The organism is Isoptericola cucumis (assembly GCF_014635665.1).
GTDB classification, from domain to species: domain Bacteria; phylum Actinomycetota; class Actinomycetes; order Actinomycetales; family Cellulomonadaceae; genus Isoptericola; species Isoptericola cucumis.
Genome location: NZ_BMDG01000011.1, coordinates 1 through 178,573, shown reverse-complemented (window position 1 = coordinate 178,573; position 178,573 = coordinate 1). Strand labels below are relative to the sequence as shown.

General features: G+C 72.4%; 147 protein-coding genes, 3 tRNA genes, 2 pseudogenes and 2 riboswitches. Of the genes and pseudogenes, 78 read left to right on the top strand and 74 right to left on the bottom strand.

What is annotated here, in order from left to right:
* The 4 genes from IEW03_RS16050 to IEW03_RS16035 form a co-directional block, all read left to right on the top strand.
* Window positions 1–1,419: polymorphic toxin-type HINT domain-containing protein (locus IEW03_RS16050; RefSeq protein WP_229738271.1), on the top strand; the 1,419-nt coding region annotated here is incomplete at its 5' end.
* The gene (locus tag IEW03_RS16045; RefSeq protein WP_188524697.1) at window positions 1,419–1,712 is read left to right on the top strand and encodes a barstar family protein; all 294 of its coding nucleotides are present in this window, start codon (window positions 1,419–1,421) and stop codon (window positions 1,710–1,712) included. The genes IEW03_RS16050 and IEW03_RS16045, both read left to right, overlap by 1 nt.
* Window positions 1,713–1,763: 51 nt before the next feature.
* Window positions 1,764–2,156, top strand: a complete 393-nt coding sequence (locus IEW03_RS16040) for a hypothetical protein (protein ID WP_188524696.1) — start codon at window positions 1,764–1,766, stop codon at window positions 2,154–2,156.
* 304 nt (window positions 2,157–2,460) lie between these two features.
* Window positions 2,461–3,354, top strand: coding sequence for an NADP-dependent oxidoreductase (locus IEW03_RS16035; RefSeq protein ID WP_188524717.1), 894 nt, complete (start codon window positions 2,461–2,463; stop codon window positions 3,352–3,354).
* 24 nt (window positions 3,355–3,378) lie between these two features.
* On the opposite strand, the gene IEW03_RS16030 is transcribed toward IEW03_RS16035, so the two are convergent.
* Together IEW03_RS16030 and IEW03_RS16025 are read right to left on the bottom strand one after the other, a co-directional pair.
* The gene (locus IEW03_RS16030) at window positions 3,379–4,497 is read right to left on the bottom strand and encodes a right-handed parallel beta-helix repeat-containing protein (protein WP_188524695.1); all 1,119 of its coding nucleotides are present in this window, start codon (window positions 4,495–4,497) and stop codon (window positions 3,379–3,381) included.
* A complete protein-coding gene (locus IEW03_RS16025; RefSeq protein ID WP_229738269.1) occupies window positions 4,494–9,080 on the bottom strand; it encodes a glycoside hydrolase domain-containing protein in 4,587 nt (1,528 codons plus the stop codon). The genes IEW03_RS16030 and IEW03_RS16025 overlap by 4 nt, the downstream gene beginning before the upstream one ends.
* 254 nt (window positions 9,081–9,334) lie before the next feature.
* Window positions 9,335–9,442, top strand: a riboswitch (SAM riboswitch).
* A 5-nt stretch (window positions 9,443–9,447) separates the two neighbouring features.
* On the opposite strand from IEW03_RS16025, the gene IEW03_RS16020 reads away from it, so the two are divergent.
* The 3 genes from IEW03_RS16020 to IEW03_RS16010 all read left to right on the top strand — a co-directional run bounded on the left by IEW03_RS16020 (window position 9,448) and on the right by IEW03_RS16010 (window position 13,900).
* On the top strand, window positions 9,448–10,491 hold the full coding sequence (locus tag IEW03_RS16020; RefSeq protein ID WP_188524694.1) for a methylenetetrahydrofolate reductase: 1,044 nt from the start codon (window positions 9,448–9,450) through the stop codon (window positions 10,489–10,491).
* A gap of 47 nt (window positions 10,492–10,538) precedes the next feature.
* Window positions 10,539–13,010: a 5-methyltetrahydropteroyltriglutamate--homocysteine S-methyltransferase gene (gene metE / locus IEW03_RS16015; RefSeq protein ID WP_188524693.1), complete on the top strand. Its 2,472-nt coding sequence runs from the start codon at window positions 10,539–10,541 to the stop codon at window positions 13,008–13,010.
* Between the two features lie 386 nt (window positions 13,011–13,396).
* Window positions 13,397–13,900 (top strand): FBP domain-containing protein, encoded by a 504-nt coding sequence (locus IEW03_RS16010; protein WP_188524692.1) that lies wholly within the window; start codon window positions 13,397–13,399, stop codon window positions 13,898–13,900.
* An 18-nt stretch (window positions 13,901–13,918) separates the two neighbouring features.
* Here IEW03_RS16010 and IEW03_RS16005 read toward each other — a convergent pair whose 3' ends face one another.
* Window positions 13,919–14,395, bottom strand: coding sequence for an SRPBCC domain-containing protein (locus tag IEW03_RS16005; protein ID WP_188524691.1), 477 nt, complete (start codon window positions 14,393–14,395; stop codon window positions 13,919–13,921).
* A 16-nt stretch (window positions 14,396–14,411) separates the two neighbouring features.
* Between IEW03_RS16005 and IEW03_RS16000 the strand changes: the two genes are divergently transcribed.
* Window positions 14,412–14,753, top strand: a complete 342-nt coding sequence (locus IEW03_RS16000) for an ArsR/SmtB family transcription factor (RefSeq protein ID WP_188524690.1) — start codon at window positions 14,412–14,414, stop codon at window positions 14,751–14,753.
* Window positions 14,754–14,768: 15 nt separating this feature from the next.
* Here IEW03_RS16000 and IEW03_RS15995 read toward each other — a convergent pair whose 3' ends face one another.
* On the bottom strand, window positions 14,769–14,993 hold the full coding sequence (locus tag IEW03_RS15995; protein ID WP_188524689.1) for a hypothetical protein: 225 nt from the start codon (window positions 14,991–14,993) through the stop codon (window positions 14,769–14,771).
* A gap of 123 nt (window positions 14,994–15,116) precedes the next feature.
* Between IEW03_RS15995 and IEW03_RS15990 the strand changes: the two genes are divergently transcribed.
* Both IEW03_RS15990 and IEW03_RS15985 read left to right on the top strand, forming a co-directional pair.
* Window positions 15,117–15,728, top strand: a complete 612-nt coding sequence (locus tag IEW03_RS15990) for a carboxymuconolactone decarboxylase family protein (RefSeq protein ID WP_188524688.1) — start codon at window positions 15,117–15,119, stop codon at window positions 15,726–15,728.
* Window positions 15,729–15,732: 4 nt separating this feature from the next.
* Window positions 15,733–16,605, top strand: a complete 873-nt coding sequence (locus IEW03_RS15985) for an RNA polymerase sigma-70 factor (RefSeq protein ID WP_188524687.1) — start codon at window positions 15,733–15,735, stop codon at window positions 16,603–16,605.
* A 24-nt stretch (window positions 16,606–16,629) separates the two neighbouring features.
* On the opposite strand, the gene IEW03_RS15980 is transcribed toward IEW03_RS15985, so the two are convergent.
* Window positions 16,630–17,067 carry a hypothetical protein gene (locus IEW03_RS15980; protein WP_188524686.1) on the bottom strand — a complete coding sequence of 146 codons (438 nt, stop codon included), beginning with the start codon at window positions 17,065–17,067 and terminating at the stop codon, window positions 16,630–16,632.
* A gap of 39 nt (window positions 17,068–17,106) precedes the next feature.
* Entirely contained in the window at window positions 17,107–21,273 is a 4,167-nt protein-coding gene (locus tag IEW03_RS15975; RefSeq protein ID WP_188524685.1) for a phosphodiester glycosidase family protein, read from the bottom strand.
* A 174-nt stretch (window positions 21,274–21,447) separates the two neighbouring features.
* Here IEW03_RS15975 and IEW03_RS15970 point away from each other — a divergent pair, with 174 nt between their 5' ends.
* From IEW03_RS15970 to IEW03_RS15960, 3 genes are read left to right on the top strand one after another with little or no spacing between them, the layout of a single operon-like run.
* On the top strand, window positions 21,448–21,975 hold the full coding sequence (locus tag IEW03_RS15970; RefSeq protein WP_188524684.1) for a TetR/AcrR family transcriptional regulator: 528 nt from the start codon (window positions 21,448–21,450) through the stop codon (window positions 21,973–21,975).
* Window positions 21,972–22,391 (top strand): DMT family transporter, encoded by a 420-nt coding sequence (locus IEW03_RS15965; RefSeq protein WP_268236101.1) that lies wholly within the window; start codon window positions 21,972–21,974, stop codon window positions 22,389–22,391. The genes IEW03_RS15970 and IEW03_RS15965 overlap by 4 nt, the downstream gene beginning before the upstream one ends.
* The gene (locus tag IEW03_RS15960; protein ID WP_188524683.1) at window positions 22,391–22,711 is read left to right on the top strand and encodes a DMT family transporter; all 321 of its coding nucleotides are present in this window, start codon (window positions 22,391–22,393) and stop codon (window positions 22,709–22,711) included. The genes IEW03_RS15965 and IEW03_RS15960 overlap by 1 nt, the downstream gene beginning before the upstream one ends.
* Window positions 22,712–22,772: 61 nt before the next feature.
* Here the strand turns inward: IEW03_RS15960 and IEW03_RS15955 are convergent, their stop codons facing one another.
* A complete protein-coding gene (locus IEW03_RS15955) occupies window positions 22,773–24,077 on the bottom strand; it encodes a hemolysin family protein (RefSeq protein WP_188524682.1) in 1,305 nt (434 codons plus the stop codon).
* Window positions 24,078–24,301: 224 nt separating this feature from the next.
* Here IEW03_RS15955 and ggt point away from each other — a divergent pair, with 224 nt between their 5' ends.
* Entirely contained in the window at window positions 24,302–26,149 is a 1,848-nt protein-coding gene (ggt, locus tag IEW03_RS15950) for a gamma-glutamyltransferase (protein ID WP_188524681.1), read from the top strand.
* A gap of 7 nt (window positions 26,150–26,156) precedes the next feature.
* Here the strand turns inward: ggt and IEW03_RS15945 are convergent, their stop codons facing one another.
* Together IEW03_RS15945 and IEW03_RS15940 are read right to left on the bottom strand one after the other, a co-directional pair.
* Entirely contained in the window at window positions 26,157–27,011 is an 855-nt protein-coding gene (locus IEW03_RS15945; protein WP_229738267.1) for a trimeric intracellular cation channel family protein, read from the bottom strand.
* Between the two features lie 8 nt (window positions 27,012–27,019).
* The gene (locus IEW03_RS15940; RefSeq protein ID WP_188524680.1) at window positions 27,020–29,983 is read right to left on the bottom strand and encodes an FAD-binding and (Fe-S)-binding domain-containing protein; all 2,964 of its coding nucleotides are present in this window, start codon (window positions 29,981–29,983) and stop codon (window positions 27,020–27,022) included.
* A gap of 76 nt (window positions 29,984–30,059) precedes the next feature.
* On the opposite strand from IEW03_RS15940, the gene IEW03_RS15935 reads away from it, so the two are divergent.
* The gene (locus tag IEW03_RS15935) at window positions 30,060–30,716 is read left to right on the top strand and encodes a P-loop NTPase family protein (protein WP_229738251.1); all 657 of its coding nucleotides are present in this window, start codon (window positions 30,060–30,062) and stop codon (window positions 30,714–30,716) included.
* Here IEW03_RS15935 and IEW03_RS15930 read toward each other — a convergent pair.
* The 7 genes from IEW03_RS15930 to IEW03_RS15900 form a co-directional block, all read right to left on the bottom strand.
* Window positions 30,713–31,150 carry a (deoxy)nucleoside triphosphate pyrophosphohydrolase gene (locus tag IEW03_RS15930; protein ID WP_188524679.1) on the bottom strand — a complete coding sequence of 146 codons (438 nt, stop codon included), beginning with the start codon at window positions 31,148–31,150 and terminating at the stop codon, window positions 30,713–30,715. The genes IEW03_RS15935 and IEW03_RS15930 overlap by 4 nt on opposite strands.
* Before the next feature lie 116 nt (window positions 31,151–31,266).
* Window positions 31,267–31,509, bottom strand: a complete 243-nt coding sequence (locus IEW03_RS15925) for a helix-turn-helix domain-containing protein (RefSeq protein WP_188524678.1) — start codon at window positions 31,507–31,509, stop codon at window positions 31,267–31,269.
* A 251-nt stretch (window positions 31,510–31,760) separates the two neighbouring features.
* The gene (gene gcvH / locus IEW03_RS15920) at window positions 31,761–32,129 is read right to left on the bottom strand and encodes a glycine cleavage system protein GcvH (protein ID WP_188524677.1); all 369 of its coding nucleotides are present in this window, start codon (window positions 32,127–32,129) and stop codon (window positions 31,761–31,763) included.
* Between the two features lie 69 nt (window positions 32,130–32,198).
* Window positions 32,199–33,359, bottom strand: a complete 1,161-nt coding sequence (gene gcvT / locus IEW03_RS15915; RefSeq protein ID WP_188524676.1) for a glycine cleavage system aminomethyltransferase GcvT — start codon at window positions 33,357–33,359, stop codon at window positions 32,199–32,201.
* Window positions 33,360–33,440: 81 nt separating this feature from the next.
* Window positions 33,441–36,338, bottom strand: a complete 2,898-nt coding sequence (gcvP, locus tag IEW03_RS15910) for an aminomethyl-transferring glycine dehydrogenase (protein WP_188524675.1) — start codon at window positions 36,336–36,338, stop codon at window positions 33,441–33,443.
* A 263-nt stretch (window positions 36,339–36,601) separates the two neighbouring features.
* Window positions 36,602–36,723: riboswitch (glycine riboswitch) on the bottom strand.
* 28 nt (window positions 36,724–36,751) lie between these two features.
* Window positions 36,752–37,402: an HdeD family acid-resistance protein gene (locus IEW03_RS15905; protein WP_188524674.1), complete on the bottom strand. Its 651-nt coding sequence runs from the start codon at window positions 37,400–37,402 to the stop codon at window positions 36,752–36,754.
* Between the two features lie 128 nt (window positions 37,403–37,530).
* Entirely contained in the window at window positions 37,531–38,436 is a 906-nt protein-coding gene (locus IEW03_RS15900; protein WP_188524673.1) for a LysR family transcriptional regulator, read from the bottom strand.
* A 217-nt stretch (window positions 38,437–38,653) separates the two neighbouring features.
* On the opposite strand from IEW03_RS15900, the gene IEW03_RS15895 reads away from it, so the two are divergent.
* Window positions 38,654–39,070, top strand: coding sequence for a CBU_0592 family membrane protein (locus IEW03_RS15895; RefSeq protein WP_188524672.1), 417 nt, complete (start codon window positions 38,654–38,656; stop codon window positions 39,068–39,070).
* Window positions 39,071–39,077: 7 nt separating this feature from the next.
* Here IEW03_RS15895 and IEW03_RS15890 read toward each other — a convergent pair whose 3' ends face one another.
* From IEW03_RS15890 to IEW03_RS15880, 3 genes are all read right to left on the bottom strand, one after another.
* Window positions 39,078–39,575 (bottom strand): DUF6328 family protein, encoded by a 498-nt coding sequence (locus IEW03_RS15890; RefSeq protein WP_188524671.1) that lies wholly within the window; start codon window positions 39,573–39,575, stop codon window positions 39,078–39,080.
* Window positions 39,572–40,360: an endonuclease/exonuclease/phosphatase family protein gene (locus IEW03_RS15885; protein ID WP_229738249.1), complete on the bottom strand. Its 789-nt coding sequence runs from the start codon at window positions 40,358–40,360 to the stop codon at window positions 39,572–39,574. The genes IEW03_RS15890 and IEW03_RS15885 overlap by 4 nt, the downstream gene beginning before the upstream one ends.
* Before the next feature lie 100 nt (window positions 40,361–40,460).
* Complete coding sequence (locus IEW03_RS15880) at window positions 40,461–41,642, bottom strand: aminotransferase class I/II-fold pyridoxal phosphate-dependent enzyme (RefSeq protein WP_188524670.1); 1,182 nt, start codon at window positions 41,640–41,642, stop codon at window positions 40,461–40,463.
* Window positions 41,643–41,756: 114 nt separating this feature from the next.
* Between IEW03_RS15880 and IEW03_RS15875 the strand changes: the two genes are divergently transcribed.
* Both IEW03_RS15875 and IEW03_RS15870 read left to right on the top strand, forming a co-directional pair.
* Complete coding sequence (locus IEW03_RS15875) at window positions 41,757–42,362, top strand: hypothetical protein (protein WP_188524669.1); 606 nt, start codon at window positions 41,757–41,759, stop codon at window positions 42,360–42,362.
* A 66-nt stretch (window positions 42,363–42,428) separates the two neighbouring features.
* Entirely contained in the window at window positions 42,429–42,992 is a 564-nt protein-coding gene (locus IEW03_RS15870) for a DnaJ family domain-containing protein (RefSeq protein ID WP_188524668.1), read from the top strand.
* Between the two features lie 31 nt (window positions 42,993–43,023).
* On the opposite strand, the gene IEW03_RS15865 is transcribed toward IEW03_RS15870, so the two are convergent.
* Together IEW03_RS15865 and IEW03_RS15860 are read right to left on the bottom strand one after the other, a co-directional pair.
* Window positions 43,024–43,428 carry a RidA family protein gene (locus IEW03_RS15865; protein WP_188524667.1) on the bottom strand — a complete coding sequence of 135 codons (405 nt, stop codon included), beginning with the start codon at window positions 43,426–43,428 and terminating at the stop codon, window positions 43,024–43,026.
* The gene (locus tag IEW03_RS15860) at window positions 43,425–44,246 is read right to left on the bottom strand and encodes an IclR family transcriptional regulator (protein ID WP_188524666.1); all 822 of its coding nucleotides are present in this window, start codon (window positions 44,244–44,246) and stop codon (window positions 43,425–43,427) included. Before IEW03_RS15860 ends, IEW03_RS15865 begins: the two co-directional genes overlap by 4 nt.
* A gap of 229 nt (window positions 44,247–44,475) precedes the next feature.
* Here IEW03_RS15860 and IEW03_RS15855 point away from each other — a divergent pair, with 229 nt between their 5' ends.
* From IEW03_RS15855 to IEW03_RS15845, 3 genes are all read left to right on the top strand, one after another.
* Window positions 44,476–45,846, top strand: a complete 1,371-nt coding sequence (locus tag IEW03_RS15855) for a type III PLP-dependent enzyme domain-containing protein (RefSeq protein ID WP_188524665.1) — start codon at window positions 44,476–44,478, stop codon at window positions 45,844–45,846.
* 4 nt (window positions 45,847–45,850) lie between these two features.
* A complete protein-coding gene (locus IEW03_RS15850) occupies window positions 45,851–47,467 on the top strand; it encodes an N-acyl-D-amino-acid deacylase family protein (RefSeq protein ID WP_188524664.1) in 1,617 nt (538 codons plus the stop codon).
* 74 nt (window positions 47,468–47,541) lie between these two features.
* On the top strand, window positions 47,542–48,972 hold the full coding sequence (locus IEW03_RS15845) for a GntT/GntP/DsdX family permease (RefSeq protein ID WP_188524663.1): 1,431 nt from the start codon (window positions 47,542–47,544) through the stop codon (window positions 48,970–48,972).
* A 53-nt stretch (window positions 48,973–49,025) separates the two neighbouring features.
* Here IEW03_RS15845 and IEW03_RS15840 read toward each other — a convergent pair whose 3' ends face one another.
* Window positions 49,026–50,504: an RNA-guided endonuclease InsQ/TnpB family protein gene (locus IEW03_RS15840; RefSeq protein ID WP_188524662.1), complete on the bottom strand. Its 1,479-nt coding sequence runs from the start codon at window positions 50,502–50,504 to the stop codon at window positions 49,026–49,028.
* Between IEW03_RS15840 and IEW03_RS20480 the strand changes: the two genes are divergently transcribed.
* Window positions 50,434–51,321, top strand: coding sequence for an IS5 family transposase (locus tag IEW03_RS20480; protein WP_229738312.1), 888 nt, complete (start codon window positions 50,434–50,436; stop codon window positions 51,319–51,321). The two genes, IEW03_RS15840 and IEW03_RS20480, sit on opposite strands and share 71 nt — an antisense overlap.
* A 110-nt stretch (window positions 51,322–51,431) precedes the next feature.
* The gene (locus tag IEW03_RS15830; protein ID WP_188524661.1) at window positions 51,432–52,613 is read left to right on the top strand and encodes an alpha/beta hydrolase; all 1,182 of its coding nucleotides are present in this window, start codon (window positions 51,432–51,434) and stop codon (window positions 52,611–52,613) included.
* Here IEW03_RS15830 and IEW03_RS15825 read toward each other — a convergent pair.
* Both IEW03_RS15825 and IEW03_RS15820 read right to left on the bottom strand, forming a co-directional pair.
* The gene (locus tag IEW03_RS15825) at window positions 52,567–53,109 is read right to left on the bottom strand and encodes a GNAT family N-acetyltransferase (RefSeq protein ID WP_188524660.1); all 543 of its coding nucleotides are present in this window, start codon (window positions 53,107–53,109) and stop codon (window positions 52,567–52,569) included. The genes IEW03_RS15830 and IEW03_RS15825 overlap by 47 nt on opposite strands.
* A 76-nt stretch (window positions 53,110–53,185) precedes the next feature.
* The gene (locus IEW03_RS15820; RefSeq protein WP_188524711.1) at window positions 53,186–53,707 is read right to left on the bottom strand and encodes a low molecular weight protein-tyrosine-phosphatase; all 522 of its coding nucleotides are present in this window, start codon (window positions 53,705–53,707) and stop codon (window positions 53,186–53,188) included.
* Between the two features lie 104 nt (window positions 53,708–53,811).
* Here IEW03_RS15820 and IEW03_RS15815 point away from each other — a divergent pair, with 104 nt between their 5' ends.
* Window positions 53,812–54,732, top strand: coding sequence for an SDR family oxidoreductase (locus IEW03_RS15815; RefSeq protein WP_188524659.1), 921 nt, complete (start codon window positions 53,812–53,814; stop codon window positions 54,730–54,732).
* A 350-nt stretch (window positions 54,733–55,082) separates the two neighbouring features.
* Here the strand turns inward: IEW03_RS15815 and idi are convergent, their stop codons facing one another.
* Both idi and IEW03_RS15805 read right to left on the bottom strand, forming a co-directional pair.
* A complete protein-coding gene (gene idi / locus IEW03_RS15810; RefSeq protein ID WP_188524658.1) occupies window positions 55,083–55,652 on the bottom strand; it encodes an isopentenyl-diphosphate Delta-isomerase in 570 nt (189 codons plus the stop codon).
* Between the two features lie 49 nt (window positions 55,653–55,701).
* Window positions 55,702–58,017: a family 20 glycosylhydrolase gene (locus IEW03_RS15805; RefSeq protein ID WP_188524657.1), complete on the bottom strand. Its 2,316-nt coding sequence runs from the start codon at window positions 58,015–58,017 to the stop codon at window positions 55,702–55,704.
* Between the two features lie 122 nt (window positions 58,018–58,139).
* On the opposite strand from IEW03_RS15805, the gene IEW03_RS15800 reads away from it, so the two are divergent.
* Window positions 58,140–59,249, top strand: a complete 1,110-nt coding sequence (locus IEW03_RS15800) for a GntR family transcriptional regulator (RefSeq protein ID WP_188524656.1) — start codon at window positions 58,140–58,142, stop codon at window positions 59,247–59,249.
* Between the two features lie 18 nt (window positions 59,250–59,267).
* Here the strand turns inward: IEW03_RS15800 and IEW03_RS15795 are convergent, their stop codons facing one another.
* The 14 genes from IEW03_RS15795 to IEW03_RS15730 form a co-directional block, all read right to left on the bottom strand.
* A complete protein-coding gene (locus IEW03_RS15795; RefSeq protein ID WP_188524655.1) occupies window positions 59,268–60,419 on the bottom strand; it encodes a glycoside hydrolase family 76 protein in 1,152 nt (383 codons plus the stop codon).
* Window positions 60,416–61,681, bottom strand: coding sequence for an ABC transporter substrate-binding protein (locus tag IEW03_RS15790; protein WP_188524654.1), 1,266 nt, complete (start codon window positions 61,679–61,681; stop codon window positions 60,416–60,418). The genes IEW03_RS15795 and IEW03_RS15790 overlap by 4 nt, the downstream gene beginning before the upstream one ends.
* A complete protein-coding gene (locus IEW03_RS15785) occupies window positions 61,665–62,615 on the bottom strand; it encodes a carbohydrate ABC transporter permease (RefSeq protein WP_188524653.1) in 951 nt (316 codons plus the stop codon). The genes IEW03_RS15790 and IEW03_RS15785 overlap by 17 nt, the downstream gene beginning before the upstream one ends.
* Window positions 62,612–63,439 (bottom strand): carbohydrate ABC transporter permease, encoded by an 828-nt coding sequence (locus IEW03_RS15780; RefSeq protein ID WP_229738246.1) that lies wholly within the window; start codon window positions 63,437–63,439, stop codon window positions 62,612–62,614. Before IEW03_RS15780 ends, IEW03_RS15785 begins: the two co-directional genes overlap by 4 nt.
* A gap of 160 nt (window positions 63,440–63,599) precedes the next feature.
* On the bottom strand, window positions 63,600–64,910 hold the full coding sequence (locus tag IEW03_RS15775) for a glycoside hydrolase family 125 protein (protein ID WP_229738244.1): 1,311 nt from the start codon (window positions 64,908–64,910) through the stop codon (window positions 63,600–63,602).
* Window positions 64,911–65,113: 203 nt separating this feature from the next.
* On the bottom strand, window positions 65,114–66,076 hold the full coding sequence (locus IEW03_RS15770) for a diguanylate cyclase domain-containing protein (RefSeq protein WP_188524650.1): 963 nt from the start codon (window positions 66,074–66,076) through the stop codon (window positions 65,114–65,116).
* 85 nt (window positions 66,077–66,161) lie between these two features.
* Complete coding sequence (locus IEW03_RS15765; RefSeq protein ID WP_188524649.1) at window positions 66,162–66,962, bottom strand: alpha/beta fold hydrolase; 801 nt, start codon at window positions 66,960–66,962, stop codon at window positions 66,162–66,164.
* A 104-nt stretch (window positions 66,963–67,066) separates the two neighbouring features.
* A complete protein-coding gene (locus IEW03_RS15760) occupies window positions 67,067–67,990 on the bottom strand; it encodes an ornithine cyclodeaminase family protein (protein ID WP_188524648.1) in 924 nt (307 codons plus the stop codon).
* On the bottom strand, window positions 67,987–69,315 hold the full coding sequence (locus tag IEW03_RS15755) for an MFS transporter (RefSeq protein ID WP_188524647.1): 1,329 nt from the start codon (window positions 69,313–69,315) through the stop codon (window positions 67,987–67,989). Before IEW03_RS15755 ends, IEW03_RS15760 begins: the two co-directional genes overlap by 4 nt.
* A 105-nt stretch (window positions 69,316–69,420) precedes the next feature.
* Window positions 69,421–70,119: a GntR family transcriptional regulator gene (locus IEW03_RS15750; RefSeq protein ID WP_188524646.1), complete on the bottom strand. Its 699-nt coding sequence runs from the start codon at window positions 70,117–70,119 to the stop codon at window positions 69,421–69,423.
* Window positions 70,120–70,194: 75 nt separating this feature from the next.
* Complete coding sequence (locus IEW03_RS15745; protein ID WP_188524645.1) at window positions 70,195–71,772, bottom strand: AMP-binding protein; 1,578 nt, start codon at window positions 71,770–71,772, stop codon at window positions 70,195–70,197.
* Window positions 71,769–72,548, bottom strand: coding sequence for an enoyl-CoA hydratase/isomerase family protein (locus tag IEW03_RS15740; RefSeq protein WP_188524644.1), 780 nt, complete (start codon window positions 72,546–72,548; stop codon window positions 71,769–71,771). Before IEW03_RS15740 ends, IEW03_RS15745 begins: the two co-directional genes overlap by 4 nt.
* A 50-nt stretch (window positions 72,549–72,598) precedes the next feature.
* Window positions 72,599–74,137, bottom strand: a complete 1,539-nt coding sequence (locus IEW03_RS15735; protein WP_188524643.1) for a sodium/proline symporter — start codon at window positions 74,135–74,137, stop codon at window positions 72,599–72,601.
* Between the two features lie 149 nt (window positions 74,138–74,286).
* Window positions 74,287–75,204: a LysR family transcriptional regulator gene (locus IEW03_RS15730; RefSeq protein WP_188524642.1), complete on the bottom strand. Its 918-nt coding sequence runs from the start codon at window positions 75,202–75,204 to the stop codon at window positions 74,287–74,289.
* A gap of 68 nt (window positions 75,205–75,272) precedes the next feature.
* On the opposite strand from IEW03_RS15730, the gene IEW03_RS20680 reads away from it, so the two are divergent.
* The gene (locus IEW03_RS20680; protein ID WP_371870635.1) at window positions 75,273–75,809 is read left to right on the top strand and encodes an SET domain-containing protein; all 537 of its coding nucleotides are present in this window, start codon (window positions 75,273–75,275) and stop codon (window positions 75,807–75,809) included.
* 996 nt (window positions 75,810–76,805) lie between these two features.
* On the opposite strand, the gene IEW03_RS15720 is transcribed toward IEW03_RS20680, so the two are convergent.
* From IEW03_RS15720 to IEW03_RS15710, 3 genes are all read right to left on the bottom strand, one after another.
* Window positions 76,806–78,314 carry a hypothetical protein gene (locus tag IEW03_RS15720; protein ID WP_188524640.1) on the bottom strand — a complete coding sequence of 503 codons (1,509 nt, stop codon included), beginning with the start codon at window positions 78,312–78,314 and terminating at the stop codon, window positions 76,806–76,808.
* 17 nt (window positions 78,315–78,331) lie between these two features.
* Window positions 78,332–78,928: a SigE family RNA polymerase sigma factor gene (locus tag IEW03_RS15715; RefSeq protein ID WP_188524639.1), complete on the bottom strand. Its 597-nt coding sequence runs from the start codon at window positions 78,926–78,928 to the stop codon at window positions 78,332–78,334.
* A 307-nt stretch (window positions 78,929–79,235) separates the two neighbouring features.
* Complete coding sequence (locus IEW03_RS15710) at window positions 79,236–79,394, bottom strand: hypothetical protein (RefSeq protein ID WP_188524638.1); 159 nt, start codon at window positions 79,392–79,394, stop codon at window positions 79,236–79,238.
* On the opposite strand from IEW03_RS15710, the gene IEW03_RS15705 reads away from it, so the two are divergent.
* A complete protein-coding gene (locus IEW03_RS15705; protein WP_188524637.1) occupies window positions 79,393–80,400 on the top strand; it encodes a hypothetical protein in 1,008 nt (335 codons plus the stop codon). The two genes, IEW03_RS15710 and IEW03_RS15705, sit on opposite strands and share 2 nt — an antisense overlap.
* 44 nt (window positions 80,401–80,444) lie before the next feature.
* On the opposite strand, the gene IEW03_RS15700 is transcribed toward IEW03_RS15705, so the two are convergent.
* Both IEW03_RS15700 and IEW03_RS15695 read right to left on the bottom strand, forming a co-directional pair.
* Window positions 80,445–81,296 carry an RCC1 domain-containing protein gene (locus tag IEW03_RS15700; protein WP_229738242.1) on the bottom strand — a complete coding sequence of 284 codons (852 nt, stop codon included), beginning with the start codon at window positions 81,294–81,296 and terminating at the stop codon, window positions 80,445–80,447.
* A 78-nt stretch (window positions 81,297–81,374) separates the two neighbouring features.
* Window positions 81,375–81,458 (bottom strand) — tRNA-Leu (locus tag IEW03_RS15695).
* 275 nt (window positions 81,459–81,733) lie between these two features.
* Between IEW03_RS15695 and IEW03_RS15690 the strand changes: the two genes are divergently transcribed.
* The 7 genes from IEW03_RS15690 to pknB are packed head-to-tail and all read left to right on the top strand — an operon-like array spanning window position 81,734 to window position 91,095.
* Window positions 81,734–82,453, top strand: coding sequence for an FHA domain-containing protein (locus IEW03_RS15690; protein ID WP_188524636.1), 720 nt, complete (start codon window positions 81,734–81,736; stop codon window positions 82,451–82,453).
* A gap of 10 nt (window positions 82,454–82,463) precedes the next feature.
* Complete coding sequence (locus IEW03_RS15685) at window positions 82,464–82,955, top strand: FHA domain-containing protein FhaB/FipA (RefSeq protein ID WP_188524635.1); 492 nt, start codon at window positions 82,464–82,466, stop codon at window positions 82,953–82,955.
* A 7-nt stretch (window positions 82,956–82,962) separates the two neighbouring features.
* Window positions 82,963–84,396, top strand: coding sequence for a PP2C family protein-serine/threonine phosphatase (locus tag IEW03_RS15680; RefSeq protein WP_188524634.1), 1,434 nt, complete (start codon window positions 82,963–82,965; stop codon window positions 84,394–84,396).
* Window positions 84,393–85,964, top strand: a complete 1,572-nt coding sequence (locus IEW03_RS15675; protein ID WP_229738241.1) for an FtsW/RodA/SpoVE family cell cycle protein — start codon at window positions 84,393–84,395, stop codon at window positions 85,962–85,964. The genes IEW03_RS15680 and IEW03_RS15675 overlap by 4 nt, the downstream gene beginning before the upstream one ends.
* The gene (locus IEW03_RS15670) at window positions 85,961–87,427 is read left to right on the top strand and encodes a peptidoglycan D,D-transpeptidase FtsI family protein (protein ID WP_188524633.1); all 1,467 of its coding nucleotides are present in this window, start codon (window positions 85,961–85,963) and stop codon (window positions 87,425–87,427) included. Before IEW03_RS15675 ends, IEW03_RS15670 begins: the two co-directional genes overlap by 4 nt.
* Window positions 87,424–89,064, top strand: coding sequence for a serine/threonine-protein kinase (locus IEW03_RS15665; RefSeq protein ID WP_188524632.1), 1,641 nt, complete (start codon window positions 87,424–87,426; stop codon window positions 89,062–89,064). The genes IEW03_RS15670 and IEW03_RS15665 overlap by 4 nt, the downstream gene beginning before the upstream one ends.
* The gene (pknB, locus tag IEW03_RS15660; RefSeq protein WP_229738233.1) at window positions 89,065–91,095 is read left to right on the top strand and encodes a Stk1 family PASTA domain-containing Ser/Thr kinase; all 2,031 of its coding nucleotides are present in this window, start codon (window positions 89,065–89,067) and stop codon (window positions 91,093–91,095) included.
* Window positions 91,096–91,160: 65 nt separating this feature from the next.
* Here pknB and IEW03_RS15655 read toward each other — a convergent pair whose 3' ends face one another.
* From IEW03_RS15655 to IEW03_RS15640, 4 genes are read right to left on the bottom strand one after another with little or no spacing between them, the layout of a single operon-like run.
* On the bottom strand, window positions 91,161–91,874 hold the full coding sequence (locus IEW03_RS15655; protein WP_229738231.1) for an aminodeoxychorismate/anthranilate synthase component II: 714 nt from the start codon (window positions 91,872–91,874) through the stop codon (window positions 91,161–91,163).
* Complete coding sequence (locus IEW03_RS15650; RefSeq protein WP_188524631.1) at window positions 91,874–92,041, bottom strand: hypothetical protein; 168 nt, start codon at window positions 92,039–92,041, stop codon at window positions 91,874–91,876. Before IEW03_RS15650 ends, IEW03_RS15655 begins: the two co-directional genes overlap by 1 nt.
* On the bottom strand, window positions 92,041–92,853 hold the full coding sequence (locus tag IEW03_RS15645; RefSeq protein ID WP_188524630.1) for a class E sortase: 813 nt from the start codon (window positions 92,851–92,853) through the stop codon (window positions 92,041–92,043). The genes IEW03_RS15650 and IEW03_RS15645 overlap by 1 nt, the downstream gene beginning before the upstream one ends.
* Entirely contained in the window at window positions 92,850–93,581 is a 732-nt protein-coding gene (locus IEW03_RS15640; RefSeq protein ID WP_188524629.1) for a DUF881 domain-containing protein, read from the bottom strand. The genes IEW03_RS15645 and IEW03_RS15640 overlap by 4 nt, the downstream gene beginning before the upstream one ends.
* 166 nt (window positions 93,582–93,747) lie before the next feature.
* Here IEW03_RS15640 and IEW03_RS15635 point away from each other — a divergent pair, with 166 nt between their 5' ends.
* A complete protein-coding gene (locus tag IEW03_RS15635; RefSeq protein ID WP_188524628.1) occupies window positions 93,748–94,011 on the top strand; it encodes a cell division protein CrgA in 264 nt (87 codons plus the stop codon).
* A gap of 127 nt (window positions 94,012–94,138) precedes the next feature.
* Here the strand turns inward: IEW03_RS15635 and IEW03_RS15630 are convergent, their stop codons facing one another.
* Window positions 94,139–94,936, bottom strand: coding sequence for a rhomboid family intramembrane serine protease (locus IEW03_RS15630; RefSeq protein WP_229738229.1), 798 nt, complete (start codon window positions 94,934–94,936; stop codon window positions 94,139–94,141).
* A 240-nt stretch (window positions 94,937–95,176) separates the two neighbouring features.
* Window positions 95,177–95,716: a peptidylprolyl isomerase gene (locus tag IEW03_RS15625; RefSeq protein WP_188524627.1), complete on the bottom strand. Its 540-nt coding sequence runs from the start codon at window positions 95,714–95,716 to the stop codon at window positions 95,177–95,179.
* Window positions 95,717–95,810: 94 nt separating this feature from the next.
* On the opposite strand from IEW03_RS15625, the gene IEW03_RS15620 reads away from it, so the two are divergent.
* Entirely contained in the window at window positions 95,811–96,803 is a 993-nt protein-coding gene (locus IEW03_RS15620) for a hypothetical protein (RefSeq protein WP_188524626.1), read from the top strand.
* A 94-nt stretch (window positions 96,804–96,897) separates the two neighbouring features.
* Here IEW03_RS15620 and IEW03_RS15615 read toward each other — a convergent pair.
* The 6 genes from IEW03_RS15615 to gyrB all read right to left on the bottom strand — a co-directional run bounded on the left by IEW03_RS15615 (window position 96,898) and on the right by gyrB (window position 103,081).
* Window positions 96,898–96,973 (bottom strand) — tRNA-Ala (locus IEW03_RS15615).
* Window positions 96,974–97,019: 46 nt separating this feature from the next.
* Entirely contained in the window at window positions 97,020–97,139 is a 120-nt protein-coding gene (locus IEW03_RS20475; protein WP_225565891.1) for a DLW-39 family protein, read from the bottom strand.
* Between the two features lie 64 nt (window positions 97,140–97,203).
* Window positions 97,204–97,277: transfer RNA gene (locus IEW03_RS15610), tRNA-Ile, on the bottom strand.
* A gap of 129 nt (window positions 97,278–97,406) precedes the next feature.
* The gene (locus IEW03_RS15605) at window positions 97,407–98,228 is read right to left on the bottom strand and encodes a DUF3566 domain-containing protein (protein WP_188524625.1); all 822 of its coding nucleotides are present in this window, start codon (window positions 98,226–98,228) and stop codon (window positions 97,407–97,409) included.
* Window positions 98,228–100,861, bottom strand: a complete 2,634-nt coding sequence (gene gyrA, locus IEW03_RS15600; RefSeq protein ID WP_371870634.1) for a DNA gyrase subunit A — start codon at window positions 100,859–100,861, stop codon at window positions 98,228–98,230. Before gyrA ends, IEW03_RS15605 begins: the two co-directional genes overlap by 1 nt.
* 99 nt (window positions 100,862–100,960) lie before the next feature.
* On the bottom strand, window positions 100,961–103,081 hold the full coding sequence (gyrB, locus tag IEW03_RS15595; protein WP_188524624.1) for a DNA topoisomerase (ATP-hydrolyzing) subunit B: 2,121 nt from the start codon (window positions 103,079–103,081) through the stop codon (window positions 100,961–100,963).
* Between the two features lie 489 nt (window positions 103,082–103,570).
* On the opposite strand from gyrB, the gene IEW03_RS15590 reads away from it, so the two are divergent.
* Entirely contained in the window at window positions 103,571–105,154 is a 1,584-nt protein-coding gene (locus tag IEW03_RS15590) for a hypothetical protein (protein ID WP_188524623.1), read from the top strand.
* A gap of 98 nt (window positions 105,155–105,252) precedes the next feature.
* On the opposite strand, the gene IEW03_RS15585 is transcribed toward IEW03_RS15590, so the two are convergent.
* The 5 genes from IEW03_RS15585 to dnaA all read right to left on the bottom strand — a co-directional run bounded on the left by IEW03_RS15585 (window position 105,253) and on the right by dnaA (window position 111,384).
* Window positions 105,253–105,966: a DciA family protein gene (locus IEW03_RS15585; RefSeq protein ID WP_229738228.1), complete on the bottom strand. Its 714-nt coding sequence runs from the start codon at window positions 105,964–105,966 to the stop codon at window positions 105,253–105,255.
* Window positions 105,956–107,158, bottom strand: a complete 1,203-nt coding sequence (recF, locus tag IEW03_RS15580; RefSeq protein WP_188524622.1) for a DNA replication/repair protein RecF — start codon at window positions 107,156–107,158, stop codon at window positions 105,956–105,958. The genes IEW03_RS15585 and recF overlap by 11 nt, the downstream gene beginning before the upstream one ends.
* A 15-nt stretch (window positions 107,159–107,173) precedes the next feature.
* Window positions 107,174–108,106, bottom strand: coding sequence for a phosphogluconate dehydrogenase (NAD(+)-dependent, decarboxylating) (gnd, locus tag IEW03_RS15575; protein ID WP_188524621.1), 933 nt, complete (start codon window positions 108,104–108,106; stop codon window positions 107,174–107,176).
* A 50-nt stretch (window positions 108,107–108,156) separates the two neighbouring features.
* On the bottom strand, window positions 108,157–109,290 hold the full coding sequence (gene dnaN, locus IEW03_RS15570; RefSeq protein ID WP_188524620.1) for a DNA polymerase III subunit beta: 1,134 nt from the start codon (window positions 109,288–109,290) through the stop codon (window positions 108,157–108,159).
* A 675-nt stretch (window positions 109,291–109,965) separates the two neighbouring features.
* Entirely contained in the window at window positions 109,966–111,384 is a 1,419-nt protein-coding gene (dnaA, locus tag IEW03_RS15565; RefSeq protein WP_188524619.1) for a chromosomal replication initiator protein DnaA, read from the bottom strand.
* 412 nt (window positions 111,385–111,796) lie between these two features.
* Here dnaA and rpmH point away from each other — a divergent pair, with 412 nt between their 5' ends.
* The 9 genes from rpmH to IEW03_RS20585 all read left to right on the top strand — a co-directional run bounded on the left by rpmH (window position 111,797) and on the right by IEW03_RS20585 (window position 119,625).
* Window positions 111,797–111,934, top strand: a complete 138-nt coding sequence (gene rpmH, locus IEW03_RS15560) for a 50S ribosomal protein L34 (protein ID WP_068205264.1) — start codon at window positions 111,797–111,799, stop codon at window positions 111,932–111,934.
* A 3-nt stretch (window positions 111,935–111,937) separates the two neighbouring features.
* Complete coding sequence (gene rnpA, locus IEW03_RS15555; protein WP_188524618.1) at window positions 111,938–112,306, top strand: ribonuclease P protein component; 369 nt, start codon at window positions 111,938–111,940, stop codon at window positions 112,304–112,306.
* Window positions 112,303–112,620 carry a membrane protein insertion efficiency factor YidD gene (yidD, locus tag IEW03_RS15550; RefSeq protein WP_188524617.1) on the top strand — a complete coding sequence of 106 codons (318 nt, stop codon included), beginning with the start codon at window positions 112,303–112,305 and terminating at the stop codon, window positions 112,618–112,620. The genes rnpA and yidD overlap by 4 nt, the downstream gene beginning before the upstream one ends.
* A 57-nt stretch (window positions 112,621–112,677) precedes the next feature.
* Entirely contained in the window at window positions 112,678–113,613 is a 936-nt protein-coding gene (yidC, locus tag IEW03_RS15545; protein ID WP_188524616.1) for a membrane protein insertase YidC, read from the top strand.
* Window positions 113,614–113,639: 26 nt separating this feature from the next.
* On the top strand, window positions 113,640–114,155 hold the full coding sequence (locus tag IEW03_RS15540) for a Jag family protein (RefSeq protein ID WP_188524615.1): 516 nt from the start codon (window positions 113,640–113,642) through the stop codon (window positions 114,153–114,155).
* Between the two features lie 144 nt (window positions 114,156–114,299).
* Window positions 114,300–114,962 (top strand): 16S rRNA (guanine(527)-N(7))-methyltransferase RsmG, encoded by a 663-nt coding sequence (gene rsmG / locus IEW03_RS15535; RefSeq protein ID WP_188524614.1) that lies wholly within the window; start codon window positions 114,300–114,302, stop codon window positions 114,960–114,962.
* 405 nt (window positions 114,963–115,367) lie between these two features.
* A complete protein-coding gene (locus tag IEW03_RS15530; protein WP_188524703.1) occupies window positions 115,368–116,321 on the top strand; it encodes a ParA family protein in 954 nt (317 codons plus the stop codon).
* Window positions 116,322–116,421: 100 nt separating this feature from the next.
* Complete coding sequence (locus IEW03_RS15525; protein ID WP_188524613.1) at window positions 116,422–117,855, top strand: ParB/RepB/Spo0J family partition protein; 1,434 nt, start codon at window positions 116,422–116,424, stop codon at window positions 117,853–117,855.
* 1,647 nt (window positions 117,856–119,502) lie between these two features.
* Window positions 119,503–119,625, top strand: a complete 123-nt coding sequence (locus IEW03_RS20585; protein WP_268236100.1) for a hypothetical protein — start codon at window positions 119,503–119,505, stop codon at window positions 119,623–119,625.
* Between the two features lie 795 nt (window positions 119,626–120,420).
* Here IEW03_RS20585 and trxA read toward each other — a convergent pair.
* The 6 genes from trxA to IEW03_RS15495 all read right to left on the bottom strand — a co-directional run bounded on the left by trxA (window position 120,421) and on the right by IEW03_RS15495 (window position 128,914).
* Window positions 120,421–120,753, bottom strand: a complete 333-nt coding sequence (trxA, locus tag IEW03_RS15520; RefSeq protein WP_188524612.1) for a thioredoxin — start codon at window positions 120,751–120,753, stop codon at window positions 120,421–120,423.
* A gap of 30 nt (window positions 120,754–120,783) precedes the next feature.
* The gene (gene trxB, locus IEW03_RS15515) at window positions 120,784–121,845 is read right to left on the bottom strand and encodes a thioredoxin-disulfide reductase (protein ID WP_229738223.1); all 1,062 of its coding nucleotides are present in this window, start codon (window positions 121,843–121,845) and stop codon (window positions 120,784–120,786) included.
* A 114-nt stretch (window positions 121,846–121,959) separates the two neighbouring features.
* Window positions 121,960–123,894 (bottom strand): protein kinase family protein, encoded by a 1,935-nt coding sequence (locus tag IEW03_RS15510; RefSeq protein ID WP_188524611.1) that lies wholly within the window; start codon window positions 123,892–123,894, stop codon window positions 121,960–121,962.
* 142 nt (window positions 123,895–124,036) lie between these two features.
* Window positions 124,037–125,929, bottom strand: coding sequence for a murein biosynthesis integral membrane protein MurJ (murJ, locus tag IEW03_RS15505; protein WP_229738221.1), 1,893 nt, complete (start codon window positions 125,927–125,929; stop codon window positions 124,037–124,039).
* Window positions 125,926–128,217: a DUF6049 family protein gene (locus IEW03_RS15500; RefSeq protein WP_188524610.1), complete on the bottom strand. Its 2,292-nt coding sequence runs from the start codon at window positions 128,215–128,217 to the stop codon at window positions 125,926–125,928. The genes murJ and IEW03_RS15500 overlap by 4 nt, the downstream gene beginning before the upstream one ends.
* Window positions 128,218–128,227: 10 nt before the next feature.
* Entirely contained in the window at window positions 128,228–128,914 is a 687-nt protein-coding gene (locus tag IEW03_RS15495; RefSeq protein WP_188524609.1) for an NUDIX hydrolase, read from the bottom strand.
* A gap of 128 nt (window positions 128,915–129,042) precedes the next feature.
* Here IEW03_RS15495 and IEW03_RS15490 point away from each other — a divergent pair, with 128 nt between their 5' ends.
* Together IEW03_RS15490 and IEW03_RS15485 are read left to right on the top strand one after the other, a co-directional pair.
* Window positions 129,043–130,536 carry a CCA tRNA nucleotidyltransferase gene (locus IEW03_RS15490; protein ID WP_268236098.1) on the top strand — a complete coding sequence of 498 codons (1,494 nt, stop codon included), beginning with the start codon at window positions 129,043–129,045 and terminating at the stop codon, window positions 130,534–130,536.
* 135 nt (window positions 130,537–130,671) lie between these two features.
* Entirely contained in the window at window positions 130,672–131,904 is a 1,233-nt protein-coding gene (locus tag IEW03_RS15485) for an MFS transporter (RefSeq protein WP_229738219.1), read from the top strand.
* A gap of 24 nt (window positions 131,905–131,928) precedes the next feature.
* On the opposite strand, the gene IEW03_RS15480 is transcribed toward IEW03_RS15485, so the two are convergent.
* On the bottom strand, window positions 131,929–133,434 hold the full coding sequence (locus tag IEW03_RS15480) for an MDR family MFS transporter (RefSeq protein WP_188524608.1): 1,506 nt from the start codon (window positions 133,432–133,434) through the stop codon (window positions 131,929–131,931).
* A gap of 107 nt (window positions 133,435–133,541) precedes the next feature.
* Entirely contained in the window at window positions 133,542–134,975 is a 1,434-nt protein-coding gene (locus IEW03_RS15475) for an MFS transporter (RefSeq protein ID WP_229738217.1), read from the bottom strand.
* Window positions 134,976–135,220: 245 nt separating this feature from the next.
* Between IEW03_RS15475 and IEW03_RS15470 the strand changes: the two genes are divergently transcribed.
* The 8 genes from IEW03_RS15470 to IEW03_RS15435 all read left to right on the top strand — a co-directional run bounded on the left by IEW03_RS15470 (window position 135,221) and on the right by IEW03_RS15435 (window position 145,684).
* The gene (locus IEW03_RS15470; RefSeq protein ID WP_188524607.1) at window positions 135,221–136,765 is read left to right on the top strand and encodes an alkaline phosphatase D family protein; all 1,545 of its coding nucleotides are present in this window, start codon (window positions 135,221–135,223) and stop codon (window positions 136,763–136,765) included.
* A gap of 10 nt (window positions 136,766–136,775) precedes the next feature.
* Window positions 136,776–137,630, top strand: a complete 855-nt coding sequence (locus tag IEW03_RS15465) for a polysaccharide lyase family protein (protein ID WP_188524606.1) — start codon at window positions 136,776–136,778, stop codon at window positions 137,628–137,630.
* Window positions 137,631–137,777: 147 nt separating this feature from the next.
* Entirely contained in the window at window positions 137,778–140,306 is a 2,529-nt protein-coding gene (locus IEW03_RS20620) for an ROK family protein (RefSeq protein WP_188524605.1), read from the top strand.
* Between the two features lie 31 nt (window positions 140,307–140,337).
* Entirely contained in the window at window positions 140,338–141,639 is a 1,302-nt protein-coding gene (locus tag IEW03_RS15455) for an ABC transporter substrate-binding protein (RefSeq protein ID WP_188524604.1), read from the top strand.
* Window positions 141,636–142,538 (top strand): carbohydrate ABC transporter permease, encoded by a 903-nt coding sequence (locus IEW03_RS15450; protein WP_188524603.1) that lies wholly within the window; start codon window positions 141,636–141,638, stop codon window positions 142,536–142,538. The genes IEW03_RS15455 and IEW03_RS15450 overlap by 4 nt, the downstream gene beginning before the upstream one ends.
* The gene (locus tag IEW03_RS15445) at window positions 142,531–143,457 is read left to right on the top strand and encodes a carbohydrate ABC transporter permease (protein ID WP_188524602.1); all 927 of its coding nucleotides are present in this window, start codon (window positions 142,531–142,533) and stop codon (window positions 143,455–143,457) included. The genes IEW03_RS15450 and IEW03_RS15445 overlap by 8 nt, the downstream gene beginning before the upstream one ends.
* Window positions 143,458–143,465: 8 nt before the next feature.
* Window positions 143,466–144,593: a Gfo/Idh/MocA family protein gene (locus IEW03_RS15440; RefSeq protein WP_188524601.1), complete on the top strand. Its 1,128-nt coding sequence runs from the start codon at window positions 143,466–143,468 to the stop codon at window positions 144,591–144,593.
* The gene (locus IEW03_RS15435; RefSeq protein ID WP_188524600.1) at window positions 144,590–145,684 is read left to right on the top strand and encodes a Gfo/Idh/MocA family protein; all 1,095 of its coding nucleotides are present in this window, start codon (window positions 144,590–144,592) and stop codon (window positions 145,682–145,684) included. Before IEW03_RS15440 ends, IEW03_RS15435 begins: the two co-directional genes overlap by 4 nt.
* Before the next feature lie 204 nt (window positions 145,685–145,888).
* Here the strand turns inward: IEW03_RS15435 and IEW03_RS15430 are convergent, their stop codons facing one another.
* Together IEW03_RS15430 and IEW03_RS15425 are read right to left on the bottom strand one after the other, a co-directional pair.
* Window positions 145,889–146,980 carry an inositol-3-phosphate synthase gene (locus IEW03_RS15430; protein WP_188524599.1) on the bottom strand — a complete coding sequence of 364 codons (1,092 nt, stop codon included), beginning with the start codon at window positions 146,978–146,980 and terminating at the stop codon, window positions 145,889–145,891.
* The gene (locus tag IEW03_RS15425; protein ID WP_188524598.1) at window positions 146,977–147,645 is read right to left on the bottom strand and encodes a PadR family transcriptional regulator; all 669 of its coding nucleotides are present in this window, start codon (window positions 147,643–147,645) and stop codon (window positions 146,977–146,979) included. Before IEW03_RS15425 ends, IEW03_RS15430 begins: the two co-directional genes overlap by 4 nt.
* A 311-nt stretch (window positions 147,646–147,956) precedes the next feature.
* Here IEW03_RS15425 and IEW03_RS15420 point away from each other — a divergent pair, with 311 nt between their 5' ends.
* The 5 genes from IEW03_RS15420 (at window position 147,957) to rplI (ending at window position 152,387) form a co-directional block, all read left to right on the top strand.
* Window positions 147,957–150,473 (top strand): transglycosylase domain-containing protein, encoded by a 2,517-nt coding sequence (locus tag IEW03_RS15420; RefSeq protein ID WP_188524597.1) that lies wholly within the window; start codon window positions 147,957–147,959, stop codon window positions 150,471–150,473.
* Window positions 150,474–150,632: 159 nt separating this feature from the next.
* Window positions 150,633–150,923 (top strand): 30S ribosomal protein S6, encoded by a 291-nt coding sequence (rpsF, locus tag IEW03_RS15415; protein ID WP_188524596.1) that lies wholly within the window; start codon window positions 150,633–150,635, stop codon window positions 150,921–150,923.
* 110 nt (window positions 150,924–151,033) lie between these two features.
* A complete protein-coding gene (locus IEW03_RS15410) occupies window positions 151,034–151,579 on the top strand; it encodes a single-stranded DNA-binding protein (protein WP_188524595.1) in 546 nt (181 codons plus the stop codon).
* A 103-nt stretch (window positions 151,580–151,682) separates the two neighbouring features.
* Window positions 151,683–151,919, top strand: coding sequence for a 30S ribosomal protein S18 (gene rpsR / locus IEW03_RS15405; RefSeq protein WP_188524594.1), 237 nt, complete (start codon window positions 151,683–151,685; stop codon window positions 151,917–151,919).
* 18 nt (window positions 151,920–151,937) lie between these two features.
* A complete protein-coding gene (gene rplI, locus IEW03_RS15400; protein WP_188524593.1) occupies window positions 151,938–152,387 on the top strand; it encodes a 50S ribosomal protein L9 in 450 nt (149 codons plus the stop codon).
* 124 nt (window positions 152,388–152,511) lie between these two features.
* On the opposite strand, the gene IEW03_RS15395 is transcribed toward rplI, so the two are convergent.
* A complete protein-coding gene (locus IEW03_RS15395; protein ID WP_188524592.1) occupies window positions 152,512–156,693 on the bottom strand; it encodes a carboxypeptidase regulatory-like domain-containing protein in 4,182 nt (1,393 codons plus the stop codon).
* A 236-nt stretch (window positions 156,694–156,929) separates the two neighbouring features.
* Between IEW03_RS15395 and IEW03_RS15390 the strand changes: the two genes are divergently transcribed.
* Window positions 156,930–157,505 carry a winged helix-turn-helix domain-containing protein gene (locus IEW03_RS15390; protein WP_188524591.1) on the top strand — a complete coding sequence of 192 codons (576 nt, stop codon included), beginning with the start codon at window positions 156,930–156,932 and terminating at the stop codon, window positions 157,503–157,505.
* A 9-nt stretch (window positions 157,506–157,514) separates the two neighbouring features.
* Here IEW03_RS15390 and IEW03_RS15385 read toward each other — a convergent pair whose 3' ends face one another.
* The gene (locus tag IEW03_RS15385; RefSeq protein WP_188524698.1) at window positions 157,515–158,870 is read right to left on the bottom strand and encodes an MATE family efflux transporter; all 1,356 of its coding nucleotides are present in this window, start codon (window positions 158,868–158,870) and stop codon (window positions 157,515–157,517) included.
* Between the two features lie 419 nt (window positions 158,871–159,289).
* Here IEW03_RS15385 and IEW03_RS15380 point away from each other — a divergent pair, with 419 nt between their 5' ends.
* The 16 genes and pseudogenes from IEW03_RS15380 (at window position 159,290) to IEW03_RS15315 (ending at window position 178,334) form a co-directional block, all read left to right on the top strand.
* On the top strand, window positions 159,290–161,941 hold the full coding sequence (locus tag IEW03_RS15380; RefSeq protein ID WP_188524590.1) for a replicative DNA helicase: 2,652 nt from the start codon (window positions 159,290–159,292) through the stop codon (window positions 161,939–161,941).
* 301 nt (window positions 161,942–162,242) lie between these two features.
* On the top strand, window positions 162,243–162,479 hold the full coding sequence (locus tag IEW03_RS15375; protein WP_188524589.1) for a mechanosensitive ion channel protein MscS: 237 nt from the start codon (window positions 162,243–162,245) through the stop codon (window positions 162,477–162,479).
* 134 nt (window positions 162,480–162,613) lie between these two features.
* A complete protein-coding gene (locus tag IEW03_RS15370) occupies window positions 162,614–163,384 on the top strand; it encodes a TnsA-like heteromeric transposase endonuclease subunit (RefSeq protein ID WP_268236097.1) in 771 nt (256 codons plus the stop codon).
* The gene (locus tag IEW03_RS15365; protein ID WP_188524587.1) at window positions 163,381–165,591 is read left to right on the top strand and encodes a Mu transposase C-terminal domain-containing protein; all 2,211 of its coding nucleotides are present in this window, start codon (window positions 163,381–163,383) and stop codon (window positions 165,589–165,591) included. The genes IEW03_RS15370 and IEW03_RS15365 overlap by 4 nt, the downstream gene beginning before the upstream one ends.
* Entirely contained in the window at window positions 165,591–166,667 is a 1,077-nt protein-coding gene (locus IEW03_RS15360) for a TniB family NTP-binding protein (RefSeq protein WP_188524586.1), read from the top strand. Before IEW03_RS15365 ends, IEW03_RS15360 begins: the two co-directional genes overlap by 1 nt.
* Window positions 166,664–167,005: pseudogene (locus IEW03_RS20675) on the top strand (TniQ family protein); the annotation flags it as partial. The gene IEW03_RS15360 and the pseudogene IEW03_RS20675, both read left to right, overlap by 4 nt.
* 57 nt (window positions 167,006–167,062) lie before the next feature.
* Window positions 167,063–168,148, top strand: coding sequence for a hypothetical protein (locus IEW03_RS15355; protein ID WP_229738208.1), 1,086 nt, complete (start codon window positions 167,063–167,065; stop codon window positions 168,146–168,148).
* A complete protein-coding gene (locus IEW03_RS15350) occupies window positions 168,148–169,806 on the top strand; it encodes a TniQ family protein (protein WP_188524584.1) in 1,659 nt (552 codons plus the stop codon). The genes IEW03_RS15355 and IEW03_RS15350 overlap by 1 nt, the downstream gene beginning before the upstream one ends.
* 12 nt (window positions 169,807–169,818) lie before the next feature.
* A complete protein-coding gene (locus IEW03_RS15345; RefSeq protein ID WP_308808226.1) occupies window positions 169,819–170,655 on the top strand; it encodes a replication protein RepA in 837 nt (278 codons plus the stop codon).
* A 91-nt stretch (window positions 170,656–170,746) separates the two neighbouring features.
* A complete protein-coding gene (locus IEW03_RS15340) occupies window positions 170,747–171,049 on the top strand; it encodes a hypothetical protein (RefSeq protein ID WP_188524582.1) in 303 nt (100 codons plus the stop codon).
* 112 nt (window positions 171,050–171,161) lie between these two features.
* The gene (locus tag IEW03_RS15335) at window positions 171,162–172,469 is read left to right on the top strand and encodes an ApeA N-terminal domain 1-containing protein (protein ID WP_188524581.1); all 1,308 of its coding nucleotides are present in this window, start codon (window positions 171,162–171,164) and stop codon (window positions 172,467–172,469) included.
* Window positions 172,470–172,565: 96 nt separating this feature from the next.
* A complete protein-coding gene (locus IEW03_RS15330; protein WP_188524580.1) occupies window positions 172,566–172,910 on the top strand; it encodes a WhiB family transcriptional regulator in 345 nt (114 codons plus the stop codon).
* A gap of 296 nt (window positions 172,911–173,206) precedes the next feature.
* Window positions 173,207–174,631, top strand: a complete 1,425-nt coding sequence (locus tag IEW03_RS15325; protein WP_188524579.1) for a PDDEXK family nuclease — start codon at window positions 173,207–173,209, stop codon at window positions 174,629–174,631.
* A gap of 284 nt (window positions 174,632–174,915) precedes the next feature.
* Window positions 174,916–175,083 (top strand): annotated as a pseudogene (locus IEW03_RS20670) (AAA family ATPase); the annotation flags it as partial.
* 372 nt (window positions 175,084–175,455) lie between these two features.
* On the top strand, window positions 175,456–176,823 hold the full coding sequence (locus tag IEW03_RS15320) for an ATP-dependent nuclease (RefSeq protein WP_229738206.1): 1,368 nt from the start codon (window positions 175,456–175,458) through the stop codon (window positions 176,821–176,823).
* Between the two features lie 2 nt (window positions 176,824–176,825).
* Complete coding sequence (locus tag IEW03_RS15315) at window positions 176,826–178,334, top strand: UvrD-helicase domain-containing protein (protein WP_188524577.1); 1,509 nt, start codon at window positions 176,826–176,828, stop codon at window positions 178,332–178,334.
* Window positions 178,335–178,573: the final 239 nt, after the last annotated feature.

The window sequence follows — 178,573 nt, the reverse complement described above, 5'->3', positions numbered from 1 at the left end:
GCCGACGGTGCGAGCGACCCCGAGGAGAAGCGCGAGTACGCCCAGCAGGCGCAGGCCGCGGGCGGCGACGCGGACGACGCGAACGGGCAGCTCGCGGCCGCCCGGTCGACCATCGAGACCGCGACCTCCGATCGGGACCGGGCCGCCAGCGACGCGATCTCCCGCATCGAGGACATCACCTCCGGCGACGACCTGAACGACGGCTGGTGGGACGACTGGGGCTCCAAGGTCGTCGCCGCGATCGCCGACATCGCGGACATGGTCTCGATGGTCGCGGGCCTGCTGGCCGTGGTGGTCGCGTTCATCCCCGTGGTCGGCACCGCTTTGGCCGGGGTACTGATCGTGGTCGCCGCGGTCGCGGCGATCGTGTCCGCGTTGGCGAACGTCACGCTCGCCGCGACCGGGGAACGGTCCTGGGCCGAGGCCGGGATCGCGATCGCCGGCGCCGCCCTGAGTGTGATCGGCCTCGGTGGGGCGGCGAAGGCCGCCACGGGCTTGTCGAAGGCCGCGGTCAAGCAGGGCATGAAGTCCGGGGCGAAGAAGGCCTGGTGCAAGGTCGGGTTCGGGACCTGCTTCACCGCCGGCACCCTCATCCGCACCCCCGACGGCCCCGACGGCGCCACACCGATCGAGGACATCCGCGCCGGCGACAAGGTCTGGGCCCACAACCTCGCCACCGGGGCCGACGAGCTGCAGACCGTGGCCGAGACGTTCGTGCGCACCACCACCACGCTCCACCACCTGACCATCGGTGGCCACGTCGTCACCACCACCGACGAGCACCCGTTCATGGTTCAGAACATGGGCTGGATCCTCGCCCGCGACCTGCAGCCCGGCGACCTCCTCCTCACCCCCGACACCGGCGACGGCACGGGCACCGTCACGCTCGACAGCATCCACATCGAGCAGCGCGACCCCGACGCCACCGACGGCCCGGTCACCGTCTACAACTTCCACGTCGAGACCCACCACAACTACTACGTCCTCGCCGGCACCCTCCCCGTCCTCGTCCACAACTCGGGGGCGCACAGCGCTGCGGGCGCCGCGAAGCTCGCCAAGAACCTCAAGACTGCGGAGATGGCCAATCCGGTGGTCGACAGCTTGCGGACCACCGGCAAGCTCCCTCCGGAGTACCTGACCAAGGCAGACGCAATAGCGGCCGGCTGGAAGCCGGGAAAGGCCCTAGGCAACCACAAGCCGGGCGGACAACTCGGCGGCGACAAGTTCGACGATCCTGCTTCGATCGGCCTCCCGGTCAAGGATGGGCGCTCTTGGCACGAGGCTGATATCGGCCTGCGGAACGACATGACGCGAGCCAAGCAACCAGGAACCCGCCTGCTCTACTCAGACGACGGCCTCGCATACGTGACACCTGACCACTATGAATCTGTTTATGAACTGCCGAGGTGGAAGCAATAATGGTCGACGTCATTCTTGACGGAACTGGCATCCGTTCCGAGCTCGACCTCCACCAAGCCCTGGAGCGCCAGCTCGACTTCGGCCCCTACTACGGTCGCAATCTTGCAGCGCTCCGCGACCGGCTCTCCAACGACATCGAGCGCCCCATTCACATCTTCTGGAGGAACGCAGAGGAGAGCCGGTCGAGCCTCGGCGATGAGCTGTACGCCAAGATCATCAGACTTTTCGCCCGGATCGCAGAAGAAGATGCCAGCTACGGATGGGACGAGCGATTCGAGTTCAGCCTCGAATGAACGTGCCCCATCTCGTCCCTCTTGGCAAGCGACTGTAGGTCGCGGCCAATAATGGACCTCAATCAGATTCACCGGGATTCAGGCGATACGCTCACCAACCAGTTGCGAGCAGCGCTTGACGCATCGCATGCCGGATCCCTCGTCTGGTACTTGCGCGAGCTGGAACTCGTCGGCAAGGGGATTCGCGGCCTGACCATCCTTGAGCTGGAAGACGAGGTGGCTCGCTCGCCCCACGGGCTCCAGGTTTCATGGGACGAGCTGATCGAACTCATGGGCACTGCTGACGACATCCACGACCTCGTCGCCACGGGACACCTCGCGCCCACCGAGGCGACGATCGACCCGGCGACCGGCGACTACTCCGGCTGCCCGGCCGTCGTCGAGATCTTCGACAGCGGCACCTTCCGCGTCGGGTGGGATGCCGAAGCTGCCGCTGGTAGCTGACGGAATCTCACCTGGGGCCCGGTCGCCTCGCCGCATCGCTGGCCCCGCCGGGCGGGACGGGGCACGATCGTCGACAACCCACCCCAGGAGCACGCGTGCGAGGCGCATTCATCATCTCGACCGACGAGGGCCCGTACGCGCGGGTCGAGCGGGCGCTCGTCGCACGCGGGGCCGCGCGGTACCGGGCCGCGCCGGGCGGGTGTCGGACTGCGACGGCGTGCTGTGGACGCCCGACACCCTGGACCCGGCCGGGCTCCGGCTGTAGCCCACTGGACCACCACCCGAGGAGGACGACGTGCTGGCGATGGTTTTCGAGACGTTCGGCGGCCCGGAGGTGCTGCACCAGGCCCAGGTGCCCGCGCCGGAGCCGGGCCCAGGTCAGGTGCGCGTGCGCGTGGAGGCGGCCGCCGTCAACGGGTGGGACACGAAGCTGCGGGCCGCGCCGATCCCGGGCATGCGCCCGCCGGCGTTCCCGGTGGTGCCCGGGCTCGAGGTCGCGGGGGTGGTCGACACGCTCGGAGAGGGCGTGACCGGCGTCGTGCCCGGTGACCGGGTCGTCGGGTTCGCCGCCTCCGGCGGCTACGCGGAGCTGGCGCTCACGGCGGTCTTCGCGACGGTCCCGGACGGCCTGGCCGCGACCGACGCCGTCACGCTCCCGGTCGCGGCGGAGGCAGCCGAGCGCGTGCTGCGCCGGTTGGACGTGCGCCCCGGCGAGACGCTGCTCGTGCACGGGGCGTCGGGCTCCGTGGGCGAGCTCGCGACCCAGCTCGCGGTCCGCCGCGGCGCCCGCGTCGTCGGGACGGCGTCGGCCGACAACCAGGGCCGGGTCGCCGCGCTCGGCGCGACGCCCACCACCTACGGCGACGGTCTCGTCGCGCGCGTCCAGGCCCTCGCGCCCGCCGGCGTGGACGCCGTCCTCGACACCACCGGCGCCGGCGTGCTGCCCGACTCGATCATGTTGCGCGGCGGCACCGACCGGATCGTCACCATCGCGGACGACTCCGCGGCGGGGCTCGGCGTGGAGTTCAGCTCCCGGTCGGAGCAGGACGCCGACGAGCTGGCGGACGTCGTCGCGGCGCTCGCACGGGGCGACCTCACGACCACCGTCGCGGCGGTGCTGCCCCTGGCCGACGCGCCGCGCGCCCACGCGCTGGTGGAGTCCGGGCACCCCGGCGGCAAGGTCGTGCTCGTCCCCTGACCGGGTGCGGGCCACGCGGCATCGTCAGCCCAGGCCTGCCAGAAGGTCTTTCACCTCGCCGACCGTGCGCGGCAGGTTCTGCTCCCCGTTGGCCTGCGTGCCGACCAGGTGCACAGGGACGGTGCCCGACTGGTGGATCGTCAGGTTCGACATCGTGCAGCCGGAGAGCAGCCACCGTGTGCCTGCCAGGTGCGACGCCGTGATGTCCGTGTACCAGAGGGTGTTCCCCGCAAAGGTCGGCGGGAGCAGGCCCTCGACCACGACGCCGGAACCCGGGTCGCGCGGGCTGCCGCCGAGGGGGAACGCCAGGTTGCCTCCCCACCCGTCCCCTCCCGCGCTGGCATGGTTGAACGTGTTCCCGACGACGGATCCGTGGTTCCAGTTGTCGGACGCCAGTGCGCCGTAGGGGCTGGTGGCCGCGATCGCGTAGTAGGCGCCGTCGCAGGACACCACCACGTTGTCGGCGACGTTCCAGTTACCCGACGAGGCCCAGATCGCCAGGCGGCAGCCGGTGAAGGTGTTCCCGCGACAGCTCCCGTACTCGGCCCGGTCGGTGAGCGAGAGCCCGAAGTAGCAGCGGTGGAAGGTGTTGCCCGCGACCTGGGTGCGGTACTCCATGTAGTCGTCCGACGCCGAGCCGGTCACTACCACCCCGGCGCCCCGCCAGGAGACGAAGTCGCAACCGGTCACGCGGACGTCGCTGCTGCGGGTGATCCGCACGCCGACGTGGGCGAACGCCGGCGCGGAACCGGCGGGGTCCGCAGCGCGACCCACCAGCCGCACCCCGGTGAGGGTCACGTCGGTGCGCCGGGTGATCTCGAACGCTGTGAGTCCGTCGTCCGCGACGGTCACGGTCGCGCCGTTCCCGACGACCAGGCAGCCGGACGGCAGCGACACCGTCGCCCCGAGCGTGTACACGGCGCCGGGTTCGAGCTGCACCCGGGGCGTCCGCGCGAGGACCTCGGCCCAGTCGTCGCCCGGACGCACGACCGGCAGGCCGCCCTCGGTGGCCGCGCCCCGGGCCCTTTGCCGCGCGACGGCCGGCGGCGCCCCGGCGACCGACGCCGCGCCGCCCGCCAGAACCACGCCGAGGCCGGCCGTGATCACGCCGCGCCGCGAGCGCGCGCCGTCCTGGTCGGTCATCCCCGCACCTCCGGCGGGTGGGCGCCGGCGTCGCAGGCCAGCCAGGCAGCCGCCCAGTCGGCGTGGTCCTGCCCGTTGCCGTTGCCGCCGTCGTTCACGACGAGCCGCAGCCGCTCGACGCCTGTCACGTCGATCTCGGCGTGCTGGTTGCCGGACGCGCGGGTCACCAGGTCGCTGCTCCACAGCCGCTCCCCGTCGCCGCGCACCTCGAACCGGAGGCTCGCGGCGCCGCCGATCTCGTCGTCGATGCCGTAGTCCGTGCGCAGGCTCGTGCAGGTCCCGCCGAGGTCGACGCTGAGCCCGGAGACGGCGTGGGCACCGACGCCCTTGGTGTAGGTGCGGCCGGCGACGCTCAGGGTGCGGCCGTCGCCGGCCTCGTCCTCACCGTTGGACTGGTCCCGCTCCACCGGCCCCCAGCCGTTGGTCACGTCGGACCAGGCGAGGTCCGAGACGTGGACGCCGCCCGAGACGAGGTCGAACGAGGTCGGGCCCGCCAGCTGCTGCCCCTCGAAGGACAGCGCGGCGGTCACGACGCTCGCACCGACGGCGCCGTCGGGGTGCAGCGGCACCTCGAGCACCGTGGAGGTGCGAGGCGCGACCTCGACCTCGACGTCCGCCGCGTCCACCCGCCAGAAGTCCAGCCCGCTGACGTCCATGCGCACCGTCGCGGCGGCGGCCGACGCGTTGCGCACGGGCACGCCGAGGACCACGGGTGCGGTGGCGTCCGGCGAGCTCGCCCGGTCCACGGTGATCGGCCCGGCGGCCGCGACGGGGCTCTCGACGGTCGGGACCCAGGTGAAGGAGCCCACCTCCCGGTCCCCGGCGAGCACCTGCCCGGCGAGCACCATCAGGTTGCGGGCCCCGTCGGGGACGTCGGCCCGCACCCGCCAGGTGCCGCTCTGCCCGGGCGCGAGGTCGTCCCCGTCCAGTGCGGTGACCTGCACGTTCTCCCCGGCCAGGGCGGGCAGGTCGAGCTCGACGTCCTGCAGCCCGTCGCTCCCGGCCGTCACCACGACGTCGAGCTCGGCCGTCGAGCCGTACGCGACGGACTCCGCCGGCGCGTCGACCGTGACCGCGGCGCCGTCGGCCGACATCGCGTCCACGACGTCGGCGCGCTGCTGCAGCATCGTCGCCCAGGTGGCCGCCTCGTCCGCCGCGTCGGCGTCCACGGTCTCCAGCGCCTCCCGGAGCACGGGGGCGTCGTCGCCGAGCTCGGCGCGCGCCAGGTCGAGCACCTCGGCGTCGTCCTGCCCGTCGCGGAACACCTCCCAGCGGATCGACGACACGGGGCCGTCCGCGCCGGGGTACACGAGGTACTCGTCTCCCTGCCCGTAGCGGTACGACGGGTCCTGGTAGACGTCCTCGGGCCAGGAGTTGTACGTCCATCGCAGGTACCCGTCAAGGTTGCGCTGCTCCACGACCCACCCCAGGGCACGGGTGGAGACCGGCGGGGACGCGGTCACCGTGTTGGGCAGCTGCGGCTCGTAGTACGTGTAGAAGAGGGTCGGCTGGCCCTCGGCACGCCGCTGCGCGATGAGCTCGTCCGGGACCTGGTCCAGGAACGAGTAGTTGAAGCTGATGAACGGGGCCAGGTCCGCCTCGGCGAGGGAGTTCGCCGCGAGCGCCACCTTGCCGCTCCAGGCGGGTGCCTCGTCCGCGATGACGTCGTAGGCGACCTCCATGGTCGCCGACGGCCGCTCGTCGAAGGCGAGCCGGGTGCGCTCGAACCAGCCCTTGGCCTCCAGGTGGGCGCGGAAGTCGCGCAGGAACGCCCGCCATCCCTCGCGGTACCGCTCGCCGCCGAGCTCGACCTCCTCCCGGACCTGCTCTCCAGTCCGGCTGTCCGTGTAGGTGAGCAGCTCCGCGCCACGGAACTGGAGCATGGCGAAGACGTGGATCTCGCCGTCGATGCCCGCGTCGCCGGACTCCTCGACGTACCGGTCGAAGTTCGTGTAGTCGAAGGAGAACTTCTGCCCGTCCCACGTCCACTCGACGGTCGAGCGGTACGACGACGCCGTCTGCGGCACCGGCTGCCCGTCGTCGTACATGGTCCACGGGTCCTCGACGATGGCCGCGTTCACGACGTCCTGGCCGTGCGCGGCCAGGTCCTCGAGGTAGGGCCGCAGGCCGGTCCAGTGCTCGGAGCTCCAGTGCTCGACCCCGTGGTGGTCGGCGACGGCGTCCGGGTGCGCCCACAGGTCGAGGACGAACGGCCGCTGGTCCATGGCGCGCAGCGCGACGTCCGGGACGTCGACGACGAACGGCCAGCGACCGATCACGCCGTGGGCGTCGCGCACGGTGGCCTCGGCGGAGTAGGTGCCGGGCACGGTACCGGCGGGCACCTCGACGGTCAGCCAGGCGGCCTGGTTGCGGCCGCGCTCGATGTCGACGGCGCCGACGTCGCGCAGCGGGTCCGCGACGACGCCGCCGTTCACCTCGTCCGGGACGTACTGCGGGTAGCGCACGGCCACGGCGTCCGCGGGCAGCTTGCCGTCGGGCCCGCGTAGGCGGGTGACCTCGACCTCGACGTCGGAGGCGCCGTGCGGTGCGGTCACCGCCAGCTGGGCGGACGCGCGACCGGCGACCGGCACCTGCAGGCGCAGCGTGCGCCCCTCGTCGAGCGGCTGCCCGACTGAGCCCACCCGGGGGACGCGGACGAACGACGACGCCTCGAACGCACCCGAGGGCACCCACACCGACGTCGTGGACGCCGGGTCCGACGGGCCGACCAGGTCGACCGGTGCCAGGGGTGCCGAGGTCGTCACGACCCGCCCTCCCGTCGCCTCGGCCCGGAAGTCGAACGTGGCGCGCCATGCGCCGGCGGACACGTCCGCGGCGGTCACCGTGTGCCGCACGCTGCGGCAGACGTAGGAGTCGCCCGGGGCGAGCGCGCGAGGCCGGTCGCACGAGCGCGCGTTGTCCGGTCCGGTCGCCGAGATCGCGCTCAACGGCATGTTGCCGGTGTTCGCGACCCGGATCCACGGCGCGATCTGGTCGCCCTCGTAGCCGCCCGCTCCCCCGGTGTAGATCGCGTCGAGGACGGGGGTGACCGTGAGCTCCGCCCGCTCGTCGGGCGCGGGGTTGTCCACCGTCACGGCCGCCTGCACGGACGAGGTCGATCCCTGGGCGGTGTATCGCACCGACAGGTCGTGCTCGCCGTCGGCGACCGTCACGCCCGGCTCCACGTCGAGCCGGACCGACCGGGACTGTCCGGGCCGGAGGGCCGGTACGACGACGCGGCCGGCGGCGAAGCCGTCCTGCTCGTCCAGGGTGACGCGGCCGGCGGGGACGGTGCTCCCGGACTGGTTGGTGACCGTCACCGACAGCGGCGTCCGCTCCCCGGCGGCGAGCTCCCCGACCGCCTCGACCTGGAGCGGCGCGCACACGCCGTCGAGCCAGTCGAGGTCGAGCTCGGTGTACGAGATGTGCTGGTAGCCGGCGCGCTCGAACAGGAGGCCGTACCGGCCACCCAGGTCGTCGTCCGAGCTGCCGTCGCCGAGCGGGGTCAGGGTCGAGTACCCGACGGCGCCCTCCTCGACGACCTTCCGGACCGGCCAGGTCTCGCCGTCGTCGCAGGACATCTTGATCGTGAGGTTGCGGCGGATCCCGTCGTCCTCGGTGTTGCTGAACAGCAGCATCGACGACCGCGGGTCGTCCGGTGCGGCGTCGGGATAGGCGCGGACGATCGAGCCGTTGTTGGCGGGGTCGACGAGCTCGCGGTCGGCCTCGAACGGCGTGTAGGTCTCGCCGCCGTCCGTCGAGCGGGCGACCTGCCGGAACGGGGCGGCGCGGCTGTTCAGCAGCACGCTCCCGTCGGACAGCTCCACGGTCTTGTTCTCGTCCGCGCCCGGGCCGACCGTCTCGCTCGCGTGCCATGTCTCGCCGTGGTCGTCGCTGTACGCGCTGACCGCGTGGTTCCCACCCTCGGCGCGGACGACGTACTGCTGGATCAGGCGCCCGGCGTGCGGGCCCTGGCGCAGCTGGATGCCCTCGCCGGAGGCGGCGAACATCCCGCCCCAGGACGGGTCCTTGAGGGTGGCGGTGAGGCGCCGGTGCTTCCAGGTGCGGCCGTCGTCGTCGCTGTAGCTGTAGTCCGGGTGCAGGATGTCGGGGTCGTCGGGGTCGTTGCCGGTCCCGGAGCCCGCGTAGCCCTGGTTCACCGAGGAGGCGTGGAAGACGAAGATCCGGCCGGTCTCGCGGTCCACGAGGACGCTCGGGTCCCCGTACCCGTTGATCTCGTCGTCCCCGCGGATCAGCCGCTGCGGCCCCCAGGTGTGCCCGCCGTCGGTGCTGCGGCGCATCACGACCGCGATGTCGGACGCGAGGTCGGCCATCGTCGGGCGGCCGTCGTAGACGGCGAGCAGGTCACCGTTCGGCGCGGTCGTCAGGGCGGGGATGCGGGACCGTGCGAACCCGTCGCTGTAGCTCGACGCGACGTCCGTGAAGGGGAGGCCGCCTGAGGTGCGGCCGTCGGCCGTCGCGGGAGGGTCCGCTGCCGGTGCAGCGGCCGACGCGACCGCCGGCAGGGGGGCGAGCAGGAGGGCTGCCGCGATCGCCGTCGCGAGGAGCGGGCGCTTCATCATTGATGCGTGCCTTCCGGATCGGTCGCGGCGACGGCATCGTTGCCGGACACATCGTGATCGCAAGCGAGCGGTTCGGTGTCGAACCGGTCACGATTCAGCACACTAGTCAGACGTCTGATGTCCTGCAACCCCCGCAGCCCTCCGGCCCGAGGGTGCCGGCGGGTGCGGCGCGGGGCGCGCCGGTCGAGGCACGACATCTCATGGACCGGACCGGCGCTGGCTCGCATCACGGACGGCGCCTACGATCGAGACCCAAGCCATCCAGAGCGGCCGAGAGTCCTGGCTCGACGACGCCGCAGCAACCCGTTCTCCGACGGAAGCCTCCCGAGGACGAAGGTGCTCAACACCAGGTCCGATGGAGTGACGCATGGTCGCAGAGGCAACCCCTTCGCCCACCCCGGCAGCTCAGCCGGCATTGCCGGCACGCCCGACGGTCTCGTTCGAGATGATGCCGCCGCGCCGGCCGCACGCCGCGCCGAAGTTCTGGGAGACGGCCCGACGCCTGGTCGCGACGCACCCGGACTTCGTGTCGGTGACGTACGGCGCGGGCGGCGGCGACCGGGCGACGGCGCGCCAGGTCGTGGAGCGCCTGCTCGAGGGCACGCCCGTGCTGCCGGTGGCGCACCTGACCTGCGTGGGCGCGTCCCGCGAGGACGTGTCCGCCGTCATCGACGACTTCCTCGACGCCGGCACCCGCGCCTTCCTGGCCCTGCGCGGCGACCCGCCCCAGGACCAGCCCGACTGGCGTCCGCCGGCGGACGGCGTGCACTCGTCCGTCGAGCTCGTCCACCTCCTGCGCGAGGTGGAGTCCCGCCGCTGCGCCGCCGACCCCGGCAGCGCCCTGCGCGGGGCAGCCCGGCCGATGACGATCGCCGTCGCGACGTTCACGAACGGCAACGTCCAGGCCGGGACCACCCGTACCCAGGAGGTGCAGCGCCTGCTGGAGAAGCAGCAGGCCGGCGCCGGCTTCGCCATCACCCAGCTGTTCTACGAGGCCGACTCGTACACCGACTTCGTCACCGAGGCCCGCGCGGCCGGCGTGACGATCCCGATCCTCGCGGGGCTGTTGCCCACGACCGAGCCGCGCCGGCTCCGTCGCGTCGAGGAGCTCACCGGCGTCCGGGCGCCCCAGCACCTGCTGGACGCCCTCGACGCGCTGCCGGACCCGGAGGCCCAGCACGCCTACGGGACGGCGCGCGGCGTGGAGCTCGCCCAGCGCGTGCTCGACGCCGGCGCCCCCGGCATCCACGTGTACACGTTCAACAAGTACCGACCCGCTCTGGACCTGCTCGAGGGTGTCCACCTCGGCGGTCACACGTCGTCCGGCCACGTTCCCGACGTGCCCGGCGACGACGACCTGGCCAGAAGGCCGCTGGTACCGGGCATCCGACCCGAGGCTCCCGCCGTCTGACGCGGTCCACCACCGTCAGACCGGGACCAGGACAGCGAGGACTGCTCATGACCACCGACCCCACCACGACCCGCCGCCCGGCGTTCCCCGGCGGCACGATCCTCGGCTACCCGCGCATCGGGCGCCGCCGCGAGCTGAAGAAGGCCGTCGAGTCCTTCTGGTCCGGGCGCTCCGACGCCGTCGACCTCGAGATCGCGGCCGGCACCCTGCGCCGTGACACCGTGCGGCGGCTCGCCGCGCTCGGGCTCGACCCCGACGACGGCTCCGTGCCCGGCTCGTTCTCGTACTACGACCAGGTGCTCGACGTCGTCGCGCTGCTCGGCGCCGTGCCGGCGCGGTTCGCCGACCTGATCGACCCCGACGACGGCTCTCTCGAGCCGGAGGGCTACTTCACCGTCGCCCGCGGCCGGGGCGAGGACGCGCCGCTCGAGATGACCAAGTGGTTCGACACCAACTACCACTACCTGGTGCCCGAGATCAGCGAGAGCACCCCGATCTCGTTCGCCGACCACCGCATCGTGCGCGAGTACGCCGAGGCCAAGGAAGCCGGCGTCACCACGCGTCCGGTGCTCGTGGGCCCCGTGACGTTCCTCGCGCTGTCCAAGGCGGCCGACGACGCGGGCGAGGGCTTCCACCCGCTCGACCGGCTCGACGACGTCGTCGCCGCGTACGCCGAGCTGCTGCGCGCGCTGGCGGCCGTCGGCGCGCCCTGGGTGCAGCTCGACGAGCCCGTCCTCGTGACGGACACCGGCGACCTCGACCCCGAGCGCCTGCGCGCGGCGGTCGCGACCGCGTACCGGGCGCTGGCGACCGACCTGGTCCCCGCGGACCCTGCGCAGGACGACGCCGACGGCGACACGGAGACCGAGGCCGAGCGGCCCGCGATCCTCGTGGCCACGCCGTTCGGCGGGCTCCAGGCCCCCGGCCGGCCCGCCGGCGGCCCGGACGACGCCCTCGCCCTGCTCGCCGCCACGGACGTCGAGGCGATCGCGATCGACCTCGTGCGCGGCGCGGTGCCCACGGGCGCGGGCCCCGGCGGCACCGTCCCCGGCCTGGCCACGAAGACGCTGGTCGCCGGCGTGGTCGACGGTCACAACGTGTGGCGCTCCGACCTGGCCGCGCGCCTGGAGGTCGCCGAGTCGCTGCGCCCGCTGGGCGCCGGCGCCGTCACGGTCGGCACCTCGACGTCGCTGCTGCACGTGCCGCACGACGTCGACGACGAGACGTTCGACGACGGGCCCGACGCGGGCCGGCTCGCCCTGGACCCGCGCCTGCGCGACTGGCTGGCGTTCGCCGACCAGAAGGTGGGCGAGGTGACCGTGCTGGCGCGCGCCGTCGCGGAGGGTCGCGAGGCCGTCGCCGAAGCCCTCGCCGCGTCGTCCGCCGCCGCGGCCTCGCGCCGGGCGGCCACCGGCGTCGTCGTGCCGGCGGTGCGCGACCGGCTCGCGCGCCTGTCCGACGGCGACTTCGCGCGCGGCGCGCACGACGAGCGCGTCGCGGCGCAGCGTGCCCGGCTCGGCCTGCCCGCGCTGCCGACGACCACGATCGGCTCGTTCCCGCAGACCACCGACATCCGCACCGCCCGCGCTGCGTGGGCGAAGGGGGAGCTCGACGACGCCGCCTACACGACGGCGATGCGGGCCGAGGTGGAGCGCGTCGTGCGGCTGCAGGAGGACCTCGGCCTCGACGTGCTCGTGCACGGCGAGCCCGAGCGCAACGACATGGTGCAGTACTTCGCCGAGCAGCTCGACGGGTTCGCGACGACGGCGCTCGGCTGGGTGCAGTCGTACGGCTCGCGCTGCGTGCGCCCGCCGATCCTGTGGGGAGACGTCTCCCGGCCCGAGGCCATGACGGTCGAGTGGTCGCAGTACGCCCAGTCGCTCACCGACAAGCCCGTCAAGGGCATGCTCACCGGCCCGGTGACGATCCTGGCCTGGTCGTTCGTGCGCGACGACCAGCCCCTCGGCGACACGGCGAACCAGGTGGCGCTCGCCCTGCGCGACGAGGTCGCCGACCTGGAGGCGGCCGGGATCGGCGTCGTGCAGGTCGACGAGCCCGCGCTGCGCGAGCTGCTGCCCCTGCGTCGTGCTGACCAGGACGACTACCTGCGCTGGTCGGTGGGGTCGTTCCGGCTCGCGACCGCCGGCGCCGCGGCGGCCACACAGGTGCACACGCACCTGTGCTACTCGGAGTTCGGCGAGGTCGTGGGCGCCATCGACGGCCTCGACGCCGACGTGACGTCGCTCGAGGCCGCGCGCTCGCGCATGGAGATCGTGCCGGAGCTCGCCGACGCCGGGTACTCGCGCGGCGTCGGGCCGGGCGTCTACGACATCCACTCCCCGCGCGTGCCGTCGACGGCGGAGGTCACCGAGCTGCTGCGGCTCGCGGTGAAGTCGATCGACCCGTCGCTGGTGTGGGTCAACCCCGACTGCGGGCTCAAGACGCGCGGGTACGCCGAGGTGGAGCCCGCGCTGCGTCACCTCGTCGCCGCCGCCCGCGAGGTGCGCGCCGCCATCTGACCGGCACCGTCTGACCGGACCTCTGACCGGCCCTCTGACCGGCGCCGTCGCCCGGGTGACGCATTTCTTGTCGACCCGGGCGACGGCCCGTGCCACCCTGGAGGGGCCGGTCGTGCCCGTCGGGCGCGAGCGGACCACACACTTTCCACGAGCGAGGAGCGAGCGATGCCGGGCGTCGCAGGGAGCGGGGTGGGCCACCAGGCCTGCTCGGGCAGTCCCGCCTGCCCCGACGTCGTCCGCCGCTGACCGTTCCACGCTGATCGGGTCGGCAGGCCGGACGACGCGGGGCCTCGTCATGCCCACCGTCGTCCGGCAGGACCTCGCCGCGCCGCGATCGCGCGCCGCCCCCGCCGGTGACACCCCCCGCTCACCGAAGGCCGACCCTGATGAACCCCCTCACCGAGAAGCAGCTCCGCGACAGCCTCGTGAACGCCACCCGCAGCGAGCGGCAGCGCATGATCGTCCCCGACCTCGACGAGGTCCCCTGGGACAGCCTCGAGTACCTCGGCTGGCGCGACCGCAAGCAGCCCCTGTCCGCGTACGTCGTCATGTGGATCGACGACGTCCCCGTCGGGATGCTGCTGCGCGCCACCGAGCGCACCGGACCGCGCCGCGCCGTGATGTGCGCGTGGTGCGAGGACGTCGTCGAGACGAGCGACGTCCAGCTCTACGTCGCCCGCCGGGCCGGCGCCGCCGGCCGCAAGGGCGACACCATCGGCACGCTGGTCTGCAGCGACTTCCGCTGCTCGCGCAACGTCCGCCGTCGTCCCACCCTGGCCGAGGCCGGGTCGGACGACGCCGCGGTCCGCGCCGCGATCGTCGAGCGCCGCGTCGAGGGTCTCCAGGAACGCGCCGGCCGCTTCGTCGCCGAGGTGCGCAGCACCGCCTGACGGCCGCCTGCGCGGGGGCTACCGGTAGAAGCCCTCGCGCAGGTTGATGCCGTGCTCGAGCCACGCCTTCAGGGCGGCGAGCATGCCGGTCCACCCCTCGCAGTTGCCGAACGCGTTCTTCGCGCCCGCCTCGGTGGGCTGCCACGACGACTCCGTGATCGTCACGAGCGTGCGGGTGTCGTCGTCGATCGGCTCGAGCTCGAAGGTCGTGGTGGTGCTCCCCGAGCCGCCCGCGACGGCCTCGCCCTCCCACCGGATGACGATGCGCCGCGGCGGCGTCGCCTCCACGACGGTGACCGGGAAACGGCCCGGGAAGTCGGCGAAGTCCCAGGACACGTCGGCCCCGGGCTCGAGCCGGCCCCGGGCGCCGCCGGTGGTGAAGTAGCGGGAGAGCTGGTCGGGGTCGGCGATCGCCTCGTACGTCTCTCGGCACGGGCGCGAGACGCGACCCGAGACCGTGAAGGTCAGTTCGGTGAGCTGCTGCGTCTCATTCATGTTGTAGTTTTATCACATGAATGCGCAGAGCTCCAGGGATCCGGCCGACGACGACGCGGACGACCTCGTCTTCAAGGCGCTGGCCGCGCCGGTGCGACGCCGGATGCTCGACGTCCTCAAGGCGGCGCCCTGCACCACGGGCGAGCTGTGCGCCCGCTTCCCCGAGCTCGACCGCACCACCGTGCTGCAGCACCTGCGCGTGCTGGAGCGCGCCGAGCTCGTCGTCGGGCGCAAGAACGGGCGCGAGCGCCACCTGGCGCTCGCGCCCGTTCCCATCAAGCGGATCTACGACCGGTGGATCGGCGAGTACGCCCGCGCCGCCGTCGACCTGCTGGAGCGGCTGGACGACCCGCGCTGACCGGCGGGCGGGTGGTCAGCCGCGCTCGTGCGCACCGATCATCGGCAGGCCGAAGGCCAGCGAGACGGCGAGGATGCCACCCACGACGAAGTACGGGTCCAGGGTCGGGTTCCCGCCCGAGGCGCCGGAACCGAACAGCACCAGACCGGCGACGAAGAGCACGGACGCGCCGAGGAAGCGGCCGAGGACGGCAGCCGTCGACTCGGCCTTGACGCGCGGGTTGACCTGGAATTCGCTCATGGCCAGAGCGTACGACGCCGCGCCCGACCGCGGCCAGCGGGTGCGTGCGGGACCGCCCTGGATGTCACGCGACGACGCCGGGCGGTGTCTCAATGTCGACCGCACGAGAGACCTGGAGGAGACATGACGAGCACCACCCGCGTCCCCGCCGCCGAGATCACCGGCGTCTACGGGGCACTGGTCAAGACGATGAGCCGCCGCATGCTCGGCGAGGTGCCGGAGTCGGCCGGAATCCTGTGGCACCACCCGGCAGTCTTCCGAGACCTCATGAGCATCGGCGCGAAGTCCAAGAAATGGCACCGGCTCGACGCCGACCTCACGACGTTCGCCAGCATGGCCGCCGCAGCCGAGGTCGGGTGCAGCTTCTGCCTGGACCTGCACTACTTCATGGCGCACAACGACCACCTCGACGAGGCCCGGGCGCGTGAGGTCCCGCGCTGGCGCGAGTCCGACGTGTTCACCGCCACCGAGCGCCGCGTCATGGAGTACGCCGCGGCGATGTGCCAGCAGCCGGCGGCCGTCACCGACGAGCTGTCCGCCGCGGTGCTGGACGACCTCGGGGCGCCCGCCCTCGTCGAGCTCACGGCCATGGTCGGGCTCATGAACGCCACCGCCCGCATGAACCTGGCGCTCGGCATCCGGTCGCAGGAGTTCGCCGCGTCGTGCGGGCTCCCGCCGCTGCCGGCGCACTCCGCCGGCTCCGACGTCGCCGCCGCCGGCCGGGTGGCAGGGTGAGGGCATGACCGACGACGCGTTCGTCGCCCACCGCAGCCTGCTGTTCACGGTCGCCTACGAGATGCTCGGCTCCGCCGCCGACGCCGAGGACGTCGTGCAGGAGACCTGGCTGCGGTGGGCCGCCGTCGACCGGTCGCAGGTTCGCGAGGCGCGGCCGTACCTGGTCCGCGCCGTCACGCGTCAGGCGCTCAACCGCCTGCGCACCGTGTCCCGGCGTCGGGAGGACTACGTCGGCGAGTGGCTGCCCGAACCCTTGCTGACCAGCCCCGACGTCGCCGACGACGTCGAGCTCGCGGAGAGCGTGTCGATCGCCATGCTCACGGTGCTCGAGACCCTCGGCCCGACCGAGCGGGCCGTCTTCGTGCTGCGGGAGGTCTTCGACACCCCGTACGACGAGATCGCGGACGCCGTCGGCAAGTCGCCTGCCACGGTGCGGCAGATCGCCCGTCGCGCGCGCGGCCACGTGGCCGCGCGCCGGCCGCGGGCGGAGGTGGACCGCGCCGAGCAGGAGCAGGTCGTGCGGAGATTCATGGACGCCGTCGTGACGGGCGACCTGCAGGGCCTGATGGACGTGCTCGCGCCCGACGTCGTGGCCGTGGCCGACGGTGGGGGCCTGGTGCGGGGCGCGTCCCGCAGGCCCGTCGTCGGCGCGGACCGGCTGGCGAACGCGCTCGTGCGGGGAGTCGGGTCGCGGGCCGGCGTCACAGCAGCCCCGGCGTGGATCAACGGCGGCCCGGGCGTGCTGGTCGAGGTGGACGGCACGCTGGTGGTCGCCGTCGGCCTCACCGTCTCCGGCGGCAGGATCACCCGCCTGTTCGGGATCGCCAACCCCGAGAAGCTGGCCCGGCTCGACGCCGAGTCCGCCCTCGCCCGCTGAGCGGACCGCCGCCCGAGCCTGCCGCTACGACACCCTGGTGAGGTCGGCGTCGACGTCCTGGCGCACGCTCAGCTCGTCGGCGGAGATCACCTCGACGGGAACGACGCGCATCGTCTCCCCCGTGCCCGGGTGCAGGACCTTCAGGAAGAGCGTCCGGCCGTGCCCGTGCAGCACCCACTCACCGACGACCTCGGTCCCGTCCTCCTCGAAGAGGTCGCCGACCAGCCCGTCCGGCGTTCCCGTCGCGGAGAAGTCGTGTCCCTCCTCGAGGGTCACGTGGAGCTCACCTTCAGCGTCCTCGAACGTGCCGACCAGGTCGTCCTCCCACTGGACCGGCGAGTCCGCCCCGGTATCGGTCGACGAGCACCCTGCGAGGGCGAGCAGCACGGACGCGAGCGCCACGGCCCAGAGACGCCGTGAGGTCGTCGTCGAACCGTCCTGCAGCGCACCGTCGATCGCCATGCGCCGACACTATCGATGCGGCCCTGATCGACGCACGGGTCACCTCCGCACGCGCACCGTCAGCTCCTTGCTGCGGGTCTCGCCCGCGTCGTTGGTCAGCACGGCCACGTACCGGTGGGTGCCGGGCTCGCGGCCGGTGACGGCCGTCGTGGCCGACTGAGCCTCTCCCCCGGCGCCGGGCACCAGCTCCTGCCGGTCGATCTCGACGCCGTCCTCGAGCAGCACGTAGCCGGTCGCCTGGGTGCCCCACCACTTGTTCGCCGTGACGGCGAAGTCGCCGTCGGCGTCGTAGTTGTCGTGGGACAGCACCGGCGTGCCGGGGTTCGCGTCCGTGACCTTCACCGTGTGCTCGTTCGCGCACGGCGTCGCCCCGGCCACGTTGACCAGCTCGCACGTGTACACGTACTCGCCGTTGCGCTTGCCGGTCACCGGGACGGCGACGCGCTGCGCGTCGGTGCCGCCGTGGGTGAGCTCCTCCGTGTGGACCAGCGCGCCGTTCTCGAACAGCCTCATGCTGGTCGCGTTCTCGCCGTGCCACAGGTCGACGAGCACCCGGTAGTCGCCGTCACGCAGGCCGGTGTCCCAGCCGTTGTCGTCGCTGATCCGCGCCTCGCCGGGCGCGCCCGCCGGGACGAGCACCTCGAGGGTGCCGACCTCGCCGTTCACCTCGACCTCCAGCGTCGCCCGGCCGGGGGCGACGGCGGTGGCCTCGTGCGTGGCCGGGTCGAGCGCCAGCACGGTGCCCGACGGCGCGTCCGCGGCGTCCCCGACGAACACCTTGTCGCCGCCCCAGCGGGACGACACGGGCCACTCGACGGGCACCTCGCGGGTGTCGTCCTGGGTGAGCAGAGCACTCACCTGCCCCGACGTCCCGACGGCCAGCTCGCCCGGGCCCGAGACCGCCACGGCCTCGGCGCGGGCGTTGACCTCGAAGGAGAACCAGTCGCGCGGGTCGCCGGACCCCGCGTCAGCCGCGGCCGACGGGTCCAGCCCGACCATCGACCAGCCCGTGAACCCGCCGTCCTCGGGCGTGCTGGCCGGGCTCTTGCCGGAGTTGCCGTTGACGACGTACGGGACGCCGTCGCCGACCTGCGCGTGGAACGCCCCGACGTGCGAGCCCACCGACGCGATCGGCTTGCCCGACGTGGTGCGGAAGTCCTCGAACCAGCCGCGGAGCGTCTCGGCCTCGACCCGGTCGGTGAGCTGCGATCCCTTGGTGGGCAGCGGGTCGTCGAGCGGGTGGTGGAAGAACGTCACGACGCCCGACACGGCGTCGTCCGACGCGGCGTCGTCGAGGGCCTCGCGCAGGGCGCGGACCTGCTCGAAGTCGGCGCCGAGGCGACCGGCCGACGAGTCGAGCATGACGAGCCGGGTCGCCCCGCCGCCCGCGGCGGGCACGTCGACCACGTGCGTGCGCTCGCCGAACTCGGCCTCGAAGTTCTCGATCTCGCCGCCCATGACCTCGTGGTTGCCCGGCAGGTAGTACCAGGGGAAGTCGGCCCCGGCGAGCCCCTCGTCGAGGACCTGGCGGGCCAGGTCGAAGTCGGCGGGCGACGCCTCGTCGACCAGGTCGCCGTTGATGACGAGCAGGTCGGGGTCGTCGGCGACGATCTCCGCGAGGGCCTTCTTCGCCCCCGCGACCGCGCCGGACCCCGGGTTGCGCGCCACGAACTGCGCGTCCGACATCACGGCGACGCGCAGCGGCGCGTCGTCGGTCGCGTCCTCGTCGACCACGACCGGGTCGCGGACCTCGGCCACGGCGGGCACCTCGACGTCCGGCGGCACCTGCGCCCGCAGGTCGGAGAGCACGAGCTCGCCGGCGTACTGGCTCGTCGCGCCGGTCTCCAGCGCGCGCACGCGCTGCAGGGTCAGCGGGTACGCGACCCCCTCGGGCACGGTGAACTCGACCTGGCGCCAGCCCTCCCAGGACACCTCCGGCCCGTCGAGGTTGGTGACCACGCCGTCGCCCTGGCGCACCTGCAGCCGCAGCCAGGCGCCCTGCTCGTCGCCGTGCACCCACATCGTGACCGCGCGCGGCTGGCCAGGGATCTCCCGCCCGCCTCCGGGGACCACGGCGTACTGGCCGCGGGTGGCGGTCGACTGCGTGAAGTCGTACGTCATGCGCAGGCCGGGGGTGCCGTCGTGGCCCTCGGCGGGCCCGACGGACCCGCCCGGGGCGCGGTCGTGGGCCGACGTCCACGCCTCGGCGTCGGCGAAGTCGGCGACCTGCACCTCCTCCAGCGACACCGCGACCGCGATGTCGAGGCTCAGGTCGCCGACGGTGAGCGTGAACGAGGCCGCGCCGTCGTCCTGCAGCGCCCGCACGGTGAACGACCCGTCGGCCGCCGGCTCCAGCGTCGCCACGCCCTGACCGCCGGTCACCTCGACGTCCCGCGCCTCGATCGGCGCGGACCAGCCGTCCGCGTCATGACCGACGACGGTGACCGACGCGGTCTGCTCGGCGTCCGGCAGTGTCACGACCGGCTCGGGCACCGACAGCCGCTCCGGCGCGCCCAGCACGGTGACGTCGGCGGTGCCGCTGGCGACGCCGTCGTCCGTGGGGGTCGCGGCGCGGACGGTCGCGGTGCCCGGCGCGGCGCCGGTCACGACCCCCGAGCCGTCCTCGGAGCGGGCGACGCCCGCCACGGCGGCGTCGGTCGTCGTCCACTCCGCCGGCACCCCGCCCGAGGCCGCGTCGACGGGCGCCATCGCCTCGTCGTACCCCTTCGCCGCGAGCGTGCGGTGCAGGCCCGGGAAGACGCGCAGGGCGTCGGACGCCGGGGCGTCGCCGGTGGGCACCTCGGCGCGCACGTCGTAGGCGTGCACCTGCCCGGAGCCGGCGGCCGTGAACAGGCCGAGGCCGTTCGCGTCGAGGCGCTCCGCGCCGTCCGACGGGCGGTTGAGGACGCTGGTGCCCGCGTCGCCCGGGACCCGCGCGACCATCGTCGACGAGCCGCCGCCGTCGAGGTTGAGCGCGTCGTCCGCGCCGAGCTGCCCCAGGAAACGGCCGAGCTCCGGGAGCGTCGCGCCGACGCTGTGCGCCTGGCGGCCGTCCACCACGACGAGGTACGCGGTGCGACCCGTGGGGTCGAAGCCGATCGCCGTGCGCGGGTGCCGCACCAGCGCGTGCCCACCCGTGTCGGACGTGACCTCGCCGTCCTCCAGCAGCCAGTCGCCCGTGTCCCCGCCGATCGCGGTGGCGACCTCGCCCGCGTCGTCGCGCAGCCCGTAGGTGAGGGTCACGGGGTCGCCGGGCGCGAGGGCGGCGAGCGCGTCCGCAGCCGCGCCGGGGCGGGCGACGACGGCGCGCACGTCGGCCGGCAGCCGACCCTCGCCGGGGGCACCGACCGACAGCACCTCGCCGGTGGTGGCCTCCGGGCCGTCCAGGCGGACCTGCACCTCGATGCCCTCCTCGCCGGCGCCGAGCGGGCGGGCGCGGGTGAAGTCGCCCCAGGCCGCGTCGTAGACGGCGACGCCGGCGGCGGGCACGGCCGAGACGTTGAGGCCGTCGACGGTGAGCTCCTGCTCGCCGTCCGCCGTGCCGCCGGGCCCGGGGACCGTGACGCTGCCGGCGAGGAAGAGCTCGGCGAGCCGGCCCATCCCCGAGGAGTCGATCGCGACGGACTTCTCCCGGCCCGGCGACGCGGACTTCAGCAGCGTGCCGTCCTGCACGCCGGTGCCGAGGGCGGCACCCGAGTTGTTGATGTCGAAGAAGTCGCCGTTGACGGCCGCGACGGCGCCGGAGCCGGCCGCCATCTCGCTCACCGTGGCGTTGCCGGCGACGGCGTCCGCGCCGAGGTAGCCGACGCGCGGGCCGCCCTCCTGTCCGAGGTGCGCGACCAGCACCTCGCCGCTGAGCCAGCCGTCGGCGGACATCCGCGCGAACTCGGTGAGCTCCAGCCCGGGCGCGATCAGGCGCTCCGTGCGCTCGGTGACGATCGCGGCGCCGTCGTCGTCCAGCGCCAGGTCGGCGACGTCGTCGGTGACCGTGGTGGTGGGCTCGACGCCGGGCTCGGCCGTCGCGACGGGGGCGTCCGGGTCGGGAACGGCGACCGCCGCCGTCCCCGGGACCACCAGCGCCAGCCCGAGCAGGCCGGCGACCCCCGAGACGGTCGCGCGCCGGGCGGGTGACGGTGCCAGACCTGGAGCCCGACGTGGAGCCCGACGGGCTGCTCGACGTGCTGCTCGGCTGATGGCTCGGCTCATCGAGGTTCCTCCGCAGGTGACCGGGGCGTGCGCCGTTGCAGCGTCCCGTGCCCAGGTTGCCATCAACTTTCACGTTGTCAACCAGTAGGGAAACTTCTTGACCGCGCAGAGGGCGCGGCGTGACCGGTGCGCGGCCGTCGACCCGGCCTACCGAACGTTTGGTAGGTTCGATCGGTGACGACGAAACCCGAGATCCTCGACGCCGCGCTGGCCGCGCTGGGGCACGGCCACCCGCTCACGATCGACGCCGTGGCGCGCCAGGCGGGGCTCACGAAGCCCGGCGTCGTGCACCACTTCCCGACGAAGGAGGTCCTCGCCGTCGCGGTGGTGGACCGGCTCGTGGACCGCTGGACGGCGGACCTCGAGTCGCGGGCCGGGGAGACGTCGGCACCGCAGGACCGGCTGCGCGCGTACGTCGACTTCGCGCTCACGGCGGACCTCGACCCCAGCGACCTCGCGCTCCTGTCCGACGTGCGGCTGCGCGACCGGCTCAACCGGCAGTGGACCGAACGCCTCCGCCCCTGGTTCGGGGAGGAGCTCACGTCGAGCCCCCACGGCCGCGCCGCGCTGCAGGCCGTGCGGCTGATCGCGGACGGCGCCTGGTTCGACCGGGCCCTCGGGATCATCGACCTGGACGAGGGTGAGCGGGCGCGGATCCTCGCCGTCGCGCTGCGGCTGATCGACGAGGCGGGTGCGTCGTGAGCGGGCGGGTGGCGGACCAGGACGACGCGAGCGCCGGCGGCGCGAGCGCGGGCGGCACGGGCCGTGACAGGCGCCGGGCGTGGGCGTTCCTCGCCGCGGCGATCCTGCTCGAGGTGAGCGCGACCCTGTCCCTCAAGGGCGCGCTCGAGCTGCCCGCCCTGTACGCCGTCGTGGGCGTCGGCTACGTCGGGTCGTTCACCTGTCTCGCGCTCGCGCTGCGCGCCGGGATGGCGCTCGGCGCGGCGTACGGCATCTGGGGAGCCACCGGCGTGGCGCTCACCGCGGTCCTGTCGACGCTCCTGTTCGACGAGCCGCTCACGCTGCTCATGAGCATCGGCATCGTCCTCGTCGTCGCGGGCGTGCTGTGCGTCGAGCTGGGCGCACAGGCCGCCCACCGGAAGAAGGAGGTGGCGTGATGGCGTGGCTGTTCCTCGCCGGAGCGATCCTCTCCGAGGTCGGCGGCACGCTCTCGCTGCGCATGGTCTCGACCGGGAGAAGGGCCTGGCTGGCCGGCGTCCTCGTCGGCTACCTGGTGGCGTTCTCGCTGCTGCTGCTCGCGCTGGCCGACGGCATGGCGCTGGGCGTCGCCTACGGCATCTGGGCCGCCTCCGGCGTCGCGCTGACCGCCGTCCTCAGCAGGTTCCTGTTCTCCGAGCCGCTCACCTGGGTCATGGGGCTCGGGATCGTCCTCATCGTCGGCGGGGTGCTGCTCATCGAGACGGGCGCCGCGCACTAGGGGCGGCACGCGGTCGCGCGCCCGGCCGACCACCGCGCGCGGTCCGCCGGGGACGACGTCGTCATCGCCGACTGATGTCGGTGCCCGGTTCGCGGTCACCGGTGAGCTGGCTGACCTCGATGGTGCGGATCCTCCTGTCGTCGACCGAGACGACGGTCAGCCGCTGGTCGCCGACATCGACGTGGTCGCCGGGCTCCGCGAGCCGGCCGAGCTCCGCGAGGACGTAGCCGGCGACGGTCTCGTAGGGGCCGTCGGCCAGCTCGATGCCGGTCCGGCGGGCGAACTCCTCGATGTTGAGCCCGGCGTCATAGGTCCCGGCGTCGTGCACGGGGGCGGCGGGGTCGTACTCGTCGCGGATGTCGCCGACGAGCTCCTCGACGAGGTCCTCCAGGGTGACGATCCCGTCCGTGCCGCCGTACTCGTCGACGACGAGGGCCAGGTGGGTGCCGCTGCGCTGCATCATCGACAGGGACGCGAGCACACGGTTGCTGGCGGGGACCTCGAGCACGGGGCGCGCGAGGGCTTCGACGGTCAGGTGGCCGCCGCCGGTGCGCAGGGGTTGCAGGACGTCGCGCACGTGGACGAAGCCGAGGACGTCGTCGAAGTCGTCACCCGTCACCGGGTACCGGGAGAACGGATGCTCGGCGACCTGCTCCGCCGCGGCGTCGAGCGTGAGGTCGCCGTGCAGGAACACCACCTCCCCGCGGGGGCGCATGACCTCGCCGACGCTCCGTTCGGACGCCGCGAAGACGTCCGTGAGGATGCGTCGCTCGTCGTCGGGCAGGCCTTCGTGGGCGATGACGATGTCGCGCAGCTCCTCCTCGGACATCTCCTCGCTGCGCGCGCCCGGATCACCGCCCAGCAGCCGCACGACGGCGTTCGTCGAGCGGGACAGCAGCCAGATGACCGGTCGCATGAGGGTGGCGAACCGGTCGAGCGGCGGGCCGACGACGAGCGCGAACTGGGCCGAGCGCTGCAACGCGATGCGCTTGGGCACGAGCTCGCCCAGCACGAGGGACAGGTACGCGATGACCAGCGTGAGGAGCACCAGGGCGAGCGTGTCGGCCAGCGCCGGCGGCACTCCCACGCCTTCGAGCAGCGGCCCGAAGTCCGGCGCGAGCGTGGACGCGCCGTAGGCGGCGGAGAAGAACCCCGCGACCGTGACCCCGATCTGCACCGCCGCCAGGAACCGGTTCGGGTCGCGCGCGACGGAGGCGACACGCCGGCCGCGAGCGCCACGTTCCTCGAGCTGGTCGATCTGGCTCTCGCGCAACGACACCAGCGCGAACTCCGTGCCGGCGAAGACCCCGCCGATCACGACGAACAGCAGCACGAGCCCGACGTTGGCCCAGGTGTCACCGTCCACCGCACACTCCCGCGGCCGGCTCGGCGGTGCTCGGTCTGCTGTCGCTGTCCATCGTCCTCTGGCTCGGTCGGCGACTGGGCGACGCGATCATCGTGCGATCCCGTGTACCGATGACAACGCGACGCGGAAACCCAGGGTTCCCACCAGCCTCTCGGCGCGCGTCGGGCGGCGATGTCGGCCACTCTGGTGGATCATCCCCGCCCGACGTGCCCGAGGAGAGAGCCATGGACCACCGTCGTTCCAGCAGGCGCCGCTCCGCCGCCCGCGCCACGGCAGCGCTCGGCGCGGCCACGCTGGCCGTGAGCGCCGCCGTCGTCGGGACGGCGCCGGCGAGCGCTGCTCCCCCGCAGGAGGACAAGGTGCCCACCGCCGTCGGCTACGGGGGCGCGATCAGCACCGTGGACCCGGAGGCGAGCCGTGTCGGGCTGGAGGTGCTGCGCAAGGGCGGCAACGCCGTCGACGCGGCAGTGGCGGCCGCGGCGGCGCTCGGCGTCACCGAGCCGTACAGCGCGGGCGTGGGTGGCGGCGGGTTCTTCGTGCACTACGACGCGCAGACCGGCACGGTCGAGACGATCGACGGCCGCGAGACAGCGCCGGCGGACATGCCGCGCGACGCGTTCGTCGACCCGGCCACCGGCGAGCCGTACCCGTTCATGCCCGAGCTGGTGACCAGCGGCGTCTCGGTGGGGACGCCGGGCACGCCCGCGACCTGGGAGGTCGCGCTGGAGCGCTGGGGCACGCACTCGCTGAAGCAGGCGCTCAAGCCCGCGACGCAGCTCGCGCGGCGCGGGTTCGTCGTCGACCAGACGTTCCACGACCAGACGGCGGACAACGCCGAGCGGTTCGCCGCGTTCCCCGCGACGGCAGAGCTCTTCCTGCCCGGCGGCGACGCGCCGCAGGTGGGCAGCAGGTTCCGCAACCCGGACCTCGCGGACACGTACGCGCTGCTGGCCAAGCACGGCACGGACGCGTTCTACGGCGGCGACCTGGCGGCGGAGATGGTCGACGCCGTCCAGGACCCGGTGACCGACCCCGGCACGGACCTGCCGGTGCCGCCCGGCTACCTCGCCGCCGACGACCTGGCCGGCTACGAGGCGCTCGTGCAGCCCGCCACGCACTCCGACTACCGCGGCTTCGACGTCTACGGCATGGCGCCGTCCTCCAGCGGCGGGTCGACCGTCGGCGAGGCGCTGAACATCCTCGAGACGTTCGACCTCGCGAGCATGTCCGACCCGGACTACCTGCACCACTACCTCGAGGCGAGCGCGCTCGCGTTCGCCGACCGCGGCGCCTACCTGGGCGACGCCGCGTTCGTCGACGTGCCGCTCGACACCCTGCTCTCGGACGACTTCGCGGCGGAGCGCGCGTGCCTGCTCGACCCGGCGGCGGCCGCGCCCAAGCCGGTCGCGCCGGGCGACGTGAACGCCAGCTCCGGGGTGTGCGGCGAGACCATCCCGGCCACGGACGCCGACACCGAGAACGTGTCCACGACCAATCTCACCGTCGTGGACGGCGAGGGGGACGTCGTCGAGTACACGCTGACGATCGAGCAGACCGGCGGCTCGGGGATGGTCGTGCCCGGGCGCGGCTTCCTGCTGAACAACGAGCTCACGGACTTCTCGACGGTGTGGGAGCCCGACGACCCGAACCGCATCGAGCCCGGCAAGCGCCCTCGGTCGTCCATGGCGCCCACGATCGTGCTGCGCGACGACGAGCCGGTGCTCGCGCTCGGCTCCCCCGGCGGGTCCACGATCATCACGACCGTCCTGCAGACGCTGACCAACCACCTCGACCGCGGCATGCCGATCGGCGACGCGCTCGCGGCGCCCCGGGCCACGCAGCGCAACACGGCGGACGTGACCGCCGAGCCGGAGTTCATCGACGCCTACGGCCCGGCGCTGGAGGCGTACGGGCACTCGCTCGTGGCGTCCGGGGACCAGTTCACGTCGGCCGCCGAGATCGGCGCCGCGACCGCCGTGCAGATCGGCGACGACGGGCTGCTCACCGCCGTCTCCGAGCCGCGGCGCCGCGGTGGCGGCGCGGCGATGGTCGTGGACCCGGTGGAGCGGTAGCCCGGCGTCAGGGCGCGCCGCCTCCCGTCCCTCCGGCGTCCCGGCGGCGCCGGGTCCTGATGCGGTGCGAGGCGCGCAGCCGCGCCGGCCGGCGCTCGGCGCCGCTGGCGTCGCTCGCGGAGCGCAGCTTCGGGCGCTTGTCCCGCCAGAGGCTGGCCAGCCGGGAGTGCGGCTGCCAGCCGAGGCCGTTCGGCAGCCCCCACCCGTACCGGACGGCGAGCAGCCGCAGCACCAGCGACAGCAGGATCCCGCCGATGATGCCCACCACCGGCACCCCGAGCAGGGTGCACGCGACCATCACCGCCGACGACGCCGCCGCCACCGAGGCGTACAGCCCGTTGCCCCCGAAGATCGCGGGGATCCGGCGCAGGATGATGTCGCGCGTCGTGCCGCCGCCGACCGCGGTGACCGTGCCGAGGATGATCGCGGGCAGCCACCCGAGGTCCGCCTCGAACGTCTTCTGCACCCCGGTGATCGACCACAGGCCGATGACGGCCGCGTCCACGACCACGAAGATCCGGTTCCACGCCTCCTCGGAGAAGCTCACGAGGAACGCGACGAACGACCCGGCCACCGCGATCGGCACGTAGGCGTAGTCCGTGAACGCGACCGGCGGGCCGTTCTGCAGCAGGACGTCGCGCAGGATGCCGCCGCCCAGGCCCGAGATGATGCCGACGATGAGGTAGCCGACCAGGTCCAGGTTCATCTTGCGGGCGACGGCGCCGCCCAGGATCGCGCAGCCCAGCACGCCGGCGAGGTCGAGCCACCGGGTCGCCTCGCTCACCCCCGCCACCGACAGGACGGGGGCGGAGACGTCGGACAGCAGCGCCGCCGGCGACGACAGCGCGGGCAACGCGAGCACCGGCGCCGTCACCCTCTCGGCGTCGCCGGCCGAGGCGCCGGCCGGCCCGTCGGCCGGGTCGCGGCCTCCAGCAGCTCCAGCACGTGCACGTAGTCGCGCCCCGTGGCGCGCGCCATGCCCATCTCGCACGTGCGGTTGTTCGACACGTACGCGTCGAACCGGCCGCCCGGGAGCTCGGCCTCCCGGTCCGCGACCTCCGTCGCCTCCGCCTCCGTCGCCGCCGCCGTGAGCTCGGGGTGCAGCATGCCGCGGTCGCCCGCGAACCCGCAGCAGCCCCAGGCGGCCGGGACGACGGCGTCGTCCGCGACGGCGGCCGCCACGGCCCGCAGGTCGTCGACGGCGTCCAGGTGCACGGTCGCGCAGGTGGGGTGGACGACGACGCTCGGCTGGCGCGCCACGTCGACGCCCCGCGCCGTGAGTCCCGGCAGCACGTCGGTGCGCACGAACGTCACGGCGTCGACCACCCGCAGCCGCGCGAACCGCTCGCGACCGGCGGCGTCCAGGTGCTTCGGCGTCTCGACGAGCCCGTGCGTGCAGCTCGACGCGTCGCACACCACGGGCAGCTCTCCCCCGCGCGTCGCCGTCCACAGGGCGTCGAGCACGCGGTGCGCCATCTGGGCCGCGCCGTCCGGCAGCCCCTTGCTCACCCACGGCGTGCCGCAGCACAGCCCGCCGATCCCCTCCGGCACGGCGAGACCCACGCCCGCCCGCTCGCACAGGGCCCGCAGCGCCGCCTCGGCGCCGCGCGGTCCGTCGCCGGGCAGCCCGGGCAGCCCGCCGTCGGCCGGCGCGAACAGCTCGCCCATGCACGACCCGAAGAGCACCGCGCGCGGCTCGCCCGCGCCCGCCGGCCCGGCAGCACCCGGGACGCCGTCGGGCGACCGGCGCGGGCCGGGGCCGGGCAGGTCGTCGTCCACGCGCGGCACGACGTCGGTGCCCACGATCCCCCGGGCGACCTCGGACGCGGCCCGCACCAGGGGCGTCGGCACCACCTGCACGACGCCGAGCGCGCCGCGCAGCGCGCCCACCACCGGCCCCCAGCTGCGGGCGAGCACCTCGCCGCCCTTCTGCACCAGCTCGGGGTTCGACCTCGCCCGGTGGCCCTTCATCACCACCCCGGTGTCGATGCCGACCGGGCACGCCTCGACGCACATCGAGTCGGCCGCGCACGTCTGCACGCCCCAGTACTCGTAGGCGCGCTCCAGCTCCTCGCGCTCGCCCTCCGGCGCCACGGCCAGCTCCTTCAGCAGCGCGATGCGCTGGCGCGGCGTCGTCGTCACGGTGCGCGACGGGCAGCCCGGCTCGCAGTACCCGCACTCGACGCAGCGGTCCACCAGCGGGCCGTCGTCGCCGCCCGCCGACGCCTCGACCTTGAGGTCACGCAGGTGGGCCTGCGGGTCGTCGGTGAGGACCACCCCCGGGTTGAGCAGGCCGGCCGGGTCGCACAGCCGCTTGATCTCGCGCATCACCTCGTACAGCTCGTCGCCGTACTGGCGGCGCACGAACGGCGCCATGATGCGGCCCGTGCCGTGCTCCGCCTTGAGCGAGCCGCCGCGGGAGAGGACGAGGTCGACGAGGTCGTCGCTGAACGCCGCGTAGCGGTCCAGCTCCGCGGCGTCGCCGAGCCGCGGCGAGATCATGAAGTGCAGGTTGCCGTCCTTGGCGTGGCCGAAGGTGACCGCCTCGTCGTTCAGTGACCCGTCGTAACCGTGCCGGGCGAAGAGTCCGCCCAGGTCGCGCACCGTCGCGGTGAGGTCGGCCACCGGCACGACGACGTCCTCCAGCAGCGCGGTCGCCCCCGCCGGGCGCGCCCCCGCCACCGCCGTGTACAGGCCCTTGCGCACCCGCCACAGCCGGTCGCGGGTCGCGGTGTCGGTCGTGACCGACGCCGGCACCTCGAGCCGCAGTGACCCGACGACGTCGTTCGCGGCGCCGACCATCGGCTCGAGCGCCGCCGCGCTGTCCGCCCGGTACTCCACGAGCAGCGCCGTCTGGCCCGTGATGCCGGCCCCCGCGGCGAGGGACCGCATCGACGGGTCGGCGGCGGGGTCCGCCGCGGCGACCCGCAGCGAGGCCGGGTCCATCAGCTCGATCGCCTCCGGGTCCGACGCCACCAGCGGCACCAGCGCGTCGGTGGCCCGTTCGAGCGAGTCGAGCACGAGCAGCGTCGTCGCCGCGTGCGCCAGCAGCGGGACCGTGCGGAAGGTGACGTCGGCGACCCAGCCGAGCGTGCCCTCCGAGCCGATCATCAGGTGCTCGAGGATCTTCACCGGCTCGTCGTGGTCGAGCAGCGAGTTGACCGAGTAGCCCATCGTGTTCTTCATCGCGAACTGGCGCTCCACCTCGGCGCGCATGCTCGCGCTGCCGCGCACCCGGTCGCGCAGGCGGGCCAGCCCGCGGTGCAGCTCGGGCTCGACGGCGGCCAGCCGCGCGTCGGCGTCCGGCGCGCCCGTGTCCACGACGGTGCCGCTCGGCAGCACCACCGTCATCGCCTGCACCGTCCGGTACGCGGTGCGCGTGGTGCCCGACGACATGCCGCTCGAGTTGTTGGCGACCACTCCCCCGATCGTGCACGCGACCTCGCTCGCCGGGTCCGGCCCCAGCCGGCGGCCGTACCGCAACAGGTGCCCGTTGACCAGCCGCAGCGTCGCGCCCGGCTCGCAGCGCACCCGATCGCCGCCGTCGAGCACCTCCACGCGCGTGAACCGCGCCCGCGTGTCGACGAGCATCCCGCCGCCCGACGCCTGCCCGGACAGGCTGGTGCCGCCGGAGCGGAACGTCACCGGCAGCCCGCGACGACGCGCCTCGCGCAGCGCCGCGGCCACCCCCACCCGGTCGTGCGCGCGCACCACGACCTCCGGTCGCAGCAGGTAGTGCGACGCGTCGTGGGCGTGCGCGACCCGGCTGAGCAGGTCCGTGCGCAGCTCGTACCCCGGCGTCGCGACGTCGCGGGACTTCACCGTGGGGCTCATGAGCACAGTCCAGCAGGGCGCGGCCCCGCGCGCGAACCCGCCCCGCACGCCCGGCGCGCGGCCGTAGGATCCCCCGATGCCTTCTCGCCCCGCACCTGGTCCCGAGCCTGGTCCCGAGCCCGGTCCCGAGCCCGGTCCCGAGCCCGGTCCCGAGCCCGGACGCGCACCCCGCCGGATCCTCGTCGCCGGCACGTCCGGGTCCGGCAAGACGACGCTCGCCCGGCGGCTCTCGGCCGTCCTCGACGTCCCGCACACCGAGCTGGACGGGCTGCACCACGGGCCGCGCTGGACGCCCCGCCCCGAGTTCGAGGACGACGTGCGGGCGCTCGCGGCCGGTGACGCCTGGGTGACCGAGTGGCAGTACCGCAGGGTGCGGCCGCTGCTGCTGGGCCGCGCCGAGCTGCTCGTCTGGCTCGACCTGCCCGTCGCCGTGGTGATGTGGCAGGTCGTGCGGCGCACCGTGCGCCGGCGGCTGGAGCGGACGGTGCTGTGGAACGGGAACGTCGAGCCGCCCCTGACGACGTTCCTCACCGACCCCGACCACATCGTGCGGTGGGCGTGGCGCACCCGGCACAAGCTGCGCGGCCTCGACGCCCGGCTGGCGACGGACGCGCCGCACCTGCGGGTGGTGCGCCTGCGCAGCCGGCGAGCCGTCGACCGGTGGCTGGCCGCGCAGCTCCCCGCGGCGGGGCCGGCGCAGATGCCGGCCGAGGGGCGGGCGGAGGGGGCTTAGCGGGCCGCGTCGACCGGGTCGGCGAGGGTCTCGCCGAGCGCCCGGACGATCCGCACGTCGCCGTCCAGCCAGTCGACGTCGAACAGGGTGGCGCGGTCCAGCTCGCGCAGCTCGTCGTGCTCCACCAGCGGGCGCGGTTCGCCCGCCGTGACCACGGCGCGCCACAGCCGCAGGACGTGCCGGTCGGTGATGATCCAGCCGCCGTCGTCGGGGCCGACCAGCTCGGCGCCGAGCTCGACGTGCACGCCCAGCTCCTCGTCGAGCTCCCGGTGCAGCGCGCCCACGGGCGTCTCCCCCGGGTCGACCTTGCCGCCCGGGAACTCCCAGCGCCCGGCGATGGCCGCCGGGCGGCTGCGCCGCGCGGCGAGCAGCCGCGCCGGGCGGGCGAGGTCGTCGACGATCGCGGCGGCGACGACGAGGCGGCGGGAGCTCATGCCCAGATTCTGCCATCCGGCCCCGGCGGGGGCGTCCGCCGGCATGCGAGAGCCCCGTGGTGACAACCCCCCAACTGTCACCCGGGGCCCTGGCGTGCCGTCGTCGGCGGCGGACGTCAGCTCTGACGGAGACCCGCCCGGGAGGCCCAGGCGACGGCGTCGGCCCGGCTCGACACGCCGAGCTTGCGGTACACGCTGCGCACCTGGGACTTGACCGTGTTGCGGGTGACGAAAAGCTTCGTCGCGATCTGCTCCAAGGTGACGTCCTCGGAGAGGTTGGAAAGGATGACCCGCTCGCGTCGCGTCAGCGCGGCGTTCGGCATGGCCGCGGTCATCGGCTCGAATTCGATAGTGCTCATGTCCGTCCCTCCGATGACGGCTGTCGACCGATGGTCGACCTGGGGAAGCCGTCATGGATGTGGAGGGGGAACCGCGGCGATCATGACGCGGGTCGCGGAGATTAGCTGCCGCCGCGTGGGAGCGCGACCGCGGGCGCCGGCCCTCAGAAGCCGACGCCCGCGGTCTTGATGCAGGTCAGAAGATTGCCTGGGGGACGTTTGTCCTGGTCAATCCCCTAGATCACAGTTTGGTCACGGCACCGTCAGGGGCGTCATCCCGCCTGGGCGGCGTACTCCTCGGCCGACATCAGCTCGCCGCGGGCCGAGACGTCCACCTTGAACAGCCACCCGGCGCCGAACGGGTCGGAGTTGACCAGCGCCGGGTCGTCGACCGCGGCGGTGTTCACCTCGACCACCGTGCCGCTCACCGGCGAGTACAGCTCCGAGACGGACTTGGTGGACTCGATCTCGCCGACGACCGAGCCGGAGGAGATGGTCGCGCCCACCTCGGGCAGCTCGAGGTACACGACGTCGCCCAGCGCGTCGGCGGCGACGGACGTCACGCCGACGGTGGCGGGCGACGCGTCGTCGACCCACTCGTGCTCGGCGGAGTAGCTCAGGGTGGCGGGGAAGTCGGCCATGGGTGCTCCCTAGGGTGGTCGGGTCGGAGGATCTGGGCGGTCGGGTCGGGGTCGCTCGGTGCGATTCTGCTACGCACGCTTGTAGAACTGCAGGGGGACGACGACGAACGGCTCCGCACGGCCGCGTACGTCCACCGCGAGCCGGGTGCCCTCGGCCGACACCTCGGGCGTCACGTACGCCATCGCGATCGGGTAGCCGAGCGTCGGCGACGGCACGCCGGACGTCACGTGCCCGACGACGGCGCCGACCGCCCCGTCCAGGCCGCGCTGGACGACGTCGTAGCCGGCGCGGGCCGGTCGCCGGCCCTCGCCGCGCAGCCCCACGAGCACGCGCGCGGGCTCGCTGTGCGCCCGCGCCGCCAGCGCGTCACGGCCGACGAAGTCCAGCGGCGCGCCGGCCTCGTCCACCTTGTCGAGCTTCACGACGCGGCCCATGCCGGCCTCGTACGGCGTGGTCGTCTCGTCGAGCTCGTTCCCGTACAGCGGCATGCCGGCCTCGAGGCGCAACGAGTCGCGCGCCGACAGGCCGGCGGGCACGAGGCCCAGGGGCTCCCCCGCCGCCAGCAGCGCCCGCCACAGCTCGACGGCACGCTCGGCGGGCACGAACAGCTCGAACCCGTCCTCCCCCGTGTACCCGGTGCGGGCCACGAGCGCGTCGATCCCCGCCACCGTCGCGGGGGCTGCGGCGTAGTAGCGCATCCCCCGCACCGCCTCGACGTCGCCGGGCGCCGTCAGGCCGGCGAGGATCTCCTCGGCCCGCGGGCCCTGGACCGCGACGAGCGCGGTGGCGTCCGACCGGTCGTCGACGACGGTGTCGAAGCCGGCGGCGCGCTCGACCAGCGCGGCCGAGACGCGCGGCGCGTTGCCCGCGTTCGCCACCACCAGGAAGTGCTCGTCCGCGAGGCGGTACACGATGAGGTCGTCGAGGACCGCGCCGTCGGGCGCGCAGATCATCGAGTACCGCGCGCGGCCCACACCGATCTTGCTCGCCGCACCGACGAGCGCGTGGTCGAGCGCGGCGCCCGCCTGCGGTCCGGTCAGGTGGATCTCGCCCATGTGGGACAGGTCGAACAGGCCGGCTGCCTCGCGGACCGCGCGGTGCTCCGCCAGGTCGGACGAGTAGCGCAACGGCATCTGCCAGCCGCCGAAGCCCGTCAGGCTCGCGCCGAGCGCGACGTGCTCGTCGTACAGCGGGGTCCTCTTGTCCTGCGTGCTCTGCTCCTCGGTCATCGAGGCTCCCTTCGGTGTTGTGGGTGCGACAGTGGCCCTGAATCTGGTCCGATCGGGGCCACTGTCCCACCCACAGCGGTGTCAGACGGTGGCGAAGGCCTCGGGCGGCGGGCAGGAGCACACGAGGTTCCGGTCGCCCTTGGCTCCGTCGATACGGCGCACGGGCGGCCAGTACTTCGACTGGCGCAGGCCCGCGACGGGGAACGCCGCGAGCTCGCGGGAGTACGGTGCCGTCCACTCGTCGGCCGTGACGCTCGCGGCGGTGTGCGGGGCGTGGCGCAGCGGTGAGTCCTCCACCGCCCACTCCCCCGCGGCGACCCGGTCGATCTCCCCCTTGATGGCGATCATGGCGTCGACGAACCGGTCGAGCTCGGCGAGGTCCTCGCTCTCGGTCGGCTCGACCATGAGCGTGCCGGCCACGGGGAACGACATCGTCGGGGCGTGGAAGCCGTAGTCCATGAGCCGCTTGGCGACGTCGTCCGCGGTCACGCCGGTCGCCGCGGTCAGCGGCCGCAGGTCGAGCACGCACTCGTGCGCGACCAGGCCGGCGGGCCCCGTGTAGAGCACGGGGAAGTGCTCGTCCAGGCGGGCGGCCACGTAGTTCGCGACCAGGACGGCGGTCTTGCTCGCCTCGGTGAGCCCGTCCGGGCCCATCAGCGCGAGGTACGCGTACGAGATGGGCAGGATGCCGGCCGAGCCGTGCGGTGCCGCGCTCACCGGGGCGATGCCGTCCTCCCCCGCGCCCGGCGTCGGGTCGGCGGGCAGGAACGGCACCAGGTGCTCCGCGACCGCGACCGGGCCCACGCCCGGGCCGCCACCACCGTGCGGGATGCAGAACGTCTTGTGCAGGTTGAGGTGCGACACGTCTCCGCCGAACTCCCCCGGCCGGGCCAGCCCGACCAGCGCGTTGAGGTTTGCGCCATCGATGTACACCTGCCCGCCTGCGTCGTGTACGAGATCGCAGACCTCGCGCACGTGCTCCTCGTACACCCCGTGCGTCGACGGGTAGGTGATCATGATCCCGGCGACCTGGCCGCCGTGCTCGTCGAGCTTGGCCCGCAGGTCGTCGAGCAGGATCTCGCCGTCCGAGGCCGTGGCGACCACCGCGACCCGGAGCCCCGCGAGGGCCGCCGACGCCGCGTTCGTGCCGTGCGCCGACGCCGGGATCAGCACCAGGTCACGGTGCGCCTCGCCGCGCGAGCGGTGGTAGCCCTTGATCGCCAGCAGGCCGGCGAACTCGCCCTGCGAGCCCGCGTTCGGCTGCACCGACACCGCCGCGTACCCGGTGATCTCCGCGAGCTGCGACTCCAGCGCGCCGATCATCTCCGCGTAGCCCCGCGCCTGGTCGGCGGGCACGTACGGGTGGATGTCGGCGAAGCCCGGCCAGCTGATGGCCTCCATCTCGGCGGTCGCGTTGAGCTTCATCGTGCACGAGCCCAGCGGGATCATCGTGCGGTCCAGCGCCAGGTCCTTGTCCGCGAGCCGGCGCAGGTAGCGCAGCATCGACGTCTCGCTGCGGTGCGTGTGGAAGATGGGGTGCGTGAGGAACGACGTCGACCGCGTCGCCCACGCCGGGAGCGTCGCGTCACCGGCCTCCGCGTCCTCGGCCGTCCCGAACGCGGCGAGGACCGCGGCGACGTCGGCCGGGGTCGTGGTCTCGTCGCAGGCGACCTGTACATGGTCGGCGTCTGCCTCGTACAGGTTGTAGCCCGCCTCGGCGGCGGCCGTGACGACCTGCTGCGCGCGGCCCGGGACGACCGCGCGGACGGTGTCGAAGAAGACGTCGTGCTCGACGTCGACCCCTGCGTTGCGGAGGCCCTCGGCGACGGCGACGGCGCGGGCGTGGGTGCGCTCCGCGATCGCCCGCAGGCCGTCGGGGCCGTGGTAGACGGCGTACATCGACGCCACGATGGCCAGCAGGGCCTGGGCGGTGCAGATGTTGCTCGTCGCCTTCTCGCGGCGGATGTGCTGCTCGCGCGTGGCCAGCGCGAGCCGGTAGCCCGGCGCGCCGTCGGCGTCGACCGAGACGCCCACGAGGCGGCCCGGGAGCTGGCGCTCGAGCCCCTTGCGGACGGCCATGTAGGCGGCGTGCGGGCCGCCGTAGAACAGCGGGACGCCGAAGCGCTGCGCCGAGCCGACCGCGACGTCGGCCCCCAGCTCACCGGGGGAGACCAGCAAGGTCAGGGCCAGCAGGTCCGTCGCCATCGTCACCAGCGCGCCGCGCTCCTTGGCCTCGGCGACCACGCCGCGGGCGTCCAGCACCCGGCCGGACGCGCCCGTCTGCTGCACGACGACGCCCACGAGGTCGCCCTCGGGCAGCGCCCCGCCGGCGGCGGTGACCGCCGCGAGCCCGGCGTCCAGCCCGGCGTCGAGCGACGCCACGACCACCGGCAGCCCGATGGCCTCGGCCCGGCCGCGCGTGACGGACAGGGTCTGCGGGAAGAGATCCGCGTCGAGGACGACGTACCCGCTCTTCGCGCGGGAGGCGCGCCACATCAGCGCGACCGCCTCCGCGACCGCGGTGGCCTCGTCGAGCAGCGACGCGCCCGCGACCTCGAGGCCCGTGAGGTCCTCGACCGCCTGCTGGAAGTTGAGCAGCGCCTCCAGCCGGCCCTGCGAGATCTCCGGCTGATAGGGCGTGTACGCCGTGTACCAGGCGGGGGACTCGAGCACGTTGCGGCGGATCACCGGGGGAGTGGCGGTGCCGTAGTACCCGAGGCCGATCATCTGCCGCTTGACCTGGTTCCGGCCCGCGAGGTCGCGCAGGTGGGCGAGCACCTCGGCCTCCGTGCGGGCGGCCGGCAGGGCGAGCGGGCGGTCGCTGCGGATCGCCTTCGGGACGGCCGCGTCCACGAGGGCGTCGAGGGTGTCGTGGCCGAGGACGTCGAGCATCGTGCGCACCTCGCGGCCCCGCGGGCCCAGGTGCCGGTCGGCGAAGACGTCGGGGTCGTACGCGGATGAGCCGGGGGAGGTGGTCACGTCGAGCGCTCCGTGGGGTCGGTCCGTGCAGGCGGACGGGGACGGCGGTCCCTCCCCGCTCTGTCATCGGACCTGCGGGGGCCGGGCGGGGCCCGGTCGCACGTCCACCTGAGAGTTTTGCCGGTCCGCCATGTCCCGCCCCCGACCTACGTCTGCGCAGGTCAGGGCCGACGACGGGGCGCGCCGACTTGCACCGTCGGTGGGTCCGACGCCGTCGCCCGGCCGGAGCCGGTCGGCGGCAGCGGACCGCTTTCCAGAGTTGCCTCGCCGCGACGGTACGGGGTGCCTGAGAGATTCCCGGGGAGGGTTGCTCCTTCGGCGCCGGCCGCGCGCGGACCGGGGGACCGGTCCGACGTCACGGCGCGAGCTCTCCCGACGCGGTTCGAACAGCGTGTTGCGTTGTGACGTCGATCCTACCCGCGGGCGGACCCGGCGCCGTCGGCACCGTCGGACCCGTCGGGCGCCGCCTGACGCTCGTCGCGGGCCCGGGTGGTGCCCGCGAAGCCGCCCACGAGGATGACGGCGCCCGCCAGGAGCAGGTAGAGCGCCAGCAGCAGGGCGATCGTCACCGTGTCGTCGCTGGGGCGGGCCAGGACCACGACGCCCAGGACCAGCCACAGCACCGCGTTGGCCAGCTGCCAGTCCCAGGCGGGGGCGCGCAGCGCCCGGCCGCGCAGCCCGCCGATGATCCCGCTGACGCCGGCGGCGCACGCCCAGACCCCGACGACGAGGTACAGCACCTGCACGCTCATCGACGGCCACAGCACGATGACCAGGGCCGCCACGACGCTGACGATGCCGACGACGAACCGCCAGCTCACGTCGTCGCCGCTCGCGCCGGCCGTCTTCACGGGCCGCCCCTCGATGATGAGCAGCACCCCCTGCGCGAGGATCACCAGCCCGATCAGCCAGCGCAGCCAGACCAGCCCCTGATCGGGGTTGAGGAACAGCACCACACCGGCCGCGAGGTATGCCGCGGCCCGCACGTACACCAGGCCCCACAGTCGTCGCGCCGTGCCGAGCGTGCGCTCGGACAGCGGAGCCGCCCCTGCGTCGTCCGACATCCCGGCCTCCCCACCTGGCGTCCGGCACCCGCGCGTGCCCGTGCTGGCGATGCTAGGAGCCCGGCCCGGGGGCCGCGCGTCGAGACGGCGGGCGGCCGGGACGGCCGGTCAGCGCTCGGGGGCCCTTGTCAGGCCAGCTCACGGTCGCGCGTGACCTCCACCATCGCGTCGACGACCGCCCGGACCGCGGGCCCCGGCTCGTGCCGGGTGGCGCGGTGGCGCACGACGATGCGTCGTGACCCGAGGCCGGCCAGGCCGACGACCTCGACGCCCTCCGGCACGTCGCTCTCGAGCGCCAGCGCGGGGAGCATGGCGACACCCTGGTTCGCGGCGACGAGCGAGAGCGCGGTGTCGAAGTCGAAGTAGGAGTGCCGCGTGGTGACCGCCGCGCCGAGCGTGCGCGCGAGACGGCGCAGCGCGCGGTCGGCGGCCGTGCCGGGCTCGGCCCCGATCCACTGCAGCTCGCGCAGGTCGTCGAGGCGCTCGGGGGTGGGCATCGCGGCGGGCACGACGATGCGCCACGGCTCGTCGAGCAGCGGCACGTCGTGGACGCCGCGCGGGGCGGGGGCGTCCATGTCGACGTCGCGCTCGAGCAGGATCGCGTCGAGGTCGCCGGCGCGCAGCATCCGGACCGCCTCCGCGGGCTCGTGCTCGCGGACGTCGACCTCGACGCCGGGGAACTGCTCGGCGAGGTCGACGAGCATCGGTGCGACGACGGCACGGATGGCGGACTGGAACGAGCCGAGCACGACCCGGCCCGACACGCCCTCACCCAGGGCGGCGATCGCCTGCCGCGCCTCCAGCAGCTCGGCCTCGATCCGTTCGGCCGCCTCGGCCAGGACACGCCCCGCCGGGGTGAGACTCACGCCACGCGGTCCGCGGTCGAGGACGGCGAGGCCCTCCTCGGCCTCGAGCCGGGCGATCTGCTGGGACACCGCGGACGGGGTCACATGCAGAAGATCTGCTGCCGCGAGCACGCCCCCGGACCTATGGACAGCAAGGAGAAAGGCAAGCCTTCGTGGGTCGGTAGCCATGTAGGGATACTAACTGCCCTTCCTAGAAAGATTTGATTGCGCTGAAGGCCGATGGTGTCTCAGAATGATCACGACGCCAGCCGGCACGACCGGTTCCCCGGCTCTCGGGGGCGGCGTCCCCACACTCTCAGCTCTTCCCCTCGCGTGGCACGCCTGTGCCTCGCGACCCCTTCCGTGGCACTGCTGTGCCACGCCGACCCCCCCGGAGGTGCCCGTCATGACGATCTCCCTGCTGACCGTGATTACTGCCCTCGGGTGGATCGGCGCGATCGCCGTCGTCCTCGCGTACGGGATGGTGAGCAAGGGCCGCTGGACGGCCGACGGTCTCCCGTTCCAGCTGGCCAACTTCGCCGGCGCGTTCATCATGCTGCTCATCGCCGTGATCAACGGCATCTGGCCGTCGGCGCTGGCCAACGTCGCCGCCGTCATCATCGGCGCCCTCGCGATGCGCACCATCGCCCGCTCCCGCCGTGCCGAGCGGTCCGCCGCCGCCCAGGTCACCGGCGTCGCCGGCGCCGTGGCGGTCGTCGACGGCTCCCAGGACCCGGCGGCGGGCGGCAGCGAGCCGGTCGTCACCGAGGTCTCCTTCGTGGACGAGCTCGAGACGGCCGAGCGGGTCGACCTCGCCGCCTGACCTCCGCTCAGGCCCGCCGGTGCACGATCGCCGGCACCACGGCCCAGAGCCCGAGCAGGACGACGGCGGCGATCGAGCCGACCACGATCCCGGCCGTCCGGCCCACGACGACGTCGAACACGAGCAGCGCCGTCCCGGCCAGCGCGATCGCGAGCAGCACCAGGCCCGCCCTGGTCATCCGGTCGCCGCCGGTGACCACCGACCGCTTGCGGTGCTTGCGGAACAGGGCACGGTGCAGCGCGACGGGCGCCACGAGCAGGCCCGTCGTGGCGATGCACACGAGCACCAGCACCAGGTACACGACGTGCTGGTAGGTGTCGAGCTCCGCGAACCGTGACTGGAAGGGCAGGATCAGCAGGAAGCCGGTGAGGATCTGCACACCGGTCTGCATCACGCGCAGCTCCTGGAGCAGCTCGTTCCAGTTCCGGTCGGACCGCTGGTCCGGCGTCTCGGGCCGGCCGTGGGACCGGAGGTCCGGGGTCGCGCCGGTCGGCTCGTCGCTCATCTCGCCCGCCTCTCGTCGCGCGGCGCGGACGTCAGGACGACGTCGACCACGACGGCACGATGGTCGCTCACCCCGAGGTCCCGGGCGCTCGCCGGGCCGCCCGCCCGCAGGTCGCCGTCGACGAGCACGTGGTCGATCCGCAGCCACGGCCGGGCGGCGGGATACGTGGGCACGTGCACCAGCTCTCGCCACCCGGTCCGCCGCGCCGGCAGGTCGCCGCGGGTGTTGAGGTCGCCGAGCAGCACCAGCGGGCGCGGGGCGTGCCGCAACCGTCGGCGCAGCCGGCGCAGCTGCACCCGCTTCCAGGGGTCCTTCTGGGACAGGTGCGTCGTCACGACGGTCAGCGGGCCGTCGGGCGTCGTGACGACGGCGGCCAGCGCGGCGCGCGGCTCGTCGACGCCCAGCGGCGGCAGGCCCGGCACGTTCAGCCCCGGCAGGCGCATCGGGTGCCACGCGCGCACCGGGAGCCGGGACAGGAGCGCGATGCCGTAGCCGGGCAGGCCGGGCGCGTGCTTCGCCGGCCGCTCCGGCGCCCGGCGCCGGCGCCACGGCGGGTCGAGCGGGCCCTGCACCGCCGGGAGGAACCTGTAGCGGGACATCCCCAGCGCGCCCGCGAGCACGCGCGTCTGGTCGGTGCCGCCGGAGCGCTGCTGCCGGTGGTCGACCTCCTGGAGCGCGACGACGTCGGCGTCGAGCCCCGCCAGCGCGTGCCCGAGCCGTTCGAGGTCCACGTGCGCGCCGTCGACCAGCGCGTGCTGGACGTTCGCCGTCACCAGCCGGATCACCGGGCCTCCCTCCCGTCGAGGTAGTCCCATCCTGCCGAGGGAGGCCGGTTCTCGCCGGGCAGCGCCCGTCCGGCTGCCGGGGACCGGCGCTGTCTCGCGGTCAGAGGGTGCGCTGCCACGCCACGATGCGGTCGACGGCACGCGCGACGACGTCCGGCGACGCGGCGAACGACAGGCGCACCCACTCGCCTCCCGCGACGGCGTCGAAGTCCGCGCCCGGGGTGATCGCGACGTCGGCCTCCGCGAGGAGCCGGGCGCAGTACGCCACCGAGTCGCCGCCGACGGCGTCGAGGTACGCCGAGACGTTGCCGTACAGGTAGAACGCCCCGTCGGCGGGGGCGACGGGTCGCCAGCCGAGCTCGTCGACGCGGTCGAGCAGGGCCGCGCGCGAGGCGGCGTAGCGGCCCACGTTCTCCGCCGCCGCGGCGTAGCCGGCGGGGGAGAAGGCCGCGATCCCCGCGTGCTGCGCGAGGGCGGGCGGGGACAGCGCGACGTTCCCGGCCAGCGCGTCGACCGGGCCGACCAGCTCGTCGGGCAGCACGAGCCACCCGAGCCGCCAGCCGGTCATCGCCCAGTACTTGGAGAACGAGTTCACCACCACGGCGCCCGCGTCCGTGTACATGGCGGCGCTCGCCTGTTGTACGTCGTCGCTGTAGGCGATGCCGTGGTAGATCTCGTCGCTGATCAGGCGCACGTCGTGCTCCTCGCACCAGCCGGCGACCGCCGCGAGCTCCGCCGGCGTGATCATCGTCCCGGTGGGGTTCGCGGGGGAGGCGACGACGAGGCCGTCGAGCCCGCCGCCGTAGTACGCCTCCATGAGCTGGGAGACCGTCGGCTGGTAGCGCGTCTCGGGGCCGCAGTCGAGCTCGACCACCTCGCAGCCGAGCGCCGCCAGGATGTTCTTGTACGCCGGGTAGCCGGGCCGGGCGAGCGCCACCCGGTCGCCGACGTCGAACGCGGCGAGGAACGCCAGCAGGAAGCCCCCGCTCGAGCCGGTGGTCACCGCCACGCGCGCGGGATCGACGTCGACGTCGTACCAGCGGCGGTAGTGCCCGGCGATCTCCGCACGCAACGCCGGCACCCCCATCGCCTCGGTGTAGCCGAGGTCGGCGTGCCGGAGCAGCTCGGCGGCGCGCTCGCGCACGACGTCGGAGGCCCCGGTGGACGGCTCGCCCGCGCACAGGTTGAGGACGTCGTTCCCGGCGGCGCGGCGCTCGTTCGCCGCCGCGAGCACCTGCATGACGGCGAACGGGGGCACGTGGCTGCGGCGCGAGACCTTCATGCGTCCATCATGCCGGGACGTCGTCCTTCCGGACGACGCGACCCGGGGCCAGCCTGCGGGGGGTACATCGCCCGACGGACGCGGGACCGCCGCGCCGCGTGGTCGGCTGGCGCCATGACGGACACCGGGAGCAGCGCGGGGGCCCGCGAGCGCCTCGAGCCCGTCCGCGGCTGGCAGGGCCTGTGGCGCGGGGGCTTCGCCACGGTCCACCGCGGCCACGAGTACGTCGTCGACGTGCACTACTTCGACCCCGACGAGCGCATCCGGCTCTACGAGGACGGCCGGCTGGTGGACGAGCAGCGGTCGACGGCCCGGTTCCCGCTGCCCGACGCCCGCGCGGGGGTGCCGGCCGAGCTGCAGGCAAGGATCGAGGCCCGCATGTCCCTGCTCGGGATGCGGTACGTGCGCCTCGTCGACGGCACCGAGGCGCGCGACCTGGCGCCCGTGCCCGGCACCGGCGAGGCGTGGCGCGAGCGGATGGACGCGCGGTACCCGACGGCGAGCCGGGTCGCCGGCGTCGTCTCCTGGCTGGTCCTCGCCCTGGCGCTCGTCACCCAGGTGCCCCAGCTGCTCGACCTCGTCGGCGGGATCACCGGCTGGGAGCTGCCCTTCGTCCCCGACCTGCCGGCCGGCGTCAACACCGTGCTGTCGGTCGCCGGGGCGCTCGCCGCGCTGGACCGCGCCCTGCGCCGCCGGTACCACCCGCTGCTCGACGACTGACGCGATCGGCCTGCTCGACGCGACGCGCCTCGCCTAGGCTGGACGGACGAATCGAGGGAGATGCCGATGTTCCGACGCCACCGTGACGACGCCGAGCGCGACCCCGCCCGCCGGGCCGCGCAGTACCGCGTGGACCGGGAGGTCGACCAGGACGTCGGCCAGGACCGCGACCGGGACCGCACGGACGCGGACGGCGCGGCCGCCGGTGACGACGGTGCCGGCACGCCGCGGCGCCGCATGGACGACCGCGCCCTGTGGGTGGACACCGTCGTGGACCAGGCGATCCGGCGCGGGGAGTTCGACGACCTCCCCCTGGCCGGCAAGCCCATCCCCGGGCTGGGCGGCACGCACGACCCGGACTGGTGGCTGAAGAACCTGGTGGAGCGCGAGAACATCACCGGGATCCTGCCGGCCGCGCAGCTGCGCAAGGACGACGCCGAGCTCGACGAGACCCTCGACCGGGAGTCCGACGAGGACCGGGTCCGCGCCGTCGTCGCGGAGTTCAACGCCCGCGTGGTCGACGCGCGCCGTCAGCTGATGGGCGGGCCGCCGGTCGTCACGCCGACCCGCGACGTCGATCGCGAGGTGGTGCGCTGGCGCGAGCGCCGCCGGGCCCTCGGGATCCGCTGAGCCCACGCGGCGCCGCGTCAGCGCCCCGGCGTCACTCGACGACGGCGAGCGCGTCGATCTCGACGAGCATCTCCTCGCGCGGCAGCTCGACCATGACCGTGGTGCGCGACGGCAGCACGGCGTCGGGCCCGAGGCGCTCGGCGAGGAACGCCCCGTAGGCGTCGTTCATCGCGGGGAAGTCGGCGCGGGTGGTGAGGTAGACGCGCAGCATGACGACGTCGGCGAGGCTCGCACCGCCCGCGGTGAGGATGGCCTCGACGTTCTGCAGCGTGCGGGTGGTCTGCGCGGCGACGTCGCCCGGGTACAGGTACTCGCTGGTCGCGGGGTCGACCGGGCCCTGACCGGAGACCTGCAGCAGGTTGCCGGCGCGGACCCCCTGGGAGAACGTGTGCGCCGGGGCGGGGGCCTGGTCGGTGGTGACTGCGGTCTTGCTCATCTGCTCGTCCTTTCGACGGGGTGGTGCGGCGCGACCTGCGCCGCGGGTGGTTCGGGGGGACCTGCGTGACCCGCGTCGTGACCCGCCCAGTCCGCGCCGATCGCGGCCGTGGCCGCGAGGACGCTCGGGACGAGGGCGAGGACACGGTCGAGGTCGAGGATCACGTCGGGGACGGACACGGAGACGGCGGCCACGACGCGCCCGGCGGCGTCCCGGACGGGGGCGCCGACGCAGTTGATGAAGGGCTCGTGCTCGGCGGCGTCGCGGGCCCAGCCCTGCCGGCGGACACGCTCGAGCTCGTCGCGGTACGCGGCCGCACCGGTGATCGTCCGGGGGGTGTAGGCCTCGAAGTCGGTGGCGTCGAGGAGCGGGGCGAGCCGGTGCTCGGGCAGGTCGGACGCCAGCACCTTGCCGACGGCGGTGGCGTGCAGGGACGCGGTGAGGCCCAGCCGGGAGTACATCCGCACGGAGCTGGTGCTCTCGACCTTGGCCACGTAGACGGGCCGGGCACCTTCGAGCACGGCGAGGTGGACGGCCTGGCCGCCGGTGACGTGCGCGAGCGCCTCCAGGTGCGGCTGGGCGACGTCGCGGATGCCGTGGCTCTCCAGCGAGCTGCGGCCCAGCTCGAACAGGCGCGAGCCGAGCGACAGGCGGTGCCGGTGGTCGCGGCGCACGAACCGGTCCTCCTCGAGCGTGCGCACGAGACGCAGCACGGTGGACTTGTGCACGCCGAGCGCCTGCGCGAGGTCGTCGAGGGTCGCCGGGCCCTGCCCGAGCTGCGCCAGGATCTGCAGCGCTCGGTGCACGCTCTGGCTCACGAGGCCCTCCCGGTCGGTCGGCTGCTGCGCTGTCGGTCTGCGCCACGGTCGGTGCCACGGTCTGCGGCACGGTGCGCGGCTCGGTCGGTCCGCTGCGCGACGGCCCGCCTCGTGCTCGGATGGACCGGCTCGGATTGACGCGGCGGCGGCCGTGATGCTAGCAAGGTGCACCGCTATGCGCAACGCCCGTTGCGCCATGCGCAACGTAGCGGAACGAGGAGGTCTGACGATGGACCGCACGAACGCCGACGGCCCGTGCCGGGTCGACCGGGACGAGGTCGCCCGGCTCGCCGACGAGCGGACGGGCTGGCAGCACCAGGCCGTGCCGCCGGCCCTGTGGGGTGCCACCGTGGCGGAGGTCCGCGAGCGCCGGCCGCGGCTCTCCGAGCTGCCCACGCCGCTGCTCACGCTGACCCGCCCGGCGCTGGACCACAACGTGCGCGTCCTGGCCGACTGGTGCGCCGCGCGCGGCCTGGACCTGGCCCCGCACGGCAAGACCACCATGGCCCCGCAGCTGTGGACGGAGCAGATCGACGCCGGCGCGTGGGCGATCACGCTCGCCAACCAGGCGCAGCTCGCCGTGGCACGCGCCTTCGGCGTGACCCGGGTGATGGTCGCGAACAGCATGATCTCGCCGCTCGCCCTGCGCTGGGTCGCCGACGAGCTCGCCGCCCACGACGACCTGCAGGTCCTCGTGTGGGCGGACTCCGTGCGCACGGTCGACCTCATGCACGCCGCCCTCGCCGCGCACCTGGGCGACGCCGCGACGGCCGCCCGCATCGACGTCCTCGTCGAGCGCGGCGGCGCGGGCGGGCGCACCGGGGCCCGCGACCTCGACACCGCCCTCGCCGTCGCCGAGCGGGTGACGACCTCCCCGCACCTGCGGCTCGCGGGCGTGGCCGGGTACGAGGGCGCGCTCGCCCACGACTCCGACGACCACAGCCGCGACGTGGTGCGCGGGTACCTGCGCGACCTGGTCGAGGTGCACGAGCGGATCGCGGCCGCCGGCTGGTACGAGACGGCCGTGCCGGTCGTGTCCGCGGGCGGCAGCGCGTACTTCGACCTCGTCGACGAGGTGCTGTCCCCGCTTGTGGCGACGGGCGCGCGGGTGGTGCTGCGCAGCGGCGCCTACGTCGTGCACGACGACGGCTTCTACCGCCACATCTCGCCTCTCGGCTCCGAGCCCCGCACGGACGGCCCGGGGTTCCGCGCGGCGATGCACGGCTGGGTCCGGGTCGCCTCGCACCCCGAGCCGGGCCTCGCGCTGTTCGACGCCGGCAAGCGCGACCTGCCGTTCGACGAGGGCCTGCCGGAGGTCCAGCTCCGCCGCCCGCGGGCCGACGGCGACGCGCCCGAGCCGCTCACCGGCCTCACGGTGACCGCGCTCAACGACCAGCACGGCTTCCTGACCTGGCCGGTCGACGGCGCGGGCGGGGGCGACGACGGGGTGGCGAGCGAGCCGGTGCGCATCGGCGACGAGCTGCGCCTGGGGCTGTCCCACCCGTGCACGGCCATGGACAAGTGGGTCCTCGTGCCGGTGATCGACGACGCCGACGCGGCCGACCCCGTCGTCGTCGACCTCGTGCGCACGTGGTTCTGACGTCGTGACCGCCGACTGGCTGATCCGCGACGCGCTGGTGCTGGACGGCACCGGCGCGCCCGGCGTCGTCGCCGACGTGTCCGTGGCCGGCGGGCGGATCACCGCCGTCGACCCGGGTCGTCGCGACGCGCGGGCGACCGGAGCCACCCGCACCGTCGACGCCGCCGGCCGGGCGCTCACGCCGGGCTTCATCGACATGCACGCGCACTCCGACATCCAGATCCTGGCCAACCCGGACCACACGGCGAAGGTGAGCCAGGGCGTCACGCTCGAGGTGCTGGGGCAGGACGGGCTGTCGTTCGCACCGGTGGACGAGCGCACCCGCACGGCGGTCCGCGCGCAGATCGCGGGCTGGAACGACGACCCGCCGGGCTTCGCCTACGACTGGGACTCCGTGGCCGGCTACCTGGACCGGCTGGACCGCGGCATCGCCTGCCACGCCGCCTACCTGGTGCCGCAGGGCACGCTGCGCCACCTCGTCGTCGGGCCCGAGGACCGCCCGGCCACGCCGGAGGAGGTCCGGCGCATGGCAGACCTGCTCGCGCAGGGCCTGCGCGAGGGCGCGCTGGGGATGAGCAGCGGCCTCACGTACACCCCCGGCATGTACGCCGACGACGCCGAGCTCGCGGCCCTGCTGCGCGTCGTCGCCGGTCACGGCGGGTACTACAGCCCGCACACCCGCTCGTACGGCCGGGGCGCGCTCGAGGCCTACGCGGAGATGATCGACCTCGCCCGCGACACGGGCTGCGCCCTGCACCTCACGCACGCGACGATGAACTTCGGGCCGAACAAGGGCCGGGCGGGCGAGCTCCTCGCGCTGATCGACGACGCCCTGGCCGGCGGCGTCGACATCACCCTCGACTCGTACCCGTACCTGCCCGGCAGCACGACGCTCAGCGCGATCCTGCCCAGCTGGGCGTTCTCCGGCGGACCGGACGCCCTGCTGGCGCGGCTGGCCGACCCGGCGGACCGGGAGCGGATCCTGCACGAGGTGGAGCACGTGGGCACGGACGGCTGCCACGGGTGCGTCGCCGAGTGGGACACCATCGAGATCAGCGGCGTGCAGAACTCCGCGCTCGCCGGCCGCGTGGGGCGCACCGTGGCCCAGATCGCCCGCGACGAGGGCCGTGCGCCCGGCGACGTCTTCGTGGAGCTGCTGGTCACGGACCGCCTCGGCACGACCATCCTGCAGCACGTGGGCCACGAGGAGAACGTGCGCACGATCATGGCCCACCGCACGCACTGCGGGGGCTCGGACGCGATCCTCGTGGGCGGCCGTCCGCACCCGCGGGCGTGGGGCACGTTCCCCCGCTACCTGGCGCGGTACGTGCGCGAGCTCGGCGTCCTCACGCTCGCCGACTGCGTGCACCACCTGACCGGGCGCCCGGCCGCCCGGCTGGGGCTGACGGACCGCGGCCTGGTGCGCCCCGGGCACGCCGCCGACCTGGTGCTCTTCGACCCGGACACCGTCCAGGACACGGCCACGTTCGACGACCCGCGGCAGCAGGCCACGGGCATCGACCACGTGCTCGTCGACGGCGTCGCCGTGATCGACGACGGCACCCGCACCGACGCCCTCCCGGGCCGGGCGGTCCGCCGCGGCGCGGGCGGCGCCCGCTGACCCTCTGAACGCCGCCGGGCGCCCCCCGGCGGACCCACCGCGGCCGCGACGGCCCGGGAAGACAGGAGACACCCATGCGTTCCTTGCTGCTGGCAGCGGCGGACGACGACACCCTCGAGCAGATCAACCAGCCGTGGGCGGCCCACGACACCCAGGTGCTGGTCGTGACGGCGATCGGCATCGCCGTCGTGGTGCTGCTCATCACGCTGCTGAAGATGCACGGGTTCCTCGCCCTGACGCTGGGCTCGCTGTTCGTGGCGGTCGGCTCCGGCATCCCGCTCGGCGACGTCGCCGGGGTGTTCGAGAGCGGCGTCGGCGACGTGCTCGGCAGCGTCGGCGTGCTCGTGGTGCTCGGCGCCATGCTCGGCAAGCTGCTCGCCGACTCCGGGGGAGCCGACGAGATCGTGGACAAGATCTTCCGCGGCGGTACCGGCAGCCTGCCCTGGCGGATGGCGCTCATCGCGTTCCTCATCGGCATCCCGATGTTCTTCGAGGTCGGGCTCGTGCTGCTGATCCCCGTGATCATGCTGGCGGTGCGCCGTTCGGGCCTGCCGGCGATGCTGCTCGCCATGCCGGCGCTCGCCGGGCTGTCCGTGCTGCACGGGTTCGTGCCCCCGCACCCCGGCCCGCTGGCCGCCATCGGCAACCTCGGCGCGGACGTCGGCATCACGATGGCGCTCGGCCTGCTGATCTCCGTGCCCACCGTGATCCTGGCCGGGCCAGTGTGGGGCCGGTTCGCCGCGAAGCTGGTGCCGATCGGCGCCCAGGGCGGCGGCGGGGGCATCGTCGCCGAGGACGGCGGCGACGGCTCCGGCGAGCCGGGCACCGTCAAGACCCGCCGCCCCAGGTTCACCCTCACGCTCGTCACGATCCTCAGCCCCGTGATCCTCATGCTGGTGCGCGCGGGCATCGAGGTCTGGTCGGACCCGTCCGCGTGGTTCTACCCGTTCGTGATGTTCGTCGGCGAGCCGCTGGTGGCGCTGCTCATCGCCGTCCTGCTCGCCATGATCACGTTCGGCACCAGCGTCGGGTTCTCGCCGTCCGCGCTGACCTCGAAGATGACCGACAGCCTCAAGCCCATCGCGAGCGCCACGATGATCGTCGGGGCCGGCGGCGGCTTCAAGGCCGTGCTCGTCGACGGCGGCACCGGCATCGCGATCGGCAAGGCGGCCGTGGCGCTCAGCCTGTCCGTGCTGCTGCTGGGCTGGCTCATCGCGGCGCTGGTGCGCATCGCCACCGGTTCCGCGACGGTCGCCATCGTCACCGCCTCCGGCATCGTCGCGCCGCTCGCGGGCGGCCTGTCCCCGACGCACCTCGCGCTCGTCGTGCTGGCGATCGGGGCGGGCTCGTTGATCCTGTCGCACGTCAACGACGCCGGGTTCTGGCTGGTCAAGGAGTACTTCGGGATGACGGTGGGGCAGACCCTCAAGACGTGGACCGTGATGGAGACCCTCATCGCCGTCCTCGGGCTCGCGTTCACCGGCCTGCTCTGGCTCGTCGTCTAAAGCCTGTCGAACAACCTCGGTGGGGTGTTCGACAGCGTCCTTCTCGGACGTCCCTATGCCGCGGTGACGGTGCGGGTTCCCACGTCATCCCGGCTGGTTTCGTCGTCGCGTGAGCGACGGCCAGCGCCGTCCGGTCGGTGGGCGTTGGTGACCTGGCCTCGTGCTTCGGGGTCCAGGACCTGGGAGTGGTGGTGCTGTTCGCCCCAGGTGGCGAGGTTGACCGCGGCGTTCAGGTCGCGGTCGATCGTGAGCCCGCACGTGTCGCAGACGAAGACACGGTCCGCGAGGGTGAGCGTCGTGGTGACGTCCCCGCAGGTGGAGCAGGTCTTCGACGACGCGAACCACCTGTCCGCGGTCAGGACTTGCCCGCCCCGCCAGGCCATCTTGTAGGTGATCTGGCGGGCGAGCTCACCCCACGCCGCGTCCGAGATCGCGGCGGCGAGTCGGTGGTTGGCGAGCATGCCTGTGATGTTGAGGTCCTCGATGACGAGCCGGTCGTGGGTCTGGACCAGCAGGTTGGAGACCTGGTGCAGGAAGTGGTGGCGTCGGGCACGGACCCGCTCGTGGTGACGTGCCAGGCGCCGTACAGCGGCTCGTCGGTTGACGGATCCCTTGGCCTTACGGGACACGGACTTGCTCAACCGCCGAGTCACGGGTTGCGCCGCCCGCAGGGCCTTGGGCGCTTCCGCGATGCGCAGCGTCGCGGTGCCGTCGGCCAGGGCGGCGACGACGGGTGCGTGCAGGCCACGATCCACACCAGCCCAGCCCGAATGATCGGTGACGTCGCGCACCTGGTGGCGGGCGGCGGGGTGCAGGTCAGTAGCCTCAACGTTCAGCGAGATCCGCCACCGCCCACCGCGGCGCGACACGGTCGCGAACAAGATCCGTGCCCGGCCCGTGGCGAGCATGCGGCGCAGGCGTCGGGTGTCGTCGTGCACCTTGATCGCGCCGATACCGGGCAGCGTCACCGACCGGGGGCCGTTCTCCCCGACGCGGATCGTCGACCGATCGCCGACCTTCGTCCTGGACACCTTGTTCCGCATGCGGAACGAGCCCCGCTCAGGGTTCTTCTTCTTGAACCTCGGGTGCCCCGCGGTGCGCCCCGCACGCTTGCCACGGCGGGAGTCCGTCCACGCCTTCAACGCCTTGCCGAGGTCGACGACAGCCTCCTCGAACACCTGCGCGGACACCTCCGTGCGCCAGGCCAGGCCCGTCACCTCGACCTCGGCGGCGCGCGAACCGTCGACGACGAACCGGCGGCCAGCGTCCTCGGACCTCTTCCACGCGTTGAACGCGTTGATCAGGTCGAACCCCGTCCACGGAACCTTGACCGTGGCCGCGACGTCATCTGGGCCGGTGCTCTTGGACGCGTGGCGGGCGTCCAGGTGCAGGCGCAGGCCCTGGTTGAACGCGAACCGAGCGGCGCCCTCATGCCGGGCCAGCACGCGCGCCTGTTCCACGGTGGGGTCAGCCACAAGTTGGAACGTCGTATGCCTCACCACGTCGAGGACGCTACCGGCCGTCACCGACACGACCTCGCAGGTCACGGGCCGCGCGGATGTCTGTGCTGTCGCCGACGATGGTTGCGGGTGTGAACGCCGCAACCGTCGCCGCCCTTACCCGTCCGACCTGACCGACACGGCCTGGACCCGGATCGCCGCGCTCGTCATCCCGATCCACACCCGGGGTGGGCGACCGTGCTGCGAGCACCGGTGGCGCGAGTACGTCGACGCGCTCCTGTTCGTCGTGGCCACGGGCATCCCGTGGCGTTCGCTCCCGCACGACTTCACCGTGTCCTGGTCCGCAGCGCACAAGCACTTCACCCGGTGGACCAAGAAGCGGCTCTGGGAGCAGGTACTCGCCGTCCTGCGCACCGAGGACCGCACCTCCTCGGTCAAGAGCACACCCGTGCCCGGTGAGCGCGGCTTCGACGGCGCGAAGAAGGTCGACGGCATCAAGCGGCACATCCTCGTCGACACCGCGGGGCGCCTCCTGGCCGTCCACGCGACCGCCGCGAACGTTCAGGACCGGGCCGCGTTCGGCGACCTGCTCACCAAGAACCCCTGCACCACAGTGACGCACGTGTGGGCCGACAAGGGCTACACCGGCCAAGCGCCGGCCGACGCCGCAGCCAAGGCAGGGATCGAGCTGGAGATCGTCTCCGGACCCAAACCTGTCAGCGGTTTCGTCGTCCAACCACGCAGGTGGGTCGTCGAACGCACCAACGGCTGGATCAACCGACACCGCAGACTCGTCCGACAGTACGAGGCCACCCTCACCGCCCACGAGGCGTTCGTGACCCTCTCACAGATCAGGCCACTCCTACGACGCCTCGACCGACACGGGTAGTTGCTCGACAGGCTTTAGACGCCGGGCAGGGCAGCGGGCAGGCACCGGGCAGGCACCGGGCGCAGGCGCTACGGTTCGCGCGCGGCCACAGGGTTTCGTACGTTCAGGGCGTGAGCCAGCCCCGCACCGGCACGACCCCCGACGACCGGCCCGCCGCCGGGCGGGTCTGGCGGCCGGACGTGCTGCCGGGGTTCGAGCAGCGCACGCTCGAGCTGGAGCCCGACTTCGAGGGCGAGTGCGTCGCGACGCTCGTGCGCCGGGCGCCGACCGCCCTGGCCGACGCCGCCGTGCCGGACGCGGGCGTCGACGTGCTGTACGTGCACGGGTGGAACGACTACTACTTCCAGCCGCACCTCGCCGCGTTCTGGGAGGCGCGGGGCGCCCGCTTCTACGCCCTCGACCTGCGCAAGTACGGCCGCAGCCTGCGCTCCTGGCAGACGCCGGGCTTCATCACCCGGCTGCGGACGTACGACGAGGAGATCGAGGCGGCGCTCGCCGTCGTCGGCCACGGCCCGGACCGTGCCCCGGAGCAGGAGCACGGCCCGCACGCGGGGGAGCGGCGCCGGCTGGTGCTGATGGGCCACTCGACGGGGGGCCTGGTGCTGAGCCTGTGGCTCGCGCACCACCCGGGCCGGGCGGAGGCGCTCGTGCTCAACAGCCCGTGGCTCGAGTTCCAGACGCGGCACCTCGGGCGCCGCATGCTCGAGCCCGGGGTGCGGGTGCAGGCCGCGCTCGCGCCGCTGAGCCACATGATCAACCTCGACCAGGGGTTCTACGCCCGCTCGATCTCCACGCGGTTCGACGGCGAGTGGGACTACGAGCCCGAGTGGCGCTCGGACACCGGCTGGCGCCCGACGCCCGCGTGGCTGTCCGCCGTCTTCCGCGGGCACGACCGGGTGGCGCGCGGCCTCGGGCTGGAGGTGCCCGTGCTGGTGCTGCTGTCCGCGCGGTCGACGCCGCCGGTGCGGTGGAGCGAGGACATGATGCGCACCGACACGGTGCTCGACGTCGTGGGCGTGGCGCGGCGCGCGGCCGACCTGGGCAGCCGCGTGACGATCGTGCGCCTGGAGGGCGCCCTGCACGACGTGACCCTGTCGGCCGCGCCCGTGCGCGACGCCGTCTGGGCGGAGACCTCGCGGTGGCTGCGCGCCTACCTGCCGACGGGCCGGGACGCGGAGCCGGCGCAGCAGCCGTGGTGGCGTCGCCTGTTCGGCCGGCGAGGCCCGGCGGCCCCCACCAGGGCCCTCACAGCGGCCGCACCATCTCGATCTCCTCGCCCGCCGTCAGGATGAACCGCTCGCCCGACGGCGTGTACCCGATCTTGCGGTAGGCGGCCTGTGCGCGCGGGTTGTCGACGTGGACGCACAGCCGCGCGACCTCGACGCCCCGGCTCCGGGCCCACTCCTCGGCGGCGGCGAACAGCCGCCGCAGGAGGCCGGCGCCCCGGTGCTCGGGGCGCACGAACACGCCGACGAGGTGGGCCTGCCGACGCCGCACCGGGCCACCGAGCACGTCGGTCTGGCCCGGCTCCTCCACCAGCGCGGTGACGGTGCCCACCCAGCGGCCCGCGGCGACGGCGGCGAACCCGGCCACCGCGTCGCCCGTGGCGTTGCCCTGCGCCCGGTCCTGCCAGAAGCCGTCCGGCCGCGCCGCCGCGGTCTCGTACGTCTCGAGGAACGCCACCGGGGCCATCGGGTCCTGCAGCGCCGCGAGGCGGAGCTCCTTCACCGCGCGCCACTCCTCGGCCCGCACCCGGCGGACCGTCACCGTCCCGGTCGTCGTCGTCATCCCCGGATGGTCCCACCCGGGCGCGGTGTCGCGCCGTCGAATATCGGCGCCCGGTCGCACGCGGGCCGGCACACGGTCACACGCGGGCCTCGAGGCGTGCCCGCACGTGCGCGACCACGCCGTCCGCGGCGGCCTCGACCTCCGCGAGGGTTGTCTCGAAGCCGTCCTGGTCGCCGTACCACGGGTCGTCGACGTCGAGCAGGTGCTCGTCGACGTCGCGCTCGACGACGGGCGCCGCCGGGTCGAACGACCGGTACATCCGGATCTCGGCGGTCGCGCCCGGCCGGCCGCCGTCGCCCGCGCCGGTCACGAGGCGCCGCAGCCGGCGCGCGTGCTGGGCGGTCATGGGCAGGACGAGGTCGTGGTCGGCGAGGTCCTCGGGGGTGACCTGGCGGGCCCGGTGCCCCTCGCCGGTCGGGTACCCGTGCGCCGCGAGCACGCGCCGCGCCCGGGGGTCCACGGGGTTGCCGTGCTCCTCGTCGCTCACCCCCGTGGAGTCGACCACGACCCGGTCACCGAGGCCGGCGGCCTCCAGCCGGTCGCGCAGCACCACCTCCGCCATGGGGGAGCGGCAGATGTTGCCGGTGCAGACGGTCATCACGCGGTACGGCTCAGCAGTCACCGGCCCATTCTCACCCGGGCACCACCGCGGGCGCCGACGTTCGACAGGCCCGGCGCGCGTCGTCGTGCCTACCGTGGGTCATGGTGCGGTGGTCGGCGGACGGGTTGGTCGCGGTGACGGGCGCGAGCGGACGGCTCGGGTCCCGGCTCGCGTTCCGGCTCGCCGCGGAGGGGGCGCGGCAACGGCTGGTCGTGCGCGACCCGGCCCAGGCACCACGCCTCGCTGACGGCCGCCGGCTGCCCGAGTGCGAGATCGCCGTCGCCGACGGCTACCGCGACACCGACGCCATGCGGGCCGCGTTCGCGGGCGTGCGGACGGTGTTCCTGGTGAGCGCGCGGGAGTCCGCCGACCGCGTCGCGCAGCACACCGCCACCGTCGACGCGGCGGTCGCCGCGGGCGTGCAGCGGCTGGTGTACACGTCGTTCGCGGGGGCGGCGCCCGACGCCACGTTCACGTTCGCGCGCGACCACTGGCGCACGGAGCAGCACCTCGACGACGTGGCGGAGCGCACGGGCCTGCGCGTCACGGTGCTGCGCGACAACCTCTACCACCACGCGCTGACGGGGTTCGTCGGCGAGGACGACGTGATCCGCGGCCCGGCGGGCGACGGGCGCGTGGCGTCCGTGTCGCACGACGACGTGGCCGACGTCGCGACCGCGGTCATCCTCGACGAGAAACCGGCGCGCCACGACGGCGCGACCTACGAGGTCACCGGGCCGCGAGCGCTCACGCTGGCCGAGGTCGCGGAGACGTTCGCCGAGGCCACCGGCCGGGCGATCAGCTACCACGCGGAGACCGAGGAGGAGGCGTACGCCTCCCGTTCCGGGTACGGGGCGGAGCCGTTCGAGGTCGCCGGCTGGGTGTCGTCGTACACGGCCATCGCGGCGGGCGAGCTCGCGCACGTGTCCGACGACGTCGGCCGGCTGGTCGGCCGCCCGGCGCGCTCGCTCGCGCAGTGGCTGGACGACTACCCCGCGGAGTGGGCGCACCTGCGGCGCTGAGCCACGGGCGAGCACCCGCGCTGAGCCGTGGGCGAACACCCCGGGAAAACCCCTTGGCACCTCCTGCGGGCGGGCGTAGCGTCGTCGGCACATGAGAAGGGAGGTGATCCGACGCAGTGAAGACTCTTCGGACCCATGAGGTGGTCGCGCGCTAGTCGCGTGCGCCCTTGAGCGTTTCGCGCTGCCGGACCCGACGGCCTACGTCTGCTGACCAGCCGTCGAGCCCGGTCGGCGCGCGGGACGGGTAGCGAGTTCCTCGCGACCACCGGAGCCCGCGGGTGCCGTGCCCTCGTCCAGCACGGCAGGAGGTTCGACCTCCAGCCCGCGGGCTTCCTGCTGCCCGCTGCCCGTCAGGCCCGTCCGAGCGGGCGGCCGGCGGCGTCGAACGCCCGCAGCTGCTCCACCATCCACGGGCTGAAGCCCCACGGCGCGGCGGCCGCGGCGGCGGTCACGTCGTCGGGCCGTGCCCACGCCAGCTCGACGACCTCGTCGGGGTTCGGCTCGACGTCGCCCCCCGCCCTCGCGACGTACACGGGGCAGATCTCGTGCTCGACGACGCCCGAGGCGTCGACGGCGCGGTAGCGGAAGTCGGGCAGCACGAGCTCGACGTCCACCACCCGCAGCCCCAGCTCGTGGCGGGCGTGCCGGTGCAGCGCCTCCTCGGCGGTCTCCTGCCACCGCACGTGCCCGCAGAACGAGTTCGTCCACACCCCCGGCCAGGTGCGCTTGGACAGGGCGCGCCGCGTCATGAGCAGGCGGCCGGCGTCGTCCAGCACGTAGCAGGAGAACGCCAGGTGCAGCGGCGTCTCCTCCGTGTGCACGGTCGAGCGCGGCCACGTGCCGAGCCGCCGCCCGTCGTGGTCGACGAGGACGACGTGGTCACCGTGGTCGCCGTCGCCCGGGTTCTCGAGGTCTGCCATGGCCCCACCATCCCACCGGTCGACGCCGGCCACGCCCTGCTCCGTCCGGCTAGCGTGCGCAGCGCGGCTCGGGCCGGCCCTCCCGCGCCGCCTGCACCTGCTCGGCACCGAGCGCCTCGGCGTACAGGTCGAGCTGAGCGAGCCCGACCGGCCCGCGCAGCCGCGTGCGCGGCAGCGGAGCGGTGCTGTCGACCGAGCCCGCCTCCTCGCCGTCCACGAAGAGCCGGACCGTGCTGCCGTCGCTCACCATCGCGACGTCGACCCACGCGTCCTGCGGGACGTCGGCGGCCACGGTCGCGCTCTCGCCCGCCGTCGTGACGACGAGCCCCGTCGCGCCCAGGCTCAGGCTCGTCGTCCCGGCGAGGTCCTCCCAGACCACGGGCGACCCGGTCAGGCGCACCCGCGCGGTGAGGCTCCACGGCCCGGGCACGTCGGGGGCCCCGAACCAGTAGCCGTCCGCGTCGACCTCCTTGGTCCAGCCCTCCCCGGGCACCTCGACCGTCCGCGTCTCGACGAAGAGCGGGGTCATGCCGCTCAGGCCGCAGACGTCGCGCAGGCCCCGGCGGCTGGTGGGGGTGTGCGCGTCGTAGGTGCCCGGCGGGAACTGCGGGTCCATGACGTACTGGTGGATAGGGCGCCCGTGCCGGGTGGGCTCGGGCAGGCGCACGCCCACGTACCCGGGCGCCGCGCCCACCGCGTCGAGGCGCGCGCCGAAGCTCGCGAACTCGTCGGCGGTGCGCGGCGTCGTGTGCCACTGCCGGTCGGCGACGACGGCGCGCGGCCGCAGGGAGAGGCTCTCGAGCCACTGCCCCTGCGCCCAGCCGAGGTCGTCGCCCCACACGTGCATGCCCCACCCGAGGACCGTCGGGTCGGTGGGCGCGGCCCACGACCGCGCGATCGCCTCCTCGTCGGGCCGGGTGTCGCGGGCCGGGACGAGGTAGAACGGGTCACCGCTGGCGACGATCTTGTCGTACGGCGCCATGTGGGGCGCCGTGCCGTCGCCGGTCCAGTCCATGATGACGACGTCGCGGTCGAGCGGGACCTGCACGGTGTCGGACTCGGAACCGTCGTAGATGATCGACCGGCGGCCGGCCTGCGTCACCTGCTCGTTCAGGGTGTTGAGGAAGTCGATGGCCACGTCGCCCACCGTCGAATACCGCGGCGACTCCTCGACGAAGGCCTGCAGCGCCGGGCAGTCGGCGAGGTCCGGCGGGATCTCGTCGCCCCCGAGGTGGACCCACGGCGCGGAGAACCACGGCAGGAACTCGTCGAGCATCTCCTGGGAGACGCGCAGCGCCCGCTGGTTCATGACGTTGAAGGTGAAGTCGTCCGTGAGGTGGGAGTACGAGTACCCCGTGCACGAGTTCTGCGGCGTCGCACCGGTGTCCCGCTCGCCGAACCCGGGCTCCGCGTCGCGAGGACCGTCGGCCATCCCCACGTGGAAGTAGGCCGACTTGGGCGACACGTGGGCCGGGAACTCGAAGCCCGGCACCAGCTGGACGCCGTGGCGCTGCGCGAGGCGGTCGAGCCTGCGGATCGTGGCCCGGTCGTAGCTGTAGCCCGGCTCGGCGAGCCCCGGGTACCGCGGGCTGTCGAGCCGGAACCCCTCGGCGTCGTCCAGGTGCAGGACGAGGAAGTTCTGCTTCAGGTACCCCATCTGCCGGATGACGTCGGCGATCTCGCGCGGCTCCCAGTACTCGCGCGACACGTCGACGGTGTTCATCCGGATCTCGGTGTCCGGGCCGTCCACGAGGGTCCCGGTGGGCAGCGTCCGGCCGTCCGCGCTCGCGCGCAGGAGCTGGATCAGCGTGCGGGTGCCGTAGTAGACACCGGTCGCGGTCGGCGCCGTCAGGCGGACCTGGCGGCCGATCTCCAGCCGGTAGCTCTCGTCCGCGCCCGGCTGCTCGCCCGATTCCGTGCCCGGTCCGGTGCCCGGCCCGCGGTCCAGCGCGACGACGACGTCGGCGCCGCGCGTCCCCCCGAGGCTCACGGGGGCGCGGACGCCGGTGGCGTCCGCGAGGTCGCGCGCCGCGGCCCGGGCCACGTCGTGCAGGGTCCCCGGCCCCGCAGGTGCGCCCGCGCCCGGCGCCGGGCCGGCCGACCGCTCCCGCGCGGTCGCCCGGTCCACGGCCAGGCGGACCGTCCCGCCGAGCCGGAGCTCCCCGTCGTCACCGGACCACGACCGCGGCTTGGGGATCACCGCGGACCGCGGGTCGGCGGCGGCCGAGCCGCCGGTCGCGTGGGGCCGGTCCGGCGGCTCGGCGCGCACCGGCGCGGGGGCTCCGACGACCGGCAGGGCCAGCGCCAGGGCGACGAGGACGGCGAACACGGGACGTAGCGCGCGGGGGCGCGGCCTGCTGGTCATCAGAGCTCCATCGGTCTCGACCTGCGACGTCGAACGGGATCACCCTCACACCATCGCGACGGGTGCGCCACAATGGACACGGTGCACGCACCATATTCATTCGGTCGGATGGCGGGAGTGGCATGACGGAGGCGCTGTACTCCCAGGTGCACGAGGCGTTGCGGGCGCGGATCACCGGCGGTGAGCTGGGGGTCGGCGACCGGCTGCCCTCGCAGGCGGAGCTCATCGAGGAGTTCTCCGTCAGCGCCATCACCATCAAGCGGGCGCTGGACATGCTGCGCGACGAGGGCTTCGTGTCTCGCCGCCCGCGCATCGGCACGGTCGTCATCTCGACGACGCCCGGCCAGGACGCACCGGCGCACGACGCCCCGGGCACGCGGCTCCCGCTGATCGGGTACATCGTGCCCGGTTTCGACGACGCGTTCGGGTCGCACCTGCTCGGCGGGCTGCTGCAGGCGTCGGCACACCGTGCGCACGTGGTCGTCGCGACGTCCCTCGGCGACCCGGAGCTGGAGGAGCGGCTCATCACCGAGCAGCTCGCGCGGGGCATCGACGGGCTCGTGCTGCTGCCGTCGTCCTCCCGGTACATCCCCCCGACGGTGGCGTCGCTGGTGGGGCGCCGGTTCCCCATCGTCATCGTCGACCGCACGCTGACCGGCACCCCGGTCAGCACCGTCACCTCGGACAACGTCACGGGCGGGCGGCTCGCGGCCGAGTACCTCTTCGACCTCGGGCACACGCGGATCGCGCTCGTGCAGTCCCCGAGCACGGTCTCCACGATCGACGAGCGGCGGCGCGGCGTCGTCGCCGCGCACGCCGCGCACGAGGTGCGGCTCAAGGAGGCGCAGGTCTACTCGGACGTGCGGTCCGTGGTGCCGGGCTCGCGGACGCCGCCCGAGGAGGACGTCGCCCGCCTGGTCGAGTTCTTCGAGGAGCACCCGGACCTGACCGGCTGCGTCGTCACCGAGTACCACTCCGCCCGCCTCGTGCTGCAGGCCGCGCGCCGGCTGGGTCGGGCCGTGCCGGACGACCTGTCGATCGTCTGCTTCGACGCTCCCCCCGAGTTCGTGGACGCGGAGGTCCCGTTCACGCACGTGGAGCAGGACCAGCACGCGCTGGGCACGCGCGCCTTCGAGCTCGTCGAGCGTCAGCTGGGGGAGCAGGGCGACGTGGCCCAGGAGACCGTGCCGGTGCGGATCGTGGAGGGCGGGTCGACGGGGCCGGCGCGGTAGCCCGGCCCCGCCGTCCCCTCAGTCCAGCAGCGCGCGCACCTCGAGCGCCATGATCGCGCTCAGCACGGTGGAGTAGCCCACCTGCGTGGGCGCCGGTCGTGCCCAGTCGTCGCCCGGCCGGAGCACGACGCCCGCCCCGCGCAGCACGTCGGCCGCGGTGCGCGTCGCCCCGTCCGGGCGGGCGACGTCGTCGAACGGCACGAGCCCGTGCGCCCACAGCGCGTCGGTGCTGGACCGCACCAGGTCGGCGACCTCCGGCACCGGCCGCTCGTCGAGCAGCTGCGCGGCGTACCGGTACCAGACGCCCTTGAACAGACCGACGTCGCCGCCGGCCGTGTCGGGGACGTCGTCGTCGACAAGCTCGCCCTCACGGCGGAACACCCCGCCGGTCGCGAGCTCGCGGACGGACGTCACGGCGGTGCGCTCCGCGCGGTCCAGCCAGTCCCGCTCGCCCGTCGACCTGTACATCTCGACGCACGCCCCGATGTACAAGCCCTGGTTGTAGGTGAACCGCCAGTGCGTGTCGACGGCGTCCCCGCCCTCGCGGCCGAGCCCGTCCTCGACGAACCCGTCGGGACCGACCAGGTGCGCCTCGAGCCAGGCGAGCGCCTCCGCCGCGCGCTCGAGGTAGCGCGGCTCGCCCGTGCGGCGGCCGAGCCGCGCTCCGAGGATCACGAGCGGACCGTTGGCCGGCGTGTTCTTGTACGACGGCTGCTGCTTGCGCCACGACAGCGACGCCCCGTGGTGGTCGTTCCACCCGTGGTCGACGACGTGCTCCCACAGCGCCAGCACGTCCCCCTCGACGGCCGCGCGCTCGACGTCGTCCGGCGTCGCGTCGGCGAGCCGCAGCAGCGCCAGGGCGTACCAGAGCATGTCGTCGAAGTAGTCGTTGAACAGGCTGCCGTCGTTGCGGCCGCGCACGTTCGCTGCCGTCGTACGGGCGGCGTCGAGCCACGCCGGGTCTCCGGTGCGCCCGTAGGCGTCGAGGCGGCAGTCGACCACGTGCGCGAGCCACCAGTAGTTGAACGTGGTGTCGTCGGTGCCGGGGTGCGCGTTGTGGAGCAGCTGCGGCTCGGGGGCCCCGTAGAGCAGGTCCAGGCTGTGCTGGGCCACGTCGGCGCGGTCCGCCCAGGTGAGGACGCCGCGGGCGCCGGGCAGGGTGGTCGTCATCGGTTGGCCTCCAGGATGCGGTCGCCCTGGGCGCTGGCGGTGGCGAGGGCGGACGGGCCGGTCAGGGCCCCCGACATCACCTGCTGCAGGGCGGGGATGAGTGCCAGGCCCTCGACGTCCGAGTAGCCGGGCACGGGCGGGCGGATCGTGGCGACCTCGATCGTCTCGACCATGGGGGCGAACCGCTCGTCGACGCTGCTCACGGCACGACGCGACGCCTCGATGTTCGCCGGGATGTTCTTGCTGATCTCGGCGAACGCGAGGCTGTTCTCCTGGTCCACGGCCCACCACTTCATGAGCTCCCAGGCCCCCTCGGGGCACGGGGCGTCGGTGGGGATGACGAGGCCGAAGCCGCCCATGGAGGCGCCGTCGTCCCCCTGCGGGCCGGTGACTGCGGGCACGACGCCGTACTCGAGCCCGTCGACCGCGTCCCAGACCGGGAAGTTCCACGGGCCGTCGTACTTGATGGACACCGCGCCCTGCGCGAAGGCGTCGATGCCGTCGGAGAACCCGAGCTCGTACACCTTGCGCTCGTGCAGCAGCTCGTCCCAGAACTCGAGGACCTCCAGGCCCTGCGGCGAGTCGAACGCCGTGTAGCGCTCGGTGTCGTCGAGGAGCCGGCCGCCGGCCTGACCCAGGTACATGCTGAACAGCCCGACGTCCTGGATCTCGAAGCCCGCGCGCTTGAGCCGGCCGCCCTCGCGGACCGTCAGCGCCTCGGCGGCGTCGGCGAGCTCCGCCCACGTGGTCGGCGGCTGCACCCCCGCCTCCTCGAGGTGCTGCTTGTTGTAGAAGATCGCGCGGGTGTCCACGATCAGCGGCAGGCCGAACGCCTGGTCGCCCACGCTCATCTCCCGCACGGACTCGTCGTAGAACGCGCCGAGGTCGACGCCGTCGCGCGCGGCCCACGAGTCGATCTGCTGGAGCGCGCCGCGGCGGCCGTACTTGGCCGTCTGCCAGCGGTCCCACAGCACCAGGTCGGGCACGTTGCCCGACGCGATGCCGGTGAGCATCTTCTCCTCGAGCGCGCCCTGCGGCACGTAGCGGAACTCGAAGTCGGGCTGGGCGGCGTTGAACGCCTCGAGCTGGGTCTGGATCTGCGCGGCCTGGTCGCCCGACCAGCTGCCCCACATGGTGAGGCGCCGCGCCCCGGTGTCGGTGTAGCTGGGCTGGTTCGGCGCCGCGCACGACGCCAGGGCGCCGGCACCGGCGCCCACCGCGAGCGCCCGCAGGACCGCGCGACGACTAACGCGAGTTGACATGGGAGACCCCCTCGATGATGTAGCGCTGGGCGAAGACGAACAGCAGCAGCACGGGCAGGCTGGTGATCACGGTGCCCGCCATGAGCGGGCCGTAGTCGGTCGCGTAGTCAGTGACGAACGACGCGAGGCCCACCTGCACGGTCCACATCTCCTGGACGTTGAGCACGATCAGCGGCCACATGAAGCTGTTCCACCCCGCCTGGAAGGTGAGGATCGCGAGCACCGCGGCCCCTGCCTTGGCGAGCGGCAGGTAGACCTGCGCGAAGATCCGGAACTCCGAGGCGCCGTCGATGCGGGCGGCCTCGCCCAGCTCGTCCGGGATGGAGGAGAAGAACTGCCGCATGAAGAACACGGCGAACGCGCCGGCGGCCCCGGGCAGGATGATCGCCCACCAGGTGTTGAGCAGGCCGACGCCGCCCTGGCCGACGAGGTTGTTCCCGCCCGCGAAGGGGATGGCGCGCAGCACGAGGAACGACGGCACCATCGTCACGATGCCGGGCACCATGAGCGACCCCAGCAGGGTGACGAAGAGCGCGCGCTTGCCGCGGAACTTCAGCTTCGCGAACGCGTACCCGGCGAGGGAGCCGAAGAACAGGTTCAGCACGACGCCGGCGACGGCGAGCAGCATGGAGTTGAGGAAGTACCGCCCGAACGGCACCTCGGTGAGCACGCGCTCGTAGTTCTCGAGGGTGACGGTGCGCGGGACGAGTTCCAGCGCACCGGACAGGATGTCGCCGGCCGGCTTGAGCGACGTGACCAGCGTCCAGAACAGCGGGAAGACGGTGAGGATCGCGACGATCACGACGGCGACCCACCAGGCGGCGGCGCCCACGCGCTGGGCGGGCGTCTTGTGCGTGGTGTGCAGCGTGCGGGTGCGGACAGCGGTGCCGGCCGGGGCGGCGAGGTGCAGGCCGGGGGCGGTCTGGGCGCTCATGTGTTGTCCTTCCCCGTGATGCGGGCGTTGATGACCGCGAAGACCGCGATGATCGCGAACAGCACGAACGAGATGGCGGACGCGTAGCCCATCTCGAGGTTCCCGAAGCCCTGCGTGTAGATGTAGTAGACGAGGGTGATCGTGGAGTTGCCGGGACCGCCCTTGGTGAGCACGTAGGCCTGGTCGAACACCTGGAAGGCGCCGATCACCAGCAGGGTCGAGACGAGGAAGGTCGTGCGCGACAGGCTCGGCAGCACGACGTACCGCAGCTGGTTCCACCAGCCCGCGCCGTCGATGCGGGCCGCCTCGTAGAGCTGCGGCGGGATCCCCTGCAGGCCGCCGAGGTAGATCATCATGTTGGTGCCGAAGCCGGCCCAGACGCTCATGATGACGATCGCCGGCATGGCCCAGCTCGAGTCGTACAGCCAGGCGGGGCCGTCGATCCCGAACCAGCCGAGAGCGACGTTGAACATCCCGAACTGGGGGTTGAGCAGCCAGTACCAGATCGTCGCGGTCGCGACCGTCGACGAGACCACCGGGACGTAGAAGAACGTGCGGAAGAGGGTCGACACCCGCACGTTGCGGTGCAGCAGCAGCGCCGTCGCGAGCGCGACGACGATCCCCAGCGGGACGAACAGCAGCGTGTAGTACGCGGTGTTCCGCAGCGCGATGAAGAAGTAGGGGTCGAGGAACAGCCGCCGGTAGTTGTCGAGCCCGACCCACTGCGAGTCGCCGATGACCGAGTAGCTGGTGAGGCTCATGACGAGCGCCATGCCCGCCGGGATCACGACGAAGACGGCGAACAGGGCGATGGGGAGGGCCACGAACAGCCAGCCCCATCGCTCCTGGATCCGCCACTGCCGTGAGGGTCCGCGTGATTCGTGGGGCGGGGGCGCGCTCGCCGCGTCCCTGCCCGGCGGCGCCGTTGCCGCCGTCGTCACCGTCATGGTTCAGATCGCCTCCTTTGCCGATCCGCACGTCCGCCTATGCGGCGTGCCCGGACACTTCAGCCCCGGGTGCCCCGGGGACGTGGTACCCGACGAGGTCGAGCACGAGCTCGCAGAACATCGAGTCCGCCCAGCTGAACCACTCCCGGGTGAACCGGTCGGGGTGGTCCACGTGGTACGCCTCGCACATCCGCCCCCGGGTGGCGTTCACGGAGCACAGCGCGGCGACGATGTCGCGCTTCTCCTCGGCGTCGGTCGAGGTCAGGCCGCGGACGGCGGCCGCGATCGGCCAGACGTACCGCGGGGGCGTGTGCGGGCTGCCGAGGCCGTCGCCGGTCGCGCCCCGCACATACATCGGGTTGTCGTCGGAGAGGACGAAGGCGCGGGTCGCGGCGTACAGCGGGTCGTCGAGCGCGGTGCCGCCCGTCAGCGGCAGCGACAGCAGGCTCGGCATGTTGGAGTCGTCCATGAGCAGGTGCCGGCCGAGGCCGTCGACCTCGTAGGCGTAGATCCGGCCGTGCGTCGGGTGCTCGACGACGCCGTGCCGTCGCGTCGCGGCGTCGAGCTCGTCCGCGAGCTCCGCGGCCCGGGCGGCGAGGGCCTCGTCACCCAGCGGTCCGCGGGCCAGGTCGGCGAGGTCGCGCAGGGCCGCCGCCGCGAACAGGTTGCCGGGCACGTTGTAGTGGTAGGCGCACGCGTCGTCGCTGGGGCGGAAGGCGCTCCACGTCATCCCGGTGACGGCGACGGGCGTCCCGTGGCCGTCGTTCTCGAGGGTGTCGCTGGGCGGGCAGTCGCTCCGCCGGAAGCGGTACGTCGAGCGGGCGTCGTGGTCCTGCTCGGTCCGCAGCGTCGTGATGACGAGGTCCGCGGCGGCGCGGAAGGCGTCGTCGAGGTGGTCGGTGCGTGCGGTGGCCCGCCAGAGCTGGTGGGCGAGCTGCAGCGGGAACGCGAGGGAGTCGACCTCGTACTTGCGCTCCCAGACCCCGGGGGTCATGGCGGTCTCGTCGCCCTGGTGCCCCGCGCCGTCCGGCCCGCGGTTGAAGGCATTCGCGTACGGGTCGTCGAGGATCTGCCGGCTCTGGCGCCGCACGAGGGCGGCCACCGTGTCGCCCAGGCCGGGGTCGCGGCCCAGCAGCGCGAGGTACGGGCGCAGCTGCGCGGCGGAGTCCCGCAGCCACATCGCCGGGATGTCGCCGGTCAGGACGAACACCGTCCCGTCGTCGTCCGGCACCACGGCGTCGCGCAGGGTGCGGCGCATCGCCTCGGCGAAGATCTCCGCGGCCTGCTCGCCGAGGGCGTCCGCCACCTCGACGGTCACGTCGGCGAGGACGCGGTCGTCCACGGTCACAGGGGCACTCGACAACATCCAGCCACTCTCCATCGTTTGTATATATCGAATGGCGGGAACTTAGCATGCGTGCCGGCTCCTGGGGAGCCCGGGCAGGCGAACGGCCCGGGCGTCGGACGACGACCCGGGCGGCGGGCCCGATGGGCGGTGGGGACGAAGAGCGGTGGTGCCGACGAACGTGCGTCGGCGCGACGAACGGGCGGTCAGGAGGCGGCGGCGAGCGGCGCGCCCGCGCGGCGCAGCCGCCGCTCGGCGCCGGAGACCAGCTCGTCGGCGTCGGCGGCGCCCGCCACCGACCACACGACGGCGGAGTGCAGCGCCGGCCACACGGCCGGCGCGACCTGCCCGGACGGCTCCGCGAGGTGCGACACGACGTGCTGGCGGAGCGCGTCCGCGGAGGCCGCGGCGTCGACGTCGTCGAGCGCGGGGAGCGTGGCGAGGACGGCGAACCGGTCGCCGTCGACCCGGCCCGCCTCGCAGCCGCGGGGCAGCGCCGCGGTGAGCCGTCCGGCGAGCTCCGCCAGGACCACGTCCCCGGCGTCGTGACCGTGCGCGGAGTTCAGCGCGGTCATGCCGCGCACGTCGAGCAGCACGAGCACGACGCGCGTGCGGCCACCGCGCACCAGGTCGCACCGGTGCGCCAGCGACTGCCAGGTCGCGGCCCGCGTCGGCAGCCGGGTGTGCGGGTCGTGGGTCGAGCGGTCCGCGAGGGCGCTGACCAGCGAGCGCATGACGTCCGCGGTGGTGGCGCTGCCCCAGAACGGGCCGCGGACGAGGACGTCGTCGTAGCGCCGCGCGCCCGCGCGGGCCATGGCCTGCGTCGCGACCTGCGACACCGGCGTCCCCGGGTCGACGACGAGCGGCGACCAGTCGGTGACGGACGCGGCGGGACGCCGTTCCAGGACCGCGCGCCCGTAGCCGAGGCGCCCGGTCAGGGCGGCGGCGAGGCCCGCCCGCGTCACGAGGCCGACGGCGTCGGAGCCCGCGTCGTCCTGCACGGCCACGCAGGCGACGTCCGGCCGCCGGAACATCACCTCGAGCTGTCCCACGGGCACCGCCGAGCCGACCACCATCACCGGCTGCGCCAGGTCGCCGACGACGCCCGCGAGCCCGGTGCCGCCGCGGGGTGCGATGTGCCTGGCCATGGAGGCGATCTCGTCGTACACAGCGGCAGTATGGCCACCCGTGCACCCCTGGTCGGGCGGGGTCGGACGATGTTCGCCCAGCGTTCGCCCGTCGTTCGCCCGCCGGTCAGCCCCGCACCGTCTCCAGGAGTGCGGCGGCGACGAGCTCCGGCGCGGTGAACGCCGCGAAGTGCGACTGCCCGGGCCACCGGACGCGCCGCACCCGCGCCAGCACCATCGCGAGGGCGTCCATCGTCTCCGGCATCGGGGACCACGTCTCGGCGCCCTCCAGGAGCGTCACCGGGACGTCGATGCCGGCCCATCGCCCCAGGTCGCCGTCGTCGGCCGCCATCGCCTCCAGGTCGTGCAGGTTGCCGACCATCTCGGCGCGCGCCTCGTCGCTCGGCGGCCCGTCGGCGGCGGGGGGCGCCGCGGCGACGAGGTCCTCGGGCAGACGTGCCACGTCGCGGGCGAACAGCAGCGCGGCCTGCGACGGCCGGTCGGCGTCGGCCAGCGCCCGGTACTCGCCGAGCACGGGGACGAGCCGCGGGCCGGCGGCGAAGAGCGGCGGCTCGAACACCGACAACGTCGCGACGCCGCCGGGGTGCGCGAGCGCGTGGTGCAGGGCGACGGTCGCGCCGTACGAGCCGCCGAGCACGTGCGCGTGCCCGCCGGCGGCCGCCACGACGGCCGCGAGGTCGTCGGCGTCGTCGTCGAAGGTCTTCGGCGACGTGCACGGCCCGCTCGGCGCGAACCCGCGGCGCGCGTACGTCCACGTCTCGACGTCGTCGGGCAGGTGCGCGACCACCGGGTCCCAGCTGTGGAGCCCGCCGCCGGACCCGTGGACGAGGACGACGGGCACGCCGGTCCCGGGCGACCGGCGCGCGACGAGCGGCGTGCCGTCACCCGAGGTGAGGTGGAGGTCCATGGCACCCATGCTGGGGCGCGACCGAGGGCGGCGCGAGAGGGTGGCGCTCGCTCCTCCCCCCGCGCGCGCTCACCGGGCGCCGGGGGCGGCACCCCCGGCAGGCGTCAGACGACGCCCACCGCGACGGCCAGGTCCTGCCAGGACATGCCGGAGCCCTTGAAGACGTTCGGCCTGTCGGTGACGCGGGCCCGCCCGTTGACGACGTCGGCCAACGGCACCAGGTCGTCGGTGGTGAGCACGCCCGCGTCGACGGCGAGCACGACGTCGCCGCACTCGCGCATCGCGGTCGCCCGGTCCTCCACGACCACCAGGGAGCGGCCCATCAGGCCCTCGTCCAGCTCCCGCCGGTCCGGCTCGTGCGAGCCGATCGCCACGACGCACACGCCGTCGCGCACCAGGGTGCCGTCGAAGACCGGCTCGCCGGCCGACGTCGCGCACACGACGATGTCCGCGCCGGCCACGGCGGCGGCCACCTGCTCGGCGCCGTCGACGGCGCGCGCGTCGATCCCGCGGTCCTGCAGGCCGGCGACGGCGGCCGTCAGCCGGTCGGGGCTCCGGCCGGCGAGCGCCACGTCGTCCAGGTCTCGGACCGCGGACATCGCGACCGCGTGCTCGACCGCCTGCGGTCCGGACCCGAAGACGACCAGGCGGCGCGCGTCGGGTGCGGCGAGGTGGTCGGCGGCGACCGCGGACGTCGCCGGGGTCCGCAGCTCGGTGAGGCTCGACCCGTCGACCAGCAGCCGCGGGGTGAGGGTCTCCGCGTCGAGGAGGAGATAGACCGCCTGGATGCGCGGCAGCCCGCGGGCGGGGTTGCCCGGCGCGACGGAGGCGAGCTTGACGCCCACCCAGTCGCCGATCCCCGACGGCATCAGCAGCAAGTGCCCGGCGCCCGCGTCGACCGGCACCCGTGCCGGGTCGTCCGCGGGGTCGAACCCCGACCGCAGGGCCTGCTCGACCAGCCGCCGGGCACGGTCGGGGGAGATGCGCCGGCGGACCTCGGCGGCGTCGACGAAGGGCAGCCCGCTCACACGACCACCCCCTCGCGCGCCTCGATCTTCGCCCGCTCGGAGCGCACCACCCGGCCCGACAGCGACACGGCGGCGATCGCCACGGCGGCGAGCACCACCAGGTACACGGCGATCGGCCACCAGGCGCCGTCGAACCGTGCCAGCAACCAGGTCGCGAGCAGCGGGGCGGTGCCGCCGGCCAGCGCCGCGCCGATCTGGTAGCCGAGCGTCACGCCGGTGTAGCGGACGCGGGTCGTGAAGGTCTCGGACATGAGGGTGCCGAGCGTCGCGGTGACCGGGGGCCACACCACGCCGAGGCCGATGACGACGGCCGCGTAGACGGCCCAGTCGACCCGCAGGTCGAGCAGGAGGAAGAAGGGGGCGGCGAACAGGGCGATGAGCACGGACCCTGCGAGGAAGACCCGGGGGCGGCCCAGCCGGTCGGAGACCGTGCCCATCCACAGGATCGCCAGCGTGCTGACGAGGGCGCCCGCGCTCACGGCGTTGAGGACGACGGACTGGCGGATGTCGAGCGTCCCGGTCGCGTAGCTGACGACGAACGTGGCGAAGATGTAGAACGGCCCGGTCTCGACGACCTTGGCCCCGACGGCGACGAGCACCGAGCGCCAGTGGTCGCGCAGGGTGTCCTTGATCGGGAGCTTCGCGACGTCGCCGCGGGCCTTCGCCTCCCGGAAGGCCGGCGTCTCGGCCAGGCCCTTGCGGATCCACAGGCCGACGAAGACCAGCACCACCGAGGCGATGAACGGCAGGCGCCAGCCCCAGGACGAGAACGCGTCGGCGGGGAGGGTGCTGACGAGGCCGAACGCGATCGTGGACAGCAGCATGCCGATCGTCACGCCGGTCTGCGGCACGGAGCCGAAGAAGCCCCGGCGGTGCTCCGGCGCGTACTCGTAGGCGAGCAGCAGCGCGCCGCCCCACTCGCCGCCGATCGCGAGCCCCTGGACGACGCGGCACAGGATCAGCAGGACGGGCGCGAGGACGCCGACCTGGGCGTACGTCGGCAGCAGGCCGATCGCGACCGTCGCGCCGCCCATCAGCGAGAGCGTGATGACCAGCGTCTTCTTGCGCCCGATCTTGTCGCCGATGTGCGAGAAGACGATGCCGCCGAACGGGCGGATGAAGAACGTCAGGGAGAGCGACAGGTAGGACAGCATCAGCGAGACGGCCGGGTCGTCGCTCGGGAAGAACTGCTTGTCGAAGATGAGGGCCGCGGCCGTCGCGTACAGGAAGAAGTCGAACCATTCGATCGCGCTGCCGGAGAGGCTGCCGACGAGGACCCGCAGGTTCGTGGCCGGCCTGCCGATCGTGGACTGTTGCGAGGTCACGCGCCTGCTCCCATCCGGCCGGCAGCGTCGCCGGCCTCGGTGTCTGTGCGGTGCAACGTACAATTGCACCAATCGCGGACGCAAGGGCTTCAGGGGACCGATCCCTCAGTTGCCGCCGGCGGTCCTGCCCGACCAGATGCCGCGCACGTGAGCCAGGTGCCGGCGCATCCACGACTCCGCGCCGCCGACGTCCGCGGCGTCGAGCAGGTCGAGCAGGTCGTGGTGGTCGCGGATCGTGGCGACCAGGCGGCCTTCCTCGTGCAGCGTCTGGAGGCCGAGCAGCCGCGACATCCCGCGCAGCCGGCGCACCTCCTCGACCAGCCGCGCGTTGCCGGCTATCGCGAGCACCTCGGTGTGGAAGGCCGTGTCGGCCGCGACGAACTCCTGCAGCTCGCCCGCCGAGGCGGTCTCATCGATCCGGTCCGCGAGCGGGCGCAGCGCCCGTACCTGCTCGGGCGTCGCGAGGGCCGCGACCCGGCCCACCGTCGGCACCTCGATGAGCTCCCGGAGCTGCAGGATCTCGTCCAGCGCGCGGTCGCTCAGCCCGACGACGCGGTAGCCCCGCTGCCGGATCGTCTCGACCAGGCCCTCCTGCGTCAGCTCCATCATCGCCTCGCGCACCGGCGTGGCGGACACGCCGAGCCGCTGGGCCAGCACCGGCGCGGAGTAGACGGCGCCGGGCTCGAGCTCGCCGGCCACCATCGCCTCGCGCAACGTCTCCCGCACCCGGGACCGGATGCTGCCGTGGGCCTCGAGGGTGCCGAGGATCGGTGCCGACCCCCGGCCACGGGTCCCGGTGCTCATCTGTGCTCCTGTGCTCGGTGGTGCCGCCGACGCCAGGATGTCACGTGCGCCGGGAACACAGCGCGACCTGCGCCGTCAGCCTCCCGCCGCGCAGTCGACGGCACCGTCGAGGCCGCGCGGGAGCTCGTGCTTCGCCACGCGCTGGCTGGGCGTCAGCGGCAGGCCGTCGAGCGCACGGACGTACCGCGGCACCTGGAACGGGGCGAGCTGGTCGGCACCCCAGGAGACGACCGACCGGAGGTCGGTGCGGGCACCGTCGCGCAGGACGACCAGCAGCAGCATCTCCTGCTCGCCGACGTCCGCCGCCACGCCGACGACGGCGCACCGGTCGACGTCGGGGTGCCGACCGTAGACGTCCTCGACCTGCCAGGCGGACACGTTCTCGCCCCTGACCCGGACGCTGTCGCTCGCCCGGCCGTGGAAGTGCAGGTTCCCGTCGGCGTCCAGGAGGCCCGTGTCGCCCGTGCGGAACCAGTCGCCGTCGCGCGCCGCCGCCGAGGCCTCCGGGTTGCCCAGGTAGCCGGGGGTGAGCAGCCCGGGGACGGCGGCCCGCACGAGGATCTCCCCGGGACCGCCGGCCCCGTCCCCGGCGCGGACCTCGAACCACGGCAGCGGGCGCCCGACACCCTGGTCCGGGCCGTCCGGGTTGACGGTGACGATGCTGGACGTCTCGGTCATGCCGTAGCACTCGTGCACGGCGAACCCGAACCGGCGGCGGGCCTCCTCCCCGATGGCCGGCGTCGCGCCGGCGCCCCAGGCCACGCGGACGCGGTGCCGGCGCTCCAGCTCCGAGGCGGGGCGCTGGAGCAGGATCTGCAGGATGCCGCCGAGGTAGTGGACGTGCGTCGCGCCCGTCGCCACGACGTCCGCCCAGAACCCGGACGCGCTGAAGCGGCGCGCCAGCGCGAGCGACACGTCCTCGTAGAGCGGCATCAGCAGGGTCTGCGCGCCGCCGACGTGGAAGATCGGTTCCCACACGTACAGCACGTCGCCGGCGCGGGCTCGGGTGACCTCGAGCGCCCCGACGGCCGCCGCCCGCAGCATCGACTGGCTCACCCGGACGCCCTTGGGCGGGCCGGTCGTCCCCGACGTGTAGAGGAGCAGGCTCGTACCGGGCACCGCCCCGCCCGGTGCGCCGGGCAGGCGCTGCAGCCGCGTCACCGTGCCGGGACGCCCGCCGGCACCGCCGGCCTCGGCGGCCACCGGCGACGCGTCGTCGACGGCGAGGACCGCGCCGTCGTCCAGGCCCGCGCCGTGCTCCTCCTGCCACACCGCCGCGACGGCGCCGACCACGTCGGCGCCGTCCTGGGCCACCAGGTGCGTCGCGCCGGAGTCGCGCAGCAGGTGGGCGAGCGGAGCCCCCTTCAGCCGCGGGTTCAGCGGCACCCAGAGCGCACCGCGGCGCAGGAGGGCGAAGACCGTCGCGACGTGCTCGACCGTGTTCGGCAGCGCGACGGCGACGCGCGCGTCCTGGCCGATCCCGGCGTCCGCCAGCACCTCGCACACCCGGTCGACCGCGGCGTCGAGGTCGGCGACCGTGACGCGGCGTCCGCCCGCGACGGCGTAGAGGCGGTCCGGCCGGTGCGCCGCGAGGGCCGCGAGCTCCTCGGCGACGTCCCGGCCGGCGATGACCTGCGTGGTCGTCACGCTCATGACGCGGGGGTCGTGGCCGCGTCCCGCCCGCGGGACAGGAACTTCTGGGCCGTGCCCTGCGGCTCGCCCTCGGCGTAGGCCGCCTTGTCGATGTCGAGGGCGGCCGCGAACGCCGCCCGGAGCCCCGGGCGCAGGGTCTCGAAGAGGTGCTGCTTGGTGAGCTGGAAGGCGTGGCTCGGCTGCGCGGCGAGCTCGGCGGCCCGCTCCATGGCCCGCGCGAGCACCTGCGACGCCGGGACGATCTCCGTGACCAGGCCCAGGTCGCGTGCCTCCTGCGCGTCCACGAGGCGTCCGGTGAGCATCAGCTCCGCCGTCTTCGCGTGCCCGAGCGACTGCCACGTCAGGTACATGCCGGTGATGCTGGGGATGCCGGACTTCACCTCGGGCTGTCCCATCCGGACGCCCTCGTGGGCGACGCGCAGGTCGCACAGGAGGGAGAGCTGGTAGCCGGACCCGGCCGCCACCCCGTTGAGCGCGGCCACGACCGGCTTCGGGCAGGACAGGATCGTCTCGTAGACGTCCTGGAACGTGTCGAGCCAGGTCGCGACGTCGTCGACGCCGAAGCCGGCCAGCTCCTTGAGGTCCTGCCCGGAGCAGAAGGCACGGTCTCCGGCCCCGGTCAGCACGACCGAGCGGACCTCGGGGTCCGCGGCGAACGTGGCCACCGCCGTCCCGACCGCGCGCTGCATGTCCTGGCTCCACGCGTTGAGCGCCTGCGGGTTGTCCAGCGTGACGATGCCGCAGCCGTCGACCACCTCGGTGCGTACCTGTCCCATCGATCCTCCTGTGTGCTGCTGGTGGGTGTGCTGTCTGTGTGTCGTCCCGCTCACGCGGCGGGGACGCGCTCGGCGTGCGGGGCCGGGACCCGGACGGCGTCGTACTGCGCCCTGACCTGCTCCGACGGCGCCGGTCCGAGCCGGTTGCCGACCCAGACGCCGAGCAGTCCGGCGGCGAAGCCGGGCACGAGCTCGTACAGCCCGATCGTGTCGACGAGCGGGTAGACGACGACGGTGATCCCGCCGGCGAGCATCCCGGCGAGCGCCCCGACCCAGGTCGTGCGCCGGGAGTACAGGGCCGCCAGGACGACGGGACCGAAGGCGGCGCCGAACCCGGCCCAGGCGTAGGACACGAGGCCGAGGACGGTGCCCCCGCGCAGGGCGATCGCCACGGCGACGGCCGACACGAGGATCACCGTGACCCGGCTGATCCACACGAGCGTCCGGTCCGTCGCGGCGCGGTTCACGAACGCGCGGTAGAAGTCCTCCGAGAGCGTGGTGGCGGCCACGACGAGCTGGGAGTCGGCGGTGCTCATGATCGCGGCGAGGATGCCGGCGAGGAAGATGCCGACCATCCACGACGGCAGGAGCGCGTCGACGAGCGCCGCGTACGCGTTCTCGGGGTTGTCGAGGCCGGGGCCGAAGGTGACGACGGCGAGCATGCCGATGACACCCGCGAAGCCGAGCAGCGTGACCGACAGGAACACGCCGAGCCGCCGGGCGCTCTTCGTCGACTCCGACGTCCGCAGCCCCATGAAGCGCGCCAGGATGTGCGGCTGCCCGAAGTAGCCGAGGCCCCACGCCAGCGCGGAGACGATCGCGACGACGGCGACGGAGCTGCCCGACACCCACTCGCCGCCCTCGAGCGCGACCTCGACGAACGGGGACGCCAGGTCGGGGTTCGCGTCGGCGACGCCCTGGGCGAGCGCCGCCGGGCCGCCGACGTTCACGAGCGCCACGACCGAGACGACGGCCAGGCTCACGAACATCAGGATCCCCTGCACGACGTCCGTGTAGCTGGAGGCGAGGAACCCGCCGAGGCAGGAGTAGACCATCACGACGCCGGCTCCGATGAGGATGCCGGTCGTGTTGGAGACGCCGAAGACCTGGCCGAACATCAGGCCCGTCGCGACCAGGCCGGACCCCAGGTACACGACGTAGAACACCATGATGAAGACGGCGGACACGAGGCGCAGCGAGTCGCTGTGGAACCGGTTGGCGAGGTAGGCGGGCAGGGTCACGGACTCGGACCGCCGGCCGCTGCGCCAGTCGAAGCCGAGCTCGGAGTGCTCGCGCAGCCGGCCGGCGACGAGGCGCCAGCTGACGTAGAAGCCGACGGTGAGGCCGACGATCATCCAGACGTTCTGCATGCCGCTGACGTAGAAGGCGCCGGGCAGCCCCAGGAACACCCAGGAGCTCGAGTCCGTCGCCTTCGCGCTGAGCGTCGCCGTGAAGGTCCCGAGCCGGCGCCCGCCGATGGCGAAGTCCGCGACGCTGTCGTTCTGTCGCATGAACCACACGCCGATGCCCAGCATCACGACCAGATAGAGCACGAACGCGACGACCGAAGGTGTGGTGCTGCTGTCCATCCGAGCATCCCCGTCCCGCAGCACCGCTGCTGCATCGCCATCGATTGAGGTCGAGTCTGCTGACCCGCCGCGGGCCGGCGACAGGGGCTTTCGACCAGACCTGGGCGCCCTCGACGCCAGCACTGCTTACGGACGACGCGGGGCGGCAGTCAGCGGTCGCTCGCCGACAGCCCTGCCGTCACCTGGCGGATCGCCGCGAGGAACGCGTCCGTCAGCGGGTTGTCGTGCACGCGGCGCGTCGCGGCGACGATCCGGCGTCGCGGCAGCGGCCGCGACACGGGCAGCGTCACGATCTCGTCGTCGTCCGGCTCGTGCGCCAGCCCGGGGAGCAGCGCGACGCCGAGCCCGGCGGCCACGAACCCGCGGACCGTCCCGAAGCTGTTGCTCCGGAAGGCGATGCGCGGGCTGAAGCCCTCCTCCTCGGCGAGGGCCACGAGGCAGCGGCTGGCGGCCGTGTCCTCGCGGTTCGCGATCCACCGTTCGGGCGCCAGGTCGCCGAAGCCGACGGACCGTGCGTGCGCCAGCCGGTGGCGGCGGGGCGCGACGACGTACAGGTCCTCGACCATCAGCTCCGTGAGCACCACGTCCGGGGGCCACCGCGTCGGCACCAGGTCGTACCGGAAGCCGAGCGCGACGTCGAGGTCGCCGTCGAGCACGCGAGGGAACAGCTCGTGCGGTTCCCCCTCGTCGAGCGAGATCTCGACGTCACGGCGACGGACCAGGAACCGCGCGATCACCTGGGCCACGATCGGCCCGCCCGCCGACGCGAAGCTCCCGATGCGCAGCCGGCCGGCCTGCCCCGCGGCGAGCCGCGCGACGTCGGCCTCGAGCTGGTCGACCAGCCCCAGCAGGTCCTCGGAGCGCTCGTACAGGTACTGCGCCGCCTCCGTCGGCACGACGCTGCGGGCGTGCCGCTCGAAGAGCTGCAGGCCCAACGACCGCTCGAGCCCGGACATCTGCTGGGACACCGCGGACGCCGTGTAGCCGAGCTCCCGGCCCGCGGCCGCGAACGAGCCCTGCCGGATCGCGGCTCCGAGGGTCCGGAGCGTGGTGGGGTCGAGGGCCATCCGAGGAGGATAGGGCTACGGGCGGACGCCCTTGCCGGGGCCGGCCGACGCGCGGCATCGTCGGCACCGTGACGGCCTTTCCTGCTCCACGACCCGACACCTGGCTCAGCCCGCGCGCCCTGGTGGGCCGGTCGGACATCGACGGCGAGGGCCTGTTCGCCCGCGACCAGATCCTGTCGGGCGAGCTCGTCGCCCGGTTCGGCGGCCGGCTCGTGTCGGACGCCGGCCTGGCGGACCTCTTCCGCGCGGCGGCGACGTCGGGCACCTACGTCGACACGGTCTCGGTCGGCGAGGCCGTGAACCTGGTCCTGCCGGAGGGCGACCCCTTGCACGCCGGCAACCACGGCTGCGAGCCCACGACGTGGTGGGCCGACCCGTACACGCTCGTCGCCCGGCGCGACGTCGCCGCGGGGGAGGAGCTCACCCTCGACTACGCCACCATCACGGACGACCCGGGCTTCGTCCTGGACTGCCGGTGCGGGTCGCCGCGCTGCCGGGGCCGGGTGACGGGTCGCGACTGGCGGCTGCCGGAGCTCCAGCGGGCGTACGGGGACCACTGGGTCCCCGTGCTCCGTCGGCGGATCGCCGGGACGCTCCCGCGGTGACGGCCGGCGGCGTCGCTCCGGACGCCGTCCGCGTGGCGTCCTGCCGGGTGGCGTCCTGCCGGGCCGCGCCGGCCAGGAGGTCGGCGACCTGCACGCGCGGGTCGTGCCGCGAGTCGACCTGCCGCACGCCGAGCAGGGGCGGCGGCGCCGGGGCGACCGCCTGCGCGAGGCTCGCCGCCAGCCGGGCCGTGCGCTGCGGGGTGAGGGCGCTCTGCTCGTCGTGCACCACGGCGACCGACCGGCGTCCGGCGCTCCACGCCAGCACGGTCTCCGCGACCGCGGGCACCAGCGGTTCGAGCGGCGGCGGGATCGCCGGGTCGCCGTCGACCAGCCGTGCCAGCACGGCCTCGACGCGCGACCTCGTCACGGCGCGCAGCTCCGGCACGTCGTCCGGCACGTCGTCCGGCACCGCCCCGAGGAAGCGGTCGACGGCGACCGGGTCCACCAGCCGCCGGTGCTTGAGGTGCGTGAGCGCGACGAACGCCTCGAGCAGGTCCGTCCGCGGGCGCAGCGCGGCGACGGCCGCGCGGTGGTCCCGGCCCAGCCGCGTCCCGTCCGTGTACGACGGCTCGTGGGCGAACAGCTCGACCACCCGGGCGGCCACGAAGGCGCGCTTGTCGACGACGTGCACGTGCGCCCGCCCGTCCAGCTCGGCCAGGAACCACTCGAGCGCGGGCAGCTGACCCGGCCGCAGCAGCAGGTGGGCCTTGTGCTCCGCCGTCCGGCGGTGGCCGAACCGGGACCGCAGGACGGCGAGCACCTCGGCCGCCTCGGCCGGAGTGAGGTCGACGCTCCCGTGCGCGATCACCGGCGAGCGCGGGTCCAGGAGGTTCGTCCCGGAGAAGCCGGACTCGTCGCACGCGATCTCGACCGTGTCCATGGTGCGCACCATCGTGACGCGCGACGCCTCCGCCCACCAGCGTTTTCGCACGCGACGGCGGGCCGGCGCACCTGGTGCACCGGCCCGCCGGGTGTCAGCCGGGTGTCAGCCGGGTGTCAGCCGCCCGTCAGGGCGAGCGACCGCACGATCATGCCGAACCGCTCGCCCGCGTCGCCGCCCTGGGGACCCGCGTACTCGACCACCACCATCTGGTCGCCGCGGGAGAGCTCCACCGTGCCCACGAACTGCACGGCGTCCCCCCGCCCGGCGCGCTCGCCCACCTCGACGACGACCCGGTCCGCGCCCGGCACGTCGTGGCGGTACCCGGACGGAGCCGGCGCGACACCGTCCACGACCGTCCCGCGCGAGACCCGGACCGTCTCCTGTGCACGGCCGGCTTCCGGACCGGACGTCCAGACCGCGGCGCCGGCCGTGGACCCGGCCGTCCAGGCGGGCGGGACGGAGAGCCGCAGCCCGCCCGACCGCGCCTCGGTCCAGTCCCGCGGGACCGCCGCCGTCGGAAGCTGCGGGAGCTCGTCGGGGCCGGGCACCTCCTCGGACCCCGCGACGAACCCGAGGGTGCCCAGCACCTGCAGCGCCAGCGTGCGGCCGGCGGCCGTCCCCGGGGTCTCGACCGTGACGAGGTACCCGCGCCCGCCCTCGCGCCGCACCTTCGCCGTGACGGTGCGCGCCCTGTCCGCGGTCCGGGTCTCGACCTGCACCACGTCCGCGCCGTCGAGGGGGAAGGTGGACGCCGGGTGCGAGCTCGACGGCGCGATCGACGCGGGCCAGCCCGCGGAGTCGGCCGCCCGGGTGACCGACAGGCGGGACGCGCCGTCGGCGCTCGTCGCGCGGACCGTGGAGCCGGCCGGGAACACGCCGGCCGGTGACCGGTCCTCGAGCCAGCCGGCGGGGAACGCGTAGCCCAGGCCGGTGAGCTCGGCCTCCCGCCAGCCGTCCGGGACCTCCCGGACGTACCCCGCGAGCGGCTGGAGCTCCGGGACCGCGTCGGGCGCCGGCAGGGCGGGGGAGTCGTCGTCGACGGAGACCGTGCCGACCAGCTCGGCGAAGGTGTCCTCGCCCTCGTCGGCCTCGCCCCAGACCACGACGACCTGCACCACGGCGCCGGATCCCAGGTGGACATGCAGCGTCCCGGTGAAGTCCTGCGCCACGGCCGGGTCGTCGGACGTCTCGGTGACGTACTGCGCCGACTCGGCGCCCGGGACGTCGACCGCGGCAGGCGTGAGCCCTGACCCGGGTGGTGCGAGCGGTGTCCCGTCGTCCGCGGGCTGGACCTGCACGAAGTCCTGCCGGCCCTCGTCCTGGGTGCCCTCCCAGACGCCGTCGGCGCCCGGTTCGAGCCCGGGCGGCAGCGCGAGCCGGACGCCCCCGACGGCGACGGGGGTCCAGCCCTCCGGCACGTCGGAGGCGGCGGGGCTGATCGCCGCCGGGCCGTCCGTGAGGAGGCCCGCGCCCACGACCGCACCCACCGCGGCGAGCGCCGCCGCGCCTGCCAGCGCCCCCCGGCGCGCCCGACCGCGGCGGACGGCGCGTCGTCCCATCGCGCTGCCGTCGAGGCCGGCGACCGGGCCGACCTGGCCGGCCGCGTGCTGAAGCTCTGCCACGAAATCGTCCTGGATGGTCATCGGACCGTCCCCTTCCTCGCCGGTGTCGTCTCGCCCGTGCCGTCCGCTCCCAGGAGCTGGCGCAACCTCGCCAGCCCGCGCGACCCGCTCGACTTCACGGCACCCACCGAGATGCCGAGCTCGTCGGCGGTCTGCGCCTCCGACCGGTCGAGGAGATGGCGCAGGACGACGACGCGCCGCTGCGCCTCGGGCAGCCTCCGCAGCGCCCGCACCAGCGCGTCGCGGTCCACGACCGTGCGCGTGCCGTCGGGGACGGGTGCCGGGTGCAGGTCCGCCGGGTCGGACAGCACGTCGCGGCGCGTGCGCCGCCAGCCGTCGATGCGCGCCGTCGCGATGACGCGCCGCGCGTAGGCGAAGGGGTCGCCGTCGCCGACGCGCCCCCACGCGAGATAGGTCCGCTCCAGCGCGAGCTGGACCAGGTCGCCGGCGCGGTGCCGGTCGCCGCACAGGAGGTACGCGATCCGGGACAGCGCCGGGGTGCTCGCCGCCGCGAAGGCCGTGAAGCGCTCCGCCGGCGTGCTGCCCGCCGCGACGACCCGGACCCGTTCGTCGTCCCGCTCGCCCAGCAGCGCCGGCGCGCAGTCGCTCGTCATGTCAACCGCCTACGTCGTGGAGTCATGGAACACAGACGCCGGCCGGGGGCAAAAGGTTGTCGGCAGTATCCCGGCACCGTGCGCCGGCGGACAGCCGACCGCGCCGAACGACTCGCGCGCCCGCCTCGAGGGGACGAGCGAGACATTCCCCTACACTCCTGACCATGTCTCAGCCACAAAGACGTGGAGGACTGCTGCTTCCGCCCGGGGCACGGCTGCTCCACATCGGTCCGCCGAAGACCGGCACCAGCGCGCTGCAGGCTGCGGCGCACCGAGCACGGCCCGCTCTCCGGGAGGCGGGCGTGCTCTATCCGGGCACCAGGAAGAACCATCGGATCGAGTTCTGCGCGTTCATGGGCATGCCGGACCCGCTGATCAGCGTCTCGGGTGATGCCCGGACGTCGTTGGGGGCGAGCAGGGCCGAGGCGACCCGGGTCCCGCCGGCGTCGGAGTGGACCTCCCTCATGGCCGACATCGAGGCGGAGCCCTCCAGGCGGGTCCTCGTCAGCCACGAGTCGGCGGCTTCCGCCTCGGCACCCATGGCGCGCAAGTTCGTCGACCAGCTGGGTGACGGACGAGCGCACGTCGTCATCACGCTGCGCTCGCCGGCCGCGATGCTGCCGTCCAGGTGGGTCGAGCGGCTCAAGAGCGGGGCGTCGGTCACGTTCGAGGACTGGTTGGCTCGTGTCTACGGCCGCACGCGGCCGCCGATCCCGGAGCGCCTGGCCCGCACGCTCGACCTGGCGGGCCTGGTGGAGCGCTGGGCCGACGCCGCGGGACCTGAGAACGTGACGGTGATCATCGCCGACGAGGCGGACAAGAACCTGCTCACCGACGCGTTCGAGGACCTGCTCGGCCTGCCGGCGAGGACCCTGACCGGAGTGGTCGCCGACGGCGCGGACGCGAACCGGTCGATGTCGCTCCCCGAGGCCGAGCTGTTCCGGCGGCTCAACGCGACCCTGTCCAGCATGCCCGAGGTGCCGTGGCCGGTGTACCTGTATGTCGTGCGGGGAGCGGTCGCCCAGGTGCTCGGGCAGCGGGTCCCCGACGACGAGGAACCACGGGTGCGGATGCCGCGGTGGGCCGCCGAGCTCGCCGTGGAGGACGGCGGGCGCTACGCCAAGCGCATCGCGAACTCCGGTGTGCGGATCGTGGGGGACCTCGAGAACCTGCACCGCGCGCGCCCGGTCCGGGACGAGACGGCGCGCCTGGACGAGAGCTGGCCGTCGTCTCTCGCGGTCGAGGCGCTCACGGGGGCCGTGCTCGGCACCGTGAAGGCGCAGCGGCGGTCCGCCCGCGGGGTCACGACCGCCCAGGACGGCACCGGCCCCGGCGGTGACCTCGGACAGTCGCGAGCGCAGGGCGCGTCCTCCGTCTACACGACGCACGAGCTCCTGGAGGCCCTGTCGATCCGGGTCCGCCACCGACTGCGGACCCGCAGGTCGAAACCCGTCGGGATCGCTCCGCCCTGAGCCACCCGCGCCCGGCACGACGGGTCGGACGGTCGAAGACGACGTCAGCCCCGACCAGGCCCGATCCCCGTCCAGGATCCGACGTCGCACCGCCTGTCGGCGTCGTCGCCGGCGGCGAGGACCGTGCCGTCGGCGCGCAGGCCGAGCGTGTGGGTCGAGCCCGCGGACACCGCGACGACGTCGCGCCAGCCGCCGACGTCGCACTGACCGAGCGAGCTGTCCCCGGCCGCGACGACCCGCCCCGACCCCGCCACCGCGACAGTGTGGTAGCTCCCCGCGGCCAGCCCGACGACGTCCCGCCAGCCGTCCACGGCGCAGGCACCCGTCCGGCGTTCGCCCGTCGCGACGACCCGCCCGTCAGCCCGCAGGCCGACGGTGTGGAGGTACCCGGCGGCCGCGTCGACGAGGTCCCGCCAGCCGTCGACGGCGCACTGCCCGCGGCGGTCGCTGCCGACCGCCAGTGCGCGCCCGTCCGCCTGCACCCCGATCGAGTGCCAGTCGCCGCACGAGACGCTCACCATCTCCCGCCAGGCCTGCACGTCGCACGCTCCCTCGGCGGTCCGCCCGGCGGCGACCACCGTGCCGTCCGCGCGCAGGCCGAGCGTGCGCCGCCAGCCCGCGGCGACCGCCACGACGTCGCGCCACCCGGAGACGTCGCACTGCCCGTCGCCGTTCCACCCCGTCGCGAGCACGGCGCCGTCCGCCAGGAGGCCGACCGTGTGCGACCGGCCGGTGTTGGGCGCGGTGTGGACGTTGCCCGCCGCCACGGCGACGACGTCGGCCCAGCCCTCCACCCGGCACTCGCCCGCGACTCCGTGGCCCACCGCGACCACGGTGCCGTCCGCGCGACGACCGACCGAGTGCCGCCGTCCGGCCGCCAGCACCGACACCGTCACACCTCCGTCCTGCAGCCGCACCGCTGCTCCGGCAACGACGAAGGCCCCGACTCGATGAGCCGGGGCCTTCGTGCCACGTGCGCGAGGGGGGAGTTGAACCCCCACGCCCTTTCGGGCACACGGACCTGAACCGTGCGCGTCTGCCTATTCCGCCACTCGCGCGTGCCGCAGAAGATTAGCACGGCGAGGAGGGTGCTCCCCAATCGCCCCGGGAGGGGCACGACGGGCGGCCTCGGCCCCCGGCTCCGACCCCTCGTACGGGCACCCTCCGGGCGGGCGGCCGCGCAGGTCGTCGTGATCCCCCCGTGACCGGCCGGCCCCGCTTCTGCGCTGAGCGTTCGCAGGAAATCCACACCGCGCGGGGAGGACGTGCTGCGCCGCTGCCTACGATCTAGATAGTCTGCCCGCGGACGTTCGGGCTGACGGAAGGAGGTGGCATGGGCGCTCTGGAGCGCTTCGAGAAGAGTGTCGAGCGCATGATGAACAACGCGTTCGCGAAGGTCGGCCGCAACAGCGAGCTCAAGCCCGTCGAGCTCGCCAGCCGGTTGCGCCGTGAGATCGACGACCGCGCCGCCGTGGTGGGGCGCGACCGCACGGTCGTGCCCAACGAGTTCACGATCGAGCTGTCCACGCCGGACTTCTCGCAGATCGACGCATGGGGCGCGGAGACGTTGGCCGACGAGCTCGCCACCAACCTCACCGAGTACGCGGTGTCGCAGCACTATGCGTTCGTCGGCCCCGTGAGCGTCTCGTTCGAGGAGCACGAGGACCTCGCCGGGGGCCGCTTCCAGCTCCGCTCGGCCACGGTGCGCGGCAACGTCGCGCCCGCCACCTCCGCGGCGCCGTCGACCCGTCACCCCCTCATCGACATCGACGGCCAGCGTTACCTGCTCACCGGTCCCGTCACGGTCATCGGCCGCGACGCCGAGGCCGACATCGTCGTCGACGACCCGGGCGTCTCCCGACGTCACCTGGAGATCCGCGTGACGCCGGAGGGCGTCGTCGCCACCGACCTGGGCTCCACGAACGGGCTGTTCGTCGAGGGGCACCAGGTTCCCGCGGCCACGCTGCTCGACGGGAACACGCTGACGATCGGCCGGACCCGCATCATGTTCTGGACCGGCAGCTCTGCCGGCCAGCCGACCGAGGACTGGTGATCTCCCGAGGATGAGCGAGCTGACGTTCACCCTGCTGCGGCTGGGCTACCTGGTGCTGCTCTGGGTGTTCGTGCTCACGGCCATCGCGGTGCTGCGCCGCGACCTGGCCCCCCGCGGTGCGCCCCGCGCGTCGCGGGCCGAGCGTCGCCGCGAGCAGGAGGCCCCCGCCGTCGCGGCTCCCGCGGCCGCGCCGTCGAAGCCGAAGCGCGGTGCCCCCACCCGCCTGGTCGTGACGGCCGGGCCGCTGTCGGGCACGACGCTGCCGCTGTCCTCGGCGTCGATCCTCATCGGCCGTGCCCCGGGCTGCACCCTCGTGCTCGACGACGACTTCTCCTCCTCGCGGCACGCGCGCATCTTCCCGCAGGGCGACCAGTGGTTCGTCGAGGACCTCGGGTCCACCAACGGCACCTTCATGGGTGACACGAAGGTCTCGGGACCGATCCCGCTCGCGCCGGGCGTCGGCGTGCAGATCGGCCGGTCCGTCGTCGAGCTCCAGGGGTGATCGCCCCATGACCCTCACGCTGCGCTACGCCGCGCGCTCCGACGTCGGCCTGGTGCGTTCCACCAACCAGGACTCCGCCTACGCGGGGCCGCACCTGCTCGTCGTCGCCGACGGCATGGGCGGGCACGCGGGCGGCGACATCGCGTCGCGGCTGGCGATCGCCGCGCTGGCACCCCTGGACGAGCTCACGCACGGCCCGGACCAGGCCCTCTCCGACCTCGAGCACACCGTCGAGCGGGCGCGGGAGGACCTCGTGCGCGCCAGCGAGGCCGACCCGGAGCTGGTCGGCATGGGCACCACGGTCACGGCGCTGCTGCACACGGGCACCACGCTCGCGATGGCGCACCTCGGGGACTCCCGCGCCTACCTGCTGCGCGAGGGCCGGCTCACGCAGGTCACGGTCGACCACACCTTCGTCCAGCACCTCGTCGACACCGGGCGCATCTCCCCGGACGAGGCCGAGCACCACCCGCAGCGCAACGTCGTCATGCGGGTCCTCGGCGACTTCGACGTCGACCTCACCCCCGACATGTCGGTGCGCGAGGCGCGCGGCGGCGACCGGTGGATGCTGTGCTCCGACGGCCTGTCCGGCTTCGTCCCGCCCGAGCAGATCACCGAGGTCCTCGTCGAGTGCGAGACGCCCGACGAGGCGGCCGAGCTGCTGGTGACGCTCGCGATGACGGCCGGCAGCACCGACAACGTCACGGTCGTCGTGGCCGACGTCGTGGACTCCGAGGCCGCGGACGCGGCCCCGGCCGCCGCGGAGGTCCCCGACGCCGACGGCGACGGCACGCAGACGCCGCAGATCGTGGGCGCGGCCGCCATGGGCGACCTGCCCGAGCACCTCACGGCGGGGGCCGACGACCCGGCACCGGCCGAGGACGCCGACCCCGACGACCCGGCGGGCGTCGTGACCAGCGGTCCCGACGACGAGGACGAGGAGGGCGTCGACGACGACGTGCGCCCGCGCCGCAAGCGCCGCCCGTGGCTGGTCGTGCTCGTCGTGCTGGTCGTGCTCGGCGGCGTCGGCTACGGCCTGTGGTGGGCCTACGGCTGGACGCAGGAGCAGTACTACGTCGGCGTCGCCGACGGCGAGGTGGCCGTGTACCAGGGCATCCCCGCCAGCGCGGGACCGCTCACGCTGTCCACGCCCGTGCAGCTCACCGGCACCTCGGTCGACGACCTGCCCGACTACTGGGTGGGCCAGCTCGACGGGTCCATCCGGGCCTCGTCCGAGGCGGAGGCGCGCGAGCGCGCCGACCGGCTCATCGACGAGGCGCAGCCGGAGCCGGAGCCCACCCCGACGCCGACCCCCACGCCCACCCCGACCAAGAAGAGCGAGCCCGCGGACAAGAAGACCGCCGGCACCACCGCCGACAAGACGGCTGCGACGACGGACACCAAGACCGACGCGGCCTCGGGCGGAGGTGCGAAGGAGTGAGCACCGTCGAGACGACGGGCGAGCGCACGGTCTCCTCGACCGAACGCCGTCCGACCCGCCTGGCCGAGCTTTTCCTGCTGATCCTGGCCCTCACCGGGGGCATCCTCGCGTTCGCGATGGTCGGGCGCAGCATCTCCGGCGAGCTGCCGGACGGCTTCTGGACGACGAGCGGGCTGCTCGCCCTGGTCTCGCTCGGCGCGCACGTCGTGCTGCGGCTGCGCGCCCCGTGGGCCGACCAGGTGATCCTGCCTGCGGTCGTGCTCCTCAACGGGCTCGGCCTCGCGATGATCCTGCGGCTCGAGCAGGCGGACATGAACGGCGCGAGCGCGTCGTCGCAGCTGATGTACACGTGCCTCGGCGCCGTCGTCGCGATGCTGATCATCTGGTTCCTGCGCGACCACCGGTGGATCCGCCGGCTCACCTACACGGCGATGGTCGTGGGCCTGGTGCTCGTCGTGCTGCCGCTCGTGCCGGGCATCGGTCGGGAGATCAACGGCGCGAGGATCTGGATCAACATCGGGTTCTCCGTGCAGCCCGCCGAGTTCGCGAAGATCGCGTTCGCCATCTTCTTCGCCGGCTACCTCGTCGCCAACCGGGACACCCTGGCGCTGGCGGGCAAGAAGATCCTGGGCCTGCAGCTGCCGCGCCTGCGCGACCTCGGGCCGATCATCATCGTGTGGGCGGCGTCGCTGGGCGTCCTGGTGTTCGAGCGCGACCTCGGGACGTCGCTGCTGTTCTTCGGCCTGTTCGTCGCGATGCTCTACCTCGCGACGGCGCGGTTCAGCTGGATCATCATCGGCCTGGTGCTGTTCGCGGCCGGGGCGCTGGTCGCCTCCAGCGTGTTCCCGCACGTCGCGGCGCGCATGGACGTCTGGCTGCACCCGTTCGACGCCGAGCTGTACAACTCCGGCAGGTCGTACCAGATCGTGCAGGGCACGTTCGCGATGGCCGCGGGCGGGCTCTTCGGCACGGGCTGGGGCGAGGGCGACCCCTACCTGGTGCCCTTCGCGTTCTCCGACTTCATCTACGCCTCGCTCGGCGAGGAGCTGGGGCTGACCGGCCTGCTCGTCGTCCTCCTGGCGTACGTGCTCATCGTGCAGCGCGGCCTGCGCACCGCCCTCGCGGTGCGCGACGGCTTCGGCAAGCTGCTCGCCGGCGGTCTGGCGTTCGTGATGGCGCTGCAGGTGTTCACCGTCATCGGCGGCATCACGCGGATCATCCCGCTGACCGGCCTGACCCTGCCCTTCATGGCGCAGGGCGGGTCGTCCCTGCTCGCGAACTGGATCGTGATCGCCCTGCTGCTGCGCGTCTCCGACATCGCCCGGCGCCCGTCGGCGCTGCCCGTGCGGGGCACGGTCGCGCCCGGCGGCGCCATGCACGACCCGATCGTCGTGGGCGGCCACGAACGAGGCAGCACCCCGGCCGCCGGCACGCCGGCGGCGGGGACCCCCGTCCGAAGGTCCGCGGCCGACGCACCCGCCGGCGCCACGCCGTCGTCCCACCCCACCGAGATCGTCGGCCGCGCGCCCCACGACCCCGACCACCGCAGCGGAGGTGAGCACCTGTGAACACGACCCTGCGCCGGCTCGCGAACGTCGTCATGGTCATGTTCCTCGCGCTCATGGTCTCGACGACGTGGATCCAGTTCTTCCACGCCGACGAGCTCAACGACGACAACCGCAACGTCCGCAAGATCTGGGCACAGTTCGGCACCGACCGCGGCCCGATCGTGGTCGACGGCGAGGCGATCGCGCAGTCCACGCCGATCGACGACCAGTTCGGCTACCAGCGCGAGTACACGGACGGCCGCCTCTACTCCCCGCTGACGGGCTACTTCTCCATCGTCAGCGGCACGTCGAAGATCGAGGACACCGAGAACGACTTCCTCTCGGGCAGCGCCGACGCCCTGTGGATGGACCGGCTGCGGAACACGCTCACCGGCCGCGACCCGCAGGGGTCGTCGGTCGAGCTCACCATCGACGCCGCCGCCCAGCGCGCGGCGTGGGACGCCCTGGGCGACCAGCGCGGCGCCGTCGTCGCCGTCGAGCCGTCCACCGGCAAGATCCTCGCGATGGTGTCCAAGCCGAACTACGACCCGAACGACCTGGCCACCCACGACTCCAAGGCCGCGAACAAGGCGATGGAGGAGCTGGCCAGCTCCGACGACCGTCCGCTCGAGAGCCGCGCCACCGCGACCCGGTACCCGCCGGGGTCGACGTTCAAGCTGGTCACGGCCGCGGCCGCGCTGGAGAGCGGCGACTACGACGAGAGCACGTCCCTCGACGCCCCCGACCGCTACACCCCGCCCGGCACCGACCGCAGCATCGGCAACTACGGCGGCACGTCGTGCTCGTCCACGGGCGAGATGAGCCTCGCCGACGCGCTGCGGATCTCCTGCAACACCGCCTTCGCGGAGCTCGGCGTCGACCTCGGCAACGAGGCCCTGTACGACCAGGCGTCGGCGTTCGGCTTCAACGCGCCGTTCGAGGTCCCGTTCGAGACCACGCCGAGCGCGTTCCCGCCGCCCGACGACGAGGGCTGGGCCGACGCGTTCGTCGCCCAGGCCGCCATCGGCCAGTGGAACGTCGCGGCCACGCCGCTGCAGGTCGCGATGACGTCCGCGGCGATCGCGAACGACGGCGAGCTCATGGCGCCGTACTCGGTCGAGACGGTCCGCGACCCCGAGCTGGAGGTCGTCGAGAAGACGTCGCCGCGCAAGCTCGAGGACTCCGTGTCCAGCGAGACGGCGAACCAGCTCACCGACATGATGGTCGGCGTCGTCGAGGACGGCTCCGGCACGTCCGCCCAGATCCCGGGCGTGACCGTCGCGGGCAAGACCGGCACCGCCCAGCACGGCGAGGGCCTGCCCCCGCACGTGTGGTTCACCGGGTTCGCCCCGGCGGAGGACCCGAAGGTGGCCGTCGCGGTCGTCGTCGAGAGCGGCGGCTCGGTCGGCACGTCGGAGGCCACCGGCGGCGCCGTGGCCGCGCCGATCGCGCGTGCGGTCATCGAGGCGGTGCTCAACGGATGAGGCCGTCCTCCGGGCTGGCGCTCGGCGAGCGCTACCTGCTCACCCGCCGGATCGCCGTCGGCGGGATGGGTGAGGTCTGGGTCGCGGACGACACATACCTGGGGCGGGAGATCGCCGTCAAGGTGCTCCGCGAGGAGTACACCGGCAACGAGGACTTCCTGCGCCGCCTGCGCACGGAGGCGCGCAACAGCGCCGCGCTGTCGCACCCGAACATCGCGCAGATGTACGACTACGGCGAGCAGGACGGCGCCGGCTTCCTCGTGATGGAGCTGGTGCTGGGCGAGCCGCTCGCCGACCTCCTGGAGCGGGAGCCGGTCGTGACGCCGCGCAAGCTGCTGCCGATCCTCTCGGCGACGTCGCGCGGGCTGCACCACGCCCACCTGGCGAAGGTCGTGCACCGGGACGTCAAGCCCGGGAACATCCTGCTCGAGCACGGCGGCAGCGTGAAGATCACCGACTTCGGCGTCTCCCTGGCCGCGAACCAGGCGCCGATGACGGCCACGGGCATGGTCATGGGCACCGCCCAGTACCTGTCGCCGGAGCAGGCGGTCGGGCAGGCCGCCACACCGGCCTCCGACCTGTACGCGCTGGGCGTCGTGGCGTACGAGGCGACGGCGGGCAAGCGTCCCTTCACCGGGTCGACGCCGGTGGACATCGCCGTCGCGCACGTCAACGCGACCGTGCCGCCGCTGCCGTCGCACGTCCACCCGGGCCTCGCGTCGGTGATCGAGCGCATGCTCGAGAAGGACCCCGGGAAGCGCCCGGCCTCCGCCGCCGCCCTCGCGGACGAGCTCGACGCCCTGGCGCGCGAGATCGCCGAGGACCCGCTCGGGGCGCGGTCGCGCTCCGCCCGGCGCGCCGCGTCGGCGCGCGCCGCCGGCCGGCCCGCCCGCGCCGTGCCCGCTCACGCCGCCCCCACCGACTCCGGCCCTGGCGGCGTCCCGTCACCCTTCGCCCCCGTCGGGTCGGTCCCGCCGTCCGCACCGTCGGCGTCGAGCAGCCCCGCCACGCCGGTCGACGACCCGGTCGACGCCGCCCGCGCCGCGCACCAGGCGGAGGCCGACCGCGCCGCGCCCGACCCGTTCGGTCCGGACAAGCCGGCCGTGCGGGCCTACCCGCTGCGCCGCGACGTGCGCGCGGGCGCGCAGGAGGCCCGGCGCCCGCAGACGCGGCGCACCGGCGCGGACGCGCAGCGCGCGACGCCCGCCGCGACGTCCTCCCGGGCGTCGTCGGCCGCGACCCCCAAGCGCACGTCGACGACCACCGGCCAGCGGTTCGGACCGCTGGGGCGGCTCTCGTGGCCGCTGCTGGCCCTCGTCGGGCTGCTGGTCGTGCTGCTCCTCGCCACCCTCGTGCAGGCGATCGCCGCCCCGGACGACGCGGCTGCGGCGGCGGCCGCGCTGCTCGTCGTGCCCGCCCTCACCCGCGGCGCCCTCGCGACCCCCTATGCTGCGACAGCCGGGCCGACGGCGGCCCGCACCACGGCAGGCGTCGCCGGAGCGCCGCGGGAGCGCGGCCCCGCGCCGACGCTGCCCGGCACGACGAACGTTCGCGCGAGCGTCTCCCCGGACTCTGGGATGATGCACCGAGACTCGTCGCGCGCCTCGCGCGCGACAACGACCGAGAAGGACGACTGAGTGGTGGACAACACGCCCCGTGTACTCGCGGGCCGGTACGAGGTCGGCGAGCTGATCGGCCGCGGCGGCATGGCCGAGGTGCACATCGGGCACGACACGCGCCTGGGTCGCACCGTCGCGATCAAGGTGCTGCGGTCCGACCTGGCGCGCGACCCGTCCTTCCTGGCCCGGTTCCGGCGCGAGGCGCAGTCGGCCGCCGCCCTCAACCACCCGGCCATCGTCGCGGTCTACGACACGGGCGAGGACACGCACACCGACCCGCAGGGCGCGACGTCGCACGTCCCCTTCATCGTCATGGAGTACGTCGAGGGCCACACGGTCCGCGACATCCTGCAGGACGGCGCCGCGGTGCCGATCGAGGAGGCCGTGGAGATCACGGCCGGCATCCTCAGCGCGCTCGAGTACTCGCACCAGGCCGGCATCGTCCACCGCGACATCAAGCCCGCGAACGTGATGATCACGCCCACCGGCGCGGTCAAGGTCATGGACTTCGGCATCGCCCGTGCCATGGCCGACTCGGCCGCGACGATGACGCAGACGCACGCCGTCATCGGCACGGCGCAGTACCTCTCCCCCGAGCAGGCCCGCGGCGAGCAGGTCGACGCCCGCAGCGACCTGTACTCCACGGGCTGCGTGCTCTTCGAGCTCCTCACCGGGCGCCCGCCGTTCATCGGCGACTCGCCGGTCGCGGTCGCGTACCAGCACGTGGGGCAGGCGGCGCAGCGGCCCAGCGAGCTCGCGTCCGACGTGCCCGAGGTGCTCGACCGCATCGTCCTCAAGGCGCTCACGAAGGACCGCGACGACCGCTACTCGACGGCGGCGGAGTTCCGCGCCGACCTCGACTCGGCGCTGCGCGGCGGCAACGTCACCGCGCCACTGCTCGGCGCGGCCGCGGCCGGCGCCGCGGCCACCCAGGTCATGGGGGCGGGCGGCGCCACGCAGGTCATGGACCCCGCGTCACCGTGGGACACCACCGGCACGGCCACGCCCGGCGAGGGCACGCCCGAGGGCGAGGACGAGGGCAAGCGCAGCCGCAAGGGGCTGATGTGGACCCTCATCGCGGTCGGGGTGCTCGCGGTCGCCGCGATCATCACCTTCCTCATCATGCGGCCGGACACGCCCACGCAGGTCGAGGTGCCCACGCTGGTCGCCACGGTCACGCCGGCGGAGGCCGAGAAGGAGATCACCGACGCGGGTCTCCTCTACGACGAGCAGCTCGACGCCGAGTCCACCGAGGAGGAGGGCACCTTCCTCGGGCAGAGCCCCAGCGGCGGCGCGATGGTCGACGAGGGCTCGACGGTCACGGTGACGTTCTCCGCCGGCCCGGACACCATCGGCGTGCCCGAGGTCAACGGCCTGCCCCAGGACCAGGCCGAGCAGGAGATCACCGACGCCGGGCTGGTGGTCGGCGAGGTCTCGCAGCGCAACCACAAGAGCGTCGACGAGGGCCGCGTCATCACGTCCAACCCCGAGGCGGGCCAGGCCATCAACGAGGGCGAGACGGTCGACCTCGTGGTGTCCACCGGTCAGGTGGACCTGCCGGACCTGCGGGGCAGGACGAAGGACCAGGCGGAGTCGACCCTCGCCGACCTCAACCTCAGCTCGAGCATCGAGACCCGCGAGAGCGAGGACGGCGAGCCGGGCACGGTCATCGAGCAGAGCCCGTCCGCCGGGGCCGTCACCCAGGGCACGCGCGTCACCATCGTGATCGCCGAGGAGCCCGAGCCGGAGATGACGACGGTCCCGAACGTGGTCGACCTGACCGAGCAGGAGGCCACCGACCTCATCGGCAGCTGGAGCCTCAACCCGGTCCCGTCGACGGCCCCGTCCGACACGGTCTGCGAGGGCGTGGTCATCGACCAGGACCCGAAGGAGAACACGCAGCTCGAGATGGGCTCGGACGTGAGCTTCACGGTCTCCGAGGGCCCGGGCGACGACAGCTGCGGCGGGGGCGAGGAGCCCACCGACGAGCCCACCGACGAGGAGACCGCCCCCGGTATCGAGCTGCCGGGCCTCGGCGGCGAGGGGTAGCCCTCGCGGGGGCGGCCGCCCGGAGGGCGCCGCCTCCTCAGCCCTGGTGGATCAGCCCTGGTGGATCAGCCCTGGTGGACGAGGGGTGCCATGCCGCGCGACCGCTCGACGGCGCCGGCGTCGCCGCACACGGCGAGCCAGTTGGCCAGCAGGCGGTGGCCGCCCTCGGTGAGCACCGACTCGGGGTGGAACTGCACGCCGTGCAGCGGCAGGTCGCGGTGCTGCACCGCCATCACGACGCCGGACGCGGTCGTCCCGGTCACCTCGAGCACGTCGGGCACGGTCTCCGGCAGCACCGCCAGCGAGTGGTAGCGCGTCGCGGTGAACGGCGACCCCAGCCCGGCCAGGACGCCCGTGCCGTCGTGCTCGACGAGGCTCGTCTTGCCGTGCATGAGCTCCGGCGCGTGCGACACCGTGGCGCCGTACACCTCGGCCAGGGCCTGGTGGCCGAGGCACACGCCCAGCATCGGGGTGCGCGAGCGCGCGCAGGCGCGGATGACGTCCTCCGACGCGCCCGCCTCCTTCGGCGTGCCCGGGCCGGGGGAGACGAGCACACCGTCGAACGGCGTCCCGTCGGCGTCGCGGTAGACGCCCGCGTCGTCGGGCTGCGGGACGGCGTCGTTGCGGACCACGACCGTGCGCGCCCCGAGCTGGTCGAGGTACCCGACGATCGTGTAGACGAACGAGTCGTAGTTGTCCACGACGAGGATCCGCGGCCCGGACGGGGTCCCGCCGGTGGTGGTGCCGGTGGTGGTGCCGGTCGTGTCGGTGTCAGTCATCACGGTGTGCTCGCCTCGACGGTGTTGTCGTTCATGGGGACGTACTCGGAGACCCAGGGGAAGACCCACTCGAAGCACGCGGCGACGACGGCCGCGGCGAGCACCAGCAGGATCAGCACCCGGAGCCACGCGGGGCCGGGGAGAGCGCGCCACAGCAGGCCGTACATCAGGCCACCTTCCCGTCGCCGGCCGGGCCGGAAGCGTCCGTGAGGATCCCCGCGTCCAGCAGCTCGGCGGGGACGCCCTTCTTCGCGGGCGCCCAGTAGTCCAGCTCGCCGTGGATGATGTACCGCTGCGCGGCGGAGTACATGGGGTGGCAGGCCGTCATCGTCAGCAGCCGGTCGGTCAGCTCGGGGATCTCGTCGCCGGGCTGGAGCCCCGGCACGGGGGAGATCACGTCGACCTCCCACGGGTAGACGATCTCGTGGGACGTGACGCGGTAGACGTACCAGGTCTTCTCCGTGCGGACGACGAGCGGGTCGCCCTCCTTGAGGTCGGCGACCTGGTGGTACGGCTTGCCGTAGGTGGTGCGGTGCCCGGCGGTGGCGAAGTTGCCGAGGTCTCCGGGCATGGCGGTGCCGGGGTAGTGCCCGATGCCCAGCCGGTCGAGGATCGTCGCCTTGTCGACTCCCTGCGCGATCGGCTCGACGTAGTCCGCGCCGAACCGCGGCACGTACAGCTTCGCGAAGACCTCGCCCTCGGGGGGTTCGGCCAGCACCGGCGGCTCGTCGTGCCGCTCCGGGGCGACGTCGGGTCCGGCGTCCTGGACGGGCGGCTCCGCCCAGTCCAGGTCGGCCAGCACCTGCTGGTGCACCCGGTCCGCCTGGACGTCCGTCCACCACAGCTGCCACACGACGAAGAGCCCGAGCAGCACGCCCGCGGTGATGAACAGCTCGCCCACGACACCGACGACCGTGCTGCCCGCGCCGCGGCGGGTGTGCGCCCGCGCGTGTCCGGGCGGGCCGCCGCGCCGGGTCACGAGAACACGTCCGTGCCGTCCGGGACGGTCGCGTGCTTGAGCTCCGAGCTGCCGGTGTACGCGGGCAGCTTCAGGGAGTCCGCCTCCTCGACGGACCAGCCGAGCGCGACCCAGTCCACGTACTGCTTGTAGACGGCGACGCCGGGGGAGGAGTCGAGCGAGGAGCGCAGCGCGTCGGGGTCGCCCACCGCCTCGATGACGTACGGCGGGGAGAACACCTTCCCGTGCAGCAGCAGGATGTTGCCGGAGCAGCGGAACGCGGAGGTCGCGGTGACCCGTTCCCCCTGCAGGGTCATCGCCTCGGCACCGCCGGCCCAGAGGGCGTTGATGACGTGCTGGACGTCCTGCTGGTGCACGACCAGGTCGTCGGCGCGCACGCCCGAGATGGACTGGCTGGAGGCGGGGGCGTCGTCGAGCGAGACCCGCAGGCCTGCCCCGTCGACGGGTCGTGACCCGGAGACCACGGACTCGCGCGACGTCAGCTTCTCGCCGCGGCGCGGCAGGTCGGAGCTCGCCTCCTCGCCGAGGTCCTCGATCTGCGCCTCGAGCGAGTTCATGCGGTCGGTCAGCTCGGTCACCCGGTCGGACTCGGCCGTGACGAGCTCCGCGAGGTCCTGGGGCTGGCGGCTGTCACCCGCGTCGGCGAGCTGGGCGCTGGCCGTGAACAGCAGACCTGCCGCGGCGAGGACGCTCGCGACGGACAGGGCCGAGCGCAGTCGACGGTTCATGCGCGCCCCCCTCGGGTCGGTCTGCTGGTCCTTGCGCCGGCCGGCCGGCGGCCGTCCGGTCCCGGGCCGGTTCTCTCGACGACTACGCTAGTCGACACAACCTCCGACGGTCGCGGGCGCCCAGCCCCCGGCCGCCGCCCAGCCCGCCCGGACAGGAGCCGCTCCCGTGCCCGAGTCGAAGTCTCGCAAGAAGAAGGACGTGCCGTCGAAGCCGACGCCGCCCGTCGCAGCCAAGCCGCAGGGCGGCAACCCGCGCTGGCTGGTGCCGACGATGCTCGGGCTCATGCTGATCGGCCTCGCGTGGATCGTCCTGTACTACCTCACCGCGCCCGGCATGGGCCTGCCGATCCCCGCGCTGGGGGGCTGGAACCTCGCCGTCGGTTTCGTGTTCATCATCGCCGGCTTCGGCCTCACCACGCGCTGGAAGTAGGCCGGGGAGCACTCCCGAAAGGCCTGGAACGCGGCGTCCGAGACTTCCACAGGTGTAGTTCCACAGGTGTGAGCAACCCTGTGGACGACGGGACGGAGGGCGGCTCCGCGGCCGCCGCCCGCGCCCGTCAGATCCACCCGACGGCGGTGTACCGCCAGACCGTCACGGCGACGAGGACGACGCCCACGACCGCCGGGAGCAGCCAGCCGACGAGGGCCTGACGCTCCCGCGGGGCGGCCGCGAAGCCCGCGCCCAGGGCCAGCCCCACCACGAGACCGCCCAGGTGGGCCTGCCAGGCGATCCCGGGCACGAAGAACGGGATCGCCATGTTGATGGCGATGAGCACGACGATCTGGGTGGCGTTGCGCCCCATGCGGCGCAGCACGGGGATGATCGCGCCGAACAGGCCGAAGACGGCGCCCGACGCCCCGACCACCGGCGTCGCCCACCCGCCGTCGATCGTGGGCGTCGCCAGCACCAGGTAGCCCACGGACCCGCCGATGGCGGACAGCACGTACAGGGCGGCAAAGCGCCCCCGCCCGAAGACCTGCTCGAGGAACGGCCCTACGAGCCACAGCGCGTACATGTTGAACAGGATGTGCAGCACGCTGCTGGAGTGCAGGAACGCGGCGGTGAGGAACCGCCACGGCTCCTCGATCCCGACGACCGGCGCGAACGCCCACCGCTGGGTCCAGTCCCCGCCGGTGACGAGCTGCAGCACCCAGCTCACCACGCAGATCCCGATGATGGTCAGCGTGACGACCGGACGCCCGCCGCGCACGGCACCGCCGAACGCGGTGCGCTGGGTGGGCACGGCCTTGGCGGCCTGCGCCACGCAGTCGACGCACTGGATCCCCACGGGCGCCGGGCGCTGGCACTCCGGGCAGGTGGGCCGCCCGCAGCGCTGGCAGCGCACGTACGACACGCGGTCGGGGTGCCGGGGGCAGACGGGCGGGCCGGCGGCCGGCTGCGGCTCGGGTGTGGAGATGGCTCAGCCCTCCGTGGGCGGTGGAACGTCAGCGCGGCCGGGGAGAAGGCCGGGGTCGAGGATGTTTCGTCGCAGTCGTATCTTTCCCGAAGTGGAGCGCCCCCTGGGGCGCGTGAACGCGACTGCGACGAAACATCCTCGACCCCGGCCGTCCGACCTGCCGTGCGTGCTGCTGGGTCAGTCCTCGATGGTGACGCTGTTGATGACGATGTCCTCGACGGGACGGTCGCCGGGGCGCGTGCGGGTGGTGCCGATGGCGTCGACGACGGCGCGGGACTCGTCGTCCGCGACCTTGCCGAAGATGGTGTGCTTGCCGGTCAGCCACGGCGTCTCGGTGGTGGTGATGAAGAACTGCGACCCGTTGGTGCCCTCGAGGTCGCCCGTCACCGGGTTGCGGCGCTTGCCGGCGTTGGCCATCGCGAGGATGTACTTCTCGGTGAACGCGAGCTCGGGGTGGATCTCGTCCTCGAACGCGTACCCGGGGCCGCCGGTACCGGTGCCCAGGGGGTCGCCGCCCTGGATCATGAAGCTGTCGATGACGCGGTGGAAGATCACCCCGTCGTACAGCGGGTCGTTGCGCTCGGCGCCGGTGCGCGGGTCCGTCCACGTCTTCGTGCCCTTGGCGAGCCCCACGAAGTTGTCGACGGTCTTGGGCGCGTGGTTCGGCAGCAGCTCGATGCGGATGTCACCGGCCGTGGTGTGGAGGGTTGCGAACATGGGCACATCCTCTCACCACTCCCTCTCCCGGATCGTCCCGGCGTCCGGGGCGTGTACCACTGCGTGGCTCGTGACCTGGTGGCAGAGTGGGTCCATGGTGCGAAAGAGCGTCGGCGACAGTGCCCAGGACATCAAGGACTTCAACTCCAAGCTGGCCTCCTCGCTCGGCGAGAAGGTCGACACCGAGAAGATCAAGGACTCCGCGACGGAGGCTGCCGCGGTGCTGGTCGACGTCGGCTCGCGTGCGGCCGGCGGGGCCAAGGACGCCGCGTCACAGGCCAAGGACTGGGCGGAGCCGCGGGTCGACTCGTTCCTCGAGTGGCTCGTCCCCCGTGCCGAGAAGGCGTGGCGCGACAGCGTGCTCGCCGCGGCGCCGCGGATCGAGAAGGCGGCCGACAAGGCGGGCCCGATGGTCGACACGGCGCACGACAGGATCGTGGACGACTATCTCCCGCGCGTGGTCGCCGCCTTCAACGACGCCGCCACACGGGCCGGCACGGTGGCTGCCGAGGCCGCGCACGAGGCGGCCGAGAAGGCCGGCCGGGCGGGCAAGAAGGCCGCCAAGCGTGCCGCGAAGGAGGCGGCCAAGGCACAGGCCGCGGCCGAGAAGGCCGCCAAGGAGGCCGAGAAGAGCTCCCGCAAGGGCAAGGGCCTGCTGTGGACCCTGCTGCTCCTCGGCGCCGCAGGCGCCGGCTACGCCTTCTGGCGGCGGGCCCAGCCGCAGAACGACCCGTGGGCCGAGCCGTGGGAGCAGACGTCCCGCCCCGACTTCGACGGGGCCGCCCGCGAGGCGCGGCACGCCGTCGAGGACGCGGCCGAGGCCGTCGGCGAGGCCGCGGGCCACGCCGTCGCCCGCGGGCGCGAGGCTGCCGAGCGGGCCGGCGAGAAGGCGGCCGAGCTGAGCGAGGACGTCGGCGACAAGGTCACCGAGGCCGCAAAGAAGGCGACCAGCCGCACCCGCTCGACGGCGCGGAAGGCCGACGGGTCGGCGACCGACACGAAGGCCGGGGCCGACGACGGTGCCGACAAGGACTCCTCGAACGACACGGCGAAGGGGACCGACAAGGACGCCGGCTCGACGAGCTGATCGGTCGGCCCGTCCGGCGCACCCTCGCCGCGACCACACCAGGAACGACGACGCCCTGCCCTCCGGAGGAGGACAGGGCGTCGTCGTGTCGAGCTGGTGGAGCCAAGGGGACTCGAACCCCTAACCCCCTGCTTGCAAAGCAGGTGCGCTACCAATTGCGCCATGGCCCCTGGCTGCCTGGGCGGCCGCTCGGGTCGGCGTGGACCCGCGTCCTGCTCAGTCGATGGTGTCGGTGACCTCGGACCACAGGTCCCGGTCGGCCGCGTCCTCGTTGAGCCGGCGCCAGACGAGATAGCCCGCGCCGAGCGCGAGCAGGAGGACGAACAGCTTCTTCATCTTCAGCCTCCTCGTCGCGGCCGCGTGGCCGCGCCTGTCAGGGCCCGGGCCGTGCGGCCTGGAGTGGGGCTAGGAGGACTTGAACCTCCGACCTCTTCCTTATCAGGGAAGCGCTCTAACCGTCTGAGCTATAGCCCCGGGGGTGCTGCGCGTGAAGCGCGTGCAGCACGGAACACTACCGCACCGCGGGACCCGCCCCCAAACCGGGACCGTCGTCGTCGGGTGTGACGTCGGTCCCGGTCGGGCGGGCCTCCGGCGGCGCCGCGCTCACTCGTCGGTGAGCGTGAGGTGCGCGCCGCCGACCAGCGCGGCCGTGATGTTGTACAGGATGGCCATGATGGTGGCGATCGCCGTCAGGAGCACCACGTTGACGATGGCGATCAGCACCGACAGGGACACCACACGGTCGAACTCGATGAACTGCACGATGTTGACCGTCTGCGGGCCGACGGTCTCCTGCAGGAAGTCCTGCACCGTGTGGAAGGTGCCCATGTCGTTGAGCACGTACCAGACGACCATCGTCGCGACGACGGTCATGAAGCCGATCGCCACGGAGAGCAGGAAGGCGAGCTTCATCACCGACCACGGGTCGACGCGGGAGATCGACAGGCGCACACGGCGCGGGCCGGCGTCGCGGACGACGCCGCTCGCCGCCCCCGCGGTCCCGATGCCCGTCGCCACGGCCGGGTGCACGTCGCCGCTCGAGTAGTGCATCTCCGGACGCGGCTCCTGCGGCGCGGCGGGCGCCTCGCCCTCCTGCGGCCGCGCCGGGTCCGGCATGACGGACTGCACCTTCTTGGCCGCGGACTTGGCCGCGGCCAGCGCCGCGGCGGCCGCCTTGACGGCGCCGTCCTTCACGGGCGACGCGCCCGTGCCCGCGGACCCGGGGGCCTCGGCGGAGGCTGCGGCGCCCGCCGAGACCGTGCCCAGCACCCTGGCCGGCTCGCCCGGCGCGGCGCCCGTGGACGACGACGGCACCGGGCTCCTGCGGTGCGTCTGGTCGTCGATCTCCGGCTCCGCGGCGGGCGGCGCCGGCACCGGCGTCGCGTTCGCACCCGACGTCCGGGTCGACGCGCTGTTCTCGCTCATCAGTCCTCGTCCCCGCTGCTGCTCTCGTGCTCGTCGGCGGCCTCTTCGTCCACGCTAACCGACTCGGCGGCGACCGCCTCCTCGACTTCCCGACGCTCGACGTTCCGGGCGACGGCGATGATCCGGTCGCCCTTGTCGGGCTTCGCGAAGGTGACCCCCTGCGTGGTGCGCCCGGTGAGGTTCACCTCGCCGACCGCCGAGCGCACGATCTTGCCACGCTCCATGATGACCAGCACCTCGTCGTCCGCCTCGGTGACGAGCGCCCCCACGAGGTCTCCACGAGCCTCGACCAGGTTCGCCACCTTGATGCCGTAGCCGGCGCGCCCCTGGACCCGGTACTCGGTGATCGCGGTGCGCTTGGCGAAGCCGCCCTCGGTCACGACGAACAGGTCGGTGCCCGGCGTCACGACGTCCGCGTTGAGCAGCTCGTCGGCCTCGCGGAACTTCATGCCGGTGACGCCCGACGTCGCACGGCCCATGGGTCGCAGCGTGTCGTCGTCGGCGGGGAAGCGGATCGACTGTCCCTTGCGCGAGACGAGGATCAGGTGGTCGTCCGCATTCACCAGGCGGGCCGCGACCAGCTCGTCGGGCGTGCCGTCCTCGTCCTCGCGCAGGTTGATGGCGATGAGCCCGCCCGAGCGCGGCGAGTTGTACTCGCCGAGGCGGGTCTTCTTCACCAGGCCGCGCCGGGTGGCGAGCACGAGGTAGTCGGCCGCCTCGTAGTCGGGCAGGTCGAGCACCTGCGCGATCTGCTCGCCCGGCTGGAACGCCAGCATGTTGGCCACGTGCTGGCCCTTGGCGTCGCGGCCGCCCTCGGGCAGCTCGTACCCCTTGGCGCGGTACACGCGGCCCAGGTTGGTGAAGAACAACAGCCAGTGGTGGGTGGTGGTGACGAAGAAGTGCTGGACGATGTCGTCCTCGCGCAGGGCCGCGCCCCGCACCCCCTTGCCGCCGCGGCGCTGCGCCCGGTAGCTGTCGGTGCGGGTGCGCTTGGCATAGCCGCCGCGCGTGATCGTGACGACGACCTCCTCCTCGGGGATGAGGTCCTCGATCGACATGTCGCCGTCGTACGGGAGCACCGTGGTGCGGCGCTCGTCACCGTAGCGCTCGACGATGTCGTCCATCTCCTCGCGCACGATGTCGCGCTGCCGCTCGGGCTTGGCGAGGATGTCGCGGTAGTCGTCGATCTCGGCGCGCAGCTTGGCGTGCTCGTCGAGGATCGCCTGGCGCTCGAGGGCGGCCAGCCGGCGCAGCTGGAGCGCGAGGATCGCGTTCGCCTGCTGCTCGTCGATGTCCAGGAGCTCCATGAGGCCCGTGCGCGCGTCGTCCGCGTTGGGGGAGCGGCGGATGAGTGCGATGACCTCGTCCAGCGCGTCGAGGGCCTTGAGGTAGCCCTCGTAGATGTGGATCTTGTCCTCGGCCTCCTTGAGGAGGTATTCGGTGCGCCGGCGCACGACCTCGATCTGGTGCGTCGTCCAGTGCCGCACGAAGGCGTCGAGGCTGAGCGTGCGGGGCACGTCGTCGACCAGCGCCACCATGTTCGCCGCGAAGTTGTCCTGCAGCGGCGTGTGCTTGTACAGGTTGTTGAGGACGACCTTGGCGATGGCGTCGCGCTTGAGCACGATGACGAGGCGCTGGCCGGTGCGGCCGGAGGTCTCGTCGCGGATGTCCGCGATCCCCTGGATCTTGCCGTCGTTGACGAGGTCCGCGATCTTCGACGCCAGGTTGTCCGGGTTGACCTGGTAAGGCAGCTCGGTGATGACGAGGCAGATGCGGTTCTGGATCTCCTCGACGTTCACGACGGCCCGCATCGTGATCGAGCCGCGGCCCGTGCGGTACGCCTCCTCGATGCCCTTGGTGCCGAGGATCTGCGCGCCCGTGGGGAAGTCCGGCCCCTTGATGCGCTGCATGAGCGCGGCGAGGAGCTCCTCCTTGCTCACGTCCGGGTTGTCGAGGTGCCAGCGCACGCCCTCCGCGACCTCGCGCAGGTTGTGCGGCGGGATGTTGGTCGCCATGCCGACGGCGATGCCGGCGGAGCCGTTGACCAGCAGGTTGGGGAACCGCGCGGGCAGGACGACGGGCTCCTGCGTGCGGCCGTCGTAGTTGTCCTGGAAGTCGACGGTGTTCTTGTCGATGTCGCGGACCATCTCGAGCGCCAGCGGCGCCATGCGGCACTCGGTGTACCGCGGGGCGGCGGCCGGGTCGTTGCCGGGCGAGCCGAAGTTCCCCTGGCCGGCGACGAGCGGGTACCGCAGCACCCAGTCCTGCACGAGGCGCACGAGGGTGTCGTAGATCGCCGTGTCGCCGTGCGGGTGGAACTTGCCCATGACGTCGCCCACGACGCGCGAGCACTTCGAGAACGCGCGGTCGGGGCGGTAGCCGCCGTCGTACATCGCGTAGATCACGCGCCGGTGCACGGGCTTGAGGCCGTCGCGCACGTCCGGCAGCGCGCGGCCCACGATCACGCTCATCGCGTAGTCGAGATAGCTGCGCTGCATCTCCAGCTGCAGGTCGACCTGCTCGATCCGGCCGTGGTGCACCGCGACCGCGCCCTCGGGCTGCTGGACCGTCTCGGGTGCCTCGTCGCCGGGCACGCCGTCCGTCATGTCGGGGCCGGGGGTCTCGTCCGTCACCGTCTACCTCTACCTTCCTGCGCCGCCAGGGCGCGGGTCCCGTTCGTCCTCGTTCTTGCTGTACATCGACGCAGGGATGACCTGTACGTCGACGGCCGGCTAGATGTCGAGGAAGCGGACGTCCTTGGCGTTGCGCTGGATGAAGCTGCGGCGGGACTCGACGTCCTCGCCCATGAGCACCGAGAAGATCTCGTCCGCCGCGGCGGCGTCGTCCATCGTGACCTGCAGCAGCGTGCGGTGCTCGGGGTCCATCGTCGTGTCCCACAGCTCGGTGTAGTCCATCTCGCCGAGGCCCTTGTACCGCTGGATCCCGTTCTCCTTGGGGATCCGCTTGCCCGCCGCGAGCCCCTCCGCCAGGAACGCGTCGCGCTCCCGGTCGGAGTACACGTAGTCGTGCGGGGCGTTCGACCACTTGAGCCGGTACAGCGGCGGCTGCGCCAGGAAGACGTGCCCGTGCTCGATGAGCGGGCGCATGTACCGGAACAGCAGGGTGAGCAGCAGCGTGCAGATGTGCTGGCCGTCGACGTCGGCGTCGGCCATGAGCACGATCTTGTGGTACCGCAGCTTGGCGATGTCGAAGTCCTCGCCGATGCCCGTGCCGAACGCCGTGATCAGGGCCTGGACCTCGGCGTTGGACAGCGCGCGGTCCAGCCGCGCGCGCTCCACGTTGAGGATCTTTCCCCGCAGCGGCAGGATCGCCTGGTTGTGCGGGTTGCGCCCGCGTACCGCCGAACCGCCGGCGGAGTCGCCCTCGACGATGTAGATCTCGCAGTCCTCGGGGCGGTTCGACTGGCAGTCCTTGAGCTTGCCAGGCATGCCGCCCGAGCTGAGGATGCCCTTGCGTCGCGTGGCCTCGCGCGCCTTGCGCGCGGCGATGCGGGCCTGCGACGCCGAGATCGCCTTGCGGATCACGTCGCGCCCCTCGTTCGGGTGCGCGTCGAACCAGTCCGTGAGCTTCTCCCGGACGACGCGCTGGACGAACGTCTTGGCCTCCGTGTTGCCCAGCTTCGTCTTGGTCTGGCCCTCGAACTGGGGCTCGCCGAGCTTGACGGAGATGACGGCGGTGAGGCCCTCGCGGATGTCGTCGCCCGTGAGGTTCTCGTCCTTCTCCTTGAGGATCCCCTTGTCCCGCGCATAGCTGTTGACCAGGGTCGTCATCGCCGCACGGAAGCCCTCCTCGTGCGTGCCGCCCTCGGTGGTCGCGATCGTGTTCGCGTAGGTGTGCACCGACTCGCTGTAGGCGTTGGTCCACTGCATCGCGATCTCGATGGAGATCTTGCGCTCGGCGTCCTCCGCCTCGACGTCGATGATCTCGGCGTGCACGAGCTCGGTCTTCTTCGCGGCGTTGAGGTGCGCGACGTAGTCGGTGAGACCGTTGTCGTACTTGTACGTCACCGTGCGGGTCCGGGGGGCGCCGGCCTGGTCCGTGCCGTCCGCCCCGGTGTCCACGGGCTCGCGCACCGCGTCGTCGGCGACGGCCGTCTCGGGGGCGCCCGTCACCTCGTCGTCCGTCCCGGCGTGCCCGCTGCGCTCGTCCGTCAGCGTGATGCGCAGGCCCTTGTTGAGGAACGCCATCTGCTGGAAGCGGGAGCGCAGGGTCTCGAAGTCGTAGTCCGTGGTCTCGAAGATCGAGTCGTCGGCCCAGAAGGTCTGGGTGGTGCCGGTCGTCTCGTCCGGGCCGAGCTCGTCGAGACGCTCCACCTCGGTGACCGGCTCGCCCCCGTCGCGGTACTCCTGGCGCCACCGGTGACCGTCGCGCTTGACCTCGGAGACGAACCGCGTGGACAGCGCGTTCACCACCGACATGCCGACGCCGTGCAGGCCGCCCGAGACGGCGTAGCCGCCGCCGCCGAACTTGCCGCCGGCGTGCAGGATCGTCATGACGACCTCGAGGGTCGGCTTGCCCTCGGTCGGGTGCATCGCGACCGGGATGCCACGCCCGTTGTCCTGGACCCGCACCCCGCCGTCGGCCATGAGGGTCACCTGGATGGTGTCGGCGTGGCCGGCGAGGGCCTCGTCCACAGAGTTGTCCACAATCTCGTACACCAGGTGGTGCAGGCCGCGCTCACCGGTCGAACCGATGTACATGCCCGGTCGCTTCCGGACCGCCTCCAGGCCTTCCAGGACGGTGATGTTGCCGGCGTCGTACCCGGCCCCCGGTCCTGGGGCTCCGTCGGTGGCGGCAGTACGAGGACGGGGGGTGTCGGTTCGGTCTGCCACGGGCGGGGTTGCTCCTCGGTCGTCGTGCACGCACCGGTGCCCGGAGGCAAGGAACGGCGCGGCTCACAGGTTCCGGGCACGAGCCGCCGCCATGCTGCGCGGAACGACGATCTGACGATCGTCCGCCAGGCTCGACGAGCCTGGCGTCCAGCGCCTCACCGGCGGTCGGGGCACGACCCGGAATGACCGTCCCAGTCTACCTGCCGAGGGCGGAGAACCGGCGGATTACCGGCCCTGGAGCGAATCTCTCCACGAGTTGGTCGCACACGTCACGCCCCTGTTCTCCACACGGTTGTCCACAGGCGCCGACAGCGTTGTCCGCGCCCGCCCCGACCCGGGTCGAACGACGGCGATGTATACCCTACGCACCTTTTTCGCAAGGCCTCCCTTTATCGCCCGTTTGCTGGTCTAATACACCGTGATTCCCCGTTTCGCACCCCGAGGCGCCCACGCGCGCCCGGTGTCACTACACGAAGGGACCCACCCCCGGTGAAGAAGACCCTGGCGGGCGTCGCAGCGTCGACGCTCGCCCTCGGCGGGATGCTGGTCGCGACCGCGGCCCCCGCCTCCGCGCACACCCCGACGGTCACGGCAAGCTGCGACAGCCTGCACGTCGATCTCAAGTCGTACCCCGACGCCACGGTCACGGTCACGATCGACGACCGCGAGGTGGCCTCGGAGGACTTCCAGGGCTCGTTCGACGAGACCTTCACCTTCGACGGCTCGACGTCCCACTCGTGGGAGGTCGTCGTCGACGCCCACGACGACGACACGTATGACAAGACCTATCCCGAGACGGGCGCCCCGGGTCTCACCGACCCTTGCCCCGGCGCCGAGCCCGATGTCGATGAGGCGCAGGTCGGCATCTACCTGTACGAGAAGCTCGACGCAGATCCTGCGAACGAGTGGAGCGGCAAGGACAAGGACGCACGCTGGGAGAACTCCGGGCTGCAGACCCTCCTCGGCACCAAGACGCTGCCGCTCCCTGCCCAGAAGGACGGCTCCTACTGGTACGACGAGCTGCCCAATCCTGACCTCGTCGCCGAGCTCCTGGCCGACGCCGACGTGTGCACCGACTGGGGCATCCAGCAGGACCTCGTGAGCGGTGGCCCGGACGAGTACACGATGCCGCAGAACATCACGTTCCCGGACGGTTCCTCGATGGACGGCCACCTCGTCGACCACACCCACCAGGAGCTGGAGGACCTCGGGGTCGTCCTGCCCTCAGGTGAGGCGTGCGGCGAGCCCACGCAGCCTCCGGTCGAGGAGGACGAGGTCGTGGTGCCTGTCGCGCCCGCCGCGGTGACCGTCTGCGGGGCCGACTCGTCCGACATCGAGCTGCCCGTCGCCACCGAGGAGGTCACGTACCTCGCCTCGGACGCCGGCGTGATCGCCACGCCGACCGCCGGCCACACCTTCGGCGACGACCTCGCCGGCTACGTCGTCAACGACAACGGCGACGCCGTCTTCCCCCTCGAGGACCTGCTTCCCAGCGCCGAGGACTGCGCCCTGGTCCCCGGCGACATCGCCGCGGTCTGCGAGTCCGAGGTCCCGTACCTCGCCTACGAGGTCAACCTGCCGGAGGGTGCCGAGACCGACGAGGAGACGCCGCTGACGGTGACCTTCCTCAACCCTGACGGCGACGACCACGTCGTCACCGACCTCCCGCTGGACGGCCGCCTGCTGTGGCCCGGCGCCTCCGACACCGCGCCGCTGCAGTGGCCGGGCTGGGAGCAGCTGGGGGACGGGTCGTACGTCGAGACGGACGGGAACTACGCCTGGACCCGCGAGGGCGTCGAGGTGCTCTTCGAGGTCAACCCGACGTACTCGACGATCGTGGAGTACCCGGAGGCGTCCACGCAGTGCGCCAACCCGGTCGGCACGGGCGGTGCCGACGTGATCGAGCAGGCGGACGACACGCCGCCGGCCCCGGCCGAGGTGGCCGACGCAGGGCCCGAGCTCGCCCGGACCGGCGCCACGGTCGGCGCCGTGGCCGGCGTGGCGGCGCTGCTGCTCGGCGGCGGCGCGACGCTCTTCTGGCTGCGCCGCCGGATGCGGAACGCCGAGGGCTGAGGCCCGGCACGGTGAGCCGATCACCCGCTGCACGATGACGAAGGGCCCGTCCGGCATCGCCGGGCGCGCCCTTCGTCATCGTCAGGACCGTGCTCGGCCTATCCGAAGGTGTCGCGCGGCCCCGGGCCACGCACCGACCGTCGGCCGCGCCGGAAACCCGGGCCCGCGGGCCCGAGCACCGTCACCTGCTCCACCACGCCCTCGCCGACCTCCTCCGCCAGCCGGCGCAGCAGCGTCGGCACCAGGAGGCGCACCTGCGTCGCCCACGCCGTGGAGTCGGCGCGCACGACGAGGACCTTCTCCTCGAACGTCTCCGGCTGGCAGTGGTCGGCCACCTGGTCGCCCACCACCTCGCGCCACCGGCCGATGACTCCGCCCACGGACACGTCCGACGTCCAGCCCTTGTCGCGCAGCAGGCGGGCCAGCACGTCCGACATGAGCTGCGGGTCCCGCGCCCCCGGCCCCTTGCGAGGGGCGTGCGGCTCGGCGAGCGGCGAGCGGCGCGGAGGCGATCCCGGACGCAAGCCCTTGGCCCGGGCGGCCGCCTTGGCCCGGTTCAGCGCCTCGCGCGCCACCTCGACGGCCGGCGTGAGCTCCGTGCGGTGGTGCACGGGTCGCACGTCGCCGTCGCGGCGACGCCGCCCGCCCGGCAGCGCCTCGTCGTCGGGGTCGTCGTCGGGCTCATCGTCGGGCTCGAGGTCCGGGCCGACACCGAGCCCGGCATCGACCCTGGCATCGACCCAGGCATCGACCCAGGCATCGAGCCCGTCGTCCCGCGGGGACGCGCCGTCGTCCGGCACGTCACGACGCACGACGCACCTGCCCCGGCGTGACCTCGAACCGCGCGCCCAGCAGCTGCGCCGGGACGTCCTCGGGCACGGCAGCGGTGATGAGCACCTGGCGGGCCGGGGCGACCAGCTCCGCGAGCCGTTCCCGGCGACGCACGTCGAGCTCGGCGAACACGTCGTCGAGGACGAGGACGGGGTCGGCGTCGGTACCGTGGTCGGGGTCCCAGAAGACGTCGTCCTGCGCCGTGGCGGACACGGGGGCGTCCGCCCCGACCCCGCCCAGCAGGCGGTACGACGCGAGGCGGAGCGCGAGCGCGAACGACCAGGACTCGCCGTGGCTCGCGTAGCCCTTCGCGGGCAGGCCGCCGAGCGTCAGGACGAGGTCGTCACGGTGCGGTCCCACGAGGCTCACGCCCCGCTCGACCTCCTGCGCGCGCACCTCGGACATCGCGGCGAGGATCGCCTTCTCGAGCTCCTCGGGGGGCGGTGCGTGCGTGCCGCCGTCCACCTCGGCGACTGTCGCACGGTAGGTGAGCTCGGCGTCCCCGTCCGCGTCGCTGACCTGCTCGTACGCCGCCGCGACCTCGGGTCGCAGGGCGCGCACCAGAGCCAGGCGCATGGTGAGGATCTGCGCGCCGAGCTGCGCGGCCTTGGCGTCCCACACCTCGAGGGTGGTCAGGTCGGGCGCGCTCCCCGCGCGCTGCGCGCCGCGCAGCGACTTCAGCAGCGCCGACCGCTGGCGCACCACGCGCTCGTAGTCCGACAGCAGGCCCGCGGCGCGCGGCAGCAGCTGCACGACGAGCTGGTCCAGGAAACGGCGGCGGCCGTCCGGGTCGCCCTTGACCAGCGCGAGGTCCTCCGGGGCGAAGAGCACCGTGCGCAGGATGCCCAGCACGTCCCGCGCCCGGCCGGCCTGGCCGCGGTTGACGCGGGCCCGGTTCGCCTTCCCGGCGGTGATCTCCAGCTCGACGGTCGACGCGCGGTCGGCCCGCACGATCCGGGTGCGCACCACCGCGCGCTCGGCGCCGGCGCGGATCAGGGGCGTGTCGGTGGCGACGCGGTGGCTGCCGAGGGTCGCCACGTAGCCGATGGCCTCGACGAGGTTCGTCTTGCCCTGGCCGTTGCGGCCGACGAAGGCGTTGGGGCCGGGCTCAAGCTCGACGTCGGCCGCGGCGTAGGACCGGAAGTCGAGCAGCGACAGGTGCGAGACGTACATAGGCTCCTGCGCAGGTCAGGCGGGAGGCTCGAGCGGGCTCCCGCCGGGGGAGGCCGGACCGGCCGGCCGTACGGCGTGCCCGCCGAACTGCTGGCGCAGGGCGGCGACCGCCTTCATCGCCGGGGACTCCTGCTGACGCGAGGCGAACCGCGCGAACAGGGCAGCCGAGATCACCGGGAGCGGCACCGCGTTGTCGATCGCCTCGTCGACGGTCCACCGGCCCTCGCCCGAGTCGTCCACCCAGTCGTCGATCGCGTGCAGCGCCGGGTCCTCCTCGAGCGCCTTGACCATGAGGTCCAGCAGCCACGACCGCACCACCGTGCCGCGGGTCCAGGCCTTCATCGTGCCGTGGACGTCGGTGACGATGTCCTTCGCCGCGAGCAGCTCGTACCCCTCGGCGTACGCCTGCATCAGCCCGTACTCGATGCCGTTGTGCACCATCTTGGCGAAGTGGCCCGCGCCCACCGAGCCGGCGTGCACGAACCCCTCCTCGCGAGGACCCTCGGGACGCAGCGCGTCGAAGACGGGCATGAGGTGCTCGACCAGCTCCTGGTCACCGCCGACCATGAGGCCGTAGCCGTTGTCCAGGCCCCACACGCCGCCCGAGACGCCGACGTCGACGTAGCCGATGCCCCGCTCCGCGAGCTCCGCCGCCCGCGCCTGGTCCTCGGGATAGTGCGAGTTGCCGCCCTCGATGACGATGTCGCCCGTCGCCAGCAGGCCGCCCAGCTCCTGGACGACGCCACGCGTCGGGTCACCGGCCGGGACCATGACCCACACCACGCGCCGCCCCTCGGGGAGTGCCGCCACCAGCGCGGCCAGGTCCGCCACGTCGCTGACCTCGGGGCGCGGGTCGTAACCCGTCACCTCGATGCCGCCGCGGCGCAGCCGCTCGCGCATGTTGTGGCCCATCTTCCCCAGGCCGACGAGACCGATGTGGCTGACCATGGTTCCTCCCGAGCGGTGGCTGTGGACGACGGACGGCGGCGCGGTGGGCGTCAGCCGGCGAAGCGGATCGGCACGAGCAGGTAGCGGTAGTCCGACGAGTCCTCGCCGTCCAGCGACTCCTGGCCGGTGAACTCGACGGGCTTGTTCGGGTGCGTGAAGGAGAGGCGGACGAAGTCCGTGCCGAGCGCGCCGAGCCCGTCCAGCAGGAACTGCGGGTTGAACGCGACCTGGATGTCCTCGCCGACGAGCACGGCCTCGAGGGCCTCCGACGCCTGTGCGTCGTCGCCCTGACCGGCGTCGAGCACCACCTGGCCGTCGGTGAACGACAGGCGGATGGGCGTGTTGCGCTCCGCGACCAGGGACACGCGCTTGGCGGCCTCGATGAGCGGACCGGTGGCGACGACGGCGTGGATGGGCGTGGCGTCCGGGAACAGGCGGCGGACGGGCGGGTAGTCGCCGTCCACGAGCTGCGACGTCGTGTGCCGGCCGCCGGCCTCGAAGCCGATGAGGTCGACCCCCTGGCCGGTGGACAGGCCGATGTTGACCAGGCCGCCGCCGCTGCCCAGCGACTTGGCGACGTCGGTCAGCGTGCGCGCGCGGACCAGCGCCACCGCGGAGTAGCCCGGGGTCGCCGGCGTCCAGACGAGCTCGCGCAGCGCGAGACGGTACCGGTCGGTCGCGATGAGCGTGATCCGCTCGCCCTCGATCTCCATGCGTACACCGGTGAGCAGCGGCAGCGTGTCGTCGCGGCTGGCGGCGACGCTGACCTGCGCCACGGCGTGCGTGAGGGCGTCGCCCGAGACGGTGCCGCTGAGCTCCGGCATGGCCGGCAGGGCGGGGTAGTCCTCGACGGGCATCGTCAGCAGCGTGAACCGCGAGGCGCCGCAGGTCAGCACGACCTTGGTGCCCTCGAGCGTCACGTCCACCGGCTTGTGCGGCAGCGCACGGGAGATCTCGGCGAGCAGCCGCCCCGAGACCAGCACCGTGCCGGGCTCGGAGACCTCGGCAGGGATCTCGGACCGTGCCGACACCTCGTAGTCGAAGCTGGACAGCCCGATCGTGCCCGCCGTGTCCACCTCGATGCGGACTCCCGCCAGCACCGGTGCCGGCGGTCGCGTGGGAAGCGTGCGCGCCGTCCAGGTCACGGCCTCCGCCAGGACGTCACGCTCAACCCGGAACTTCATCCCACTCCTCGAGTTGTCGGTCGGTACGGACGATGCCGCGGCTGTCGTCCGGGCCGCGTGGTGCCGGCGCCAGGGAGACAGGGCGGTCGTCCGAGCCAAACCCTACGCGAGTGGGACCGTCCTCGGCACGTGCTCGGTGCGGGCTCGTGAGCCGGGTCGTGGAGGAGGGCACGCAAAAGCGGGTGGCCGGCACTCGTGGCCTGATGAAGGTGAGGTGGATTTCCTTCTAGAACATCGTTCGTCATCGTCATCGGGGTTGTGGAATCTGGGGGAAACCGGTGTTTGCGCAGGTCAGAACGCTGCCGTTGCTGTGGAGACGGGTGGGGGCGAGGCTGTGGAGAAACGGGCGTACCTGTGGGCGACGGGATCTGTACCCACAGCCGTCCACCGATCTGGGGATCGTCGTCCACGATTTCCGGCGGTCGGTCCACACCCGTCCACAGGGTTGTCCACAGGTGTGCATCTCGCTGAGGGCGGCAGGTAGCGATTTGTCCACCATGTCGGTCCACAGGGCTGGGGACGACGACGCGCGGACGCCGGGAACTTCCCGGCGTCGTTGTGGGCAGAACTGTGGATCGCCCCCGTCCACAACGCGCGAACGCCCCGTCGGGCACGCACATGGCGGCCCGGCGGGGCGTCGGAGGGATCCAGCGGACCGGTCTGGACGTCGGCGTGTCAGCCGCGGTGCTGCTGCTTGATCCGGCTGGTGAGCTCGGTCACCTGGTTGTACGTGGACCGCCGCTCGGCCATCTGGCCGGCGATCTTGCGGTTCGCGTGCATGACGGTCGTGTGGTCGCGCCCGCCGAACTGCTGGCCGATCTTGGGCAGCGACAGGTCGGTGAGCTCCCGGCACAGGTACATGGCGATCTGGCGTGCCGTGACCAGCACCCGCGAGCGGGACGACCCGCACAGGTCGTCGATCGTGAGCCCGAAGTAGGCGGCCGTCTGCGCGATGACCATCGACGGGGTGATCTCCGCGGTGTCGTCGTCGGTGATCAGGTCCTTGAGGACGATCTCCGCGAGGGCGAGGTCGACCTGCTGCCGGTTGAGGTTCGCGAATGCCGTGACCCTGATCAGCGCGCCCTCGAGCTCGCGGATGTTGGTGGAGATGCGCGAGCCGATGTAGCTGAGGACGTCCGCCGGGACGTCGAGCCGCTCGCTGGCCGCCTTCTTGCGCAGGATGGCGATGCGGGTCTCGAGGTCCGGCGGCTGGACGTCCGTGATGAGGCCCCACTCGAACCGGGACCGCAGGCGGTCCTCGAACCCGTTGAGCTGCTTGGGCGGGACGTCGGAGGTGATGACGACCTGCTTGTTGGCGTTGTGCAGGGCGTTGAACGTGTGGAAGAACTCCTCCATCGTCTGTTCCTTGCCCTGCAGGAACTGGATGTCGTCGATGAGGAGCACGTCGACGTCGCGGTACCGCCGCTGGAACGCGCCGGCGCGCCCCTCGCCGATGCTGTTGATGAAGTCGTTGGTGAACTCCTCGGAGTTCACGTACCGCACCCGCACGTGGGGATACAGGTTGTGCGCGTAGTGCCCGATGGCGTGCAGGAGGTGGGTCTTCCCGAGGCCCGAGTCGCCGTAGATGAACAGCGGGTTGTAGGCCTTGGCCGGAGCCTCCGCGACGGCGACCGCAGCCGCGTGCGCGAAGCGGTTCGACGACCCGATGACGAAGGTCTCGAAGATGTACTTCGGGTTCAGCCGCGTCGGCTCGGCCGACGGCTTCGGCTTCGGGGGGAGCACGGGCGCGTCGTGCTCGTCCGGGACGTCCTGGTCGACCGGCGGAGCCGTGTAGTCCTGCGACGGTCCCGTGAGGTTGTCGCTGCTCAGCTCCGGGTCGACGGTGATGCCGAAGCGGATCTCGCGGCCGAGGGTCGACGCCATCGCCGAGACGAGCTGGTCGCGCACGCTCGTCTCCAGGTACGTGCGGGTCTGCTCGTGCGGGACGGCGATGAAGACGGTGTCGTCGAGGATCGCCATCGGCTTCGCGAGCTTGATGAACGCGAGCTGGCGGGCCGTCATGTCCGGCCTGGCCTCGAGCGTGGCGAGGGTGTGCGCCCAGACGTCGGTGATGTTCTCGTCCGGCTGGGCCACGGGCTGTCGTCCTTGTCGATAGGGATGGTCGTTCGGGTGGCGATGAAGCCGCGAGTCTGCCACGATCGGCGTCCGTCCACACAGTTGTCCACATGCTGTGGAAGGTGTGGATAACCCTGTGGGGGACGACCGTACCGGGCAGTGAGCGCGACGTCGCGCCGAGGTGCGTGAGGTCCTCGTCATCGTAGCCAACCGGCGGCGGGCAGGCCCGGGGCCCGGGTTTGACCTGACGGGGCCCGGCGGCGTAACGTCAGACAGCCTGTCCAGGTCCTTTCGCGCGCCCTTATGCGGGCTGCCGGTCCTCGGGCCGGTCAGTCGGCATCCTGCGTCGCCCTGGCGCACACCGACCTGTAGCCCTGCATCGTCGAGGAACTGACGGTGTGCCTCCCCGACGTTTTCCTTGGAGTACCTCGTGAGCAAGCGGACCTTCCAGCCGAACACCCGCCGTCGTGCCAAGACCCACGGCTTCCGGCTGCGCATGCGCACCCGCGCCGGCCGCGCCATCCTGGCGAACCGCCGTCGCAAGGGTCGCGTCGAGCTCTCTGCCTGACGCGTGCTGCCTGCGGCGCACCGACTGCGCCGTTCCGTCGACTTCGAACGGGCGGTGCGCCGCGGCACGCGTGCAGGACGATCGACCGTGGTGGTCCACCTCTTCCTCGATCCGGAGGAGGATGGTCCACCACAGGTCGGTCTTGTCGTATCCAAAGCCGTGGGGAACGCAGTGCATCGGAACAAGGTGAAGCGCCGGCTGCGGCATTCCGCGCAGCGCCACCTCGGTGCGCTTCCTCCCGGGGCGCGTGTCGTCGTCCGCGCCCTCCCGCCGTCCGCCGGAGCCACGTACGCGGATCTTGATCGCGACCTGGACCGCTGTGTCGAGCGCGCGGTCCGGCGCCTGACCGCCCCCGCGGGTCACGGCCGATGAGCGCACCGGCACTGGGGCGCGACGCACTGCGCAACCTCCCCACCACGGTCCTGATCGGGATCCTTCGTGTCTATCAGGCAGTCGTCTCCCCGCTGACCGGGCCCACCTGCAAGTACTACCCGTCCTGCTCGCAGTACGCGATCATCGCGATCCGTACGCACGGGACGCTGCGGGGGACCGGCCTCGCGCTGTGGCGCATCCTGCGATGCAACCCCTGGAGCCTTGGTGGCGTGGACGATGTGCCGCCTGCTCGTCCGAAGCACACGCACGACGACGTGCCGGATCACGAGCACCGCGGCGCCCCTCGCCACTGACCTCCCCGGATCGCGCCGCCGGGAAATCAGCTTTTCCGACCAAGGAGACATATCGGGATGCTCGACACCATCCTCTACCCCATCGAGTGGGTCGTGGCCTGGATCATGTACGGGTCGCACGCCGTCCTCACCACCCTCGGCATGCAGGACGGGGCCGGCCTCGCGTGGGTGCTGTCGATCGTGGCGCTCACCGTCGTGATCCGTATCGCGCTGATCCCGCTGTTCTTCAAGCAGATCAAGGCCTCGCGCGGCATGCAGATGATGCAGCCCGAGCTGCAGGCCGTCCAGAAGAAGTACAAGGGCAAGACGGATCCCGCGTCCCGCGAGGCCATGGGCCGCGAGACGATGGAGCTCTACCGCAAGCACGGCACCAACCCGATGGCGTCGTGCCTGCCGATCCTGCTCCAGTCGCCGATCTTCTTCGCCCTGTTCCGGGTGCTCAACAACCTGCAGCCGATCGCGGAGGGCTCGCGCGACGCCATCGGGCCGATCGACCAGCGCATCGCCGGTGACATCGAGACCTCGACGCTCTTCGGTGCGCAGCTCTCGGACGTGTTCCGTACCACCGACGACATGACGGCGCGGGTCGTCGTGATCGCGCTGATCATCATCATGAGCGCCACGATGTTCTTCACGCAGCGCCAGCTGACGATGAAGAACATGCCGAAGGCCGCCCTCGAGGGGCCGATGGCCAGCACTCAGAAGATGATGCTGTACATCCTCCCGGTGATCTTCCTGATCTCGGGTGTGAACTTCCCGGTCGGTGTGCTGATCTACTGGGTCATCTCGAACCTGTGGTCCATGGGGCAGCAGTTCTACACGATCAAGAAGATGCCGGCGCCCGGCTCCGAGGCCGAGCGGCTGCTCAAGGAGAAGCAGGCGCGCAAGGCCGCGGCGAAGGGTGCCATCGAGGCAGAGCCCGCGCCCGAGCCCGAGAAGCCGCAGGGCCAGCGGCAGCAGCCCAAGCGCAAGAACCGGCAGAAGCGACGCTGAGCACCGAGAGGACCATGACGACGGACATGAGCACGCAGACGCCTGTGGAACAGGATCCGGACCGCACCCGCCGCCTCGAGGAGGAGGGGGAGGTCGCGGCCGACTACCTCGAAGAGCTTCTCGATATCGCCGACCTCGACGGGGACATCGACCTCGACATCCGCCACGACCGCGCCGCGGTCGAGGTGGTCGCCGAGCCGCAGGACTCGCTCGCGGCGCTGGTCGGTCGTGACGGCGAGGTCCTGGAGGCGCTCCAGGAGCTGACCCGCCTGGCAGTCCAGACGCGGACGGGGGAGCGGAGCCGGCTCATGCTCGACGTGGCGGGCTTCCGGGCCGCTCGGCGTCTCGAGCTCACGGAGCTGGCAGAGCGTGCGGTGGCACAGGTCCGCGAGACGGGGGAGGAGCTCGAGCTCGACCCCCTGAACGCGTTCGAGCGCAAGGTCGTGCACGACGTCGTCGCGGACGCCGGTCTCGTGAGCGACTCGCGCGGCGTGGAGCCGGAGCGTTACGTCGTGGTCCAGCCGGCAACGGCTTCTGAGTGACGTGTCCTCGAGGGCCCGTCGTTTCACGTGAAACGACGGGCCTTCGTGCTGGACAGGCCGGGGCGTCCTCCGTGTCGTGGGGGCCCCGGCAGGACGAGCGGCCGCCGGCGTGACGGCGACGGCGGCCCGAGGAGGAGAGTAGTGATGGCGGAGCAGGAGCAGGAGCCCGACCGGCAGGCGGACGTCGAGCTGGGAGCGAGCGATCAGGTGCGCGCCCTGTTCGGCGACCGATACGACGTCGTCGCGGGCTTCGCGGATCGGCTGCAGGCTGAGGGTGAGCTGCGTGGGCTCATCGGCCCGCGGGAGGTGCCCCGCCTGTGGGAGCGCCACCTCCTGAACTCCGCGGCGGTCCTCCCGTACCTGTCAGCGGCAACCAGCATTGCCGACGTCGGCTCGGGCGCGGGCCTGCCGGGCATCGTCATCGCCGCCATGCGTCCCGAGGCCGAGGTCTATCTCATCGAGCCGATGGAGCGCCGCACCGCGTGGCTCACCGAGGTCAGCGGCGACCTCGGGCTGGACAACGTCCAGGTCAAGCGTGGCCGGGCGGAAGAGTTCCACGGCGCGTTCGAGGTGGACGTCGTCACGTCGAGAGCAGTCGCAGCGCTGTCGAAGCTGGCCCGGATGAGCCTTCCCCTCGCGCGGCCCGGCGGCGAGATGGTGGTGCTCAAGGGACGAAATGTCGCCCAGGAGATCGAGCCGGCCCGCAAGGTCCTGCGCTCCTTCCGGTGTTCGGAGCCAGAGCTGCTCGACGGGGTGACGGTCGACGGGGTCGAGCCCACCACCATCCTGCGGGTTCGCCGGGGCTGACCCTGGCCCGCTTTCCCAGGGACGGCCAGGAGTGGACGGTTTCCGCCGCGCGCCGGGCGTGACCTGCAGCGGTGCGAGCCGGACAAGGGCGTCGGGCCCGTTGAGGTCCACTTCGGTCGGCCGACTCGGACGCCTGCCTGATCCCGGATCGGGCGGGTTGCCGACAGGACGGAGTTTCGGGCAGACCGGGTCGGTGCCACACCGTAGAGTGAGCGCGGAGCCTGGAGGCGACTCGTCTCTTCGAGACGCCGGATCCTGGCGGCAGTAGGTGACGAACCGGAGGAGTGGCACGTGAGCACCAGCACGGAACACGTCGACGACGCCCCTCGGGGCGGCGAGTTCCCGTCGGCAGATCGTGCTGTTTCACGTGAAACACGGCCGCACCTCGAGTGGGCCGACGGCGGGCTGCCCCCGGGTATCGACGCCCACCGCGCAGCCCTCGTGGCGTCCGTTCCGGTCGCGGACGACTCGACGCCGTTGGCGGCACAGCTGGCGATCGACGCGCGCCGACGCATCGACCTCCAGGGTCGCCAGTTCCCCAAGCCTGATCAGACTCGCGTCATCACGGTGGCGAACCAGAAGGGTGGCGTCGGCAAGACGACCACCACGGTGAACCTCGCCGCCGGCCTCGCCCAGTCAGGGCTGAACGTCCTCGTCATCGACAACGACCCACAGGGGAACGCCTCGACCGCGCTGGGGATCGAGCACCGCGCGGGGACTCCATCGATCTATGAAGTGCTGATCGAGGGCGAGCCGCTGGAGAACACGATCCAGGAGTGCCCTGAGGTTCCCGGACTCTACGGAGTGCCGGCCACCATCGACCTGTCTGGCGCCGAGGTCGAGCTGGTCTCGCTGGTTTCACGTGAAACGAGGCTTCGCCGGGCGCTGGACTCGTACCTGGAGAAGCGCGTCGCGCAGGGTGAGCCGCAGATCGACTACGTCCTCGTGGACTGCCCCCCGAGTCTCGGACTGCTGACCCTCAACGCCTTCGTGGTCGGCCGCGAGGTGCTGATTCCGATCCAGTGCGAGTACTACGCGCTGGAAGGGCTGAGCCAGCTGCTGAAGACGATCGAGCTCATCAAGGCACATCTCAACCCTGAGCTGCGCGTGTCGACGATCCTCCTCACGATGTACGACGGCAGGACCAACCTCGCTCAGCAAGTTGCGGCGGAGGTGCGTGAGCACTTCCCGGAACAGACCCTCCGAACGACGGTCCCACGGTCCGTGCGGATCTCGGAGGCTCCGAGCCATGCGCAGACCGTCATGACCTACGATCCGAGCTCGACGGGTGCACTGGCGTACCTGGAAGCGGCTCGAGAGCTGGCGGAGCGCGCACCAAAGCGCGCTCACCTGCAGTGATGCGCTCCAGCGGCGGGGACCGGCATCGCCGCTCGCATGCCCGGAAGCTTGGACAGACGACGACGGGGTCGCAGCACCCCACGGTGCAGGAGGCACGAGCATGAGTCAGAAGAAGCGCGGTCTCGGCCGCGGGCTGGGTGCGTTGATCCCCTCTGGTCCGGAGACTGACCGCCCTGTCGACGTGTTCTTCCCGGCGTCGGAGAAGTCCGGGAGCGGTAAGACGTCGGCGACCGCGGTGGCGGACCGCCCCGACGAAGGCTCCGAGGACCGCGAGAACGGTGACGGCCAGCCGCGCACGAAGGCACGCACCGCGTCCTGGGACTCCGCGATCGCCGGCGGACGCCTGAGCATCCGCACGGGCGCGGACGGCTCACGACTCGACCCGACGGACCTGGCACCGGCGGAGACCGCAGCGCCGACCGGCGGCCTGACCAGCGTAGATGCCATCCTCGACTCGAGCGTGGGCGCGGACGTCAACGAAGACGACGGAGCCTCTACGCCGTCGGGGAACAGGGGGACCGACTCCCCGTTCGGTGTGATCACGCGCATCACCGTGTCGGAGACCGATGGATCCGCCGCCGCAACGGACGTGCCGGAAGCGCCGTCCGAGCCTGAGTCCGGTTCTGGACAGGACGATGAGCCGACCACGCAGGTCGATGCGGGTACTGACGATTCTGTTTCACGTGAAACAGAGCTTGTCCCGGTCCCTGGGGCGCATTTCGCCGAGGTCCTGGTCGACTCCATTCGTCCGAACACCTGGCAGCCACGAACCGTCTTCGATGACGGTGAGCTCGACGAGCTGGTGGCCTCGATCTCGGAGATCGGCGTCCTGCAGCCCATCGTGGTCCGCCCCGACAAGGACCGGCCCGACGGCTACGAGCTCATCATGGGGGAGCGTCGGTGGCGCGCCGCGCAGGCGGCAGGGCTGGATGCGATCCCTGCGATCGTCCGGTCCACCGAGGACTCGGACATGCTCCGCGACGCGCTCCTGGAGAATCTGCACCGGGCCGCGCTGAACCCGCTTGAGGAGGCAGCGGCGTACCGTCAGCTTCTCGACGACTTCGGATGCACGCACGAGGAGCTGGCGGGTCGGATCGCACGGTCGCGGCCGCAGATCTCCAACACCCTGCGGCTGTTGAAGCTGCCCCCGTTGGTCCAGCGCCGGGTGGCGGCCGGGGTGCTCTCAGCGGGCCATGCGCGTGCACTGCTCGGGCTGTCCGACGGTGCCGAGATCGAACGGTTGGCGCAGCGGATCGTCTCCGAAGGGCTCTCGGTGCGGGCGACCGAAGAGGTGGTCACCCTCCTGACCAGCGGTGACGCCGAGAAGGCGGCGCGGCGGGCACCGCGCGCCGGTCAGCGCAGCGAGGCGATGGACGAGTTGGCGTCGCGTCTCTCCGATCGGTTCGAGACACGTGTGAAGGTCAATCTCGGCAAGTCGAAGGGACGACTCACGGTGGAATTCGCCTCGGTCGACGACCTCAATCGCATCCTGGAGGTCATCGCGCCGGAGGACCCCGGGCTGCTGCGCCGCTGACACGAGGCCAAGGGGCCGCCGGACGTTCCACGTGAAACGTCCGGCGGCCCCTGTGGTTTGTCGCGTGGGTCGTCGCAAACGCTCACCTGGAGGTGCTCAACGAACCCGGACGCCCACGCGCCGGTCCGCTCAACTCCTCGACCGACGCTCCGCTCAACTCCTCGACCGACGCTCCGAACGAGGGCTTCGGGACATGGCGGGGGCCGGGTCGCCATACACGTTCGGCGCACTTTGGGCAGTGCCTGGCGGGGCTGAACATCGAGGAGCTCACGATGGCAGCCCGTACGGCGCTCGTACGCCCTCGTTCCTTGTCAGCGGAGGGAGAGCTAGGCGGTCATTTCTTGTGGTCAGTCGCCAACGTTGCTGGTCAGGTGGGGGATGGGAGGCCCTGCAACGCCCGTGCCCCTGGGCAATCGTGGTTGTCTCCCGCCCCGGTCGCCCGGGGCGTCACGCTCGGTCCCACCAGGCCTTGGCGGCACAGCCACCCAGGCGGTGCCTGACTGTCCTGGACTGGCGGGGCACCCGTCGGGTGAGGCCTCGGAGTCGAGCGGGTCGCCCGGCGTCGTTCTCGTCGTGCACCTTGAGGGCGGGGGCTCCAGCAGGCGGCGATGTCCCGCCGAAGGCGCCAGTCAGCCGCGAGATGACCGTGGTCTGCCGTCACCACCACGGGAGAAGCGAGCGCGCCGTTTCACGTGAAACCGCAGGGGCGCTCCACCGATGGTGGGCCCTCGGTGCACGACAGAGCGAGATCTGGAGTCGATCATCCGGCGCCACGCATGACACTTGCTGTGCCGGCCTCCGACGGTGGGTGAGAGCTTCAGATGCATCAGTCGGCAGCCGGGAACGTTCCAGGGCTGCACTGTGCTCGTGCTCGCGACGAGCGGAAATGGCGCGGTATGCCGACGGGACATCGTGTCTGTGGTGCCCGCGGGGCGTGGCCTCGACAGCACGACCGGGAAGGGGGTCGATGTTGCCGGACGGCGATCCGAACGAGAAGACCTCCGGGAGTCGCATGGCCTGACGAGCGGAGTGGGGTCCGCCTCCTCGTACGTACGCCACGCCGCACCTGGTGGCCCCTTGAGCGTGGGTGCATCCGGTCGGCGGTGAGCGCGGCACGGCGTCCGGCACACGGGGCCGTGACCTCCGAGAACGACCGGATACTCGTGCCGTGCGGACTGGGGCGTGCAGATCGATGCGCCCTGGTCGGTGGCGCAGGCGAGAGTGCGCGCCACGCCCGCGAACCCCGGCAGCAGCACGGGTCGTCGACCCGCTCTCTACCGGCGCGCGCAGGGAGGTGGCGATTCGGCTGCTAGGTGGAGCGCAGGGTCAACCGCAGCTCCAGACGGGGGAGCCACGTGCTCGGGCGACGCCGAGAACTGTGCCGGGCCACAGGCGGCACCAGGCGACCCGGACCTCGCGGCACGCCAGCGGCGGGGCCCGGGCGCGGGGGAGCCGAGGCCTATATGAGTGGATCTCGCCGGGAGGTCGTCTGGACGGGGATGTGATCCGCTCCGACACCAGGTCGCAGAGTCCCGTCCGAAGGGGATGGCGGGATGTGGGCCGGTCTCACACACCAGGTTGCGGAGCTCTTGTCGAGAGCGTCGGGCGGGACGTGGCGCGAGGCGTGGGGAGAGAGAGGGGAGGGGCATGGGAGAAGGGCCCGGGGCTCAACGGATGGCGGCGCACATGCTCCAGTACTGGCACGCGGCGAAGTCGCTCGGCGACCAGGTGTGGGCACAACGCATGGGCAGCACCGCGCGGCGGCAGTGAAACCGGAACCGTGGGACAAGGTCGGCGGGATGTCCGGGCGCGATGTCCGCGGGTGTGCATCGTTGGGCCGGGTGCCGGGTGCCGGGGCGCTGACTGCTCTCGGTTCCCGTGTCCGGGGGAGTAGTCGAGCCACCGGGGAACATTTCCGGTGCGATGCGGTGCGATCTAGTGCGTTCCGGTCTTCCTGGAGGGCTCGGTCGAAGCCGCCGAGGTTTGCTCGATCGGGCGTCGTTCAGTCCCGCGACACAGTCGTGGGGGAATATCCGCATATATCCAGCTGGAACCGGCGCAGTCCCATGCGCCTCGCGTGCGGGCAAACCTCGAGCAGGGCCCGACGGGCGGCAGCATGTCCCGCGTCCCCGATTTCATCCTCGGGGTGGCGCTGGTCGTCGTGTCCAGGTCAGCCCATCGGCTGGAGCGCCGGGCGGGGGACTTGGAGGAGGGTGGCGCCCTCGATGGGAGCGCGGCCCGCGCGGGCCGTCGGCCGAAAGAACGAGGAAAAAAGGGGAGGCGCGGCTGGGGGAAAAAGGGGCCGGGGAAGGAGTGGCCGGGGGAGGAGAGGTCGGGAGGAACAGCCGGGAGGAGTAGCGAGGCGCCTCCGTGAGAAATGCGTGAGGCTTCACCAGCCACGCTGCAGACGGTGCGCCGGAAGCGCGGCCGATACCGGTCGGGCCCTCATGACTCCGGCCCGGGCACCCATGACCCAGGGCGATGGTCCCCTGGTCCTGAGAACGACGAAGGCCGGGCCTGTTTCACGTGAAACAGACCCGGCCGACTCGACGGCTGGTCCGAGGATCAGGCGCTGGGTGCGAGCACCGCGTCGATCTCTTCCTTCAGGGCGCGCTTGGGGCGGGCGCCGATGACGGACTTCACGACCTGGCCGCCGGAGTAGACGTTGAGGGTCGGGATCGAGGTGATGCCGTAGGCCATCGTGGTGGCCTGGTTGGCGTCGGTGTCGAGCTTGACGATCTTGACCTTGCCCTCGTACTCGTCCGACAGCTCCTCGAGGATGGGCGCCACCATGCGGCAGGGGCCGCACCAGGTGGCCCAGAAGTCCACGAGGACGGGGATCTCGGACTCGAGAACCTCGGCCTTGAAGGTGTCGTCGGTGACGGCGACGGTTGCCATGACTCGCTCCTTCGGTCGGTGTCGGAAAGTTCAGCGGGCGACGGGGTCCAGGGCGCCGTCCAGCGCCGCGGGAAGCCCGTCAGGGTTCGGGACGTCGACGGTGCCGGCCAGGTCCTGCTCACCCGCGGCGTCGGCCACGGTGGTGAGGTAGGCCTGGGCGTCGAGCGCGGCCGAGCACCCGGATCCGGCGGCCGTGATGGCCTGACGATAGGTGTGGTCGACGACGTCGCCGCAGGCGAAGACGCCGGCCAGGTTGGTACGGGTGGAGCGGCCCTCGGCGAGGATGTACCCCTCGTCGTCGAGCTCGATCTGCCCCTTGACCAGCTCGGTGCGCGGGTCGTGCCCGATGGCGACGAAGAGGCCGGTGACGTCCAGCTCGCGCTCCTCGCCGGTCACGGTGTCGCGCAGCGTGATGCCGGAGACCTTGTCGTCGCCGGTGATCCCGGCGACCTCGCTGTTCCACGCGAACTCGATCTTCGGGTCGGCCGCGGCGCGGTCGGCCATGATCTTCGAGGCGCGCAGCGAGTCGCGGCGGTGCACGACGGTGACCTTCGACGCGAACCGGGTCAGGAAGGTGGCCTCCTCCATCGCAGAGTCGCCGCCGCCGACGACCGCGATGTGCTGGTCGCGGAAGAAGAAGCCGTCACAGGTGGCGCACCACGAGACGCCACGACCGGAGAGCTTCTTCTCGGCGGGCAGGCCGAGCTCGCGGTACGCCGAACCGGTCGCGAGGATCACGGCACGCGCGCGGAAGGTCTCGCCGCCGCCGGTGACGATCGTCTTGACGGGCCCGTCGAGCTCGACCGTCTCGACGTCGTCCCACAGGACCTGGGCGCCGAACTTCTCGGCCTGCTCGCGCATGGCCTCCATGAGGTCGGGGCCCTGGATCCCGGTGGGGAACCCGGGGAAGTTCTCGACCTCGGTGGTGTTCATGAGTGCGCCGCCGGCGGTGACCGACCCGGCCACCACCACCGGCGCCAGACCTGCTCGCGCGGCGTAGACGGCGGCGGTGTATCCCGCTGGGCCCGAGCCGACGATGACGATGTCGTGGATGGTCGTCTCGCCCGCCGTTGCGGTCACCTTGTCGCTCACGCTGTCTCCTGCTCGTCTGCTGATCCCTGATGCACCGTGCTCAACACCTCGGGCGGTGCCGATGTTCCCCTGCCATGAAAGGGCCTGCCCCGCGCCGCCGGCACGGGAAGCAGGTCACGAGATGACGATCTCGTTGAGCTCGAGGTAGTTCTTGCCGTTCGTCACTGGGAGCTCCGTGACCCACAGCACGAACGAGTCGGCGACGGTCTCCTCGGAGAGCTCGAGCTTCGTCGTCCCGCTGAAGGAACCGGAGGCGAGGACGTCTCCGTTGGTGGGTTCGCCGCTGGTCGTGGCACGCACCTCGACGTTGCCGCCCTCGGAGTTGGTGCGCAGCTCGATGGTCGAGACCGGTGCCGGCTCCTCGAGCTCGATGACGTACCCGATGCCGGTCTTCAGGCCGCCGAACTGGGGCGACGCGTACTGCCGCGTGTACCAGAACGTCGACGGGTCGGCGTCGTAGGCGAGGTCGACCGCCTCGGGGTGCTCCCCGGCCTGGTCGCCGCCCTCGGGGTCGAGCTGGTCGCCCGACTCGATGACGGGCCGCACCTCGGTGGGCTCCTCCGGTGCGGGCTCGGTCGTGGTCTCGCCGCCGTCGGACCCGCCCTGCTGTGCCGGGGCGGTCGGGGACGGGCTCTCGGCGATAGGGGGCTCGAAGGGGTCCGTCGCCCGGGTGAAGGCCCAGAGCGCACCGGCGACGACGAGCACGATCACGAGCCCGAGGACGATCGGCGTGGGGTTGACGCCGCGGCGACGCGGGGCGGGGGTGGACGCGAAGCTCCCGGTGCTGGGACGGCCCTCGGGGCCGCTGGGCGGCGGCGGGGGCGGCACCGGTGCGTGGCCGTTCTGGGCGGGCTGGGCGGGCTGCACGGGCTGCTGCACCTGCGTGGCGCCGCCGGGTGCCGCTCCGTATCCCGCGGTCCCGTAGCCGGGCTCTGCGGGCGTGGGGGGCTGCGGGGGCAGCGCACTGGTCGCCTGAGGATCGCCGAACGAGGGCTGTGCCGCTGTCGGGTCACCGGCAGGGGGCATCGACTGCGTCGCGCCGCCCAGGGCGGCACCGGCCGCCGCGCCGGCTGCGCCCGCCGCGGTGCCGCGGGCGATGCGGCCGCTCGCGGGACGACGTACGGGCGCCGCTGGGGGAGGGGTGCCAGGTCGGCCGGAGCCGGGCGGGACCGTGCCGAGCACCGACGAGCGCACGGGCGGCTCGGTGGACGGCTGGACGAACTGCGGCAGCGCGGCGACCACTGACACCTCGCCCCACGGCGCCAGCGCGGCCACGACGTCGCTCGGCGCGGTGGGCACGTCCGGGGACCCTGCGCCGAAGGTGCGGCGCACGAGCTGGTCGAGGCCCTGGTCCACGTGGGGAACCAGGGTGGACACGGGCACGACCCCCGAGGCGTCCGTCTGGGCGGGGAGGGGCCGCACGGTGTCCGGCGCGACCCAGGGCTCCTCGAGGGAGTCGCCGGCCCACCGGGCGGTCAGGGCGTAGTAGGCGAGGGCCACGAGGTTGCGGGCGTCAGAGGCGGCCGCGGCGTCACCGGCGGCCGCGGTGCCGTGGCCGTGGTCGCGCCCGGCGAGGGCGGCGTCGATCCCGAGCCCGGTGACGACGACGCGATGCCCGTCGACCCGCACGGTGTCCGGGCGCAGGGCCTGGTGGTGCACCCCGCGCTGGGCGGCCGACTCGAGCGCGGCCGCGGCCTCGCCGACGATGGCGCGGGCCTGCTGGTCGTCCACCAGCCCGTGGGAGACGATCTCGGTGAGGGTCTGGCCGCGGAAGGGCTCGCTGATGATGTAGTGACGCGGCCCCGACCCCAGGTCGGTGCTGCCGACGTCGAGCACCCGGTTCAGCCGGGGGTCGGACACGAGCGCGGCGCGGCGCGCGGCGTCGAGCGCCGCGGACGCCTGCGGGCCGTCGATGAAGGTGACCCGGACGGCGCGGTCGAGGATCTGGTCGTGCGCTTCCCAGGCTTCGGCTGCGGCGAGGTCGGACGCGGCCATCTGCGACAGTCGGTAACGATCGACCATGACGGTGCCGGGCAGGGCGGTGCTCACCTGGTCTCCTCGGTGGGGTTTCGGGGGGAGGGTGTCCTCCGGTCCATCGGACCATGGTACGGGCGCGGGACGGCTCGGGAGGCAGCACCGCGACGGGGTGTCACCGCTGCGGTGCCGAGAGGGTGACGCCGGACCCGTGGGGTCATCGGCGCAGCCGGCGCAGGACGGGGGCGAGGGCGTCGTCCAGCTCCCGGACCCGCAGGAGCTTGAGCACGCCGACGTAGGCCGCGAGCATGACGAGGCCCCCGGCGGCCGTGACCAGCAGTGCGTGGCCCCAGGATGTGAGGTCCGTGCCGTCCATGAGGCGGACCACGAGCCAGCCGAGCCCACCCGCGACGACGGCACCGATCGTGGCGCGCACGTAGAGGCGCATCACCCGGGGGCCGTCGATGCCGTGCAGCTTGCGCCGCATGCCGCGGATGCGCAGCAGCACCGAGACCCAGGTGGACAGGGCGAACGACCCGCCCGCGGCGACGGCCCACAGCTCCACGGGCAGCACGCTGACGGCCGCCCAGAGCGCCACGACGAGGGAGACCGTGGCGATGACCTGGATGACGAAGATGCTGCGCCCGTCCTCGAACGCGAAGTACATGCGGCGCACCATGACCGTCGCGCCGAGCGCGATGATGCCGACCGCCATGGCGCGCAGGACGGGCGCGATGGCACCGACCCCGTCGGTGCCCAGGGTGGGGAGCAGGGCGGCGGTGAGCGGGACGGCGAGGACCACGAGCACGGCGGCGGAGAAGACGGAGAAGATGCCGGCCGAGCGCAGGCCGAGGGACATGTCGGAGCGGACGGCGTCGAGGTCGCCGGCGTGCACGGCAGCCGTCATGCGCGGGAACAGCACGGTGATGATGGAGACCACGACGAGCGAGTGCGGCAGCAGGTAGATCGTCATCGCCTGGGTGTACGCGGCCGGGCCGGCGGTGACCTCCCCGGCGCGGACCGCCGCCTGGGCGCCCTGCCCGAGGATGTTCGTGAGGTACAGGACGCCCACCTGCTCCAGGACGACGGCGCCGAGGGTCCAGCCCACGATCTTGCTGGCGGAGCGCAGCCCGATCCCGCGGAAGCCGAGCCGGAACCGCCAGCCGAAGCCCGAGCTGCGCAGCGCGAACACGAGCACCAGGGCCTGGGCGGCGATGCCGAGCGTCGCCGTCGCGCCCATGACCGTCGTCTCCGACGTGCTCCACGCGGACAGGTCCGAGATCCCCCGGTCCGGGGCGCGGCCCCAGACCAGGAGGAACGCGCCGAAACCGAGCAGCGACACCACGTTGTTCGCGACGGGGGCGATGCCGTAGGCCCCGAACTTCCCGCGCGCGTTGAGCACCTGGCCGAGCAGCATGTACAGGCCGTAGAAGAAGAGCTGCGGGATGCACCAGTACGCGAAGACGACGGCGAGGTGCCGGCCCTCGGCGGTCCAGTCGTCGCCGAGCGTGAAGCCGAGGACGATGAGCGGCGCGGCGACGACCAGCAGCGCCGTGAGCAGCAGCAGCCCCAGCCCGGAGAGGCTGATGAGCTTGTCGAGCCGCACCCGGGAGTTCGGGGCGTTCATGGCGCGCAGGATCTGCGGCATGAGCACCGCCTGCAGCAGCCCGGCCGAGATGAGCGCGAACAGCATGTTCGGGAGCTTGTTGCCGATGTCGAAGGCGTCGGCGACGGTGCCGGTGGCGCCCACGCACGCGACGAGCAGCATCGACCGGACCAGCCCGGACGCCCGCGACGCGGCCGTGCCCAGGGACATGACGAGCGAGCTGCGCCCCAGCCGGGCACGTCGCACGCCGTCGGTGGCCGACGCCGCCGACCCCGCCGTCTCGCCGCCAGGCTCCGTGCCGTCCGGCGCCTCGTGGCCCGGGTCGTCAGGTCCCGGTGGTGCGGGAGCCGCCGACTCGTCGGCGCCCGGCACGGCGCCCGCGGCCGCCATGCCCGACTCCGCGCCCGGCCTCACGGACGACGACGCACCGGCCCCGCGCCGACGCCCGGCGCGGGCGTGCCGGGGCGGACGCTTGCCGTGGTCGGCGTTGCGGGCGGGCGTCATGCGTGATGGTTCTCCGGGGGGACGGACCGGTCGGTCGGGCCGGGCTCGGTGGACGGGGACGGGGAGACCGGCGTCGCGCCGGGCGACAGTCCGCGAGCGGACGACGGGACACCGCCGGGCGGCGTGGCGTCCGGCAGGGCCGCAGCCGGCTCGACCTCCTCGCCGGTGGTGCGCCGCGGCGAGCGGCCCCGTCGCACCGTACGCCAGATCCCTGCGAGGAAGAGCACCCCGATGGCCGCGGCGACCACCGCGGTCCCCACCGTCTCCCATCCGGCCCGCACCCGCACCGAGAAGTCCGCGGGCTCCGCCACGGCCGTCCCGCTCGGGGCCAGCACCTCGACCTGGATGTCGACGTTGCCGGAGCCGATGGCGCGCACCTGCACGGGCACGTTGGTGGACTGCCCGGCCGGCACGACGACGGTGGGGCGCGACTCGACCTTGAGGCGCGGGTCGTCGGGGCGCAGCACGACGGTGACGGAGGCGTCGGTGGGCAGGTCGTTGCGGACCAGGACGGGCAGCTCGCCCGTGTCGCTGATGAGGGTCACGGTGGACCGTTCGGCGACGGTGATCCCCTGGCGCAGCTCGTCGGCCTGCGTCACCGCCGACCGGACGGCGTCGTCGCGCGTGTCCGGGGCCGACCGGAACGCGACCGCGAGCGGGGCCGTGAGGGACCGTCGGACGTCGCCGGCGAGCTCCGCCGGGTCGGTCGCGACGGTGGCGAAGTCGGCCACGGCGCGCTGGGCGGCGGAGAGCTCGCGCACCGCGGAGGGCGCCAGCTCGCCGGGGGCGACGTCCTTGCCGGGCAGGCCCGTGCGCGGGGTCCGGGACGCGGGGGTGTCGATGGTCTCTGCCAGCGGGACGACGTCGGACCAGCCGGAGGAGTCGAGCATCTCCAGGACACGGTGCAGCGTCGTCGCGTCGGGCGACCACTCGCGCGGGAGCGCCGCGAGCACGTGCAGCGCGGCCGCGTCGTCGTCGCGCACCTCCTGGGCCTGGGAAGCGAGCAGCGCGGTGTCGGCGAGGAGGCGCTGCGCTGCCTCGGTCGCGGTGGGGGCGGCCGCGTCGTCGGTGATGCCGCCGACGACGTCGGACAGGTGGCGGTCGGCGACGAGGGCCGAGACCTTGCCCCCCGGCGTGGTGACCGCCGTCCGCGCGGACGCGGGGGCGGCGCCCTCGGGTGCCAGGCCTTCGCCCACCAGCACGTGGTCGGCGGACGTGTCCCGTGCCGCGGCCATCGTGGCGACGTCGGGCCGTCCCTGCGGCCACGCGAGCGTGCCGGACCACGTCTCGGGCGTCTGCCAGCCCTCGGGCAGGGCGGCGTCCGTGGCCGCCGCGGTCTCGCCGGGCGACAGGTCCGCGTGCGCGACGGCGGCGAGGTCGGGGTCGAAGGCCGGCAACGAGGTCACCTCGGTGACGCTGCCGTCGGTGAGCCGCGTGGCCCAGGCCGCGGTGGCGTCGCCGGCGCTCGCCGCGGCGACGAGCGCGGGGTCGGCGGCCAGGGTGATCCCGGGGGACGAGCCGGCCGGGGTGCCGGCGTCGGCCAGGGCGGAGAGCCGGCCGCCGTCGGCGGTGAGCCCCGCGAGCTCGGCGGCGTAGGCGTCGGGCTCCAGCGGGTCGACGGCCGGCCCGGTGACGGGGGCGACGACGCTCACACCGACCGGGTCGGGCGCCGCCTCGGTGTCGGGCGCGAAGACGAGGAAGGAGTGCAGCACGTCGACGGGGACGCCGTCGTCGCTCAGCCGCACGGACATCTGCCGCGGCCCCCAGGCGGCGTCGGAGCCCAGGTCGAGGACGTCGACGTCGAGCTCGAGCTCGACCCGGGCGGACTCGCCGGGGGCGATCCGGTCGACCGGTTCGGAGAGCTGGCGAGCGACCGTGCTGGTGTCGGCGTCCTCGGCCCAGGCGGCGAGCTCGTCGCGGGACGTGACGGGCCGCCAGTGGACGCCGAGCTCCAGCTCGGCGCCGGTGAGCGCGGTGTCGCGGCCGTTCGTCACCCGGGCGGTGAGGGTCACGGTGTCGCCCGGCCGGGCCACCGACGGCACGTCGTCGACGAGGTCGACCGTCACCTCGCCGTCCTTCGGCGCCGCGGGCGGGGTGGCGGGGAGGTCCTGCGCGCTGGCCGGGACCCCGGTGGCCCCGGGGTCGTCGGTCGCCACGCTCCCGCCGGAGCCGGCGGGAGCGTCGGCGGACGGCAGCGCGATCCCGCCGGTGACGAGCGCGGTCACGAGCAGGGCGGCAAGGAAGGTCACGAGCGCAGCGACGGCGCCCGCGGTCCTGGACAGGGTCACGCGGCGGGCCTCACTCGACGGGGCCGGGGTCGACGGAACCGGCGGCCTCGCCGCCCGGTGCGCTGGTGCCCGGTGCGACGATGTCCGGTCGACGGCGCAGCAGCTGCCCGGCGATCGCGGCGAGCCGTTGCTCGTTCGGGTACGACAGCCGGGCGGGCAGGTCCGCGACCGGGATCCACAGGGCGTCCTCCGCCTCCCCGTCGGGGTCGCCCTCGGCGGAGATGGTGCCGCCCTCGGCGCGCAGGAGGAAGTGGTGCACCATCTTGTGCACGCGCCGGTCCTCCCCGCTGAACCAGTAGTCGATGACGCCCAGCTCGGTGCGGACCGTGCCGAGGATGCCTGTCTCCTCGCGGATCTCGCGGACGGCGGCCTGCTCCGGTGTCTCGGCGCCCTCGAGGTGGCCCTTGGGGAGGCACCACTCGAGCCGTCCGCCGCGGTTGCGCCGCACGATCACCGCGGCCTGCGGGCCGTCGGGGGTGGTGTCGATGACGAGCCCGCCGGCGGAGGTCTCCTCCACGACCGGCAGGTGCGCCGTCGTCCCGGACGGCGTGGCACCCACGACGCCCGGGTGCGCAGCGCCGGGCTGTCCCGCCAGCCGGGCGGGGTCGACCCGCAGGGGGTGCCCGCCGGGAGGGACGGGGACCGGCGCGGCCGGGCGCCCCCTGCGGGGGCCGGGGACCGGTGCCGGGGAAGACATGCGCCCACCCTACCGAGTGCGCGGGAACCCTCGTACGCCCGGTCACAGTGCGCCGCGCCCCGCGCCGGGAGCCACAGGGCGGGGGGTCGCGCGGCGGCAGCGGGGCGCATCTGGGAGGATGGGACGCCGTGCCGACCACAGAGCCTCCCGCCCCCGCAGCCCTGCTGCGCCGCGCCCTCACCGTGCTGACCGAGATGGCCCCGGCCGCCGTGGAGCTGGGCGAGGTGTTCCGTGCCGCGGGGCACGAGCTGTCCCTCGTCGGCGGACCCGTCCGCGACGCCTTCCTGGGCCGGGCGAGCAACGACCTCGACTTCGCGACGTCGGCCTCCCCCGACGAGACGCAGGCGCTGCTGGCGCGCTGGGGCGACGCGCACTGGGACATCGGCAAGGAGTTCGGCACCATCGGCGCGCGGCGGTTCGCGCGCGGCGGCGGGGCCGGTGGCGGGAGCGGCACCGACGACGTCGTCGTCGAGGTCACGACCTACCGCAGCGACGAGTACGACCCGGCGTCGCGCAAGCCCGTCGTCGCGTTCGGCGACACGCTGGACGGCGACCTGTCGCGACGCGACTTCACGGTCAACGCGATGGCGGTGCGCCTGCCCGACCTCACGTTCGTCGACCCGTTCGACGGGCTGACCGACCTGTCCCGCGGCGTGCTGCGCACGCCGATCGCGCCGGAGCGGTCGTTCGACGACGACCCGCTGCGGATGATGCGCGCGGCGCGGTTCGCCGCCCAGCTCGGTTTCACGGTGGAGGCCGCGACGCGGCAGGCGGTCGTCGACATGGCGGCCCGGATCGAGATCGTCTCCGCCGAGCGGGTGCAGGCCGAGATCAGCAAGCTGCTCCTGGCGCCCCGGCCGCGCCCGGGGCTGGAGGTGCTCGTGGACACCGGCCTCGCCGACCACGTGCTGCCCGAGCTGCCCGCCCTGCGGCTGGAGATCGACGAGCACCACCGGCACAAGGACGTCTACCAGCACTCCCTCACCGTGCTGGAGCAGGCGATCGCGCAGGAGACCGGCCCCGACGGCCCGGTGCCCGCCCCCGACCTGGTGCTGCGCCTCGCCTCCCTGCTGCACGACGTCGGCAAGCCCGCGACGCGCCGCTTCGAGCCCGGCGGCGGCGTGAGCTTCCACCACCACGAGGTGGTGGGGGCGAAGCTGGTCGCCAAGCGCCTCCGCGCCCTGAAGTACGAGAAGCAGGTGGTCAAGGACGTGGCGCGCCTCGTCGAGCTGCACCTGCGCTTCCACGGTTACGGCGACGGCGCGTGGACGGACTCCGCCGTGCGCCGGTACGTCACCGACGCCGGGCCGCTGCTGGAACGCCTGCACCGCCTCACCCGCGCCGACTCGACGACGCGCAACAGGCGCAAGGCGCAGCGCCTGTCCGACGCGTACACGGACCTGGAGAACCGCATCGCCGCGCTGCGCGAGCAGGAGGAGATCGACGCCATCCGGCCCGACCTCGACGGCACGCAGATCATGACGATCCTCGGCATCCCGCCAGGGCGGGACGTCGGCGCGGCCTACCAGCACCTGCTCGCGCTGCGGATGGAGCGCGGACCCCTCGGCGAGGACGCCGCGACCGCGGAGCTCCGGGCCTGGTGGGCCGCCCGCCAGGCCTGAGCGGGTCCTCGCCTTCTCCTTCGCCCCCTTCTCCTTGGCCTCCTTCCTGGCCCCTGCCCCCTGGCGCCGGGCCGCTCGCTGAGTAGGGTGGGCGCGGCCGCGACGGTGCGGCCGCCGACGCCGGAGGGTGCGCCCGTGGGGATCGACCGAGCGACCGACCGAGCGACCGACCGCAGGGCTCGCGCCGGGGCGACGGCGTTCTACCTCGTCCAGGGCATGTGCTTCGCCGGGCTGCTCGCCCAGGTGCCGACGCTGCAGCGCGGGCTGGGGATGTCCGACGGGACCCTCACGCTGGTGCTGCTCGCGGTACCCGTCGTCGCGGGGGCAGGCAGCGTGCTGGCGGGCGCGCTCGCACCCCGCACGGGCAGCGCCGTCCTGCTGCGGCTGGGCGGGCCGCTGGTCGCCGTCGCGATCCTCGCCACCGGGCTGGCGCCGTCGGTCGCCATGCTCTACCCGGTGGTCGCGGTGGTGGGCCTGCTGCTGGGCGTCGTGGACGCGACGATGAACCTCCAGGGTGTCGCCGTCGAGCGGCGCTACGGCCGCAGCCTGCTGAGCTCGTTCCACGGCGCGTGGAGCGTGGGCGGCATCCTCGGGGCGCTGGCGGCGGTGCTCGCGCACTCGCTCGGCTGGTCGCTCGTCGCCGGGCTGGGGCTGGTGGCGGCGGTCGCCGTCGTCGTCGACGTGGCGGCGGGTCCGCTGCTCCTGCCGCGCGCGGCGGAGGCCGGAGAACCTGTCGCCGTGGCCGGCGGCGCCGCGGGCGGGGTGCCCTGGCGCCCCCTGCTGCTGGTGGGGATCGCGGTGACGATCGTCTACCTCGCCGACTCGGCGGCGTCGAACTGGTCCACCAAGTACATCGAGGACGCGCTGGACGGCGCGGCCGACGTCGCACCCCTCGGCCTCGCGGCCTACCTGGGCAGCCAGATGGTGGGCCGGCTGGCCGCCGACCGCCCGGTGACCAGGTTCGGGCCCGTGCTCCCGGTGCTGGCGGGCGGGCTGCTCGGCGCCGCCGGGCTGACGCTGGTCGCGGTGGCGCCGGCGCCGTGGGCCGCCGTCGTGGGCTTCGCCGCGACCGGGCTCGGGCTGAGCGTGGTCGTGCCGCTCGCGTTCTCGGTGGCGGGCCGGCTCGACCCGGACGGGTCGGGGGCAGCCGTGGCGCGCGTCAACCTGTTCAACTACGTCGGGTTCGTGCTGGGCGCGGGGCTGATCGGAGCCGTGGCCGAGGTGGCGAGCCTGCGCTGGGCCTTCGCGGTGCCGGCCGTCCTCGCGCTGGTGGTGGCCGCCCTGGCGCCGGCCTTCCGGGTCGCCGGGATGCGTCAGGGGCCGCCGACCGAGCGGTCGACGGCCCCTGACGTGCCCGGCCGGAGGTGACGGCGGCCGGGCGCAGCACGCCCGTCAGTGCGCGACGGGCGCCTGCTCACCGTCGAGGGCCGGCACCCGGCGCACCAGGAACGACAGCCCCACCGCGACGAGCATGATGGCCGTGCCCCAGACGAACGCGTCGCCCACGCCCTCCGCCAGCGCGACCTGCGGCGTCGCGCCTTCGGCGGCCAGCGCGACCGAGCGGCTGGTCATGACCGCGACGAACATCGCGGTGCCGGCCGCCCCCGCGAGCTGCTGGGCGGTGCCGATGGCGGCCGACCCGTGCGAATACAGCCGGGGCGTCAGCGAGGACAGCGCCGAGGTGAACAGCGGCGTGAACATGAACGCGAGGCCCAGGCTCAGCACCATGTGCAGCCCGAGGATCATCCAGGGCGACGTGTCCGCGTGCACCTGGGTGAACATCGCGAGCGCGATCGCGACGGCGCTCACGCCCGGCGTGACCAGCGGCCGCGGGCCGACGCGGTCGTACAGGCGCCCCACCGTCGGGCCGAGGAGGCCCATGAGCAGGCCGCCAGGCAGGACGATGAGGCCGGTCGCCAGGGGCTCGAGGCCCATCGCCTGCTGCAGGAAGAGCGGCAGCAGGATGAGCGACCCGAACATGGCGAGCATGCCCACGCCCATGATCGACAGCGACACGGTGAACCCGCGGGACGAGAAGACGCGCAGGTCGAGCAGCGCCCGGTCGGAGCGGGCCAGCAGCAGCTGCCGCCAGACGAACAGGCCCAGCACGACGACGCCGACGCCGATCGGCACCCACGGCGAGACCGGCGGGGCGTGGCGGGCGGCCTCACCCAGGCTGGACAGGCCGTAGACCAGGCCGCCGAACGCGATCGCCGCCAGGAACAGCGAGAGCGGGTCGAGGCGCGTGTGTGTACGGTCCGCCACGTCCTTGATGTACAGGAAGCCGAGGGCCAGGGCGGCCAGGGCGATGGGCAGGACGATGCCGAACACCCAGCGCCAGCTCAGCGAGCTGAGGATGACGCCGGAGACGGTCGGGCCGAGCGCCGGGGCGGCGGCCATGACGATCGAGATGTTGCCCATGACCTTGCCGCGGATGGCCGGCGGGACGATCGTCATGATCGTCGTCATGAGCAGCGGCATCATGATGGCCGTGCCCGAGGCCTGGACGATCCGCCCGACGAGCAGCCACCCGAAGCCGGGGGAGAGCGCGGCGAGCAGCGTGCCCGCGCTGAACAGCGACATCGCCAGGAGGTAGGCGCCGCGGGTGCCCAGGCGCTGCAGCAGGAACCCCGTCGCCGGGATGATCACCGACATCGTGAGCATGAACGCGGTGGTGAGCCACTGCCCCGTGCTGGCCGTGATGCCCAGGTCGGTCATGAGCGGGGCGAGGGCGACGCTCATCGTCGTCTCGTTGAGGATGACGACGAACGCCGAGCCGAGCAGCAGGGCGATGATGATGAAGTTCTCGCGCGAGAGCTTGTCCGCGGCGGGAGCGGAGCCCGCGGCGGTGGTGGTCGGCGCCTGAGGTCTCGTCGTGGTCGGTCGGGTGGGTGGCACGGTGGTCTCCGCTCGGGGTGCCAGGGCTGGTGACCCTGTCTCAGGCAAGGGCGGTCCGGGCGCCGAGGCGCGGACGTCGTCGTGTCGGTCGAGGGCAGAGGGGTCGGTCACCCTCGGTGCGGTCGCCCGGAGGCGGGACCGTACCCTGTACGACCATTCGCCATCGTGCGATATTCCCGCGACGGGGACGACTCTTTTTCTCCGCCGGACTCATCGGTCCCCGGCTCGGCCCCCGCACCGGCCTCCGCATCGGTCCCCGGAGGCGTGCGTGCACCGCGCGTCCACAGCACGAGGGCGGCCAACGCGTACGCGACGGCGAGGCCGACGAAGACCGCGCGCGACCAGCCGGTGTCGGGCAGCGTGAACGCGGCCAGCGCCGCCGCGCCGACGAACGCCGCGTTGTACAGCACGTCGTAGAAGGCGAACGCGCGCCCGCGGTACGCGTCCTCGGTGTCGCGCTGCACGATCGTGTCGACGGCGATCTTGGTGCCCTGGGCGGCCAGGCCCAGCAGCGCGGCGCCGGCGTACACGACGCCCCGGGCCGGCGTCGTGACCATGAGGAGCTGGCTGGCCGCCGCGAGCAGCAGCATGATCGCGATCCAGCCCTGCGGGCCCGTGCGGCGCGAGATCGTCGGCGTCAGCACCATGGCGCCCGCGCCGCCGACGCCCGTGAGGGCGACGACCACGCCGAAGGTCGCCATGCCGGTGGCCTGGTCGCCGGGGGAGAGCAGGTTGCGCGAGATGAGGATCGAGGCGATGAAGACGACGCCGTACAGGAAGCGGTGCGTCGCCATGACCAGCAGCGCCTGCCCGGGGGTGCGCCGGGCGACCAGGTAGCGCGCGCCGTCGGCGAGGCCGCGGGCGACCTTGACGATCTCGCCCGAGATGGCGCCCTCGGCGGGCCGGTCGGGCCCGAGGCGGGTGCGCCCGAGCCGCAGCGCGAGCAGCGACGCGACGCCGAAGACGAGGGCCGCGCACACGAGGGCGGACGAGTCCTTCACGCGACCGGGCTCGAACATCAGGCTGAGCAGGAAGCCGATGCCGCCGCCGACGAACGCCGCGCCGGCGCCCAGCGTGGGGGTCAACGAGTTGGCGGTGAGGAGCAGGGGCCCTTCGACGACGCGCGGCAGCCCGGCCGACAGCCCGGCGAGCAGGAAGCGGTTGACGGACAGCGCCGCCAGCCCGAGCGCGTAGATCCAACCGGTCACCCCGCCGGACAGCATGAGCGCCGCCATCCCGAGGGTGATGACGACGCGCACCGCGTTGCCCCACGCGAGGACCTGCCGGCGTTGCCACCGGTCGAGGAAGACGCCCGCGAACGGGCCGACGATCGTGAACGGCGCGAGCATGACCGCGAACGCGCCCGCGATGGCCGCGGCGGTGCCCTGCGACTCGGGGGAGAAGAACAGCAGCGACGCCAGACCGACCTGGAACATGCCGTCGCCGGCCTGCGAGACGAGGCGGACGGCGAACAGCTTGCGGAACCCCTCGAGTCGCAGCAGCGCCCGGAGCTCCGGGATGACACCCGCGTTCGCACTCACCGCGACAGCCTATGGCGTCGGCGGCGTGCGGTGCCCTGGGGTCGGCCCCCGCACGGGGAGGCGGACGTCACGGTGCCGGCGACGGGGGTTCGCCTCCTGGACAGGACGGATTGTCCGATCATTCATATCCTTCCGGGACGATCCGCGCATAGCCGTACCGGCACGGCTGTCCCCGTGCCCCGCAGGTCCGCGACGACGGGCGACGACGCCCGGCACCGTGGACGACCGCGTCTCGAAGGAGCCGTATGACCTCGACGTCCCCCGCCCTCAGCCGCCGGCACGTGCTCCAGCTCGGCGGCCTCGGCGCCGCCACGCTGGCGCTCGGCATCAGCGCGCCCGAGACGGCCGGCGCCGCGCCGCCGCCGTCCGGCGAGCTCTTCCGGCTCGGCGTGGCGAGCGGCACGCCGCGGCCGGACTCGATGGTGCTGTGGACGCGGCTCGCCCCCGAGCCGCTGGCCCCGGACGGGCACGGCGGGATGCCGACCGAGCGGTTCGGCGTGCACTGGGAGGTCGCCACCGACGAGGCCTTCGGGCACGTGGTGCGCCGCGGGCACGCCCTGGCCCAGCCGGAGCTGGCGCACGCCGTGCACCCGAAGGTCACCGGGCTGCGGCCCGCGACCGACTACTTCTACCGCTTCCGGGCGGGCGGCTCGACGAGCGCCGTCGGACGGTTCCGCACGCTGCCCTCGGCCCGCGCGACGCCGGACCGGTTCACGGTCGGCGTCGTGTCCTGCCAGGCCTGGTACCACGGGCACTTCACCGCCCACCGGCACCTCGCGGCGGAGCAGGACCTGGACCTGGTGGTCTTCGCGGGCGACTACGTCTACGAGTACGGGATCACGGCCGCGAACCTCTGGCGGCAGGGGGTCGCCGTGGACCCGGAGCACGCCGTCGAGGTGCAGACGCTGGAGCAGTACCGGCTGCGGTACGCCCTGACCAAGAGCGACGCGCACCTGCAGGCGCTGCACGCCCGCGTGCCGGCCGTCGCGATCTGGGACGACCACGAGGTGCAGAACGACTACGTGGGCGGCAGCTCGGCGTACGGCCTCGACGACGCGACCTTCGCCCACCGCGTGGCGGTCGCCTACCGGGCGTTCTACGAGCACCTGCCGGTGGACGTCGAGGCCCTGCCGACGGGCCCGGACACCGACATCACCACGGGCTTCGACGTCGGACGCCTCGCGCGGTTCTCGCTGCTGGACACCCGGCAGCACCGCGACCCCGTGCCCGCCACCGAGGAGGACCGCCTCGACCCCGCCCGCACGATGCTCGGCGCCCGGCAGGAGCGCTGGGTCACCCGGCGCCTCGACGAGAGCCCCGCGACGTGGAACGTCGTCGCGAGCGGGGTGGTCCTCACCGCCGTGACCGACGACCGCACCGACCAGTGGGACGGCTACCCGGCGGCCCGCGACCGGCTGCTGGAGACGATGGCGCGCAGCCGCAACGTGGTGGTCCTGTCCGGGGACATCCACCACGCCGTCGCGACCGAGCTGCGGGCGGACTTCGCGGACCCCGCCTCGGAGAACGTCGGCGTCGAGCTGATCTGCACGTCCGTCGCCTCCGACGGCGACGGCGCGCCGCTCGACGACTACGCGCCCGACTGGCTGCAGCACGACTACGTGAAGCTCTACGACGGCCGCCGTGGGTATCTCACGGTCTCCCTGACCCCCGAGCAGATGACCTCGACGTTCGTCCACGTCGACTGGGTGGAGGCCGACGACGCGGCCCCCCGCGAGGTCCTCGCCCGCTTCGTCACCCCCGCGGGCCGGTCCCGCCTCGTCCAGGCCTGAAGGAGTCACCGTGCCCGTCCGCCCCTCGCCCCGTCCCGCCCTGGTCACCGGGCTCGCCGCCGAGCCCGCGATCGCCCGCACCGCGCTGAGGTGGCGCTCGCTCGGCTTCGACCCGCTCATCGACCACTACCGGGTGCACGCGGTGCCCGGCTCGCAGGGCCGCTTCGAGCCCGGCCCCGGGAACCTCGTCGCCAAGACCGTGTATCCGCAGCTCGTGCACCACGTCGACCCGCGGGGGGAGACGTGGACGTACCGCGTGCTCGCGGTGTCCGACGCCGGCCGGACCGGCCGGGCGAGCGAACCGCTCGTCGCGAGCTCGAGCGCGTCGGTCGTGGCGACCGGCCGCCCCGTCGCGACGATCGGGGAGTTCGACGGCCGCACCCTCGAGCACCGCTTCGCCCCGTCGGGGTACGCGCAGATCCCCGCGGCGTACCCGGACGCCGTCGTCGAGTACGTCCAGGGCACCGACACGCCCGCGGCCGCCTGGCCGTACCTGCTGCCCGGACCGGGCGACGCGTGGGCGGGACGGCGGGCGTACACCGCGCGCTGGCGGTTCGACCTCGCCGAGGCGCCCGCCGGGGACCACGACCTCGCCGTCTGGCTCGTCGACACCACCCGGCTGGGCGGGACCCTGCGGGTCTCGGTCGGCGGCGCGGCGCTGGCCGACGTCGACCTCCCGCCCGGCGGCACGCGCGGCTCGCGCGACGGCGACGCCACCGTGCCGGGGACGGCGCTGGTGCGGTCGTACCACGAGCTCGCCGTCCCGGCGGCGCGGCTGCGGCAGGGGGCGAACGAGATCGAGCTCGTCGTGGCCGACGGCGGCTGGGTCGCGTGGGACGCGGTGGGGGTCTTCGCCCGCACCTGAGGGTTCCGAAGTCCGCCTGCTTAATCGTCGAACGCATCATTTTCCGGTTCGGGGCTTGTGGCGCTCCATTTATGAAGGTACCTTCCAGAAGTCGCACGACGATGTGCCCCAGAACACATCGCGTCTCGGCACCGACAGGAGGGACGCATGGTCCGCCACGCGCAGGGAGCGTCAGACCGGCACGTCGCGGACGTGCGCCGGCGCAACACCCTCAGCTGCGTCGAGGTGCTGCGCGGGACCTCCGCCACGACGCTCACCGCGCTCGCGAAGGACACCGGCCTGTCCCGCCCGACCGTCGAGTCGATCGTCTCCGAGCTCGTCGAGCAGGGGCTGGCGCGCGAGGTGCCCGGCGCCGAGGCGGGGACGCTCGGCCGGCCCGCCCGGCACTACGCGTTCGCGGCCGACGCGCGCTACGTCGTCGGGCTGGACCTGGGTGTCCACTCCGTGACGGGGATGATCGCCGACCTGGCCGGCCGCGTCCTGTCGGTGGTCCGGCGCACGGTGGACGAGCCGCTCGACGGCGTCGACCGGCTGGAGATCGCGCGGTCCGTCCAGCGCGACCTGCTCGACCGCGTCGACGCGCCGCGCTCGCGCCTGGCCGCCGTCGCCGCGGCGGTGCCCGGCATCGTCGACGGCGAGCGGGTGCGGCTGTCGCTGCCCATCGCCGACTGGACCGGGGTGAACCTCTCCGCGCGGCTGTCCACCGGCGGCGACCACCCGGTCGTCGTCGAGAACGACATCAACATGGCGGCGCTGGCCGAGCACGCGCTCGGCGCGGCCCGGCTCGCCGACGACGTCGTCCTGGTCCAGCTCGGCTACCGGATCGGCGCGGCACTCGTGCTCGGCGGCCGGGTCTACCGCGGCAACCGGTTCGCCGCGGGCGAGGTCGGCGACTTCTCGTGGACCGGCTGGGACGGCTGGTGCGAGGGCAGCCTGCTCGGCGAGATCGAGCAGGCGGGCGGGGCCGAGCAGGTCGCGCTGCGGGCGCGCGAGGGCGACGGCGCGGCCCTCGCCCTGCTGCAGCAGTACGTGCGCCGCGTGGCCCCCGGCGTCGCGACGCTCGCCATGGTGGTCGACCCGGAGTGCGTCGTCCTGGGCGGCGGGCTGTCCCGCGCCGGCGACGTGCTGCGGGCGCCGCTGCAGGCCGAGGTCGACCGCATCGTGCACCCGCGCGCCGCGGCACCTCTCGTGACCTCGGCGTTCGCGTCCGACGGCGCAGCGCTCGGCGCGCTCGTGCGCGCGCTCGAGGTGGGGTCCGAGGCGGTCTTCGGCAGCGCGGAGATCGGCGCCCCCTCGTTGCGGGCCGCCGACCCCGCCACGTCGTTGGCGCAGGCGCTCGCCGACGCCGCGCGGGCCCAGGGCCCCGCCGCGGCGGGGTCCGGCACGGCCGCGGCGCCCGACGAGGACGCCGGCACGGCCGTCTCCCAGGAGCAGGCCGCCGCGGCACCGGTGCAGACCGTCCAGGTGCGCGAGCCGCTGCGCGTCGCGGTGGTGGGCGTCGGCGCACGCGCCCGGATGGCGCAGTGGGCGGGCCGCACCGGCGTGCCCGCGCACGTCGTCCGCGCCGTCGACGTCGACCCGGCGGGCAAGGACCGGGCGCACGAGCTCTTCGGGCCGGGGGCGGCGTTCACCACCGACCACCGCGACCTGCTGGTGCCCGACGCGCACGGCCGCACCCTGGACGCCGCGTTCGTGTGCACCCCCGACGACACGCACGCCGACATCGCCGAGGACCTGCTGCGCGCGGGCGTCGCCGTCTACCTCGAGAAGCCGCTCGCCACGACCACCGAGGACTGCGACCGGGTGCTCGACGCCGCCGCCGCGACCGGGACAAAGCTGTACGTCGGCCACAACATGCGACACATGGCGGTGGTGCGCACCATGCGCGACGTCATCGCGCGCGGCGAGATCGGCGACGTGCAGGCCGTGTGGGTCCGGCACTTCGTCGGCAACGGCGGCGACTACTACTTCAAGGACTGGCACGCCGACCGCGCCCGCAGCACGGGGCTGCTGCTGCAGAAGGCCGTGCACGACATCGACGTCATCCACTGGCTCGCCGGCTCCACGACGCGGGACGTCGTCGGCATGGGCGACCTGCAGGTGTACGGCCGCGTCACCGACCGCGAGGACCGCACCGGCCAGCTCATGACCGACTGGTTCTCCTACGACAACTGGCCGCCGCTGGAGCAGCGGGGCCTGCACCCCGTCGTCGACGTCGAGGACACGTCGATGATGCTCATGCGGCTCGGCAACGGCGTGCTCGCCAGCTACGAGCAGTGCCACTTCACGCCCGACTACTGGCGCAACTACACCGTGATCGGCACGCGCGGCCGGCTGGAGAACTTCGGCGACGGCGACGGCGGCTCGGTGCGGGTGTGGAACCGCCGCACGGGCTTCTCCGAGCGCGGCGACGTCGAGTACCCGATCGCCGCGGGCGGCCCGGGCCACCACGACGCCGACCGGCTGACCGTGGACGAGTTCCTGCGGTTCGTGGCCGACGGCACGCCGATCACCACCTCGCCGGTGATGGCCCGCGACGCCGTCGCGACCGGCATCGCCGCCACCGTCTCGCTGCGGGCCGGCTCGGCGCCGCAGCGTGTCCACCCCGTGACCCCCGAGGTCGCGGCCCACTTCGACGACGTCGTCGACCCCGCGGCACGGAAGCCCGGGGACTGAGGTACCGATCCCTACCGGAGGAGCACCACTGATGAAGCACCTCATGCGCAGCGCGTCCCTGGCGGGCGTCGCCGCAGTGGCACTCGCGCTCACGGCGTGCTCGGGCGGCGGCGACGACGCCGGCGACAGCGCGACCGTCGCGGCCACCGACGCCCAGGCCGAGATCACCTACGCCATCTGGGACGAGAACCAGAAGCCCGCGATCGACCAGAACATCAAGGACTTCAACAAGAAGTACCCGAACATCAAGGTCACGGTGGACCTGACGCCCTACCAGCAGTACTTCACGAAGCTGCAGACCCAGGGCGAGTCGAAGACCCTCCCCGACGTGTTCTGGATGAACGGCCCGAACGTGCAGCTGTACGCCGCGAACGACCTGCTCCAGCCGGTCACGGGGCTCGTGGACAGCGGTGACCTCGACCCGTCCAAGTACCCCGACGCGCTGAACGAGCTGTACACGTTCGAGGAAGAGCAGTACGGCGTCCCCAAGGACTTCGACACCGTCGCGCTCTGGTACAACAAGGCGCTCTTCGCCGACGCCGGCGTCGACGTGCCCACCGACGAGTGGACGTGGGACGACTTCAGCGAGGCCGCGAACACGATCTCGGACAAGCTGTCCGACAAGGGCGTCTACGGCGTCGTGACCGAGCTGAACAGCGCCGGGCAGAGCAGCTACTACGACACGATCCTGCAGGCCGGCGGCTTCATGATCTCCGACGACGGCACCACGTCGGGCTACGACGAGCCGGAGTCGATCGAGGGCCTGCAGTTCTGGGCCGACCTCGTCGAGAGCGGTGCGTCCCCGAGCCTGCAGCAGCTGTCCGACACGAAGCCGAACATCTGGTTCAACTCCGGCAAGGCCGCCATGTTCACGTCCGGCAACTGGTCGGTCGCCGAGATGAAGGACTCCAAGCACAAGGACGACTTCGGGATCGTGCGCCTGCCGAAGGGTCCCGAGCAGCGGGCGACCGTGATCCACGGCGTGGCGAACGTCGTCGCCGCGGACAGCGAGAACCAGGCGGCCGCCAACGCGTTCCTGTCCTACCTCGGCTCGGAGGAGGCGCAGCGCACGCAGGCGGAGATGGGCGTGGCGAACCCCGCCTACGACGGCACGCAGGAGGCGTTCGTCGACTCCGTGCCGAGCTTCGGCATCGAGGTCTTCCTCGAGTCGGCCGACGAGATGGCGTTCCCGTACCCGATCTCCAAGAACACCGCGGCGTGGAACGCCCTCGAGAACGAGCTGCTGCCGCAGGCGTTCTCCGGCGAGCGGCCCGTGGAGGAGGTCGCGAAGGAGCTCGCCACCGCCATGGACGAGGAGCTGGCGAAGGAATGAGCGCCACCGCACCGACGCGCGCCCGGCGCGGGCACGACGGCTGGTGGCCGCTGCTGTTCGTGCTGCCGACGATGTTCGGCGTCGTGCTGTTCTACCTGTGGCCGATCGTCCAGACCGGCTACTTCAGCTTCACCGAGTGGGGGGCGTTCGGCGGCCAGACCTGGGTGGGCACGGAGAACTACCGGCGCCTGGCCGACGAGCCGGACCTCGGGACGGCGGTGGTCAACACGCTCGTCTACACCGCCATCGTGCTGCTCGGCATCCCGATCGCGATGTTCGTCGCGAGCCTGCTCAGCCGGCCCGGGCTGCGGTTCTCCGGGTTCTACCGGGTGCTGTACTTCATGCCGTACGTGGCGATGCCGACGGCGGTCGCGATGGTCTGGCGCCTCATCTACAACGGCGACTTCGGCATCCTCAACTGGGCGCTGGCCCTGGTGGGGATCGACGGGCCGGCGTGGACGTCGACGCCCGGCTTCGCACTGGTCGCCGTGTCGATCGTCGGCCTGTGGACGTCGCTCGGGTTCGCCATCATCATCCTGTCCGCCGGGCTGAAGACGATCCCGCCCGAGCTGTACGAGGCGTCGTCCCTCGACGGCGCGACCGCCTGGCGGCAGTTCCGGTCGGTCACCGTGCCGCTGCTGACGCCCAGCGTCTTCTTCGTCAGCGTCATCACGGTGATCAACGGGTTCCAGCTCTTCGACCTGCTGTACGCCCTCATGGGCCAGGGCAACCCCGCGATCCAGCAGACGCAGTCCCTCGTCTACCTCTTCTACAACGAGGCGTTCCTGAGGAACGACAAGGGCTTCGCCGCCGCCATCGCGATGGTGATCCTGCTGATCGTCGGCGCCGTCACGCTGCTCCAGTTCCGCATGCAGAAGAGGTGGGTCACCTATGCCTGAGGCATCGTCCGCGGCCGCGACCGCGGCGGCCCCGACCGCCCCGCCGCGCGCCGGCGCCCGCGCGTCCGCCCGCCCGGCACCGCCGGCCCGCCGCCGGCGCAGCGCACGCCACGCGCCCAACGGCTGGGCGCACCTGTTCCTGGCCGCCGGCGGCGTGGTGATGGTCTTCCCGTTCGTGTGGCAGCTGCTCACGTCGCTGTCCACGAACGCCCAGGTGATGAGCGTGCCCCCCACCTTCTGGCCGGGGGAGCTGCAGTGGGGCAACTACGCGGAGGTCTTCTCCAAGCTGCCGTTCCTGCAGGAGTTCTGGGTGTCGGTGTCGATCACCGTCATCCGCACCGTCGGCCAGCTCGTGCTGTGCTCGATGGCGGGGTACGCGTTCGCGCGCATGCGGTTCCCGCTGCGCGGGGTGCTGCTCGCCCTGGTGCTGTCCATCCTCATGGTGCCGCCGCAGGTCTACCTCATCCCGCAGTACCAGATCATCAACGGCCTCGGCTGGCTCAACACCGTCGCCGGCATCGCGGCGCCCGGCGTCTTCAGCGCCTTCGGCACGTTCCTCATGATGCAGTTCTTCAAGGGCGTGCCCGACTCGCTGGAGGAGGCGGCGCGGCTCGACGGCGCCAACCCCTTCCAGGTGTTCTGGCGCATCATGCTGCCGCTCGCCGGGCCCAGCCTCGGCGCGCTCACCATCATCACGGTGCTGTGGTCGTGGAACGACCTGCTGTGGCCGCTCGTCGTCTCGACCCGCGCCGAGAGCATGCCGCTGGCGGCCGGCATCGCGACCTTCGCGGGCCGCACCGCCACCGACTACCCCGTGATGATGGCGGCCAGCGCCCTCGCCATGGCCCCCATCCTGCTGCTGTTCGTCGTCATGCAGCGCCGGGTGATCGAAGGCCTCGCCCACTCCGGACTCAAGTAGGGAGCCCCATGTCTGCACGGCCAGCAACACCAGCACGCTCAGCACCACCGGCACCGTCGGCACTGAAGGTCGGCCTCGTCGGCGCGGGCGGCATCGCGAAGGCGCACGCCCCTGCGTGGCGCGCGCTCGGCGTCGACCTCGTCGTCCACTCGCACGACGGCGCGGCCGACCTCGCCGCCGCGCACGGCGCCCGGGTGGCCGGCTCCCTGGAGGAGCTGCTCGACGTGGTCGACGTCGTGGACGTCGTCACGCCCACCTCCACGCACCTGGACGTCGCGACCGCGGCGCTCGCGGCCGGCCGGCACGTGCTGTGCGAGAAGCCGATCGCCCGGACCGGGGCGGAGGGCGCCGCGCTGCTCGACGCCGCCCGGGCGGCCGACCGCCAGCTCTACCCGGGGCACGTGGTGCGGTTCTTCCCCGAGTACGCCCTGATGCGCGCCGCCGTGCGTGCGGGGGACGTCGGCACGCCCGCCGTGCTGCGCTTCGCCCGCGGCGGGATGTTCCCCACCTGGTCGCCGTGGTTCGCCGACGACGGGCAGTCCGGCGGCGTCGTGATGGACCTCATGATCCACGACCTCGACATCGCCCGGTGGGTCGCGGGCGAGGTCACGGCCGTGCACGCCACCCGGCGGGACGTCGAGGACGGCGGCCTGCCGCACACGCTCGCCCACGTCGTGCTCACCCACGCGGGCGGGGCGATCACCCACGTCCGGGGGCTGTGGGGCGCGCCCCACACGACGTTCCGGACCTCGTTCCACGTCGCCGGCGACGACGGCGTGCTGCGCTTCGACTCCGCCGGCGCGGGGGGCGTGCGCACGGACCTGCCGCCCGTGCCCGCGGGCGGGCAGGACCGGCCGGCCCCGGCGGCGGGGGAGAGCCCGTACCTCACGGAGATCCGCGAGTTCGCGACCGCGTTCGCGGCCTCGCCGGGGGCGCTCACCCCGGACCACCCGCGCCACCCGCGCGTGAGCGCCGTCGACGGCGTGGTCGCCGTCGAGATCGCCGAGGCGGCCCTCGCCTCGATCGCGTCCGGGGCGCCGGTCGCGCTGGACACCGCCGCACGCGTGCGCGAGCTCGGGGGAGCACCCCTCGACGCAGACGCCGCCGACCTCGCGACCACCGGGAGCCGAGCATGAACAGCACCACCCAGCCGGCGGTGGTCCCGTCCGCCGACGCCACGCCCGACGCCACGCCCGACGAGGCCCCCCTGCGGGTCGCCGTCCTGTCGTTCGCGCACGTGCACGCGGCGTCGTACGTCAGGCTCCTGCGCGACCGCCCCGACGTCGAGCTGATCACCGCGGACCCCGACGCCGCGACGTCCCCCGCCGACGAGGTGCGCGGGCGCCCGTTCGCCGAGCAGCTCGGGGCCCCGTACGTCGACACCTACGCCGAGGCGTTCGCCTGGGGTCCCGACGTGGTGATCGTCTGCTCGGAGAACGCCCGGCACCGCGACGTCGTCCTCGCCGCCGCGGAGGCGGGCGCGCACGTCCTGTGCGAGAAGCCGCTCGCCACGCGGGTCGACGACGCCGAGGCGATGATCGCGGCCTGCGACGCGGCCGGGGTGCAGCTCATGACCGCGTACCCGGTGCGGTTCAGCCCCGAGTTCGCCACTCTGCGCGGCCTCGTGGACGCCGGCGCGCTGGGCACCGTCCTCGGCGGCACCGGCACCAACAACGGCAAGGTCCCCGCCGGGCGGGCCTGGTTCACCGACCCCGAGCTGGCCGGCGGCGGGGCGCTCGCCGACCACGTGGTGCACGTGGCCGACCTGCTCGACGCCCTGCTGGGCGAGGACGCCGTCGCGGTGCGGGCCGTCACCAACCGGGTGCTGCACGGCGACGACCCGCGCGTGCGGGCCGAGACCGGCGGGCTGGTCAGCATCACGTACGCCGGCGGCGCCGAGGTGACCGTCGACTGCTCCTGGTCCGTGCCCGACGGCGCCCCCACCTGGGGCGGCCTCACCCTGCAGGTCGTGGGAACGGGCGGGACGGTCGAGATCGACCCGTTCGGGGCGCGCGTCGACGGCCTCGTCGCCGGCGGGACGCAGCAGGCGTGGCTCGGCTTCGGGGCGAACCTCGACGCCCTGATGCTCGAGCACTTCCTGGACTGCGTGCGGACCGGGGCCACCCCCGGGCCCGACGGACGGACCGGGCTGCGCACGCTGCGGGTCGTGGCGGCGGCGCAGGAGTCCGTCGCCACCGGGGGAGCGGTCGTCCGCCTGGCCTCCTGACGGCACGACGGAGCCGGGCACCGATCGGTACCCGGCTCCGTCGTCGTGCGTGCGGTCAGGGCTACGGGCGAGTGCCTCGTTCCTCGGCCCTCACCCTCCGCTGCGCTCCAGGTCAGCGCTCGATCCTGTTGGTCGCGCCGACCTTGCACTCCGCTACGGGCGAGTGCCTCGTTCCTCGGCCCTCACCCTCCGCTGCGCTCCAGGTCAGCGCTCGATGTCGCCGCGGATGAAGGCCTCGAGCTGCTCGCGCCCGTGGGTGTCCTCCATCTGCACGGGCGGGGACTTCATGAAGTACGTCGACGCCGACAGGATCGGGCCGCCGACGCCGCGGTCCTTGGCGATCTTGGCGGCGCGGATGGCGTCGATGATGATGCCGGCCGAGTTGGGGGAGTCCCACACCTCGAGCTTGTACTCCATGTTCAGCGGCACCTCGCCGAAGGCGCGGCCCTCGAGGCGCACGTACGCCCACTTGCGGTCGTCGAGCCAGGCGACGTAGTCCGACGGCCCGATGTGGACGTTGCGGTCCTCCGTCTTCCCGCCGAGCGCGCCGGTGAGGTTGGAGGTGACGGCCTGGGTCTTGGAGACCTTCTTCGACTCGAGGCGGTCGCGCTGCAGCATGTTCTTGAAGTCCATGTTGCCGCCGACGTTCAGCTGGTACGTGCGGTCGAGCACGACGCCGCGGTCCTCGAACAGCTTGGCCAGCACGCGGTGCGTGATGGTGGCACCGACCTGCGACTTGATGTCGTCGCCGACGATCGGCACGCCCGCGTCCTCGAACTTCTTGGCCCACTCGGGGTCGGACGCGATGAACACGGGCAGCGCGTTGACGAAGGCGACGCCCGCGTCGATGGCGCACTGCGCATAGAACTTGTCGGCCACCTCGGAGCCCACGGGCAGGTAGGACACGAGGACGTCGACCTTCGCGTCCTTGAGCGTCTGCACGACGTCGACGGGCTGCGCGTCCGACTCGTCGATCGTGGCGGAGTAGTAGTCGCCGAGGCCGTCGTGGGTGTGGCCGCGCTGGACGACGACGCCCGTGGGGGGCACGTCCGCGATCTTGATGGTGTTGTTCTCGGAGGCGTTGATCGCCTCGGCCAGGTCGAAGCCGACCTTCTTCGCGTCGACGTCGAACGCCGCCACGAACTCCAGGTCACGCACGTGGTACTCGCCGAACTGCACGTGCATGAGACCCGGGACGGTGTCTGCCGGGTCGGCGTCCCGGTAGAACTGCACTCCCTGGACCAGGGAGGACGCGCAGTTTCCGACACCGACGATGGCAACGCGGACGGAGGTCATCCTCGCTCCTTGCTTCTCTGGGCCGAGGCGCCTGGCGCCCCGGCGTTGTGGTCGCGGTCGCGGCCGAGGGCCCGGTCGCGTTCCGTGGTGATGAGTCCGTCGAGCCAGCGCACCTCGCGCTCGACCTGTTCGAGCCCGTGGCGTTGCAGCTCGAGGGTGTATTCGTCGAGCCGCTCGCGGGTGCGTGCGGCGGACTCCCGGACCGCCTCCAGCCGCTCGGTGAGCCGGGTGCGCCGGCCCTCGAGGATACGGATGCGGGTCTCGGCGTCCGTCTGCGCGAAGAACGCGAAGCGGACGTCGAAGTTCTCGTCCTCCCAGGCGGCCGGCCCCGACGTCGCGAGAACGGTCTGCAGGTGCTCCTTGCCGTCCGCCGTGAGGCGGTAGACGATCCGCCCCCGGCGACCCGACAGGGGCGCCTTCGTGCCGGTCGACCGCGCGGGCCGGCCGGCCTGTCTCGTGGCGGGCGCCGCCGGCTCGGGCTCGGTGGTCTCGATGAGGCCGCGAGCGACGAGCGACTTGAGCGCCGGGTAGAGCGTGCCGTAGGAGAACGCACGGAACGAGCCGAGCAGCAGGTTGAGCCGCTTGCGCAGCTCGTACCCGTGCAACGGGGCGGAGTTGAGCAGGCCGAGGATGGCGGTCTCGAGCACGGCAGACCTGCTGCGCACGACGTCCCCCTCTGCTCGCCCTCGCCCGCCCGGTGGGACCGACTGTTCCGTACCGACCTATCGAGTCGATACATCGTGAGAATAGGACGTGCCGTCATGTCGGTGCAACGGGAACGCGCGCACCAGCGGGGCGACGAGATGTGAAGGTTCCGCGAAGCCCGCGCCAGGGGCATGGGGATGGTCGGCAAGAACCGTCGCCCGAGGCGCCTGAGGCTCCCGCGCGGGCAGTCGCATCGCCTAGTGTTCCCTTGGTCCGCAGGCTGGCGTGCGCCGAGACGAGCGCCCCGGTCCCGCACGACGAAAGGCTTCACGTGGCGAGGAGACGCCGCTTCTGGAACTACCCGCGGCCCCACAAGGGTCCGGTGCAGCGTTGGCTGCCCTCCTGGCGCATCGTCGTCGGCACCGGCCTCACGGGCGCCGCGCTGGGCGCCGGCCTGTTCGTGGCCGCGTGGAGCACCACGACCATCCCCGACGGCCTCGACCAGGTGAACAACCAGGCGACGACCGTCTACTGGGCGGACGGCAAGGAGATGGGCACGTTCGCCGAGCAGAAGCGCGAGATCGTCGACCTCGCCGACCTGCCGCCGTACGTGGGCAACGCCGTCGTCGCGTCCGAGGACCAGACGTTCTGGACGAACAAGGGCGTCGACCCGAAGGGCATCGTCCGCGCGGCGCTGAGCAACGTGGGCGGCGGCGGCACGCAGGGCGCCTCCACCCTCACCCAGCAGTACGTGGAGCGCTACTACCTCGACACGACGACGTCGTACGCGGGCAAGGCCCGCGAGGCGATCATCGCGCTCAAGGTGGCGCAGGCTCAGCCCAAGGAGGAGGTGCTGGGCAACTACCTCAACACCATCTACTGGGGCCGCGGCACCTACGGCATCCAGGCGGCGTCGCAGGAGTACTTCGGCAAGGACGCCAAGGACCTCACGCCGTCGGAGGCCGCCATGCTCTCCGGCATCATCCCCTCCCCGGTGAACTGGGACCCGTCGATCAACCTCGACCAGGCGAAGGCCCGCTGGGAACGCAGCATCACCAAGATGCACGAGCAGGGGTACATCACCGACGACGAGCTGGCGAAGGCGGAGTTCCCCAAGTTCAAGGAGAAGAAGGAAGCCTCCAACCGGCGCGGCGGGCAGGCGGGCTACCTGCTGAGCGCGGTGCGCAAGGAGCTGGTGAAGTCGGAGTCGAACCCCGACGGCCTGTACACCGAGGAGGAGCTCGACACCCGCGGGCTGAAGATCACCACGACGATCGACCCCAAGCTGCAGAACGCCGCCGTCGACGTCGCGAAGTCCCTGCCCGACGACGCGAGCAAGAAGGTGCGGATGTCGCTGGTGTCCGTCGACCCGCAGACGGGCGCCGTGCGCGCCCTGTACGGCGGCCCGGACTACGTCAAGCAGTCGCTGAACACCGCCACGCAGGACGTCATGCAGGCGGGCTCGACGTTCAAGCCGTTCACGCTCATCGGCGCCCTCGAGCAGGGCCACACCCTGGACGAGACGTACGACGGCAACTCGCCCAAGCTCTTCCCCGAGGCGAAGGGTGACGATGGCGAGCCCTGGGAGGTCGACAACTTCGGGTACTACGACTACGGCCAGGTCAGCCTCGAGCAGGCGACCGCGAACTCGGTGAACACGGCGTACGCGGAGCTCAACGAGGAGATCGGCCCCGAGACGACGGAGGAGGTCGCCCACCGGGCGGGCATCCGGAAGAAGACCGAGATCGGCGCCGAGCCGTCGAACGTGCTCGGCACCGCGTCCGTGTACCCGATCGACCTCGCCCGGGCGTACTCGACGATCGCCGCGCAGGGCTACAAGACCACCCCGCACGTGGTCGAGAAGGTCGAGACGCTCGATGGCACCACCGTCTACGAGGGCCCCAAGGCGCAGGAGAAGGTCTTCGAGCCGAACGACATGGCCGCGGCGACGCAGGCGATGACCAAGGTCGTCGAGGAGGGCTCCGGCGACACCGCGCTGGAGCTCGACCGCCCCGTCGCCGGCAAGACCGGCACCTCGCAGCTGAACCGCTCGGCGTGGTTCGCCGGCTTCGTGCCGCAGCTGACGACCGTCGTCGGGCTGCGCCAGTACGAGACCCTCGACCTCGACGAGGGCCTCATGGCGGGCCAGGAGACGATCGACCCGTTCGGCGAGTGGAAGGCGCAGGGCCTCGGGATCACCGGTGGCTCGTGGCCGGTGCGCGCGTGGACCGACTTCATGGCGGTCGCGACCGAGGGCATGGACGTCGAGGAGTTCCCCGAGTACGTGCCGCCGCAGCCCACCTACACCCCGGACCCCACGCCGACGGAGACCGAGGAGGAGCTGGTCACCGTGCCGGACCTCACCGGGCAGGACGTCGCGGCGGCCACGGCCGAGCTCGAGTCCCTGGGCCTCGTCGCCTCCCCGCAGGCGCAGAACAGCGAGGAGCCCAAGGGGCGCGTGCTCCAGACGTCGGGTGCCAACACCGAGGTGCCGGTCGGCTCGACCATCACCCTCGTCGTGTCCACCGGGGAGCCCGAGCAGCCGGAGCAGGTGGTGATCCCGGGGGTCGAGGGACAGCCCCGGACGGCCGCCGAGCAGCAGCTGCGCGCTCAGGGGCTCGAGGTCGCCGTCACGGAGGACTACAGCGACGACGTGGCGCCGGGCGCGGTCATCGCGACCGACCCGGGCAGCGGTTCCAGCGTCGACCAGGGCTCCACCGTGACCCTCGTCGTCTCGCTCGGCCCCGAGGAGGAGGAGCCGCCGATCCCGACCGACGACCCCACCGACGACGGGAACAACGGCGGCGGCAACGACGACGAACCCGGCTGGCCGCTCGGCGGCGGGTGACCGCACGATTTCCAGGTGACCGCCCGACGCGGGTATCCTGGTCGACTGGCTGTGCCCCGACGGTCGCCCCACGGCGACCGACGACACGGCCGACGCACGCAAGAACCCTCCTGTCACGGAACGACCGTGACCGCTGAGACCAGAGGAGGTGGGTTGAACATGCGTCAGTACGAGCTGATGGTGATCCTGGACCCGGAGGTCGAGGAGCGCACCGTCGCCCCGTCGCTGGACAAGTACCTGTCGGTCATCTCGACCGAGGGCGGATCCGTCGACAAGGTGGACATCTGGGGCCGTCGCCGCATGGCGTACGAGATCACCAAGCGTTCCGAGGGCATCTACGCCGTCGTCGACTTCACGTCGACGCCGGCCACCGCGAAGGAGCTGGACCGCCAGCTCGGCCTGAACGAGGCCGTGCTGCGCACCAAGATCCTGCGCACCGACGCCCGCTGAGACAACAGAACCGACTCTCCCTCCCGGACGTGGCGCCTGTCGGTGCCGCGTGATGGGATCCCCCACGTAGTCGCGAACGAACGTCAACGGACGAACGAAGGAGCATTGGCATGGCTGGTGAGACCGTCATCACGGTCGTCGGGAACCTGGTTGCGGACCCGGAGCTGCGCTTCACCCCGTCAGGGGCGGCCGTCGCCAACTTCCGCATCGCGTCCACGCCGCGCACGTTCGACCGGCAGACCAACGAGTGGAAGGACGGCGAAGCGCTGTTCCTGTCCTGCTCGGTCTGGCGCGACGCCGCGGAGAACGTCGCCGAGTCGCTGACGAAGGGCATGCGCGTCGTCGTGCAGGGCCGTCTGACGCAGCGCTCGTACGAGACCCGCGAGGGGGAGAAGCGCACCGTCTTCGAGCTGCAGGTGGACGAGGTCGGCCCGTCGCTGAGGTACGCCTCGGCAAAGGTCACCCGTGCCCAGCGCTCCGGTGGCGGTGGCGGCTTCGGCGGTGGCGGCGGCCAGGGGGGCGGCTTCGGCGGCCCTCAGGGCGGCGGCTCCGGTGGAGGGTTCGGTTCCTCCGGCGGCGGTCAGGCGAACGACCCGTGGGCGACCGCAGGTCCGGCGTCCTCGGGCGGCGGGTTCTCGGACGAGCCCCCGTTCTGATCGCACGCCCCATCCCCAGATCACCTCGTCCCGGCACCCGTGCCGGTCGCCTCACGGCGGCCGCTGACCGGCGCCAGGACCGCACCTGAGAAGGAGCAACACCATGGCGAAGCCTGTGGTGCGCAAGCCCAAGAAGAAGGCCAACCCCCTCAAGACGGCGAAGATCGAGTCCGTCGACTACAAGGACACGGCCCTGCTGCGCAAGTTCATCTCCGACCGCGGCAAGATCCGTGCCCGTCGCGTGACCGGCGTCTCCGTGCAGGAGCAGCGCCAGATCGCCAAGGCCGTCAAGAACGCCCGCGAGATGGCCCTGCTGCCGTACTCGTCGTCGGCCCGCTGACCGGAGAGGATCTGAATCATGGCAAAGCTGATCCTGACCCACGAGGTCACCGGTCTCGGTGAGCCCGGCGACGTGGTCGACGTGAAGGACGGGTACGCCCGGAACTTCCTCATCCCGCGCAGCCTGGCCACCCCGTGGACCAAGGGTGCGGAGTCGCAGATCTCTGCGATCCGCAAGGCCCGCAAGGCCCGCGAGATCGCCACGCTCGACGACGCCCAGGCCGCGGCCCAGGCGCTCGAGGCGAAGAAGGTCGTCGTGTCGGCGCACGCCGGCGAGTCCGGCCGCCTGTTCGGTGCCGTCACCACCGGTGACATCGCCGCGGCGGTCGAGGCGGCCGACGGCCCCAAGGTCGACAAGCGCAAGATCGAGATCGGTCAGCCGATCAAGACGGTCGGCGACTACACGGTGAAGATCCGCCTGCACCCTGAGGTGTCGGCCAAGATCGCCGTCTCGGTCGTCGCCGGCTGAACGCCTGACGACTGACGTACGAAGGCCCCGGTCCCCTCTCGAGGGGCCGGGGCCTTCGTCGTCCCTCCTTCTCAGGCCGCCGTGGCGCGGGCGGTCACTGCTCGGGTGGTCGCTGCTCGGGCGGTCACGGCAGCGGCTTCAGGTCGACGTCGTACACCGAGGTCTGCCCGGCGACGACCTGCGCCGTCCGGACGGTGGGCACGAACCCGTTCGCCGCGACGACCAGCTGCAGCGGGCCGTTGGCCCGCGGCATCCAGCGCGCCCACGTGCCGTCCGCTCCGGTGACGAGCGTCGTGTCGGACGCCAGCCCGTCGAGGTGCACGACCGCGCCCTCGAGCGCCGCCCCCTCGCCGGTCACGGTGCCCGTGAGCTTGCCCCACCCGCTCGGCGCCCTGACGTTCATCAGCGCCTCGACGGTCGGTGCCGCGTACGGGGTGTCGCCCCCGACGGTGACGGTGGCCGCGTAGGCGCCCGGCTGGTCGACGATGGCGCTGAGCGTCGCCGCCGCGCGGACGGTCGCGCCCGGTGCCAGGGTGAAGCTCGGCGGCTGGACGTCCAGCCACTCCACCCCGGAGCCCCCGGCAGCCTCGCCGGACACGTTCATGACGATGTGCATGCCCGGGTACCCGATCTCGGCGGTGTCCGTCGGCTCCGGGATGTCGCAGCCCTCCGACCGCAGGTACGACGGCGCCGTCTGGCCGGCGTCGTTCGACCCGACGAAGAACCACCCGCCGGCCGGGACGTCCACCTCGACCACCAGGGTGCCGCCCGAGGGCACCTCGCCCACGACCGGCACCGTGACGACCGTGCCGCCCGCGTCGGTGCCCACCGTCGCCTCGGCGCTGCCGACCAGCGTGAGGTTGTCGTACACGAGGTCACCCTCGAGCGTGTACAGGTTGACGGTGAGCGGCTGGGCGACGCGCGCGGCCTCGACCGCGAACGACACCGCCGAGACGTCGAACGCCCCGTCGATGCCGAAGTCGCTCAGCGTGAAGGTGCGCAGGTACGCGTTGTCCTGCGTGGTCACCTGGTTGCTGCACGCCACGGAGTTGTTCGCCACGATGTCCTGCGACGCGGAGTGCGTGAGGGTCGTCTCCTCCAGCGGCATCGCGGACGCGTCGGGGCTGATCGTCCCGGCCTTCGCGCCGGACGTCGAGAGCCCGTCCTTGCCGTCGCCGGCAGGCCGGCCGCCGTCCGCCTTCCCGAGCGACGAGCCGCCCGAGCGGGGGACCGTCGCGTCGCCGTCGACGTGCGAGATCACGCCGCCGGCCGAGTCGTCGGCGGCGTCGGTGCCGCCGAGCACCTCGAAGCCGCCGTCGGCCACCCCGAGGTCGACCGCCACCGGCACGGTGCCGGTGTTGGTGACCTGGAACGCCCGGGTGGCGGTGCCGCCCATCGCCGGAGAGGCCGAGAACGACTCCTTGCTCACCTCGAGCATGCCGGCGCCGAGGGCGGCGTTGCGGGTCACGACCTGCCCGTCCTCGGTGAGGGAGGCGTTCCGGGCCGCTGCCTCGTACCCGGGCGCCTCGATGACGATGCCGTACCGCTCCAGCGGCAGCATCGCGGAGTACACGCCGTCGGCGCCGGTGGTGGCGACCTTGACGTCCCCGTCGTCCTTCGACGTGAGCGTCACGGTGGCCCCCTCGAGCGGGTCGCGCGTGTTCCCGTCGCGGACGGTGCCCGTGACGACGCCCATGTCGGCGAGGTCGTACGTGACCGACAGGCCGTCGGTGAGCGCCGCGTCGTTGTACGAGAACTGCGACGCGACGGCGCCCGAGGCGTCCTCGATACCGACCGTCGCCGAGCTGCCGGTGGCGGTGGGCGTGTCCGTGAGGTCGCCGTAGCCGAGCACGACCCGGCCGTCGGCCAGCAGCGTCGCGGAGAACGTCAGCCGGTCGGTCGTCGGGTTGACCTTGCGGACGTTGCGCCACTCGACGACGAACGCGTCGGTGCCGTCGACGGTGGTGGCACCCGTGTACACGGCCGCCTCCTCGTCCACCCGCAGGTCGTCCCAGAACGCGTAGACGCCGGCGTTCGGCGCGCTCGCACCCGGGATGGCCCCGTTCGAGTAGCTCGTGACCGAGCCCAGGAAGTTCAGGAACCCGTTGGTCGAGACGAACGCCGAGTCGTACGACTCGCCGTAGAACGGGAACGCGAACGGCAGCTCGACCTCGGTGGCGGCGTCGTCGCCCGTGAGCTCGAGCAGGGTGTCGCCGGCGGCGGCGCCCGCCGAGCCGGTGGCGCAGAAGTAGCCGAAGTCGTCGGCGAACCGCTGGAGCGCGGCGTCCACGACCTCGTCCCCGTCGACGGTCACCTCCGTGCGGTAGGGCTCGGCGCAGGTGCCCGCCGAGACCGTCAGGGTGTAGGTGCCCTCGGGCACGCCCGCGAAGGCGAACGACCCGTCGGCACCCGAGGTGACGCCCTCGACCGGGGCGGACAGCTCGACGAGCGCGCCGGGCACGGGGTCGCCGCTGCCCGCGTCGGCCACCGTGCCGGTGACCGCGTGCCGCGGGGCGGCCGTCAGCACGATCGGCACCGTCACGGTCTCGTCCGCGGTGACGGTGACGTCGACCGCGGCGGAGTCGAGGAAGCCGAAGGCGCTCGCGGTGACCGCGTAGTCGCCGGTGGCGAGGACGGCCTCGTAGGCGCCGGTCTCGTCGGTGGTGGCGGTGCGGTCGTTCGACCCGTCGAAGGTCACGGTCGCGCCGGCCACCGGGGCGCCGTCCGCGTCCGTGATGCTGCCGGCGACCGTGCCGGTGTCCCCGACGGGCGCGGCGGCGAGGAGCGCGGCGACGTCGAGCTTGCCCTCGCCCCAGGTGTTGTTGTCGTCGGCGGTGCCGCCGCAGGTGGTCTCGTCGACGTCGAGGGCGGAGGCGTCCAGGAGGGCCTGGGTCTCCTCGATCTGGCCGACGAGGCTCGGTGCCGCGCTCCACAGCAGCGCGACCGCGCCGGCGAGGTGCGGGGCCGCCATCGACGTGCCGGAGTAGACGCCGTACCCGCTGCCGGGCAGGGATGAGCGGACGCTCTGGCCGGGGGCGGCGATGTTGGGCTGGACCACGCCGTTCTCGCCGGGCCCGCGCGAGGAGAAGGACGCGATGTCGCCCGCGGCGTTGAACGCGCCGACCGCGTAGGTCGCCTCGTTCGCGCCCGGCGACGACGTCGTGGTGCAGCTGGGCCCCATGTTGCCGGCGGACCAGCTGCCGAAGATGCCCGCGGCCTCCCACGCGGCGATCTCCTCGGCCATGAAGTCGTCGAGGACGCCGGGGGCGTCGATGCCCCACGAGTTGTTGACGACGTGCGGCCGCTGGGCCGGGTCGGGGTCGGAGCCGTCCGCCCTCGTCGGCGCCAGGATCCACTGGCCCGACTCCAGCAGGTCGGCGTCGGAGCACGTGGCGCAGCCGTTGGCCGCGATCCACTCGGCGTCGGGGGCCACGCCGATCTGGTTCGCCGCGCCGTCGTCGCCGACCATCGTGCCCATCGTGTGCGTGCCGTGCCCGTCGCCGTCGCACGGTGCGCCGTCGCACGCGTCCGAGGAGTCGAACCAGGCGTAGTCGTTCGACACCGTCCCGTCGTCCTGCAGGCCGCGGTACTGCGCGGCCAGGGCCGGGTGGTCCGCCTGGACCCCGCTGTCGATGTTGGAGACCGTGATGCCCTGGCCGGTGAAGCCCTGCGCCCACACGTCGTCGGCGTTGATGGCCTCCAGGCCCCACTCGACGGCCTGGGTGCCCTTGTCCCCGGACTTGGCGCGCTCGACGGGCTCCACGGGCTCGAGGACGACGGGCGTGCTGATGCGGCTGACCTCGGGCGAGGCCGCCAGGTCGGTCGCGAGGCCGAGGGTGCCGTCGGTGACGAGGATCCGGTTGGAGATCCAGAACGTCTCGTGGGCGACGCCGGCGGCCTCGAGCTGCTTGACCAGGTCGGCCTGCGACGCGTCGGCGACGGCGGTGAGCGCGTCGTAGACGTGCTGGCCGCGATCGGCCCAGTCGGCGACGTCCTTCGCCGCCGACAGGTCGGCCGCGTCGGCCAGCTCGAGCCAGAAGTCCGCCGGGCCGCCGGTGAGCGCCTTCTCCGCCTTCGCGGTGAGCTTGTCCTCGGGCGCCGGCAGGGGGTCGGCGGGGACGAGCGCGGGGTCGGACGCGACGGCGGTGTCGGTGTCGGTGGAGGTGGCGGTGGATGTGTCGGTGGACGTGGTGGTGGACAGGTCCGCGGCCGATGCCGGGGCCAGGACTGCTGCGGGTGCGGCGAGGAGCGCGAGGGCCGTTCCGGTCGCGGCCCATCTCCTTCTCCTGAGGTGCAGAGCGTGCACGGTACCTCCCGTGGGCAGCGTCGCCACCGGTCGGCGGCGACGTCGGTGCGGGGCGCCCGGTCGGGTGCCCCGCTCCAGCCCATCCGGCGCCGGACGCCGGGACAAGGGCGGGGGCCGGTCAGTTCACGGTCAGTTCCGGGTCTGCGACGGGTCAACGGAAGGTCGGTCGCCGCGCACAACCGCCGAGGGTCTGATAGGTACCTGAGTAAACGTTGCACGAACGATGGAGGACGGCGATGTCCCAGGCTCCTTCCGCCGAGCAGGGGGGCGGGTACGTGCTGTGCGTGGGGCTGCCGCTGCACCGGGTCGGCGAGGTCGCGCGACTCCTCCGCGGACGTGCGGCGGTGATCGCGACGCCCGACGCGGAGGGTGCCCGCCAGCTCCTCGCGCCGCCGGAGGAGGTCGACGGGGCGCCGGAGGGGCCCGCCGCCGATCCGGGCCGGTTCGTGGGGGTGGCCCCGGCCGACGACGGCCCGGACCGCCTGGTCCTGGGCGTGCTGGAGGTGGACCTCGCCGCGCGGGAGGTGACGGCCGGCGGGAGCCCCATCCACCTGTCGATGCGGGAGTTCGACCTGCTCGCCACGCTCGCGTCCGAGCCGGACCGGGTGTGGTCGTTCGCGGACCTCACGCGGACGGTGTGGCGCACCGTCTACCTGGGCGACCCGGACCCGGTGGTGTCGGCGGTGAAGCGGCTGCGCAAGCGCCTGGGTGCCGTGCCGGACCTGCGGCTGTCGTCGGTGCGCGGCGTCGGCTACCGGCTCATGGTCGGTGCGCGGCGACGGGTGCCCGTCACCGGCGCGTCACCGGGCTGACGGTCGTGTTCACGCGCCCGTCACCATCCAGCGGTCGCCGCGGGCGCGCAGCCCGGTGGTGAGCGCGCGCGCCGCCATGAACACCCCCGCGAATGCCGCCCACAGCCAGGCGAGCCCGACCGCGCCGTCGGGCGCCCACGCGCCGACGGCGAGCGCGAACGGCGCGTAGACGGCGAGCGTCACCATCCCGGCCCACGCGAGGTAGCGCCCGTCGCCGGCGCCGATGAGGACGCCGTCCAGCACGAAGACCCAGCCGGCCATCGGCATGAGGACGCCGCAGACGACGAGGCCCACGGTGATCGCGACCCGCACGTCGGGGTCGGGGGAGAACAGCGGGGCGATCCACCAGCCGGCGACGGCGAGGACGAGGCCGATCGCCGCGCCGGCGCCGACGCCCCACTGCAGGGAGCGGCGCAGCACGGCCCGCACGCGCACGGTGTCGCCGGCGCCGAGCCCGTGGCCGACCAGCGCCTGGCCGGCGATGGCGAGGGCGTCGAGCGCGAACGCGGCCAGGCCCCACAGGCTGTTGACGACCTGGTGCCCGGCGAGGGCGGTCGCGCCGAGGCCGGTCGCGACGCTGACGGTGAGGAGGATCGCGAGGCGCAGCGAGGCGGTGCGGACGAACAGCGGCGCCCCGGCGACGGCGTTGGCCCAGATCCCCGCCCGGTGCGGGCGCAGGGAGGCGTGGTGGCGGCGGGCGCCACGCACGACGACGACGGTGAGGACGGCGCCCATGCCGAGCTGTGTCGCCGCGGTGCCGATCGCGGAGCCGGCGATGCCCAGCCCGGCGCCGTAGACGAGGCCGACGCTGAGGACGGCGTTGACGACGGCGCCGGAGGACGCCACCCACAGGGGGGTGCGGGTGTCCTGCAGGCCGCGCAGCACCCCGGTGGACGCGAGGACCACGAGCATGCCCGGCAGGCCGACGACCGACCAGCGCAGGTACGTCACGGCGTGGACGGCGACGTCGTCGGTGGCGCCCATCGCGCCGACCGCCCAGGGGGCGACCACCGCGAGCACGGAGGCGAGCACGGCGCCGAGCCCGAGCGCGAGCCACATGCCGTCGACGCCGGACTGCAGGGCGTCGCGGGTCCGGCCGGCGCCGACCAGGCGCGCGACGGCGGCCGTGGTGGCGTAGGCGAGGAAGACGCACAGGCCGACGAGCGTCAGCAGGAGGGTCGAGGCGAGCGAGAGGCCGGCGAGCTGGGCGGTGCCGAGGTGACCGACGACGGCGCTGTCGACGAGGACGAACAGCGGCTCGGCGACCAGGGCGCCGAGCGCCGGCCACGCGAGCGCGAGGATGTCGCGGTCGATCCGGCGACGGTCGGGCCGGGGACCCTCCTGCTCGTCCCCAGGCCTGTGGATAGTGCCTCGGGGGGAGGAGTCCGGGCGGTGGCCGTCCGGTGTCGACGATGAAGCCGGGGTGTCGTCGTGCTGTCCGTCGTCTGGACTTCCGCCCTCACGAGGGGTGCGTCGCACCTCACCCAACTTCTTCTCCTCCACAGCCTGGGGTTAGCGTTGTCGCAGGTCACAAGCCTGCAGAGCGTTGTACACAGCAGATATCCCCAGTTGTGCACATGCTCGTCCACCGCCTGTGCACAGCATGGGGGCGATGTCCACAGGATCATCCACACGCCTGTCCACAACGCTCGTTGCGGACGGTGGCTGGCGAGCCTAGCGTCAGGCCCGGTGTCGGTGCCTCAGAGTAGAACGAGGTCCTGACAGCGGGGGACGGTCCGAACGTCGGGCCCGAGTGCCGGCAGCGCCGGGGGAGCGAGGTGGGCATGTCGATCGAGGAGCTCGAGGCGGGTTACGCGGGGTCGTCGTCAGGCGCCGGGTTCGACCGCACTCCTCCTCAGGACATCGCCGCCGAGATGAGCGTGCTCGGCGGAATGCTGCTCTCCAAGGACGCCATCGCCGACGTCGTCGAGCAGATCCGCGGCAACGACTTCTACCGCCCGGCCCACGAGGCCATCTACGACGCCATCATCGACCTGTACGGGCGCGGCGAGCCCGCCGACGCCATCACTGTCGTCGGCGAGCTGACCAAGCGCGGCGAGCTGACTCGCGTCGGCGGCGCCCCCTACCTCCACGACCTCATGGCCGGCGTCCCCACCGCCGCCAACGCCGGCTACTACGCCCGCATCGTGCAGGAGCGCGCCGTGCTGCGCCGCCTCGTGCAGGCCGGCACCAAGATCGTGCAGCTCGGGTACGCCACCGACGGCGGCGACGTCGAGGGCATCGTCAACACCGCCCAGTCCGAGATCTACGCCGTCACGGAGCGCAAGACCAGCGAGGACTACCTGCCGCTCGCCGAGATCATCGGCGGCACCATGGACGAGATCGAGGCCGCCGGGCACCGCGGCGAGGGGATGACCGGCGTCCCCACCGGCTTCGCCGACCTCGACCGCCTCACCAACGGCCTGCACCCCGGCCAGATGATCGTCATCGCCGCCCGACCGGCCATGGGCAAGTCGACGCTTGCCATTGACATCGCGCGGTCGGCGTCGATCAAGAACGGCCAGACGTCGGTGGTCTTCTCGCTGGAGATGAGCCGCAACGAGATCACCATGCGTCTGCTGTCCGCCGAGGCGCGCGTGCACCTGCAGAAGCTGCGCAACGGCTCCATGGGCGAGGACGACTGGCAGAAGCTCGCCAAGGTGATGGGCAAGATCTCCGAGGCGCCGATGTTCGTCGACGACTCGCCCAACATGTCGCTCACCGAGATCCGCGCCAAGTGCCGCCGGCTCAAGCAGAAGCACGACCTCAAGCTCGTCGTCATCGACTACCTGCAGCTCATGACGTCCGGCAAGAAGGTCGAGTCGCGGCAGCAGGAGGTCTCCGAGTTCTCACGTGCCCTCAAGCTCCTCGCGAAGGAGATCGAGGTCCCGGTCATCGCGCTCTCGCAGCTGAACCGAGGCCCCGAGCAGCGCCAGGACAAGAAGCCCGCGATGTCCGATCTGCGTGAGTCGGGGTGCCTCACGGAGGACACCCGCATCCTGCGCGCGGACACCGGTGCGGAGACCACGATGGGCGAGCTCTTCGCGCTCAACGCCAAGGACGTCCCGGTGTGGGCGCTGAACGACCGGCTCCAGTACGTGCGCCGTCACCTGACGCACGTCTTCCCGACCGGAGTGAAGCCCGTCTACAAGCTGCGGCTGTCGTCGGGCAAGGAGATCGAAGCCACCGCCAACCACCCGTTCCTCACGTACGAGGGATGGCGACCGCTCGGAGAGTTGGAGGTCGGCTCCCGCCTCGGCGTACCCCGCCACGTGCCCGGACCGGAGCAGAACGCTGAGTGGGACGACCGCAAGGTCGTGATGCTCGCCCACCTGATCGGTGACGGGTCGTTCGTGAAGCGCCAGCCGATCCGATACGCGTCAGTCGACGAGCGGAACCTGACTGCGGTGGCCGACGCGGCAGGAGCCTTCGGCATCACTCCGGTACGTGACGACTATGCAGCCGCGCGTGTGACCACGCTCCGCCTTCCCGCTCCGTTCCAGCTGACTCACGGCAAGCGGAACCCGATCGCGGAATGGCTCGACGACCTGGGCCTCTTCGGCGCCAGGAGTCATGAGAAGTTCATACCGACGAGTGTCTTCCACCTGCCGAAGGGTCAGATCGCACTCTTCATCAAGCACATCTGGGCGACCGACGGCTCTGTGACCGTCCACAAGAACGGCCGGGGCGGGCGGATCTACTACGCGTCAACATCACGCGCGCTCGTCGACGGGCTCTCGCGCTTGCTTCTCCGGTTCGGTATTTCGACTCGGATCCGCCGCGCCACTCTCAAGGGCGCGCACCGACAGGGATACACGCTGGACATCTCAGGGGTGGACGACCAGCGCCGCTTCCTTCAGGAGATCGGCGTGCACGGGGACCGTGGTGGCAACGCCGACCAGCTGCTGCAGATCATTCGCGACACGCAGGCGAACACGAACGTCGACACGATTCCCCGCCAGGTGTGGGACGACGTCCGTGAACTGCTCGTCGAGCGTGACATGACCCATCGCCAGTTCGCGGCGGCGCTCGGGACACAGTTCTGCGGCAGCACCCTGTGGAAGCACAGCCCGTCTCGCCAGCGCCTCGGCAAGATCGCCCAGGTGCTCGAGAGCGAAGAGCTCGAGATCATGGCGGTCAACGACTTGCTGTGGGACGAGGTGGTCGCGATCGAGTCGGTGGGCGAAAAGCAAGTCTTCGACGCCACCGTTCTTGACACGCACAACTTCATCGCGAATGGAATCGCCGTCCACAACAGCATCGAACAGGACGCCGACATGGTGATCCTGCTGCACCGCGAGGACGCCTACGAGAAGGAGTCCCCACGCGCCGGCGAGGCCGACCTGATCGTCGCCAAGCACCGTAACGGCCCCACCGACACCATCGTCGTTGCGTTCCAGGGCCACTACTCGCGGTTCGTCGACATGCAGGTCTGACTCGCCTCATTGTCGACGTGCAGCCAAGATTGCCGAATCTTACAGGTAGGTTGCTTAAGTGGTGCTACTAGGGCGATGAAGCATTCCTTAATTTCCTCGCCGCCCGGATGACTGGTCCGCGTGACCCCTTGAGATGCCAGGTGGTGGCCGCCATACTGGTTTCGGATACCCGGTTCAGCAATCGGGTGTCTACGCGCTGCTTGCACCGCGTGGTCTCGGACTGACCGCCTGAGACTGGCCTCGGACTTACCACCCGATCCCGCTGGGTCCATTGGTGGTGAGTCGGGGAGGGTGAGCAGGGATGTCTCAGCAGACGAAGGGTCCGATCGTGATCCCGTCCGCGCGTACCGGTCGTCCCCCAACGCGCTTGCGTGAGCACTGCCCCGATGATGCGGTGCGCATCGATACGCAGATCCCGGCCTCGCTCGCTGAGCGGATCTATCGAACTTCCCGAGAGTTGGGCCGTCCCGTCCGAGTCGTCATGGCCGACGTGCTCCGGCGGGGATTCGCCGCCGAGGACGGTGACCGCATGGTCTGACGTCGATCGGCGTAGGACGCCGAGGACGCGAAACGGGCCCGAGAGTTGCAGCTCTCGGACCCGGTCGCCTCGCTACCGCGGACGTTGTCGGTCCGCTGGAAAGAAACACCCGCCGCTCACTTGGGGGTACTCCTATGTCTTCAGCACGTCCAGAATGCGCCTCAAACACTGTGTCCGTCAACTGGAGCAGCCCTGCACCTGAAACGTGTGTCTCTTGGCGTGTACGAGATCTTGCAGGTCAGGACTTTGAGTGGGACTGGAAGGCTGGTGCACCGATTCTTCGAGATCTGACACCAGTCCGTCGACCGGTGGCGGACTCCATGTCGCGCCATGCGCCGGTCCAGGCACACTGTCAGACCACGGGAACTCGACTGATCCTGGAATCCGGGTTGGAGTACGAGCTGGCGCGTGAGCTCGATCGCGACCCTGGCGTGGTGTGGATCGTCGCGCAGCCGGCCCTCATGACATTCGTTGACGGAGCCCGGCACGTTCCCGACGTCGCGTGTGAACACGACGACGGCCGGATCGTGGTCTGGGACGCCAGGCCGTCCGAACGCAGGGACGAGAAGTTCCTGCACAAGGCCCGCCTGACCGAACAGGCCTGCACCGAAGTCGGCTGGGAGTACTCCTTGTACGACACGGCCCACGACGCGCGACGGTTGAACATGCTGTGGCTGGCGTCCTTCCGTCAGGAGCCGTCCTGGCCACACCATGGCGCTCGGTTGCGGTTGGAGGCGGCGTGTCGGAAGCGCGCGACAGTCGCAGAGCTGTTGCAGCTCGATTCCGGTGACGGGCACACGATCGCGCTGATGTGGCATCTGCTGTGGACGTCAGAGCTTGTCGTCGACCTCGATGCCCGCATCACCGCGGACAGCGTCGTGCGGCTCGCTGGAGCGGGGCGATGAAGGTGAACAGGATCGTTCTCCAAGTCGGCGACACGGTCCTGACGGAGGACGGAACGGCCCTTGTGGTCCATGTCGACGTGCAGGGCATCGAGCTACGCGACATCCACGGGCGGGTCGAATGGGTGTCCTGGCCTGACGTGACGATGATGCAACCGCTGGACGCCGGGGGACTCGAGGAGCCGGCGTTGCTGAGCTTCGCTGGGCAGTGGGTACGACTCGGCGAGGACGTGCGCAGTGAGGCGCTCTTCCGGCTTGGTGTCGTCCAGGAGATCGTCACCGGGTTTCGTCGTGGTCATGCCGACCTGGCCCTCGATGGAGAGCCCAACAGCACCTTCGATCCGGCATCGGGTGTCAGCCTGACGGCCCGATGCGAGCGGATGGCCAAGCTGCTGCGACACGAGTCATCCACGGACCGTGCCGGGGGCCGGGACCTCGGCACCATCGGAATCAGGACAGTGCAGAACTGGGTGAGGGCCGCGCGCGAGGGAGGATTGCTCGGCCTGGTGGATCAACGTCGGTCCCGCTCGACCGAGGTGTTCTCGACGATCCCGCTGGTCTGGCGCCAGGCGGCGCAGGAGGTCGTGAGTGAGTTCGACGGTGACGCGTCAACTGTGAACCTGCGGGAAGTGCACCGGCGTATCAAGGTGCGCCTGCACGAGGCGGGTCACGACATCGCGGCGCCGCAGCGAGCTTCGGGACGGTTCGTCGCGCATCTGATGAGAGTTCGTGGTGTCACGACCCGTGCTCAACGTTCCAACAAGCTCAGAGGGGTATCCGGGACCCAGTCGTATGCGGCGATGGTTCCCGGGCAGGTCGTGGCGATCGACGTCACACGTTCCGACGTCATGGTCTGGTGCCCGGTGCGTGGCGGCGCCTGCTCGGTCGAGATCATCTCCGCGATGGACCTGGCCACACGCATGATCCTGGCGCTGCGCGTGGTCCCGATGAGTGCGGACTCGCACGATGCGTCACTGCTGATGTACGACGTGCTCCGACCGTTCTCCCAAGTCGTGGCGGGTACCGAGGTGTCCGACTGGGCATGGGCGGGAGTGCCGGAGCGGATCGAGTTCTTCCCGGACGACCCGGAGGCGGATCCGGACTGCTCGGGTGTGGAGGTGACCTGTCCGCGCACCTGCCGATCGCTGCGAACCGCGCCCGGCATGCAGGGCGAGCACGTGGTGCCCGGCGTTCGACCGATGTCAGTTCGTGCAGACCACGGTTCGATCTTCGTCTCGCAGGTCTTCCGAGACCTGTTGGACCGCTTCGGCATCGACCTACCCCTGTCGCGCACGCGCCGGCCTCTCGACAACGGCATCCTCGAGCGCTATCACGAGACCCTGCAGCGGGGCCTGCAACAGCTTCCAGGCTACAAGGGCCGAAACGTCGCCCAACGGGGTCGGACCGTGGGAACGGGTGACTCTGACGCGACGGCCTTGCTCACAGGGCCCGAGCTGGAGAAGTTCCTGCGCCGCTGGATCGTCCTGGACTACCACCGCACCCCGCACCAGGGCCTGCAACTGCCCGGGACTGAACGCATCGACATGCGGCCCATCGACATGTTCGACGCGCTGCTCAAGATCACCGGACGACTACACGTTCCCCAACGGCCAGACCTGCTCTACGACTTCCTGCCGGTCCGATGGGCCACAGTGGGCCAGTCCGGGGTTGAGTTGTCGAACCTGACCTACGACAGCCCAGAGCTGGAAGGGCTGCGCTCGGTCCCGAAGGGCACGTTTCGCGCCGAGGACCGTGCCATGCCCTTCCACTACGACCCGCACGACGTCAGTCGCGTGTGGTTCCGGCACCCGGACACCGACCGCATCGTCGAGGTGCCTTGGCGCAAGGCCCACCTGGTCGATGCCCCGATGACCGCGACACTCGTCCAGCACATCCGCGGCACGGTCCTGCGTCGGAAGTCGGGCATACGCCTGTCCCAGGCCTCCGTAGAGGACGAGATCATCACCGAGCTCGGCAGTCTGCTCGCGACCGTCCCCCGAGACTGGAAGAAGCGGCTCTCCGCGGCCACGCTCCGCCATGAGGCCGCGCGCCGTGACCATGCCGAAGCGGAGATCGCGCGCGCGGTCGCCGAGATCACGACACCGCATGCCGCGGTCAACGCACCGACCGTCGCCCGTGCCACCGAGTCCTACTCGATGTGGGCAGAGTCCTGGCCCTACACGCCGGAAGTACGGGAGGGCGAGGACTGATGACCGCACGCCTGTGGCACGACCAGGCCCGAGCGAAACCGCTCATCGCTCCGCCGGTCAAGGCGATCACGCAGCTGCGCGCCATGAGCGACAGCAGCCGCACGAGGTACCTCCAACACCGCCGACGATGGATGCGCAGCCTCCGCTTCGAGACACCGGCCATCGTCCAGGCGCGTACGACCTTGACCGACCTCGTCGAGGACAACGCCGTCAGCACACCGGCCGCCAAAGACGTCATCGCCGTGAGCGCTCCGTTCGCCGTCGGCAAGTCCACGCTGGTGCGCACCTGGGCGCAAGATCAGTACCGCCAGATCATCGGAGACCGTCTCCACCACAGCCAGATGCCAACCTGGCATCGAGAGGTCGGCATCGTCGCCGACGAAATCCCCGTGGTCTGGCTCGACCTCGGGGCGGCGTCGAAGGTGCGTGCCTTCAACATCCAGCTGCTGCAGTACTTCGGCTACCCGATCAGCGGAGCGATTCACGACCTGACCGCGCGAATCCACCGCATTCTCGACGCCCACCGGGTGCGGCTGCTCGTCGTCGACGACACCAATCTGCTCAACCTCCGGCACCAGGACGCCCGCGACGTCCTTGATCACCTCAAGCACGTCAACACCATGCTCGGACAGCGCGGAGCGACGATGGTCCTGGTGGGCGCCAACCTCGAGGACGGCGCGATCTTCCACGACCCCCAGATGGCAGGACGGCTACGCACGATCAGCCTGAAGGCCTGCACCATCGACACTCCCGTCGAGGTCGCGACCTGGCAATCCACCCTCGCCGGCGTCGAGAGACTCGTCCTGCCCTATCTCCCGACGGCCATGCCAGGGATTCTGGCCGGGCACCATGCGCCACGCGTCTGGAGACTCACCCAGGGATACCTCGGCGACGTCGCCCGGCTCATCGCCGACGCCGCATACATCGCCGCGCAAGAAGACACCTGGACCATACGCACCGCCGACCTGGAACGCTCCCAGCTGTCCCGACGGGCACAGGCCGCCGCACCCCGCCTGCGCCAACCTGTCACAACCCGCGCCGCGCAGGCAGCGAGCGTGGAGGTGCACGCCCCATGACAGCGCTACCCGTACGCCCGGCGCCCGAGCACGACGAGACGATCTCGTCCCTGACGACCCGGGTCGCCGCCAGCAACGGCCTGCACCCTCATCAACTCGGTCTACCCACGACGGGAGGCTTGCGATCCGAACACCGAGCCGCCGCTCGCCTGGCCGAACTACTGGACCTACCTCCCGAGCAGGTGACGGCCCTGACGCTGTCGACCTACCCGCCAGTACTGATCGGAGAAACGGGGCGGACGCAGCGCACCTGGATACACGGCCGGTATCCCTGGAGATGCCCTCGGTGCACCTGGCGAGGTGGAGCAGTGCTACGACGCTGGCACCTCGCACTACACCCTTTGTGCCTGCAGTGCCCCTCCCTGCTTTCGACAAGCGGCGCCGACGCCCACGGCATGCCGGAGATCGGGGCGCCAGACACGGCAGCCCGGCAGGCGCAGGCTCTGATCGCCCAGGACCTCGAACCCGACCGCCTCCGCTCTGGCAGCGTTCAGCGCCGCTTCGCAAACCTCTACCTGCTGTGCGAGATCGTCGCCGCGTCGTCCGACACGCAGTGGCCGAAACTTCCCGCCTGGGAGCATGACCTGCGGACGCAGCTGCCGCAACCTCGCACTGACTGGAGTCGACGCCCGCCAGCCACGCCGAGCGACGCCGCGATCGTCGTCCTCGAATGCGCCAGAGCACTGGCTGATCCACAGCGCCAACGCCAGCTGCAAGGAGAAGCGGTCGAGCGACTCGACGGACACCACAGCGACGCAGCCAGAGCACTCGTGCGCCGGCACAACGCCGGAGTGCCTTGGGCTGCGCGCCCAGCCTTGCCCAACGTCCCGAGCTCACGAACGCAACCCGTACTTGCGTCCCTGATCAAGACCATCCAGCGCCTGCAACGCACCTCCGGCATCCAAGCTCGACACCTCCCAGCCTGGCCCGTCGAGGAAGCCGACGCCCTCGTACCGACCCGCGACTATCGCCGAGAGCTGGAGCGCCGCGCCGTCATCCTGCACATCCTGCTGTCCGGACGATGGCACGACCCCGGCGCCGAGGCTCGCGCGCGGCGCGACCTCGGTCTTCTGACACGGAGCCGTCGACACCGGGCGCTCCAAGACGCCGGCATCGACGCGATGCGGGCAGCGCACGTGGCGCGTACCGCCGAACACCTGATCGGACAGGGTCTCGTCGACCACCACGACCTACGGCAACGATTCGCCACCCCCACGGGACTGCTCACGAGTCTGCGTCGCAAGGTCCCCAACCTGCCGCCCGCAAGCGACGTCGTCCTGGCCGCCTGGTGCAGGCTGCACCTGACGCCCGGTCCGGCCAACGAGGTCACGCTGGCCGACGTCCGCGTGCTCGACGAAGCCCTCAACCCCGAGCAGCGCCTCCAGCTGCTGGACGCCGTCGATGAGCACCTTCACGCCGTCGACCCGCCCGCGGTGAACGTTCCGTCGCCCGCAGTCCCCGCTCAAGACCGGAGCGCCTGATGCTGCCCGTACGCACGGCCCCGCAGCCTGGCCAGTGCATCCAGGACTGGCTCGAACACTTGGCTGCATTGAATGCGATGTCGTCGGGCCAGCTGACCTCCCTGATCACCCAGGACGCTGGTCCGCTTCGTTTCCTCAGCATCAAGCCCACCGGCCGCGTGGTTGCCCGGGTTGCCGAGCTCGCTGGCGTGAGCGGTGCCGTTGTCCGGTCTGCGACCGTCGAGCGGTTCGACGGCACCGGACTTGTCGAGCTGCGCGACCTCGATCCCGAGCATTGGTCGACGTGGCGGCGCGTCGCGGCTCGCGGATGGATCCGCGCGACGGGATCTGCGGCGTGCCCCCAGTGTCTTGCTGACGATGGCTTCTGGCAGCTGCAGTGGAGGCTGCCCAGCACGACCGTGTGCACCCGGCACGGCTGCTATCTGGTCGAACAATGCCCAGCTTGCGGGCGCCGCCTTCTCGACCACCCCCACACCGCTCTGCGTCCGGCGCCCGGGACTCGCTGCCTCAACCCGCTTCCCGGTTACGGCCACTGCGACGCCGATCTCAGCGCCCTGCACCCTCAACGTGCCCATGATGCGTGCATCACCCGCCAAACCCGCCACGACATCGCGCTTTGCGGCGCCGCACCGGCCGTGCTCGGGTCTCCGTGCACTCCGTCGAGCTACCTCCTCGACGTGTGGGCACTGACCGTCCTGCTCCTCGCCCTCGCATCAACCCCAGGTGGCGCTGGCTTGGCCGGCTGGCGAGAAGACCTACTGACCGAGAGCGCTCGGCGGAAGACCACACCCACCGAACGCGGTCCCGCAGGGTCGCACCCGATCGGTCAGCACGGTCCGGTGCGATGGAGCGTGCACCCGCCCACGTCGCCGACGACAAGATCCCGAGCTCTGGCGACCGCCGAGGCCATCATCACCAACGAGCATCTCGACGAGGCGGCAGCCGCCCTGCATCCCTGGATCATGGCGGCCCCGACGACGACGGACTCCCGGCTCGGCTGGCTCGCCGACCGCACCCGGATGACACCGACCCTGACACGCCTGTGTATGACCGCCCTCGCGCCCCACCAGCGCATCAGCCACGCCCTACGAGCGAGCCCCCTCGTCGTTGACATCGACCGGATCCCACAAGCAGTGCCCGAGCCGGTCTACCAGAGGCACGCGGCCCACCTGTTCCGCACCAGAGGCGAAACGCCCCGACACTTCCTCGCACTGTGCCTCGTCCGCCACCATGACCCCACGCTGACCTGGGCAGCGGCCGCCGACATCCTCGGCGTGCCTCCCCAGCACGGCACGAACACCGCCCGAGCGATCAGCACCCGCAACCCGCTCGCCGCCCGCGACCTTGACCGCGCCCTGCGTTGCATCGTCTCTGACTTGCACGAGGACCGCTGCCACCTGGAAGACCTCGTACACGAAAAGGCCCAGCACCCCGACTGGTTCCTGCCGTGGTCCTCGGCGCAGCGGCCCGGAACGCGCAAATCCTCCCTGCCGTACGCAGTGACCTGGCTGTGGTGCCACGTGGCAGGTGGACTGCTGAGCACCAGCCCCGGATGGCCCGACCCTCCCGACCGGCCAGCACGCACCGCCTATCGACAGTTCGAAGCAGCCCTCAGCCCGCAGGCCGCGACTTCCCTCGCCTCGATCACCAACACGTAGACCCGGAGCCCCATGCGCCTTCAACCCGCCCCGACCAACCGCAGACGGGCCACCGCCCCGGGCTACTACCCGGCCGTATTCGCCGAGTTCATGCTCCCCTACCGAGACCCCGGCCCTTTCGCCCGATGGCAACAACAGCACGACGGTCGCATCGCCACCATTGACCCCACGCCTTCGGGCAGCCTCATGGGCGGCGATCTGTTTCCCTACGGAGTACTGCCACGCCGCCTACTCGCCTGGATGGCTACCACCGCGGTCGCGACCGGATCACGTCATCTCAAGGCCGGAAGTTCGCGTTCCGAGTTCGCTCGGGCAATCGGCCAGGCTATCGACGGCCGCAGCCAGCACCGACTCGCTGACCAGCTCGCCCGTCTCGCTGGCGCGACCGTCCACATCCAGGACTCGACTGCCCGAGCAGACGGCACAGCCGTCAAGGGGACGACCTTCCCCATCGCTGAGCACTACACCTTCGACTCGACACGGCACGGCACCTGGGTAGCGAACGGAGACGACACCGAGATCGCCATCACGCTGTCCAGCGGCTTCTTCACCTCCATTACCAGCGCACCCGTACCCGTGGACCTGCACGTGCTCAAGCTGCTCGGCAGTTCACCTCTGCGCACCGACCTCTACCTGTGGTCGTGCCGAGAACGTCAACAACGCGACGACCTGCGATGGCACAGCACCTACCGCGAGTTCACCGAGACCTTCGGAAGCCGCTCCAGCCGAGAGCGACGCTTCCACGAGCAGCTGCGGGCCGCGGCTCGCGCCATCTCCCACCTGCACCCTGACGTCACCATCACCCCGGATGCGGACGGCCTCACGTTCCACTTCAGGCGACTTCGATGACGGCTGACGAGGCTGGCCACGCTCCCTTGCTGATCTTCGCCGTCGACAGAGAAAGCCGATATCTCACAAAGAACATCTGATCGGAGGAGCCATGATCAACTACATCGAGATCGCCAACCTCGGCCGTGTCGCTCAGGACGCCATCCACGAGCACCGGCTTCGCGGCGGACAAGTACCCGTTACCCGACTCGGACAGCCGACCGGCGCCCACCTGACTGTGGCACGACCCGACGCACCCGTGACGCTGCCTGAGGCGATGAAGCTGGCAGCGCGGCTGCTCGCCGCCTTCGACGACGTGAGGCCGGACGACATGACCGACATCTTCTACATCCACGCCCACAACGAGCTCACGCTCGCCTTGAGGGATCTACTGAACGCGCTTGGGGCGCGGTGAACGACTTCGCGGGACGATCCGTCGATGCATGACGCGTCGCTGACCGCATAGATGTCGGCAGGCAAGGGGACGCCTCAAGGCTAGGTTCGCGAAGCCCCACTAGGCTGCATGCATGTCGAATCTAACCGATCTAGTGAGTGGCGCGATTGGTTACTTTTGGACTGCTGTCGAAGACTTCGACACCCTCGATCTGGCGATGCCCGGACACGTGCACCTGTCCGCCGACGGAGAGCTCGTGCTCGACCTCCTTGACCCGCACGCCGACCCCTTTCGTGAGAATCCCCTCCCTCGCTCAGTGGCAGCTGCGACCTCAGCGGGCGGCGCGCTGTTCCTTGATGTGCATCACGGGCGTCTCGCCACCACGCACGGCGGCTACCGAGTCGCGACGCGCACTTACCGAACGCATGGCGTAGTGTCCGGCGCTCCCTTGCGGGATCTGCGGTCTGACGGCTTCCTCGACGTCTCCGCGTTCTTCCCTGGCATCGCTGGCTGGGCTGGCGTTGCCGGCTCCAGCACTTCGCCGTCCAAGGACGAGAAAGGCCGACTCAACTCACTGGCGATTACCGTGCAGGCGGCAGAACCGCAGAGCGAGGATCTCAGCAGAGGCCGGCGGCTCGAACTATCGACGCACTGGCAGGTAGACGGCCCAGCGGACCGCCGCACTGTCTATGCCCCGGTTGAGTTCAAGATCAGCGCGTCGCGCCCAGCAGACTGGACCGACCTGATCCCGCCCCTGCAGTCGATCCAGGGGCTTGTGAGCTTGGCCTACGACGGCCTCGTGGTCGCCGATGGTGGGCGGGTCACGATGGACTCTAAGAAGCCACCAATGGACAGTCCGACGTGGTGGACCGCCCGACTGATGCGACGCCCCGACGGGGCACGACCCCCGAGATCCATGACCGAGACCCCCAGCTTCAACCTGAGAACCATCGGGGGCCTCGCCGGACTGCGGCGGTGGATCGAACTCACCGACGCTCACCCGCGAGCCACAGGTCCCCTCGTGGCACGACACCGATACGGACTCCAGAACGTCGAGACCCGCTTGATGGAGATCGCGGCCGCCATCGAGTACTGGGTCTCGGCCCACCGCCGATCCGCTCAGTGGGCACAGAGTTCCCTGGGCCAGGGCAAGTTCGCTGCCAACCTAGCGGCGCGAGTGGGCGCTCCGTTCTCCGAGTTCGTCGGGGATTCGATGGCCTGGTCCCGCCGGTTCTGGAACACCAACAACCTGCTCAAGCACGAGCCCAACGGCCAGTACGACGCTTACGAGGTCGCCCTGCTCGCCGACACCGGCGCGATGCTCCTGCAGTCCGCCCTGCTGAACCGCATTGCACGCACGACCGCGCCGGCACGAGCGATCTTCGATAGCCATCGCCACCATCAGCTCGGCGAGGCGATTCGGGACCTCCTTGGGACATGACCAGCTCATCGCCGGGAGGATCGCCGCGAGATCGATCGACGAGCACCGTTCCTGCGACAGAGCATCTTGCTGGAGTCGGCAGGGGCGCGCCGGCGAGTGACGCGTTGGCATCGGCGCGCGGCGTGTGCGGACGACCCACACTTCGTTGCCAAGGGTGCCGACGACCGGCACGCTCAGCGGGCACTCTGTACCGAGTGCCCGGTGACGACCGACTGCCTGCGCGATGCGCTCCGGACTGAAGAACTCCGCGACGTCATCGCCGTCGAGATGCGTGCTGGCCTCACCGCCCGACAGCGAGACGACTTCCGCAGCGCCCGCCGTAAGACTCACGCCCTGTCGCCGGCTCCGCTGTACCCACCCGAGTTCACCAGGACGGACTTCATCGACGCCGTCGTCCAGGCGGTTGCGGAGGGCGCCGGGTACGCGGAAGGTGAAGGTTGAGGTATTCCAGGACTCGCGGAGTTGCTTGCCGCCCGGCGAGTGGGTTAACGAGTCCTACATGGCGGCCATGTCCTTCTCCCTTGCACGAAGCGTCCTGCAAGAGCCGCACCGATGGCCGCCTGACATCGTGCAGATGGCCAGTGACCTTCTGACAGTGCGCCTGGCGAAGAGGACGAGGCCGCTGCTCGAACTGGCAACGGCTGCGCACTGGTTCGACGAGTAGCGCAGCCCTGCCGCGCAAGGTCCGATGCTCCGACGGGTCGTTGCCGTCGGTGGTTCGCTGTACGCTCCGTGCCGTGCAGGAGCTGCTTGATGTGCATGTCGGAGCTCGGCCGCCTTCCTGGTGGGACGAGCGTGAGCGCCTTCAGGCGGCATTGGTTCCGGGTGATCGCGAGGAGCGGGAGCGCGTCGTCTCCGAAGGGCTCGACTGGGCCAGTGTCGGTCTGCGGCCGCGGTGGATTGGCGATGACACCAGCACTGCGATTGCCGCGATCGAGGCCAGCAACTTCGCGGATAAGGGTGCTGACGAGTGGCGTCGATTCCAGACAGGGGCCCACGCGCGCGGTGAGCGTGCCCTGTATATCTCTACGATAGGTCCGACGCCCGACGACGTCCCGTTCCGGTCGGTCTTCGGGCGAACCGAGCATGTGGAGATGCCGTACCTCGGCCCGCACTCGCGCAGCATCTGTGGCGACCCGATCCGCTTGGCGCGCCCACCGAGGTTGGCCGACGACCTCACGTCGACGGATCGCGATCTCGCGCTACGGATCCTCAACGAGCACTCCGAGGACGTCGAGTGGGTCGCCTTCAGGCCAAGGAGACCGCAAGAAGGCGGGTTCATCGGTACCTGGACGCCGTTGTTGATCACGCCGGACGCGAAGGTCGTGGCCGGAGTATGGAGAGACGCTGGCGCTTGTCCTGAGGGGCAGATCAACCACTACATGCTGCCGGCGCTTCCTTCGTACCTGCCGATCCTGCAGTGGCTCACTGAGCGTGCGGTCCCAGATCTCGTCCCCACCGCGGCTGCTCGCCTGCGCAAGTACGTCGACGCGAAACCCTGTCTTCAGACCGAGCTTGAGCGCGAGCTGACGTCCAGGATCGCGATCATCATGGAGCAGTACGGGAAGGAAAAGCTCGATCTCGAACAGCAGCTCGACGCTGCGCGCCGAGCGGCTCGGCTGGTGCGTGATCCGCTCCTGTTCGGCATGGGCGAGGCACTCGAGGATGCAGTCGCACGCGTACTGATCGACGCCGATGTTCGAGTGGTGAGGCTCGACGAGAAGTTCGGCACAGTGAGTGCTGACCTCCTCGCAGAGCGCGGCGGTCGCCGAATCCTGGTCGAGGTGAAGTCGGCGAGCGGGAACGCAAGTGAACGCCTCGTTGACGCACCGCTCAAGCACCTGCGGACCTGGCCTCAGGTGAAGCCGGACGTCCCGGTCGATGGCGCCGCGCTGATCGTCAATCACCAGCACAAGCGGCCTCCGGCCGAGCGTTCCTCTGCTGTTTACGAGAGGGAGGCGTTCGTCGACTCCCTCGAGGTCCCGGTAGTAGCGACGCTCCAACTCTTCGACGCATGGCGGCGGGCGGACTGGCCCGAGGTCCGTGCGCTGATCGGCTTCCCGTCAGAGCTGCCGACGACGTCGACCATCGCTCCGGAGTTCGCCGAACCGGGCACGGCGTCCCGTCGACCCTGGTGGCGCTTCGGCAAGACGACCGAATGACCGCCTAGAACGACTGGCGTCTACTCATTTGGCATGGCTCTATCCTCGTTCTCAAGGTCACGAGAGGCAAACAGACCCAGGGGTTCACCCGGTGACGCCGAGCGGTGCGCAGAAGCTGGCCTACGTCGGATCTCACCCGCGTCGCCCGCCGCTGTGCACCATCGACACAGATATCGTCCAGGTCGTGCCGTAGGCCGTGGGTCGTGCGCGTCGGTCAACAAACTGCGCGGGCGACCCGCCCGGCGTGGGAACAGTCGGAGCCGAACGAAGATGTGTGAGGACCTGTGCACCTGAAGCGAGTGACCGTCCGAGGGTTTCGAGCCGCTTCTGACTCGACCATGACCTGTGAGTTTCCAGGCCGGTTCAGCCTGGTGCTCGGGCCGAACGGCGCGGGAAAGACGACAATCAATGACGCGATCTACTGGGCACACACGCACCGGTTCCCACGACTTCAGGCTCCCGACGCCGCTGCTCTCGGAACGCTGCCACGATCGATCGACGTCAGTTACTCGATGGAGGAGAATCCCGCAGGAGAAGGAGCCCTCGGGCAAGCGCTCAAGCGCCGTGGTCTCGGTGCCCCCACGTGGTCTCGTGGGCTGGAGCGATCACTGGGTCGAGTCCGCGCCGCCACCATTGACTCGCGCCCGCAAGGACTCGACCAACTTCGACTCGTTTACCTACCGGCACTGCGGAACCCGGTCGACGATCTATCACGACGGGAGTCCCGTGTCCTACTTGAGCTGCTGCGCGCGGAGCAGCTCCGTGACCCTTCCGGTGGCGGGTTCGCGAGCGTGCGAAACCAGGCAGAGTCCCTGCTTAGCTCCTTGACGAAGGAGAAGCTCATCGCCGACGTCGAAGGCCGGATCGCCCAGGCCCTGCGCACGCTCACCGGTGGGGTCCGCGAACATCACGCGTTCATCGGAACACAGCGCGTCGACGATGCATACCTGGCGAGGGTCCTCGAGATTCTGCTCGGGGTGATGCCTGACCCTCGCGACGCCGTCAGGCTCGAAGCGGCAAGCCTCGGATACGTAAACCTGCTTCACATCGCGGTGACACTTGCGGGCATCCCGGATCCTTCGTCGACACCCCTTGCCTCATCGCCGTCAGCGCCGGAAGTGCTAGATGCGGCCAGTTCGGGGGATCTCGACCCCGATGACGTGGATGCATTGGACGGAGAATCCGCGGAAGGGGCGCGCCGGCGCATCGCTGAAGCTGACCTTGATGCCGAGCTCGAGCAGGACACCTTCTTCCCTGACACCTTCCACGCGACGGTCCTCATTGAGGAGCCTGAAGCACATCTCCACCCGCAGCTCCAGCAGGGGCTGATCCGCTATCTGCGACAGACCGCGATGACTCGCCCAGATCTCCAAGTGATCGTCTCGACACACGCAAGCGACCTGATTTCTGCCTGCCGTCCAGAGGACCTTGTCATCGTCCGACGCGACGTCGACGGGACTCCGGTCAGCCGCGCAATCGCAAGCATCCCGTGGCCTCCATCCCAGGCGAAGAAGATCCATCGGATGACACGCCTACATCTGGATGCCAGCCGGTCCAGCGCGCTTTTTGCTGAACGAGTCGTCCTCGTGGAGGGCATCACGGAGGCAGCACTCCTGCGTGAGGTGGGCAGGGCGTGGGCGATGGCCGACGCCACCCGTGGCGCCAGCCGTCTCGCCTTCGTTGATGCGTTGTCTATAGTCCCCTTGGGAAACCGTGTGGGCGACTGGCCGGTAAGGCTGCTGGCTACGCCCGGCCACGAGTTGGTCAGTCAGGTGGCTGTCCTCTCAGACACCGATCTCAGACCGGCGCAGCCGGGTGACTCCATGCCGGCTGCGACGCCTCCGCCCTGGCATAGCGACTTTGCTGATCCGACTACGTTCCAGGTCTTCTGGTCTCAGCCAACGCTGGAGCCGACGCTCGTGCCCGGCAACGAAACACTCATCGACAAGGCATTAACTGCGATCGGCCGCCCCCTCCCGACCACGACTGACGAGAGCGTCGATCAACTATTTCACACACAACCGGGTAAGGGTGACAAGGCGGAGTTCGCGCTCGAGCTTGCCGCCGCGATCCAGGACCGACCGGACCAGTTCGTCGTTCCCACACACCTCAAGGCGATGTTCGATTGGCTGTTCAGGGGCCAACTCGGAGCGGATACCGAGGTTGTGGACGATGACGAGCCACCAGCCTGACGATGGGAACTGTCCTGACCGATCGACAGATCGTCGCTGCCGCCTCTGAACATCGCCTCGTCAACATTGTTTCTGCCCCAGGGTCAGGAAAGACAACGATTGCTGCCGAACGCGTCGGGTACCTGCGACACGCGCGAGTTGATCGGCAACGGGGCGTACTAGCCCTGAGCTTCACGCGATCGGCCGTCGGGGAACTGCGACAGCGCATCATCGGGCGATGGGGTTCGCGCGCGGGTGCCCTGCCGAGCCTCATAACGACATTCGACGACCTCCACGTCAGAGCCCTTCACCACCTGCTACGGAAGCGCATGCTCAAGTGGCCCGGAGGGTTGGTCGAACTCGAGGTCCTTGACACCTACCAAGGAGTCAAGGGCTACCGGTGGCTGCTCGCAGGAAGCTACCGGCGACACGCTGCACTGGACGCGTCAGGACTCGTCACCAGCAAGTCGACCCGCATTGGGAAGCCACAGTCAGGGATCGGCTCCGCGGCAGACCACCGCGCCGTACTCGAGGCTGGACGGGTCAGCCACGAAGACGTACGGCACATCCTCCTCGAAGCCCTCGCACTCGACGGCGTGAAAGATGAACTCAAGTCCTGGCTTGCCGCTTCGTTCTCGGCAATGGTGATCGACGAGGTCTACGACGCTGACCGGCTCGACCTATCAGTCGCCTGCCTCGCAGCGGAAGAGGGCCTCGACGTCACCCTGGTGGGCGATCCGTGGCAGGCGCTCTACGAGTGGCGCGGCGCCACACCCGAGAAGGTCGCCCTCGTGCTCGACGCCTTCCCGTTCGCGGCATACGAGCAGCCGGAGTCATTCCGCTTCACGGGCGACCAGATGCCGGGTCTCGCCTCCGCACTACGGGACGGCCAAGGGGTCCAGGTTCCAACAACGACAAGCGGTCTCGTCGACGTGGCTATCGGGCGCCACTGGGCCCGGCTGTGGACCGTCGGGGACAACGTCCTGCCCCTCGCGTTTCGGACCGTTCAGAACGCAACAGACGCGATGCTAAACCTCCTCCTCGACGAAGTCACCAAAGCCAATTTGGGACGACCGTCGTTCGGGAAGCAGGCGGCGTACACGGTCTTGCGGGTCGACCCCGAGATGGCGGAGCAAACGAAGCAGGAGTTCCTTCTCCCTGTGCTGTCAACGCTCAGGGAAGGAGCCGATGCACACGACGTGCTGGAGTTGCTCCGCACAGTTGCGCTCGAAGTTGGCGCCGGCCGACGCCCGAGCAGGCTGGGCGAAGCGAACGAACGCGAACGTGCCGCTGACATCGACCGACTCCGCACGCGGTTGGGACGTGACGCCTTGATTCCGGGACTGACGGTTCATCAAGCCAAGGGGTGCGAGTGGGATCGCGTGGGCGTCGCGCTCACTGCAGCGGAAGAGGGAATCCTCTCGCAGGGACTGCGTCCGCTCGAACAGGAACACTGCGTGCTCTACGTGGCGTTGACTCGCGCCCGTCGCTATTGCGGAGCCCTCAGGCCGTCAGACCAGCTCGGTGTTTAGCGACCGTCGATGGGCTCGGCGAAGGGGATGCAACCTACTCTGGCGACCGGCACTTCTTTTGTCAGTTTGCAGCCTTGATTGGTCGATCCTCGTCCTACTTAAAGGGAAGCAGATGAGTAGAAGCCTGGAAGTTGCGGCGCTCGTGCGGGCGTCGTCCTCGCGCGACCTGTTGCGGGCTCTTCGCGGATGAGGGGGGTCCCCGGTGACACGCCGGGCGTGGTGATGACGTCGGGGTAGGG

Excerpts from the sequence above, each read along its gene's own strand:
- IEW03_RS15390 (WP_188524591.1), top strand. The coding sequence starts at position 156,930 with ATGTCCCAGGCTCCTTCCGCCGAGCAGGGGGGCGGGTACGTGCTGTGC.
- IEW03_RS15620 (WP_188524626.1), top strand. The coding sequence starts at position 95,811 with ATGGTGCGAAAGAGCGTCGGCGACAGTGCCCAGGACATCAAGGACTTC.
- IEW03_RS15375 (WP_188524589.1), top strand. The coding sequence starts at position 162,243 with ATGTCTCAGCAGACGAAGGGTCCGATCGTGATCCCGTCCGCGCGTACC.
- IEW03_RS15890 (WP_188524671.1), bottom strand. The coding sequence starts at position 39,575 with ATGAGCGACGAGCCGACCGGCGCGACCCCGGACCTCCGGTCCCACGGC.
- rsmG (WP_188524614.1), top strand. The coding sequence starts at position 114,300 with ATGGCGGAGCAGGAGCAGGAGCCCGACCGGCAGGCGGACGTCGAGCTG.
- IEW03_RS15705 (WP_188524637.1), top strand. The coding sequence starts at position 79,393 with ATGGCCGACATCGAGGCGGAGCCCTCCAGGCGGGTCCTCGTCAGCCAC.
- IEW03_RS15680 (WP_188524634.1), top strand. The coding sequence starts at position 82,963 with ATGACCCTCACGCTGCGCTACGCCGCGCGCTCCGACGTCGGCCTGGTG.
- IEW03_RS15930 (WP_188524679.1), bottom strand. The coding sequence starts at position 31,150 with ATGAGCTCCCGCCGCCTCGTCGTCGCCGCCGCGATCGTCGACGACCTC.
- IEW03_RS15355 (WP_229738208.1), top strand. The coding sequence starts at position 167,063 with ATGCCGGAGATCGGGGCGCCAGACACGGCAGCCCGGCAGGCGCAGGCT.
- IEW03_RS15870 (WP_188524668.1), top strand. The coding sequence starts at position 42,429 with ATGTTCCGACGCCACCGTGACGACGCCGAGCGCGACCCCGCCCGCCGG.
- IEW03_RS15925 (WP_188524678.1), bottom strand. The coding sequence starts at position 31,509 with ATGAGCACTATCGAATTCGAGCCGATGACCGCGGCCATGCCGAACGCC.
- yidD (WP_188524617.1), top strand. The coding sequence starts at position 112,303 with ATGAGCGCACCGGCACTGGGGCGCGACGCACTGCGCAACCTCCCCACC.
- trxA (WP_188524612.1), bottom strand. The coding sequence starts at position 120,753 with ATGGCAACCGTCGCCGTCACCGACGACACCTTCAAGGCCGAGGTTCTC.
- yidC (WP_188524616.1), top strand. The coding sequence starts at position 112,678 with ATGCTCGACACCATCCTCTACCCCATCGAGTGGGTCGTGGCCTGGATC.
- IEW03_RS15800 (WP_188524656.1), top strand. The coding sequence starts at position 58,140 with ATGACGGAGGCGCTGTACTCCCAGGTGCACGAGGCGTTGCGGGCGCGG.
- IEW03_RS20475 (WP_225565891.1), bottom strand. The coding sequence starts at position 97,139 with ATGAAGAAGCTGTTCGTCCTCCTGCTCGCGCTCGGCGCGGGCTATCTC.
- IEW03_RS15625 (WP_188524627.1), bottom strand. The coding sequence starts at position 95,716 with ATGTTCGCAACCCTCCACACCACGGCCGGTGACATCCGCATCGAGCTG.
- IEW03_RS15335 (WP_188524581.1), top strand. The coding sequence starts at position 171,162 with ATGTCGAATCTAACCGATCTAGTGAGTGGCGCGATTGGTTACTTTTGG.
- IEW03_RS15685 (WP_188524635.1), top strand. The coding sequence starts at position 82,464 with ATGAGCGAGCTGACGTTCACCCTGCTGCGGCTGGGCTACCTGGTGCTG.
- IEW03_RS15495 (WP_188524609.1), bottom strand. The coding sequence starts at position 128,914 with ATGTCTTCCCCGGCACCGGTCCCCGGCCCCCGCAGGGGGCGCCCGGCC.
- metE (WP_188524693.1), top strand. The coding sequence starts at position 10,539 with ATGACCACCGACCCCACCACGACCCGCCGCCCGGCGTTCCCCGGCGGC.
- IEW03_RS15905 (WP_188524674.1), bottom strand. The coding sequence starts at position 37,402 with ATGTCGGACGACGCAGGGGCGGCTCCGCTGTCCGAGCGCACGCTCGGC.
- IEW03_RS15795 (WP_188524655.1), bottom strand. The coding sequence starts at position 60,419 with ATGACGACCACCCTGCCCGGCGCCCGCGGCGTCCTCACCTGGGCGGAC.
- gnd (WP_188524621.1), bottom strand. The coding sequence starts at position 108,106 with ATGGTCAGCCACATCGGTCTCGTCGGCCTGGGGAAGATGGGCCACAAC.
- IEW03_RS15875 (WP_188524669.1), top strand. The coding sequence starts at position 41,757 with ATGACGGACACCGGGAGCAGCGCGGGGGCCCGCGAGCGCCTCGAGCCC.
- IEW03_RS15895 (WP_188524672.1), top strand. The coding sequence starts at position 38,654 with ATGACGATCTCCCTGCTGACCGTGATTACTGCCCTCGGGTGGATCGGC.
- IEW03_RS15820 (WP_188524711.1), bottom strand. The coding sequence starts at position 53,707 with ATGACCGTCTGCACCGGCAACATCTGCCGCTCCCCCATGGCGGAGGTG.
- IEW03_RS15855 (WP_188524665.1), top strand. The coding sequence starts at position 44,476 with ATGGACCGCACGAACGCCGACGGCCCGTGCCGGGTCGACCGGGACGAG.
- IEW03_RS16005 (WP_188524691.1), bottom strand. The coding sequence starts at position 14,395 with ATGAATGAGACGCAGCAGCTCACCGAACTGACCTTCACGGTCTCGGGT.
- IEW03_RS15360 (WP_188524586.1), top strand. The coding sequence starts at position 165,591 with ATGACCGCACGCCTGTGGCACGACCAGGCCCGAGCGAAACCGCTCATC.
- IEW03_RS15410 (WP_188524595.1), top strand. The coding sequence starts at position 151,034 with ATGGCTGGTGAGACCGTCATCACGGTCGTCGGGAACCTGGTTGCGGAC.
- IEW03_RS15735 (WP_188524643.1), bottom strand. The coding sequence starts at position 74,137 with ATGGACAGCAGCACCACACCTTCGGTCGTCGCGTTCGTGCTCTATCTG.
- rpsF (WP_188524596.1), top strand. The coding sequence starts at position 150,633 with ATGCGTCAGTACGAGCTGATGGTGATCCTGGACCCGGAGGTCGAGGAG.
- IEW03_RS15790 (WP_188524654.1), bottom strand. The coding sequence starts at position 61,681 with ATGTCAACTCGCGTTAGTCGTCGCGCGGTCCTGCGGGCGCTCGCGGTG.
- IEW03_RS15845 (WP_188524663.1), top strand. The coding sequence starts at position 47,542 with ATGCGTTCCTTGCTGCTGGCAGCGGCGGACGACGACACCCTCGAGCAG.
- IEW03_RS16040 (WP_188524696.1), top strand. The coding sequence starts at position 1,764 with ATGGACCTCAATCAGATTCACCGGGATTCAGGCGATACGCTCACCAAC.
- IEW03_RS15455 (WP_188524604.1), top strand. The coding sequence starts at position 140,338 with ATGAAGCACCTCATGCGCAGCGCGTCCCTGGCGGGCGTCGCCGCAGTG.
- IEW03_RS15690 (WP_188524636.1), top strand. The coding sequence starts at position 81,734 with ATGGGCGCTCTGGAGCGCTTCGAGAAGAGTGTCGAGCGCATGATGAAC.
- IEW03_RS15975 (WP_188524685.1), bottom strand. The coding sequence starts at position 21,273 with ATGAGCCGAGCCATCAGCCGAGCAGCACGTCGAGCAGCCCGTCGGGCT.
- IEW03_RS15815 (WP_188524659.1), top strand. The coding sequence starts at position 53,812 with ATGGTGCGGTGGTCGGCGGACGGGTTGGTCGCGGTGACGGGCGCGAGC.
- IEW03_RS15525 (WP_188524613.1), top strand. The coding sequence starts at position 116,422 with ATGAGTCAGAAGAAGCGCGGTCTCGGCCGCGGGCTGGGTGCGTTGATC.
- IEW03_RS15900 (WP_188524673.1), bottom strand. The coding sequence starts at position 38,436 with ATGGCTACCGACCCACGAAGGCTTGCCTTTCTCCTTGCTGTCCATAGG.
- IEW03_RS15340 (WP_188524582.1), top strand. The coding sequence starts at position 170,747 with ATGATCAACTACATCGAGATCGCCAACCTCGGCCGTGTCGCTCAGGAC.
- IEW03_RS15765 (WP_188524649.1), bottom strand. The coding sequence starts at position 66,962 with ATGGACCTCCACCTCACCTCGGGTGACGGCACGCCGCTCGTCGCGCGC.
- IEW03_RS15435 (WP_188524600.1), top strand. The coding sequence starts at position 144,590 with ATGAACAGCACCACCCAGCCGGCGGTGGTCCCGTCCGCCGACGCCACG.
- IEW03_RS16045 (WP_188524697.1), top strand. The coding sequence starts at position 1,419 with ATGGTCGACGTCATTCTTGACGGAACTGGCATCCGTTCCGAGCTCGAC.
- IEW03_RS15750 (WP_188524646.1), bottom strand. The coding sequence starts at position 70,119 with ATGAGCACCGGGACCCGTGGCCGGGGGTCGGCACCGATCCTCGGCACC.
- ggt (WP_188524681.1), top strand. The coding sequence starts at position 24,302 with ATGGACCACCGTCGTTCCAGCAGGCGCCGCTCCGCCGCCCGCGCCACG.
- IEW03_RS16010 (WP_188524692.1), top strand. The coding sequence starts at position 13,397 with ATGAACCCCCTCACCGAGAAGCAGCTCCGCGACAGCCTCGTGAACGCC.
- IEW03_RS15365 (WP_188524587.1), top strand. The coding sequence starts at position 163,381 with ATGAAGGTGAACAGGATCGTTCTCCAAGTCGGCGACACGGTCCTGACG.
- IEW03_RS15445 (WP_188524602.1), top strand. The coding sequence starts at position 142,531 with ATGCCTGAGGCATCGTCCGCGGCCGCGACCGCGGCGGCCCCGACCGCC.
- IEW03_RS15825 (WP_188524660.1), bottom strand. The coding sequence starts at position 53,109 with ATGACGACGACGACCGGGACGGTGACGGTCCGCCGGGTGCGGGCCGAG.
- IEW03_RS15785 (WP_188524653.1), bottom strand. The coding sequence starts at position 62,615 with ATGAGCGCCCAGACCGCCCCCGGCCTGCACCTCGCCGCCCCGGCCGGC.
- IEW03_RS20620 (WP_188524605.1), top strand. The coding sequence starts at position 137,778 with ATGGTCCGCCACGCGCAGGGAGCGTCAGACCGGCACGTCGCGGACGTG.
- IEW03_RS15710 (WP_188524638.1), bottom strand. The coding sequence starts at position 79,394 with ATGAGGGAGGTCCACTCCGACGCCGGCGGGACCCGGGTCGCCTCGGCC.
- IEW03_RS15540 (WP_188524615.1), top strand. The coding sequence starts at position 113,640 with ATGAGCACGCAGACGCCTGTGGAACAGGATCCGGACCGCACCCGCCGC.
- IEW03_RS15990 (WP_188524688.1), top strand. The coding sequence starts at position 15,117 with ATGACGAGCACCACCCGCGTCCCCGCCGCCGAGATCACCGGCGTCTAC.
- IEW03_RS16035 (WP_188524717.1), top strand. The coding sequence starts at position 2,461 with ATGGTTTTCGAGACGTTCGGCGGCCCGGAGGTGCTGCACCAGGCCCAG.
- IEW03_RS16020 (WP_188524694.1), top strand. The coding sequence starts at position 9,448 with ATGGTCGCAGAGGCAACCCCTTCGCCCACCCCGGCAGCTCAGCCGGCA.
- IEW03_RS15440 (WP_188524601.1), top strand. The coding sequence starts at position 143,466 with ATGTCTGCACGGCCAGCAACACCAGCACGCTCAGCACCACCGGCACCG.
- IEW03_RS15980 (WP_188524686.1), bottom strand. The coding sequence starts at position 17,067 with ATGGCGATCGACGGTGCGCTGCAGGACGGTTCGACGACGACCTCACGG.
- IEW03_RS15805 (WP_188524657.1), bottom strand. The coding sequence starts at position 58,017 with ATGACCAGCAGGCCGCGCCCCCGCGCGCTACGTCCCGTGTTCGCCGTC.
- IEW03_RS15370 (WP_268236097.1), top strand. The coding sequence starts at position 162,614 with ATGTCTTCAGCACGTCCAGAATGCGCCTCAAACACTGTGTCCGTCAAC.
- IEW03_RS16030 (WP_188524695.1), bottom strand. The coding sequence starts at position 4,497 with ATGACCGACCAGGACGGCGCGCGCTCGCGGCGCGGCGTGATCACGGCC.
- IEW03_RS15880 (WP_188524670.1), bottom strand. The coding sequence starts at position 41,642 with ATGAAGGTCTCGCGCCGCAGCCACGTGCCCCCGTTCGCCGTCATGCAG.
- IEW03_RS15640 (WP_188524629.1), bottom strand. The coding sequence starts at position 93,581 with ATGAACCGTCGACTGCGCTCGGCCCTGTCCGTCGCGAGCGTCCTCGCC.
- IEW03_RS15865 (WP_188524667.1), bottom strand. The coding sequence starts at position 43,428 with ATGAGCAAGACCGCAGTCACCACCGACCAGGCCCCCGCCCCGGCGCAC.
- IEW03_RS15655 (WP_229738231.1), bottom strand. The coding sequence starts at position 91,874 with ATGACTGACACCGACACGACCGGCACCACCACCGGCACCACCACCGGC.
- IEW03_RS15345 (WP_308808226.1), top strand. The coding sequence starts at position 169,819 with ATGCGCCTTCAACCCGCCCCGACCAACCGCAGACGGGCCACCGCCCCG.
- rplI (WP_188524593.1), top strand. The coding sequence starts at position 151,938 with ATGGCAAAGCTGATCCTGACCCACGAGGTCACCGGTCTCGGTGAGCCC.
- gcvT (WP_188524676.1), bottom strand. The coding sequence starts at position 33,359 with ATGACCGAGGAGCAGAGCACGCAGGACAAGAGGACCCCGCTGTACGAC.
- recF (WP_188524622.1), bottom strand. The coding sequence starts at position 107,158 with ATGTACGTCTCGCACCTGTCGCTGCTCGACTTCCGGTCCTACGCCGCG.
- IEW03_RS15730 (WP_188524642.1), bottom strand. The coding sequence starts at position 75,204 with ATGGCCCTCGACCCCACCACGCTCCGGACCCTCGGAGCCGCGATCCGG.
- IEW03_RS15740 (WP_188524644.1), bottom strand. The coding sequence starts at position 72,548 with ATGGGACAGGTACGCACCGAGGTGGTCGACGGCTGCGGCATCGTCACG.
- IEW03_RS15450 (WP_188524603.1), top strand. The coding sequence starts at position 141,636 with ATGAGCGCCACCGCACCGACGCGCGCCCGGCGCGGGCACGACGGCTGG.
- IEW03_RS15995 (WP_188524689.1), bottom strand. The coding sequence starts at position 14,993 with ATGAGCGAATTCCAGGTCAACCCGCGCGTCAAGGCCGAGTCGACGGCT.
- IEW03_RS15745 (WP_188524645.1), bottom strand. The coding sequence starts at position 71,772 with ATGAGCGTGACGACCACGCAGGTCATCGCCGGCCGGGACGTCGCCGAG.
- dnaN (WP_188524620.1), bottom strand. The coding sequence starts at position 109,290 with ATGAAGTTCCGGGTTGAGCGTGACGTCCTGGCGGAGGCCGTGACCTGG.
- IEW03_RS15665 (WP_188524632.1), top strand. The coding sequence starts at position 87,424 with ATGAGGCCGTCCTCCGGGCTGGCGCTCGGCGAGCGCTACCTGCTCACC.
- IEW03_RS16025 (WP_229738269.1), bottom strand. The coding sequence starts at position 9,080 with ATGATGAAGCGCCCGCTCCTCGCGACGGCGATCGCGGCAGCCCTCCTG.
- IEW03_RS15350 (WP_188524584.1), top strand. The coding sequence starts at position 168,148 with ATGCTGCCCGTACGCACGGCCCCGCAGCCTGGCCAGTGCATCCAGGAC.
- IEW03_RS15470 (WP_188524607.1), top strand. The coding sequence starts at position 135,221 with ATGACCTCGACGTCCCCCGCCCTCAGCCGCCGGCACGTGCTCCAGCTC.
- IEW03_RS15715 (WP_188524639.1), bottom strand. The coding sequence starts at position 78,928 with ATGACGAGCGACTGCGCGCCGGCGCTGCTGGGCGAGCGGGACGACGAA.
- IEW03_RS16000 (WP_188524690.1), top strand. The coding sequence starts at position 14,412 with ATGAATGCGCAGAGCTCCAGGGATCCGGCCGACGACGACGCGGACGAC.
- IEW03_RS15985 (WP_188524687.1), top strand. The coding sequence starts at position 15,733 with ATGACCGACGACGCGTTCGTCGCCCACCGCAGCCTGCTGTTCACGGTC.
- rpsR (WP_188524594.1), top strand. The coding sequence starts at position 151,683 with ATGGCGAAGCCTGTGGTGCGCAAGCCCAAGAAGAAGGCCAACCCCCTC.
- IEW03_RS15650 (WP_188524631.1), bottom strand. The coding sequence starts at position 92,041 with ATGTACGGCCTGCTGTGGCGCGCTCTCCCCGGCCCCGCGTGGCTCCGG.
- IEW03_RS15430 (WP_188524599.1), bottom strand. The coding sequence starts at position 146,980 with ATGACCTCCGTCCGCGTTGCCATCGTCGGTGTCGGAAACTGCGCGTCC.
- murJ (WP_229738221.1), bottom strand. The coding sequence starts at position 125,929 with ATGACGCCCGCCCGCAACGCCGACCACGGCAAGCGTCCGCCCCGGCAC.
- IEW03_RS15315 (WP_188524577.1), top strand. The coding sequence starts at position 176,826 with ATGGGAACTGTCCTGACCGATCGACAGATCGTCGCTGCCGCCTCTGAA.
- gcvH (WP_188524677.1), bottom strand. The coding sequence starts at position 32,129 with ATGGCCGACTTCCCCGCCACCCTGAGCTACTCCGCCGAGCACGAGTGG.
- IEW03_RS20585 (WP_268236100.1), top strand. The coding sequence starts at position 119,503 with ATGGGAGAAGGGCCCGGGGCTCAACGGATGGCGGCGCACATGCTCCAG.
- IEW03_RS15605 (WP_188524625.1), bottom strand. The coding sequence starts at position 98,228 with ATGAGCGAGAACAGCGCGTCGACCCGGACGTCGGGTGCGAACGCGACG.
- IEW03_RS15935 (WP_229738251.1), top strand. The coding sequence starts at position 30,060 with ATGCCTTCTCGCCCCGCACCTGGTCCCGAGCCTGGTCCCGAGCCCGGT.
- IEW03_RS15940 (WP_188524680.1), bottom strand. The coding sequence starts at position 29,983 with ATGAGCCCCACGGTGAAGTCCCGCGACGTCGCGACGCCGGGGTACGAG.
- IEW03_RS15960 (WP_188524683.1), top strand. The coding sequence starts at position 22,391 with ATGGCGTGGCTGTTCCTCGCCGGAGCGATCCTCTCCGAGGTCGGCGGC.
- IEW03_RS15380 (WP_188524590.1), top strand. The coding sequence starts at position 159,290 with ATGTCGATCGAGGAGCTCGAGGCGGGTTACGCGGGGTCGTCGTCAGGC.
- idi (WP_188524658.1), bottom strand. The coding sequence starts at position 55,652 with ATGGCAGACCTCGAGAACCCGGGCGACGGCGACCACGGTGACCACGTC.